The 171,877-nt window shown below is 52.9% G+C and carries 120 protein-coding genes and 1 riboswitch (1 of these 121 running past the window's edge); of the genes, 41 read left to right on the forward strand and 79 right to left on the reverse strand.

From position 1 onward, the window contains the following. On the reverse strand, positions 1-29 hold the start of the coding sequence (locus tag J2Z70_RS08355) for an ATP-grasp domain-containing protein (RefSeq protein ID WP_209871448.1). Its footprint begins 1,315 nt before the window's first position; 29 of the gene's 1,344 nt are visible here — the first part of the coding sequence; it begins with the start codon at positions 27-29; the stop codon falls past the left edge of the window. Next, positions 26-265 (reverse strand): acyl carrier protein, encoded by a 240-nt coding sequence (locus J2Z70_RS08360; protein WP_036731643.1) that lies wholly within the window; start codon positions 263-265, stop codon positions 26-28. Before J2Z70_RS08360 ends, J2Z70_RS08355 begins: the two co-directional genes overlap by 4 nt. A 154-nt stretch (positions 266-419) precedes the next feature. On the opposite strand from J2Z70_RS08360, the gene J2Z70_RS08365 reads away from it, so the two are divergent. Together J2Z70_RS08365 and J2Z70_RS08370 are read left to right on the forward strand one after the other, a co-directional pair. Further along, positions 420-1,340 (forward strand): AraC family transcriptional regulator, encoded by a 921-nt coding sequence (locus J2Z70_RS08365; RefSeq protein WP_209871453.1) that lies wholly within the window; start codon positions 420-422, stop codon positions 1,338-1,340. Continuing rightward, positions 1,318-2,304, forward strand: a complete 987-nt coding sequence (locus J2Z70_RS08370; RefSeq protein WP_209871455.1) for a hypothetical protein — start codon at positions 1,318-1,320, stop codon at positions 2,302-2,304. The genes J2Z70_RS08365 and J2Z70_RS08370 overlap by 23 nt, the downstream gene beginning before the upstream one ends. Before the next feature lie 81 nt (positions 2,305-2,385). On the opposite strand, the gene J2Z70_RS08375 is transcribed toward J2Z70_RS08370, so the two are convergent. The 6 genes from J2Z70_RS08375 to J2Z70_RS08400 form a co-directional block, all read right to left on the reverse strand. Further along, complete coding sequence (locus J2Z70_RS08375; protein WP_209871458.1) at positions 2,386-3,033, reverse strand: FusB/FusC family EF-G-binding protein; 648 nt, start codon at positions 3,031-3,033, stop codon at positions 2,386-2,388. Positions 3,034-3,344: 311 nt separating this feature from the next. Continuing rightward, positions 3,345-4,616, reverse strand: coding sequence for a glycoside hydrolase family 30 protein (locus J2Z70_RS08380; RefSeq protein ID WP_245368104.1), 1,272 nt, complete (start codon positions 4,614-4,616; stop codon positions 3,345-3,347). Positions 4,617-4,919: 303 nt separating this feature from the next. Further along, the gene (locus J2Z70_RS08385; protein ID WP_209871464.1) at positions 4,920-6,923 is read right to left on the reverse strand and encodes a beta-galactosidase; all 2,004 of its coding nucleotides are present in this window, start codon (positions 6,921-6,923) and stop codon (positions 4,920-4,922) included. Positions 6,924-7,043: 120 nt separating this feature from the next. After that, complete coding sequence (locus tag J2Z70_RS08390) at positions 7,044-7,868, reverse strand: carbohydrate ABC transporter permease (protein ID WP_036731633.1); 825 nt, start codon at positions 7,866-7,868, stop codon at positions 7,044-7,046. Between the two features lie 12 nt (positions 7,869-7,880). Further along, positions 7,881-8,771, reverse strand: coding sequence for a carbohydrate ABC transporter permease (locus J2Z70_RS08395; protein WP_209871466.1), 891 nt, complete (start codon positions 8,769-8,771; stop codon positions 7,881-7,883). A gap of 85 nt (positions 8,772-8,856) precedes the next feature. Next, on the reverse strand, positions 8,857-10,209 hold the full coding sequence (locus tag J2Z70_RS08400) for an ABC transporter substrate-binding protein (protein WP_209871469.1): 1,353 nt from the start codon (positions 10,207-10,209) through the stop codon (positions 8,857-8,859). Between the two features lie 212 nt (positions 10,210-10,421). Between J2Z70_RS08400 and J2Z70_RS08405 the strand changes: the two genes are divergently transcribed. The 4 genes from J2Z70_RS08405 (at position 10,422) to J2Z70_RS08420 (ending at position 15,520) form a co-directional block, all read left to right on the forward strand. Beyond that, positions 10,422-12,203 (forward strand): sensor histidine kinase, encoded by a 1,782-nt coding sequence (locus J2Z70_RS08405; RefSeq protein WP_209871472.1) that lies wholly within the window; start codon positions 10,422-10,424, stop codon positions 12,201-12,203. Positions 12,204-12,269: 66 nt separating this feature from the next. Beyond that, positions 12,270-13,859, forward strand: a complete 1,590-nt coding sequence (locus tag J2Z70_RS08410; RefSeq protein WP_245368105.1) for a response regulator — start codon at positions 12,270-12,272, stop codon at positions 13,857-13,859. A gap of 172 nt (positions 13,860-14,031) precedes the next feature. Next, positions 14,032-14,625, forward strand: a complete 594-nt coding sequence (locus J2Z70_RS08415; protein ID WP_245368074.1) for an RNA polymerase sigma factor — start codon at positions 14,032-14,034, stop codon at positions 14,623-14,625. 82 nt (positions 14,626-14,707) lie between these two features. After that, complete coding sequence (locus tag J2Z70_RS08420; RefSeq protein ID WP_209871482.1) at positions 14,708-15,520, forward strand: hypothetical protein; 813 nt, start codon at positions 14,708-14,710, stop codon at positions 15,518-15,520. 618 nt (positions 15,521-16,138) lie between these two features. On the opposite strand, the gene J2Z70_RS08425 is transcribed toward J2Z70_RS08420, so the two are convergent. From J2Z70_RS08425 to J2Z70_RS08440, 4 genes are read right to left on the reverse strand one after another with little or no spacing between them, the layout of a single operon-like run. After that, a complete protein-coding gene (locus J2Z70_RS08425) occupies positions 16,139-18,064 on the reverse strand; it encodes a DUF2264 domain-containing protein (protein WP_209871485.1) in 1,926 nt (641 codons plus the stop codon). Between the two features lie 13 nt (positions 18,065-18,077). Further along, on the reverse strand, positions 18,078-19,214 hold the full coding sequence (locus tag J2Z70_RS08430) for a glycoside hydrolase family 88 protein (protein WP_209871488.1): 1,137 nt from the start codon (positions 19,212-19,214) through the stop codon (positions 18,078-18,080). Positions 19,215-19,258: 44 nt separating this feature from the next. After that, a complete protein-coding gene (locus J2Z70_RS08435) occupies positions 19,259-21,070 on the reverse strand; it encodes a heparinase II/III family protein (RefSeq protein WP_209871491.1) in 1,812 nt (603 codons plus the stop codon). A gap of 38 nt (positions 21,071-21,108) precedes the next feature. Continuing rightward, positions 21,109-22,251 (reverse strand): DUF2264 domain-containing protein, encoded by a 1,143-nt coding sequence (locus J2Z70_RS08440; RefSeq protein ID WP_209871494.1) that lies wholly within the window; start codon positions 22,249-22,251, stop codon positions 21,109-21,111. Positions 22,252-22,345: 94 nt separating this feature from the next. On the opposite strand from J2Z70_RS08440, the gene J2Z70_RS08445 reads away from it, so the two are divergent. Continuing rightward, positions 22,346-23,203 (forward strand): helix-turn-helix domain-containing protein, encoded by an 858-nt coding sequence (locus tag J2Z70_RS08445; protein ID WP_209871497.1) that lies wholly within the window; start codon positions 22,346-22,348, stop codon positions 23,201-23,203. Between the two features lie 473 nt (positions 23,204-23,676). On the opposite strand, the gene J2Z70_RS08450 is transcribed toward J2Z70_RS08445, so the two are convergent. Both J2Z70_RS08450 and J2Z70_RS08455 read right to left on the reverse strand, forming a co-directional pair. Further along, positions 23,677-24,453, reverse strand: a complete 777-nt coding sequence (locus J2Z70_RS08450) for a response regulator transcription factor (protein ID WP_209871500.1) — start codon at positions 24,451-24,453, stop codon at positions 23,677-23,679. Positions 24,454-24,471: 18 nt separating this feature from the next. Further along, a complete protein-coding gene (locus J2Z70_RS08455; RefSeq protein ID WP_245368075.1) occupies positions 24,472-26,268 on the reverse strand; it encodes a sensor histidine kinase in 1,797 nt (598 codons plus the stop codon). A gap of 192 nt (positions 26,269-26,460) precedes the next feature. Here J2Z70_RS08455 and J2Z70_RS08460 point away from each other — a divergent pair, with 192 nt between their 5' ends. The 8 genes from J2Z70_RS08460 to J2Z70_RS08495 all read left to right on the forward strand — a co-directional run bounded on the left by J2Z70_RS08460 (position 26,461) and on the right by J2Z70_RS08495 (position 36,324). Next, complete coding sequence (locus tag J2Z70_RS08460) at positions 26,461-27,804, forward strand: ABC transporter substrate-binding protein (RefSeq protein WP_209871503.1); 1,344 nt, start codon at positions 26,461-26,463, stop codon at positions 27,802-27,804. A gap of 84 nt (positions 27,805-27,888) precedes the next feature. Further along, positions 27,889-28,761 (forward strand): carbohydrate ABC transporter permease, encoded by an 873-nt coding sequence (locus J2Z70_RS08465; RefSeq protein ID WP_209871506.1) that lies wholly within the window; start codon positions 27,889-27,891, stop codon positions 28,759-28,761. Next, complete coding sequence (locus J2Z70_RS08470) at positions 28,761-29,591, forward strand: carbohydrate ABC transporter permease (RefSeq protein ID WP_209871509.1); 831 nt, start codon at positions 28,761-28,763, stop codon at positions 29,589-29,591. Before J2Z70_RS08465 ends, J2Z70_RS08470 begins: the two co-directional genes overlap by 1 nt. A 308-nt stretch (positions 29,592-29,899) precedes the next feature. Beyond that, the gene (locus tag J2Z70_RS08475; protein WP_209871513.1) at positions 29,900-31,099 is read left to right on the forward strand and encodes a YncE family protein; all 1,200 of its coding nucleotides are present in this window, start codon (positions 29,900-29,902) and stop codon (positions 31,097-31,099) included. A gap of 298 nt (positions 31,100-31,397) precedes the next feature. Then, complete coding sequence (locus J2Z70_RS08480; protein ID WP_209871516.1) at positions 31,398-32,555, forward strand: YncE family protein; 1,158 nt, start codon at positions 31,398-31,400, stop codon at positions 32,553-32,555. A 237-nt stretch (positions 32,556-32,792) separates the two neighbouring features. After that, entirely contained in the window at positions 32,793-33,923 is a 1,131-nt protein-coding gene (locus tag J2Z70_RS08485) for a hypothetical protein (RefSeq protein WP_209871519.1), read from the forward strand. A gap of 19 nt (positions 33,924-33,942) precedes the next feature. Then, positions 33,943-35,085, forward strand: a complete 1,143-nt coding sequence (locus tag J2Z70_RS08490) for a YncE family protein (protein WP_209871522.1) — start codon at positions 33,943-33,945, stop codon at positions 35,083-35,085. A gap of 81 nt (positions 35,086-35,166) precedes the next feature. Beyond that, complete coding sequence (locus J2Z70_RS08495; protein WP_209871525.1) at positions 35,167-36,324, forward strand: YncE family protein; 1,158 nt, start codon at positions 35,167-35,169, stop codon at positions 36,322-36,324. A 242-nt stretch (positions 36,325-36,566) separates the two neighbouring features. Here the strand turns inward: J2Z70_RS08495 and J2Z70_RS08500 are convergent, their stop codons facing one another. The 4 genes from J2Z70_RS08500 to J2Z70_RS08515 form a co-directional block, all read right to left on the reverse strand. Further along, positions 36,567-42,416 carry an S-layer homology domain-containing protein gene (locus tag J2Z70_RS08500; protein ID WP_209871528.1) on the reverse strand — a complete coding sequence of 1,950 codons (5,850 nt, stop codon included), beginning with the start codon at positions 42,414-42,416 and terminating at the stop codon, positions 36,567-36,569. 446 nt (positions 42,417-42,862) lie between these two features. After that, complete coding sequence (locus J2Z70_RS08505; protein ID WP_209871531.1) at positions 42,863-43,702, reverse strand: carbohydrate ABC transporter permease; 840 nt, start codon at positions 43,700-43,702, stop codon at positions 42,863-42,865. Positions 43,703-43,717: 15 nt separating this feature from the next. Then, complete coding sequence (locus tag J2Z70_RS08510; protein ID WP_036731603.1) at positions 43,718-44,656, reverse strand: carbohydrate ABC transporter permease; 939 nt, start codon at positions 44,654-44,656, stop codon at positions 43,718-43,720. A 148-nt stretch (positions 44,657-44,804) separates the two neighbouring features. Continuing rightward, positions 44,805-46,148, reverse strand: coding sequence for an ABC transporter substrate-binding protein (locus J2Z70_RS08515; RefSeq protein WP_076085891.1), 1,344 nt, complete (start codon positions 46,146-46,148; stop codon positions 44,805-44,807). A gap of 281 nt (positions 46,149-46,429) precedes the next feature. Between J2Z70_RS08515 and J2Z70_RS08520 the strand changes: the two genes are divergently transcribed. From J2Z70_RS08520 to J2Z70_RS08540, 5 genes are all read left to right on the forward strand, one after another. Beyond that, positions 46,430-48,208: a sensor histidine kinase gene (locus tag J2Z70_RS08520; protein ID WP_342593001.1), complete on the forward strand. Its 1,779-nt coding sequence runs from the start codon at positions 46,430-46,432 to the stop codon at positions 48,206-48,208. Positions 48,209-48,308: 100 nt separating this feature from the next. Further along, a complete protein-coding gene (locus J2Z70_RS08525; protein WP_209871534.1) occupies positions 48,309-49,931 on the forward strand; it encodes a response regulator transcription factor in 1,623 nt (540 codons plus the stop codon). A gap of 44 nt (positions 49,932-49,975) precedes the next feature. Further along, a complete protein-coding gene (locus J2Z70_RS08530) occupies positions 49,976-50,503 on the forward strand; it encodes a phosphotransferase-like protein (protein ID WP_076085899.1) in 528 nt (175 codons plus the stop codon). Between the two features lie 499 nt (positions 50,504-51,002). Further along, on the forward strand, positions 51,003-51,998 hold the full coding sequence (locus J2Z70_RS08535; RefSeq protein WP_209871537.1) for a LacI family DNA-binding transcriptional regulator: 996 nt from the start codon (positions 51,003-51,005) through the stop codon (positions 51,996-51,998). A gap of 118 nt (positions 51,999-52,116) precedes the next feature. Beyond that, positions 52,117-54,411 carry an alpha-galactosidase gene (locus J2Z70_RS08540; RefSeq protein ID WP_209871540.1) on the forward strand — a complete coding sequence of 765 codons (2,295 nt, stop codon included), beginning with the start codon at positions 52,117-52,119 and terminating at the stop codon, positions 54,409-54,411. 133 nt (positions 54,412-54,544) lie between these two features. Here J2Z70_RS08540 and J2Z70_RS08545 read toward each other — a convergent pair whose 3' ends face one another. Together J2Z70_RS08545 and J2Z70_RS08550 are read right to left on the reverse strand one after the other, a co-directional pair. After that, on the reverse strand, positions 54,545-55,975 hold the full coding sequence (locus tag J2Z70_RS08545) for a flotillin family protein (protein WP_209871543.1): 1,431 nt from the start codon (positions 55,973-55,975) through the stop codon (positions 54,545-54,547). An 18-nt stretch (positions 55,976-55,993) separates the two neighbouring features. Continuing rightward, a complete protein-coding gene (locus tag J2Z70_RS08550; RefSeq protein WP_483428534.1) occupies positions 55,994-56,530 on the reverse strand; it encodes an NfeD family membrane protein in 537 nt (178 codons plus the stop codon). Positions 56,531-57,064: 534 nt separating this feature from the next. Next, a riboswitch (cyclic di-AMP (ydaO/yuaA leader) is annotated at positions 57,065-57,247 on the reverse strand. 670 nt (positions 57,248-57,917) lie between these two features. On the opposite strand from J2Z70_RS08550, the gene J2Z70_RS08555 reads away from it, so the two are divergent. The 3 genes from J2Z70_RS08555 (at position 57,918) to J2Z70_RS08565 (ending at position 61,710) form a co-directional block, all read left to right on the forward strand. Further along, positions 57,918-58,538, forward strand: coding sequence for a TetR/AcrR family transcriptional regulator (locus J2Z70_RS08555; RefSeq protein ID WP_245368076.1), 621 nt, complete (start codon positions 57,918-57,920; stop codon positions 58,536-58,538). Between the two features lie 29 nt (positions 58,539-58,567). Next, entirely contained in the window at positions 58,568-61,075 is a 2,508-nt protein-coding gene (locus J2Z70_RS08560; protein ID WP_209871553.1) for an MMPL family transporter, read from the forward strand. A gap of 200 nt (positions 61,076-61,275) precedes the next feature. Further along, positions 61,276-61,710: a GNAT family N-acetyltransferase gene (locus J2Z70_RS08565; protein WP_209871556.1), complete on the forward strand. Its 435-nt coding sequence runs from the start codon at positions 61,276-61,278 to the stop codon at positions 61,708-61,710. Positions 61,711-61,739: 29 nt separating this feature from the next. Here the strand turns inward: J2Z70_RS08565 and J2Z70_RS08570 are convergent, their stop codons facing one another. The 3 genes from J2Z70_RS08570 to J2Z70_RS08580 are packed head-to-tail and all read right to left on the reverse strand — an operon-like array spanning position 61,740 to position 64,088. Beyond that, a complete protein-coding gene (locus tag J2Z70_RS08570; RefSeq protein WP_209871559.1) occupies positions 61,740-62,189 on the reverse strand; it encodes a DUF1877 family protein in 450 nt (149 codons plus the stop codon). Between the two features lie 48 nt (positions 62,190-62,237). Continuing rightward, complete coding sequence (gene cls, locus J2Z70_RS08575; protein ID WP_209871562.1) at positions 62,238-63,680, reverse strand: cardiolipin synthase; 1,443 nt, start codon at positions 63,678-63,680, stop codon at positions 62,238-62,240. A gap of 36 nt (positions 63,681-63,716) precedes the next feature. After that, complete coding sequence (locus J2Z70_RS08580) at positions 63,717-64,088, reverse strand: winged helix-turn-helix transcriptional regulator (protein ID WP_036731582.1); 372 nt, start codon at positions 64,086-64,088, stop codon at positions 63,717-63,719. Positions 64,089-64,257: 169 nt separating this feature from the next. Here J2Z70_RS08580 and J2Z70_RS08585 point away from each other — a divergent pair, with 169 nt between their 5' ends. Continuing rightward, the gene (locus J2Z70_RS08585) at positions 64,258-64,845 is read left to right on the forward strand and encodes an NAD(P)H oxidoreductase (protein ID WP_209871564.1); all 588 of its coding nucleotides are present in this window, start codon (positions 64,258-64,260) and stop codon (positions 64,843-64,845) included. Positions 64,846-64,867: 22 nt separating this feature from the next. On the opposite strand, the gene J2Z70_RS08590 is transcribed toward J2Z70_RS08585, so the two are convergent. From J2Z70_RS08590 to J2Z70_RS08695, 22 genes are all read right to left on the reverse strand, one after another. After that, a complete protein-coding gene (locus tag J2Z70_RS08590; protein WP_209871567.1) occupies positions 64,868-65,785 on the reverse strand; it encodes a PhzF family phenazine biosynthesis protein in 918 nt (305 codons plus the stop codon). A gap of 408 nt (positions 65,786-66,193) precedes the next feature. Continuing rightward, positions 66,194-67,702: a beta-N-acetylhexosaminidase gene (locus J2Z70_RS08595; RefSeq protein WP_245368078.1), complete on the reverse strand. Its 1,509-nt coding sequence runs from the start codon at positions 67,700-67,702 to the stop codon at positions 66,194-66,196. Between the two features lie 31 nt (positions 67,703-67,733). Continuing rightward, positions 67,734-70,526, reverse strand: coding sequence for an alpha-mannosidase (locus J2Z70_RS08600; RefSeq protein ID WP_209871570.1), 2,793 nt, complete (start codon positions 70,524-70,526; stop codon positions 67,734-67,736). Between the two features lie 6 nt (positions 70,527-70,532). Further along, entirely contained in the window at positions 70,533-71,531 is a 999-nt protein-coding gene (locus J2Z70_RS08605; RefSeq protein WP_036731574.1) for a glycoside hydrolase family 130 protein, read from the reverse strand. Positions 71,532-71,769: 238 nt separating this feature from the next. After that, positions 71,770-73,089, reverse strand: a complete 1,320-nt coding sequence (locus tag J2Z70_RS08610) for a glycoside hydrolase family 125 protein (RefSeq protein ID WP_209871573.1) — start codon at positions 73,087-73,089, stop codon at positions 71,770-71,772. Positions 73,090-73,384: 295 nt separating this feature from the next. Next, on the reverse strand, positions 73,385-76,528 hold the full coding sequence (locus J2Z70_RS08615; RefSeq protein ID WP_209871765.1) for an alpha-mannosidase: 3,144 nt from the start codon (positions 76,526-76,528) through the stop codon (positions 73,385-73,387). 17 nt (positions 76,529-76,545) lie between these two features. Beyond that, a complete protein-coding gene (locus J2Z70_RS08620; RefSeq protein WP_209871576.1) occupies positions 76,546-78,840 on the reverse strand; it encodes a glycoside hydrolase family 3 N-terminal domain-containing protein in 2,295 nt (764 codons plus the stop codon). Positions 78,841-78,882: 42 nt separating this feature from the next. Next, on the reverse strand, positions 78,883-79,800 hold the full coding sequence (locus J2Z70_RS08625; RefSeq protein ID WP_036731568.1) for a carbohydrate ABC transporter permease: 918 nt from the start codon (positions 79,798-79,800) through the stop codon (positions 78,883-78,885). 29 nt (positions 79,801-79,829) lie between these two features. Next, positions 79,830-80,756: an ABC transporter permease gene (locus J2Z70_RS08630; protein WP_036731566.1), complete on the reverse strand. Its 927-nt coding sequence runs from the start codon at positions 80,754-80,756 to the stop codon at positions 79,830-79,832. 94 nt (positions 80,757-80,850) lie between these two features. Next, entirely contained in the window at positions 80,851-82,356 is a 1,506-nt protein-coding gene (locus J2Z70_RS08635; protein ID WP_209871578.1) for an ABC transporter substrate-binding protein, read from the reverse strand. 276 nt (positions 82,357-82,632) lie between these two features. Beyond that, the gene (locus tag J2Z70_RS08640) at positions 82,633-84,150 is read right to left on the reverse strand and encodes a response regulator transcription factor (RefSeq protein ID WP_209871581.1); all 1,518 of its coding nucleotides are present in this window, start codon (positions 84,148-84,150) and stop codon (positions 82,633-82,635) included. Continuing rightward, positions 84,143-85,966 carry a sensor histidine kinase gene (locus tag J2Z70_RS08645; RefSeq protein WP_209871584.1) on the reverse strand — a complete coding sequence of 608 codons (1,824 nt, stop codon included), beginning with the start codon at positions 85,964-85,966 and terminating at the stop codon, positions 84,143-84,145. The genes J2Z70_RS08640 and J2Z70_RS08645 overlap by 8 nt, the downstream gene beginning before the upstream one ends. A gap of 144 nt (positions 85,967-86,110) precedes the next feature. After that, positions 86,111-88,918: an endo-beta-N-acetylglucosaminidase gene (locus J2Z70_RS08650; RefSeq protein WP_209871586.1), complete on the reverse strand. Its 2,808-nt coding sequence runs from the start codon at positions 88,916-88,918 to the stop codon at positions 86,111-86,113. 963 nt (positions 88,919-89,881) lie between these two features. Beyond that, positions 89,882-90,877 carry a glycoside hydrolase family 43 protein gene (locus J2Z70_RS08655; protein WP_209871589.1) on the reverse strand — a complete coding sequence of 332 codons (996 nt, stop codon included), beginning with the start codon at positions 90,875-90,877 and terminating at the stop codon, positions 89,882-89,884. Next, positions 90,874-92,394 (reverse strand): glycoside hydrolase family 43 protein, encoded by a 1,521-nt coding sequence (locus J2Z70_RS08660; RefSeq protein ID WP_342593002.1) that lies wholly within the window; start codon positions 92,392-92,394, stop codon positions 90,874-90,876. The genes J2Z70_RS08655 and J2Z70_RS08660 overlap by 4 nt, the downstream gene beginning before the upstream one ends. 312 nt (positions 92,395-92,706) lie before the next feature. After that, complete coding sequence (locus J2Z70_RS08665) at positions 92,707-98,652, reverse strand: S-layer homology domain-containing protein (protein WP_209871592.1); 5,946 nt, start codon at positions 98,650-98,652, stop codon at positions 92,707-92,709. 182 nt (positions 98,653-98,834) lie between these two features. Beyond that, the gene (locus tag J2Z70_RS08670; RefSeq protein ID WP_209871595.1) at positions 98,835-99,902 is read right to left on the reverse strand and encodes a response regulator; all 1,068 of its coding nucleotides are present in this window, start codon (positions 99,900-99,902) and stop codon (positions 98,835-98,837) included. A gap of 154 nt (positions 99,903-100,056) precedes the next feature. Beyond that, complete coding sequence (gene treR / locus J2Z70_RS08675; RefSeq protein ID WP_209871598.1) at positions 100,057-100,776, reverse strand: trehalose operon repressor; 720 nt, start codon at positions 100,774-100,776, stop codon at positions 100,057-100,059. A 128-nt stretch (positions 100,777-100,904) separates the two neighbouring features. Continuing rightward, positions 100,905-102,890 carry a PTS system trehalose-specific EIIBC component gene (treP, locus tag J2Z70_RS08680; RefSeq protein WP_209871601.1) on the reverse strand — a complete coding sequence of 662 codons (1,986 nt, stop codon included), beginning with the start codon at positions 102,888-102,890 and terminating at the stop codon, positions 100,905-100,907. Positions 102,891-102,991: 101 nt separating this feature from the next. After that, positions 102,992-104,701, reverse strand: coding sequence for an alpha,alpha-phosphotrehalase (gene treC / locus J2Z70_RS08685; RefSeq protein ID WP_425355103.1), 1,710 nt, complete (start codon positions 104,699-104,701; stop codon positions 102,992-102,994). A gap of 769 nt (positions 104,702-105,470) precedes the next feature. After that, positions 105,471-106,574, reverse strand: coding sequence for a Gfo/Idh/MocA family protein (locus J2Z70_RS08690; RefSeq protein ID WP_209871608.1), 1,104 nt, complete (start codon positions 106,572-106,574; stop codon positions 105,471-105,473). A gap of 24 nt (positions 106,575-106,598) precedes the next feature. Next, positions 106,599-107,258, reverse strand: coding sequence for a ThuA domain-containing protein (locus J2Z70_RS08695; protein WP_209871611.1), 660 nt, complete (start codon positions 107,256-107,258; stop codon positions 106,599-106,601). Between the two features lie 204 nt (positions 107,259-107,462). Here J2Z70_RS08695 and J2Z70_RS08700 point away from each other — a divergent pair, with 204 nt between their 5' ends. The 8 genes from J2Z70_RS08700 (at position 107,463) to J2Z70_RS08735 (ending at position 117,865) form a co-directional block, all read left to right on the forward strand. Then, positions 107,463-108,311 (forward strand): AraC family transcriptional regulator, encoded by an 849-nt coding sequence (locus J2Z70_RS08700; protein WP_245368081.1) that lies wholly within the window; start codon positions 107,463-107,465, stop codon positions 108,309-108,311. A gap of 188 nt (positions 108,312-108,499) precedes the next feature. Then, positions 108,500-109,210, forward strand: a complete 711-nt coding sequence (locus J2Z70_RS08705) for a hypothetical protein (protein WP_245368082.1) — start codon at positions 108,500-108,502, stop codon at positions 109,208-109,210. A gap of 217 nt (positions 109,211-109,427) precedes the next feature. Next, positions 109,428-111,152, forward strand: coding sequence for an alpha-helical endospore appendage domain-containing protein (locus J2Z70_RS33615; protein WP_281068126.1), 1,725 nt, complete (start codon positions 109,428-109,430; stop codon positions 111,150-111,152). Between the two features lie 45 nt (positions 111,153-111,197). After that, a complete protein-coding gene (locus tag J2Z70_RS33620) occupies positions 111,198-112,922 on the forward strand; it encodes an alpha-helical endospore appendage domain-containing protein (RefSeq protein WP_281068127.1) in 1,725 nt (574 codons plus the stop codon). A gap of 254 nt (positions 112,923-113,176) precedes the next feature. Then, positions 113,177-113,407, forward strand: coding sequence for a hypothetical protein (locus tag J2Z70_RS08720; protein ID WP_209871795.1), 231 nt, complete (start codon positions 113,177-113,179; stop codon positions 113,405-113,407). A gap of 859 nt (positions 113,408-114,266) precedes the next feature. Beyond that, a complete protein-coding gene (locus J2Z70_RS08725) occupies positions 114,267-115,262 on the forward strand; it encodes a collagen-like protein (RefSeq protein WP_245368084.1) in 996 nt (331 codons plus the stop codon). Positions 115,263-115,532: 270 nt separating this feature from the next. Continuing rightward, positions 115,533-116,564, forward strand: coding sequence for an ROK family protein (locus J2Z70_RS08730; RefSeq protein WP_209871618.1), 1,032 nt, complete (start codon positions 115,533-115,535; stop codon positions 116,562-116,564). Positions 116,565-116,665: 101 nt separating this feature from the next. After that, entirely contained in the window at positions 116,666-117,865 is a 1,200-nt protein-coding gene (locus tag J2Z70_RS08735; protein ID WP_209871778.1) for an MFS transporter, read from the forward strand. A gap of 174 nt (positions 117,866-118,039) precedes the next feature. Here J2Z70_RS08735 and J2Z70_RS08740 read toward each other — a convergent pair whose 3' ends face one another. Continuing rightward, a complete protein-coding gene (locus J2Z70_RS08740; protein WP_209871620.1) occupies positions 118,040-118,201 on the reverse strand; it encodes an aspartyl-phosphate phosphatase Spo0E family protein in 162 nt (53 codons plus the stop codon). 251 nt (positions 118,202-118,452) lie between these two features. Next, the gene (locus J2Z70_RS08745) at positions 118,453-119,919 is read right to left on the reverse strand and encodes a helix-turn-helix domain-containing protein (protein ID WP_209871622.1); all 1,467 of its coding nucleotides are present in this window, start codon (positions 119,917-119,919) and stop codon (positions 118,453-118,455) included. A gap of 216 nt (positions 119,920-120,135) precedes the next feature. Between J2Z70_RS08745 and J2Z70_RS08750 the strand changes: the two genes are divergently transcribed. Then, entirely contained in the window at positions 120,136-120,471 is a 336-nt protein-coding gene (locus J2Z70_RS08750; RefSeq protein ID WP_209871624.1) for a helix-turn-helix domain-containing protein, read from the forward strand. Positions 120,472-120,628: 157 nt separating this feature from the next. Here the strand turns inward: J2Z70_RS08750 and J2Z70_RS08755 are convergent, their stop codons facing one another. After that, complete coding sequence (locus tag J2Z70_RS08755; RefSeq protein ID WP_209871626.1) at positions 120,629-121,309, reverse strand: GDSL-type esterase/lipase family protein; 681 nt, start codon at positions 121,307-121,309, stop codon at positions 120,629-120,631. Positions 121,310-121,572: 263 nt separating this feature from the next. On the opposite strand from J2Z70_RS08755, the gene J2Z70_RS08760 reads away from it, so the two are divergent. The 4 genes from J2Z70_RS08760 to J2Z70_RS08775 all read left to right on the forward strand — a co-directional run bounded on the left by J2Z70_RS08760 (position 121,573) and on the right by J2Z70_RS08775 (position 124,760). Beyond that, entirely contained in the window at positions 121,573-122,232 is a 660-nt protein-coding gene (locus J2Z70_RS08760; protein WP_209871628.1) for a pectate lyase, read from the forward strand. Between the two features lie 307 nt (positions 122,233-122,539). Then, positions 122,540-123,313 (forward strand): amino acid ABC transporter substrate-binding protein, encoded by a 774-nt coding sequence (locus tag J2Z70_RS08765; protein WP_209871631.1) that lies wholly within the window; start codon positions 122,540-122,542, stop codon positions 123,311-123,313. 28 nt (positions 123,314-123,341) lie between these two features. Continuing rightward, positions 123,342-124,001 (forward strand): amino acid ABC transporter permease, encoded by a 660-nt coding sequence (locus tag J2Z70_RS08770; protein WP_036731532.1) that lies wholly within the window; start codon positions 123,342-123,344, stop codon positions 123,999-124,001. Positions 124,002-124,016: 15 nt separating this feature from the next. Next, positions 124,017-124,760: an amino acid ABC transporter ATP-binding protein gene (locus J2Z70_RS08775; protein ID WP_281068128.1), complete on the forward strand. Its 744-nt coding sequence runs from the start codon at positions 124,017-124,019 to the stop codon at positions 124,758-124,760. Between the two features lie 343 nt (positions 124,761-125,103). Here J2Z70_RS08775 and J2Z70_RS08780 read toward each other — a convergent pair whose 3' ends face one another. The 9 genes from J2Z70_RS08780 to J2Z70_RS08820 form a co-directional block, all read right to left on the reverse strand. Continuing rightward, positions 125,104-126,240: an AI-2E family transporter gene (locus tag J2Z70_RS08780; protein ID WP_209871637.1), complete on the reverse strand. Its 1,137-nt coding sequence runs from the start codon at positions 126,238-126,240 to the stop codon at positions 125,104-125,106. Positions 126,241-126,445: 205 nt separating this feature from the next. After that, the gene (locus J2Z70_RS08785) at positions 126,446-127,510 is read right to left on the reverse strand and encodes a suppressor of fused domain protein (protein ID WP_209871640.1); all 1,065 of its coding nucleotides are present in this window, start codon (positions 127,508-127,510) and stop codon (positions 126,446-126,448) included. Positions 127,511-127,685: 175 nt separating this feature from the next. Next, positions 127,686-128,870, reverse strand: a complete 1,185-nt coding sequence (locus J2Z70_RS08790) for an NAD(P)-dependent malic enzyme (RefSeq protein ID WP_209871643.1) — start codon at positions 128,868-128,870, stop codon at positions 127,686-127,688. A gap of 271 nt (positions 128,871-129,141) precedes the next feature. Continuing rightward, positions 129,142-130,500: a 2-hydroxycarboxylate transporter family protein gene (locus tag J2Z70_RS08795; protein WP_036731526.1), complete on the reverse strand. Its 1,359-nt coding sequence runs from the start codon at positions 130,498-130,500 to the stop codon at positions 129,142-129,144. 604 nt (positions 130,501-131,104) lie between these two features. Further along, the gene (locus J2Z70_RS08800; RefSeq protein ID WP_209871646.1) at positions 131,105-131,812 is read right to left on the reverse strand and encodes a response regulator; all 708 of its coding nucleotides are present in this window, start codon (positions 131,810-131,812) and stop codon (positions 131,105-131,107) included. Positions 131,813-131,857: 45 nt separating this feature from the next. Beyond that, the gene (gene dcuS, locus J2Z70_RS08805) at positions 131,858-133,483 is read right to left on the reverse strand and encodes a DcuS/MalK family sensor histidine kinase (RefSeq protein WP_209871648.1); all 1,626 of its coding nucleotides are present in this window, start codon (positions 133,481-133,483) and stop codon (positions 131,858-131,860) included. Between the two features lie 83 nt (positions 133,484-133,566). Continuing rightward, entirely contained in the window at positions 133,567-135,159 is a 1,593-nt protein-coding gene (locus tag J2Z70_RS08810) for a sensor domain-containing diguanylate cyclase (RefSeq protein ID WP_245368085.1), read from the reverse strand. A 177-nt stretch (positions 135,160-135,336) separates the two neighbouring features. Then, complete coding sequence (locus J2Z70_RS08815; protein ID WP_209871652.1) at positions 135,337-135,894, reverse strand: 5' nucleotidase, NT5C type; 558 nt, start codon at positions 135,892-135,894, stop codon at positions 135,337-135,339. 155 nt (positions 135,895-136,049) lie between these two features. Then, entirely contained in the window at positions 136,050-136,196 is a 147-nt protein-coding gene (locus J2Z70_RS08820) for a lmo0937 family membrane protein (protein WP_209871657.1), read from the reverse strand. Between the two features lie 202 nt (positions 136,197-136,398). Here J2Z70_RS08820 and J2Z70_RS08825 point away from each other — a divergent pair, with 202 nt between their 5' ends. After that, on the forward strand, positions 136,399-137,421 hold the full coding sequence (locus J2Z70_RS08825; RefSeq protein ID WP_209871660.1) for an alpha/beta fold hydrolase: 1,023 nt from the start codon (positions 136,399-136,401) through the stop codon (positions 137,419-137,421). A gap of 7 nt (positions 137,422-137,428) precedes the next feature. On the opposite strand, the gene J2Z70_RS08830 is transcribed toward J2Z70_RS08825, so the two are convergent. From J2Z70_RS08830 to bcbE, 8 genes are all read right to left on the reverse strand, one after another. Next, positions 137,429-138,085, reverse strand: coding sequence for a class I SAM-dependent methyltransferase (locus J2Z70_RS08830; RefSeq protein WP_209871663.1), 657 nt, complete (start codon positions 138,083-138,085; stop codon positions 137,429-137,431). A 300-nt stretch (positions 138,086-138,385) separates the two neighbouring features. After that, entirely contained in the window at positions 138,386-141,169 is a 2,784-nt protein-coding gene (locus tag J2Z70_RS08835; RefSeq protein ID WP_209871666.1) for an alpha-mannosidase, read from the reverse strand. 15 nt (positions 141,170-141,184) lie between these two features. Further along, positions 141,185-142,006 carry a carbohydrate ABC transporter permease gene (locus J2Z70_RS08840; RefSeq protein ID WP_209871669.1) on the reverse strand — a complete coding sequence of 274 codons (822 nt, stop codon included), beginning with the start codon at positions 142,004-142,006 and terminating at the stop codon, positions 141,185-141,187. A 21-nt stretch (positions 142,007-142,027) separates the two neighbouring features. Then, positions 142,028-142,894: a carbohydrate ABC transporter permease gene (locus J2Z70_RS08845; RefSeq protein WP_209871672.1), complete on the reverse strand. Its 867-nt coding sequence runs from the start codon at positions 142,892-142,894 to the stop codon at positions 142,028-142,030. 68 nt (positions 142,895-142,962) lie between these two features. Further along, positions 142,963-144,345: an extracellular solute-binding protein gene (locus J2Z70_RS08850; RefSeq protein ID WP_209871675.1), complete on the reverse strand. Its 1,383-nt coding sequence runs from the start codon at positions 144,343-144,345 to the stop codon at positions 142,963-142,965. Between the two features lie 206 nt (positions 144,346-144,551). Continuing rightward, positions 144,552-145,844, reverse strand: a complete 1,293-nt coding sequence (locus J2Z70_RS08855; protein WP_425355104.1) for a glycoside hydrolase family 125 protein — start codon at positions 145,842-145,844, stop codon at positions 144,552-144,554. A gap of 317 nt (positions 145,845-146,161) precedes the next feature. Continuing rightward, positions 146,162-147,319: a GntR family transcriptional regulator gene (locus J2Z70_RS08860; protein WP_342593003.1), complete on the reverse strand. Its 1,158-nt coding sequence runs from the start codon at positions 147,317-147,319 to the stop codon at positions 146,162-146,164. A gap of 529 nt (positions 147,320-147,848) precedes the next feature. Next, positions 147,849-149,156 (reverse strand): bacillibactin exporter BcbE, encoded by a 1,308-nt coding sequence (bcbE, locus tag J2Z70_RS08865; protein ID WP_209871680.1) that lies wholly within the window; start codon positions 149,154-149,156, stop codon positions 147,849-147,851. A 297-nt stretch (positions 149,157-149,453) separates the two neighbouring features. Here bcbE and J2Z70_RS08870 point away from each other — a divergent pair, with 297 nt between their 5' ends. Then, positions 149,454-150,065, forward strand: a complete 612-nt coding sequence (locus tag J2Z70_RS08870) for a LysE family transporter (RefSeq protein ID WP_245368087.1) — start codon at positions 149,454-149,456, stop codon at positions 150,063-150,065. Here the strand turns inward: J2Z70_RS08870 and J2Z70_RS08875 are convergent. From J2Z70_RS08875 to J2Z70_RS08885, 3 genes are all read right to left on the reverse strand, one after another. Next, positions 150,062-151,390: an amino acid permease gene (locus J2Z70_RS08875; protein ID WP_209871683.1), complete on the reverse strand. Its 1,329-nt coding sequence runs from the start codon at positions 151,388-151,390 to the stop codon at positions 150,062-150,064. The two genes, J2Z70_RS08870 and J2Z70_RS08875, sit on opposite strands and share 4 nt — an antisense overlap. Positions 151,391-151,459: 69 nt before the next feature. Then, positions 151,460-152,458 (reverse strand): NAD-dependent epimerase/dehydratase family protein, encoded by a 999-nt coding sequence (locus J2Z70_RS08880; RefSeq protein ID WP_209871686.1) that lies wholly within the window; start codon positions 152,456-152,458, stop codon positions 151,460-151,462. Between the two features lie 50 nt (positions 152,459-152,508). After that, positions 152,509-153,420, reverse strand: coding sequence for an O-fucosyltransferase family protein (locus J2Z70_RS08885; protein ID WP_209871689.1), 912 nt, complete (start codon positions 153,418-153,420; stop codon positions 152,509-152,511). A gap of 223 nt (positions 153,421-153,643) precedes the next feature. On the opposite strand from J2Z70_RS08885, the gene J2Z70_RS08890 reads away from it, so the two are divergent. Both J2Z70_RS08890 and dmpG read left to right on the forward strand, forming a co-directional pair. Next, positions 153,644-154,534 carry an acetaldehyde dehydrogenase (acetylating) gene (locus tag J2Z70_RS08890; RefSeq protein ID WP_209871692.1) on the forward strand — a complete coding sequence of 297 codons (891 nt, stop codon included), beginning with the start codon at positions 153,644-153,646 and terminating at the stop codon, positions 154,532-154,534. Positions 154,535-154,536: 2 nt separating this feature from the next. After that, the gene (gene dmpG / locus J2Z70_RS08895) at positions 154,537-155,538 is read left to right on the forward strand and encodes a 4-hydroxy-2-oxovalerate aldolase (RefSeq protein ID WP_209871697.1); all 1,002 of its coding nucleotides are present in this window, start codon (positions 154,537-154,539) and stop codon (positions 155,536-155,538) included. A 93-nt stretch (positions 155,539-155,631) separates the two neighbouring features. On the opposite strand, the gene J2Z70_RS08900 is transcribed toward dmpG, so the two are convergent. From J2Z70_RS08900 to J2Z70_RS08950, 11 genes are all read right to left on the reverse strand, one after another. Next, complete coding sequence (locus tag J2Z70_RS08900; protein ID WP_209871700.1) at positions 155,632-157,440, reverse strand: thiamine pyrophosphate-binding protein; 1,809 nt, start codon at positions 157,438-157,440, stop codon at positions 155,632-155,634. Beyond that, positions 157,437-158,213, reverse strand: coding sequence for an HpcH/HpaI aldolase family protein (locus J2Z70_RS08905; protein ID WP_209871703.1), 777 nt, complete (start codon positions 158,211-158,213; stop codon positions 157,437-157,439). Before J2Z70_RS08905 ends, J2Z70_RS08900 begins: the two co-directional genes overlap by 4 nt. Positions 158,214-158,367: 154 nt before the next feature. Then, positions 158,368-159,498: a glycosyltransferase family 2 protein gene (locus tag J2Z70_RS08910; protein ID WP_209871706.1), complete on the reverse strand. Its 1,131-nt coding sequence runs from the start codon at positions 159,496-159,498 to the stop codon at positions 158,368-158,370. Positions 159,499-159,599: 101 nt separating this feature from the next. Beyond that, positions 159,600-160,841 (reverse strand): collagen-like triple helix repeat-containing protein, encoded by a 1,242-nt coding sequence (locus tag J2Z70_RS33625; RefSeq protein WP_209871797.1) that lies wholly within the window; start codon positions 160,839-160,841, stop codon positions 159,600-159,602. Between the two features lie 296 nt (positions 160,842-161,137). Continuing rightward, positions 161,138-162,022 carry a glucose-1-phosphate thymidylyltransferase RfbA gene (gene rfbA / locus J2Z70_RS08920; RefSeq protein WP_209871709.1) on the reverse strand — a complete coding sequence of 295 codons (885 nt, stop codon included), beginning with the start codon at positions 162,020-162,022 and terminating at the stop codon, positions 161,138-161,140. A 153-nt stretch (positions 162,023-162,175) separates the two neighbouring features. After that, positions 162,176-164,473 carry a WD40 repeat domain-containing protein gene (locus J2Z70_RS33850; protein WP_209871711.1) on the reverse strand — a complete coding sequence of 766 codons (2,298 nt, stop codon included), beginning with the start codon at positions 164,471-164,473 and terminating at the stop codon, positions 162,176-162,178. Between the two features lie 32 nt (positions 164,474-164,505). Continuing rightward, positions 164,506-165,720, reverse strand: coding sequence for a collagen-like protein (locus J2Z70_RS33630; RefSeq protein WP_209871714.1), 1,215 nt, complete (start codon positions 165,718-165,720; stop codon positions 164,506-164,508). A gap of 64 nt (positions 165,721-165,784) precedes the next feature. Continuing rightward, the gene (locus tag J2Z70_RS33635; protein ID WP_209871717.1) at positions 165,785-167,005 is read right to left on the reverse strand and encodes a collagen-like domain-containing protein; all 1,221 of its coding nucleotides are present in this window, start codon (positions 167,003-167,005) and stop codon (positions 165,785-165,787) included. 303 nt (positions 167,006-167,308) lie between these two features. Next, complete coding sequence (locus J2Z70_RS33970; RefSeq protein ID WP_425355105.1) at positions 167,309-168,505, reverse strand: alpha-helical endospore appendage domain-containing protein; 1,197 nt, start codon at positions 168,503-168,505, stop codon at positions 167,309-167,311. Between the two features lie 28 nt (positions 168,506-168,533). Further along, positions 168,534-169,721 (reverse strand): collagen-like triple helix repeat-containing protein, encoded by a 1,188-nt coding sequence (locus J2Z70_RS33640; RefSeq protein ID WP_281068129.1) that lies wholly within the window; start codon positions 169,719-169,721, stop codon positions 168,534-168,536. A 190-nt stretch (positions 169,722-169,911) separates the two neighbouring features. Further along, on the reverse strand, positions 169,912-171,877 hold a 1,966-nt coding region (locus J2Z70_RS08950), incomplete at its 5' end, for a collagen-like protein (RefSeq protein ID WP_209871720.1).

Here is a 171,877-nt window from a genome sequence, read left to right on the forward strand (position 1 = left end):
CTGCCGCAGTGCACAGCATTCCTCATCATACGGCAAGCCCGGCGACATAAGCGGAGAACCGGTCCACTGATTTCAGATGCTCCAGATCAAAGGTGTCGAAATCTACCTCTATATTGAATTCATCCTCGACTCTCAGAATAAAATTAATGATCTGCAGGGAGTCAAGTGCGGCGTCCAGGGTCAGGTCAGAAGCTCCGCTGAGCGTCTGAAGCAAACCTGGTTCCTCCTTGATTTCGGCAATAATCTCAATGACTTTTTGCTGCATGTGTCTACCCCTTTCAGGTTGCGGAATTGGAATGAATAGCATGAATATACCAAATTTTAAGTTGTTAATATATGGTTGAATACGCCAAAATATTGAGATATACTAGGGTGGATTCCAGATCCAACATAAGGAAGCAGGAAACGGAGGTTTGTTTATGGAAGCTTTTCCGGTATTTACGGGGGATTATTTATTCGACTCCTCTTCCCCCGTACAAATGCTCCTGACTCAAAATACGGTCACTTCCGTACGTCATCAGCACGATTTCGTAGAGCTGGCCTACGTGGTTCAAGGGACAGGCATTCATCTGGCAGGTGAGGATAAAATGCAGGTGGTGCAGGGGGATGTTCTAGTGATTCCGCCGGGGATATCCCATGTCTTTCATCCGCAGGATCTGAGCGGTACCGAGCCGCTGCTGATCCTGAATTGTATGCTCAGGCCCGGGCTTGACAGTGTGCTCAGAGAGCTGCCGGGTCCCTTGTCCGAAGAGGCCCGCTTGCCGCTGCTTAAGCTTCTGGAGGTGCGGCAATGGTTCGGATACAGGGAGAAGAATAAGGAAATCCTCTTCCTGCTCGGGCGGCTGCAGGGGATGCTGAACTCTGGCCCGCTTATGGATGAGCAGCGGCTATACCCGCCGCTGCTGGAGCTGGCCAAGCTGATTATGCCCGCAGCAGACACTCCCTTCACCGAACGCCCGGGACCGCAGTATGACCCGCTGCATGATGTCCTCCTATATATGATCAGTAACTATAGTGAGCGGATCACGCTGAATGAGATGAGCCGCCAGCTTGCGGTGAGCTCCCGCCAGTTCCAGCGGCTGCTTAAGAATAAGACCGGCAGGTCCTACATCCAGATCTTCCAGGAGATCCGGATGAAATACAGCTGTATCCTGCTCCTGTTCACGAAGCTTGGCGTCCAGTCCGTGGCCCTTGAGGTCGGCATTTACGACATGAAATACTTCTACCGGCTCTTCCGCGAATTCAGCGGTATGACTCCCGCTTCTTATCGCGACCGGCTGCACAGCCACTTCTGCTCGGCGAAGGAGATGATGAGCAGTGTTGAACATTGCTCCTGTTAAAAGTACCCACTACCCTAAGCTGCGCAGCTGTATTGATGATTGCATCCAGTCTGTAGCACAGTGGCAGGGACTGGACAGCAAAGGCATGTACGGCGATGCCTGGCAGATGTTCCTGGATGAGCCGCAAGCCCCGGACCAGCCTTTGATTGAACGGATACGGCTGCCCCGGATCAATACCGGCTATCTGTCCGCGTATCATGGCCTTACCTTCAGTTATATAGAACGGACTGAACTGGCAATGGATAGAAGCTACATGCTTGACCTGCTGGAGAATCAGTTGTCCTCAGGCATGCCGGTTCTGGTTGGCTTCGATTCCTATGACTGTCCCTGGTGTGTAGCCTACCGCAGGCTGCATACGAGCCATGCCTGTCTTGCCGTGGGCCTGGACAGGGAGAAGAGTCTGATCTATCTAACGGATGCTTACTATGGCAAGGATCTTGAAGTGATAGATTTCAGCATCCTTGAAGGGGCCTGTCATTTCTATGCCTTATTCGGGCGGTGCGAAGTCTCCCGTTCCTGCTCAGATTGGCAGACGATCCTTCAAGAGGTGCTTACCAGCCCTGCCCAACAGATTCGGCCGGATCAAGTGGGCGTCCAGCTCAGGGCGTATGCCCAGGCCTATCTGGAAATAGGGATACAGCCTGATAACTCACCCGAAGCCAGTTCGGCCTTCAAAATCTATGCCAACGCCTTGCCGATCAGCCGAATCCGGTTCAGCCAATTCCTGCAGCTGCTGGAGCGCGAAGGCCCGGCGCCTGCTCTCTCCCGGGCGGCTGAAGGCTACCGTCAGGCAGGCGAGCAGTGGGATCTGATCAATCAGTTCATGATTAAGGGGATGTGCTCGGGCAACAAGCCCGCCGCGCGGGTGAAGCTTCACAGGAATATGTGTGAGATCATCCGCCTGGAAGAACAGCTTCTGGAGGAACTGGTAGATTTGGCTATGACTACGCAGCCTAGCAGATAGCTCCTCTACCATACAAAACAAATAGAGCAGCGGCCCCCAACCGGGAACCGCTGCTCTGCTCTTGTTAACCTAACTATACTGCTACTTGCGCACCGAGAGGACGAACCGCTCCAGCGCGCTTATATCCGTAATGCTCTGATTGCAGCCCTGATTATCGAAACATACGTACTGGCCCACGGAAGCAAAATTATCTGCCGCCGCCAGCTCCGGCTTGGTCTTGACGGTCAGGAAGGCAAGCTCCTGCTGCCGGTTGCAGAACAGGCAGTAGCCCTTCTTATGCATCGGCAGCATCCGGCCTTCCACACCAATGAACTGCCCTTCATGCGGATAGACGATGAACAGCTTGTTCGTGGCGATGTCCGCCCAGGCCAGATACGTGACATAACGGAAATCAAAGGACTGCAGGTCAGGCAGCTTCATCTTTTTATTCTTGGGAAACAGCTTCTGAATCTGCTTCAGCGTAATCGGCGGAAACGGCTCCAGATAAGGCTCAAGCCCGCTGGTATACTGCTGGAAGTCCTCGGCCTTCTCGAAGGTGGAGATTGCCCGCAGCATCTGCTCCTGCTCGGCGGTCAGTGAAGCGAAGGCTCCCGTCACGTTGAGCTCGGCGCTGTATCTTACGGTCTCCAGGACACGGCGGTCCGCTACCGAACGCAGTGTTTTCAGCACAAAATCCGCTTGTTTCTTAATATAATTATATTGATGGTTTCTAATAAATGTTGGTTTCACAGCTCTTCAGCCCCTTATTATGATTGATTACAGCAATAAGGTGCAGAGCCTGCGATTAGAAACGATAATATCTGTTTGGGCGATCAAGATTGTCCTGCCGCACCCCACGCAAAGTATCGCCCCGGATCAGGCTCTGCATGAGGACTCCCTAGCTAATGAGCAATTCGTTGCCATCCGTGTAACCCCCTATCAACTAACCTGCCAAAATTATAGCAGGAAATTACGGTCGGAACAATTCCAATTGTTATAGGTGTGCACAGCAGATGCCCTGGGATGACGGCGGATGGTGGAGCCGGTTTTTACTGTTTATTTTATAGCAGAAGGGTATTAAAAGATTCGGCATCCAGCTCCAGCTTGTAATGCGTGCCGTCATTCGAGAGGGTAACCGTCCGCGATTCCTTGAACGGATTGGCAATGACGAGGACCCGCCTGCCCTCCGGCGTCTCGAAGGCGACTGCATTTCCGGTCCATTTGCCCTTGAGGCCGATTCGGCTGGAGCCGGGCCCCACGAAATGGGCGAAATGCTTCATGACATAAAACTCGGGATTATACACGGCCTTAACGCCGCCCGGATCTACAGTAATCATGGAGTTCTGTTCCCATCCCCACGTACTACGCCCCTTAGGCAGCAACACCATATTCCAGTAGATATACGCGTTCACGCCGTTAGTGAAATAATGCTGATACAGATTAAATACATATTTGGCATAAAACCAGGTGTTCTCCCCGTCCCCGCATTCGTTCTCCGTCTGCATATAACGCAGTTCAGGATAAGCCTGTACCGTACGCTGGATGCCGTATTTGCCTGCCCACTGGTAGCCGACTCCCTTCACATACTTGTAAGCTTCAGGATCACTTAATACTGTATGGGCATAGGCATCGAAGCTGCTGTCCTTCTTCTTCATCCACTCGTCCCAAGGCTCCGGCGCGTTGATCGTGCCCAGCCAGATCTCCGTAGCAAGTCCATGCTGTTCAAAAGCCGGCCCCAGATAATCCCGGATGAATTCCAGCAGTTGCCCGCCGGTCCATACGCAGGAAGGGAATTTCTGATCGGCCACCACTTCGTTCTGTACATGTACCTGATGAATGGTAATTCCCTCTTCGGCATAAGCCTGGACGAACTTCACGAAGTATAGCGCATAAGCCTCCAGAATATCCTTCTCCCAGCGCAAGGTGCCGTAATTGTAGGCGCGCGGGAATTTCATCCACGTGGGCGGGCTCCAGGGGGAGGCGAATAATTTCAGCTCCGGGTTCAGCTTGAGAGCCTCGCGGATATAGGGGATCAGATACTTGCGGTCCCGCTCGATGGAGAAATGCTCCATGGCATAATCGCCGTCGGTCTCATTCAGGCTGTACCATTCCAGGGCATAGTCGCTGGCCCCGATCGGCAGGCGGCAAATGCTGAACCGGTGATCCCCTTCCGGGTGAAACAGCGAATGCAGCACAGCGCTTCTGTCCTCGTCTGTGAGGAGATTGAGCGCCTCGAACCCCAGCTCATTGAAGCATCCGCCGAACCCTTCGATATTCTGATGCAATTGTCCGGTGAACGCCAGATCCACTGCTTCGGCAGTGGTGGCTTCCAGGGGATGGGATACCCAAGGCTCATTTTCTGTACTCGATATCCATACTTGTCCTGTCACGTCCACGCTTATGCCTCCAATGCTGTAGATGTTTATTATATAAAACACACTTAAGGTTTGGACTGGGAGCTTGGTCGTCACTACGGTGAACATTTGGCCCTCCGGCCGCTGTTGTGTTTGGATTTCCTGATTAGAACCGCTGTTAGCGGTAGAAATTCAAACACAAAGGCGGACGCTATCGCTCCTACAGTTCCAAATTTCCCCTCCGTTCCTTTTCGCTCTTCATTAAGTTCTCCAGTGTTATGTTTATTTAATAATCATAACGCCCCAAGCACCAAGCGTAAGTTCCTCATCCTGTGCCACCGGATTGCCGGACAGCAGTTCCGTTCCGGCTTCGTACGGATATTTGAAGCTGAGCGGCTGGGCTGAGTAGTTGTAGTAGTAACGGATAGTATGGCCCTGGCGGTTCACGCCGGACTTCACGATGAGCGGGAACATCAGCTGCTGGTCCGCTCCCCATAACCCGGCTAACTGGAGCGTATCGCGCAGGATCTCCGCAAGTGCGGCAGGTCCGGTCATACAACCGATGTAGGTGGCTGTTCCTTCGCCGAAGGTATTTCGGGTGACGGCAGCATATTCGCCCCACTGGGGATGATCGTAGCTGGCCAGCACCTCCGCTGAACCGGGAACAATCATCTCCATCCAGGTGCGGACGGTGTGAACGCCTGCTGCGGCTCCCTCAGGGAACAGCTTGCCGGTAAGTCCCGTAACCTCATTCGGCGTGGCAAAATGACTGTAAGCAATCCCGCAGGCCTCATGTATGATCCCTGGCTGTGCCGTATGACGAACCTTCACCTGTTCATCGGTGAATCCGCTCTTGAAGGAATAGACTACATGGCCGCCGCTGTGAACGTAGTCATTCAATTGCTGAAGCGCCTCATCCGAGACAGCGTATAACGCAGGAACCACAACCAGCTCATACTCGCTGAGGCGAGGGCTGCCCGGCTGGATGAAATCGCAGGCGATGTTCATTTTATAGAGCTCATCGTACATCCAGCGGACCACATCATTATAGATCAATCCTCCCGGCAGCTTGAACCATTCGATCGCTGACAGCGCTTCATTGCTGACCATAACGGCCACCTTACTGGTCTTCTTCAGTCCGATCAACTGGTCGCTTAACCGCTTGAAGTCCGCGCCGATAGTCATAGCTTCCTTATACACCGGGTTAGGCAGGAAGTCATGGCTGAGCAGCCCCTTCCAGTAGGTCTCGAAGGAGTTATGAATCGAATGCCAATGCCAGTAAGCGACCATCGAAGCCCCTGAGCCCAGATGGCTGAATGCCAGCTGCCGCAGCTGTCCCGGATATGGCGTCCACTCCGGGAACGCTTGCGCCTGCGTCTCCAGCACGAAGTAATTATCCTGCTTCAGCGAGCGGATCAGATCTCCCCCGAAGGCAATCTCTGCACCTGTGAGCTGGTCCTGGGACGGGTGATAAATATCTGTACCGGCAATGTCAAAAGGCTGCGAAGCCGCAAAGTGGTCTACCGAAGGCTGAACACCGAAGGAATAGCCCCGCCACTCGAAATCGAAGTTATGCGTGGTGAACTGCCCCGGCTGCTTATACTCATTCACAATTCCGACCTGCCACGCCAGGAACTCATTCACCAGCCCCCGCTGAAACCGGGCGAATTCCGCCCCCAGGCTGCCGTTAATCGTCCCCACCATGGACGGGAAGTCCTCCCAGCTGTCGATCCGGTTGCTCCAGTAATCCAGACCAAACTGGTGGTTGATGGCTTCGAGCGTCCCGTAGGTCTCCCTCATGTATTTGACGAATCTAAGCTGGACGTTCGGTCCGGCTGTCTCATAATGCTTGGTCTCATTATCGATCTGGTAGCCGATCACCGCCGGATGCTTATGTACCACAGCCATCAGCTTGCGGATGATCCGCTCCGAGTAGAACAGATACGCCGGACTGGTGATATCCATAATCTGTCTGGCACCATATTTGCCTTCCCCGTTCACGGTGACCGCCAGCACCTCCGGGTGCTCCTTGACCATCCAGGCCGGAACCGCATAGGTAGGTGTTCCTACAATGACATGAATTCCGGCCTCATGCATCGCATCCAGCACTCTACGTACAGAGGAGAAGTCGAATACCCCATTCTGCGGCTCATGTGTGCTCCAGGTCGATTCGGCAATCCGGACGGTATTAATGCCCGCATCCTTCATCATTTGGATGTCCTGCGCAAGACGGACATAAGGCATGTATTCATCATAATAAGCAACGCCATATAACAAGTGATCCATTATAGTCCTCCTGAAAGTTTTGATAGCATATACATCCTGAATTCTCTTCGCAAAACTGGCTTCAGAAGCATACGCTTAGAGTTTTGATAGCATACGCTTAGAGTTTGGTCCGCTTTAAGATCAGCCTTTTACCGCGCCCGCTGTCACGCCCTTGGTAATCTGTTCGTTGAAGATGGCGTAGATGACAATGGCAGGGATCGAGGTCAGCACCATGACCGCAAATTGTGAGCCGTAGTCTGAGGAATACTGGCCGGCGAAGTTCATAACCGAGAACGGCAGCGTCTTCAGCGCATCCTTACTCAGGAAGGTTGATGCCATAATGAATTCATTCCAGCAGTTCAGGAATGTTGTGACGATGACCGTAACCAGTGCAGGCGCGGTAAGCGGTGCAATGATCTGGAAGACAATCCGGTAAATATTCGCGCCGTCTACCACAGCGGACTCTTCCATTGCTCTAGGAATGCTGCGCATGAAGCCGGTCAGGATGAAGGTTCCCAGCGGTACAGACACTGCGGTGTATGGCAGGATCAGCCCGAGATAGGAATTCGTCAAGCCCAGCGCCTTGAAGATGGCAAAGTTAGGCAACAGGGTCGCATGAATCGGAATCATAATCCCCAGCAGGATAATGGTGAAGAAGACTGAGCGCAGCTTCCACTGCATCCGGGTAAAGGCATAGCCGAGCGTAAGGGACAGAATCACCGTTAACAGGATGGTCACTGAGGTCACGAAGGCGCTGTTAATGAAGTAGCGCAGGAATTTGCCGTCCACCCAGGCATTGATATAATTCTGCCACTGGGGATCGCTCGGCCATTTCAGGACGCTGGAGGAGTAGAATTCATTGCTGCTGAGGAATGAGAAATCTACCAGCCAGATGAGCGGGAATAGCTGAACCAGGGCGACGATCAGGAAGAACACCCATAGTATGGTTTTTGTGCTTTTTGTCATGGTGATTCCTCCTTAGAATTCCGTCGCATCACTGCGGGTCAGTTTGTTGCTGAGATAGGTGGCAAGCAGGCAGACAATAATGAACAGAATCGAGATGGCGTTGGCATAACCATATTGGCTGGCCGAGAACGCCTTGTTATAGAGATACACGGCCAGGAATTGGGTGGAATCGCCGGGACCGCCGTTAGTGGTCAGGAACACGGTCTCCATCTGTTTCAAGGCGGTAATCATAGCCAAAGTAATCTGCACCGTAATAACCGGTGACAGCAGCGGAACGGTAATCCGCCAGTGCAATCGGAAGCCGGAGGCTCCGTCCAGTGAAGCGGCTTCATACATATCATCGGGAATGCCTTTGAGTCCTGCATAATAGAACAGCAATCCCCAGCCGAAGCCGGCCCAGATCAGGATGAATAACATGGAGACGAGCGCAGTGCTGCCGTCCCCCAGCCAAGCATGCTTAAGGAAGCCGAGTCCCAGGGAATCCAGCATTTTGTTGAAGGCGCCGAAGGTCGGGTCAAGCAGGGATAACCACATTTTGGAGATAACGACTACAGAAATGACACATGGGATGAAGAAAATCGTTCTGAACCACTTCTCTGCCTTACCGCCCAGGCGGTCCAGCATAATGGCAAAAAAGATGGCAATCGGATGTTGGATCAGGATAAAGCCCAAACCGAGCAGTACGGCATTTCTAAGTGCCAGCCAGAACCTGGAATCGTGAAACAGCAGCTCTGTATAGTTGGCGAATCCGATGAATGCCGAGGGTGTTCCCGGAGACAAAGTGTCTCTGAACGAGTAATATGCGCTGAGCACAATTGGCACAAGAAAGGTCAGGGCGAACAGGAGAATCCCCGGAAAGACGAACAGAAAGATTGCCATTTTGTTGTTAAATACTTTTTGCATGGAACTCCAACTCCATCCTTAAGATTAGAGAGGGGCAAGAATGCTTCCCGCCCCGTCTCCTTTCATTCTCTATAGTGGTGATCTGTTATTGTGTTTCCGCAGCCTTTTGAAGATCGGCCAGCAACTGTTCAGGTGTTGACCCGCCAGCGAAGAACTTGCCGAAGGCATTCTGTGCATCATCCTTGAACTTAGGTGTACCGGAGTCAAGGGCGATAGAACCCGCTGTGCTGGTAGCCCCGGTCAGAACTTCAGTCAGTTGCTTCTGCAGCTCGCTCTCTTTGCCGGTAAGCTCATATTTCTGTGCCGGTACAGCCGCTCCGGTATCCCATACAATCTTGGCCCATTGATCGGCAGACATCATATAATCGAAGAACTTCTTGGCTTCTTCAGGATGCTTCGAGCTGCTCACCAGTGAATATCCTCCGCCGTTCCAGGCCAAAAGATCGGTGTCCTTGCCTTTGCCGCCTTCGACAACCGGGAATTTCAGTACATTCACATTGTTGCGGAAGTCTTCCGGCAGCTTGTCATTCGTTGCCATCCCTGCTTCCCAGGAGCCCATATACCACATAGCAGCCCGGCCTTGCGTGAACAGGTTCTGGGAAGCGCCGTAGTCCGCTGTCATGAACGATTCCTGAAACAGCTTGGTGTCTCTGGCCTGGGCCAGCAGCTCAGCAGCTTTGGTGAAATTCTCATCGCCAGTGAAATTCTTCTTCTTCGCTACCGCATCCAGCATCAGGTTCTGATCGCCGGTGAGGCGTACGACAAGATCCTGGAAGAAGGCCGCAAAGCTCCACAGGTCCTTACCGTTCATCGACATCGGCTCAATGCCTTTGGCGCGGAACTGCTTGCCCGCTTCCAGCAGCTCGGCATAGGTGGTAGGAATCTTGATGCCGTTGTCATCGAACAGCTTTTTGTTATAATAGATCACTTCATAGTCACTGTTGCGGGGCAAGCCGTAGAGCTTGTCGTTAAAGGTGAATGATTTGTAGACGCCCGGCAGGAATTTGTAGGTGTCCCCTTCGTATTCTGCAGGGTTCAGCTCTTTCACATAGCCGGCTTGTACCAGCGTATTCAGCTCTGCTCCGCCGTGAACCATGGTCACATCCAGCGCTTCGTTGGAGGCCATGTACGCCTTCAGCTTGTTTTTGAACGGCTCCTCGGCGAGGGTCTCGATATCGATCTTGACATTGGGGTTCGCTTTGATATAGTTGTCGATTACCATTTGCTCTGCCAGCCCCTGGCCGGATTTACGGTCAGGAAGGTTCGAGAACAGCCGCAGCGTTACTTCCTTGTCCGCAGAGCCGGTTGTACCGCCGTTCGTGCTGCTGCCTGCATTATTGTTCTTGTCATTGCCGCCTCCGCATGCGCTAAGCACCGAGACTGCCGCAAGGGCCGTAACCAGCAGTATATTACGTGTGGATTTTGAATTCATAACCATGTCATTTCCCCCTAATTGTTATTGATCGTGGGTTGCTTTCTTTGTTTCTGAACACATCGTACCAGAGCACTAGAGTCAGGGTCAGTAGAGAAAAAGAGAGTAATGTTGAAAATTGTCGACTTCGCTTGTCAGCTCCCTTGTGTATATTCGGCATTACGCATAAGATAAAAATCAAAAAGGTTAGTGATCCTGTGCTGCGCTACTACTTGAATATGAACCTGCGATACAAGATAACGATTCTGATCTTCCTGCTGATCACCGGGGTGGCCTGCACACTGGGCGCATACTCCTATAAGATCTCCAAGCAGCAGATTATCAATAAGGTGAGCAATTCCAACCAGAGTGTGCTCAAGCAGATCGACAGTAATCTCGCCCGTATGCAAAAGACGTTAGCCGACTGGGTCACGGTATTCAGCCTCGCTCCAGTCGTTCAGGACACTCTGAGGAGCAATACCCCGGATTCGGCGAAGATCGAGAACCAGCTCTATAACGGACCCACCGCGTCGATCATGAACCAGATGCTGGTGACCGGAAGCTTCGACTATCTGGCTCTGTACGGCAGCTTGTCCGAGCCGCTGTTTCAGGTTGCCACCGATGACAGCAGCGGTGCGTATAGTTTGAGCAAAATTACCTCAAATGATACTTATAAACAGACCGTCGCCTTAAACGGTGCCTCCTACTGGTTCCCGCTGACAGAAGAGAACAATGTATTCATTCAGAGTAACCGTAATGACAAGCTCGGCATGACCCGGATTATCCGCGATATTGTGAACGGGAACCGGATCGGCTTTGTGTTCGTCGGCATTAATCTGGAGACCATCCGCAGAACCTATCTGACGAATCTGTATGACAAGGATCACGGCATCCTCATTCTGAGTGAACGGGGCACGCAGCTGCTGTCGGCAGGCAAAGAGACCTATAGTCCCGAAGCTATAGACTTTGTGATGAAGCAGGCCAAGGCCGGCATTCTCTCCGGCAACACCATCGTCAGCCTGGAGGGCAAGGATACGCTGCTGAATTACAACATCAACGAGGATGGCTGGATCACCCTGTACAGTGTTCCGCTCCGTTCGTTGACCCAGGAGCTTAATTCCATCAAATCAGCAGTGCTCGTGATGGTATTAGCCAGCCTGGTGCTTAGTATTCCTCTGCTGATGTTCTTCTCCTCCTTCCTGACAGCGCCGATCAAGACGCTGCTGCTGTCGATGCGGCGCTTCCAGAACGGGCAGTTCGAGGAGAAGGTGGAGATCAAATATTGGGATGAGATCGGCCAGCTGAGCCGGGGCTACAATAATATGGTCGGCAACATCAAGGCGCTCGTGGACGATGCCTATCTGCTGAAGCTGAAGGAGCAGGAAGCGGAGCTGAAGGCGCTGCAATCGCAGATCAACCCCCATTTTCTGTACAATATGCTCGACACGATCTTCTGGGAGGCGGAGGCGGCAGGGCAGGACAAGATCAGCGAGATGGTAATCAACCTCTCCCGGCTGTTCCGGTTAAGTCTGAACCAGGGCAAGAGCTTCACCAGCGTAGCCAAGGAAAAAGAGCTGATTGAGCTGTATCTGTCGCTCCAGAAGATGCGGTTCCAGGAATCGCTCGAGTATGTGATCGACATTCCTGAGGAGCTCTACGCCTATGTCATCCTGAAACTCAGCCTGCAGCCGTTCATTGAGAACGCGCTGATCCACGGCATTGAACGCAAGCGCGGCGGCGGACGGGTAAGCATCAGCGGACAACGCCGCGGAGAGAAGCTGATCTTCGTGATTGAGGATAACGGGAGCGGCATGAGCGAGGAGACGCTGCAAAAGATTCTCAGCATGCCTGATGAGACGGATGTCTACACGGCCCGGGATGTCGGTGGCTATGCGGTGCAGAATGTCCAGGCACGGCTGAAGCATTTTTATAAAGGTGACTATGCCTTGAACTATTCCAGTGTCCCCGGAGAAGGCACGCGGGTGGAGATCGTAGTTCCGGTGATTGTAACTGACATGTAAGAATAGACGAAGCCAGAGCGAATAAATAATACGAATACAGATTGGAGGGGATGTCCCTTGTATAATATGATTATTGTGGATGATGAGGAGCGGGCGCGGGTAGGCATAAAGACCCTGATTGACTGGCATTCGCACGGCATCCATATTGCAGGCGAAGCCAGAGACGGTCTTGAGGCACTTGAACTCCTGGATAGCTATGCCGTCGATATCATGCTAACAGATATCCGGATGCCGCAAATGGACGGCCTGGAGTTAATCAAGGTTGTCTCCGAGAAATACCCCAGCGTCAAATCGGTCATTATGAGCGGATACGATGATTTCGCCTATGCCCAGCAAGCCATAAGATCCGGGGTCAGCAACTATCTGCTGAAGCCGAGCCGCCGGCAGGAGATTCTGAGCACGGTTCTGGCCATCACGGAGCAGATTCAATCGGAGAAGCTGGAGATTACCACGCTTGAGCATCTGCGGCAAGGGTTCCGGGAGAGTCTGCCCCTGCTGAAGGAGAAGACGTTAAGCCAGCTCATCCTCACTGAGAGTCCCGCGTATTCCCGGCTGCTGGCTAATCTGAAGATGAACCAGCTGGTTTTCCCCTATTTGCTGTACGGCATCATTCTGCTGCGGATTGACAATTTCCAGCTGCTGCATGAGAAGTATATGCATGAGGATACGGAGCTGCTGAAGTACGGGCTGAAGAATATCTGCGAGGAGTCGCTGCCGGAGGCTGTGCTCTGCGTTGCCTTCGAGCATCAGGACGATATTGTGCTAATTCTCAATATGGACGAGCTGCCGGATCAGGAGGAATTAAGCGGTTATATCCGGATTATTCAGGAGAATATCGCCAGCTTCCTGAAGTTCACCGTGTCCGCCGGGATCGGAAGTATTGACAAGAATATTGAGCATCTGCGCCACTCCTTCGTGGAGGCTTGCCAGGCCCTGAATACAACCAACTACACCGGCATCGCAAAAATCGTGGAGTACAGCGGCGAATTCGATGCCGAGTCCTCTCAATCCTCCTATCCCCTGCATGAGGAGCAGGAGGTGCTGAAGGCGGTACGCGGCGGCTCTTCCGGGGATATTGCCGATAAGCTGACGCTGTTCAATGTTGCCCTGCAGCCCGAGACGGTGTCCAGGGACCAGGTGATCAAGTCGAGCTTCGCGCTGTTCTTCGCGCTCTATAAATTATGCATCGAGAACAATGTCAACGTGAACAAGGTGTTCGGGCAGAATCTGACCGAGCTGATCCATGTCCTGTCCCGCTCCAGTCTGGATAATCTGTTTCAGTCTCTGCTGGAGACGGCCCAGCGGGTCAGTGAGCATCTGACGTCCAAGAAGAACAGCAACAAGCTGCTCGAAGCGGCCAAGAGCTATATCGGCGAGCACTTCATGAAGGATATTAACCGCGAGATCGTCGCCAGGGAGATCTATATCACCCCCGGTTATTTAAGCCTGCTGTTCAAGCAGCAGCTTAAGATCAGCTTCATCGATTATCTGCATAAGGTCCGCATCGAGCATGCCTGCCAGCTATTCAAAGATCCCGGAATGCGGATCGAGGATATCGCGCTGCAGTCCGGGTATAATGATACGAAATATTTCTATCAGGTGTTCAAAAAGTATAAAGGACTCACGCCCAATCAGTTCCGCAGTAATACGGAATAAATGGATATTGTTCATACTGCCCGCCCTGCTCCCTGCACCGGATGCTTCATATGCGTGCAGGAGCTTGTGGCGGTTTTTTTGTGTTGAGGTTTGTTTGGGATTGGGCTTTATTAAGGTCATAGTCACAATTCCTCTCCCTCATCCGTTGTACTCATTGAAAGGGGGGAGACGATTGGAGAGTAAAACCATACACACCATTATAGACAAGGTGCTTGACGGTGCCATCGATGAGTTCGAGCACCTGCTGCTTCATTATCAGAAGCCGATTATTCTCTACTGCTATCATATGCTTGGCACCTATCCTGAAGCTGAGGACAGCGCGCAGGAGATATTCCTCAAGGCATACCGTTCCTTGTCGTCCTACGATTCCAAGGTGCCTTTTCCAGCCTGGCTGTACAAGATTGCTTACCACCAGTGCATTGATGTGCTCCGCAGGCGGAAGCTGAACAGGGTGCTGAGCCTCTTCTATGAAGATGAGAAGCAATACCGGCCGGTGGATCAGCAGATTGAAGCGATATACCCGGATGAGAAGGTCCAGCGCACGATGGCGATGCTGACAGCGGAGGAGCGGAATCTGCTGATTCTGCGCAGTGTGGAGGAGATGAGCTATCAGGATATCAGTCTGATTCTTCACCAGAGCAGTACACGGCTGCGCAAAAAATATGAACGGAGCACCAAAAAATTCCGCAAATACTACGCCGATGCAAAAGGGGATGATCATTATGCTGTCTTACGAAGAAAAGGAATTGAAAGAAATCCTTCTTAAGACAAAGGTTGGCGAGGCCGATTTGAACAGCCGTGTCATGCGGCAGCTGTATACAGAAAGGGATCGAAAGGAGAGATTCTTTATGAAATACAAAATAGGTATCCTGGTGATGACAGGATTGCTGCTCACCGCATCCTCAGGATTCGCCGCTGTTCACTATCAAAGTCTAAATAATAAGAACGGAGAGACCACGCTTCAGGTGAAGCCGGCCGCCTCCTTCCCGGCGGTGAAGGACGAGGACATCCGGCGGCTTGACTACACCAGACAGCTGGGAGAGCAATTACTGGCCGAAGGCACGGCGGCTATCTTCTATGTCCTCCATAATAATTCTGGCGGCGTGACAGATACCCGGACGAAGCCTGTCCTGTATAGCGATCTTCCGGTGTTGCAGGCCAAGCTGTCGGGGCAAAAGGTAACATTAGTGCCGGAGATCGGAGACGGCTACACCTTCGATAAAGCCTCAGTCTATTTCCAGCCGGTGAATCTGCTCCATCCTATAGCAGCAGAGGAAGTAGCAGCAACGGCGGAGAAGCTGCGCCAGCAGGCCGAGCAATCAGGCAAGGATTATGCCATGCTCCCGGTGGAGCTGTCCGACCAGATGCAGAGCCTTACAGCCAGCTACCGTAAAGGCGATCAGAAAGTTAGTGTACACATCAGCAGAACCAGCGGCCCGATGACGCAGTATGTGGATGAACAAGTGGAATTCACCGCAGAGAAGCTGAGCGTTTCCGGTACGGAGATGCTCTACACCCGTTATGCAGGCGGCAACAGCCTGGCATGGTCAGCAGAGATTCCGGGCGGCCAGGAGCTTATCCATTACGAGATCAACGACACGAGCGGTCAGTTCTTCACGAAGGAAGAGATGGTCAGGCTGGCTGAGAGACTATTGAGATAAAGGCCATTCGTCTACTTGTGGGGGATATGTGGCGGATTCAGGGGCATTAGTGCTCTTCATTTCTGCACAGCGCCGACTTTTGGCGGATTCAGGGGCATTAGTGCTCTTCATTTCGCTCAGCCGCCGACTTTTGGCGGATTCAGGGGCATTAGTGCTCTTCATTTCGCTCAGCCGCCTATTTTTGGCGGATTCAGGGGCATTAGTACTCTTCATTCCGCCCAGCCGCCTACTTTTGGCGGATTCAGGGGCATTAGTGCTCTTCATTTCTCCCCTTTGGGCACATTCGGCCGGCGCATCTTCGTGGTCAGCATATTGTGTTCGGTTTTCCGCATACATTCGGCCGCTGGCCTTCGTGACAGCCATTGTGTTCGGTTTTCCACATACATTTGGCCGGGTTGCCTCACGCTACCGCATTGTGTTCGGTTTTCCGCATACATTTGGTCCATGAGCCTTCGTGACAGCCATTGTGTTCGGTTTTCCGCATACATTCGGTCCATGAGCATAGAAGGCCAGCAGCCTTTCCAACCGGAGAGACTGCTGGCCTTCTTGCATGATGACGCTAAGAAGCCGATGCTGAACTATTAACCAGACTACTGTGCTATTTACCAGAATGCTGTGCTATTGCACCGGAATGCTAATCTCTGTTCCGCCAGAGGTGTGCACTGTAATACGATCTCCGGCGAATTTGACCTTAAGCAAGACTTCAGGGGTCTGCTCCAGAACCAGGCCGGGGGTGCCTCCCCCATCCACTGGCGGGTTCGCCGAAGGATCGCCATATACCGCAGAAGCCAGCCAATGAATTCCAGGCTCAAGCGAAGCTGTCAAGGTAGGCAGCACTGTCCGGGGACGAAGCAGGTTCGTATTCGCATTGGGCCAGATCAGCTCGGCATTCGAGTAGCCTGTCAGCCCCTTGATGCCACTCGTTCCCCATGCTGTAGCTGCCGCTGCGCCCATTCCGCTGAGCTGCTGAGCAGGCTCCGCCTCCTGACCCAGCGCGAATCCGCCCTCGGCGGCATCCAGCGCCCGCCCTGTCTCCAGCCGGTGAATGCGGATATGCCAGGGCAGGCCCGCGATCACCCACGTGCGCACCTCAACATCAGCCCAAGGCTTCCAGACCGACCGCAGGACGTTGTCCGTAATCTCTGATTCCAGATTCCTCCGCCGAACGCGGTACAGATTGTCTCCGCCTTCGCTGAGCGCAAGCATAGAATCATAGGCGCCCTGTGACAATCCCCATTCCGAACGGGGAACGCTGAACCCGAAGCCTGTGGAATAGACGAATTTCTCGTATTTGGCTGAGGTATGGGTATGCTCATTGGTAGATAGATGCCCGCTGTTGAAGGCGGCCACATGACCGGAAGCCGGCTCGCGCACCAGGACGAGATGCGGCGGATGCTGCACACTCACCGCCGGAAGCTCCGGCAGCGGCAGCTCTGGTTCGCTCCAGAACGGATGCTCTTCGCCAAGAGCGAGCGGCAGGAAGGTCTTCAGCGCCCAGTAGGGCGAACCGGGAGCATTATAATTCTCTGCCATGACCAGATTCGGATACGTGTATCCGATGGTCAGCACACCCCCAGCATCGAAGATGGGCTGGCGGAACCACCAGCGCAGGTTGCGCAGGACGATGCCTTTGACCACACCGGCAGAGAAGCCCTCCACCTCTGCATAAGCCAGGGCGCTCCAGAATGCAGACTGGGCGAACCGGTAGGCCAGACTGCGGCCGTAGGGAAGCGCAGCGCCATCCGGGGCGAACCAGCCTATAAATTCAGCGGCGAACAGCCGGGCGCGTTCTTTGAACAGACGGGAACGCTCCGGGTCTTCCCGTTCCATCAGCTTCGCATACAGCAGCGAATAGTAATGGATGGCGAAGGGCCCGTAATAATCACAGTGTCCGTTAACACCATCACTATACCAGCCTTCTCCCAGATAGAACGCATCCATCCGTGCCAGATTTCTCTCCAGCTGCACTGCATCATAGGGCCGTCCTACTGTACGGAAGCCGACATTCACTAACACATTGAAGAACAGCCAGTTACAGTCATAGCAGGGACGGGAATTGATCTGGTTCAACCAATTGTAGAGATGCTCCTGCTCCTGCGGAGCAAGCAGGGACCAGATGTGCTCCGGGATTGCTGCAAGCGCAAAGCCGAAGGCAGCCATCTCCACCAGCCGCTGGTCAAAGTCCCGTACATCGCCCCAATAATCCTCATGGGACGGATCGGTGCCGTGCCGAATGCCATCCAGCACAGTGGGCCATAGCTCATTGTTCCCGCCTCCGGCAAGCAGCGGAATCAGTCCCCAGAGTACCCGGGAGAAGCCCTCCATTCCGGCGGTGGCTGACGGATAACTTGCTCCGGTAATCCCAATCTCAAGTCTGGCGCAGCCTCTGCTATAGAGCGGCCGAAGCGGCTCTGTGAGCTGGTCAAGGGCAGCCAGCAGGTCGTCCCGGGTCTTCAGCGGATTGCTCTGAATCGCCAGATTGCCCGTCCCCGAATCGCCTGTTCCCGGATTTCCAACCAGCGGAGTCCTCTTATTATTCGTCATTATCATACTCCCCCTACTCCCAATAGAACGGGCCTGCTCCCTTGATCCGGGCCAGTGACTCGACATAGAAGAAATCCCCGTAGATCAGCGGCACATCAATATTCCGGTCCTCAGGATAGTTGCTGGTGCCGTGAAGCAGCAGCCCCTGTTCACCGGGATTGTCCCAAGTTCCGTAATTACGGTAGAGAGATTCCGTAATTCTCAGCGCCCCGTTCCGGTAGATATAAGCCTCTGATTCTCCCACCAGCCCGGCCAGCAGCAGCAGACCGCTTGCCGCGCAGGAACCGGCTGAAGTATCGCGGATCTCCCCGACATCGCCGGGAGCGCGGAAATCCCAATGCGGCACCTGATCCTCCGGCAGCCGGGTCAGGAAGAAATGCGCAACCTGCTTGGACGCATGCAGGTAGCTCAGCTTGCCGGTATGATGATAGGCCAGCGCCAGTCCGTAGAGCGCCCAAGCCGCCCCGCGCGACCAGGCCGATTCCGGCGCATAGCCCTGTCCGCCCAGCTTCTCTGCCACTTCACCCGTCTCCGGGTTGAAGTTGACGATATGATAGACGGAGCCGTCCGGCCGGATGAAATGCTCCAGCACCGTATCCATATGCGCCTCCGCGATATGCCGGTAACGCGGGTCTCCGGTGACTTCGGATGCCCAGAACAGCAGGCTGGTGTTCATGCTGCAGTCAATAATGGCGACCCCGCTATTGTCCTCGCCTTCTCTCCAGGGATTCCAGGCCCGGATATAGCGGCCCTTCAGGTTGAAGCGGGCGGCCAGATAGTTGGCGGCCTTCAGCCCGCGGACCCGTGATTCTTCTCTGCCCGTCAGCTTGTAATTGGCGACGCTGGTCAGCAGCCACATGAAGCCAAGGTCATGATCCAGCTTCACGTAGCCGTCCAGCACCTCATCCAGCCGCTCCTCACAGCGCTCGGCTACTGCCTTCAGACCCTCGTCACCGCTCCCGGCATAGAGCTGCCAGAGCATGCCCGGCCAGAAGCCGGCGGTCCACCAGCTTGGTACCTCCAGGACATATTTGCCGCCTTGACTGGCATGCGGGAATTCGGCTCCGATGCTGATACTGTTCGTTCTCGTCTTCTCCAGTGCCTTACTCCAAGCCTCATCTACCCAAGCCTGATCTATGGTTCTGTTCATTTGAATCCCGCCTTTGTGTGAATGATATAGCCGTGCAGTGCGTCTTACATAAATTCAAAAGTAAACACCAATACGCCCTCTGCTCCGGGCTGGAGAACCTGGAAGTCCAGAGTATGCCACACCGTGCCCTGGCCATAGTGATCCTGGTACATATGTGCGGTAATCTCCGGCCGGACGATCTGCGAATCGTAGGTCACCTGAACGCCGTGGCCTTCGGCACCCGGTAGCAGTAATCGCCCTGTACCCGTGAGCTCCGGTCTGCGCCACGTTACGAACCGTTCCGTCCAGCTTACCGGAGCTCCGTCATAGCGGTAAGTGTCAGTCAGCTCCAGACGGGGCAGCTCCTCCTTATGCCAGACCAGCGAACGGACCAGAGTTTGCAGTCCGGCTACCGGATACGCACGGGCCAGCTCCAGCGTCAGCTCATCCTTCGCCTGCGCCGCCGATGCATGCAGCACCGTTGCCCGGAACTCCCGTCCTGCCCCCTGGTACTGGCCGTCAATAATCGGCACGCTGTGGCCCTGCGACCCGTTGCAGTCATAGCCATAACGGCCGGCACCGAAATAGTCCGCCGTGTACTCTCCGCTGCCCAGATCGGCCGCGAAGATCTCCCCCCGGCCGCTCAGAATGAATTGGCCCAGGTCATTATGGTTATGCGGCTCGTCGTTGTGGCCGCCCTTGGCCGCGAAGCCGAAGGCGCCCGCCCCAGAGACATGCCGCGATACGAGCCAAGCGGCATCGGGAAGATAGCTGCTGCCAGCCTCCCATGATTCATTCTCCTCCCCGGTTCTTGTCCAGATCAGATTGCGCAGCGCCGGTGCGAAGCGGCTGCAGTGATCCTCCGTGAACGGGGCGCGCAGCGCAGACGGCGGGCGCAGGACATCCGGATAGACGTCCGCCAGATAATGAGATAGTCCCATATGTATCCGCACCCGGGGCACTGTATCGGAGAAATTGGCGACGTAGCTGCCGTCAATGAAGCATTGCTGCTGGAAGCGGGCGATCTGTGCCACCTTTTCCTGCTTGAACCAATCCAGCCGGCCTCCGCTTCTTGCACGGAGCAGATCGCTGTAATAAGTGAAATAGCCGAACCCGTAATTCCAGTAGCCCAGCCCCTCCTGGCAGGCCCCGTCTGCTCCGAAGCCCTGCAGATAATAATTCATGCTGCTCTCTGTCTTCAGAAGAATCTCCGCCAGCATGTCCCTGTCCTTCACAAGGAGCAGTGCAGCCGCACCCACAGAGCCCGCACAGACCGCCGCCCAATTGTGAGTGGAGGTCTCCCAGAAATAAGGGCCATGCGCAAGGAACGGCCGGAAGATTCTATTCTCCACCTCACTACGTATCCGGGAGCGGAGCAGCAGCGGGAGACGCTCCCCGACCAGCAGCAGACATTCACTTAAAGTAAAGCCTGTCTCGGCGGAGAACAGATCGATATGGCGGTTGATCTCAGCAGCCTCATGCTTCTCAGGAAGATGGGCGGGAACGCACCATGTGTACTCATCGCAGATCGCCCATAGAATATCTGTCAGTTGCTCCAGAGCTGCTGCGTTCTCCGGCTCCAGCAGACTTAGGAACACATACGTATTCAGCCTTCTTCTCCGTTCAAAATAAGGCCGCTCATACTCCAGTCTCGACCCCGTCTGCCGGAAAAGGGTAAACAGACTGTACGTCAGCAGCGGTATAGGCTGCCCTTCCAGCCTCCGTGCCTCTGCACGAATCTCACTGAGACTGGCTTGTAAGACTTCAGAAGATCCCGCCTCACTCCAAAAAGCGGCCGAATCCCCTTGCGGATAATATAAGCTGAGATCTGCCGGCTTCATGTTCTCTGCGATTGCCTTAAGTTCCTGTATGTTCATGCCTAAGCTCCCTCTCCTGTTCAGTCTGTCTGTATCCCTTATTCCAAAGCATGGTCCCGCATCACATTCTCGCCGTCCGCGATTCTACGTGCCGTCCATTTCATATCCTCGCCCGACCAGAAGGGATCAGCAGGAAGTAAGCCCAGCGGCAGGAAAACAGCGGCGCACAGATACAGACTGCCTGTATTAATGTAGCTCTCGGCCAGCTCCGGCTGATAGCCGTAGATCCCCGGCTGCAGCCAGCCGTTCTCATCCAGCGTGCCCGGGTATTGCATAATCCGGTTAATGACTGCGGTCAAGGCGCAGCGCACCTGGGCCGGAGGCAGCGAGTCTTCCAGGAAATGCTGGAGCGCCGCCTGCGACAGCAGCTGAAATGCCCCGAACCGGTAGACAATCGAACGCCCGAGGAACGGATACGTTCCATCAGGGGCGATACTGCGCTCCAGCACGGATGCATATCTCTGCGCCCGCTGCAGGACCAAGGGTCTAAGCCGGGCATACTCCTCATTCTCCTGTTCGAAAAGGGTAACCACATCCAACAGCATCGGCTGAATGACAAAGCTGTTGTAATAATCCCAGTGGAAGTCCTTCCCGTCCCCGTAGACTCCGTCACCCTTGTACCAGTCCATGAACATGTGGACCGCATAACCCACGCGCATCCGGTCATACTCCGGATCGCCCAGAGAATATAACGCTGCTTCCACCATCGCACTGAACAGCAGCCAGTTGCTGCCGCTGGGGGCGGTCCGCCGCGTCTGTTTAAGCGCCACAATCAGATTGCCTTTGACCCGTGCGTCCAGCCGGTCTGTAACCGCTTTCGGTGCACGCACCAGCGCATGGGCCAGAAATGCAGCATCGACCAGCGGCTGGCCTTCGGTCTTAAATTCCATATAATCAGGCGACTGCGGATCGACCGCCGCATCAATCGCTTCCAGCAGCAGCCCGGCATAACAGGCTCTTAAGCGCTCTTCTTCACCCTCAAGCCCCTGAAGCTCCAGCCAGGGAGCCATTCCGCAGGCCAGTCTCGCAAAAGCCTCCAGGTGAGCAAACTGGCTGCGCTCGCTATGAAACTCCTTAGGAAGCTGTTCCTTCAACCTCCGCGCAGCCAGGGCTTCCAGGACCGGTGTTCCAATCCGCAGCATCGTATCCAGCCAGTATTTACGCTGTTCTATCCCACTCATCCCTAGTTCCACCCTCTCAGGTATTCTTCTTCTCTAGTGTATTGTGGTATTATAGCAATGTCTTTGCGAATAATGATGATTTATTGCGTATATTGTGATCAACAAGAAAGGGGCTGTGACGATGAAGCATGCCCGGTATTATGAAACGTTCGACGGCGATATTCTGGCCGGTATCGGCAATTCTCCAATCTCTCCGACGCGGGATTTCCATATTCATGACCACTATGAAATCTTCCTATTCCTCGGCGGCAGCGTGAACGGCTTCGTGGATCAGTACAGCTATCCGCTGGTGCGCGGCGACGTCCTGTTATTTAACAATCATGAGATTCATAAAATCATCAACCGCTCCCCCGAGCCTTATGAGCGGCTGACCATTCATTTCAAAGCACCGCTGGTCTACCCGTTCTGTACAGCGACTACGAATCTGCTGGCCTGCTTCCAGAACCGCCAGCCCGGGGAGAATAACCTGGCCCGGATGGAGGAGCCGCTGCTCTCGGAATATACCGCACTCTCCTCTCAGCTGATTGCCGCCTTGGAACGCAAGCAGTACGGCAGCGAGGTGCTGGCCCTGACGTATCTGATTCAGATTCTGGTGCTGGTCAACGAGCTGTACAGCCGCACCCGTGCCGCCGTGCCCAGCATCATCTCTTCCCATATTCAATCTGCGATGAGTTATATCGACAACCACCTGCACCTGAATCTGTCGCTGGGGCATATCGCCGGGGAGCTGAATCTGGACAAATATTATCTCAGCCATCTGTTCAAACAGCAGACCGGAGGCACCATCTACCGTTATGTGCTGCTTAAAAAGATCGCGTTATCCAAGCAACTCCTGTCCGCCGGCAACTCCGTGTCCGATACCTGTTATCTGTCCGGATTCAACGATTATGCCAATTTCATCCGCACCTTCAAGAACATCACGGGCATTCCTCCGGGAAAATACGGCAAATAAAAACGGCACCGCCTATCCGCAGCGCTGCCGTCTCAGGAACAAAATGCCTGCAGCATCCCCATTGTAGTCGGTTTTTCGACCTTATCCGGCCCACACGCCTCTGCCGCACTGAATGTGGTCGGTTTTCCGACCATATCCGGCCCACACGCCTTTGCCGCACCGAATGTGGTCGGTTTTTCGACCATATCCGGCCCACACGCCTTTGCCGCACCCGATGTGGTCGGTTTTTCGACCACATTTGGCCCACACGTCTCTGCCGCACCCAATGTGGTCGGTTTTTCGACCACATCCGGCCCAGATGACCACGCGCTGTCCATGTGTCGGTGAAATCAGCGAAGTCATTCCTATGACTGATCCAGAATATAGTCATCCTGCCGATGCTCCAAGACATTTATCCCCAAGTGCGGACGCTAACGCTCCTCCAGTTCCAAAATTCCCCTCCGCCACTTTTCCCATAACTCAAGTTTTTAAGATCAAACCAACCCGCCGCTCCTCTGGCCCTCCTTATACTCGCTCGGACTTACACCCATATATTCCTTGAACACCTTAGAGAAATAATGCTGGTCTGCAAAAGCCAGCAGCTCCGACAGCTCCTTCACCTTCAGCTCCGGCTTGGCTGCGATCAGCCGGCAGGCTTCAGTAATCTTAAGCTGCATGTAGTAATGCACGAAGGTCCGCTGCGAATGCCGTTTGAAGATCCGGCTGACATAGGACGGGCTGACATGGAACTGAAGCGCCACCTCTGTGATAGAGAGCTGGGAGTAGAGATGCTGCTGCAAATATTGCTCCAATTGCCGGAACAGCTCTTCGCTGCTCTTAGGCCGCTGCTCTGAAGCGGCCAACACCTCCGGCAATCCCTTCCTGCTGCCCTCCTGCTCCTGAAGATGGGCGACCAGCCGCTGCATCACTTCGGCAAGCTGCTGCCGCTCCACAGGCTTCAGCAGATAATCGAATACCTGCAGATTCAGCGCTTTGCGCGTATACTCGAAGTCGCTGTAGCCGCTGATCAGCACCGCCTTGAGCGCCGGATTCACCTGCCTGCACTGCCCGATCAGCGCAAGTCCGTCCAGCTTGGGCATACGGATATCGGTCAGCAGAATATCCACCGGGTTAGCCTTGATGTATTCCAGGGCATCCAGCCCGTTCGAGGCGGTGGCGGCGATACGGACAGGCAGCTCCATGGACTGCATAAGCGCCTCGATATTGCGCAGAATCGGCTTGCTGTCCTCGGCAATGATAGCGGTATACATAGCGGTCCCTCCCCGGTTCTAGTAGAAGTCTTTACTCATAGATGCGATAATCTGGACCGTAGCGCCCTTTTCCCCGTCTAAGTGGTTGTAAATATTGAAGAATAGCCGGTTCCTGTACATCAGCTTCAGCCGGTTCACCGTATTCACAATCCCCATATTGCCAATTCCTGAGGTATCATGCCGAAGCTCATTGACCCCGGAATCCGAGTCCTCAATATTGTCCAGAATCTCCCTAATCCTGCCCGGCGCGAAGCCTTCCCCGTTATCCCGGATTTCGATGGCCCACAAGCCGTTATATACCTTCACCCGCACCTCAATCCGCCAAGGAGGGTCCGTATTCTTAAAAGCATGCTCGATACAATTCTCCACGAATGGCTGAATCACCAGCCGGGGCAGCTCAATCTGCTCAAGCCCCCCGTCCCCGTCAATCTCCCACTCCAGGTCATCCTCGAAATTATGCTGAATCAGGGACAAATAATGCTGCGTATGCTTCAGCTCCTCCGTCAACGCCACATGCTGATAAGGGGAGGACACAATATAGCGCAGACTGTCCGAGAGATGCTTGCACATTTCGGTCACTACGCTATTCTTCCCTTCCTGGGCGGCAATACTGATCAGATACAGGACATTGTGGATAAAATGGGGTGCGATCTGAGCCTGCAAGGCGGAATTCCTCGACTTCACCTCTTCGTGGAGCGCAAGCTTTTCCCGTTCGATAGATTCCTGCAGCCGCTCCAGCAGCTCCTGAAAAGCGCTATTCAGTTGAATCAGCTCATTGTTGTGGGTACGCGGGCCTGTCTTCATATTCAGGTTGCTGTAGTTCATCCGCAGAATCTGGCTGCGCAGCTTGCGGATCGGAAGCAGCAGGTTCCGGGTCGAGAAGTAAATGAAGATGAACGAGAACAGAATCAGCGCTGTGATCAGCAGAATAGAGATATATTTCACCGAATTGACCGGGCCCAGCACCACATTCCTGGGGTTCAGCACATAGGTAGTCCAGCCCGTCTTAGCAGAGCGGTGGTAAGCCACATAGTTCTGGCCGCTGCTCAGATAGATTCCGTTAGCTACTGCAGATTCAGAGGGAGACGCTGCGAATTCGGGGACCTTCTCCCCTTCACGTAGTGCCGGAGAGCTGGAGACCAGCCGCTGGTCCTGATCCATAATATAGACCTTGCCGCCCGCCAGGCCCGCAGCAGACCTGTTCAAGTACCGCTGGTCCAGCTGCACCGCCAGATAGCCGAACACCTGACCATTCTGGTTCCTGATTGCCCGTACAAAAGAGATGGCATCCGCCCCTTGCCGATAGAGCGCGTAACCGCTTGCATTCCAGGTCGGCAGGTTGCTGCTCTCTTCCAGGAACGGCCTTAGTGAGGCCGGGCTATCCGCGTATCCGATATAAGAGGCCACCCGCTCCCCTGTCAGATCATAGATCATCATATCCTCAATGTTCAGACTCGGTCCCAGTGCCTGGAACATGATGTCTTTCAGCCTGCGGCTCCGGGTCAGTCCTTCCAGGGTAAGCTGCGAATAATCACCTGCGGACAGCAGTGTGAACACCTCTTTGTTCGACAGAATCCGCTGGGAGAGCTGGTTCTGGTTATTGATATAGAGGTTCAGCTGATCGCTGACCTGGGCAGCAGCCAGCTTCATTTCGTTCTCTGTCTTGTCCTTGAGCGGCTGGATCACCATATAATTCACGTAGACCAGGAAGCAGCCCAGCACAATCAGCAGGAGCAGCATGAAGGTGAAGAAGAATTTCGTTTGCAGACTGGCCTGAACCCTGCCTCCGCGCAATTTCTGAACAATAGTAGCCAAGCCGAGCCCCCCTGAACCTTAGGATGCTGCCTACTTTACAACCAATCGGGCGAATTGACAAGCCGTCCCGGAGTTCAGAATATTACACAGAAAGAGTCAAGCACAAACATGTACCTTGCGCAGTCCTCATTCTATAATCAAAAATGTAAACGGATTCAATCCACAGAAAATTTCACTATTGGGGGCGATCACATGAATGGCAAAATGAAAAAAATCGCAACAGGCGTACTGGCCGGTGTAATGACCTTAACGCTGGCGGCATGCGGCAATGGCAACTCAGGCTCCGGCAACGCTTCAGCTACCGACAGCGGCGGCAACGGAAACAGCGGCAGCGGCGGCAGCAGCGGCAAAAAGGTAACCATCGAGCTGGCCATCTCCAAAAGCTCGCAGGATTCGGCGTTCGTGGCCCAGGATGTGCTGGATGAATTCGAGCAGAAAACCAATATCAAGGTCAATCTTCAACTGCTTCCGGCTGAACAGACGGCCACCGTACTCCAGACCAAGCTGGCTGTCGATGAGGTCCCTGACCTGATTCAATACAATCTGGCGAGTGCTACTACCGACCTTAATCTGGAGCGGAATTTCGAGATTCTTGATAACGAGCCTTGGGTGAGCCGGCTGCTGAACAAGGATGTTCTCTCCGCTTACGATCATGTCTACAGCTTCCATTACAGTCAGGATACAGGGATGCAGGGCGTCGTCTATAACAAGGACATCTTCAAGGACCTGGGGCTTGAGATTCCGAAGAATTACGAGGAATTCCTGGCCGTCTGCGAGAAGATCAAAGCCAGCGGCATTACTCCGGTCTTCATGCCGTTCAAAGATAACTGGGCGGCGAATATCTGGCCAGCGGCGGCTTTTGCCGACTGGGCGGCTAAGAATGAACCTTCCCTGTTCGAGGACATCAATGCCGGCCGCAAAAAGTGGTCCGATGTTCCCGAATTCGCTACCTTCCTGGAGCAGCAGTACGAAGTCTACAAGAAAGGCTACACCAACACGGACATTCTCAGCGACAGCTACGATATGGCCGTGGGCAAATTCCTGAACAAGGAAACCGCGATGATGTTCATGGGGGACTGGCTGATCGTGAACGTGGCTGAGAAAGACCCGAATGTGCATCTGGGCCTGTTCGCTATTCCTTCTTCGGAGGATGCGAACCTCGGTGCCAGCCCGCTGGGCGGCCAGCTGTTCATCCCTAAGAAAGCCAAGCACATGGCCGAAGCGAAGCAATTCCTGGAGTTCCTCGCCACCAAAGAAGTTGCACAGAAAATGGTTGACAGCCAAGGCTCCGTCTCCAACTTCAGCGATGTCACTACACCGAAGCTTCCGGAGTACAAGCAGGAGATTGTCGATCAATATATCACACCGAAGAAGACTACGCTGACTACCGACGCTTACATGATCGTAGACCGCAGCGAGCTGTACCGCCTGCTTCAGGATGAGTTCGCCGGGGGTCTGGACGCTGCGGGCGTACTCAAAGCCTGGGATGAGAAATTCAGCCAGCTGATGAAGGACAAAGGGGTCGAAGGATTTTAAGCCGATCTGACTAACCATACTTCAGGCAGAATAAAGTCCGCTCAGGGCTTTATTCTGTCCTGGGCTATATAGGAGTGTGAAGAGATGAAAATATCAAAGAAACTATACTCGTATTACCTGATCTGGCCCGCGCTGCTGATCTACTCGATCTTCTTCGTGCTGCCTGCGCTGGCCGGGCTCTACTATTCCTTCACCGATTGGCGGCTGGACCGCGAAGCGATCAAGTTCATTGGCTGGGACAACTTTGAACGAATTTTCACTGACAGAACCCTGCTGCTGGCCATCAAGAATACCGCAATCTTTGCAGTAGTCACCGTCATCGGCAAAAACCTGCTCGGCATCGCACTTGCGGTCGGCCTCAACATGCGGCTGAAGACCAGAAACCTGCTGCGGGCGATTTTTTACTCTCCGTCAATCCTCAGCGTGTTGGTGATCAGCATCGTATTCACGCCCATGCTGCGCTCTGACGGTACGATTAACCGGATCTTCGAGGCTGTAGGTCTGCCTTCGCTGAGCCAGGCCTGGCTGACCAATCCTGCGATTGTTATCTGGACCGTTGCTTTTGTGTCCATCTGGCAGCATACCGGCTTCCAGATGGCGATCTATCTGGCCGGACTCCAGTCGATCTCCAAGGAATACTACGAGGCGGCCACGATTGACGGGGCCGGTTCCTGGCGGAGCTTCCGCAGCATCACGATTCCGCTGCTGCTTCCTGCGATCAATATCAATCTGATGCTCACCCTGATCGGCGGGCTTAAGGTGTTCTCCGAGGTATTCGTGCTCACCGGCGGGGGGCCCGGCAATGCCTCCCAGGTGGTCGGAACAATCATCCTCCGCTCCTTCGGGGAAGGCAGCTGGGGACTGGGTACCGCCGTCAATACCCTGCTGTTCGCTGCTGTAACCATCATCGCCATTCCCCTGCTGATCTTCATGCGGCGCAAGGAGGTATCGGAATAATGAGCTTCACACGCAAAATGGCCTGGCGCAACTATCTGGTAGAAGGGTTCCTGATCTTGGCCTCCCTGCTGATTATTCTACCGCTGCTGATCATGCTGTTCGGCAGCTTCATGACCAGCTCGGAGGTACTGAAGTTCTCCCTCCGGCTGCCTGAGCAATGGAAATTTTCCAATTATGCGGAGGTGTTCCGCGAAGGCGGCTTGGGACGCGCATTCCTGAACGGGATGCTGATTACCAGCGTCTCCTCTGTGCTGAATATCTTTACCTCTTCGGCAGCCTCGTTCATTCTGGTGCGCCGGGAGACCAAAATGTCAGGCTTCCTGTATATGTTCTTCTTCATGGGCCTGATCGCGCCGATGTCCACCATCACCACGATCCGTGTCGTGCAGTGGATGGGCTTCTACGGCAGCATCACCAGTGTCATCCTGATCTACGCCTCGCTGAATACGGCGTTCAGCGTGTTTCTGTACAGCGGATTCATCCGGTCCATTCCTAAGGCGCTGGATGAGGTTGCTTTTCTGGAGGGGGCGAATACCTTCTCGGTGTTCTTCCGGATCGTCACCCCGCTGATCGTCCCGGTCAACGCCACCGTAGCAATTATGGTGTTCATGTCCGTCTGGAACGACATCACCATTCCGCTCTATTTCCTGACCGACAGCTCGGACTGGACGATGCCGCTCTCGGTGTACAATTTCTACGGCAAGTACAGCCGGGACTGGAACCTGATCTTCGCAGACCTTGTACTGACCTCCCTCCCCGTACTAATCCTGTATATCTTCTGCCAAAAGTACATTGTTAGCGGACTTACGGCGGGAGCGGTGAAGGGGTAAGCTGAATTCTTTTATAATGTTAAAGAGGAGCTGTCTCTTCAAGTCGAAATGGACTTGAAGGCAGCTCTTTTTTGTCAGAAATGCATTGTTAGCGGGCTTACGATGGGAGCGGTGAAGGGATAATCTCTGCCCTTTTTGTGGCTTTCATGGACAAATGGATCATTCGGGCCGGAGCATCCGAACATAACATATAGCAGACAGCCTGATGCGGCATCAAGGCGCAGGCCGGCGCGCCTGCCCATCCGGTTGTCTGTCCGCCGGGCCCGGCGAGTCCACTAGCCAGAAAGACATGAAAGGGGTTTTCATTCGTGAATACGAATATGGTAAACCGCAGAAGAAATCTAGCATCAAATATTAATCCTTACGTGTTTGCGAGTTATGAACTTTCCAATTATTTTGGCTACGTCGCTGTCATTGATCCTGTATACAATAAGGTCATCAAACGGATTCCAGTAGGCCTTAACCCTGGTCCTATGTGCATGGATCCCTCAGAGCAAAAGCTTTTCGTCGTCAATACAAGTTCAGGTTCAGTCACTGTCATTGATACGAATACCTTTGCTATTCTCAAAACCGTTCGCGTAGGCACTGCCGGCTCCACTACTACCAATCCTGTCGCTGTCTTCGTTGGTCCCGACGGCAGAAAAGCCTATGTAGCCAATTACGGAGATCACAACGTAACGATTATTGATACTTCCACCTATACAGTAATAAAAAATGTGCCGATGATTCCAGATCTTACCGGAAATCCAGGCACTCCGGGCGAGCTAGGAAAGCCGTTTGCCTTTGCGAGTAATAAGAATAGTTCCTATGTCTCTGTTGCCTGTAAGGTTGCAGATACTAAAGATTTTGTTGTCGCCATTGACCTTGAGACAGACAACGTTCATCCGTACAACGATGGAATTGAGCTTACTTTTGACGGAACGCACAATCCTTTGGTTGTTCATCCGGACGGACACACACAGGTCACATTAGGAGAGACCGGCATGCTTACCTATTTTGGCAGTCATGAAATTGGCTTTTCCTTCGTCGTAGGTTCGCTGAGGAATACGGTCTCCGGGGTCTACCTGGACAACAAAATGTTATTTTGCACTATGCAAGAAGGATTAACCTTTTTAGAACGGTTTAACAACCTGTATATTGACTCGCAGGGATTTATCTTCAATGGTGATTCCACATTTATCTCCAGCTACAAAGGCCAGGATAAAATCCTTGCTTCAAGTAATCAAAGTACGATTTGCATCACCATTCAACCCACCACTTTCCCGACAGGTGGTCTGCAAATTTACGATGTAAACGCTGCTAGCTCACGGTTTGTTCCGCTCCCTTATGTCGGTGATTTAGCACTTGTCGATGACATCATTGCCTATGTAGGACAACTGACTTCGATTCAACCGATTGATTTGGGAAATCCAAGTAATCCCATTCCTGCTATTCCGATTGGCACAAGTCCCTCAGACCGCGTCAACGTGAAGAACATTATTTCCGGTTATAGCAATCGATCTTTGTAATGCATATTTTCTAGAAAAATCGAGCTGTCTCTTCAAGTCGAAATGGATTTGAGGGCAGCTTTTTTGCTAGAAATGCATCCTTAACGGACTTGCGGCGGGAGTGGTGAAGGGATAGCATACGCCCTTTTTGTGGTTTTATAGGACGTTTAGATGATCGGGCCGGAGCATCCAGACATAACATATAGCAGACAACCTGATGAGGCATCCGGAAACAACCGGCGCGCCTGCCCATCCGGTTGTCTGTCCGCCGGGCCCGGCGAGTCCACTAGCCAGAAAGACATGAAAGGGGTTTTCATTCGTGAGTACGAATATGACAAACCATCACAGAAATTTATCATCAGGTACTAATCCTTACGTGTTTGTGAGTTATGAACTTGACTATTTCTTCGGATATGTCGCTGTCATCGATCCTGCACAAGATAAGATCATCCGGCGGATTCCGGTGGGCAGCAAGCCGGGGCCAATGTGCCTGAATTACCAGGAGGATAAGCTTTACGTATTGAATACCGCACAGGATACGGTCAGTATCATTGATGCATATACCTTTAAAGTTATTACTACCGTTCAAATTGACTTGGGGGGACCGGACCGCCGTCCTGTTTCTCTCTTTGCTGCCTCTAATGCGAACAAAGTCTATGTACCCACTCAAGGACAAATGGCCATTTCAATTATTGACACCCTCACGAATGAGGCTGAGCAAGTGGAATTGTGGCTACACGGAAGCGCGTACCCTTTCGCCTTTGCGGGTCATCCGGATAGTCACTATGTCAGTATTGCTTGCCAGTCTGCTGATAATGAACAGGGTATTGTTACCGCCATTTCCGTTGATGATGATACTGTTCATCAGTTTGGAGACGGAATTGAGCTTGCTTTTGACCGGTCACACAACCCGTTGACGGTTCACCCGGACGGAAAGACGCAAGTCACACTTGGACCGACTGGCATGTTGACCTATACTGGAACCAATAATTTTGGCGTGTCCAAATCGTCAAGTCTGCTGGACAATACGGTGTCCGGGGTCTATCTGGACAACGGATTGTTATATTGTACCTCCCACGAAGATAAAGCCTATTTGAAACAATTTAAGAATCTGTCGATTGACGGGCAGGGAAACATTACCTATGACCAATTCAAAGAAATTCCCAGTTACAAAGGTCAGGATAAAATCCTTGCTTCTCGTAGTCAAAGTTATATTGGCGTCTCCGTTCTGCCCACCACTTTCCCGACAGGTGGTCTGCAAATCTACGATGTACACGCTGCCAGCTCACGGTTTGTTCCACTCTCCTATATAGGTGATTTTGCGTTTGCCAGTGACACTAAGGCCTATGTGGGAGAACTGACCTCGCTTCGTCCGATTAATGTATCAACCGCAACCGCCCTGCCTGCTATACCGTTTGGCTCGGATCGCATCGCGATCAAGAATATTGTTTCCGGTTATAGCAATCGATCTTTGTAATGCATATTTAGTATAGCAATCGAGCTGCCTCTTCAAGTCGAAATAGACTTGGGGACAGCTCTTTTTTCTACCTTACTGGACATTAGGACCGTTCGGGCCTGAACATCCGGACATAACATACAGCAGACAATCTGATGTGGAATCCGGACACAAACAGGCGCGCCTGCCCATCCGCTTGTCCGTCCGCCGGGCCCGGCGAGTCCAATATCTACAGCTGCATGAAAGGGGATTTTATCTATGAATATGAATCTAACAGCAAACCATAACAGGAATACACGGAGCGGCCTTTCTTATGTCTATGCGTCTTATGTATTTAGAAATAACAGTGGATATATCGCTGTTATTGATCCCACTACCGATCAGATCATCAAACGGATTCCGACAGGCCGTAACCCTATCGCTATGTGCTTGAGCCCCTCTGGGGATAAGCTTTACGTGATAGATGCCTTTGAGGAAAAAGTCTTTGTCTATAGTACGGATACCTTCAGCCCTATAGGCGAAATTCCAGTTGGCAGCAAACCTGTTGCTATATTCGTAGAGCCTAGCGGCAAAAGAGGCTATGTAGCCAACTTTAGAGAACCCAGCGTGACGGTTTTTGATGCCGTCAATCTTAAGTTAATTGGAAATTTAAATTTGAAGAACTTCGGCATGCCTTTCGCCTTTGCGAGCAATGAAAAGAGCCCCTACGTCTATATTGCCTGCAAGGGAATTACTCCAGTTGAAGATTTCACTATGATGATTATCATTAATAATGATAGCTATATTCTCTTTTCCATTAAAGGACCAGTATTTGACCAGACCCACAACCCCTTGACCGTTCACCCGAATGGACACCCACTGGTCGAGCTTGCAAATATTGGACTCCTTACTACTGTTGTTACTGGTGGTGAAATCTCTAATACGACAAGTTTGCTGGACAATACGGTATCCGGTGTCTATCTGAAGAACAAATTGTTATTCTGCACTATGCGAGAAGAAAGGGACTTTTTGAAAGTATTCAAGAACCTGGATATGGATGAGAATGGGAACATCACCTATGATGAATTCAAAGAAATCCCCAGTTACAAAGGTCAGGATAAAATTCGCACTTCCCTTAATGAAAAGTATATTGGTGTCACCATTCCAGCCTATGATTTGCTGGCTGGTCTGCAAATCTACGATGTAGACCGAGGCACTTCCCAATTTGTTACGCTAACTTCCATTGGCGATCTTGCATTCTTCTCAGATACCAAAGCCTATGTGGGAGGATTTAACAAGGTTACTCCCTTTGATCTGGCCACTGCAAAACCTCTACCTCCGATCGTTATTGGGACAGTGTACTTCAGTGTGAAGAATGTTATTTGCGGTTATAGCAATCAATCCTTGTAATGCAAAGGGGAGTTCATTCATGAATATGATTAAGGCAACTCACAGCATGAAACTGTCATCAGGTCATCCTTATGTGTATGCGAGTTATGAAGTTGACCTTTATATCGGATATGTCGCTGTCATCGATCCTGTACAAGATACGATCATCAAACGGATTAGAGTGGGCGGCGAGCCTGGTCCCATGTGCATGGACCCCTCGGAGAAGAAGCTGTACGTCATTAATACCCGTGAAGATTCAGTCAGCATCATTGATTTGGATACCTTTAAGGTTCTCAATACTGTTCACATTGGCAATCCGTTCGTCAAGTTCTATCCTAATTCTATCTTCGCTGCTCCTAAGGGTAATAAAATATATGTAGCCCATTCCGATCCGGGCATTACCATTATTGACTTCCTTACAAATGAAGTTATTAAGGAAGTTCAACTAGACAGGGAGGTCGGCTACCCCTTCGCCTTTGCGGGCAATGAGAAGAGCTCCTTTGTCTATGCAGCCTGCACGAATAATAAAGTGATCGCCATTTCCATTGACGACGACACCGTTCATCCGTATGGAGACGGAATAGAGCTTACCTTTGACCGGAGCCGCAATCCCCTGACCGTTCATCCCCTTGGGCACACCCAGGTCACATTTGGACCTGCTGGTATGCTTACCTATTTTGACGATGATTCAATTGGGTACTCCAGTACGTCAAGTCTGCTGGACAATACGGTATCCGGGATCTACACGGACGACAAAAGATTATTCTGCACCATGCGCGAAGACAAAAACTATCTGAAAGTAATCGGTAATCTGGCCATTGATCAAAATGGGATCGTCACCTATAAAAGTCTTGCGGATTTTCCCAGCTACAAAGGGCAGGATAAAATTCGTCTTTCACGTAAGCAAGATTACATTGGTGTTACCGTTCAACCTACTGATTCCCCATTAGGCGGTGTGCAAATCATTGACTTACATGAAGGCTATTCCCATTTGGTTGAACTGCCTTATGTCGGTGATATGGCCTTCTTCGATGATACCAAGGCCTATGTGGGAGAAGGGACCTCCATTCGTCCAATTGATGTGGCAACCGCAACGGCACTGCCTGCCATTGTGCTTGGTGTCGCCACAGATCACCTCAAAGTCAATAATATTATTTCCGGCTATAGCAAGCAATCTTTATAGCACATGCCATTATTGCAGTGTTACATGATGCGGGGCCCGGTGAGTCCAGTAGATCCAGCTACAAGAAAGGGGATTTCATTCATGAACTCTAGCAAGGCAAATGCTAACAGCAGAAACTTACCCTCAGGTAATCCATATGTCTTTGTAAGTTATGAGTTTGACTATCAGTTTGGATATGTCGCTGTGATTGATCCTGCCGAACAAAAGGTTATCAATCGGATTCAAGTGGGCAGAGAACCTGGCCCTATGTGTATGGACTACGAAGAAAAGAAGCTGTACGTAGTGAATACCCGCGGGAATTCGGTTACCATCATTGATGCGGTTAACGGTGATGTCATCAAAACCGTTCACGTTGGTACTCCCGGCAACATAAATATCAATCCTGTTGCTGTCTTCGCTGCCCCTAACGTTAACAAAGTCTATGTAGCCAATGCCGGAGATCATAGTGTTACGATTATTGATAGCGAAAAGGATACTGTGATCACAACTGTAGATGTCGGCGTAGGCAGACCTTTTGCCTTTGCCGGAAATGAGAAAAGCGACTTTGTCTATCTGGCCTGCAAGGTTGCCGATAAAAAAGATTATGTTATAGCCATTACTATTGATGATGACAACATCTCCCGGTTCAACTCCGGATTTCCGCTTGCTTTAGATGAGACCCGTAACCCCTTGACTGTTCACCCCTATGGACATACGCAAATCACACTTGGAACGATTGCCATGATTACCTATTTTGGAGCTGATGATTTCGGCTTACCCAACACGTTAAGTTTGTTGGACAACACGGCATCCGGAGTCTACCTGAACAACAAATTGTTATTCTGCACCACACAAGGGAAGCGAGAATATCTGAAACGGTTTACCGACCTGTCTATTGATTGGAAGAACCACATCTCTTATTCTGGTTTCACGGAAATTCCCAGTTACAAAGGTCAGGATAAAATTCGTGTATCACGTAACCAAGAATATCTTGGCGTCACCATTCTGCCCACAGCTTTCCCAATGGGCGGTCTGCAAATAATCAATGTCGAGGATTCCAGTTCCCGGTTTGTTGAGCTCCCTTATGTCGGCGATCTGGCACTCTCAGACACCAAAGCTTATGTGGGAGAACCAAGCGCGATTCGTCCAATTGATTTAGCAACCGCCAAGACCCTGCCTGCTATCCCGATTGGGGTACCCAACGACACTCGTGTCAATGTCAAAAATATGATTTCCGGTTATAGTAATCAATCCTTATAAACAACAGTCCTGTTGACCATAGAACGTAAAAGCAAATCTGGCGCCTCTGCCCATCCTCGTTTCGTTCCGCCCAAGAGGCGAGCCCACCGCGTTTAGTCTACTGGACAATACGGTATCAGACGTCTATTGGGATAACAAATTGTTATTTGGCACCAACACAACGCAGAGCAGCGGCTCTCCGATAACAGGAGAACCACTGCTCTGTGAATTACAGGTCTGAAGCATGAACCGCTTCGTTTGTGTTACATATGCTCCAGCAGATTGGAAATGACCTGCGCGCTCTCGCTTCGGGTCATGGTTGCCTGCGGCGCGAATTGCCGATTACCGCGCCCCTTGATCAGGCTTGCCTGTTCGGCGGTGCTTGCAGCACTCTTAGCCCAGTCACGAATCAGGGTATGATCACTGAACGAACTGGCAGCTGAGTCACTGCTGCTTTTGCTTCCCGGCAGAGTAGCATACGCACGGACGATCATGACCGCCATCTCCTCGCGGGTAATCAGTTCATTTGGTGCGAAGGTATCTTTGCTGCGTCCAAGCACAATGCCTGCTTCGTTCACAGCGGCAACCGCTTCAGTGTACCAGGCCTTGGCATCCACATCGGTGAAGGCTGATGCGGACGGGCTTGCCGCTTTAAGGCCAAGCGCACGTGTAATCATCGCGGCGAATTGCGCTCTAGTGACCTCTCCCTGCGGATCGAAGCGGTCACCCGGCATCCCTTCGATAATATGCTTCGCAGCCATGGACTTAATGACTGAGCTTGCCCAGTGGCCGCTGCTGACATCGGTGAAGCTCTTGTCATACTCCAGCACGGCGAACTGGCTGAAATGCCGGACATCAGCTGCAATTTTACTATTACCTTCCGTCAGCTTACCGCCCACATATTCCACCGCTCCGCTGGCAGCGATATAGTAGACGCCAAGCAGATCACGGTTAGCCGTTGGATCTACAGTGAAGGTAAGTGTCAGCGGCTCATTAAAAGCTGTGACCGGTACGGCAGTACCGTCCGCAGCAATAACCTCCAGGCTGAAGCGGATCACATCACTGGCCGCCGATAACCGGACGGACCCGTTAACCGCTGCGTTATTCACCAGTTGCTCCGCAGCAGCTCTCGCTGTCTTCACGGCGGAGAGTCTGATTGCCGCTGTCTCCGGTTGTCCCCCAGCTCCGGCAATCTTCTCCCGGATGTCCTTCAGCACCGCCGGACTCAGCTCAACGGCCACTGTGCTCCAGGCAAGACGCAGGGTGTTCTCTCTTGGTATTCCGGCTAAACCGGCCGGAAGCAGCACGGATTCTGTAGCATCGGTAAGCTGAACGGTTATAGCTCCACTAGACGGTGCGGGGAAATCAGCCGGTACAAGAACCTTCTCCGTCTGTGCTGAAGGTGACGGAGCTACGGTTGGCGTTGCAGCCGGTGCCGGGGTCCATACTGGCACTTCCGCAGGTGCTGGTGTTGCTGTCGGCGCCGGAGTTGGCGCCTTGGTTGGAATTACTTCCGGCGGCAGCTCCGCTTTTTTTACAGTGACCGTTCTTGTCACTTCAGCAGCCGCATTGCCCGCTGAATCAGTCACATTATAATGATACACATAGCTGCCTGCTGCTGAAGTATCCAGCGTCAGCACGGTCTCCCCATCCTGCGTAATCGTCGCAACGATACGGTCTGTAATATCTCCGTCCCGGTCATCTGCCGCTGTAGCTCCGGCATCCGTATAGTCTGCATCCTTTTCCAATTCAACGGATGCTTCACCGAGCAAGGTAATTACCGGCTTCGTTACATCCGGGTCCAGCGCAACCACTACCCGTCTTGTCACCTCAGCAGCCGCATTGCCCGCCTTATCACTGACATTATAATGGAAGGTATAAGTATCAACCTTGGATGTATCCAGTTCGGTCAAACCATACACTTCGCTGGTGACTGTGGTTGTAATAAGGTCAGTTATATCCCCGTCCTGATCATCATAAGCCGTAGCTCCGGCATCGGTATATTCCGCTCCGACCGGCAGATTGACTGTCGCCTCGCCATTCAGTGTAATTACCGGCTGTACCGTATCCGGTTCCGGCAGCGTGATCTTACCGCTGGCCGAGCTGTCTGCTCTTGCTTCACCCTTGCTAAGTGTTACCGAGAAGGTGAAGCTGCCGTCCATGTCCTCTGTGGCTTCCCGGAATGCAGTCATGGTAATGTCACCCAGGGTAACGCCCGTAGCCTGGAATCCAGGCAATTCGCCTATCGTCTGTTGCAGCCATACCAGGACAGCTTCTTCATCTTTTGCTTGCGCCTTCTTAACGCTGTAAGCCGCTCCCTCAATGATATTCTTCGCCTCAAGTACAGCCTGTTCATTAGCCGCACTGACCAAGTCCTTCGCCACCGCCAGATAGCTGATCAGCGAAGCCTGACTGAATGTATTGTTCACCGAATATTTCACCGTACCGCTGACCGGCAGCGTAAAGTCATGGTGAACTATTACCCCGTTAGGACCTGCAACCAGGCCGGTCTTAACAGTCTCATTCACAGTCTTGCCCTCGGCATCCACATAGCTGAGGGTAATATCCATCGTCCGGCTCCCGTTATTCCACCAGTCCAGATGATAGGAAGTAACCGTATATTTCCCTGCACTCAGAGGCAGGTTGTAGACCAGCGGCGTATTCCTCGTATTCGAGCCGTATACTCCGGTCTGGGCTTTATCGGTAGTGACTACAGCACCTCCAAGCCCTTTGACACTATAGGTAGCGCCCGTATTCGTATGTCCCCATACCGTATCTCCTGTGGACAATTGATCTGCCTTGTGATTCAGCAGGCTGTCGCCTGTGAGATCCCGGATGGCTGTATACGGCGGGGTGTCGCCATCTCCGGCAAGGCCCATGTCCAGGAAGTATACCAGCCCCTCAGGAACCACTTCCACATAGGCAATGGTCTTCAGGCTTCCGTAGTTGCCGGTAACCGCTACCCGTTCATATGGAGTATTGAAGTTACGCGCATCAAGATTCCACTTCACAGCTACCTGTATGGTCGTGCCGTCTGCGAGCTTGGCCTCGACTTTGGCTGGAAGTTCCGGCAGCTTCCCTGCATAGGTAGCCCTATTGGGGATAGACGCAAGCTCCCGCACATCTCCGAGCAGCAGCAGATTCAGGGCGGAAGACAGACGTTCTACAAGCTGTGACGCCCCTTCCTGGTCCAGCCGGTAGGAAGCCGGATCATTCAGCGCTGTCTGGGCGGTATCCAAGGCATCCGTGAACATCTTCCAGTCCTTCTCCGGGTAGCTCTCTTCCCTGCTGACCTCAAGCGCAGTACTCACCGCCTGCTTAAGGCCTGCCGTATCCGGGCTTCCTGCTCCTCCCCCGCCGATAACCGCAACGGAATCTACAGCGAGAGTCCCGCTCAGCACTTTGAGCTGAACCGTATGCTCACCGTATTTCAGTCCGCGCAGTGTGAAGGTCTGGTACAGTTCCTTCGCTGCATTAGCAGCACCCGAGACTACCAGGGTCTCGCCGTCCACCACGGCTTCCAGCTTGGCAGAGCCGTCGTTCGGCCCCAGAATATCAAGGCCTGTGCCGGTAAAAGTATACTTCAGCACCGCACCCGCCCCTTGGCTGGTAGAGAGGGAACGCTGATAGACATACATGCCTTTTCCATTCTCATGGGCCCAATCGCCTTCATAGACCAGCTTCGAACCTGGGACTTCTGCCAGATCAGTCATCTCCAGATTATCCAGCTGCTCGGCATAGTAAGGAGTATATCCGTCTACCTTCTCCACCTTCAGATTATCGAAGCGGGTATGATAGAAGCCGCTGGCGAGCTGTACGCGCCCGGAGAGCTTCGGATTCGGATCAGTGTATGCTGCAAGCTTAACATCATCCAGATAGGCAGTAATCTTGTCCCCGGCAACCTGAACGGCAATGTTATGCCAGGCATCATATGCGGTATCAAATCCGTCGATCTTCACCCCGCCGGAGCCGCTAGCTGCGTTGCCGCTGGCCACCACGGTCCCGCTGGACAGCAGCTGCCAGCCGCCGTCGAACCAGAATTTGAGCGCATAAGGCGTGCCGTTAATCGTCTGCGGACCGCCCTGGTATCTGGCTCCAATCGCTGCGTAATTATTCCCGCCGTAAGTGCTGTTCTGTTCAAAAGACACATCGGCACTCGCCTTGTAATTGGTCCAGCGGTAATCCCCGATGGCTGTGACCGGATCACCGCCATTCCAGGCGCCGCCTACTCCGGTGGTCGTCTGGTCCAGCTGCTGCCGCAGCACATAGTTATCCGTGCCGTCAACCAGATAGCCCTCGAACGCGCCGTTGAGGTCCTGGGTATAGCGCGGAGTTACACTCTGCTCACCACCGCGGGAGCTGACATAACTCTGCTCGCCGGTAATGGCACCGCCCTCCCCGATGACGGCAACGGTTCTGTCCCCGTAATTGAAATCATCCGCGTACAGGATCTGATCCTCCGTATTCTGTACAGACCCGGTGGCATCCGTATCCAGCACCGTACGCTCTCCTTCAACCGGAAGCGGCGTAACGAATTCTTCATTCGTGCGGTTATCCAGCGTAGTTACCGTTACAATCGAGAACGGCTTCACACGAATGGTATACTCACCGCTGCCGTCTGCCTGAACATCCCCAAGGTCCTTCATATAATTGCTGTTAAAAGCCTGACCTGTCTCCGCCGCACGGGTCTCCCACATCTCCAGAGACGGATTGCCGGTATAGGCCATATTGACGGCCTGGAGCTTGTAGATCTTCTCATACTGGCTGTCGTTGATGATCACCGTCGAGAAATCCTGCTTGTCAGGTGAAGCCAGGGTCATATAGCTTGGAGTCCCGTTGCGGCCGCTGACCGGGTTCGTGCCGGTTGCTCCGGTGTAGCTCGCCTGGGGAACGGCTCTCCAGATTCCTGCCGTATTGTCTTCGTTCTCCCAGCCTGTCTTGGCAAACCCATTAAAATGCTTCAGGACAAGCAGTCCCGCATCATAATGAATGAAGCCCGACCACGGGTCACGCGCACTGAGCAGCTCCTTGAAGGAATATTGTCCACCTTCATAGAAGGAGCCAATCGCCGGCTGATAGATGAAATGCGTCCGCCGGGAATTCACGAAGCCCTTGATAATGGTATTGCCCATCTCCAGCGGTCCGCCGGTGCCGCCGATGCCTGTCCCGGGCTCAGAAGGGTCCTTCATATTATTGTGGGGACGGAAGGCCGAGTTACTGAAGGTGGCCTGTGCTTCACTGTTCCAGATTTCCTTGTCGAATTCATCGGCAAGCCGTTTGAAATTGCCTTTGCTGTCGTCGTCGGTATTGTAGTGATATCCGGCAGCCGCTACCGCATCTCGCAGCGACAGATCGCTCACCATGGCATCACCGAAGGAGCCGATTCCAACCTCGTCGGAAATAACCAGCTGGATGCTGTGGTACAGCTCTTTCTCCTGATCGTTTTTGAAGCCCTCAGTATCCCCCTTGACCCTCTCACCATATTGCTTCGTCCAGGCCAGATCCGGCGCGTGCTCATTGATATGGGGATTCACATAATCCACCATATACCCGTATTCACGGTATGCGGCCAGAATGGTATTTTTGTACCAGGTATAAATCTTGTCGTTATTGTTAGCCCAGGCTGGAGCATTCCAGCGCAGGAAGCTCACCTTGACCGCCGGATTAATAGCCTTGGCATCGGCCGCAAGCTGGAAGCCGGGATGCCGGGCCACATTGGCCGCTTCATCCTCCGTACGCATCGTCGAAGGATCGGGACCGGTAGAGTTATTCCGGTCATTGCCCATCTCGATCTTGACATGGTCGATCAGCGGGCGTTCGCCCCCGAACAGGATCCTCAGCATTTGGGCATACGCCTCCGGCTGCTCGGACTTATAGTCCATCAGCAGGGCGCTCGTACTGTTGCCGCTCAGTACGCCGAAGCCTTTGAAGGTCAGGCCATTGACATTGTCAGCCTTGATATCATTGCCGTCCAGCTGGACTCTGACCGCAGAAGCATCGGTCTCGCTGGCAGAAGCTACAGGCAACCCTAGTGCAGGAAACATTCCGGCTACGAGTGCAGTCGATAACAGCACGGAGAAAAGCCTTTTCTTCACGCGGTTCTTTCTGTTCATTCATTAATCCTCCTCTTTCTCACTTAAGTAAGCGCATTCAACATGTCGTTAGAAGAATGATTGACTTGGACAGACCTTCGTCTAAATTCACAATACGGATATACAAATACCTGGCAGACTGCGACAAGCTGCAACTGCCAGGCGGTTACTCTACTCACCTCAACCCCCGATTGGGACTGGATAGGATAGTTGTATTACGTGCAAGTGGTTTACACTGCATAAGAAGCACTAAAGAAATTAACAAAAAGCAAAAGAAGCGGAGGGGAAATTTGGAACTGTAGGAGCGGTAGCGACCGCCTTTGTCACCGGATTTCACCCGCGAACAGCGGTTTAAATCAAGAAATCTGGTGACAACAGCGGCCGGAAGTCCAAATGTTCACCGCAGCGACGATGCAGCTTCAAGTTCAAAACTTAAGTGCGTCTTATATAGTTAAAATCTGACTCCACTATCCCTTAATCCCCGAAGCAGCAACGCCCTGCACGAAATACTTCTGAAGCGCCAGGAACACAATCACTACCGGAATAATCGACACTACACTCGCCGCCATAATCAGGCCATACTCCGCAGAATACTGTGAGATGAACATCCGCAGACCGATCTGAATGGTCTTGAGCTTCGTATCGGTCAGATAGATCATTGGCCCCAGGAAGTCATTCCAGGTGGCGACGAAGGTGAAGATGGTCAGCGTGGAGAGCGCGGGCTTGGACAGCGGAAGCATGATTCTTGCCCAAATTCCGTATTCGCTGAGTCCGTCAATCCGGGCCGCTTCACATAATTCATCCGGCACCCCCTGATAGAACTGGCGCATCATGAACACACCGAAGGCCGAGAAGGCTTGCAGCAGAATGATCGCCAGGTGGGTATTGTTCAGCCCCATGTAGCGCATCAGAATGAACTGCGGCACCATGTAGGCCTGCCAAGGGATCGCGATCGTGGCGATGTATCCCAGGAAGATCGCATTTTTGCCCCGGAAATGCAGCTTGGAGAAAGCATACGCCGCGAAGCTGGAAGTCAGCAGCTGCAAGATTGTAACAATAACCGATAATTTCGCTGTATTGTAGATGAAGCGTCCGAGCGGAATCCGGGTCCAGATATCCTGGAAATTCTCCCAGCGCGGATTCGCCGGAATCCATTGCATCGGGAAGGAGAAGACATCCTTGTTCAGCTTGAGCGATGACGACAGCATCCAGATATACGGCACCAGCATTGCCAGCACGGTCAGAATTAACAGGGCATATACAAGCACCATTAAGCTGATTTTAAGTCCTTTACTTTTACCAACCATATCTTATAGATCCCCCTATTGTCCGTATTTCTTCTCGCCGCGGAACTGGACGATGGTAATGCCGAGTACCAGCAAGAAGAGCACAATCGCCATGGCACTGGCATATCCGTAATCCAGCGAGCGGAACGCCGTGTTGTAGATCTGATAGACCATGACCCGTGTAGCATTATTGAGCTGGTTATCCGCGCCCGCGAACAGGTTGATGAAGATATCGTAGACCTTGAACGAGTTGATGACCAGAATCATCAGGACAAAGAAGGTGGTTGGTGCCAGCTGCGGCACAGTCACGTTGCGGAATCTTCTCCACGGGCCTGCCCCGTCCAGCTCAGCCGCTTCATACAGCTCTGGATTAATGCCCTGTAGACCCGCCAGATAGATGACCATGTAGTAGCCCATATTTTTCCACACGGTGAAAAGAACTACCGTAAACATCGCCCACTGCTTATCCGCCGCCCAGCGGGGCAGGTCCTCCAGCGGAATGCCGGTAATCAAGTGCAGGATGTTGTTCACCGGACCCATAGTCGGGCTGAAGATGAAGTTCCATACCGCCGCAACCGCTACCAGCGAAGCCACGTAAGGGAAGAAGAAGACCGTTCTCATGAAATTACGGCCCATAATCTTCTGATTGAGCAGAATCGCCAGGGCCAGCGCTACGATCATGGTCAGCGGCACGACTCCGACGGTGTAGACAATCGTGTTCCACAAGGCTTTGTGGAAGGTGGTATCCGAGATCAGCCGGGAGAAGTTGTCCAGCCCGATGAACTTCATCGGATTGGCCCCGTCCCATTTCACAAAGGCCAGAATAAAGGCAAAAATCATCGGTACCAGGGTGAACAGGGCAAATCCGATAAAGTTCGGCGCAATAAAGCTATACGCGACCAGGTTATCCCGGAGTCCGCGCGACAACCGGCTTTTTGGGCTCTTATTTGTACGCAATATGGTTTCGTTCTGCATTCGTTCTCCTCCAAACCTCATATAACATCCCCGCAAAGTGGGAATTACATCGATACCTGTTAATGTGAGTGCTGTGATGTCCTCTATTTATATGGAAGGCGGGCCTTCGCCCGCCCTTCCTTCAGGACACTAACATTACAGGTTCACATTAATTGTTCAAAAGCTGGCCTACACGGTCATTCATATCCTTCAAGCCTTCGTCAATCGTAGCGTTCTTGGTCATGATGTTGTCATGCGCTTCATTCAGAATAACCTCAATGTCCGCACTCTTCTCATGAATCGGCATTTCCAGGTAAGTCTGAACGGTATTCAGTGCAGCCTTGCTGTTCTCATCTGCCGGGAAGCCGTCGATAGAGGTGATGGAATTGATAACTTCATCATTCTTGATCGCAGGAATCGTACCGGTGGAAGCAATAACCTTGGCGCCTTCTGCCCCGGTTACGAAGTTCATGAAGTCAAGCGCTGCTTCTTTGTGTTTGGACTTCTGGTTTACAGCCAGAGAAGTAATCGTTCCCAGAGTTGTACCGGCTTCAACGCCGTCAGGATGAGGGTATTTCACGATGCCCCATTCCGCAGATTGGGATTCGCCGCTCTTCACCTTCTCAATCTGGGTGGCAATGAACCAGCTGCCCATATTCATCATCGCTACGGAGTTGTTGTAGAATACGCCGGAGTAATGCGTGCTGGAGGTCTTCAGAGTCGCGTAATCCATAACGATACCGTCTTCCTGCTCCTTCAGAATCCGCTCATAGGTAGGCTTCAGGAAGTCATAGTTGCCGCCGACCACGGTGTTCTTGCCGTCCAGAATGCCGAACAGTTGAACCGCGCTCCGCCAAGTGTGGTAGTGGGCACCGTATACTTTTTCCGAGCCGCTGCCGGAGGTCATCTTGCGGGCCAGCTCGTCGTATTGGTCGAAGGTCATATCATTAGTCGGATAATCTACACCAGCTTTGTCGAACAAGGCTTTGTTGTAGTAGATCAGCCAGAAGTCACTGCGGAACGGAAGCGCATACACCTCGCCGTTCACTTCAATCTGCTCAACCGTACCGCCGTATACGGAAGGATCGATAGATTTGTCACCCATGTAGGTCTTTAGCGGCTCCAGGTGGTTCTGCTTCACCAGGTTCGAGTAGCCCGGAATGTCTTTGATCGTCAGGACATCCAGATCCGCCCCGCCCGAGAGCTGTGTGCTGAGCATGGTCATATAGTCGGTGGAGCCAAGATCGACATATTCAATGGTTACGTTAGGATGTGCAGCCTTGTAAGCATCGATCAGCGGTTTGTAGTATGCAGTAGCTTCCCAGTCCCACAGCGCCCATTTCAGTGTTACCGGCTCCTGGCTTGGTTCGGAGGAAGCGGTTGCAGCGTTGCCCGAAGCAGGTGCGGCAGTGGCAGCAGCGTCTTTCGTATTGTTATTGCCGGAACATCCGGCCAGCATGCTCACGGAGAGCGCGGTGGCAAGGGTCATGCCGTAGAATCTTTTCAAGTTCATTCGATTATCCCCTTTATCTTCTGATGATATTTCAGCAGCCGGCATCTGTTGCTCCGGCCTTAGTTCAAATTGTAAGCCTTTTCAGACCCGATGGGGATGCAAAATCAAACACAGTTCATTCACTATTCTGTGCTCTTCTCCGCACGTCCTGCCCCAAACCTGTAATTTCTTATCCGAAACCTGTAAAATTCTCAGCTTCTCCCCCTGGCTCTATAATGAAACGCAGGAATATGCTATGGTAGTTGAAAACGCTTTAAATAGGTCCAGTTATAGATGAAGGAGTGTTCACCACGGTACGTAAATCTACTATTAAAAGCCGCATTATTCTGCTCATGACCGCCTTTGCGCTGCTGATTGCCTCGCTGCTGTCTTGGTTCAGCTACGAACTGATTACGTATTACCAGCGCAAAACGACGATCCAGGCGACGGAATTCAACCTCCAGCTCGTCTCCCATATTATCGAACAGGATCTGATTAATCTGACTACGCTGGCGATGACCAGCAGCACCAACTCGTCCACGAACACCCTGCTTACCGAATATTTCGGTTCGGCGGAGGCCAGCCCCAAGCAGGCCCTGAATGTCTTCAATGCGATGCAGGACGATGTGCGGATCAACCGCTCCTATAGCTATGTACGCCGCCTGATTGCCACAGATAACAGCGGAAAGTTCCTGCAGGTGGAGAATTTCGGCACCTCCATTCCGCTTACGATCCATAATATCGGTCAAGTCACCGGTCTGACGAATGAGGCCGAAGAGCAATGGGACCGCGTCATTAAGGACCCGCTCTCCAATTCCTACGGTATTCCCTTCGTGTTCCCTATCTATGGCCGGGGGGCCACCCGGGTGGGCACCGTCTATCTGCTCGCGAATACCTCCGTCATTACGGACAAGCTGAAGGGCTATGCCCTGCCGGAGCACTCCCGGCTGCTGCTTACGCTCGGCGATCATCATTATCAGCTTAACGGAGATCAGGTGAAGGCCATTGAAGAGCCCTATGAGCCGGTAGCCTATACCAGTGACAAGCCTGTCGGCCCCGATACCGAGCTGTCCATGGTGAAAATGCAAGATGATGGGGAAAGCCATATCGTGGTATCGTATCCGGTACGCAGCGGTGTCATGCTCTCGCAGACCTTATCCAGCGACCAGTTCGCGCCCCGGAGCAATATATGGATTCTCGTCCTGCTCGGCGTCTGTCTGCTCGTGCTTGTCTTAAGCGCGATCATTACGCTGTATTTGACCCGCACGATCAGCCTTCCAGTCGAGAAGCTGAAGAAGCGTATGGACAAGATTGCCCAGGGCAACTTCCTGCTGGACTCGGGTATTGAATGGAACAGCGAGCTGGGCGATGTCGGCCGGGGCATTAACCGCCTGTCCCAGGATATCGTAGCCCTCATGGACAGCCGGCTCGCGGACGAGAAGCAGAAGCAGGAGCTGGAATACCGGATGCTCCAGAACCAGATTAATCCGCATTTCCTCTACAATACCCTGAACTCGATCAAATGGATGGCTACGATCCAGAACGCCACCGGTATTGCAGAGATGACGACCTCCCTGTCCCGGCTGCTCCGCAGCATCGCCAAGGACAACCGGCGGCTGATGCCGCTGAAGGATGAGCTGAGCCTGCTGGATGATTATTTCCTGATTCAGAAATACCGCTATGGCAGCACGGTTACCATGGTCACAGAGATTGAAGAGGAAGCGCTGCTTGGCGGGCTTATCCCGCGCTTCACACTCCAGCCCTTGGTCGAGAATGCGATCTTCCACGGCATCGAGCCCAAGGGCCGAGGCGACATTGTTGTCCGGGTCACGAAGAGCGGATACACGGATCTGCTCATCATGATCGAGGACAACGGGGTCGGGATGACGGCGGAGCAGATTGCCACCATTCTAACCGTTCCCGGGGACGAGGCTAAGGGAATGCTGGAGAATATCGGGCTGCGCAGTGTGAACGAACGGCTGCAGCTCGCTTTTGGCAGAGAGTACGGCTTGTCCATTGAGAGCGAGCCCGGCCGCTATACCTTAATGAAGCTGCTGCTCCCCTTCCGGCAGAGAGAATAGCTAAGAATCCCCCACAAAGTGAGGCCTTAACTTCGATGAGTACTCAGGTACTTTGCGGGGACCCCAAAACAATAGCATACCGAGCAAGGATGTGATGAGCTTGATCAAATTATTAATCGCAGATGATGAAGCCCTGGTCTGCATCGGACTCCAGTCCATGCTGAAATGGGAGCAATATAACATTGAGATTGTCGGCATCGCCCACAACGGCGCACAGGAGGAAGAAATGATCGACACCCTCCGCCCGGACATTGTAATCAGTGATATCAAAATGCCGATCAAAAGCGGCCTCGAGGTCGCCGGCTCGGTCCGCCGCAAGTACGGGCGGCTTCCGCTGTTCATCATGCTGACCAGCTACGAGGAATTCCAGTATGCGCGCGGAGCGATCGAGGTCCAGGCTACCGATTACCTGGTGAAGCTGGAGCTAACCCCGGAGGCGCTGGCGGAATCGATCTGCAGAGCGATTTCAACACTCGAAGCCTACCAGACCATGGAGAGCTATCCGAAGCTGGTCCATCGCGGCAATCTCCAGGCCCAGCGGGATAAATTCTTCATCCGGCTGTTAAGCGGCCTGTTCGAGAACAAGAACCAGTATCTGCTGCAAAAGGAGGATCTGGAGGTGGACCTCTCCGCGCCGGCTTATCTGGTCTGTACCTGCCGCATTCTCGGGCCGGACACCGTCCCGCCGCGCGGGGATAAGCTGGTGGCCTTATGCTCAAGCACCGTGCAGATGGCAAAGGATACACTGGCCTCCAGAAGCGCCTGCTACGTCACCAGCCTGGATCTGCGCAACTTCGCGCTGACCCTGCCTGTACCGGGCCCGGACCCGCAGCTCTGGATGCAAGACATCCAGAAGCTGCTGGCGGACATGGCCTCCGTACTGCATAATTACTTCAATGTGACCATTATCGGGGCGATCGGCTTCGCGGTGGAAGATCCGTTTTTGCTGCAGGGGAGCTATCTCGCCGCCCGGAAGGCGCTGCCCGCCGCTGTGAAGGAGCGCTCCTTCGTCTTCTTCACGGAAGGCGAAGCCCTCCTGCAGGAGCACCTGCTGTTTGATTTCTCGGAATCGCGGCTGGAGATCCGCAGAGCTTTTGAAGAAATGGATACCCGCGCCCTGCACAGCATCATCTCCCGCATGATCGAGATCTTCGACGGACGGGCCGATCTGCTCGTTCCCGCCACCGATGCCGCCTGCAACATTCTATATATGGCGACCTCCCTGCTCGCGGACGGGGAGAACATGGTGGAGCAGATCTTCGAGCAGGAGCCGGAGGGCTACCGGGCGATCTATCAGATGCATACCATTGAAGAGATTACCGGCTGGCTCGTCCAGTTCCGGGACGGCTGTGTCCGGATGCTCGCCACCCGCAGACAGAGCTATAAGGAGCAGGTGGTGAAGAATGTCCAGGAGTATATCAAAAGAAATCTCGGTACCAAGCTGTCGCTTAATCAAGTCGCGGATGTGTTCAACTTCAGCCCCAACTATCTGAGCCACCTGTTCTCCAAGGTCGCCGGGGTGAACTATGTTGAGTATATCACAGAGACCAAAATCACCGCCGCCAAGGAAATGATGGTCCGCGGCGAAGGCCGGATCTACGAAATCTCCCAGAAGCTGGGCTATGAGAGCGCCTTTTATTTCAGCAAGGTGTTCAAGAAGGTCACCGGGCTCTCTCCCCGGGATTATATACAGCAGATTGAAGGGAATGCGGGAGAGAATTAAACGAAGAACGAAATTAAGAGAAGCATGAGAGGAAGGAAAAGCAAATGAACCAAGGACAAATCGTGTTTCTGAACGGAGTGACCAGCTCCGGCAAAACCTCAATAGTTGAAGCAATACAATCGAGATCGCCGGAATTTTTTTATGTGGTCGCCAATGATCTGTTCGAAGAAACGATCGGAGAACGTTACCTGCGCGAAGATTACTGGAAGTATCTTAGTGAAGCTATTATCATGATGTATCATACCGCCAAATTATTCTCGGATCATGGCAAGCATGTGCTGATTGACGGCATCCTGGTGGAGCGGCCCGGACTTGAGCCTCATTATGAGAAGGTAAAGGAGATTTTCAGCGGATACCCGCTATCCATTGTGGAAGTGTTCTGTCCCCTGGATATCTGCCGCCAGCGCAACCTGGCCCGGGAGCACCGGAGCGAAGATCAGTCGGAGGAGCAGCACAAGCTGATGGCCCGTGACATCGGGTATAGCTATAGGGTGGATACGCATGAGAACACCTCTGAAGAGTGCGCGGATCTGATTGTGGGGCATGTGTTCGGTGCGCGTACTGTAGAATGATATGGATGAGATGGCGTAATAATGCGGAAAAGTAGACAGGGCTGCCGGTATAGGCAGCCTCTTTTTTATTTGCGTACAAACGGAATCATGAGCTGAGGCCTAGCTGTTTCCGAAGAGCAAGAGCCGAACAACAAAGTAAGACTTGCTGTAACCTTGGTACGAACTCCTCCTAGGCTTTTTTGGCATCCAGCGGACTCAGATGACGCTATCACGCGAAAAAACCAACTTTTCTTGTGTTTCCGGACTCAGGAGCGCTTATTTTGCCATTTGCAGCTATAAATGAGGAGTAACGGCTTAGTTAACGCCCTCTGAGTCCGCCTGGCCTGCCTAATGGTGTAATTTGGCGCTGATAAGGTCTTTCCAGTCCGCGAGGATGTTGGGGCGAGACACCCCTCCCTAATGTAAGCGCTCCTCAAAATCTGCTTGAAAGAACTCTAAAGAGATGATAGGATGAAGACGAATATTTAGTAAATTTATTAACTAAAAAGGCGTGAGCAGCTTGGCAACGATTAAAGACATCGCCCGCGAGGCCGGCGTATCGGCCGCAACCGTATCAAGAGTACTAAATAATGACCTGTCTCTGGCGGTCAGTGAGGAGACGCGCAGCCGGGTGTTCGCTGTGGCCGGGCAGCTTGGCTACAAGCCCTCACGGGTACGGCAGCTGAAGCGGGAGAACGAGCTGGGCAGCAAGACTGTCTCTCTTCTGCTCTGGTGCTCGGCCGAAGAGGAACGGGATGACCCTTATTACGGCTCGATCCGGCGCGGCGTGGAGCTGCGCTGTGAGGAGCTGGGCATCCGGCTCGGCCAGACGCTGCGCGGACACAGCACGCCAGCCCCGCTCCGGCCCACAGGTGACGGTCTTATTGTAGTTGGCGGAAGCTTCCAGCCGGGAGAGCTTGCGAAGCTGCACCCGGATACAAGCACCACCGTACTGGTCGACCATTATTCGGAGCGCACGGAATATGACTCCGTGCGGACACATTTCCGGCAGGCTGTCGATCAGGCGCTGGGCCATCTGCTGGAGCTCGGTCACCGCGAGATCGCCTTCATCGGAGGCGGCAGCGGGGAGGAGCGCCGCAGGCATCATTACACCCGGATTATGCAGAGCCAGGGTTGCTATGATCCGGCGCTGATCCGCACGGGAAGCTGGACTAGTGCTGACGGCTACCGGATGATGAGCGAGCTGCTGGCAGGGGTAAAGCGGCCTACGGCCTGCTTCGCCGCCAGTGATCCGCTGGCGGTCGGCGCTCTGCGCGCCCTGCATGATCACGGGATACAGGTGCCTGCCGGGATGGCTGTCGTCGGCTTCGATGATATCGAGATGGCGGCCTATGTTCAGCCTCCGCTGACAACGGTCCGCGCCTATCCCGAGCAGATGGGCAAAGCTGCGGTTCAACTGCTCGCCGAGCGGTTCGAAGGACGCGAAGCCCCTTCGCATTCGATGATCGGCACGAAGCTGATTGTCCGGGAGACCAGCGGCGGGACAGCGGATTAACCGCAGCCCGGCTACCCAGTAATAGTTGTTTTGCCTGTTCCAAGGGTTCCGCAGGAGCAGCACTCAAGTTGGTCCAGATCATCGGACCTTATCCCATCACACAAGGAGTGTTATGATCATGAACATTTTTGCAGACGAATCACTAGGCTTGTTCCATCTTCAGTCCAAAGACACGAGCTATATCATCCAACTGGTAGAGGGTTACCCTGCTCATGTCTACTGGGGCGCACGGCTCCGTCATGATGACAGTCTGGCCGGAGCACTGGAGCTGCGTGAACGTGCCTCCTTCTCGCCAACCCCGGTGCTAACGCGGCCTTCGCTCTCTCTGGATGCCCTGCCTCAGGAGTATCCGCAGTATGGAACGAGCGACTTCCGGCGGCCGGCCTATCAGGTTCAGCTAGCTGACGGCACGCGGATCTCTGAACTCAAATATGCGGGATACACCATTACACCAGGCAAGCCGGCACTCGAAGGACTGCCTGCCGTGTATGCGGAGAATGAAGCAGAAGCACAGACACTGGAGCTTACCCTGAAAGATGACTACGCTGGTCTAACGGTTAGACTGCTCTACACCGTATTCGCCGATCATAACGCGATTACCCGTTCCGTCCGCTTCGAGCATAACGGCGAAGCCCCGCTCCGGCTGGAGCAGGCGCTTAGCGCATCCGTCGATTTCGCCGATTCCTCTTACGATACGCTGCATCTGAGCGGCGCATGGGCCAGAGAGCGCCATGTGCAGCGCCGTCCGCTTACTCCGGGCGCCGCCTTGTCACTGGAGAGCCGCCGCGGCTCAAGCAGCCACCAGACCAATCCGTTCATTGCGCTGCTACGTCACGGCGCAGATGAAGACCAGGGGGATGTCTACGGCTTCAGCCTCGTCTACAGCGGCAGCTTCGCCGCCACTGCTGAGGTTGAGCAGTTCGGACAGACCCGTGTAAGCATCGGGATTAATCCATTCGACTTCTCCTGGCTGCTGGAGCCGGGCCAATCCTTCCAGACCCCGGAGGCCGTGCTCGTCTATTCCGGTGAAGGTCTCGGCGGCATGTCGCGTACCTATCACCGGCTGTACCGGACCCGGCTCTGCCGTGGTGTTCACCGTGATCAGGCCCGGCCGATTCTGGTCAACAACTGGGAGGCGACTTACTTCGACTTCGATGCGGACAAAATCGCAACCATCGCCAAAGCAGCAGGCCCGCTCGGCATTGAGCTATTCGTCCTTGACGACGGCTGGTTCGGCAGACGCGACAAGGATAACAGCTCACTCGGCGACTGGTTCGAGGACCGCCGCAAGCTGCCTGAAGGTCTGGCGGATCTGGCCGACCGGGTCAACAAGGAAGGCGTACAGTTCGGTCTATGGGTGGAGCCGGAGATGGTCTCGCCGGACAGTGAGCTGTACCGCAAGCACCCGGACTGGTGCCTGCATGCCGCAGGACGCCGCCGCACAGAAGGCCGCAACCAGCTAATCCTGGACCTCTCCCGCCCGGAAGTCTGCGACTATCTGTATGAGACATTAAGCGCGGTCTTTTTCAGTGCCCCGATCCGCTATATCAAGTGGGACATGAACCGTAATATGACCGAGATAGCTTCTGCCAAAGCCAGCCCTGAGCGGCAAAAAGAAACCGCCCACCGCTATATGCTAGGGCTGTACAATTTGCTGGAGCGCCTGACCTCGCGCTTCCCGGACATTCTGTTCGAGAGCTGCTCCGGCGGCGGCGGCCGGTTCGATCCGGGAATCCTGTTCTATATGCCGCAGACCTGGACCAGTGACAACACCGATGCGGTAGAACGCCTGGCGATTCAATACGGCACCAGTATTGTCTATCCGGCCAGCAGCATGGGCGCACATGTGTCTGATGTTCCGAACCATCAGGTAGACCGCATCACCACCCTAGCTACACGCGGGGATGTGGCGATGAGCGGCAACTTCGGTTATGAGCTGGACCTCACAAAGTTCACCGAAGCGGAGAAGGACCTGGCTACCCGGCAGATTGCCCAGTACAAGGAGATCCGCACATTGGTGCAGCAAGGGGATATGTACCGTCTGCTGAGTCCGTTCGAGGGTAGTGGCGACACCGCCTGGATGTTCGTCAGCGAGGACAAGACCGAAGCCTTCGTCGCTTATTTCCGCGTGCTGGCCATACCGAATCCTCCGATCTCGCGCCTTACGCTCAAAGGACTCAATCCCGAGCTGGATTATGTCATTGAGACGGGGGCAAAAGGCAGCAACGGGCATGTCCACGGCGGCGCAGAAGCCTCTGCACCTGCAGATGGCGTCAGCTCCGCTCCATTCCAGACCGCCTTTGACGGTACACCGCTGGGCGGTGACCGCCTGATGCGTATCGGTCTTGTGGTCTCCGACCTGCGCGGGGATTACGCCAGCTGCACCTACCGCCTGAGAGCGGTGCAGCGCTGATCTACAGCTTCAGACATACCACAGGCGTCAGCCTCCTTTTGGAGATTGACGCCTGTTTTTTTGTGGAGAGATGCAGTCAGGAAGGGGCTTGCTGCCGTTTCATTAACTACTTACTGCCTCCCCTACTCCTCTTCTACTCCTGTCCATGCTCATGATCCCGGCCAAGTAACCCGCTGAGCGCCTCAGTCACGTTCATGCCGGTAAGTGTCTGGGTCAGCTCTGGAACCTGGGCCATGATTTTGGCGATATCACCCGTAATCTTGTTCACGCCTGAGGAAGCCCCGTCCTGGGAGATGACGGTGATCTTATCTACCTTGGCCAGCGGGGAGGCGATTTTCTCAGCCAGCTCGGGCAGGATTTTCAGGAATTCCACGGTCAGGGCGGCTTGAGTGAACTGTTTGTACGCCTCAGCCTTCTTCTGCAGCGCTCCCGCTTCCGCCGCTCCGGCGAGCTGGACGATCTCCGCATTCGCCTTCCCTTTTGCCAATTCCGCCTCCGCTGTTGCCAGTCCGCGCTTGGTCGTCGTAGCGGCTTCGGCTTCCGCCTCCAGAATCTGCCGCTGCTTGGCGGCTTCCGCTCTCATGATCGTTGCTTGATTCTCTGCCTGGGCCGGCTTGATTACCGTCGCTTCCAGCTCCCGCTGTCTCAGCTCGACCTCGATCTCCCGGACTGTGCGGTTGGCTTCGGCCTCCATCTGTGTGATTTTGACCTGTTCCGTAACCAGCGACTGCTTGATCTTATTCTGCTGCAATTCGTACGCCAGATCCGCCTGTGCCTTCTTCACCTCGGTCTCCAGCTTGAAGTCCGCCTGCTTAATGTTCAGCTCCTTCTCGAACAGCGATTCCTTCGCACGGGCAGCGGTTCCTGCTTCAATCGTCGCCTGATGCGCATTGGCTTTGGCAATGGAGGATTCCTTCTCCGCCTCGGCCTGCTTGATCTGAATATCGCGTTCGGCTTCAGCCTTGGCGATGCTGGCATCACGGCGAATCCGCTCAATCTCAGGCACCCCCATATTGTCGATGTACCCTTTGTCGTCAGTAATTTTCTTGATGGTGAAGCTGACGACCTCCAGCCCCATCTTGTCGAGATCCTCCGAGCAGGTCTCCCGCATCTTGCTGTTGATTTCGTCTGGGGTCTTGAGTATAGATTCTACACTGAGCTGCCCGATTAGGCCGCGCAGATGGCCCTCCACCGAATGCAGAATAATCGTCTCACGGTCCTCTTCCGGCCGGTCAATGAACTGCTCGCTGGCTGTGAGAATAGCGGTTGGATCGCTTTTGATCTTAATCTGGGCGACCGCCTCCAGGTTCAGCTTGATGCCCTGGCGGGAAAACATGGCCTGCGCCGGGATCACATCGAAGCTCATCAGCATCATGGAGATGGTTTTATTGTTCTGGAAGCCGGGGATGACGAATGTCCCGCCGCCCTGGACCACTCTTTTACCGCCGAGACCGTATACGATCATGGCCTGATTAGGCGGAACCTTTTTATACGCAGTCACAATACTGGTTAACGCCAGCAGAATTACAACAACAATAGCTCCGGTTACATATAAAATTAACATTTGCTCCGACACTCCCCGTTAGTTTTGTTCCATTTCCCTCTCGAACAAAGTGACCGCTGCGATCCCCTTATCCGTCTTCACAATAATCACCCGATCGCCCCGCAATAGCGACTGACCGGATTCGGCCCGCACACCGATGGAGCGCATGGTCCCATGCAGCACATACTTCATCTCTCCCACGGCCCCATCCGCTGCGGCGATGCTGATATAGCCGAGCTGGCCTGCCGGATCATAATCGAGTTCACTCATACTGCTGTCATACCGGGTCATCACCCGGGCCAGTACCGTGTAGAGCAGGATGCCCGGCAGCAGGGCGATCAAGGTACAGACCAGTACTACGGCGAGCAGTTGCATCCCGCTGTACTTGACAAGCATATACCCCGTGCCGCCCCAGACGGTGACAAACACCATCAGCGGAAGAATCGGGAGAAAGCCTGGCCCCCCGGCATCCCCTCCCCCGACATGCAGGTGGCCTACCAGACCGTGCCCATGAATGCTGCCGCTTAGGATAAGCACGAGGCCAACCCAGAAGCAGACGATAAATACAGTAGCGATGGGAACCCCCTCCTTTCAATGTAATATGGCTATAAGAAAATTGACTGTAGTGGAGATGCGGAAACTGACTGTAGTGGCGATGCGGAAACTGACTATTGTGGTGCATAAACTGAATAATTAGTGTTGTTATAAGATTCATTTGTGCTTCCACCCGTCGCTGCCTGGTTGTGTATGGCAGAGGCGAAGTTGGATTCAAGGGCACTTGTGCTCTTCATTTGCTCTTTTGGCCAACTTTCCTGAGATTCAGGGGCACTTGTGCTCTTCATTTGCTCGTTTAGCCAACATTCCCGGGATTCAGGGGCACTTGTGCTCTTCATTTGCTCGTTTAGCTAACTTTCCTGGAATTCAGGGGCACTTGTGCTCTTCATTTCCACCTCCAGCCCACTTCCAGCGCAATCTGTGGGATTTATCCCTCTCATTTCCGCATCCAGCCCACTTTCAGCCTATTCAGTGGGATTTATGTCTTTCCTGCACAGCAAAAAGACCACAGCAGCAGCAGGGCTCTCCGTGGTCGGTTACTCGATCATGGCGCTCATCCTCTCTCTTCGAGGCTTACGGGGTTAGCTGACGGATTCGGGCAGCGAGATTGCCCTACCTCACCAGAGCCATAGTAGCACACTGGCAAGGATTCACCCCGGGTACTCAGCAGCCTATCCTTAAGCCGCCTGCACCAGTTGGTTCCCCCGTTCCCGTTACGGAATTCAGCCATTTCAAGAACAGTGTCATTTCATTCGGTTGTTGATTGAATCTTACGCCTGCAGCCATTTAATGTAAAACCTCACGGATGACAAAAGAAGTCAATAATGCTGTCCCTTCGTGAATGAAGGCGCATTCTTCAGCTCTGCTCTTATCCGCCCGGGGATTTGCTCGCGCTATCGTCTGTTTACACCCATCCTACTCACCTACTCACCTACTCACCTACTCACTTACTCACCTACTCACCTACTCACCTACTCACCTACTCACCTACTCACTTACTCACTTACTCACCTACTCACCTACTCACCTACTCACTTACTCACTTACTCACCTACTCACTTACTCACTTACTCACTTACTCACTTACTCACTTACTCACTTACTCACTTACTCACTTACTCACTTACTCACTTACTCACTTACTCACTTATTCACTTATTCTCCTACTCTTACTCCCACTCTAGCTCTCACTCCTCATTTACTCACTTACTTCCCACTCCCTTCCCCACGCCCTCCTAACTTAATCTCCTACCCCCCCACCTTTTTTTCTCAGCCCATTACTCCAAATTTAAAATATTCACATTTCCGTCACTCGATGCTCATTGTGCAATCTTTCCCTTTAAGCAATAATAGAACCTATAGATTCTCTAGAACTTATAGATTTCAGGGAAAGGAGGAACATTTACTTTTGAATTCCAAACTGAATCTGCGGGACAAAAAAAAAGAAGCTACCGCCTATGCCTTAGCCGTAGCGGCCTTCGAGCTTGCGCTTGAGCATGGGATGGATGGCTTCATTGTGGATGATGTTGTTCAGAAGGCTGGATATTCCCGGCGGACTTTTGCGAATTACTTCTCCTGTAAGGAGGAGGCAGTCGCCGCCTATTTCATTGGCATTATTGCTGTCCAAGAGAAAGAGAATAACCCGCTGGCTGCTCTGCCGTCGGATGCTACACCGCTCGATGCCCTGTACAATCTGCTGAAGCTGCAATTCACCTCGGAGTTCCTGCATAAGCTGCGGCAGTTCGTCTCCCTGGCGAATCAATATCCGTCCCTGGAGCCTTACATTCTCAATGTCTTCCGGCATTTGCAGATCACTGCCCAGGAGACACTGGAGCAGTTCACCCGTGGACGGTATGCCGATGGATATACCCACCTGCTGGTAGGTGCCGTCTATGGGGCCTTCGTGCCTATCCTGGACGGACGGCTGAACGTCATGCTGCCGGGTGAGCAGCAGAGCGGGGAATCCGGGGCTATGCCGTTTGAACAATACCTGAATTCCATGTTTGCTTATTTACGCAACGGCTTCTAAATTCACAGATAAAGAGGAGAAACCACTACATGTCTACCTTTCTATACCGCTTAGGTAAATCGGCTTATGCCAAGCCCTGGGCCTTCATTGCAGTCTGGATCATTGTACTCGGAGTTGTAGGCACCCTGATTGGAGTCAATGGCATTCAATCCAGCTCCGAGATGAAAATTGAAGGCACAGAGTCGCAAAAGGTGCTGGATAAGCTGACAAAAGAGCTGCCCGCTGCGGCCGGAGGCCAGGCTAGTATCGCCTTCACAGTACCGGACGGGGAGCGTCTTGATACGCCTGAGCGTACAGCACTGCTTCTAAAAGCTATTAATGATGTGTACAACATGGAATATGTCATCAACCCTGCCGAACTGGCAGCACAAGCAGCGGCCGCCGCTGCCGGTCAAGCCGCTACTGATCCTTCCGCCGCTGCTGGCCAAGCCGCTGCCGATCCTTCCGCTGCCACTGGTCAAGCTGCTGCCGATCCTTCCGCTGCCACTGGTCAAGCTGCTGCCGATCCTTCCGCCGCCGCGGGTCAAGCCGCTGCTGATCCTTCCGCTGCCACTGGTCAAGCCGCTGCCGATCCTTCCGCCGCTGCGGGTCAAGCTGCAGCTGATCCTTCCGCCGCTGCTGGTCAAGCCGCTGCTGCTCAGGCAGCACCGTTCGGTCCGCTGATTGTCCAAGGCGCTCCGGTTCCCGGCGTGATGCTGTCGGCTAACGGCAGCATTGCCCTGTTCCAGTTCCAGTTCACGGTTCAGCAGACATCTCTGCCATCGGAGGTGCCGGACAACATTATCGATGCCGTGACCGAAGTTGAACAGTCCGGTTCAGGCATTACCGCGATTCCAAGCGACTCGCTCAAAAGCTTGCCGGCCATCGGCTCCACGGAAGCGATCGGCGTAGCCGTTGCTGCCATCGTATTGTTCATGACGCTGGGCTCAGTCGTTGCCGCCGGGCTGCCGCTGCTGACCGCACTTCTCGGAGTAGGCATTAGCGTCGGAGGTGCCTTTGCCCTCGGCAGCCTGATCCAGATGAACGATATTACACCGGTTCTTGCCGTGATGATTGGTCTCGCCGTGGGGATTGACTACTCGCTGTTCATTGTGAACCGCCAGCGCCGTCTGATCCTGGATGAGAAATTAAGCGCAGCCGAAGCAGCCAGCCGTGCACTGGGCACCGCAGGCAGCGCGGTATTCTTCGCCGGTCTGACCGTTATTATCGCCTTATGCGGCATGCTCGTCATCGGCATCGGCTTCTTATCGACAATGGCACTTGTGGCTGCGGCCAGTGTTCTGATTAACGTCCTGTTGGCATTGTCCCTGCTGCCTGCGCTGCTCGGCCTGGTCGGTGAACGGATCGTAACCGCCAAAGCCCGGACCAAGCACAGCACCGCTGCCAAAAAATCGCAGCACAGCTTCTCGCACCGCTGGGCAAATGCCACGGTGAAATACCGCTGGGCCATCATTGTGCTGGTGGTGCTGGTGCTTGGCACAGCCGCCATTCCAGTGACCAAGATGGAGCTGGGTATTCCATCAGGCGCCTCGGCGAACCTGGATACTCCGGCCCGTCAGAGCTATGATGTCATCTCCAAAGGGTTTGGCGAAGGCTTCAACGGCCCGCTGCTGCTGGTTGCTGAGACAAAGAATCCGTCTGAGAAGATCTCCATGCCGATCCTGGGCAAGCTGGTTCAGGAGCTGCAAATGCACGACAATGTGACCCTGGTCTCTCCGCTCGGTGTCAGTCCCACCGGCGATATCGCCATTATCAGCCTGATTCCGAAGACAGGGCCCACAGATACCGCAACCAGAGACCTGGTACAGGAGCTGCGTGATCCAGCGTCCAGCCTGACCACCGGCAACAATATTAATCTTGGCGTGACCGGCTTCACCGCCATCAATATTGATATGTCCTCGAAGCTGTCCGATGCCTTCCCTGTATACATCGGGATCATCGTTATCCTGTCGCTGATCATTCTGCTCTTGGTATTCCGGTCCATTATCGTACCTATCAAAGCAACCGTCGGCTTCGTGTTAAGTATTATTGCCACCTTCGGCGTAACCACCGCCGTCTATCAATGGGGCTGGCTGCATTCGCTGTTCGGCTTCGATACCGGCGGACCGCTGCTAAGCTTCATGCCGATCCTGGTCACCGGTATTCTGTACGGACTCGCCATGGATTATCAGGTCTTCCTGGTCAGCTCCATGCGTGAAGCTTATGTCCACGGCCGCCATGGCAAGGACAGTGTTATTCACGGCTATGATCTGGCCAGCCGGGTCGTACTGGCCGCAGGTGTGATCATGGTGTCCGTCTTCGCCGGCTTCATCTTCGCCCCTGATGCGATGATTAAGCAGATCGGCTTCGCGCTGGCCTTCGGCATCCTGATCGATGCCTTCATCATCCGGATGACGCTTGTTCCGGCCGTCATGGCCGTCTTCGGCGACAAAGCCTGGTGGCTGCCGAAATGGCTGGACCGCCTGCTGCCGAATCTCGATGTCGAAGGCGATAAGCTGATCGCCAAGCTGAATGCCGAGAGCGGACACAAGCACTAAATTCGCCACACACAAAGCGGAGACCTGGCTTCGATGAATAGTCAGGTACTTTGCGGGACTCCAGGACATGTACATCTCCCCGGAATAACGGACGGCACTCCCGCCGTTCTCCATGTACAAATAGAGCCTGCGGCATCGTCCGCAGGCTCTATTTTGATATAACGGCTATAATTGAATTCAAATACTAAGGAGGAGTACCCATGAACATCATAGAACTGGATCTTACCCAGAATCAGCAGGAAATCTCCCGCTTACTGGAGGAACACAGCCGCCGCATGGACAGCAGCATTCCGCCCTACCAGCGCGAGGTGATCTCCCTGGCGGCCTATGAGAACGGCGTCTTCATCGGTGGAGTTACCGGGGATATGGTCTGGAATATTCTGAATGTGCACTTGCTGGCTGTGGATCCCGGGTACAGGGGGCATGGACTCGGCAAGGCCCTGCTGGAAGAGCTGGAGCACAGAGCCAGGCAACGCGGCTGTAAGGTAAGCGAGTTGACCACGATGAGCTGGCAGGCGCCGTTTTTTTATCAGAAGCAGGGGTATGAGATCTTCGGCGAGATCAAAGATTGTCCGCATGAAGGGCAGAGCAAATATTATCTCCAGAAAAACCTGAAGCCCGGTTCCCCCTCCTAACGAGGTCCCGGCGCTTCGCGCCATCCCGTTCAAGCCACACTGAAAATCACGTGCTTCCCGCCCGCCAGCGCCTTCCCGTAGAAGTCCAGCAGGCCTGCAAATTCACCCTTCAAAGCTGCCCTCAGCTCCTCCGCTACACCATCCGTCTTCAATTGATCGAAGTCCACCTGCTGCATCGCCGCAATAATGTCCTCCAATTCATCCTGCTCGGTGCACGCGAAGAACCCGTCCTCCTCTTCCACCTCAAACACATGGACCCCGACAACAGCTTCACTTAACGGATCGCCTTCGATAGGTTCACTGGCCGAGACTCCGGTTAGCGCGAGATGCAGCTCCTCCCACAGCTTGTCGATATCGTAATATTCACTTCCGCTTTCAATCAGCTTCTCCAGCGTATCCATCAGCTCTGAACCGTCCATCTCCATCATGCGCTCCAGTGTATCCTCATCCACCATGACATATTGACCCAGCATCCCCATCTGTCATTCCTCCCTCAATAAAATACAGCTGCCCGCGCTCCACTCTCCTTACAGAATAGGCGACAACAGCCGGGAAATCCCCTCTTTCAGCTTGATCACCAGCGAGCGCTGCGCATAACGTTCAACGGTCAGCTCAGAGCACAGTCTGACATCGTTCAGGAAAATGTCCTGGAGCTGTTCGGCAATCGCCCGGTCATACACAATGGCATTCACTTCGAAGTTCAGCCGGAAGCTGCGCGAATCGATATTCATCGTTCCGACAGAAGCAACCTCTCCGTCAGCGACAATCGTTTTGGCGTGCAGGAAGCCGTTCTCATAGAGCAGGATTTTGGCCCCGTAATTCAGCAGATCTCCGGCATACGCCCAGGTGGCCCAATACACGAACGGATGGTCAGGCTTGTTAGGGATCATGATCTGCAGATCGACTCCGGAGAGCAGGGCGATTTTGCAGGCGTCCATGAAGCTGGTGTCCGGTATGAAGTATGGGGTCTGGATGTACACACTTTTTTTAGCCGATAAAATAAGCTTGATGTACATATTCTTCAGATGCTCGGTGGACGAATTGGGGCCGCTTGTAATAATCTGCACCGGGCTTGTCCCTGTATGGGGCTCCATGTTGAAGACAAATTCCCCGTAATCCCCGCGCTCATGCATCCCCGCCTGATGCCAGTCCAGGATGAATCTGCCCTGAATATGGCTGACGGCGTTACCGGTGATCCGGAGATGGGTGTCCCGCCAATAGCCGAATTTCTTGTCCAGCCCCAGGTACTCATCCCCCACATTGAAGCCGCCGATATAGGCGATGCTTCCGTCAATAATACACAGCTTGCGGTGATTCCTGTTGTTGATCCGGAAGTTCAGCGGCTTGAGCAGGGACGGGAAGAACACTTCAACCTCGCCCCCTGCTGCACGTAATTCTCTGAAAAAATGCCGTGAAATCCGCTTCGAGCCGACTTCATCATATAACAGCCGCACCTTCACGCCTTCCATGGCCTTCACGATCAGCATATCCCTCAGCTCCCGGCCCAGACGGTCCGGCTGAATGATGTAATACTGAATGTTGATCTCTGCGCGGGCAGAGCGGATATCCTCGAATAACGCGGCGAACTTCTGATGGCCGTCACTGTAAATAACAATCTCATTATCGCTGGATAACAGGCCGTGCGACGAACGGATATTCATGTTGATGAGCTGGGCATAGTTCGTCAGCAGCTGCGACCTGTCATCCGCCCCTTCCACGAAGGCTGCCAGCTGCTTGTCAGCTTCGGCCTGGACATATTCCTGCTCCTCGATGAAGAGCTTGTAGAAATTCTTTTTTTTGAGATTGCGTCCAAAGAAGATATACAAGACAAATCCCAGAATCGGGATGAAAAACAATACCATCAGCCAGGCCCAGGTGTACCCCGCCTCCCTGCGTTCAATGAACAGAAAGCCCAGGGCCAGAATGATGTTAATGAGGGTGACGACTGTGGTTAGACTTGCAAATTCCATGCTCTTTCCCCTTTTCTCTCTGTCTCTCTCTGCTGCCTAAAAGTCCTCCAGCACCTTGGACCTGTCGCCATGGATCCTGTCCAGATGCTCCTCTCCCCAGTAGCATAACAGGTCCAGCGCAGGCTTCAGCCCCCAGCCGTAGGCCGTCAGCTCATACTCCACTCTGGGAGGAATCTCCTGGTAGATGGTCCGTGAGATAATCTCATCGTTCTCCAGCCCTCTTAGCTGGGCAGTCAGCACTTTCTGGGTTAAGCCCGGAATGAGCCGCAGCAGCTCGGAGGTTCGCTTCTGTCCGGTCATAAGATGGTAGATAATTAACGGCTTCCACTTGCCGCCCATCACTTCCAGCGCCGCCTCTACGCCTACTTTGTACTTTTTGGGAACGCTATCGCCATTCTGTTCAGTCATTGCTTCTGCCTCCATTATGTAGGGTACCTCAATGTTCCTATGGAACATACACCTTCCTATAGAACAGCAAAGTGCGTACTTCCGGATTATTTTATTCCTGTTTATAATAGCATCAGCCAAGGAACATGGCTACAAACCTGCTATTAAGAAAGGTAGTGAAGATACAAGCATGAGCGTATTAATCGTCGTATCACACCCGAGACAAGATTCCCTGACCTTCCAGGTCGCCCGCCGTTTCGCAGAGGGATTGAGCCAGGCCGGCCATGGCTATGAGATATTGGATTTGCATGGGATAGGATTTGACCCTGTTCTACAGGGGAGAGAGGAACTCAATATGACCGCAGGTGAAGAGGAACAGCCCTATTCTCCTGAATTAGAGCGGGAAATGGAGCGGTTGCGGCAGCATGACGGCCTGGCATTTGTTTTTCCGCTGTGGTGGTGGCATCTGCCGGCCATGCTGAAGGGGTATATCGACCGGGTGCTGAACAACAGGGTTGCCTACGGCACAAGTAATCTGCATGATTATCGTGCCCTATGGCTGGCTCTGGCAGGCGTAACAGAGGAACAGATGAAGAAACGTAATTATGATGAGGCCACTACGCGTCTGCTGAACGTAGGAATTGCCGATTACTGCGGAATCACAGACTCCAAGGTTGAATTCTTTTACGAGACCCTGGATTCGCCGCCCGCGCATTATGAAGCGCTGCTGGAACAGGCCTATCAGGCGGGATTACATTATGGCAAGGGAGAGAACTGACACATCACAGGAATAAGGGAAATCACAGCATCACATCAAATTCATTCACATAAACTGCATTGCCAGTCACTTCTATAGTGTTGCCGTTGTCCGACACGGACACCTGCACTCTACCGTCCCTGCCGATCTCAAGGCCCTGCTCAATCAGCAGCTCGAAGGAGGAGGCTTGTCCTTGTCCTTGTCCTTGTCCTTGTCCTTGTCCTTGTCCGCCGATGTACCTGGAATAATAAGCCCCCATCACCCCGGAGGCGGTGCCAGTCACCGGGTCCTCGGTGGTCCCAGAGAACGGGGAGGAGAAATGGCGGGCGTGCATATGCGCCTCAGAATCATACGTCTCCAGACAAAACGGGTGAATGGACGAGCGGGGCATCTCCTTCAGCACCTCAGCGAACCGCTGGTTGTCCGGCACCATCCGGGTGAAGGCGTCAAGGCTTGTGACCGGGACCAGTAAGGTCCACGTTCCGGTGCTGCCGTACATGGTCGGCAGGGTCTGATCAATATCACCGGGTTCAAGGCCGATCGAGCGGGCCAGGTCCTCAAGCGATCCGTTAAAGGGTTGAAACTGGGGACTGGCCTGTCTCATCGTCATATAGAGGCTGTCGTGATCTTCTGTGAAACGGACCGGGAGAATCCCTGCCTTGGTCTCGATGGTCAGCTCGCTGGCGTCTCCCAGCAGACCCTTGGTCTTCATGGCATATAACAACGCCATAGTCCCGTGGCCGCAGAGATTAATCTCATGCCCCGGGGTAAAATAGCGGATTCTGAGATCCGCCAGGTTGGATTTTAACGGAAACGCCGTCTCATTGAAACCCACCTTCGCTGTGATCTCCTGCATTTGCTGCTCCGTGAGACCCTCGCCGTCCAGGACAACTCCTGCCGGGTTCCCCTTGTTCGGAATGCTGCTGAACGCATCGTAATGATAGACTTTGATGTTCTGCACACCTGCACCGCCTGTCTTTTTTGAGTAATATGATAGCATAAATGTATATAATGTGAATTTTAGATATTTAGGCATCATGATATGTTCGGTTTTCCGCATACATTCAGTTCATGGAAGCCGCGCGTGCCCAATGTGGTCGGTTTTTCGATTACATTGGGACCACACGTCTCCACCACGCCCGATGTGGTCGGTTTTTCGACTACATTGGGACCACACGTCTCCACCACGCCCGATGTGGTCGGTTTTTCGACTACATTTGGCCCACGCACCCTCGCACTGCCCATTGTGTTCGCTTTTCCCAATTCACGCAAAAAACAGCAACGGACAAGTCCCTGTGAAGCGGACGGTATCCGTTGCTGCAATCATAGAAAGCAATACTATTGTCTACTAAGCTATTTATTCAGCCATCTATTCACTCGCATCTTGCTTCCCCAACCAGGCTAACTCCGCCATTGCACGCAGCGGGCCGCGGAGGCTTGACGCCACTTCCGCTTCGGTCTGTGCTTCCGGCTTGTCGCTCCAGATGGAGAAGGTGGTGCCGACCAGTTCACGCGGATAAGCTCCGGTATACTCCTGCTTAGCTTCCCCGGTACGGGCCGGGAACAGGCCGGGATGCCAGGAGGTGCGGATTTTCTCGGCTGTCGGATACGTGTAGCCTGCATGTTCGCCCAGCACGTAATACAAGTAGCCGTCGTTGTAGTTGATCACCTGATGTCCCTTGGCGAGAATGTCTTCCACCGGGGCCATCATCGGATGCCACTTCGTCCAATACGTGATTTGAATGGACGGCTTGGGCGCGACCCGCTGGGTCTGATCCGCACGATAGAGGCCATCATTCCAGGCACGGACCGTCCAGCCTCTCGACTCCAGATGCTCAGCAACCTCGTTAAGGTAATCAATATAAGTGTCCACGCCCGTGCCGCCGCTGATGTTCAGCACATTCCGGGCATACTCCGCGAGCTGCGGATACTTATCGAACTCCGCGAAGTTAATGAATTCATCCCCGCCGATATGAAAATAGCGGCTGCCCGCAAATAACTCCGCATATTCGTCAATCAAATCCAGCACGAACCGGCGGGCAGCCGGATTCGTAATATCCAGGGCCCCAGGAGCCGGAGTTCCCGCTGAATCCTTGAGCAGCCACTCGGGATGCGTGCGGAGAGCCTGCCCCAGATGTCCCGGCGAATCCAGTGAAGGAATGATATCCACATGATAACGCTGTGCCTCAAGGATAATCGCCTTCATTTCCTGTTTGCTTAAAGCTTGCTCCGACACCACCTCAGGATGGCTCTGACTCATCAGCCGGAAGCCTTCGTTCTCGGAGAAATGCAGCTGTAGCGTATTCAACCGCAGCCGGGACATCTCTCTGATCCGCTCCAGGAGCCAATCTTCGCTGTAGAATTTGCGGCCGATGTCGATATGCAGCGCCCGCTCCGGCATGACAGGGGAATCGGTGATGGTACCGCAGGACACGGAACCCTCATCTGCCAGCCGCTGCAGCAATGTCCGCAGACCATACATCACTGCACGTTCGCTTGATGCGGTGATCTTCGTATAATGCCCGATATCAATGACATAAGCTTCCTTGCTGTCCATGTCTCCCGCAGCTTCAAGATCCGTCAGTTCAATGACGATATCTCCTAAAGCGGGTGTCTCCGTTTCCCCATGTACAACAGTCACGATCTGGTCAACAGGTGTAAGTATACCCGAGAATTCACCCAGCACAATAAAGACTGTTTCGTTCAGGACACTGTTATTATCCGACCTGGCATTGTCCACAATCCGGGTTTTGGACCCGGCAGACAGCCGCCATGGCTCCCCGGATGCCGCCGCAGTCTGCTGCTGTCCACCGGTAAGCGGGCCGTTATTGGCGGTGTGCCGCTCTAATGGTTCACCCATATTCATATCCGTATCCATACTTTTCCCACCTCTTCCTTCTTAGCGTGGATCAGCGCAGCCGGAGGCCGACCGTGCTAATCTGATGTCCACCAAGCGGAAGCTTAAGCGAAGCCGTGACTTCCGGCTGAAGCTCTTCACCTTCTGCTTCCAGTACATTCGAAGTATAGACGGCAGCAACCGGCAGCACAGATTCCAGTTCCAGCTCGCAAGGCTGTTCCGTAAGGTTGAACCAGCGGAGCATCACATCGCCGCACTCCTTGTTCAGCTTCATGGAGGAGAAGGCAGCGGTTCCGCCGCTCCAGCGGACGGCCGCATACACGGCAGGAATCGTACCCGCGTGAACCTCTGCCTGCGCACAGGTCCAAGGAATCTGGAACTGGTAAGCAGCAGCAGCGGCACCGGAGGTTACAGCATCCCCGCTATGCGGCAGAAGCAGCATGTCTGCGGTCTGTTCACCCAGGCACTGGGCTTCCGGCGTAGGGAACCAGCCCCAGTCGCCCATCTCGCCGACACTGCGGAGCAGCGTAACGGCGATGGTACTACGGCCATCCCGCAGAATCTCGTATTCGTGTAATCCGAGGTTCGCAACCGTGAGGCCTGCGTTCTCCCCGGCAACATCCACGAAGCACTGCTGATGCTGCGCATTGCTCGGGTTCTGCCATTCCGGCGCCGGCTCGTTCGGACGTTCCGCCAGCTCGAACATCGAATCTACGCGGTGTGAGGCTGCGGCCAGATCCGCCGGGAACAGCATCCGCAGGCGGTGATCCTTAGCGGTATTACTGATGAAGCTCTTCACTTCCAGCCCTTTGCCGCTGCGTTCCAGTCTCAAGACCGTCCGCAGCTTAAGGGTTACAGTATCGGCACTACGCTTAGCCTGCCGCTCTGGATAATAGACCAGCGCCCGCTGTTCTTCTTCCAGCAGGTCATCGGCCGAAGCCGGAATCTCCCATTCATGGGTGATTTCGATGGAAGCCCGGTATGGCGTATCTTCACTAACAGCGATATCCGCGTTAAGGCCCAGAGTCGTCAGCGGCACTTCGCCCGCAGGCGCTCTGTACATATATTCATTCCCGATGTCACCTGTGTTCTCATAGACACCGAGGTCACGGTAGATCTTGCCGCTAGGCTTATGCTCCAGTGTGAAGGAGCCATCGGCCATAACCTCTACCCGCAGCGTGTCGTTCTCCAGCACACGTCCGCCGCGAACCAGCGAAGCCGGAACGGAAGCCAGCGCTTGCAGGTTCGCTGCCGGAGCGCTTCCGGCAGCCGCACCTTCAGCGGCGTTCGCTCCAACAGGCCGAACCCAGGCATAGGTGCGCAGTCCAAGGGCAGGAACATCCGCCGCTTCAAAAGTCAGCCGCACCCTACGGCAGCTATACGGCTGGCGGAACCGGTCATCCGGCAGATCATAGCCGAAGGACAGGCCAAGATCCTCCACCGTACAAGGAATCGGCTGGCCTTGTTCATCGACCAGGACCCGTCCGGCCAGGTCCACAGCCTTCATCCGCCGGGCATTCTCGTCCAGCGGCAGTCCATCGCGCAGATACTGGCGCGCCGCATCCAGCTCTATGGTCACGGTACCCGTGCGGCTCCAGCCGCTGGTATTCGTGACCACGAACGGAACGGCCTCTTCGCCGTAAGCGGCGAAGCCGGAGGTGTCCACCGCTGCGGTGATCGCCTGCATACTATCCGCCACAATACCCTCGGCCGTGTGATAGCTTTTGTCGAAGCGGGTGACCATCTCGCGGTGCACCTCATCCACGCTGCAGCCGCAGATGGAATCATGCGGATGGTTCTGCAGCAGCGTCTTCCAAGCATAATCCAGCAGATGATGCGGATATTCCCCGCCATGCAGCTTGGCGATAACCGCCAGCGGCTCGGCCACCTTTTCCAACATGGCTTGTCCCCGTTGGTTGAGCTGCTTCAGATATACCCGGGCGGAAGCAGTATTGACCAGCGTTCCCCAGCCATCCGTGCGCTGGCTCCGCAGTTCTCCCTTGACGGTGGACAGGCTGCGGCCAGCCAGTGAAGCTTCCACTGCCTTGATGTAATCAGGGAAGTTCGAGTGAACGAAGGCAACCTCCGGGTGCAGCTTCTCCGCCGTGCGGATCGCCTCCGGCAGGTCGGTCTGCAGCGGCTGATGGTCGCAGCCGTTCATGAACAACAGCTGATCGGTCGCTGCATACTGCCGGGCATCGCCCAGCTTGCGCTCCCAGAAGCGGCGGGCCTCCTCTATCTCAACAGGAACCTCATTCCCGTTAGAATACCAGTTGGCGAACAGAATGCCCAGCACCTGCGAGCCGTCTGGCCCTTCCCAGACCAGCTCCGAGAACGAGGATTCATAGCCGTCATCCGAGACCATATTGTTGAAGCCCGTCGGCTTCACCCCGCGTCCGAAGAAGGCGTTGGTGATGCCGGCCTGCTGCATAAGCTGCGGAATCTGTCCGGTCAGGCCGAAGGTGTCCGGGAAATAACCGATTTTGGACACTTCCCCATAGACTGCCGCATCCTGATGCCCGAGCTGTAAGTTACGCACATTGGCTTCCGGGCTGGTCAGGAACGCATCCTGCAGAATGTACCAAGGTCCGATAAATATCCGGCCTTCCCGGATATGACGCACCAGCCGCTCCCGGTTCTCCGGACGGACCTGCAGATAATCCTCGATGATAATCGTCTGCCCGTCGAAGAAAAAGCTGCGGAAATCCGGGTTCTGCTCCAGCGTGTCCAGCAGGGTGTCCACCAGCTGAATCAGCCGGATATGATGGCGCTCATAAGGCAGATACCATTCACGGTCCCAGTGCGTATGCGAGATAATATGTGCCGTCTGTTGTTGTTTGGTCATTACTGGTTACCCCTCAATCTCCAGGGGATATTCATCCATATAGCTGATCAGCTCATCCACGGTCGTGAACGCCAGCCCTGTCACCGTATCTGCACAGCCATAGTAGATAGCAATCCGTCCGGTAGCCGCATCGGTCAATGCCGCGCAAGGGAACGTCACGTTCGGCACATCGCCGACACATTCATACAGCTCTTCCGGGCCGAGGATATAGTTGCGCGAGCGGGCTTTTACCTTCCAAGGCTGATCCAGATCCAGCAGCGCGACACCCATGCGGTAGACGAATCCGTTACAGGTGTTGATAACGCCGTGATAGATCAGCAGCCAGCCCTTGTCAGTTTCAATCGGAATCGGTCCGGGACCAATCTTCTTGGACTGCCAAGCAGAAGCGTCACCGTCCACCGTGCCCATCACATAGCGGTGCTTGCCCCAGAAGGTCAGGTCAGGACTCTCACTGTAAAAAATATCGCCAAACGGCGTATGCCCGGTATCACTCGGACGGCTGAGCATCGCATAATTGCCGCCAATCTTGCGCGGGAGTAGCACTCCGTTGCGGTTATACGGCAGGAAGGCATTCTCCAGCTGATGGAAGGTTTTGAAATCGAATGTGTACGCCAGTCCAATTGTTGGGCCATGGTAGCCGTTGCACCAAGAGACATAATAACGGTCGTCAATCTTGCAGACACGCGGATCGTAGCGGTACTCGCGCTTGGTGATCTCTTCATCGCCCTCAAATACGATCGGCTCATGGTTGATCTTCCAGTTCACGCCGTCTTCACTGAAGCCCGCGAAGATATCCATGCTGACCGACCGCGAATCACAGCGGAACACACCAGCGAAGCCGCCCTCGAAGGGAATGACCGCCGAGTTGAACACACTGTTCGAGTTCGGAATGGCGTTGCGCGGAATGATCGGGTTGGCGGAATATCTCCACACCGGGGAATTCGTGCCCTCAGGCTTCTCCTGCCAAGGGATGTTCGGTAGTGCTTCTCCAATAATTGTACTCATGCTCAGGTCTCCTTTATCTGTGAAAAATATTTAAATTGAACTTATGATTTTTCTGTTATGGATTAGCCGTGACTCCAGAGAAGTTTTGGACTTCCGGCCACTGTTGTATGCAGATTTCTTGGTTGTATACCGCTGTTCACGGTGGAAATCCGCATACAAAGGCGGACGCTATCGCTCCTCCAGTTCCAAAATTCCCCTCCGCCACTTTTCCTTTAACTTTAATGTTTTAGTTCAATATTTAGAGAATGTCTTCCTTCAGCGCCCGCAAAATCAGCTGCGAGAACAAGCTGTTCGACCAGGCGAACCACTTGCGGGTGAACACGGACGGATCGTCGGCGTGGAAGCCTTCATGCATGTAGCCGGTATCGGCATCGGTTGCTTCCAGCATAGCGATGACCGCCAGCCGCTCTTCCTTGCTGTCTGCGGTAATGCCCTGCATCGACAGCGCCATATGCCAGATGTAGCCCGGAGGGGTATGCGGGCTGCCGATTCCCTTAGCAGCTTTGCCCTCGAAGTAGAACGGATTCTCCTTGCTCAGCGCGAAGCGTCTAGTATTCTGGTAGACCGGATCGTCATTGTTCAAATAGCCCAGGTACGGAATGGACATCAGGCCCGGTGTTCCGGCGTCATCCATCAGGCTGTAATTGCCATAACCGTCGGTCTCATATGCGTAGATCGGTCCGAATTCCGGGTGGCGATAGGTGCCGTACAGCTTGATGCCGTGATCGACCTCCTGCTCCAGCTCCTTCAGCTCAGCCAGGAAATCCAGGTCCCGGAAGACCCACTCGGCAAAATCCTGCATCTGCCGCAGCGCCACCACAGCGAACATGTTCCCCGGAATGTTGTAGTGGAAATCGCAGGCATCATCGCTGGAGCGGAACCCAGACCAGATCATGCCGGTATAATTGACGGGCATTCCCAGGCCGCCGTTACGGATGGAATCCTCCATAATCCCGTTGTTCCGGGTGAAACGGTACAGTGACTGCTCGGCATGATGCTGCTCGCGCTTGAACAGGTCGGTGATGACGCGGAGCATTTTTTTGAAATCAGAGGTAAAGAAATCGGTCTGCTTCGTCTCTTCCCAGTAAGCATGGGCCAGCCGGATCACGAAGCACAGCGAGTCGATCTCGAATTTGCGCTCCCACACCCACGGCGACATCTCGGTCACATCGGCGGCATTCCAGTGCCAGTCATTGGCCGATTCATTGAACGCGTTGGCGTAAGGATCGATCAGCACATACTCTGTATGGCGCTTGATCAGTCCGCCGATAATCCGCTGCAGATCAGCATCTTCCGCAGCAAAAGGCACATAATGAATGACCTGCTCCACTGAATCGCGCAGCCAGCAGGCGGGGATGTCCCCCGTAATCACAAAGGTAGTTCCGTCATCAAGCAGCTTGGTGGTCGTCTCCAGTGTATTCGGGAAGCAGTTGCGGAACAGCCGTTGCAGCTTAGGCCGGTGGGCCAGCTTCGTTTCGGCGTCGGCCAGCACGGCCTGAATGGATGACGGCAGCGTAAGCTCCGGCATCTCGATGCGGGGAAGTCTGAATTGTTCCAAGGTAGTAGTCTCCTTCACGCTTAATCTATAGTTTGGAAGCTGAATTTCTTGATGGAAATGGGAGTTGCGATAGGCTTAATTGTAATTGGTACAACTAAAACGCCTGATTGATCACCAATTTCACATTTAGTTGTACTTCGTACATTTAAACATCCGCCGAATCTTCCTTCTCCCGTTTTGGGGCAGTTTTAGTTGTACAGAATACACTTATACGATAAAAGAATGCATTTCCGCTGTTTTTAAGTGTACGTTCTGCAACTATCCGAGAATCTTACGCTCAGCCCCTCATGTGCCTCTATTCAGCATGAATAATCTTAATCGTCTTAATCTCGAACGGATGGAAGTCTAGCGTCAGCACGCCGTCTTCATCCGGCAGCAGCTCGGTCTCTTCCTCCAGCGCATTGGATAGGTAGACAGCCGAGTGCGGCAGCGGCCAGCTGATCCGCACGGTCTCGCGTCCACCGGCTGATTCGTACAGCCGCAGGATACTGCCGCTTCCGTCTTCCGCCAGCTTGACGGTATCGAGTACCACCTGCTTCCCTTCGTAGGGAAGGAAGGAGCCAGTGGACGGATGCTGTCCCTCACTTGCCTCGCAGGCCACAGCATACGAAGCGTGATTCAACTCAGCGGCCTTGCGCTGGGTATGCGCTGCGCGCCAGTCCCCGGTATGCGGGTAGAGCGAATAGGTGAATTCATGCTCTCCCTGATCCGCTGAATGATCCGGCCAGCGCGGAGCGCGAAGCAGCGACAGACGGATGGTGCTGCCCTGAGTATCATAGCCGTATTTGCAGTCGTTCAGCAGGCTTACACCGTAATCATGCTCCGACACATCGGCATACCGGTGCCCGCAGACCTCATACTGCGCCTGCTCCCAGCTGGTGTTGCGGTGCGTGGTCCGTTCCAGTGCGCCGAACGGAATCTCATACGTGGCCTTGCTGGTGACTACATCAATCGGGAAGCCAACCTTCAGCAGCTTGTGGGCTTCCTGCCACTGCACCTTCGTCTTGAAGTCGATCCGCTTGTCAGCGTGGTACAGGATCAGCTCCTGCTGTATTTCCGATTGGCCTAGACTCCAGCGGAAGAACAGTACATCGCAGACAGAACCTGTGGACATCAGCCGCTTCTCCAGCAGAACCGCTGCTCCGGCAGGCTGCTCCTCATAACGGCTGTCGATATCCCAGGCATCCCAGAGAATCGGACGGTCATGGAAGAAATGCAGCCGGTTCAGCGCTTCGCCGGACTTCACAATCTCACGCCCGGTTTCCTTGTCATACAGGCTGATGATCTCGCCCAGCTCGTTGAACTGGAGACGGTAGTAGCCGGTCTCCCAGCGATCCTCGAACGTAGCGGAGTTCGCCGCAGAAATTGAGTTATTGCCTGCATCCGATGCATCTGCCCCCGGCTGTTCCTCTTCCCGAAGCCATACGGTTGCATACCCGAATGCCGGAACCTCCTGCACCCGCACACGCAGCACTGCCCGCTTTCCTGCTGTAGTCAGCTCTGCCGGAAGCCGTGTTCCGTTCCGGTCATAGACGGCGACATTGGCAGGCTCCACTTTAGAGGAAAGCTCAAGCTGGGCCACCATATCCCGGGTCCAGCCCAGTCCGTTCAGGATGACATAAGGCTGTCCCTCTCCACGGGTATCAATATCCGCTACGGCAGCCTCCATGACGGACTTCAAGGTACTCTCCCCAAGGACAAAGATGTTCTTGTATTCCTTCTCCGAAGTCTCATAGACCTCGGGAATCGATGAGCCTGGAATAATATCATGGAACTGGTTCAGCAGAATCAGCTTCCAGCCTTCATGCAGAGCCTCACCTACCTCTTCCCGCCGCTGCGGTGTCAGCTGGTGTCCAGCCAGAGTCTGCCATAGCTCTGCTTCCCGGTACAGAATCTCGGCCTTGCGGTTATTGCGCTTGTTCCGCGCATGGGTCGTATAGGTGCCCCGGTGCAGCTCCAGATAGAGATCACCCTGCCAGACCGGCAGCTCCGGTGCGGCCTGCTCGATGCCAGCGAAGAAATCCGCCGCCGTGCTGTAGCCGGAGGCAGGCTGACCCACCATCAGCTCCGAGCGCGACAGGTATTCAAGCATTTCCCGCGTCACGCCGCCGCCGCCATCGCCGTGTCCGTAGAGCAGCATTTGCTCGCTGTGAACGGCTTTTTGGCGATAAGACTGCCAGTGCTCGTGGACATCCTTCGGCAGCGTATTCTCATTCACGCCATGGTTCATATAAGATAATAGCGCTGTCCCGTCGATTCCGACCCAGTGGAACAGGTCATACGGGAACAGGTTGGTATCATTCCAGCCGAGCTTCGTGGTCATAAAGTAACGGACCTTGCCGTGCTTCAGGATCTGCGGCAGGGAGGCGCAATAGCCGAAGGTGTCCGGCAGCCATTCAATCTCGGACTGCTGTCCGAACTCCTCCTGGTAGAAGCGCTGCCCGTACAGCATCTGCCGCATCAGCGATTCCCCGCTCGGAATATTCAGATCCGGCTCGACCCACATACCGCCGACCAGCTCCCAGCGGCCTTCCTGAATCCGCGCCTTCACCTTCGCGTACAGCTCAGGATCATTGTCCTTCAGATAAGCGAACAGCTGCGGCTGGCTCTGGGCATAGCGGTATTCCGGATACTCCTCCATCAGGGCATGTACCGTCGAGAAGGTCCGGCTGGTCTTGCGCACCGTCTCCCGGGTAGGCCATAACCAGGCGATGTCGATATGCGACTGCCCGATCATATGAATGAAGCCCTCGCTGTTGCCGCCGATGGCCTTCACTTTTGCCACCAGTTCCTGCTCGATTGCTTCTATTTCCTTGCTGCCCTGCGAACCGTCCGAACCCAAATTCACGTAAGCATCCATCGCCTGATGCAGCGCCTCCAGCATGCGGACACGCCGGAAATCCTGCTCCGGCAGCAGCAGCATCGAATCCCGGATGACGGTCACTGTGTACATCAGCGACTGCACCGGCAGGTTCACTCTGACAAGCGCTGCGGTAATGGACCGGACCGGCGGCTGAATGACCGCCTGCTTATTCAGCGGATCATCCGGCTCAGGAATCGGATCATAGAGCTCAATCTCAATCTCCGGGTGTCTGCCGCCCGTCTCGGGGTTCAGGGAAGCATAGGTATGATTGCGGTCAATCCCCTGCCGCGAGGCTCCGTTCACACGCAGCAGCCCTTCGCCGCCGGAGTGGAAGATCAGCCCGGTGTCCGCATCGGTCCAGTCCGCCGGGATATCGAGAGTAGTGCGGAAGTAATAGGTGGTACCTTGCACGCTCGGAAACAATCCAAACGATTCGCTGCCCGAATAAGGCTGTGCTTCGTCATAGTGGCCCGGCTGCCGGTAGATAGTGGAGAAGACCTTCCAGTCATCAAGCACCCGGTATTCCAGCCACTGCTGCTGTGAGCATTCCCGAATGAACCGGTTAATCCGTTCGATGTTTATCTGCTCCATCTTTAGTCCTCCGTAACCGTAAGATCTATATTCAGCGTATCGTTCACATTCCTGCCGACCCCGATGCGGAAGCTTCCCGGCTCGACCACCAGCTTATAATCCGGCCCGATGTAGCTCAGATGCTCTGCACTCAGCATGAAGCTCACCTTCTGCTTCTCGCCCGGCTCCAGTACGATCTTGCGGAAGCCCTTGAGTTCCTTGGCCGGTCTCGTTACCTTACTGACCAGATCGGAAATATATAATTGCACGACCTCCGCACCGCTGCGGGAGCCTGTATTCTCTACTTCCACTGTAACCTCAGCCGTTCCGTCTGCTGTGATTACTGCCGGCTCGACCTGGAGTCCGCTGTAGCTGAATTCGGTGTAGCTGAGTCCGAAGCCGAACGGATAACGCGGCTGCGAATTCCCTTCCAGATAGCGCACTCCCCGGGAACGTTTGCCTAAGTAATACACTGGCAGTTGTCCTACATCCTCAGGGAGAGACAGGGTCAGCCGGCCGGACGGATTGACATCGCCGAACAGAATGTCGGCAATGGCGTGGCCGCCTTCCTGCCCCGGATACCAGGCTTCCAGAATGGCATCCGCCTGCTCATCGATCCACGGCTCGGCAATGGGACGGCCGTTGATATATACGACGACTACCGGCTTGCCAAGCGCCTTCAGCTCCTTCATCAGCTCCAGCTGAACGCCAGACAGATGAAGCGACATCCGGTCGATGCCTTCGCCGCAGTCCATATCGCTAAGCGCATTCTCTGTGACCTTCGAGGCTCCGGTCCGCAGATCGATGCTGCCTTCGCCGAAGTCACGGGCACTCGACCCGCCTAGAGCGAGCACAATGATATCCGCATCGGCTGCTACCTCACGCGCAAGCTCGAAGCCCTCGGTGGAGCTGTCTTTGATCCGGCAGCCCGGCGCATAAGCTACACGCTCCGGCTGCGCGGCAAGCTTGGCCCGTATCCCGGCCAGCACTGTAGTTACCCGGTCACGCGGCTGCGGCGAGGTGTAATCGCCGAGCTGATTGTAGCCAATATCGGCGTTCGGCCCGATAACCGCAACCGTACCCTTGTCTTTAGACAGCGGAAGCACTCCGTTATTCTTCAGCAGCACAATTCCCTCTGCCGCCACGCTGCGCGCCAGCTCCGCATGCTCTGCGCTGCCGATCACCTGCTCTGCCACATCGGGATCGGCATATGGCTGTTCAAACAGGCCCAGCCGGAATTTCAGCTCCAGCACACGCGCTGCCGCCTGGTCCACCAGCTTCTCGTCGAGCCGCCCGGAGCGCAGCGCCGTAAGCAGATATCCGCCGAACATGACGCCGGACATCTCCATATCAATCCCGGCGGTGAGTGCCTGTACGGCTGCATCCTCCCCGCTGTCCGCTGTATCATGACCCGAGGCCAGCATATCAATGGCACCGCAATCGGTAATCACCATGCCCTCGAAGCCCCATTCACCGCGTAGAATCTCTTCCAGCAGCTCCCGGTTCGTGGTACAAGGCACGCCGTCAATCTCGTTGTAGGCTGGCATGATGGAGACCGCACCCGCTTCCACCGCTTTGCGGAACGGGTACATATCGACTTCCAGCAGCTCCCGCTTGCCGATATGCGCCGGACCGGCATTCCGGCCACCCTCTGAGCTGCCATAGGCTACGAAGTGCTTGAGGGTCGCCCCCACACTGGACGCGCAGTCAAGGCGTTCGCCCTGTAGTCCTTCCACTGATGCTACGGCATATTCACCGATGAGATACGGATCTTCGCCGAAGCATTCCTCGGTCCGGCCCCAGCGCGGATCACGCACCACATCCAGCACAGGGGAGTAGGTTACTGCTCCGCCTTGTGCCCGGGTCTCCCGTGCCACTGCCCGGGACATCTCCCGGTAGAGGTCTACATTCCAGGTGCTGCCGATCAGCAGCGGAACGGGAAATACCGTGGCCCCGATGGCCATATGACCATGCGAGCATTCCTCGCCGATCAAGAGCGGAATGCCCAGCCTGGAATGCTCCAGCGCATAACGCTGAATCGAATTCACAGCCTCTGCTCCGGCCCGTGCATCCAGCCCGCTCTCCAGCGTAACCCCTGTCCAGGGATCGGCCCGCAGAGTTCCGTATAATGCGCCGACACCGCCTTCGCGGATCTGGCGCTTGAAGTCTTCTGTCAATTCAATCGTTCCATCTGTATGATCATAGGTCTGCCACCCGAACAGCTGCACCAGCTGGCCGACCTTCTCTTCCGGCGTCATCAGCCCAAGCAGATGCTCTGTCCGCTTTTTGACGGGCTGTGTACGGTCTCTATATAACATCCTGGCTCCACCCTCTCTCCTTTGATCTTAATCTATATATCCCTACTCCTTAACCGCCCCGACCGTAAGACCCTGAATGAAATAACGCTGGAAGAACGGATACGCGAAAATAATCGGTCCGGTTGCCAGCACCACCATCGCCATACGCGAGGTATCCTGCGGCATGTTGCGGAGGGCTTCCAGGCTGAGCGAGCTGTTCTGCGAATTCTGAAGAATGAACTGCATACTGGTCTCAATGCGCATCAGCATGGACTGCAGCGGCACCAGATTTGGATTATCAATATAGAGCAGGGCATTGAACCAGTCGTTCCAGTACCCGAGCGTGCTGAACAGCCCGATTGTAGCGAGGCCCGGCAAGGACAGCGGCAGCACGATTTTCAGGAAGGTGCGGAACTCTCCGGCGCCGTCGATTTTGGCCGATTCGATCAGCGCATCCGGCACACTGGTAATATAGAAGGTACGCAGAATCATAATGTAAAAAGCATTCACCGCCAGCGGCAGCACCAGCGCCCAAATGCTGTCCTTCAGGCCCAGCATCTGTGTCACGACAATATAGGTCGGAACCAGCCCGCCGTTAAACAGCATGGTGAAGAAGGAAAAGAACGCGAAGAAATTGCGGTATTTGAAGCTTTTGCGTGAAATGGCATACGCATAAAGTGAAATAATAAGCAGGCTGACAATTGTACCAATGACCGTTACCGCAATGGTCACTCCGTAAGAACGGAGCAGCGTGTCCCCTGAGCTAAATACATATTTGTAGGCTTCCAGACTCCATTTGGCCGGAATTAACCGGTAGCCGTCCCGCGCAAGCGCCCCTTCGTCGGTGAACGAGATGAGGACCACGAACAGGAACGGGAAGATACACAGGATGGCAAAGCCTCCGGCGATACAGTTGAAGATGGTATTGAGCACCGGCGACAGCCGATGGAAATCGCGCGATTTCGCAGCATTAGCAGACATTTGGATGACCTCACTTTCCTTCATTTTCCCTAGAATAATGCACTGTCCTTATCGAATTTGCGCACGATATAATTAGAGGTAAGAACCAGCACGAACCCGACCACTGATTGATACAAGCCCGCAGCCGTACTCATTCCGATCTCGCCGGTAGTCTTAAGTCCACGGTATACATACGTATCGATGACGTTGGTCACGCTGTAGAGCGTACCCGAATCTCTCGGCACCTGATAGAACAGCCCGAAGTCGGCATAGAAAATCTTCCCGATCGCAAGCAGCGTCATAATGATAATGATCGGCTTCAGCATCGGCAGCGTGATACTGCGGATCTGCTGGAGCTTGCTGGCTCCGTCGATCATCGCCGCTTCGTAGAGGGACTTGTCTATGCCCATAATTGCGGCGAGATAGACCACGCTGTTATAGCCGACGGCCTTCCAGAGGAATACGAATATAATAATGAACGGCCAGTATTTCGATTCCGAGTACCAGGAGATATTGCTGCCGAACATGGCATTAAGCAGCCCCCGCTCCGAGCTAAGGAAGCTGAACGCGAAGTATCCCACAACAACCCAGGACAGAAAATACGGCAGGAACATGCCTGTCTGATAGAACTTGGCTAGTTTTTTATTGGCAATCTCGGACAGCACCACCGCCATCAGCACGGACAGAATCAGGCCCAGGCCAATGAAGGCTATATTATATAAAAGGGTATTGCGTGTGATCAGATAGGCATCATTGGTGCTGAACAGAAACTTGAAATTATCCCAGCCGACCCACTTGCTGTTGATGATGCTGGCCCAGAAGCCATCCCGGCTGAAGCGGTACTCCTTAAATGCAATGACCGTACCCACCATCGGCAGGTAAGAGAAGAATAAAAACCACAGTGTGCCCGGCAGAACCATAAACAGCAGCACTTTATTTCTTAATACATCTTTGGCGGACTTTCCTATTTTCCCCATACTCTTAGTTCCTCCTATGCCGGAAAATTCTTCTTCCGTTGATACAAAAAGATCGGGCCAAGTCTAATCACCCGCCCGATCCTCTAATAGAATGCTACTTATTATTCGCTGCTTTCCAGGCGTCGATCTGCGTTTGAGCTTCGGCAATAATTTTATCCAGACCGGCTGCTTTGAGTTTCTCGTTAGCCTTGGTCAGGTACTCTTCCGAATCTACAGATCCGGTCATTAGCGGTGCCCAGAATTCTTCCTTCACGTTCTGAACAGCGGCGATTTCATTCGTCACCTTGGACGTATCGAAGTTGAAGCCGAGCAGCGGAGCATTGATACCGGCATCATTGAACTTCTTGAATTCTTCCCATTTGTTCTCTGGGTCGCCTTCATTCAGATAGTTGATCATGATGTTACCCAGGGAGAACGTAGGCATGTCGTAGTTCTTCGCATCCGGGAGGTTCTTGATCATGTTGTCGCTGACTTTCTCGTAATGTACGCCTTCAATCCCGGAGTCAATCATGTTGCGCAGCTTAGGATCGGTGTTGAGCAGGTTCAGGAATTCCATCGCTTTCTCAGGATACTCGGAGTTGGCCGAGATCGCCTGCATGGAGCCCATTACCGACCAGTTATAGATATAAGGCTGACTGGCTGGTGTCGATACAACCGGGTATCCGTAGCTTGCAGACCACAGGTTGTCGGCCATCGGCTGGGTGGAAGCACGGTCAGTGAACCATTTGCCGGCTTTGTACAAGTCATCTACCGACGAGGTAGTCGCAACTTCAGGGGAGATGTAACCTGCCTGATAGAATTTGCGGACCGTCTTAAGTGCTTCTTTGATCTCTGGGGTCTCCAGGATGTTAACTACTTTGTAATCCTTGGTGTCCATATAGACCGCCATCGGCATCTTCTCGATCACATAGTCAAAAGGCATAATCGGCATGAAGTCCTTCACCATTGCGTAAGGAGTGACTCCAGGCTCGTTTTCCTTGATCGTTTTGAGCAGCGGCTCAAGATCAGCCATCGTCTTCACGCTGGTTATATCCAGCTTGTATTTGTCGAGCAACTCTTTATTGAAGCGGAACACCTCTTGAGCCGGAAGCTCTTTGTTCGCAGGAATCGCATAGTTATGACCGTCTACCTTGGAACCTTCCAGGAAGGCCGGATCAATCGCATCCACAATGCCCTTGCCCTGATTCTTCAGCAAATCATCGAGCTCCAGGAAGGCGCCCTTACGTGCATTCTGCACATAATCGAAGGCCCAGGAAGAGGTGAAAAGGATATCCATCGGCTCACCGGAAGCTGCCATTACCTGCATTTTTTGCGTATAATCCCCGAAATCGAGCATTTTGATATCGAGTGTGGCGTTGATTTTTTCAAGTGTGTATTTATTGACTTCTGTGAGGACCTTGTCCATATCCTTCTGCGGCGGCCCGATCGTGTACCAGATCAGTTCTACTGGCTTCTCGGTAGCCTCCGAGGCTTTGTTGCCGCCTGAAGCTGCTTCCCCGCCTGCATTGTTCTTACTGTTCCCCCCGCACGCCGTTAGCGCCAGTGAAACGGTTAAAAGCGTTGTCAACAACAAGGAGAAGTGTTTCTTTTTCTTACTCATTTGCCGTACCCCCTTTTAATTAGCTGTCCGGACCTTCGGCTTACCGGATCTATCCGGCTGCTGATTTCCTTGAGCTATACCTTAACTTTATAAGATGAAAGCAGTTTCAAATAGAAGAGAAACTATAGATTTTCAGGTATGAAATAAAGAAAATAAGCTTACCCGCAAAGGCAGGTTATTGATCTTTTACAAGGGCTGTAATGTTCTGGCGAGAAATCACTGAATTCGTTATCAACGTGAAACTTTTTTTTCCCTGTAACGCACAAGAGAGCCGCCTCACAGCAGCCCCTTGAATTCCGTCGGCGAAATGCCTACATACTTCTTGAACTGCTTGTAGAAGTATCCCATTTCCCAGTATCCCACGCTTCTTGCGATTTCATGCACCTTCAGGTTCGTCGAGCGGAGCTGTTCCTTGGCCTTATCAATCCGGTAACGGTTCATATACTCCGCAAAGGATTCACCGGTCGTCTTATGGAACAGCTGTCCCAGATATACCGGATGAATATTGAACATGAAGCCCAGCTTCTTCAGTGACAGGTCCTCACTGTATGATTTCTCAATATAATTCAGCACCTGGTTCACTACCGGGCTCTTCAGCTCCCGGTCCAGCAGCCCGATGATGCCTGCCGAGGTCTGCCGGAGCGCAGCGGACAGTGCGGGCAGCGAATTCGCCCGGCGGATCGCCGTCAAGCCCTCGGCAATACACTCACGCTCCGTTTCACTGCGGATATCCTTGATCAGCACCCGGAAGAACAGCATCCATTCCAGCGAGATCTCCTCCAGCATCGCTGGCGTTAATCCATCCATTGCGGGGGCCGAGAAATAGAGCTCCAACTGCTCGGACAGCCCTGCCACATTCTTGGACATAATGAGCTTGGCGTAATCGCTCCAGTCTTCCGGCAGAACCGCCCCCAGATCCTCCTTCCGGTCCCGCAGCTGCTCATAATAGATGATGCTGCGCTCCGGATGAATCTCCAGGAACTCCTGCGCCTGCTTCGCCTCCTCGTAGCTTGCGGGAGCGGCGTCCACTCCGTACACCGGCGAGCCTACGGCTGCGCGCAGCTTCTCACCGCCGGTGCATAAGCCGGTAATCTCCTCCAGCATGAACGCCATCTCCGCCGCTCCGGCGGAGGCTTCTTCGTAGTTATGTATCAGCACCAGATCATTGTCCGAATCCCAGAACATGAAGAACGAAGCCTCTGCCCCGGCGAGATCGGATACCCTCTTCCTGAAGGTATCCGTTGCCGGCTCTACCTGCAGCAGGGCAACCTGCACATAACGGCTGCTGAGCGGCAGGCCGATCAGATTCAGCCGTTCGGAACGTTCCTGCGGATTAATCTGCCCCCGCAGCCAGCGCAGCAGCACATTATCCTTCAGCACGGAATTCGTATATTCCCACCACTGCATATCCAGCCTGGAGACGTTCAGCTTCTCCACAATCGTCTCCAGCGTCTGCTGGAATTCCTCCAGATTAATCGGCTTCAGCAGATAGTTCTCGATCCCGAGCGACAGACCTTCCTTCACATACATGAATTCATCGAAGCCGCTCAGCACCACCACCTTCAGATCCGGGCGGAATTCCCGGACGGCGCGGATCAGCTCAAGGCCGGTCATCACCGGCATGGAGATATCGGTAATCAGAATATCAGCGGGGATCTCCCGCAGCTGCTCCAGCGCCTCCTGCCCGTTCTCCGCCTGCCCCGCAATCGTGAGGCCTAGCTCCTCCCAGTCCAATATATCCTGCAGGCCGCTAAGAATGAACGGCTCATCATCCACAATAAACACCTTATACATCTGCGTTCTCCTCCTTCGGCGGGTATGGAAAAGTAATCGTAACCACTGTTCCGCTGCCCTCTTCACTCTCCAGCTCTACGCCGTAAGACTTGCCGTACATCAGTCTCAGCCGCTCATGAATACTGCGCAGCCCGAACGACTCGGACCCGGACAATTCGCCGTGATCCTCCAGCACCTCGCGGAGCCGGGCCAGCCGCTCCTCCGCGATCCCTTTGCCGTTATCCGTAACCGTGACCCGGATATGCTCCGGCTCCGCTGTGATCCCAATGCGGATCACATTATCAGTCTGCCCTGTCCGCATGCCATGCAGAACATAGTTCTCGATGACCGGCTGCAGCGACATTTTGAGCACAGGAAGCTCTTCCAGCTCCGTACTGCATTCGATCGTATACGCGAATCTGTCCTTGTACCGGATACGGAATAATTCCAGATACAGACGGCAAGCCTCCAGCTCATCCTTGAACGTATATTTCTGCTTCGGACGGACATACGACTTGAACAGCATGGACAGGCTGTAGATCATTTCCCCCACATCCTTCGCCCCGCTCGAAATCGCCCGCATCCGGATAACCTCTAATGTATTATACAGAAAATGCGGATTCACCCTGGCTTCCAGCGTAGCGATCTCCGTATGCTTCTGTTTGATTTCCGCCTTATATACCTGGTCGATATACTGGTTCAGTTCATCCAGCATGCTGTTGAAGCTTTTGGCAATCTGGCCTAATTCATCTTCCTTACCGTCCACAATCCGGGTGTTCAGATCCCCGTTCTTGACTTTGCGGGTGAAGCGGATAATGCGGTGGGTCCGTTTGGCAAAATTAGAAATGAACATCGCCGGCAGCAGCACGGCAAACAGAATACAGACGAGTGCGATGGACACAATGGTGCTCCGCGCACTGCTGTAGGTCTCGGCCAGCTCCTGCTTAGAGATCAGGCTGATCACCGTATACCCCGCCTGACTCTGCGTCAGACTCGTGACAACCATTCCCTCTATCGTAAACTCCTCGCCAGCGTTAATCTCTTGCAGCTTTGGCAGCTTCCGGCCGTACCCCTTACCTGATGAATCGAAGATGACTTCATTCTGGGCCGAGAGCACGAGGATATCGCCTTTGAAATCCTGCTTATAGTTATTCATGGCCTGCCAGATCGCCTCGGAGTCGAAGTAGACCAGCAGCTGGCCGATATTGAGCAGCGAGGACTTATTGTTGATCGGCAGCTTCACCGAGAACAGCGGGGCTGTCGGCATCCCTATACTTTTCAGCACCCAAATGTTTGGAACAGAGACGACACTCTCCTCCCCCAGAACCATCGAATCGGGGACGAAGGAATGCGCCGCATTGGTCGAGATCCGCTCGAACTGCCTGCGGTTGTCGTAATAATACATGACCTGCTGGTTGGCGCTGTACAGGATCAGGCTGCGGATATCGGGATCATCGTCAATCTTGTTCTGGAAATACTGGATGGCGTTCGAGGTGGACTGTTCTCCCAGCAGAAAGCGGTCCAGCCGGTGCTCAATATAATCGCTTAAGGGATTCTCCAGCAGGAAGGTCGTATTACTGGCCAGACTCGCGTCCCTATACACATCACGGAGCATATCCTGAACGGATTGATATTTGTTCTCCACATAATTGCTGACGCTCTCCATGCTCTTGCGCTGGATATCCATCTGGCGCTGCACCGCCGAATCCGAGATTAACAGCAGCACCAGATAAGAGAAGGCGATAATGGTGGCTATGAAGATACAGGACACGATCAGCGTGAAGCGCAGGAACATATTGTCTTTAAAATACTTGCGGTACAGCGAAAGGCTTCGCATCATTCACCTCCTAACATAGTTGATAGCCTTGCAGGCGCGGCTAGCCGGGATACACAAGAAGCGCTCCCCCCTGCTAATTTTGCCAGAGGGTGAGCGCTTTGTGTATGTTGTGCAGAATGGGCGGTACTTATTCGTACCCGCGCCTTACGGCGTTGGTTGGCCTTTGAGGTATACAGGCTGCGACTTGTTACCGCTGTAATCCTCCATGACCACTGTAACTACTGCTGCGGTAGAGGTGAAGCTCAGCGCAGCCTTAGTCGTGCGGCCGCGGATGATCATCGGCTTCATGCCTGCAGCACCGGACAGATAGGTGACCGGGAACGACCGGTTCTGGCCGTCTTCCTTAATGTACATATACCGCCAGTCCCGGGTGCTTGGCATCGGCAGGCTCAGCGTGTTGCCGTTCCAGGACCAGTTCTCTGCATAAGGCTCGGACACCTTGTCGGTGAACGTTCCGTTATAGGTTATTTCATCGGTATTTCCGGCTTGAACGGTAACCGTATACTCATCTCCGTTAACGGGCATATTCTGGAACAAGGCTGAGGTTGCCCCCTGCGGCACGGTCAATTCCTTCGATACCGGCTGCGGCGTGGTAGTCCAGTTCACCGACTTCACTGTAACCTTGATACTTCCTTGGGCAGCGGCGGGATTCGTCCACTTCACCAGGAAGTCTCCATTCACAGCGGATTCGGCAGTCACCTTGGATACCGCAGCATTCAGGTCGAAGGACAGCGTGGCCGGATCGCCCTCAAGCCCGTCTGCACCAACAGCCGTCACCTTCAACACGCCGGATTTGGCCGGAAGCTTCTTGATATAGAAGGTCTCATCATACTTCCCGCCCACATAGATATCATTCACATATACATTGTATTGCTTCACCTTGGAGTAATCGGTGTCCATGCTCCACTTCACGATCATCTCATCTGTGCCGGACAGCGCCTGGGCAATGGAAAGACCAGTAGGAGCGGATGGCTTGACTGCCGAGCCGTCATGAATCCGCAGTTGGCCGATATTCATCTGGTAATTGGCTTCTTGTGTGGCTCCAGGGGTGAACACCAGGCCGAAGGCCGCGATCTCCCGGCCGGCATAAGCACCAAGATTAAGCTCGGCTGTGGTCCAGCCCGTGGTATGCTTCCCGCTATTTGCAACAGGAACCTTCACTACCTGGGCAGGCTGGTCACGGAAGATCAGTCCGGCACTCAGGACAGAGCCATCATCGGCAGACGGCTTGTTGTAGACGATGGACAGCTTAGAACCAGCTTGTACGGCAAGATCGCTCTTATAGAGACGCAGGAAGTTCTCGCTGTTCAGATTCCCGCTCACTGCCAGCGAGCTTCCGCCGTTGTAACCGCCAAGTTGCTGGTAATTCATACGCGAATTGGCAGTCTGGTCATAACCCGGACCATAATCGAAGTCCACGTTCAGGCGGTTGCCTGTAGTATCCTGCCACCATTGCCAGGTAACCGGAACATCCTGCAGGCTCATATTGGACCACTCAGCTGCGCTGGACACCGCTCCATCCTTGTAATAGGAGAGGCCGTGGCCGGTATTGAAGCTGGTATAGAAGTTGGCATCCTTCACTACCGAGCGCTCGGCAATGACCGAAGCGATCCCCGGCCAGTAGCGGTTATCGGCATACACATCGGCCACCGTATTATTGGAAGACACGGCTGTATTCTTCGGATTTACCCGTGGTCCTGACCACCATAGCTGCTCGCGCAGGTTCGTCATCCATTGGTATTTGTTATCCGTGCGGTTCGAGACCGGCCAGGACTGATTCATATCCTCATCCAGACCGGCATGGACAAAATCTGCGCCCAGTGTCGCCAGGCTGGTCCGTGGAATTCCCCCGGCCAGCTTGCTGCTCAAGGCTGTGCCTTGCACGCTCTTGAAGCGGTCGCGCCCGGCTTCAAGTCCCGCGAAGCCGGTCTCAAAGAGATTGTAGCTCGTCCCCTGGGCTGCATTGAAGGTATTCAAGTAATTCGCCGCCGAGGTAATCTGCGAGCTGCCCATACCGTAATCGAAGAAAAACGAATTCGACACCGGCTTGTTGGCCGCTTTATCGTAGAGCATGGAGATATTATTGTTATTGAAGGTTCTGGCGAAGACATTGGCTCCCGTGGCTGTATTCAGGGAATCATACCACTGCACATACAGCCCGCCATCTTGGAGCGCTTTCATAAAAGCAATATAATCGGGAATATCCGCCGTCGCCACATTCGGATTCTGCTCCTCCTGATTCAGGAAGTACCCGTCATACCCGAAGTATTCGGCCATTTCAATCATTTTCTCAGCTACCGGGAACTTCCCGGCTGCATCCTTGACGATCATCTGCTTGTAGGTCTGCTGCCCCCGGTCATTGTTCGAGAAGAACACTCCGGCCAGCGACATAACCCCATTCTTATGCGCGGCATCGGTATATGTCGGATTCGGAATGTTCAGCATGCCGAACTCGAACCATTTCTGCTGCCAGTCGGACTGGGCCAGATCGTCGTAATATTCCGGCGGTGTATACGCTGTCGCTGTTCCGTGCCAGTAGGAATAATAGTCAATGTACTGCCAGAAGTTGAAGTGGTACTGGGCGAACTTGTTGGTGTACGGGGCATTCTCGATAAAAGCATTGCCATAATCCCCCGCAACATTCATCATCTGCACCGCCGGATTCAGCGCCGGATTGGCCTGAGTCTGCTGGAAAGGTGCAATCCGCTGCTGCAAAGGAACCCTGGAGCGCAGAAGCGCCGCGTCCTGATCTCTCTGCGGACTCCAGTCCGCAATGTGCTGGCTGGTATAGCCATGTACGCTGGGCTGATTCGCACCGTGTGCGCTTTCACCTTTGAACGGCCAGGTGTCTCCGGCCATGGCTGTCTGCGGCAGTAGGGTCACCAGCAGCGCTGTACCTAATACCGCTGAAGTCAGCTTACGAATTCTGTGTGTCCGGGATGTAGCTACCATTGTTCACTCTCCTCATTCTTCAGATTGATGAGAACGCATTCATAATAACCGGCTTCTTAACCATCGAAATTATTACACTAACAACTCGCAACTTACTAATTAACAATAAATTCCATCATCCTCCTATTTATTGTTCATCCAAGTTTACTATATAGCAGCTCAAACCCAATTTAATAGAAGTCAAATTAAAGATTCACTAGTCAAATTAAAGGAAAAATATAGTGGTGCAGGCCCGGAAGTGTGGGTGGGCGTCTGCTTAATGAGTTATTGGGAGTTGGCTCTGGTGGTGGCTGGCTCTGCTGTCTAGTTACTCTACTGGTGGATGACTCTGTTGACTAGTTACTCTATTGGCTGCTGGCTCTGCTGATTGCTACTCTACACCTCTTCCCCTGCGATCTGCTCATACTCCCACCCTCCAGCCTTAATACTTGCCGGAAGCAAGTGGAGAAACGTATCTTAATTTTCCGATTTCGGACAGATGCCAGGAAACAAGTGGAAAAACAACAACTAAAATTGGCATTTTTGCTGTTATGGGAGAATTAGCAGGAATTAAGTGACGTTTTTCCAATTATTACTCTTGAACCCTCCATTCCTCGAGCAGCAAGTGGAGAAAATCCAACTGTTTCCGATATAGCCGAACCCGACCAACATCTCCTCACGCCAAAAGCACCCGCGCCTGCCCAATGTATTCGGTTTTTCACATACATCCGGCCGAAACGCCCCTTGCCAGCACATTGTATTCGGTTTTTCGCACACATCCGCCCCACTCGCACCCGCACCTGTCCAATGTATTCGCTTTTTCGTATACATTCAGCCCGAGCGCCCCGCACCAGCACATTGTATTCGGTATTTCGCATACATTCGGCCCTCACGCATCCCTGCCACGCCAAAAAGCAGCCCCTCTAGGAGCTGCTTCATGGTTACCTCATATGTTACTTACCTTCATTAAATCTATCCGCCAGCTTACTCCGCATCCGGATAAGGATTGATACTCTGGATCGTGCCGTCTTCGTTGTACTTCAGCTCGGTGTATTTCACGCAGCGCTTGTGGTTGACGCCTTCAGACAGGGAGCTGTCGTGATAGAACAGATACCATTTGTCTTCCACTTGCACAATGGAGTGGTGAGTCGTCCAGCCGATGACCGGAGACAGGATCTCACCCTTGAACGTGAACGGTCCCATCGGGTTCTTGCCGATTGCATACACGAGCTTATGTGTGGTTCCTGTAGAGTAGGACAGGTAGTAATCGCCGTTATATTTGTGCATCCATGGGCCTTCAAAATATCTGCGCTCTTCATCTCCAGCGAGGATCGGATTCCCGTCTTCATCGACAATGGAGATCTCGGCAGGCTTGCCCTGGAAGGACAGCATGTCGTCGCTAAGCAGCGCAACTTGCGGTCCAAGTGCAGGCTGATCCGGTGCCGGTCCTTCTGCATCCGCTACGAAGCTGCCAGTCTGCCATTTCTCCAGCTGGCCGCCCCAAAGTCCGCCGAAATAGATATACGCCTGGTTGTCTTCATCCACTAGTACGGCCGGGTCAATACTGAAGCTGCCTTCCATATAATTCGGCTGCGGGGTGAAAGGGCCTGCCGGAGACTCCGACGTTGCCACACCCAGGCGGAAGATTCCGTCATGATCGCGGGCCGGGAAGAACAGATAGTAGGTGTTATTCTTATATGCGGCATCTGGAGCCCAGAGCTGCTTGGAGGCCCATGGAATATCTCTCACATGCAGCGCTTCGCCGTGATCGACCACCGGAGAATCGAAGCTGTCCATCGAGAGAACATGGTAGTCTTCCATTTTATACTGGTCGCCGTTATCATTGCTCGGCTCGTCATGATCCAGATCGTGGGAAGGATAGATATAGATTTTGCCTTCATAGACATGGGCGGACGGGTCCGCTGTATAGATGTGAGTTACGATCGGTTGGTTAGGCTTAGGGGGTTGTTGCTGATTCATAAGGCATCTCCTTTGATATTGGAATAATAGAATCCTTCATAGTAAGCAGGGCTGGCATTCTCTGTACCGTTGCCCGAGGCATGTACGCCGAGGCAGACACCGGTGAAGCCGCCGTTGACCTCCGGGGACAGGACCGATACATGAACCGTCTCCGGGACTTCATGCCAGGACACCCCATCTGCCGAATAGGAGCAGTGGTAGTGATAGCCGTCGCAGCGGAGGCGAAGCTGAACGGCACCTTCACCGCTTACCTCATACTGGTGAACCTGCCGCTCCTCGCCGTTCTTCACTACAAGCTCCATCACCCGGCGGCCGCTGCGGCAAGTAAGTCCCCAGAAAAGATATCCACGGTTGTTAAGCCGCGCAGCCAGGCCCGCATGCTCGCCTTCGGTCACCGGCGTGAAGTCAAGGCTGACGCCTGTCTCCATCCGGTGATGCTGCTGGCGGAGGCACGCGAACACGGCGGGCGCTTCATCGTCCAGCGTGTAGGCATTCCCGCGCACGGTCAGACTGCCTTCGCGCTCGGTCCAGGAATACCGTTCCGCTTCATAAGCGCGGAGGAAGGCCCACTCCGGCCCGAAGCCGTCCTCTGGCGTAAAGCGCTGCACCTGTTCCTCCAGGCTGGACTCGTCGGCGGCTATAACGGTGCCTTCATTATTGTCAATCATCGGCCAGCCGTCCTCTGTCCAGGTGACCGGAGCCAGGAAGGTCTCCCGGCCCAGCGGGGAATACCGGCCTTCCACGGGACGCATGCCCAGGAAGACTGCCCACCACTGGCCGGACGTATCCTCCACCAGATCGGCATGTCCAAGGCATTGTACCGGGTGGTCCTTCAGTCCCCTGTGGGTCAGGATCGGCTCCGGCTTGTCCTCGAACGGGCCGTAAGGACTGCTGCTGCGGGCAATAATCTCCCGGTGATCACCCGCCGTGCCGCCGGAGGCGGTCATCAGGTAGTAGACGCCCTTGATCTTGTACAGATGCGGGCCTTCGACCCACGGGCCGTCATCGCCGCTCCAGATATTGACCGGCTCCGACAGCACTTCACCGGACAACGGATCAATCTCATACTGGATAATATGCGACTCGTAGCCTGCACCGTTCTGCACCGTGACATAGGCGCGCCCGTCATCATCGAAGAACAGGGACGGATCAATGCCCCCGTGCGGCAGCAGAATCGGATCAGACCAGGGACCCTCGGGCTTGTCCGCAGTCACATAGAAATTGCCTATGCCTCTGACATCTGTAGTTATCATGTAGAATCGCCCGGCATGATAGCGGATGGTGGCGGCGTAGATGCCGGACGAGCTCTTGGTGGTCCGCAGATCCAGCTGGGACTGGCGGGTCAGCACATGCCCTATCGGGGTCCAGTCGATCAGGTCCCTGCTATGGAAGATAGGCACACCCGGAAAATATTCAAAGGTACTATTAATCAGATAGAAATCTTCATTCACACGGACCACACTGGGGTCCGGATAATACCCGGCAATTACGGGATTCCGCACATTCATGGAATGCATCATACCCTCCTCTGGAATGAAAGCAAGCGTTTACAATCGCTAGTGTTATTTTACAAGCCCGAATTGAACTTTCCTATGCGCAGACTAAAGAACTTCCCCCGAAAAAATGTGCAATTTCCGCCTACAACCGATTGTACTGGAAAAACACACCGGTTGCTCGCCATTTTACTTGAGTTAATGGTCATTTTTTGCGGAGTTTAACACCTACCCTGTAGTGGTCTCAAAAGTTAACAAAAAGCCGTCCCCCAACCATAATCTGGCTTGAGGGACGACCCTGATCTTGCTTATACAATGGTTATGTGATGCTTATACTTACGGATTAATCAGGTTCGATTGAATCAGTAATCTTCGGATGGCAGCCGACGCCTCGGCGCGGGTAATATTCTCGTTCGGCGCAAGACGCTGTTCGTCTCTGCCCAGAATAATACCAGCTGCCAGATTCTGCTTCACATTAGCAATCGCCCACTTCGCTACCGAAGCGGAATCGGCGAAGGACTTCAGCAGTTGCTGAGTCTGCTCTTCGCTGCGCGAAGACTTCAGTTCTGTGATGCTCAAGGCTCTGCTGACAATTGCCATGGCTTCCTGTCTGGAGATATTGTTGTCCGGTCTGAAAGTTCCGTCCGGATAACCGGTGATCAGGCCGTTCTCGATGGCAACCTGAAGCTCCAGCCCGTACCATCCGCCTGCGGAGACATCGCTGAACGTAACAGGCTGCTCCCCATGGGTGACAATGCCGAGCGCTCTCGCCAGCATGGCAGTGAATTCAGCCCGTGTGATCGCCCGCTGCGGTTCAAAGACCGCTTCCTTCGTGCCGCTTACCACCAGTCTTGAGCCCATGTCATTGACATCCGGCTTGCTCCAGTGCTTCGCCACATCCGGGAATTCGAGCGGATTCCAGATCAGGCCGAAATCGCCGTTCTCCAGACTGTTAATTGTCGCATAATAACGTCCGTCTTTGATGGTTACATAAGTCGGCTGATGATAGATTGCACCATCCCGGTATAGTACGCCGGTCGTAATCTTCATATCTGCCGGTACCGGCATCGTGTATTTCACCCAGCCGTGGTTGTTTACTGTTACAGTCTGCCCCTGGTACTTGGCCTTAACGGAGAAGTTCGCAAGTAGGCCTCCAGGCTGTACATTCTGCTTTCCGACGGCAATCTTGAAGGCCTCCAGGCTGCCCGGAGCGGATGCAGCCAGCTCGGCATAGATGATGATATCATCCGTATTCACATTCGTCAGACCGAACTGCTTGCTGATCTCTGCCAGATTGATATTTGCAGCAGCCAGTCTGGCCATACCCAGATCAGACTCGACTACGATCTCGCCGCCTTTGTTCTGCAATTCCTTCAGGTTGTCTGCAGTAAGCTCTACGCTGCCTGCCGGAACCCCAGCTTGAGGAGCAGGTGTTGCTGTCGGCGTTGGCTTCGTTACTGGATAAGACTCAGGACTCTTATCTGTAATCCGCACAATCTGGAAGGTGCTGAATTTGTTAATCTGAATCTCCAGCGCTACAGGCTCGCCGCCCGAATTATACATAATCGCTGGAGTGTAGACGGCAATTTCACCATCGCTGTGCTCTACATATACCCGCAAGCTGTCCAAGAAGGCATCACGCACCCCGGAGCTTTGCAGCGGAATGTCGCCAGCGATTTCAGACAACGGAAGCAGAACCTTGGTGTTGATCTTGCTGTAGTTAGTCTCAATCTCCCGTGGCGCTCCAAGTGTCTGAAGCGTCTTGTCACTGGTCAGTGACAGCTTGGAGACGCCGTTCAGGATGGCATTGCTCTGGACGTTAAGCTGCTCAAGCGTATTCTTAACCGGAACAATACGGAAATACAGGTCTGTAGCAGTCGCTTCAAGCTGCCCCAGGCTGGCTGCATCCAGCCGGATGGAGCCCAGTGCTGTGACAATATCCAGTGAGGCGTTGCGTCCGGCCAGAACCGATACCGCGCCCGAAGGAATCTCCACTGCAATCTCATCCGCTAGTGCAGCGGAATCGTCCACATGGGTAATGCTTACGTTCCGGTTCGCTGTATCCGGGTCATTCGGGTTCACGCCTTCCACAAGGTTATACACTTCATTCTCATCAATCACAATCGTGTCAATCCTGGTTCCGTTCGACAGGTTCGTTCTAAGAATCGTTACGCCCTGCTGAAGCGGACTTCCGTCATTCGGAGTAGACAGGCCAGCCTTTCTGGAGGTCGGCTGACGGACAGCGCCTTCCTTGGTCACGCCTTTTGCCTTAACGATCAGCAGATAATGCTTGACGGCACTCTTTCCGCCCCGGGTGAAGGTTGCGGTCAGAATGACATTCGTATCCTGGGCCGGAAGGGTTACATTGCCCTTGGCCCCGTCCGCATTCTGCTGGACTGCGATGACCGAAGCTTCACTCGAAGCCCAGGTAATCTTCGTGTCATATTTGCCGGTCTGCAGCAGTACGAAGGCTTCGGTGACACTCTCCCACGTATCCCCAGGCGCGAAGGTAGCCGCCGTATGAATTCCGGTGCTTCTTGCCGCATCCTCAGCGGCTTCCTGATCACTGAGTTTTTTTATAACAATTGTAAAGTTCTTCACCAGTGTCTCGCCCGGACGGTCAGGGTCGGCCAGCTTCACGCTAAGCTCTACCGTCACATCCTGCTCATCCGGTCCCGGCCGCTTCACCCGTCCGGTATTCGTGAGCACATCTGGATTGCTGGAGGTCCAGGTCAACACCGATCCGGTCTCTCCGGTCTTCGGCAGGAACACATTCTTGGTCACTGACTCCTCTGAATCTCCCGGAGCATAGGTCACTTGAATATTCAGCTCATCCTGAGGAAGATTGACCGGGCTGGTTCCTTTGACTGTGATATAGAAATCCTTCTCCCGGAAAAAGCCTTCCTTGGCCACACGCGCCGTCAATCTTACCACCGTATCCTTCAGCGGACGCTGAACCTCACCGGTGCTGCTGACAATATCGCTACGGTGACTGGTCCATACGACCTGGGAATCGTAGAAGCCCTTGGAGATCAGCGTGATCGCTTGCGTTACACTCTTCGCTGTATCCTGCCCATGATATCCGATAGCCAGGAGTTCGGCAGCCTCATCAAGCTGAGCGTCAAGTCCATCGCGCTTCGCCTTGACCGTTACAGCGAACTCTTTGGTGACGATGACATTCCCTTTAGTAATGGTTGCGGTAAGGATTACCTTGCGGTCCCCAACACCCGAGCCGGGACGGTTCACCGTACCATCTGTACCCACTACGGAAGGTTCCGTGGAGGTCCAGGTAATCGTGCTATCATAGCGGCCTTGTGTAATCAGGTCCAGCTTCGTCTTCACCTGCTCCGGTGTCTCATTGCCCGCCCGGATCATGTCCCAGGTCAGAGCTTCGAGGCTCTCCTTCACCGACTCTTCGTCCGTCAGCGGATGCTTAACCACGGTGAGTACGAATTCTTTCGTCTCTGTTACATCCCCCTTGGTAATGACCGCCGTCAAGGTTACAGTGCGGTCCCCATCCAGGTAGGAAGGCGCCTGAAGTTTGCCATCCGGTGTAATGACCCGTTCATCTGAAGAAGTCCATTTGATGCTGCTGCCATTCTCGCCGGCCACCGGCAAGTATACAGCTGAAGTCACTGATTCCTGGCTGACATTTTCTTCGCGGATCGTATCCCAGGTCAGCAGGTCTGTATCTTCGGTTACCGATTGTTTGTCGGTGCCGGCTTGTTTTTTGACCACAAGTACAAACGTCTTCGTCTGTTCAGAATCTCCATTCTTCAGCACCGCAGTCAAAGTAACCTCCTGATCCCCTGCTGCAAATACAGGGCGTGTTACGGTCCCGTCCGGCTTAATAACGGCCTCATTGCTGGAGGTCCAGGTAATCGTGCTGCCGAAAGCGCCTGTCTCGGGTAAAAGCAGCCCTGACACAACAGACTTCTGCACCAGATTCTCCTGCCGGATCGCATCCCAAGTGATAGCCGCCGCATCGCGTTCCAGCAGGGAGTTCGAGCCCGGAAGCTGCAGATCAAAATTATTCGAGGTCACCGGCTTAATCCCGTCAACTATAACAGTCGGATCTACAGTCACCGATGCGAAGGCCGAAGCCTCAAGCTTGCTGGTTGCTTCTCCGGTAATCTGGATCTCCAGCACGGTATCGCTGATCCGCACCACCTTGTAGTCCAGACCTTCCGGCAGATTGTTGAGGTGAATCTCTCCGCTAACCTCTTCGGTGAATTTACCGTTACGCAGGGTAACCGTCAGCTTCTCTGCCGCTGTCCCGTCGCCTGCATCATGAATCACTTCAGGAGATACCGCGATTGCTGCCGGAGGGGAGCGGAACAGAATGGCGAAGGTTCCAGAAGGAATACCTGCCACCATAACCGTTGCCCGGTCCACGCTGTCAGCAGACTTGTGGCTGGCTGCCTGTCCGGCAAAAGCTACCGTAATCTGGGTCGGGCTGTCTATGGTTACTTTGCCCGGCGTCAGGCCCGGCGGCCAGTTCACCGCTTCAAGAGCCCCGATCACCGACTCATCGAAAGAACCGTTCTTCAGCTCCAGCACAAGCGCTCCCTCAATCGTGCCGTCATTCAACTCAGACTCATAGAGCAGCGGTGACTTGACCACCAGATAAGGCTCTTTGTCCATGAAGTCGAATTTGAAGGTGTTCGTGCTCAGCTCCGCCGGACTTCCTGTCAGCTTGCCGGAAGCCACTGTTACATAAGCTCCGTAGACATCTCTGGTCACTGTAGCTGCACCGGTGAATTTGAGCTCAAGCTCGGTGTCAGAGACTCTTGTCACTGTCGTACCAAGACCGGCAGGCAGGCCATGCACCTGAACATCGGCGGCATTGATTGCTTTCTCGAATTTTCCGCCAGTAAGCGTCACGCCGAGCGTCTCAGTGATCTCACCAGAGCCGTAGACGGCTTCGGATACAATCCCTTTATTCAGAGTCATCGCCGCAGGGTCCCTGAACGTTACACTGAAGGTTTTGGTCGTCAGACCGGAGGCGTTCCCGATCAGGTTCTCCTTATCGACCGTAACGGACAGATTGTTCGTTGTCGCATCCTTGCCATGGTTAACTGCAGCACCTGTCAGCGTGAAGTTGAGCTCGGTATCACTCAGCCGGGTGACATCGAAATCAAGCCCTTCCGGCAGATTGTTAACGCGGATGTGACTCCGGTCAATCGGATCGGCAAGGGTAGCCCCGACAATATTAACCATCTGGTTACCGGTAACTGTACCGTCGTTAGCCTTGGCCTCTGTCAGATCGGTGCTGTCTTCCTCATCCAGCTCGATCTCAGAGATGACCTCGCTGAAATCCCTCTCATCCAGACTTGTGTAATAGGTGAATTTCTTGCTCGCGTGCGGAGCCATCGCACCGGAATCCCAGGTCATGGTGATCCCCGTATCCGCTACAACTTCCTGACCCTTGGCAGCCGGGCTGTCATAAGCAGCTTCTTCATAAGGGTTGCTGTTGCTGAAGCCGAAGACAGAAGCCTTCGCCTGCGGGTTGCTGGAGTAGAAGAAGATTGGCGCTCTGGAATTAAAAGCTTTATAGAGCGGATCGTTATCCCCGATCGTATTTGCTCTAACCACAGCAGCACCATCTTCTTGGATGGTTTGAGTCACCATATTGGAAGTTGTGTATGATCCTCCCTGATCGACCGTATTATCCGGGTCCATGGTACGCATATACCGCGCCCCGTCCCATTTCTTGCCCGTCAGGTTGGTGATAGTTACTTCATTGCGGTAGAATTTCTGGTCCTCCTTGAAGCTGATTACCTGCTTGATCTCCATAGTGCCAGCCCAAGTGGATACCGTAGTCGCACTTAGCGTTCCTTTATCTGTCTGCGAGGTATTGATAATTCTGGTAGGCATTTCCCAAGAGCCCATCAGAGCTGAATTGGACTTCGCATATGTATTTCCGCCGCTCTGATAGCCTACCGCGAAACGCTCTTCAGGTGTGCCGGGCAAATAGTAATCGACCGGCAGGTCCTTGCCTGTGCCATAGCCGTCATGATCGGCACTCATTCCCAGATTCGATCTTGAATTCGTACCACGGAAGTTAGCGGGCTTATTCCCAATCGTACCGAAATTCCCCCACTTGCTTATCCCCAGTTCTATGTATTTCCCTCCAAGAAAAAGCTCTGTTCCGCCTTCCCCTCCATATGCGGCGCGGGCACTCCAATCCGCTGTGTCCGCAGACACCTTAAGGGGTGCAGGAAACATAGACAGGATCATTGTGGGCACCATTAGCAGTGCGAGCAGCTTCTTAGGCTTCATTGTCTCACTCCATTCTTAGTAATTGAAATGCATGCTTATACATATAAAACCAAATCACTCTCACAAAATTCTCACAAATGATCGGAAAATGTCGATAACCCGGGCTAAAAGTCAAAAAAAAGAAGCAGAGCGCACGATTATACGTGAACGCCCTGCCTTATGGTGCTTAATTTCAGCTGCGGTTAGGTATGCTCTTCTCTAAGCCGGGAATACATCTGCTGCATACGCCGATTCTGATCTTCAGCCGGAAAAAGCTGCAGCAGCTGGCGGTAAAACTCCTCATTCTGCGGTTCGGCCAGCAGACAGGCGTAGAACCGGTCCTCCGCTGCCTGGAGTGCACTACCCGATATGGCCTCGCTGATCAGCCGAAGACTGAGCTTCTCATAGATCAGACGGTATTTCTCTTCCAGGGAAATCTTCCATACATACGGCTTCCCCTGAAACAACGGTCCCCGGTACAGGCTAAAGAGCTTCTCCAGCTGCTCCAGATCCAGACATTCACCCGTCAGTAATCGTCCCGCCTGCTGATATTGCATAACGTCATAGACGAATTCTCCGGTATCCAGCGTATAACCCTCAGAGGTCTTCTTGATTCTCATGGGGAGGCCGCCCGCCTCCATGACTCTTTTCACCCGATAGATGGCCGTGTGCAGATTGCGCAGAACCCGCTCTCCATCCATATCCGGCCAGAGCAGCTCGGACAGCTTCCATTTATCCGCCTCACGGTTAGGATGACAGAGCAGATAGGCGAAAAGTTCCTCCGAGATCCGCGTAGGGAATTGGAGCAGCTGATGATCCGCGTTACGGACCTCCAGCCGTCCAAATCCCGTAACGGTTGGTGCTGGAACCGGGGCAGCGGCGGCAGGCCGCTCCGGCATGCTCCGGGAAGGCTGCTGTCTGGCAAGCCGGTCGTACACCCGTTCGATTGCTTTAGGGGTAACGGGCTTGACAATGTAATCCAGGGCCTGTACATCGAAGGCTTTCACCGCATAATGCGTATGACCTGTTGTAAAAACAATGTGGGCTTGCTCCGAAACCTCACGGATTCGCCGGGCCAGCTCCAATCCGTTCATCTGCGGCATCTCCACATCCAAAAAGATAATATCCGGCTGCAGCTCCGGCAGCTGTTCAAGTGCCTCCGCAGGATTGGTGAACGTACCGGATATTGTGAAGCTCTCATGACGGCTGACCAGCACCTCCAGCAAATCCAGCGCAGGAATCTCGTCTTCCAAAATTACGGCAGTGTACACCTAAGCCACTCCTATGATTGAGTTTGACTATTTACATTTAGGATGAGTATAAATGATAATTTTACCAGTATTATTGATAGTATAGCTTAACTGCCGGATTGACATCTATAATTTCCGTAATAAAAAATTAATATAATCGCCTGCTCCTGACCGTTTACCGCCTAACCCTTCTGGCAAAATCCACAAACTGAAATTTGTCCAGCCGGTGCCGGGACTCGGTATATTGGAACAGCACGGTATTCTCCAGATATACATAGTTGCGCACTACGACAATATGCGTATATTGCTTCAGGTCCAGCAGGCGCTGATCCTCCCCGGTTGAGGGCTCAACGGAAATCAGCTTTTTGGCATAACTGATTTTAAGACCCAGCTCAGACTCCAGGTATTCATAAATAGAGCCTTCTGCAATCTCCTTGCTCAGAAATGGGACGATATCTGAGCGGAAATAGTCTTTGTCCAGAATAATCCGTTCGGCTTCAATCTCTCTGGCGCGGATCACCTTCCATACCGGCGTCTCTTCAGCAATGTGCAGTTGCCGGGCCAGCAGAGAGCCTGCCGGCTCCAGGACCGTCTCCTCTACCAGTGTCCGCGAGGTAACCCCGAGCGTCCCTGTCAGCTCCTGGAATGAGATCAGTCCGGTTACGGGAAAATCCATCCGCGTCATATCCAGCACGAACGAGCCCCTGCCTTTGATTTTGTTGATATAGCCCTCACGGAACAGGAGATTCAGCGCCTTGCGCACCGTCTCCCGCGAAGTCTGGTAAGCCTCCGCCAGCTCACTCTCGGAGGGCAGCTTGGTTCCGGGCGCAAGCTGGCCGGAATGAATACGGTTGCTATATTCCGTATAGATCTGCAAAAATATATTCTCTCTCATCGATCATCACCGCCCTATATTGTAACATGCCCTGGCTGCAGGACAGAGTATATAATTCTATAATTGTAGAAAAACAGCCCCGCAGGGCTGTCCTCCATTCCTTATATTGTATGCCTGATCCTCTCAGATCAACCCTTCAGATGAACCGTCAGAATACTTGTCTGCTTCGCCGTTGCCGGTCCGGTCTTCTCCTCAATCCGCTCCACCATATCCTGCCCTGCGGGGATAATGATTGGAGTGATTAATGGATATCCTGCGGCGCGGATGGCCTCCATATCGAATTCCAGCAAAAGCTCGCCTGCCTTCACTTTATCGCCGATATTGGCACGGGTGGTGAAGCCGCTGCCCTTGAGCGACACGGTGTTGATCCCGACATGGATCAGCACCTGGACTCCGCTGGCATGCTCCAGAATCAGCGCATGCTTGCTCTTAATCACATGGGCCACTGTAGCATCAAACGGAGCATACACCTTACCCTCGGCGGGTTCAATGGCAATCCCTTCACCCATCTGCTTCTCGGCAAATGCAGGATCAGGAACCTGCTCCAGCGGCACTGCCGTTCCGCTGAGCGGCGACGCCAGCTCCAGAATATTTACGGGCTCCTGCTCCTGCGAGCCTTGAACCGAGCTGCTGCTGTTCAGTTCCCCGCTTTTGGACGCAGGCTTAGCATCCGTCAGATCTGTTGCCTCTGACGGGCTTTTCGCTGCACGCTGCACAACTGCCCGGCCATACAGCACCGTGGCAACAAACGGCACAATCAGTACGATCGCCATCCCGATGAAGAATACGCCCCACTGGTTAGGGAAGATCGACAGGAAGCCGGGAACTCCCCCTACACCAATGGAAGTGGCCCGGACCTGATTCACGGTCAGCAGCACTCCGGCCATCGCGGAGCCGATCATTCCGAAGATGAACGGATAGCGGTAGCGGATATTCACCCCGAAGATCGCCGGCTCGGTGACTCCAAGGAAAGCCGAGACGGATGAGGTCACCGCCAGCCCCTTCGTCTTCTGTTCTCTAATCACGAACATCATAGCCAGTGCGGCCGCACCCTGGGCAATGTTGGAGAGCGCCAGCATCGGCCAGAGGAAGGTACCTCCTTCGCTGCCGATTAGCTGAACATCCACGGCCAGGAAGGTGTGATGCATGCCCGTAATGACCAGCAGCGAGTAGAATCCGCCATAGATTAAGCCGCCGAGTATGGCGAAATGGTCGAAAATATAGATCAGCCCGGAGGTAATGGCATTGGCAATGCCGAACGTAACCGGTCCGATGATAGTGAAGGCCAGGAACCCTGTAATCAGCAGAGTCACGGGTGCGACTACGAGCAATTTGATCGAATCATGGACCCGCTTATCCAGGAATTTCTCAATGCTGGCCAGAATATAGGCCGATACCAGGACCGGCAGGACCTGCCCCTGATAACCGATCCGCTCCAGATGCCAGCCGAACAGATTCCAGGTTGGAACCGTCCCTTCCGTAGAAGCGTTAGCATAGCTGTAAGCACTTAATAAGTCTGGATGAACCAGAATCAGACCCAGCACAATCCCGAGCAGCGGACTGCCCCCGAAGCGGGTCACGGCCGCCCAGCCGATCAGAGCCGGCAAGAAGGTAAACGCCGTACTGGCAATCGTATTGATAATCGCCGCAATATCCTTCCACTGCGGATAGACATCCACCAGTGACTGGCTGAAGAAGATCCCCGAGCCGGTCAGCAGGTTATTGATCCCCAGCAACAGACCCGCAGTTACGATGGCCGGAAGAATGGGAATAAAAATATCGGCCAGCGTCTTGATCGCCCGCTGAAGCGGGTTCTGCTTGCGGGCAGCGGCTGATTTCACCTCATCTTTGGAGGAACGCGCACCGCCGGTCAGCTGAATCATCTCATCATAGACTTTATCTACCGTTCCCGGTCCGATAACAATCTGGAATTGTCCCTGGGAAGAGAATTGTCCCTTCACAAGGTCGTTGCGGTCCAGCGCCGCCGAATCCACCTTGCTCTCGTCATAGAGTGAGAACCTCAGCCGGGTAACACAATGCGTGGCTACCTCAATGTTCTCCTTGCCTCCAACCGCCCGGACGATATCTTCAACATTTTTGCGGTCTATAGCCATATTGTCACTCCTCGCATACTTGATAAATGCTTACCAGTTGTTGCTTCTCTTAGCGGGCGTTGCTTCTATATTTAAGTACATTTCTCTAGGGCCAGCTTCCTTTAGTTCCGGCTGATCAGCCACATGTATGAAGCATACGGACTAAGCTGAAGCTCTTGAGTCAATGAGGGATGCTCATCCGTATTGGCAAGCAGAAGCCTGTCCTTCCCGGTTACATTTAAGTCCGCCCAGTGCTCCTCCGGGAACCGGAAGCTAACATGCTTGCCGCTGAAGTTTGAGACCACCACCAGCGCCTCGCCGTCCCCCATCCGTGCATAAGCGAATACCTCAGGATGACCTTCATCCAGTCTGCGGTAGATGCCGTCGGTGAAGACCGCATGCGCCTTGCGCAGAGCGATCAGCTTGCGGTAGTGATGGAAGATCGAATCCGGCCGCTCCCGCTCCTTCTGCACATTGATGTCCGGGTAACGTTCATCCACCTTCAGCCAAGGAGTACCAGTGGTGAACCCGGCGTTCGGGCTGTCCTCCCACTGCATCGGCGTCCGGGAGTTGTCCCTTGAACGTTCCTGCAGAATCGCGAGCGCCTCCCCGGGGCTTGCCCCCTGCTCACACAGAATCCGGTACATATTCAGCGACTCGATATCGCGGAATTCTTCAATACCCCGCCACTTGGGATTCGGCATCCCGATCTCTTCTCCCTGATAGACATACGGCGTACCTTGAAGTCCATGCAGGGTGGTTGCCAGCAGCTTGGCGCTCTCCTCGCGGTACGCCGTGTCGTCTGTGAACCGGGAGAGGGCGCGAGGCTGATCGTGATTGTTGAAGAATAAAGCGTTCCAGCCCCCGCCCTCCTGCATCCCGGTCTGCCACTCCGAGAACAGCCGTTTCAGCGCCTCGAAATCATAAGGCATCAGCTCCCACTTCCGGCCGTTCGGATAATCCACCTTCAGATGATGGAAGTTGAAGGTCATTGAGAATTCCCGCCGCTCAGGATTGGAATACCGGATGCACTGCTCAAGTGTCGTAGAGGACATCTCACCGACCGTGATCAGCTCATGCGGGCCAAACACCTCGTCATACATCGCTCTGATGAATTCATGGACACGTGGACCATCTGTGTAGAATTTCCGTCCATCTCCCGGCGGCACACTCCCGTCATCATCCGGGAAGCGCTGGTCCTTGGAGATCAGGTTAATCACATCCATGCGGAAGCCGTCCACACCCTTGCGGGCCCAGAACAGCATCATCTCGTTCACCGCGCTGCGGACCTGAGGGTTCTCCCAGTTCAGATCCGCCTGCGTCTTGTCAAAAAGAGTAAGATAATATTGGCCTGACGCCTCATCCAGTTGCCACGCCGGGCCGCCGAACTTCGACTGCCAGTTGTTCGGTACTCCGCCGCCCGGCGCCGGGGCCTTCCAGATATAATAATCGCGGTACGGATTCTCCCGGCTGGAGACCGCCTGCTTGAACCACTCATGCTCTGTCGAGGTATGGTTGACTACGATATCCGTCATGAGCTTCATTCCGCGCCGGTGCAGCTCCGCTATCAGCTCGTCGAAGTCCTCCATCGTGCCGAATTCGGGGTTAATCCGTTCATAGTCGGCCACATCGTAACCGTTATCATGTCCCGGCGAGACATAGACCGGCTGAAGCCAGACAATATCAATCCCTAGCTCCTGCAAATAATCCAGTTTCTCCGTCAGGCCTCTTATATCTCCTGTTCCGTTACCTGTCGTATCCTTGAAGCTCTTCGGATACACCTGATACACGGTGGACCGCCGCCACCATTCCGAATTCCGGGCTTGGCTCAAAGTTAGCACCTCCATGTAGAATTTCTGTGTTGTCCTCAGCAAAAATCGCTTTATTGTCATTCATTACACTTGTATATACAAGATCAAACACCTCACACAGTGTAAACCTGTATATACAGGTTGTCAATATGGACTGGCCTAGTAGATGATTTAACGGGTAATTTAGTAGTTGGAGTAGTAAATGGGTAGTGGGAAGATAGTCCGGTAGATAGTCGGTAGATAGTCAGTGGGTAGGGTAGTTGAAAGATAGTGGGTTGCGGGAAGCTCGCGGGTATAAGTAGTAGGTGGAAATTGTACATTTAAATTCCGTCAAATAGGCTTCGGAGGGCATTTAATTGGATAAACAGCATCTACTATCTTCCATTTCCCTGCCTCTGGACATTTCCGGCAGAATTAGATGTACTTTTTCCACTCGTTATCCTACTTTTGTCATTCTGCGTTAAAGCAAGTGCCCTTTTTCCACTTGCTTCAAGCAGGCCGCAGCGGAGCGATGGCGCGGCGAGGGACGCAGCAGTTTGCCCTCCCCCTTCTCTATTCGTCTACTTCTGGCGGCATTCGGCATAATGAGGAGCACTACTGCTCCTCATTAGCATATTTAGCACGCGTCAGGTGAGATCGGATGCACTCTCATAATTTCCCAAACAATAAAAAAACAGCGCCCCCTCCCCGAATACCGGAGACAGGAACGCTGCCTATTACTAGTCCTCTTTACCTCACTGTACCTCTTTATACCTCTTTGAATCTCTCTGTATATCTCTCTTACTATTAATTATTCCAAATATCCCTTAATCAGTCCCAGCGGCAGCAGCTTCGGCTGCTCGCAGGTGGTGGTCAGCTCCGCGTAGCGCTTAGTGTCTGAGCTGGTGTGGAAGGCGTGCATCATCTCCAGCACATGATTCGCCAGCTCGCCGTTCGCACGCGGAGTCTCTCCGGTCTCGATGCAGCGCGCCATATCCGCTACGCCGATGCCCCGGCTGTTCCCCTCATAGCTATGAACCACCGGAATCTCCTTGAATTCGGAGCTATGCGCCGGGCGCAGCAGGATCGGGCCGCCGAAGGTGTTCGGGTCCGGCACAATCAGGGTGCCCAGCGAGCCGTAGATCTCGATACGCGGCAACGTGCTGTGCCAGACATCGAAGCTGGTAATCATCGTTGCAACTGCTCCGCTGGCGAACTGGATCGTTCCGGCCACATGCGTAGGGACTTCAACCTCTACAACCTTGCCGAACTTCTTCTCACTGGTGATCGTCCGGGTAGGGAAAGAGGTCTTGGTCATGCCGCATACCGTAGTCGCCGGGCCCAGCAAGGATACCAGAGCCGTCAGATAATACGGCCCCATATCGAACATCGGGCCGCCGCCGGCCTGATAGTAGAATTCAGGGTCCGGGTGCCAGCTCTCATGACCATGGCAGAGCATGAAGGCCGTTGCCGCCACCGGCTCGCCGATATATCCGTCTGCAATCAGCTTGGCGCAGGTCTGCAGACCGCCTCCGAGGAAGGTGTCAGGAGCACAGCCGATGAACAGATTCTTTTCTTGGGCCAATGCGACCAGCTCGGTTCCGTTCTCAAGCGACAACGACAGCGGCTTCTCCACATAGACATGCTTGCCTGCGAGCAGCGCCTGCTTACACACCTCGAAGTGATAATTTGGCGTCGTCAGATTCACAACAATCTCAATCTCATCCGAAGCCAGCAGCTCCGCTGTTGTCCAGACATTCGGCACTCCGTACTGCTCTGCCGCCTGCTGCGCCCGCTCCAGATTCAGATCCGAACAGGCGTAGACCTCCGTATTCTTGAAGGTTCCGGTCAAATTTTCAAAATAAATGCCGCTGATATTCCCGCAGCCAACAATCCCAATTTTAACTTTACGCACGCTGTATCCCACCTTGTCCTTCGTTTATTTAGCTGCCCACAAGAAGCCCCGGCGCATCAGTTCCTTGGCCTCCGGAATATCGAACACATCCGCATGATGTCCAAGCGCGTTATAGAATACCTTGCCCTGGCCCCATTTCTTCGTATAGACCACCGGCATCGTGATGACACCATTGGCCGAATGCTCGCCTTCACTCATGACAAAAGTAGTGGTAGCCAGTACATTCACTGCTGGATCGACATGCAGATAATACTGCTCAGACTTCACCATGAAGTCCTGCATGCCTTCTACAATCGGGCTGGAGCCGGATTTCACGATGTTCACTTCATAATCCACTCCATCGTTGAAAGGATGCGCCACCCATTGCGACCCGGTCAGAAATTGCCATTCAGTATTATTACGGAAGGAGTCGCACATCCCGCCGTGGCAGCCGGCAATCCCTACGCCCGAGGCGACAGCCGCCAGCACCGCTGACACCTGCTCTCCTTTAATCTCACCCATGGTCCATACCGGCACAATCAGATTCAGCGCCTTCAGCGCCTCCGCATCATTGAAGCTGTCCAGCGTATCCGAGACTTGAACCTCGAAGCCTTCACTCGTAAGGATATCTGCAAAAAGAGCCCCTACCTCATTCGGTTCATGCCCGTCCCATCCGCCTTTTACAATCAATGCCTTCTTTGCCATCTCAAGCTCTCCTTTTTGTCCTATTTATTTAAGTTTGGGTTATAGATTGATTAAGATCAGGTCTTCCTGAAGAAATTGTAATCCATTCGGGTCGTCCCTGCTCGTCATTTTGCTTGTGAGAATGGTCATTTTTTGCTAAATTTAAGATTGCATGATGCGATAAGTATCTAATCACTGAAACCGCTTCCTGACGAACAGCCGGGAATGACGAGAACAGGAGTAACCATGAGAGCGTTTCATGAGAACCGGACGTATGGCTATGCGTTCCCCTTCACTGCCTTTGTGAGCCGCAACATTAATTTCCTGGCCCACTGGCACAATGATCTGGAAATTGTCTATGTCCTGGAGGGTTCGATCCGGATGGGGATCAACTCCGAGACACGGGTGCTGAGTGCCGGGGATCTGGCCGTGTGCAGCAGCGGAGATATCCATTATTATGACAGCAAGAACAGCGAGTCCAAGCTGCTGATGATTATTTTCAATCCTTCACTGATCGGATATCCCGCAGGCTGGCCCCTGAATAAGCGGCTGATGTCTCCTTTTCTGGACCAGAGCCAGTCTGCTTTAGAACAAATTAACCCCCGCCTGCCTGCAATTATGCATGAGCTTCTGGAGGAGCATCTGGAGAAGCCCCCGCATCATGAACAACTGGTGACCGGCCTGCTGCACGAGCTATGTGCGCTGATTCTGCGGCAGATACCGCTGGATATCGTGAATCCGCATAAGGATAAGCGGCGCATTACGAATATGAAGATTATGCAGGGGGTGCTGGAATACCTGGATATCCATTATATGCACCCCATCACCCTGGCCGATGCCGCCCGGCATGCCAATATGAGCCTGTTCTACTTCTCCCGCTTCTTCAAAAGTATCTCAGGCATGAGTTATGTGGCGTACCTGAATAGCATCCGCGTCAATCAGGCAGAACGTCTGCTGCTGGGCACCGATAAAAGCATTCTGGATATCGCCCTGGAATGCGGCTTCACCAATATCCGCACCTTCAACCGGGTGTTCAAGCAGGTTAAGCTGCGGACACCGAGCGAGCTGCGTTAGACTAAAATATCCAAAAGAGAGAGTAACGGCCTCGCACAGGAGAGTATCCTTGCGTGGGCGTTTTTTTGCGGTTATATGGATTCCCCAAGTCCACACCAAACCAGTAAACCTGAATATTACTATAATAATCGTAAAGTATGCTGCTGATGGAACGAAATTCAAATATACGGACAGGAAGTGATAAAGCAATGGCCTTTTTATCAACAGGACCGATCGAAAATAACCCGGTTAGCGGAGTGAGGCCTACGGGTACAGGGGAAGGGGCTACGGGTGGTACCGGGGCTACAGGAGTTACTGGAGCTACCGGAGTCACCGGAGTCACTGGAGTCACCGGAGTCACCGGAGTCACTGGAGTCACTGGAGTCACTGGAGTCACTGGAGTCACTGGAGTCACTGGAGTCACTGGAGTCACTGGAGTCACTGGAGTCACTGGAGTCACTGGGCTCACTGGCGTCACTGGCAATACATCTACAGCCCGCCACCTGTTTATTGGCAAAACCACTTCCGGTACGCTTACTGCCAATGACGAAGTTCAGTTTACTCAGCCGCCACTTGTCGATAACGGCGCTCCTGATATTGTACAAACATCAGCAACCAGAGTTACTCTGTTACGGGGAAACTACTGGGTTTCATGGAATATAAGCGGAGGTGTTCCCACCGGAGCCACCGTTCTGTCCTTTGCCTTGCGAAATGACACGTCGCTAATCCTGGGTAGCAGAGCAGTCAACAGCGTTGCTCCGACTGCTCCACAAACCATTTCTTTAGGGGCCAATCTAATCATAGCCGTGCCTGATGCCGGCTACTCTATTAATTTATTTAACGATGGTGACGATGCAGCCGTAACCGCAGTAAGTGGTCGGCTTGCCGTCCAAATATCGTTTATTAAATTATCGGATTAACTGTAACTGCTCGTAGAGTAACAGTATCTCAGTCATGATGGAAGCCGGAAAGCAGCCTCTTTGGCAGGGGCTGCTTATTTCTTTTTACTGCTGCTGAATACTGATGGAAGCATTCTGAAATTAATGCTGAATAACCAAAAGTTAGGCCCCTATATATATCATCAAAGTTCTTCGAAGCATACGATAGGGTTAAACCAACATAAGGAGGTTACTTATATTGTCCAATCCCAATATCCCTAATATCACACCTGCGATTTCATTAAACAGAGATGATGTTGTCAACCTTTTATTCTCTTCCATTGCTATGCAGGAGCTTGGACTAGCCCATATTCTTAACGCGGAAGGGGAGAAGATCCAATTCGCCTTGGGCACGCTGCCAGGATTAAGTGGTCCCCCTGCTACAGTAGCCCAGGTGCTTGAAATGAATAATAACGTACAGTCCATGCTGCGTACCACCTTCAAGCAGGATATGATGCTGGATTTCAGGCTTACAACCGCCGCCAATCTTCCTATTGTAATCGGACCTAGCGGACCTGCAGGACCACCGGGGCCTCCAGGTGGTGTCTTAAGTGTCAACGGCAAGACAGACGCAGTGGTACTGGGTGCGGAAGATGGCGTCTTCCCTATCTTCCTTGATAATCCTTCGGATAGCACCCTGGGCCAGTTTACAGAGCCCGGCGTTTATAGCTCGGATAACCCGGACGGTCTGCCGCCTCCGGACGGTCCACCCGCCCCGGGTAATCCTCCTCTGGCGCACCCTGCCGTGTGGACGATTTATGTCTCCCGTGTTGGCAACTATGTCCAGCAGCTTTATATTTCCAACCCTTCCCTCTACTACCGCAGCAGCCAGAATGGTGGTCCCCCTTACAATCCATGGATTCCCATCGGGGAACAAGGGCCTACGGGGCCAACAGGAATAGGAGTTACAGGGCTTACCGGACTTACCGGGATGACCGGGGTTACTGGCCTTACAGGATTTACCGGGTTGACCGGGCTTACTGGCCTCACGGGGCTTACCGGATTGACCGGGCTTACTGGCCTCACGGGGCTTACCGGGTTGACCGGGGTGACCGGTGTCGAACCTACCGGGGCTACCGGACTTACTGGCCTCACGGGAGTTACCGGGTTGACCGGTGTTACAGGCCTCACAGGAATGACTGGATTGACCGGTGTTACCGGTGTCGAGCCTACCGGGGCTACCGGGCTTACCGGACTTACGGGAGTTACCGGGTTGACCGGGTTGACCGGCCTCACGGGGCTTACTGGGTTGACCGGGATGACCGGTGTCGAACCTACCGGGGCTACCGGTGTTACAGGCCTCACGGGAGTTACCGGGTTGACCGGTGTTACAGGCCTCACAGGAATGACTGGATTGACGGGTGTTACCGGTGTCGAACCTACCGGGGCTACCGGACTTACTGGCCTCACAGGGCTTACTGGGCTTACCGGGCTTACCGGGCTTACGGGTCATACAGGGCAAACCGGATTTACCGGGATGACTGGATCCCTTGCTACCGTTCGGCATTTAACTGTTGCAAATACTAGCTCAAGCGCAAATGTGGCTCCCGGTGTAGTCCCTCTCACAACTACAATAACTAATGTTGATCATGGTAGCCCAGACATTACGAGGACGGGTTCGACCATAACACTATTAACCGGCACCTATTTAATTACTTGGGATATTAGCGGAGGCCCTGTAACAGCGGGACAAGGTATGCTTTTTGAGATGCAGCAAGGTGGTGTTGCGAATTCAATTATAGGTAGCAAAGCAGCTAATAGCGCCGCTATAACTAGTCAAACTGTTGGTCTTTCTGCCACTTTCCTTCTAACTGTGGGGGCAACCCCTGTAGATATCACTTTAGTCAACGTTGGCCCAGGACAGGTACGCATAAGCACAGTTGCAGCACGAATTGGAGCGATGATAACCGTTGTGAAAGTCTGATCATTCAAGATAAGAAATGAACCCTATTTTAAGGAGGCTAACCATTTGTCTAATCCCAACATTCCCAACATCAGCCCCACGATTACATTAACAAGGGATGATGCCGTTAACTTGCTGCTCTCCTCGATTGCCATGGAGGAGCTCGGACTTGCCCATATCATTAACGCAGAAGGTGAGAAAATCCAGTTTGCCCTGGGTACGCTGCCTGGAATCACCGGTCCTGCCGCTACGCTCGAACAGGTACTTGACGTCAACAGCAGTGCCCAAGCCATGCTAAGTACCATCTTACGCCAAGAGATGATGCTCGATTCTAAGCTGGATGCTGCAGCCAGTATTCCCACACTGGTTGGACCTACCGGAGCACCCGGGCCTACCGGTGCCGCCGGAGCCGTCGCAAGCGTCAACGGTCAGACTGGAGAAGTGGTGTTGAATGCTGAGGACGGCGTCTTCCCCATCTACAATGACCTGCCTTCAGATAGCACACTCGCCCAGTATAACGATCCTGGTGTCTATAGCTCGGATGATCCGAATGGTCCGCCTCCCCCGGACAGCCCACCTGTAGCCCACCCTGCCGTGTGGACGATTTATGTCTCCCGTGTTGGCAACTATGTCCAGCAGCTTTATATTTCCAACCCTTCCCTCTACTACCGCAGCAGCCAGAATGGTGGTCCCCCTTACAATCCATGGATTCCCATTGGGGAACAAGGGCCTACGGGGACAACAGGAGCAGGAGCTACAGGACTGACGGGCGTTACGGGCGTCACGGGCGTTACAGGCGTTACAGGTAACACTGGGGATACTGGTCAAACCGGCGTCACCGGACTTACCGGGCTTACCGGTGTGACTGGCGTTACGGGAATGACCGGACTGACGGGCGCTACTGGTGTGACCGGCGTTACGGGAATGACCGGGCTTACCGGTGTGACTGGCGTTACGGGAATGACCGGACTTACCGGTGAGACCGGCGTTACGGGAATGACCGGACTTACCGGTGAGACCGGCGTTACGGGAATGACCGGACTTACCGGTGAGACCGGCCTCACGGGGATGACCGGGCTTACGGGGCTTACCGGCGTTACGGGAATGACCGGACTTACCGGTCTGACTGGCGTTACGGGAATGACCGGACTTACGGGTCTTACCGGTGTTACGGGAATGACCGGGCTTACCGGTCTGACTGGCGTTACGGGAATGACCGGGCTTACCGGTGTGACTGGCGTTACAGGAATGACCGGAGTTACCGGTCTGACTGGCGTTACGGGAATGACCGGACTTACGGGTCTTACCGGCTTCACGGGAATGACGGGGCTTACGGGCGTCACGGGGCTAAGTGCTACTGCACGCAACTTAATTGTCGGAAATAATTCTGCTAGTGTAACTGTAACGGCTAGTAATGGAGTAGTCCCTCTTAATTATTTTGGTCCTGACAACGGATCACCTGATATTACTGTAAATGGCGACGCCGTACAATTATTGACGGGAACGTATTTAGTTACCTGGATGATAAGCGGGAATGTGACAACGCAAGGCAACAACTTAACTTTTGAACTGCGCTTAAATGGTGCAGCCAATTCTATTGCGGGCAGCAGAGCTACGAATAGTCTACCCACTGCTGGTGAAACCATCGGTGTAATAAATACCTTCCTCGTTAATATAACTACAACCAGTGGATTAGTAACGCTGGTGAATGATGCTCCTACGCCTGCCGTGTTAACCACAGATAATGCTCGATTAGGAGCCCAGATTACATTTGTCAAAGTCTCTGAATAATAGCTAGACCATAACATTCTTTATCAAAAGCCCTTACCCGGCAGCAAGTCCTGCTCCCTGCAAGGTACGGGCTTTTTGTGTGAAACGATTCAGTCGTCTGCTCTTCCAATTATATCTTATCCTTTCACCGGAAACTGACCACAATACACTTATTACAAGTCTATTTGTCTTCATCCAGGAGGCTGTCTATTGCGAAAGAACAATCCGGAATTTCCGCCAGCACATCTGGCAATAAATGTAATACCGTCTATATCATGCAGCTCGTTACGATCTTTCTGGGCTTTGTCGTCTATGGCATCTCGGAAAATATCAAAAAAACCGCCATTCCGCAGATTCAGCTGTCGTTCAATCTGGATGAAGGACAGCTCGGCCTGCTGCGAGGTCTCCAGGCGGAATATGGCTTCATCGGCTTGTACGCTGCCGTCTGCTCCGTGGCGGGCATTGTACTGTATGTGTATTTGAAGCGGCGGCAGGAGTTGATCTAGGCTTTGATGAAATTAGGCAGGACAGAGGTGCTCCCGCTATGACTTTTCTTTTTACAAATACTCCTTAAGCCATGCTTCCCCGCTAATTGCTCCACAGCCCGGTTCGCTTCCAGCAGAGACATGGTGATGAAGCAGTCGTAACTGCAGTAGCTGATCGGCTTGCAACCCAATTATCCATTATGAAAATATAGGATTAACTGCACCTGACATGTGCAATTACAAGATTTCTATCCTAATGGAGCCGAGAAGCAGTTGCGGACACCGAGCGAGCTGCGTTAGCTTGAAATATTCTAAGGAAAAAGAAACGGCCTCGCACAGGAGAGTATCTTGCGGGGTTGTTTTTTTGCGGTTATATGGGTTCCCCAAGTCCACACCAAACCAGTAAGTCTGAATATTACTATATTAATCATTAAGTGTGCTGCCGATGGAACGAAATTCAAATATACGGACAGGAAGTGATACAGCAATGGCCTTTTTATCAACAGGACCGATCGAAAATAACCCGGTTAGCGGAGTGAGGCCTACTCAGCAGGTTACCGTTAAAATCGATAATCGCAGCGTGAGCTCGGCGTTCTCTGTATCTATTCAGGGGTATTATCTAAATGCGGGAACAAGGGTCTTGTACGTTAGCGAAGTTGTCCAGCTTGCAGCAAATCAAGTCATTACGAAGAATTATTACGCAGATTTTAATGGTTTTGAATTTATATTTGTTACATCTGATAATGTGCCTGAGTTGAGCAATTTCGTTCAAATTTCGGTGTGGGGCAAGAGTAGTACTGGTCAACTGGTCACCGCACACCGGTTGGTGTCTGAAGAATTGCTCGGAGAACATAATGGCGGAGGGAAAGGGCCGACTGGAATGACAGGACCGACTGGTCCAGGAGGAGGGGCTACGGGGCCGACCGGTCCAGGGGGAGGCACAACAGGGCCGACCGGTGTGACCGGACCGACCGGTCCAGGGGAAGGGGCAACAGGGCCGACCGGTGTGACGGGACCGACTGGTCCAGGGGAAGGGGCTACGGGGCCGACCGGTGTGACAGGGCCGACTGGTCCAGGAGAAGGGGCTACGGGGCCGACCGGTGTGACGGGGCCGACTGGTCCAGGAGAAGGGGCTACGGGGCCGACCGGTGCTACAGGAGTTACCGGAGTTACCGGAGTCACTGGTGTCACTGGTGTCACTGGTGTCACTGGTGTCACTGGTGTCACTGGTGTCACCGGAGTTACTGGAGCTACCGGTCTTACCGGAGTTACTGGTGCTACCGGCCTTACCGGAGTCACTGGTGCTACCGGCCTTACCGGAGTCACTGGTGCTACCGGTCTTACCGGAGTTACTGGTGCTACCGGCCTTACCGGAGTCACTGGTGCTACCGGCCTTACCGGAACCACAGGGCCTAATATATTAGCCACTCATGGACGATTTGTACCGGTCAATAACACAACAGTAGCTAATAACACCACGGTTAATATCCCGTTCAATACCGTATTTGCTCAGGGGATTACCCTTGGAGGTACCGGTGGTAACCAGAGTATAGTGATACCAGATACAGGCATTTATTTTGTTGCCTACAACATTCGATTGTTTATTAGTGATACCTCTGCAAGTGCCGATATTATAACTGTTATACCTACTTTGAACGGTGCAATTACCCCCTTCCCCTCCTATCTGTATAAAGCTGCTGGAGGAACTACAGGCTCTGGCGGCCTGGCCCTGGCGGCCAGTGGTCTGATAAATGTAACTACGGCCAACACAGAGCTTATTTTCCCAGTCTTAGCACAAGGGATTACAGGGTTAACCTTGCAAATCACAGGACAAAATGACACTTACAGTAATGTAAGCATATTTAAAATTTCTTAACTTGGTACTACTGATATTAGCAGCTCAGAAGCTCTGTATTTCGCATCACGTACTGCCTTTATGTTTACTGTAGTTCAAACGCATAATTGCATTTGTCGTTAATAGGCTCGTATTGGTTAGGGAGATCATACAACCCTGCCGATACGGGCTTTGTATTCATTATACGACGAGATAATAATACCTTGCCCTTTCACCGGAAACTGACTACAATACACTTATTATAACTCTTTTAATAACATCGATAGAATCATCCGGGAGGGAAAAACCGCTATGCCACAGCCGTCTCATAACACACAACTGGTCAAAAAGATAAATGTAGAGCTGGTGAAAAATGCACTGCGCACTTCCGGCACCGGTACCAAAGCCTCCATTGCCGGGCAGACCCGGCTCAGCGTGGCTACCTGCGGCACCATTCTGAATGAACTGGTTCAGACGGGTGAAATTCTGGAGCTGGGCTGGGAGGAATCCAGCGGCGGCAGACCGGCGAGAATATACCAGTTCAACGCAGATTACTCTTCTATCATCTGTATGATTGTGCGTTCGGAGGGCGGCCGGCAATCCATTACGTGTGCGCTTGCCAATCTGAACGGTGAGATCATAGAGGAAGCTGTTAAGGACTATGACGAGATTACTCCAGATACCCTTGGGAAGTGGCTGGATGAGATGATTGCGGAGCATCCGAATGTGCAGGCGATCGGTATCGGCATTCCGGGGGTTGTGCAGCAGGACCGAATAGGGATCTGTGATGTCCCTGCGCTTGCAGAGCAGCCGCTCGGGCTTTTCCTGAAGGAGCGCTATGAAGAGGTAGAGATCATCATTGAGAATGATATGAATCTGACGGTGTATGGCTTGTACCAGAAGCTGCTGCTGGACGAAGAGAGTCATTTTGCCGTTCTGACCTTCCCCAAGAATCATTATCCGGGGGCCGGCTTCATGGTGAACGGACGTTTGCTGAACGGCCACAGCTTTTTTAGCGGTGAGGTATCTTATCTGCCTTACGGCATACCCAGAGAAGAGCAGCTCCGGCTGCTCCAAGGTAATGGCGATCCCCGCAAGCTGGCCGTACATGCACTGGTATCCATCATCAGCATCATTAACCCGGCCACCATTGTAATCACGGGCGATAATATCGCACCGGAGATGCTGGAGGATCTGCGTAGCGGATGCCTGGAGATTATTCCGCAGGGCCATATGCCCGAGCTGATGATTCAGCGGGATACCCGGCAGGAATACATGAGCGGACTGATTACCACAACCACGGAAAGCCTGAATTACCGGTTCCACCTGGTTGAACGAAAGTAAGGCACAACTATTTTGTATCATCCAGGAGGCTATTTACTGTGAAAGCTCAATCCGGCAATTCCGCCAGTGCACCAAGCAGCAAACGCAATACTGTCTATATCATGCAGCTCGTTACCATCTTTCTGGGCTTTGTCGTCTTTGGAATCTCGGAAAATATTAAAGGACCCGCCATCCCGCGGATTCAGCTCGCCTTCAACCTTAATGAAGGCCAGCTCGGCACCCTGCTCTCACTGAATGCACTCGGTTATCTGATCGCCTGCTCGTTCACCGCCGTGCTTGTCCGCAGATGGGGCATCAAGGCAGTCACCGTTATTTCGTTCGCATCGATGGTGATCTCGGGGGTGCTGATCTATCTCTCTCACAGCTATCCGCTGTTCGCCTCCTCTTACTTCCTGATGTACATCGGGAACGGGATGCTGGAGATCGGGCTGGCGATTCTGGGGGCACGTATTTTCGTCAAAAACACGGGAATGATGATGAACTTATCCCACTTCTTCTATGGACTAAGCTCGACCGTTGCACCGCTGCTGGCAACCGGGGTGATGTCGCTGAGTGTATTCGGTCATACGCTGGACTGGCGGGGGATGTATCTGGTCATGCTATCGCTCTGCCTGCTGCCGATTCTGTCGGCGCTGCGAAGCACGTTTCCCGGGGATGATCTGCCGAATGAGGACCGCACCTCCTTCCGTACCCTGACGCGCGATTCCGCGCTCTGGATGATGGTGATGATTCTGTCCTTCGGCGTGGTCTCAGAGCTGGCTGTGGGCGGCTGGCTGGTTAACTTTCTGGAAAAAGCCTACGCCTGGGATACCGTCCGCGCTTCCGGCTTACTGTCAGCCTTCTTCCTGCTATTCTCCCTGGGACGGCTCTTGCTGGGTGCACTGACAGACCGGATCGGCTTCGTGCTCTCGCTGATTATCTTCTCCTGCTTCTCGGCGGTCTGCACCTTCGCCGCCTTGGCCGGCGGGGAGCGTCTCGCCTTTCTGTTCGCCCTGTCCGGGGCGGGGATCGCGATTATCTACCCTACCGTTATGGCCTTCATCGCCCGCCGTTACCCGAACGGAAGCGATACAGCCATTACCTTTGTGGTCACCTTAATGGGCCTCGGTAGCGTCATCGGCAACTATATTATCGGCTGGGTCATTGAGACCGTCAAAAGAATGTACGGCAGCACTACAGAGATCGGCCTGCTGCGCGGACTCCAGGCAGGGTACGGTTTCATCGGCTTATGCGCCGCCATCTGTTCCCTGTCGGGCATCGTGCTGTATGTGTATTTGAAGCGGCGGCGGGAGCTGATCTAAGCTCTGATGGAATCAGGCAAGACAGAGGGCGCTGCCGCTCTGCTCTTGCCTTTTAAGAGTCCTTTTTCTTATGTAGCGAAAGCAGTATTATAAGGACAATCAACTGTATTGCTGCCAGGATGAGAACTGCAAGTTGTTGGCCTGTCGATAACGACTGAATAATAGGAATAAACATTACATGGCCTCCAGATGTACAACTAATCTTTGGTACTCGTTTAATAGACAATCCAATTCCCTCGACTTCATCAACACCCGATCATCCAGTAAACCGTATTCTTTAGCCAACCCGTTCAGTTCCTTTCTTCTTTCTTCGATCTTTTGCTGTAGGTTGTCCATATAAATGATTCTCCCATATTTTGATGTTTAACCCATTTTAACAAGAGTTACCCAACAAAGAAAAAAGCCTTTTAGGATTCACGCTTTAAAAATTTTTTCGCCCTTAGACACAAAACAACCCCCGCTTTTAAATCACGGAGGTTGTTTTTGTTTGATTTTTTCAAGAACCTTCACCATTTGAGAGCGTGGATACGGTCACAGGAAAGGAACTGTCAGGTGGAATGGGCGGTATTACTCCCAAGAACAATGAACTACAGAGAAGGGTCACTAAAAGCAGGGATGAAAGCCACTTGCGCATCTTCAATCACTCCTTTCATAAAATGCTCATACCTTGCCTTTTGTTGTGCCAAAGCCTGATTTCGGTACTGCTCAAAAAAGGCCGCACAATTTATGATGAGGTTCTTGTTGCTCAATGCAATGGAATGGGACAACGCTTGTAGCAGCCGATCGATCCCTTCTTGATACTGATGGTGAAACAGACAATACTTAGCCAGCTCATAGCATAACCGCGCGTAGCGGTCACGTTGGAAAACATCTTGATAATGCACATGGGCAGGCCAGGAATCGTTCGTCAGTAACTCATCTATTTGATCTTTGAAATGAGCAAGCACTTTGTCAGCCTCATATTCAAAACGGTTAACTGCATTCATGATGGTCAGCAGGCTAGGCAGCCACTCTTCTGGATACTTGTCTAAAAAGGTTAGATATTCTGGCAAACAATCAAAATGTCCCATAAGCACATTCAGATTATAACGATTGGCCTCAGCAAACCGTGTGAATTTGTAGATTTCCTTCCAACCAGTATCATCCAGGTTTTTGAACCAGCTCAGATCCTCATATCCGGCAATATACTCTAAAGCTTGTTCATAGTCTCCCATCCACTCCAGAGCATTCCCTTTCAGCAAAAAACTCTGCCCATAATAAAAGACCAAATGACGTTCTGTGATAAAGGCTTCCGTTTCGGTGATTCCTCTACGTGAGCGTTCTTTTTTTGGGAAGAGAATAATAGTCAGCAAGGCTTTCATTTCATCGGCATATTGGATCACTTCGTCCCATTGCTGCAGGTTAAAATGAACATTGGCTAATTGCAGGAGGCCGTCTAATTGCAGGTTTTCGGAAAGACGATTTCGATAAGATGCAAATTTGAGCGCAGCCTCATGGTTTTTTTTCATGTCAGTGCCTAGTCTTGCTCGAAACCATTTGTAATGACTTGTGGCTAGCCGCTCAGAATGCTGCTTGATCTCATTTTCACAGATACAGCGGTAAAACGGAATGGAAGCCTTCCACTCTCCTTGGGCAAAAAGTGACTCAGCTAAAGTGAATACATCTTGGATATGAACAGGCTCTTCCATGATTTGGTTCAACGTGGCAGTAATCAAATCCTCTTTTTCAAGCTGTACACATCGCAGCAAAAAATTTTTAATCTGTTTCCAGTGTGTTTTTCCGCTGGCAAAGCATTCGGTCACATATAACTCATACAGCCAGCCAGGAGGTTGGCCCAGTACCTTTCCGATCAAGTCTAACTGCCTAACGGGTATAGGTTTTGAAGGTATGCTCGTAAAGATAGCACTTAATAGACCACGGTTTATCCCGCTTTGCTGTGCAAGTTGATGCAATGTTACATTCTGCTGTTCCATCTCTCTCTCGATCAAGGTTAGTATAGAAGCTATTGGTTTAACAAGAGAGCTAGGGTTTGGAACATGTTTGTTATTGCTCAATAGGATGTTCCCCCATCTCTTCTATGGTCTGCTCGGGAAAAGCATTTTGTAGTGCTTTTTGTTGGAGCATGCACCACATCATTTAGAATATGGGTAAATTGTACCGTAAAGAACTTTTAAGTTCAATTATTAAACAAACAATACAACTTACAACACTCTGCTAATCTCCTATGGGCATGGTCTACACTTTTATATATAGAGAGAGGTGGGCCTTTAATGAAGGTAGCAAAACAAGTAGGAGATCAAGTACGACACTATCGAAATCTTAAAGGACTGACCCAGGAACAACTTGCAGAGCTTGTAGATACATACGGCACCTACATCGGTCGATTAGAACGCGGTGAGCAAAACGTGCAGCTTGAAACATTAGAAAAAATTGCAGATGCTTTACAAATAAGCGTCTACGCCTTATTTAATCATTCCCAGTTCGATCACTTGAATAATCAGGAATGGATCTGGCGGGTTGTGCATCTGTTGCAGGAGCAATCCACTGATGAACAAGAGAAAGCTTATCGAGTGTTGAGTGAGATGTTTAAGAAAACATTGAAGTAGCTGACTACATTTCAAACGAATTTATAACAAAACAAACACACCGAAAATCATGTTTTAGATTGATTTCTGGTGTGTTTGTTTTAATCTATACACTTAATAGTCTAAGCACTGATGGTAACAGGCAAGACAGAGGGGCTGCCCCTCTGCTCTTGCCTTTTTACAAATAACCCTTAAGATTATTCAGCACCACCGCATACCCGTTAGCATACATATGAACTCCGTCCATCGTATACTCTTCCTTCAGATTCCCTTCGGCGTCCATCAATCCCTCATTCACATTGATGAACTCATACCCGTGCTTCCCGGCTAATTGTTCCACCGCGCTGTTCGCTTCCAATAGAGCCGCATTGGTTCTCGTTCTGAAGTAGTTCTCCCGCATCTCCTCATCCATTCCGGGGAAGTCGGCCTTGGCATTCACCGGATAATACGCCATCACATACACCTTGCACTCCGGCAGCCTCTCTCTAATCCGGGTCAGAATCTCATTGTAATTCGCAAGCAGCTTCCCCAGCTCATACTCCCCGTCCGCTGAGCTGATGTCATTGGTGCCGATATTAATGAACAGCTTCGAAGGCGCAAGCTCCAGCACGCATACCTCCAGCACTTCAAGCAATTCCCGGGTTACATAGCCTGCAATCCCGCGGTTATAGATCACCGTCTGCTTCTCCAGCGTCTGCTGTAATTCATTCACCGGAAAAAACTCCATCAGCGAGGAGCCCGCCAGAACGGTCTGCCCTTTTAGCGCTAAGGTATTCAGAATGCTGTACTTCTTCACCTTCTCTTCTTTCTCTCTCTGCCACTGAATCTCCATCATCTCGTCAAATTCTTCCTGGGTCATTCTATTCTCCTCCGCTTCTATTGCTCTATTATTCTACCATTGTTAACCTTTATCTCTCAGCTTGCAACCCTTGCCCAATTGTGTCGGAAATATGGAAATTGATCTCCATGTAAGGTTTATGTTCTATGCACACGTGTTCTGAATAGGTTAGATATCGGGTGCAGTCGGAGGTGCACATCTGGCTGGATTGCCCGCAAGGTACCGGTACGCCGGACCTCAATTCTACAGTTGAAGGGCGGAATGTTTTTGAAAAAGGTAGTTGCTTGCTCCTGTCGGTTGCATTGTTGTCTTCGTTCTATGTTGCCAGTCCCCCCGAGGTATCAGCCGCATCGCCAATTGTGGTGAATTCGACGATTGTAGTGAAGGCCGGTGAGACGTATAACGGCAATGGCCAGACGTTCGTCGCCAATCCGAGCACGCTCGGAGACGGCAGCCAGGCAGAGAATCAGAAGCCCATCTTCCGGCTGGAAAAGAATGCTACACTCAAAAATGTAATTATCGGCGCTCCCGGCGCAGACGGGGTGCACTGTTACGGGAATGCTACCATCTCCAACGTAACCTGGCAGGATGTCGGCGAGGATGCCCTGACCCTGAAGGCCTCCGGCACCGTCAATATTACAGGCGGAGGTGCGTACAAAGCCTACGATAAAGTGTTTCAGGCGAATGCTGCGGGCACCATCAACATTAAGAATTTCAGAGCCGATGATATCGGCAAGCTGGCCCGCCAGAACGGCGGCACCTCCTACACGGTGAACTTCACACTGGACAACTCGGACATTTCGAACGTTAAGGATTCCATCTTCCGCACAGACAGCAGCAGCAGCGCAGCCCGGATTACCAATACCCGCTACCGCAATGTGCCCACCCTATTCAAGGGCTTTGCCTCGGGCAAGACCAGCCAATCGGGCAACACGCAATATTGAGATAAAATAAAGTCAGGGCAGCTAGTGTAAATCCACCAGTCTGATGCCCGCAACATACCGCCGTTAACAGTAACCGCCTTCATTTCCGGCTCTTCCGGGATGAAGGCAGTTTCTATATATTCGGAGGATAAGCACACATGAACACGGTCAGCTTCGGGACGGAGAGTTTGATTTATTTTGGACACATCTGCCTCTATGAACTCTATCGACATAAGCTCACATGATATGCTATTATGATAGCCTGATAACGTATTAACGAACTAAAGCGGGCGGATGCGGCACGCAATCTACTAGGGGGATTAGAGAGATGAAGAAGCAAGGATTATGGATACTATTATTAATGGCGCTGGCTGTTGCTGTGCTGTCCGGCTGCTCCAGTTCAGGGAATAAGGACGGCAAGCTGGTGATCGGCATAGACGACAAGTTCGCCCCAATGGGCTTCCGGGATGACGACAATGAGCTTGTCGGCTTCGATATTGACTATGCGCGAGCGGCTGTCAAGAAGATGGGCAAGGAGGTTACCTTCCAGCCGATTGACTGGTCCGCCAAGGAGTCTGAGCTCAACAGCGGGCGCATCGATATGATCTGGAACGGATACACCATCACGGACGAGCGCAAGGAGAAGGTGCTGTTCACCAAGCCTTATCTGGAGAATAGCCAGGTGGTAGTCGTGCTGGCAGGTTCATCGCTGTCTGCGCTTAAGGATCTGGCCGGCAAAGAAGTTGGACTTCAGAGCCTCTCTTCTGCCGCCGATGCCCTGGATGCCAGTCCGATCAAAGCCGAGCTTAAGGACGTGTCCGAATACCCCGACAATGTCCTGGCTCTGACAGACCTCAAGTCCGGCCGTGTGGATGGGGTAGTTATTGATGAGGTTGTCGCCAGATATTACATAGCCAAGGAGCCCGATACGTATAAGCTGATGGAAGAATCACTGGCTCCTGAGCAATATGGTATTGGAATCAAGAAGGGCAATGATGAACTGCTGACAGAGCTGCAGAAGGCGCTGGATGAGCTGAACAGTGACGGAACCGCCGCTGAGATCTCAACCAAGTGGTTCGGAGAGAATAAGGTATTGAACTAGATGCTATCGTTTAGGAGCCGGTTAAGCCATGGATATCGATTATATTATTAGAATTTCCGGACCGATGCTGGAAGGCGCCCGGACTACGGTGCTGCTGTTCCTGATCGTGATCGTATTGTCCATTCCGCTCGGGATGGTGGTCACTCTGATGGCCAAAAGCACGCTAAAGCCGCTGGCCTGGATCGCACACGCTTATATTTACGTCATGCGCGGAACGCCGCTCTTGCTGCAATTGTTCTTCTTCTGCTTCGGCCTGCCGCAGATTCCCGTGATCGGGGAATATCTGGTTATGGACCGTTTTGTAGCAGCGAGCCTGGGCTTTATCCTGAATTACGGCGCTTATTTCGCCGAGATTTTCCGGGGCGGGCTGCTCTCGATCGATAAAGGCCAGCATGAGGCGGCCAAGGTTCTGGGCTTAAGCCGGTGGCAGACGCTGCGCAAGGTGATTCTCGCCCAGATGTTCCGCGTGGCGCTGCCTGCGGTTGCCAATGAGTCCATTACGCTGGTCAAGGATACCGCTCTGCTGTATGCCGTAGCGGTGCCCGAGCTGCTGAATTTCGCCAAGACGGCGGTGAACCGTGATTTCACCGTCACTCCTTTTGTCGTAGCGGGTGTCATTTATCTGCTGATGACCCTGGTGCTGACCTTGTTCTTCAAGCTGCTGGAGAAACGTTTCAAATTTGAGTAGAAGGGCTGTATCGCTATGAGTAGCATGATTGAAGTACGTCAATTGAAGAAAGACTTCGGCAGCCTCAGTGTGCTGAACCAGATAAGCTTTGACGTGAAGCCCGGCGAAGTCGTTGCGGTGATCGGGCCCTCGGGCTCCGGCAAAAGCACCATGCTGCGCAGTCTCGTGCATCTGGAGGAGGTCACCGGGGGCAGCATCTCGATCTGCGGGAAAGCGCTCGTTGAGGATGGACGCTACGCCAGTACGGCGAATATTAGAGACATCACCTCAAGGATGGGGATGGTGTTCCAGCATTTTAATCTTTTTCCGCATCTCAGTGTGCGGGACAACCTGGAGCTTGCCCCGCGCACGCTGAAGCGGGAGAGTGTGCAGCAGATTACGGCCAAGAGCCGGGAGCTTCTCTCGAAGGTAGGCCTGTCTGACAAAGCCGACGTCTATCCCTCCACACTGTCGGGCGGGCAGAAGCAGCGGGTCGCCATCGCCAGAGCGATGATGCTGAGCCCGGATATTCTCCTGTTCGACGAGCCAACCTCGGCGCTCGATCCCGAATTGACCGGCGAGGTGCTGCGTGTCATCCGCCAGCTCGCCGAGGAGAACATGACGATGATGATCGTCACCCATGAGATGAGCTTCGCCCGCGATGTCGCCGACCGCGTCTTCTTCATGGACAACGGGGACATTGCCGAATCCGGCACACCGGAGGAGATCTTCGGCAGCCCGAAGCTGGAGCGGACGCGGGCGTTTTTGATGCGGGAGTAGGCTTACTTCCGCATACATCCGCCCACGTGTCTTCTCGCGAGCACAATGTGATCGGTTTTTCGATTACATTTGCTCCGTGCGCCCTCGCCCAGCACTATGTGATCGGTTTTTCGATTACAATTGCTCCGTGCGCCCTCACCCAGCACTATGTGATCGGTTTTTCGATTACATTTGCTCCGCGTGCCCTCACCCAGCACAATGTGATCAGTTTTTCGATTACATCTGAACCACATGTCTTCACGCGAGCACCAGCATACTGTATCTCATCTTTGCAAACAAAGGACCGGAACGCCACTACGGCGGTTCCGGTCCTTTTCTGGCAGTTCACTGCCCTGTCAATCCCTCATGCCTCCGGCACCTGCTCCGGCTCCAACGGTCCCATCGGCGCTGCCGGCTCCGCCTCCTCCTCATCCCAGCGCTTGCGGAGGAAGAGCTGATAGAGCTTGACGATGATGATCTTGAGCATCATATAGACCGGAATAATGACCAGGATGCCGATGATTCCGCCGAAATCGCCGCCGGCCAGGACGAGAATGATGGTGGTCAGCGGGTGGATATCCATGCTTTTTCCGAAGATATAAGGGGCCACCAGGTTATCCTGAATCTGCTGCGCAACGAGCACGACCACAATCGACCAGACCGCCGTAGACGGGGACTCAATCAGACCGATGATGAAGATTGGCACGGTAGACAGAATGGCTCCGATAAAAGGGATAAAGTTCATCAGCACCGCCACCAGCGTCAGCAGCAGCGCATACGGCAGGCCGATGAACAGGAACCCGATGTACATGAGCACGCCGAGCGCCAGATTGACCAGCACTCTGCCGACGATGAAGCTGCCCATCACGTTATCAATCTCGGCAACCACCCCCGCGCCTTCCTCGTGATACCGTTTGGGGAAGAAGCTCACGAGCTTATCGCCGAACTTCCCACCCTCCTTCAACATGTAGAACAGCAGGATCGGGAAGGTGAACAGCACAATTGCAAAATTGGAGACAAAGGAGAACAGCCCGGACACATAGCCCGTTGCCAGCGAGAAGCCTGTATTTAAATAGCCTATCAATTGGCTGGACAGGTTCATATTCTCGGGAATCAGTCCCGACAGCAGCTCAGTGTTCTCCAGCTTACTTAACTGCTCCCCCACTGCTCTCAGCACACCCGGCATATTGTTGACCAGGTTCAGCAGCTGACTTTGCAGCGATGGCCAGACGCCTACCGTGAAGCCCAGCAGCAGAACAGCAATGACCAGATAGACCAGCAGGATCGCCAGCGTCCGCTTCAATTTGCGCGAGGACAGGAAGTCGATCAGGGGCCGAAGCAGATAATAGAAGAATACGGCCAGCATTAACGGCACCATCACAACATTGAACAACGAGATAACAGGGGTAAAAATAAAGTCTACCAGTGAGCCGACATAGATAATGCCCAGCACCAGCAGCACGGCAATACACACGCGGATAAACAAATTCAATTTGGCCATAGTGGGCTCCCGTTCCGTTATTTTGAACAGCGTTTCTTGTTCACTTAAATATAGCCGGGGTTTCTTAATTCAGACTAAACCAAGTCTAAAGATAAGCTAAAGATTTGGTCTCCAGGCCGGAATACGGCTATGTTTAATTTCGTCATGAAACGGCTCTGAGATAGACGGGTATGATTTGCCGAAAAGAAAGCTGCCGTCCGCGCGGTTAGCCGATAGTTTCGACCACATTGCCTTCCTGGTCTTTGATGTAGGTCTTGCGGATCTGCACCTTCAATTCCTTGGCGGCAGACAGCCGGAGCTCCCCTTCCTTAGGCTGGAGCTTCTCTTCCAATTCCAGGACCACCTCTTCAGTCAAGCCGATGCGGACAAAATCCTCGTTGACCACAGTCCCGTTAACGGGTTTCAACTCCAGCATCACCTGCCGTTGCTTGCTGTTCAGTGTCAGCGGCTTCCCCTTCAGCAGACGGCCGCGCAGCAGCTTGGCTATAGTCGGTGCCTGCCGTGCGCCTATGGTCAGGACAGCAGGTGCTGCACTGAACAGGCGGCTTGTACCCGGCTCATAATCCAGTTCATCTACATACAGAATGCCCGTCTGTGATCCGTCACGCTCAATGCCCTGACGCACCGCTTCCTGGATGACCGGAAGCCGGAGCAGCGAATCCCGGGCAAGATCGGTGATGTAGAGAGGGAGCACCTCCTGACTGGACTCCAGGAAGGCGTTGGTATTCCAGGACATCATCGCTTCCAGCTCGTCCGCTGTGATTCCTACCATCTGCAAGAATTCCACACGGCCGTTAGGCGTATCCACAGCCGGAAGCTCCGGGTCATCGGTGAACGCAAGCGCCGTCAGCAAGGTATCCGCCCCCAGGCATATCGGGCCATTGGCATCCAGGTGATGGCCGGAAGCAAAGATATTTCCGCTGGAGAATACATATCTGGCCATGTTCTGCAGCAGATTGATCGCCCAGGCCGGAGGCTCCTGCTCGCCTGCACTGCGTGCCAGACGGAAGGTCAGCTCGAAGCCGTATCCGCTGTACTCAGGATCTTCGGACTCCTTCTCGAACAGCTCGGTGAAGCCGAAGGTTACGAAATGCCAATGCGGGTAAGGCTGCTCGGCTGCATAGGCGCTGATTCCGTTCAGCGGGTCATTGCCTCCCAGGCTATACGGCAGCATTGCCGCGTAATGCTTCGGATCCTGTTGCCCGTACAGTCCCTTCATCTGATCTTCAATGGCATCCCAGCCGATAGCTTCCACTTCTTGCTCACTCATCTTGTTCCCTCCAGGTTCATATTTATGTACAGCCGGAATTCCCGTATCCGGCCCAGAATCTCCCGTTCATTACCCCAATTCCATCATCACAAACCCCAAACCATATAAATTCCGCAAAAAACGGCAAGCTCATCTGACGAGCTTGCCGTTTGGTGTATCTTCATTAATATAGGTATCAGTTAATGCCGACCAGGAGGTCCTTGCGGGCTACGCCGCTCTTAGCTGCCGCTTCGGCTACAGCCATGCGGATTCGCTCTACTACACGCGGATCGAAGGCGTCCGGGATGATATATTTCTCATGCAGCTCAGACGGGTCAATCACTGAGGAGATCGCCTCTGCTGCCGCCAGCTTCATATCTTCATTGATATCCGTAGCTTCACAATCCAGCGCCCCTCTGAATATGCCCGGGAAGCACAGCACATTGTTAATCTGGTTCGGATAGTCGGAACGTCCGGTCGCCATGACTCTTACATGCGGCGCGGCAATCGCGGGATCAATCTCCGGCATCGGGTTCGCCATGGCGAACACAATCGGATCTGTGGCCATGTTCAGCACATCTTCCAGCTTCAGCACATCCGGTGCAGAGACTCCGATGAAGACATCTGCGCCTTTAATCACATCGGACAGACTTCCGGTTTCAAGATATGGGTTCGTAATCTGGGCGTAATCGCTCCAATGGCTGCGCTCATAATCCGCCAGCCGGTTAATCGCGCCCTCCCGGTCCACGCCGATGAGGTTGACCGCTCCGGCATGCAGCAGCATTTTGGAGACGGAGATTCCTGCCGCGCCGATGCCGTTCACAACGATTTTGACATCCTTGATATTCTTGCCGCATACCTTAAGCGCGTTCAGTAGTCCCGCAGTAACCACAATCGCCGTCCCATGCTGATCATCATGGAAGACCGGAATGTCCAGCTCGGCTCTTAGTCTGGCTTCAATCTCGAAGCAGCGCGGAGAGGAAATGTCCTCCAGGTTAATGCCGCCGAACGTCGGGGCAAGTGCTTTTACAATCGCAATAATCTCTTCGGTATTCTTGGTGTCCAGGCATATCGGCACGGCGTCGACGTCTGCGAACTGTTTGAACAGCGCTGCCTTACCTTCCATAACCGGCATGGCCGCCTTCGGCCCGATATCGCCAAGCCCCAGTACAGCCGTGCCATCGGATACGACAGCTACGGTATTCTTCTTCGTGGTTAGCTCATAGGCCTGGGACTGATCGTCGGCAATCGCCTGACAGACCTTCGCCACACCCGGCGTGTAGACTTTGGACAGGTCGTCTTTGCACAGAATCGGATGCTTCAGGGTAGTTTCGAGCTTACCGCCTTTATGCAGCAGCATAATTTCTTCTAATAGTTCCATGAATAACTCCTCCATTCAACTGGTTAACCGTTTGCTTGCATCTATTCTCAGATCTTACTATATATAGCGGATATACCTGCATCCGGAACCGTACCAGACCCGTATGCAGGCCCGTCAACTCTGCATTTCATATACTCCCTTAGTCATTCTCCGCGATAATTATCGGATTGGCAAGATAAAAGCTGACACCTGAAAATTGTCCACGATTTAGACACGATTGGATGCGATTTCATGTGATTCAGCCGTCTCGTCTGCTGATTGAGGACCCTGATCAGCCGCCCCAGACGGAGATGAGCAGCGTGGCTACAACTACTGTAATCGCTCCGCCGATACGGGTGGAGATCTGTGCGAACGGCATCAGCTCCATGCGTCCCGAGGCAGACAGAATGGCTACATCGCCTGTTCCGCCAAGGCCGCCGCGGCAGCCGGTAACAATGGCCGCTTCAACAGGATACATATTGACCCATTTGCCGGTAAAATAGCCGGTGATCGTCATCGCCACGATAACGGTAGCGCAGACAATAATATAAGGAAGCGAGATCAGGGCGGCGACATCCTTCAGCGGAATGTACAGCATCCCCAGGCCGACCATGAGCGGCCAGGTTAAAGTACCGGAGACCAGCTTGTAGAGCTGATAAGCGCCCTGCTCGATTTTGGACGGGAGCAGCTTGGAAATCTTGAGTAGTGCCGCTGCGAAGATCATCAGGATCGGACCCGGAATGCCGACAAACGGCGACAGCAGGTGTCCGGTGATGAACAAGCCGCAGGCGAACAGCAGGCCCGCACCCATCAGCAGGAAGTCCGGCTTCGCGCTGTCATACGTGCTGCCCGCCAGCTTCTGGCCGTCCTTCGATTTCACCAGAACACCGTTCCCGGTGATGGACGGATTTTTGTCAGCCATCCGCTTGAGCAGTCCCGCTCCGATAATCGCAAACACGTTGCCGATCACCGCCGCCGGAATCATCTGGGCCACATAGGAGCCGGATTCCCCGCCGAGGATCTGCGAGAACGCGATGGACAGCGGGAGAATCCCTTCACCGACGCCGCCGCCGATAATCGGAACGATGATGTAGAACAACGTCCGGTGTGCGCTATAACCGAGCAGCATCCCTACACCCAGGCCTGCAGCCACTGCGGCGAGGGTTCCGGCCATCATCGGGATGAAGATGCGGATGAATCCGTTGATCAGCGTAGTCCGGTTCATCCCGGTAATACTTCCGGCTACCAGAATCGAGATGTACAGGTACAGGAAATTCGATGTCTTCATCAGCGTGTTGACCGATTCGAGCACCGAAGGATCAAGCACATTCCAGAACACCAGGAAGGATGGGATCATCAGGGAGAGGATCGCGGGACCGCCGATATTCTTGAGAATCGGAAGCTTGAAGCCCAGATCACTGAGCAGCACCCCCAGTACAATAATTACTGCAAAGCCGCCGATCATGTCGTTGGGCAGTTCACCAAGCACAGAAGCCGCAAAAATAATGAGTGCAAATACCACATACAGCGGGAGCGGAATAACGCCTACTTTTAAATGCAGAAGCTTCTGGACGAAACCCTGTTCTCCTTGCTTCAGTACAACAGGCTGCTGTTCCGGTACCGAAAGTGGGGGTTGAATTGCTTTTTGCATGTTAACCTTACCTCCTTAACTCTTTTACAAATTCATCATAGCTGCTTTGAAAGCGCTTTTGTTTTTATGAAAGTAATAAAGGGGTTTTGTAAATTATTAAAGTAAGCGCTATCAGGAAGGGGCTGGGGGCGGGGGATTGGTAGAGCACTCTACTTAGTCGAATTTGATTATAGGTGCTGGGGAGGGCGTATGGTGGAGTCGGGTAGGGTCAGATAGAGACAGGTAGTATCAGGGGGAGGCAGGTAACATTAGTTAGTATTAGGAGCTTTTGACGGAGCCTGGTTACATCAGGGGCACTAGTGCTCTTCATTTGCGCTTACCGCCGACTTTTGGCTAATTCAGGGGCATTAGTGCCCCTCATTTTCGCCTATCGCTGACTTTAGGCTAATTCAGGGGCATTAGTGCCCCTCATTTTCGCCTATCGCTGACTTTCGCCGGATTCAGGGGCACTTGTGCTCCTCATTTTCGCCTACCGCCCACTTTCGGCCGATTCAAAGGGATTTATCCCTTTCATTTCAGCTCCCAGCCCACTTCCAATGTCTGCGCAACACAAAAAGCCCCGCCGCAGGTACGCGGCAGGAGCTCCAGGATTAGTTAGTTACACTCAAATATACTTAGTAATCAATCCCTTGCCGTTCGGAGCGAGCCGGTATTTCTGCACCGGACGGCCGATGCTGCCGTAGACGAGGTCCATCTCCAGCACGCCCATCTCCGTCAGCCCGACCAGGTATTTGCCGGTGGAGACCCGGGAGATTCCAGATACAGCGGAGATGTCCTCCGCCGAGAATAAGTCACAGCCGCAGGCCTCGACGGCCCGCCAGATCGTCTGCAGGGTCTGACGGGTGAAGCCCTTCGCCAGCTCCTGCGAAGCGGTCCGCTCCTGCTTGAACCGGGCCAGCTTATCCAGCTCAGACTGGTTCAGCCGGTCCTGGCTGCGGAACAGCCGGTTCTGCTCCCGGTACCCGTTCAGCGCGGCCCGGAGCCTGGAGAACTCGAACGGCTTGATCAGGTAGTCCACCGCTCCGTTCTGGAGCGCTTCGCGGATGCTCTCCTTGTCGCTCGCCGCCGAGATGACGATCACATCAATCTTTATGCCCCTGTGCCGGATCTCGGCCAGCAGCTCCAGCCCGTTGCTGTCCTTCATGTAAATATCCAGCAGAATCAAATCATACGGCTGCTCCTCCAGCCGCTCCAGCGCTTCGGAGGCAGAGCTGGCCCAGCCCTGGGCACGGAAGCCCTCTACCTGCTCCAAATAAAACTTGTTCATCTCTGATACCATCGGGTCATCTTCAACGATCAGTACTTTTATCATAATTGGGTCTCAACCCTCTTCATCAGTTATCCACACTCTTCATAATTAATCATCAGTCTTCATCTGGTTATCATCATGCTTCGCAAGATAAGGCAACCGTATAGTAAAATCGGTTCCTTGATTCGCCCGGCTCTGGTAGTCAATCGTCCCGCCAAGCTTGGCTACACTCCGCTTCACCAGATACAGCCCGACGCCCCGGTCTTTGCCTTTGGTCGAGTAGCCCTGTTCATACAGATGATTCCCGTCCTCCACAGAGATGCCGGGGCCGTTGTCGCTGATCTTCAGGGTAAGCAGATTGTCCTTATGCCAGAATCCGATCTCTATCAGCTTATTGTCCACCCCTTGCAAGGCCTCTAGCGCATTGTCCAGCAGATTGCCGAATATCGTGACCAGCTCCCGTGCGGTCTCATGATTCGCAGCTTCCGGCAGCACACCGTCGTCCAGAATAACCAGCCGCACATCGGCCTCTCTGATTCTGCTCAGCTTGCCCAGCAGGAAGCCGACCATCACCGGGTCTTTGACCTGCCGGACCACGGAGTCCGCCTCCGTCCGGATGTTCTGCACAATATCGGTCAGATATTCTTCCAGCCGGTCGTATCTGCGCATCGTATTCAGCCCCATAATGACATGCAGCTTGTTCATGAATTCATGGGTCTGGGCACGCAGTGCTTCTGCATACAGGGAGATTCCCGAGAGTCGCTCCATCAAAATACTGATTTCGGTCTTGTCCCGGAACGTGGCTATGGCCCCCTCAATCACTCCGTTCACCTTGACCGGAACCACATTCACCAGCAGTGTAATACCGCTCTGCTCCACTTCCTTATCCTCCAGGGCTTCCCCGGTTTCCAGCACCTTCTCCATCCGCAGCAGCGGCCAGAATTGCTCCACCTGTCCCTGCAGCGGGTCCTGGTTCAAGCCGACGCTGCCCATCAGCCGCCGGGCCTCGGCGTTCATTAAGGTAATCCGGGATTCCTTGTCTATAGCCAGGATCCCCTCCTTGGCGGATTGCAGCATAGCGCTGCGTTCCTCCAGCAGCTTGGCAATCTCGCCCGGCTCCATGCCGAACATCATCCGCTTGATTTTGCGGGCGAGCAGGATGGCACCGAATATCCCCATCAGCCCGCCGACCAGGATGCCCGAGTAGATAATCCAGCGGTTCTGCTGAACGGCGGAACGGACGCTGCCCAGCGATATGCCTACAGCGACTGCTCCAACCTGCCTGCCGTCAGCGGCAAAAATCGGTGAGAACGCTCTCACAGAATAACCGAGCGAGCCTTCAGCCACAGATATGGTCTCCTTGCCATGCAGTGCATCCGTCTCATCCCCGCCCATGAAATGCTTGCCGATCAGCGCCGGATCAGGGTGGGAGCGGCGAATTCCCTGCATATCCATCACCACCACGAATTGCACATCATTGATGGCGCTGATATCGGTTGCATAACGCTGGATGCTGCCGGAATCGGACTCTGCAAGCAGCCCGTCCACCACCCCCGGCGTACGGGAGACCGTGCGGGCAATCGTGATGGCCTTGTTCTCCAGAGAAGCCCGGGCTTCTTCGGAGAACCGCATGCCGAACATCACATACACAATCAGCAGCACCAGCACGACGATCAGGCAGATCATCAGGGTGATGGTGGTCTGAAGGCGTAATCTTTTTGTACCAATTCTCACACTACTCCACCTTCAGGAAATTTTTCTCGATTATAACGTAAAAGCACTCAAAGCGCGATAATCACAATTTAAAGTAAATTCGGCTAGGACTCCGTAATCACCGACTGGTTGCGCCCTCTGCTTTTCGCCAGATACAAGGCCTGATCCGCCTTCACAAGCAGTCCCGTAAAGTCCGCAGCATGCGAAGGATAGTGGGCAATTCCCTGTGAAATCGTAAGCTGCGCCGCAATGGGCGCCTGGCTCCGTTCGACAGCAAGACGGATGCGCTCAGCAGCACTGAAGGCTTCCGCAGGCGTGGTCCGGTCCAGCAGAATAACGAACTCTTCCCCGCCGTAGCGGTAACAGATATCATTCGGGCGAAGCGAGGTCACGATGACCCGAACCACATGCTTCAGAACTTCATCGCCCAGATTATGACCGTACGTGTCATTGACCAGCTTGAACTTATCTATGTCCAGCAGCACCAGTGAAAAGGGAGCACCAGATCTCATCCGCTGGCTGATCGTATGCTCCAGGGACCTGCGGTTCATCAGACCAGTCAGCACATCCGTTTCGGCTTCATGGGTCAACTGCTCGGTCTGCTGCTGAATATTGGCCAGGGCAAGCGACACCCCGTCTGTCAGTAAGTAAGCCTCCCGGCTCCAATACCGCTTCGCTTCCTGCAATTCTATCTGTTCCTTGCCCATTTTGCTCACGACATCTGCCAGATAGACGAAGGGACGCGCAAACTTGCGAGCCAGCAGAATAACGCCCAGCAGCAGGATGATGAACGGCAAGGAGGTATACCCGATCAGGATACGAATATGTCCCATCAGCTCCTGATGAATGTGGCCAATCGGGGAGACGACCACAATCCCCCAGCCATTGGCAGGCACACTGGAATAACCGGCCAGCATCTCGATGCCCCGGGTGCTCGTCACCGGCTGTTCTCCGCTTTGCTTATTCATCAGCTGCTGCACAACCTCATTCCTGCTGACATCTGTGCCGATCCGCGCCTTATCCGGGTGATACACCAGATGGCCTTCGGAGTCCACAATATAATAATAAGACCCTGAGTCATCCTCCTGTACATTGTCAAAAATCTCAGACAGCACGTTATTCTCCTGAAGATAGATGGTGCCGCTAAGCATTCCGGCGTAGGTACCCGCAGCATCGAAGATGGGCTGGCTTAAAAATACAATTAACCGCTTGGTATTGGCAGTCAGGTATGGAGAAGAGGTATACGGCTTACGGAGCGCTAATGCTTCCTTGCTATTCTCTGAGGTGATGTGCTTGCCTGTAGTCCCTATGCTGGCAGGTGAGACATGGCGGACGAATCCGCTGGCGTCGACCACGGTGATGGAATTGAAGAAATTGCTGCTGCTGCGCATCAAATCCAGGGAATCATTCACTTGCTGAGCCGGCATAGCTTCTATGTCAGACAGCCTTGCGGCGTTGTATTCCAGACTCCCCCACATAGACTGAAATAATGAATCCATGGTCCTCGACATACGGTCAGCATTGATGTAATTCAGATGAAGCGTAGTCTCCATTAAGGATCGCTTCTTGGACTCATAAGAACCCAGCAGAAGAATACTCGAAGTTAGGAGAACGACCAGTGTCACCAGACCTGTGAGCAGCGTGGTGAGACTCAGCTTTTTACTTTGACGAAGCTTATGCTTCAACCTAATATACAAACCCGCAATCCTCCTTGGAGCAAAAAACGCAATGATACACCCATCATACCGCAAATACTGATAATGTTCGACAGCGGATTTATGGCAGGACAGGCGGCGAATGTCTCCCGGACATAGCAGAATAAGCCCGCAGAAACGGGGCTCATCTTCAAGCGGTTATTCAAGTTCAGGCTCACCCTACGCCTGCAAAATCTCATCCACCCGTTCCTTGGCACCCTCCCAGGAAGTCATCAGCGGAAAAGAGTATTGCTCACGTACCCTCAGGTTCCACGGATGCGGGATGCAGAGCACCTTCTTCCCTGCCTGAACGGCGGGCAGCAGGTTATGCGGGCCGTCATCAATCAACAGATCATAGCTAATCAGATGCTTGCGCCTTGCGGTGAAGAAATTGTCGGCCGGGATATACGGCATATGCTTCTGCAGCCAGTTCCATTTCTCAGCCACCGACTTCGGCGAAGCCGCGGTAACAATGATGACATCATACGCATTGTGAAGCTTCTCCATCTCTTCCACTACATATTCATCGAACAGCTCCAGCTCCTCATATAAGCCGGGTCTCCCGAAAAAAAGCTCCATCGTGCTGTCCGGATGACGCAGGTGGTCCGTGTTCCAATCCATCATGTCCTCATAGCGGAGCGGGTGCGTAGGAAACTCAATGTTATTGTGGTATATCGCACGCTTCACGAGATGGCAGATGGTATCGTCCATATCGACGGCGATGATAGGTTTGCGCATTGAATCTCCTCCATGTATATTTTCATTCATTTTCATTTATTATAGGCAACGAGGTAATAAGTGTCCAGACATCCGCCAGACTTAACATAAAAAAGCACATGCCCGCCTTCAAGGGGCACATGCTTTGCTGTCTAATCCTATCCGCTCATTTCCCGTTATCTCCGCGACCGTCCCTTGAACAGGTTGATCACGAACAGGACCGCTGCAACAAACAGCAGAAGATGAATCATGTTACCCATGAAATTAAAAATGAGGCCTAACAGCCATACCACCACTACAAGTCCGATTAATCCCCACAGCATAAGCTTACCGCCTTTCTCTTCCGGTTTTATTTGTTCTTACTTTACCCTTGTGGAGAGAGATTTAAACGGCTGGTCCGTCAGAACCGGCTGTGGAGACAGCTATTTTCCCAGGTCTTAGGATATTGCTTAATTGCGGGACAGGCTGTTATACTGAATTTAAATAATACAAATGTATTGTAAAAAAGGAGACGAACCTGCCACCATGACCAACTCTTCGAGTCACCTGAAACCTACTGCACCGAAACTGCGAAGCAGGCCGCTTAAGCTGCTGTTGATCCTTGTGTCTGCTGTCCTTATTCTCATAGGATCTGGGTTCCTATATGAAGCCATTGCCGCAAGCTCCGCCCGTACAAGCTATCCTGCACCCGGTCAACTGGTGGATGCCGGAGGCTATAACCTCCACATTCGCCAGCTAGGAGCGGGAGCCCCGACTATCATTCTGGAAGCAGGCAGCGGCGAAACCAGCCTGTCATGGAGAGATATTCCTGAACAGTTAGCTGAACATGCTACCGTAGTCACTTACGATAGGGCCGGGTATGCCTGGAGCGGGCAGACGGATACAGAACGCTCAGGCGCCAATATCGCGCGTGAGCTGCATACGGCACTGAAGAATGCTGAGATTTCCGGCCCCTACTTGATGGTCGGCCATTCTCTCGGCGGCATGTACGCCCGTCTGTTCACTCAGACCTATCCGGACGAAGTAACCGGACTGGTGCTGATTGATGCCAGACCTGAGAATGACGACCGCGAGACGAAGCCGATTCTGGCCGCCGAGAATATTTCCGGCAACCCCAGCGCTTCCCTGCTGAGCCTGCTCAAGCGATCCGGTGTGCTTCGGCTATTCCAGAACCAGCTCCTGAACGGCCTGGTTGCGGAGCAGGACCGCGGGGCGTTCATTAACGTCATCTCCACACCCGCGTATTTCGCTGCTAAGGAGGAAGAAGCCGCGCTGGCCAGCTCCACCGAGGATGCCATCCGCGGACAGAGCTTCGGCTCCCTCCCGGTCAAGGTGATTGCCCGAGGCTTGCCTCAGGACTATGCATCCTTCGGAGTCTCCGAAGATGCGGGCCGGCGGCTGGAAGCGATCTGGCAGGAGGGCCAGCGCAATATGCTGAGCCTCTCCTCCCACAGCGAGCTTATAGTCGCGCAGAAGAGCGGCCATATGGTTATTCATGACCAGCCGGAGCTGGTGGTGCAGACGATTCTGGGTATGCTTACAGATTAGCAGCGGGTCAGGTGTAGAGTGGCTTGATTTTATCCCATTTGCCAACCATATAAGCAGTTTCGGGAGAACAGCCCTTGGGCATGAGAATGCCAAGTCCGAAGCCATGTTCAAACTGAACTGAAGGGTACAGCTGCCGCAATTCACCCCAGAAGCGGTATACGCCGAAGTCATCTTTTACCACCGTTATATCATGCATCAGAACAATGCCGTTCACCGCCAGCTTGGGCAACCAGGTCTCAAAATCATGCTTAACCGCTTCATACGTATGAAACCCGTCAATATGCAGAAGGTCGATGCTCTCGTCCGGAAATTGGCTTACGGCTTCGTCAAAGGTCATCCGCATTAACTTCGATATTCCAGGATAGTAGGTTTGTGATGCCGATAGAACAGACTCGAAGAAAGACTCAGGATAGGACCCTGAATGGTTATCGCCCGCCCAGGTGTCCACTGCGTAGCATTCCGTAGTCAGCCCCTCGTCTTTGACAGCCTGGCAGAATACGAAATGAGAAGTTCCGAAGTAAGTCCCTAATTCAACCATCCGGTTAGGCTTCATGTTACTGATTAGATCATAACCAAACCTGCGGTGCCCCATCCAGGCTGTATAAATATTCGTCCCCAAATGATCCGTCTCAAACACAGGTTTGCCGCTCTTCCATGTATTCATGTTAGCTCCTCCTAACGAAATCATTGTTATATCCATGTGCGTACCTCCTAACGAAATCATCGTTATTCCGCCAGTATTAGTAACTGCTTCACATAATGTTAGTCTATTCGTAACCAAGGAAATTAGAATATGCATGATCCGCAAAATCCAGTAAATCCTCCGGATGCTCTGGACAGTCCGGGCAGGACACAAAAAAACGGCACAAACTGCAGCTCACCTTACAATGAGACTGCAGTTTGCACCGTTTACAATTCCTTACCATTTACTTTGAAGAATACGCCGAATAGCCTGTTGTATATCCTACTTCTCCAACTGATACACCTGTGTGACGATCTTATAGCCATCCACATTCTGCTCCGCTGCTGCAAGCTTCGAGACACGGCGCTCCAGCACATCGCTCTCATAGACAGCCTCTGCCCCGAAGGCAGGCTGAACCTTGAGCTCCGCCGGTTCGCCGCCCAGATTGTACCAGCGGGCCACGAGGTCGCCTGTCTCCTCAGCCATCTTAAGTGTTGAGAAGGCCAGCGGTGAAGCCTCGGAGTTCCAGCTTAACCATTGCCCGGATACCGGCAGGTTCACTCCGCCTGAATGCGGCTGCCCGTTCACAGCCGGAACGCGTGTTGCCGGGCCTTGCGTCTGGAGGACCGTCCACGGAACCTGGTACTGGTAGGCCTGTGCATAGGCACCGGATACCGCACCGTCACCCGTATAAGGGATGATCGCATATTCTACGGTTTGCTCTCCCAGGCACTGTGCCTCCGGCGTCTCGAACACACCCCAGTCTCCGAGTTCAGAGGACGAGCGCAGCAGAGTTACTGCAATGGTGTTTTTGCCGTCCAGCAGTACTTCATACTCATTCAGGCCCTTGTTCGCAACGGCAAGTCCATGAACTCCGTCTGTTACACTAACGAAGACCTGCTGATGCTGGGCATTACTCGGATTGATCCACTCCGCCGCAGGCCGGTTATTGCGTCTGGCCACCTCGAACACGGAATCCGCATAGTGGTGGTCCGATTCAAGACCTGTAGGGAACAAGGCTCTTAGCCGCTGATCCTTGGCCTGATTGTTGAAGCTGGTGCTTACCTGCAACATTCCACTTCCTGCTTCCAGCGTATAGAGTGTAGTCAGCACAAGCGGAACCATCTGAGCCGAACGCTGGGCGGTGCGCTCCGTGAACGGAACCATCTGCCGCTTCTCGGTGAGGAAGGTCTCATCTGCACTGGCCGGAACCTCCCAGCGCAGCACCGTCTGCATCACCACACGTGCCGGGGACTGCTCAAGGCATGTGATCTCAGCCGTCAAGCCTTCGGTGGTCAGCACCTCGCTGCCTTCCGGCTGACGGTACACATACTCATTGCCGATATCCCCGGTATTCTCGTATGCGTTCAGTCCGGCATAGACCGCACCTGACTGCTTGTCTGTAACAGTCACGGTACCGTTATCTGCAACCGCAACGATCAGCTTGGCATTCTCCATGGTGTAGCCCTGGACATGCACACTATCCAGCGCAGCTGCTTCCGCTCCAGCGGCAGCGGCAGCCGGAACCAATGCATACGTACGGTACCCAAGCGCAGCCACATCCGCTGCCGGGAAGCTCACCCGGATCTTACGCGCCATATAAGGCTGGCGGAAGCGGTCCTTGGGCAGCTCGTAGCCGAAGTGAACCCCGAGATCCGCAAGGCCAGCCGGATACACCTTGCCCTCTTCGTCCATAACCTGCCATTCACCGAGCGGCTCCTGCGCAAGCTCTCTGGCCAGAGCCTGCGGATTGGGTCCCTCAGGGAAATATTTCTTGACCGTAATCAGCTCCACCGTAACCGTCCCGGTTCTGGACCAGCCGCTGGTGTTGAATACAGTGAACGGAACCGCATCCAGTCCCCATGCCGCTACTCCGGCCACATCCATGGCTTCGGTTAGTGCAGCCGCGCTCTGAGCGGCAATCGCCTCAGCCATCTGGCTGCTCTTGGCGAACCGGGTCACCATCTCGCGGTGCACCTCATCCACGCTACAGCCGCAGATGCTGTCATGCGGATGATTCTGCATGAGCGTCTTCCACGCATAGGTCAGCAGAGAATGCGGATACGCCTGCACTCCGGCCAGCGCGGCAAATGCAGCGAGCGGCTCAGCTACCTTTTCCAATAGGGTCTGGCCGGATTGGTTCAACTGCTTCAGATACACCCTCGCGGATGCCGTGTTGACCAGCGTGCCCCATCCATCCGTATGCTGGCTGCGCAGCTCGCCTTCCACCGTCACCAGATTGCTGGGAATACTATCTTCCAGCGCCTTCAGGTACTCGTCGAAATTGGAGTGAACGAACTCCACATCGGGATACAAATCAGAGGCTGTGTGGATAGCCGCAGACAGATCGGTCTGAATCGGCTGGTGATCGCAGCCGTTCATGAACAGCAGATGCGGTGTTGAAGCGAATTTCTCCGCGTCTGCCAGATTCTTGTCCCAATACGCCTTGGCGGCTTCCGGGTCAGCCGGAACCTCCATGCCGTTGCAGTACCAGTTGGCGAACAGCACACCCAGTACCTCCGAACCGTCCGGGGAACGCCAGACCATCTCGGAATAGGGAGATTCATAGGTATCCATCTCGCTGACTTCATTATTGAAGCCTGTCGGCTTCACACCGCGTCCGAAGATGGCATTCGTAATTCCGGCCTGCTGGAGAATCTGCGGCGCTTGACCCATATTGCCGAAGGAATCAGGGAAATAACCGGTTTTGGAGATGATCCCGAACGGTCTTGCATCCATATGCCCAATCAGCAGGTTGCGCAAATTCGCTTCCCCGCTGGTCAGGAATTCATCCTGCAGCACATACCATGGACCGAAATGAATGCGTCCTTCACGGATATAGCGGTCCAGCCGCTCTCTCTGCTCCGGCCGTACCTGCAGATAATCCTCGCGGATAATCGTCTGCCCGTCCAGGTGGAAATAGCGGTACTCCGGGTCTTGGTCAAGGGTGTCAAGCAGCTTATCCATTAGTTCAATCAATAATAGATGATGATGTTCATAAGGCATATACCACTCACGGTCCCAGTGCGTATGCGAGATGATATGTGCGGTTTTGTGCTTAGCCATGTAGGTAATCCTCCTTTATCCTTTGGTTGCTCCGCCCATGCTGAACCCTTTGGACATATACCGTTGGGAGAACATATACAGCACTACGGAAGGCATCGTGTAGAGCAGTGAGAAGGCAGCGAGTCTGCCGTATTCGACCATGCCGTGGCTGCCGAAGAACTGATAGATCGTGACCGAGGCCGGCAGCTTCTCCGGCGTCTGAAGCAGAATGTACGGTACGAAGAAGTTCCCCCAGCTGCCCGAGAAGGTAAAGATCGCAATCGTCGCGATACCCGGAAGCATGAGCGGGGCCACGATTCTCCGTAGTCCGCCCCAGACGGAGGCTCCATCAATCCAGGCCGCCTCCTCCAGGTCGATCGGCACAGAGTCCATGAAGCTCTTCATCATCCAGATCCCGTAGGGCAGGGAGGAGGAAGTGAGGAAGAGCATGGTCGCGAAGATCGAGTTCTGCAATTTGAAGAACAGGAACATCTGAAATACCGGCACCATAACCGCCGTAATCGGCAGAGCCGTCATGAAGAGGATACTGAGCAGAAAGCTTTTTTTGAAACGCATCTCATAACGGGATAACGGGTACGCAGCCAGTACGGATGCAAGAACAACAAGGGTCGCCTGACCTCCGGAGAGGATGATCCCTACGCCGAACGAGCGCAGATTCCCGCTGTCTCCGAGCACTGCCGAGAAGTTATCGAGCGTGAAATTAGGGAATTTAATACCCTGCTGGGCATTTGTATCAAACGAAGCGAGCAGTATCCAGAATAATGGCAGCAGGAAACAGAGTCCCAGAACCACCAGAATACCGTATTGTATATTACGTTGAAGCCTATGCTTGACCACAGTGATGCACCTCCTTCAGGGTTAGACCTTGACTTTCATGGATTTCATATAGAACAAACTTGCAACAATTCCGATCACCAGCAGCACGAGTGAGATCGCTGTACCGTATCCGAATTGATAATTGACGAAGGCCTGATTGTACATAAATACCGGCAAGGTCTGAGTGGCCGTTCCCGGACCCCCTCCGGTCATGGTATAGATCAGTGTGAACACGCCCAGTGTCTGCAGCGTTACTAGCATCATGTTGGTGACGATCGAGCCTTTGACCATAGGAATGGTGATGTAGCTCAGAATCTTGAAGTTGCTCGCCCCGTCAATCGTGGCGGCCTCCTCGATATCCTTAGGAATCTCATCCAGTGCAGATTGATATACCATCATTGAGAACGCAGTGCCATGCCAGATGTTGGCAATGATTACACTCACCATCGGGAAGCTGAACAGCCAGGAGACCGGGCGAATGCCAAACCAGCCGATGATCTGATTCAGGGACCCGTTATCACTGAAGAACGCTACCATACAGAAGGCGACAACGATCTCCGGTGTAACCCAGCCCGCAATAACGATAATGCCGATGATCCGGCGGAAGGTTACATTCTTTTCTTTCATTAATAGAGCCAGTATGAAGCCGAGCACAACCTGGCCAATTACTGCTGAGAAAATCAGGAATACCAAAGTTCTTAAGACACTGATCCGGAAATCCGGGTCCTGGAACATGTTCGTGAAGTTCTGGAAGCCGATGAATTGCAGGTTACGGGCAGCACTCCCCGTCAGAGCCATGTTGGTAAAGGCAAAGCAGATGGTCAAAATAATCGGTACGATAAAAAATATCAGCAGCAGCAAGACAGAAGGCGTCAGAAATAAAAATGCGCCCCGCGACTTCCTTTTCATAGGTCACTCCCCCTCCAAATCCGAAAGAGGAGAATGGCTTCTCCTCTATGCTCGAATTCTCAAATCCTCTATTTGACTTCTACTTTATCTTCGCCAAGCGAGCGGGCTACGTTATCCTTCAGCTGCTTCACAGCATCCTCCGGCGACAGCTTGCCTGAAGCAATGCTCTCTACAATACTCTGAAGCTGCGCGGATACGGTCGCATACTGATCATTGGCCGGGCGGAATTTCGCCACCTCCAGCAAGGCTTGCGCCTCGGCTGTATACGTACGGTCTGTATAGCCTGCTACGTCCACCGAATCATTACGCGGGCTAAGGTTACCCTCGGCTACTACGCGTCCTGTAGCGTTCTCCTGATTCATCAGGAACTCCATGAACTTCCACGCCGCTTCCTTGTTCTTCGATTGTGCCGGAATCGACCAGGCCCATCCGCCGGACATGGTGATAGCTCCTGGAGCTTGACCCTTCTGCGTCGGGAATGGGGCGAAGCCCATTTTGTCGGCTACGTTCTCAATCGGTGCCGCGCCGTTCTCGAACCAGGTCGATCCCGCCCAGCTTCCATCTACCGCCATCGCCAGCTTACCTTGCGGGAACAGCTGCTGGAAGGCAATACTGCCGGCTTGTCCGTTAAGGGCTACCTGCATTGTAGGCCCTGTCTTATCTACATTGAACAACTGATCAATGAATTTGAAGGAATCTAATAGTCCGGGGCTGCTTACGACCCATTTCTTGGTTTCGTCGTTGTAGAGCGTGTCATTCGTACCGTACAGAAGCATCTCCAGCGTCTGCATGGTCACGCCTTCACCGCTCGATTTGCCCACAATCATATTCAGCGGAGTTACGCCCGGCAGCTTATCCTTAATCGTGCGTGCTGCTTCCAGAACCTCATCCCAGTTAGCAGGCTTGAACGGCACTGGTAATCCTGCTTGTGCCAGCAGCTCTTTGTTATACCAGATACCACGTGTATCGGAGGTTGCAGGTACGCCGTAGATTTTGGCGTCTTCACCGGTCACACCAGCTTTGAGGTTCTCAATGAATTTGTCCTTCCAGTCACTCCAGCCCGCAACCTGCGTATCCAGCGGCTCCAGATATCCGGCTGCGGCATCCGACTTGATGATCGAGGTATCTTCGGCTACGATATCCGGCGCTGTATCGGGCGACTTCATCTGCAGAACAATCTTTGAAGTGTAATCCCCTTCACTGGCCAGCACCGGAGCAATCTTGATCTTGATATCCGGGTTGTCCGTTTCGAATTTCTTAATCAGTCCCGATTCAAAATACTTGGTCAATGTATCCTCTGAGCCCGACGAACGGAAGGTGATGGTGACCTCCTTCTTCCCTTTGGCTGCTCCCGAACCGGAATTCGAATTGCCGCTTGAACAAGCTGTAGTCAACAGAAGAAGAGAAGCCATTGCCGCAGTCATCGAAACTTTGAATTTATTCATTTTCATTTGTCTTTGCCCCTTTGGTTGTAGTTTCACAAGTGGAAACGGCTTGGCCGTCCTTTTTAAGGATGGCACCCGTTTCAGCGAGAAATAGAAGGATAAGTTATCGTGTGCAACATATAAATTCTTATATTTTAACGCTTTCATAAAAGCTTCAAGCAGAAACGGCTTTGCCGTCCTTTTAAAGAACGGTACCGTTTCAGCGAGAAATTCTACTTCACTACCCGTAACCCGCAATAATCCATAATCAGTTCGCTGAACAGCATATTCGACCAGGAGAACCATGGACGGGTGAATGCTGTGGCATCGTTGACCGAGAAGCCTTCATGGGTCAAGCCTGTGCCGCCATCCGTATCCTGAATCAGTTGCAGTAAGCGTTCTTTCTCACTGCGCTCCGGTGACGTAAGTCCTTGCATGGACAAGGCGATGTGCCAGATGTAACCCTCCGGGGTATGCGGACTGCCGATGCCTTCCGCAACCTGTCCTTTATAGTAATAAGGATTATCTTCGCTAAGGATAAATCTCCGGGTATTGCGGTACACCTCGTCATTCTCGTCGGTGTAGCCAAGGTAAGGCAAGGACAGCAGGCTTGGAACATTGGCATCATCCATAAGATTGTAATGACCTAACCCGTCTGTCTCATAAGCATAGATTCTCCCATGGACCGGATGATTATAGATGCCATACTCCTGAATCCCCTGATGGATCTCCTGGCCCAGCTTCTGCGCTGCCGCAGCAAGCTCCTGATCCCCATAAATCTCTTGAGCGATCTCTTCCAGATAGCGCAGGACCACCACAGCGAACATATTGGACGGCACCAGATAACCATATTCACAGCAATCATCACTTGGCCGGAAGCCTGACCAGGTCATCCCGGTATACGCCGTTTCGCTGCCTTTGCCTTCACGGGTCAAGGTATCCGTGAGCGGTGCATCCAGCCGCTCGAACGTATAGGGGGACTCCGTCTCATGATGCTGCTCCACTCTCCACAGCTTGATGATTTCAAGCGCTGCCTTGCGGAAGGTCTCGTCGAACTGCGTGACGCAGCCGCTATTCTTCCAGAGCAGATAACTGAGCTGAATCGGATACGCCAGCGAATCAATCTCATACTTGCGTTCCCAGATCCATGGGCTCATGGCGGTAAGATCCGATTGATGTCCGTGGCCGTTCGCCTCTTCATTGAAAGCATTGGCATACGGATCGAGCAGAACATAATTCATCTGCCGCTTCACCAGACCCGCAATCATCGCCTCCATGTTGGGATCTTCTGCGGCAAGCAGTAGATACGGGCGAACCTGGGCGGCGGAATCGCGCAGCCACATAGCTGGTATATCACCTGTTATAACGAAGGTGGTGCCATCTGCTTTCTGCGAAATGGTGGTACCAATGGTATTGATCATGCAGTCCTCGAACATCTTGGCCAGCTTGGAAGAGTCTGCCAACTCCCCTTGTACCTTGCCGATCAAATCATATACAGACTTCGGAATTTCATTCTGTAGCTTCACGGGTGTATGTTGCACCTCCAAATGGTATATATCAGTATTTCAAACGCTTTCATCATAGTAAACAATTAATATTAATATGTCAATATAATAATGGTATATTTATATAGTTGTATGATCTATTGGTATATTAATTACATTTGATTGAATTGCGAATACAGGACTACAATGCCTCTGTGGAGCCCAATGTGGTCGGTTTTTCGACTACATCCGGCCCAAATGCCCTAGCGTCGCCCATTGTGGTCGGTAAAATCAAAAAAGCCTTCGTGGCGAAGGCTAATTCATTTACATTATGATTATAGCGGCCTCTTGCAGTAAGATCAGTCCTTGCGGACCGGTGCTGTTGACTTGCCCTTAATCAATACGGCCGGTAAAAGAATCCGGGAAATGGGCTGCTCGTTCCCTTGCATGGTGAACACATTCTCATACGCCTGCTTGCCGATGCTGAACTGATTCTGGCGCATATGCGTCACTCTACAGTCTTCATGCGGCTCCGGGCTGTCGAAGCAAATCAGGGACAAGTCTTCGGGAATCCGCAGTCCCAGCTTGCCCGCTGCCTCTTCGACCAGCAAGGCGATACTATATTCGGCTGCGAACAGCGCGGTGATCTGAGGATATTTCCGCAGATGCTCGGCCAGCTTGTCCACATCGCCAATTCGGGCCTCCGGGTCAAATACATTCGGCATGGTAGACGTAATCGTCTCCATCCATAGCTCACGGTTCGCCAGCAGATTATGCTCCATGTGAGCTTCGAGAATACCGTCAATGCGTTCCTCTATTGCGGTTGTATTCGCAGGCGGCGGCGCGAGAAAGCCAATATGCCGGTGCCCCAGCCCGAAGAGATAATGCGTGGCCTCCTTGGCCGCCTGGATATTATCGGTACTCACAGATGAGGCGGGAATCCCCTTCAAATAGCGGTCAATCATGACGAACGGGAATTTCTGGATGACCAGCTTCAGGATCTCGGCACTGAAATATTCGCCTTGCGCAGGGAAGATAATCAGCCCGTCCACCCCGAGCCCCAAGAGCTGTTGAATCGCTTGCTCCTCCAGCTCGGGAATCCCGAACGACCGCCGGACGATCAGAAATGCGTCATTCTCCCGCGAAGCTTCTTCCATGCCGTATATCAGCTCTGTGCCGTACATATCACTGAAGTGTGTAATCACCAGTCCGATGATCCGTTTCTTGCCTGTGGTCCGGACCGTCTGCTGGCTGTCAAACGGCTTCATGATCAGCGAATTCGCATCGGCTACGAAGGAGCCTCTGCCCGGCTGGCGGACGATCAGATGTTCCTCAGCCAGCATTTTCAGTGCTTTTTTGGAGGTAATCCGGCTCACCCCAAATTCACTGCACAGTTCTTTCTCCGAGGGAACCCGTTCCCCGGCCTTATATTCATTATTGGTGATCCGCTCGCGCAGCGTTTGAAAAATCATTTCGTACATCGGCTTCGAGCCTGAGTCATTGGCCAAATCAAGCACCTCCATTACCGCTTTCTCTCTGAAAGACACAACCTAATATACCATGTTATATTAGTAATGTGAAGAATGTTATTTCCGAGTGACCGGAAAGTAAGCCTTCCCTCCTAACATAATAAGCATACGGATAAAAGGAGAGCCTGAAAATTGTTGTAATTATTGCAGGATTCCTCTATACCTAATTGCTGGCCGAAGTGCAATGTTGCATGAATTGCATAAATTTCGGTGATTAGAGCAAGTTTGCGCTGGATTTGTTGCATTTTGAGCAGGATTTCAGCATAGAACGCTTCTATGAGGCAGGATTGTTGCATTACGTGCAGGATTTCTCACCATTGTTACTGGCTGTGAAACATGGAGCTCATCGCTCATCGTGGCAGCTCCGATTAGCTCCTCATTCGGATGTATGCAAAGATACTTGCCCCCAAATCGTTGCACCTTTTATCCAAAACGGAGCCAAATACACGTTTCTAATAAAATACAAATCAGGGGCGCCCCATTTGGGACGCCCCTGATTTGCTGTATACAATCCTGTCTACCGCGCGCGCTGGCGTAGCGGACCTCCCTTCTTCGACTTGAATGGATTCCGCTCAGGCTGGCCTTCCCCTTCCGAATCCTCCTTGCTGGGGGTTACCGCGAAAAAGGACAGCAGCCCGCCGACAGCACCGAAGCCCGCCATGGTGAAGAACAAGGTCCAGTGTCCCCGGCTCATCAAGAGAGACACCACCGGCGGTCCCAGCGCGACCCCGATGAATCTCATGCTGCTGTAAAGAGAAGTAATCGTGCCCCGGTTCTCCTGCTCGATACCCTCTGTAATCAGCGCATCCATGCAGGGCAGGACCACCCCGATCCCGATTCCGCTTAGACTCAGGAACCCGACCATGTAATAGATGTTCTCGCTGAAGCCCGTAATCAGCGTGGCAGCGGTCAGTAAGACCATGCCGCCGAAGCCGAGCCATTTCATGAGCAGCTTGTTTTTGCCGATGATCTTACCGCTTCCGTACGAGGCCAGACACAGGAGAGCAAGCGGAATGGCCAGTACGATGCCTTTGTAGGCCCCGTGCAGGTTATATCTCGATTCGAGGATCTCCGATAAGTAGAACAGCACCCCGAAGGTCGCGAACATGCAGATACCGCCAATAGCGAAGATGGCATACAGCCAGCGGCCCTTCTCATGCAGTACGCTCTTAATGCCGCCCAGGAATTCCTTAAGGCTGGTCTTCTCCGCTTCCTCCTCGGATTTGGGCTTCTTAACGAGGAAGATCACAAGAATACAGGAGATCAGACACAACACAGGAATGGCGATAAACGGCGCATACCATAGCAGCGTCCCCAGATAAGCGCCCAGGATCGGGCTTACGACTTTGCCGAAGGTGTTGGAGGTCTCAACAATCCCGAGTCCCTTGCTTACCTCCTTCTCATCCTTGAACAGATCGCCCACGAAGGGAATGACGATGGGAAAAGCGCCTGCGGCACCGATCCCCTGGACGACTCGTCCGGCAAGAATAATCCAATAAGCCGTGGTTCCTGTGAAGAACCAGGCGGCGGCCACACATCCGGCTCCGCCCAGGGCGGCCAGGATCAGGCTGGGCAGAATCACTTTTTTGCGCCCGAAGCGGTCCGATAAATAGCCGGCGATCGGGATCATCAGGATGGCGATCAGGCCATAGACCGTGATGATCATGCTGACCTCAAATGCGCTCACCCCAAGCTCCTTCGAGATCTGCGGCAGAATCGGCAACAGCATCGAATTACCCAGTGTCATAATCAGCGGGATGGAGGCGAGCGCGATCAGCGCCCCTTTTGAACCTTTCCCCCCTGGGGACTCTTTGGACCCGTTCATGGACGAACCACCTTCTTTTATATTCGCTTCCTGATTATTGTCGGTCTAACGGCTGTATACACCTTGGGACTGGGACCTGCCTTTTATCAGATACCAGCCGTAGCACAAAGAACAGGCCCGTATATAAGATACGGACGTCCAGCCTAGAACCTCCGTTCTGACTTCACATCTGTTTATTATGGCAAAAGAACCAGCGCTTTATCCGCTTCGTCTGGTTGTCCTATTCCCCCCTCCTGCGGAATAAGCTATCTATATAGAATAAAGGAGGAGGACAACATTAACGTATTCATAGGTTATATGGTTCTCGGGTTATCCCTGTCGGCTCCCATCGGGCCTATTAATGCCGCTCAATTGGACAAGGGGCTGCGCGGAGGCTTCCTGCCGGCCTGGGCGGTGGGTCTCGGCGCGGTCTGCGCCGATGTGGTCTACATGCTGCTGGTGTATTTCGGCATGATTCACCTGCTGGATGCCCCGTTCGTCAAGGCCTTCCTGTGGCTGTTCGGCTTCTTCGTGCTGGTCTACAGCGGTGTGGAGAGCATCAGGCATTCGGGGGAACTCTCAGCAGCAGAGGTGCGGGGAAGCGGAGCCTCCCTATCCAAATCCTTCGTGTCGGGATTCCTGATGTCGCTGTTCAATCCCCTCTCCATCCTGTTCTGGCTGGGAATCTACGGCTCCATCTTAGCCAAGGCAGTCACCGAGTACCCGATGCAGCAGCTCCTGATCTACAGCGGGGCCATTGTCCTCGGAATACTTCTCTGGGATGTAACCATGGCGGCAGCCTCCAGCCTATTCCGCACCTTCCTGACTTCTCGGGTGCTGAAGGCGATCTCCGTATTATCCGGTCTGTCGCTGGTTGGCTTCGGCTTCTACTTCGGGATTCAGGCAGCCCGGCTGTTGTTTTTTCATTAGGTCTTGTGACGGAAATGCTGAACCACCCAGTCACTCAGCGCAATCAGCGCTACGATCAGCAGGCTGATATAGAAGCCCGGGCGGCTGAGCTTATGAAACAGTGTTCCGCTGACGGCAGCAAGAATCAGCACTAGCCCGCTCCAGCGCTTCACACCGCTAAGCAGACTTGGCCTCAGCAGCTTGCTTGAGGAGAGCAGGATGAAGGCCCAGTTATAGAGAATCATCAGCCCCGCGGCGGTGGTGATGTATTCGTACACTTTTCCCGGCAGCAGCAAGGCCATAATTACAGCCCCCGTCATACCAACCGCGATCAGGCACAGCGCCAGCAGCAGCGGATACTTGTCCTTCCACTTCTTCGCGAACACCTTGGGCGCATCCCCCTCCTGGGCCAGCGTAAGCATCATCGAGGTAATCGCATACAGCGACGCTGTCATCGTAGAGAACCCGGCAATGATCAGCACCCCATTGAACAGATGTGGTATGAAGGCCAGATGATCACTGCGCAGGGCCAGGACGAAGGGACTCTCCTTGGGGTTAAAAGCGCTAAGCGGCACCATAATCACCGCCAGTCCAATGGACAAAATATACACGGATGCCAGCCCCAGCAGCATCACCTTCCCCGCCTTCGGCGCTTCCTCCGGCTTCTGAAGCCGGTAAGACATAATCCCCAGCACCTCGATCCCGCCATAGGCATAGAAGGCGAAGATGAAGGCGGACCATAACCCGATGCCCCCTGACGGGAACAACGCCTGATAGCTCCTCGGCACCTTCGGGGTGAATATGCCGCCGCCAATCCAGCCCGCCAGCAGCGCGGCCGCAATCACCAGGAACATAAGAATAGCCGCCACCTTGATGACGGCCAGCACGTTCTCCACCCTGTCGAAGCCTTTGTTGCCGAAGAACACAATCCCCAGAGCAACCACCGCATAGCCCGCTGCAAAAATCCACATCGGCACGCCCGGGAACCAGAACCGCGAGAAGATCGACAGCGCCGTAAGCTGGCTGCCCATAATCAACAGTTCTGAGAACCAGTATAACCAGCCGCTTCCGAATCCGGCCCAGCTTCCAAAGGCCTGCTTAGCATAAGAGCGGAAGGAGCCTTGCTCCGGCTGCGCCGCCGTCATCCGCGCCAGCGCATCGAAGACGACGTACGTCCCCGCCGCCGCGAGCAGATAAGCCAGCAGCACCGCCGGCCCGCCCATGGATATCGCCAGACCTGAGCCGAGGAAATACCCGGTTCCAATCGTCCCCGCAATGCCGAGCAGGCTGAGCTGCCACCACTTCAGTTTCTTGTCGTTTTCTGCCGAACGAGAAGTCTGCTTCATGAATTCCGTCCTTGTCTCTTTAGAATGGGAGAGATCCCTCCAATTCTATAATTCCCTGCGGCCTGGGATTCATGAATTTTTATTTCGGCATAGTTGAGCGTAACCGGACTCTATACTCTGTAGTGAGGTGTAAGTGGGCTGATAGCCTATTCCGGCAGCATGATCATTAAGCGAATAATAGTTATTTTTGGAGCCGGTAATGGAGTTGCAGGAAGGGTTATCTTGAATTTCATACTTCAGCCCATGGTACTCTGCGAAGTAATCCAGGATCTCAAACTTCAGCGCAGGCTTCAGCGAATACACATCATAGACCTCATTCCGCACCTTATCTTGCATACACAGCTTAATGAGCTGGACGAAATCCCCGGGATGCACATAGTCTCTTACGATATTGTCCGCTGATGTAGACAGCACCTCTCCGCTCTTAAGATGTTGAATTATATCCGTCAGTAAATACCGGGAATCCAAATCAATGAACGCGCTAAAAAAACCGAAGATGCGCAAGTCCACGATCCGGTAGGAGCCCAGACTTCTGTGCTTAGCCTCCATATTCAGCTTAGAGATCCCGTAAAATTCCTTGGTGGACAAATGATTGGAATCCAGCTTAAGCCACTTCCCGTATGTAGCCGGCTGATCAAAGTCTGACCCGTACACCGCTCCACTGCTCAGATTAATGTATATAGCAGCCGGATGCTTGTGCAGATAGTCCAGAATCAGATTGTCGTATTGCTCGGTAATCTGAAAGACCCGGAACGGATGCTGAATCAGATCACGCGGATCTCCAATTCCCACCCCGTTAATGATCACATCATAGTCCGCTGTACGAGCAAATTGATCGTATTCACAAAGCGTAGCCCCTTCCTGAAGCTGGTTTTCCTCCAGGAAAAGAGCCATCCTGTCCCTGGACCGCGAGAATAGATACAACTCATACTCCTGTGCCGCTGCAAGACCGATAATCAGATTTTTGGCGATATGACCAGTGGCTCCTAGAATGGCAATCTTCTTGGGCTTGCGAGCTGTTGAAGCATTCCGGTTCAAGCTCTTCAATTCATCCTTTATCCTGTTCATATAGCAGTCCCCATTCCGGTTCAGGTAAAATGCCGCTTGTGCCTTACTTCTCACAGCCGCGGAAACCATAATTCCCAGTATTGTTGATTCTCCGGCCACAATAATGTTGTGTTAGGTGCCAAGCCACGGTAATGACGCATATACCCGGCCAGATAAGAAAAAGACGTTCCATGCGGCCCCAGGAAGTTGGGAGCTCCCAGACAGACCAGCCAATCCACCAATGCCTGTTCTTCGAGAGACAACGAGTTGAATTCCGAGCCGGACGCCGGGAAGTCCCTGAGAAAATCTTTTTTGGTCAATAGGACTACTTCGGGATACGCCTCCCTTAGTCCGCTCATAGCTTCTCTAAGCAACTCCTCCTCAACACCTGTAGCAACATAGACTGCTGATACAGGAGGTAGCTGTGCAATGAAGTCGGTGGCTAGACGGGCCTGTTGCTGAACATAATCATCGTAACTGATGCTGTTATCCCCCGGTTGATACAGAACATCACCTTCGATTCGCATTTGTAGTGCAGTCCAATTAGAGTGCTGAGACATCCAGCCAAGAATGGCATCAGCCAATTGAAGCGGCTTCTGTGCGAACGGAATAGAATTTGCGATCCAAGCTCCCGTACGAAGCGAACTGTCCGGGGTCATAGGACTGATGGGGAAACGAGAACATACCACAATAGCCCCTTGCGACACCTCACCTGCTTCTCTAAGACGTAGAAGTGAAACGTTTTGAATAGCCAGAACTTTCTGAAATTGATCTACCTCTATGAAAGCATCGATAGATAATGGCGAGAAAAAGGGCTCATCTGACAAATTAATGAAATTACGCGTCTGACCATCTGCTAGTATTATACAAGCGCTCTCTCCCTGATCTCTGTACAGGAAGGCTTCTGATATTGTACGAAATAATGCCATGAACTGATTACACAGCCCTTCCATACCATTTACACGATTCAGGAAATATATCATCCCTTCACCTCTCTTCTCACAGGTTCTTATAATCAACTTATTCGCTGCAAAACTAATTTATACAACTTACCGGACCGGAAAGTCCGGCATAATTTCAAATTGAAGTGGATCTAATGGACCTATTCCTGCAGCATCCGCATATAAATAAGCTTATCAAGTGAAGCCGGCAGGCTTTGGGGTATGACTGTGTTGAATACCAATCTAATTGCTTGGAGTGACTGCCATGTACACGAATCAACTGAACGTTGCCATTCTGGGAAGCGGCAATATCGGGACCGACCTGCTAATCAAAGTTCTCCGCTCCCCGTACCTGGCCTGCACCCTCTTCACAGGGAGAAACCCGGATTCCAGAGGCCTTCAGCTTGCCAGGGAACTTGGCGTACAGGTATCCGATAGAAGCATCGATGCCATTCTGGACAATCCCGGGTGCTGCGACATTGTGATCGATGCTACCTCCGCTGCTGCCCATATCCGCCATTATCCCTTGCTCAAGGCACTAGGCAAGTTCGTAATAGATATGACTCCCTCACAGTTAGGGATAACGTGTATTCCGGCTGTGAATCTGCAGGAATGCCTGGATAGTAACGATGTGAATATGATCACCTGCGGAGGGCAGGCTTCCGTGCCGCTGGCCTATGCCATTGCCCGCTCCCAACAGGAGGTATCTTATATAGAAGTCGTATCCAGCATCGCCTCACTGAGTGCAGGGCCTGCCACAAGAATCAATCTGGATGAATACATCGAAGCTACAGAGGGTGCTCTCCGCAGTTATACCGGCTGCAGACGGGCCAAAGCCATTCTTAATCTGAACCCGGCTATTCCCAGTATTGATATGCAAACCACACTTTTCGCCGTCGTCCCTGAACCCGATATGGGGAGTCTTGCAAGAGCGGTTGAGGAAATGGTCGCCCGCATCCAGCGTTATGTCCCCGGCTATCAGCTAATTGTGCCTCCGGTCATAGAGAATGGCCGAATTGCCCTGATGGTCAAGGTACAGGGGCTTGGCGACTTCCTCCCTAGTTATGCCGGAAATCTGGATATTATCAATTGCGCAGCGATTGCACTGGCAGAAGAATATGCCAGGCGCTCGCTTAATGTGCGCAAAGGAGGATGACCATGCATCCACTTATTATTAGCGATCCTACACTAAGAGACGGTTCCCATGCCGTGAAGCATCAGTTAACCCGGGAGAATCTGGAGTTATATTCACGGATGGCAGAGAAAGCAGGGATGGCCGTGCTGGAGGTGGGACACGGCAACGGTCTCGGCGCCTCCTCTCTTCAGCTTGGTGAGAGTCTGCTGTCCGATGCAGAGATGCTCTCTATCTGCAGGAACAATCTCCGGCGAACCCGATTATCTATCCATGTTATCCCAGGCTTTGCTACGATTCACCGGGATCTGCAGGCTGCACTGGAGCTGGGAGTCGATATCGTACGTGTTGCCTCTCATTGTACGGAGGCTGATCTGACGAAACGCCATATTGAATATGTTCGCGGGCAGAACCGGACCGCTTACGGTGTTCTTATGATGTCGCATATGGCTTCCGCTGAAGTCTTGGGCAGCGAAGCTCTTAAGATGCAAGGCTACGGTGCCCAAGCCATCATTCTGATGGATTCCGCCGGGGCTTATCTCCCTGGGGATGTGACTGCGAAGATTCAATACTTATGCAGTATTCTGGATATTCCTGTCGGCTTCCATGCCCATAATAATCTCGGCCTTGCCATCGGCAATTCGCTCGCTGCTGCCGAAGCAGGAGCAACCATACTTGACGGGACAGCACGGGGATTCGGAGCCGGAGCCGGCAATGCCCAACTGGAAGCGCTGGTAGCAGCGCTGCACCATTCGGGCCGGGACACGGGAATTGAACTCTATGCCTTACTTGAGCTGGCCGAACAAGCGGAGATTGCCTTCGCCAAGGCTCCCAAGCTAGGCAGCATGAGTATTGTCAGCGGCATGGCTGGAGTGTTCTCCGGCTTCGTGAAGCCGGTAGAACGAATCGCCAAGGAGTACTGCGTCGATCCCAAGGCCGTCATGGTGGAGCTTGGACGCCGTAAGGTCGTGGCTGGACAAGAGGATCTGATTCTGGAAGCGGCGCTGACCCTATCGCAACAAGCTTGACGTTTCTTCTCTGCCACCCGCATAGCGGGTGTTTTTTTTCGCGCAATTCACGCTAAAAAGCCGCCAAAAATCTGACGGCTCTATATCCAGATATTAATTCAGCATATTTGCTTCAAGTTCTTCCTTACTTAAAAACGGAAACATATCATGTATTGGCATAGAGACCATCGTACCATCATCAAGCTTCTTGGAGGAGACCGTTGGAATGATTTGCTGCTTAGGCTGACACATGATCTCACAGATAACAGGTCCCGTCTGTTTCAGTGCCTCATTAATATTTGCATCTAAATTTTTTCTATCGTTGCACTCTACATATGGAATATTATACGCCGCAGCAATTTTACGGAATGACGGAGCAGATACACCAGAATCAATACCGGACCCAACATAATGCCCCTCAAAGAAATTGTCCTGTGTATTCCTTATGGAAGCATAGCCATCATTATTTATGATAAACAATTTGATATTCAGATTGTGATGACGGATGGTTTGTAATTCCTGAATATTGGTTTGAAGGGAGCCGTCCCCGGTGACACATAATACACTCTTCAAGGGGTCAACAGCCGCTACACCAATGCTTGCCGGCAATGAATATCCCATCGCTCCAAGCGCTCCAGATACGATATAGCGCTGATCACCCTTTACCCTGAACCCTTGACCCATTACATAAAAGGCAGACCCGGCATCTGTTAATATCGTTTCATTGCCTTCAGTCAACTTGCTTAAAACTTCTGCAAATTCATAGAAATTAACCCTGCTGCCTCCAAGATCATGTGGTTCTTTGAAGACTGCATATTGTTCTTTCCAGCGTATACAGGTTTGATTCCATGTGACATGCTTATTTTGATATCCTTTTATCAGGGCTGCCTTCAATAAGTTTTGGATGAAATTTTCTACATCTGAACTGATTTTTTCGTTCACACTAATATTTTCTCTCTGCATGACTGCCTCATCCAGCTCCACTTGAACTTTATAAGCATTAACTGCAAAGGTATCCAGCTCATAGCCTGTGGTTTGTGTATGTAGACTACAGCCGATGGATAAGATGAAATCAGCGTTTTGCACTGCGAAATTGCCTGCACGATCTCCCTTCACTCCTGGATGGCCAATAAATAGATTATTGTTATAGGGGAGTATATCTTTGGCTAACTGTGTGGTGATTACCGGAAGACCAAGGACCGTAACTAATTCTCGGAAGTCAACGACAGCCCCTGCCGAACGGATTCCATGACCGGCCAGAATAACAGGACGTTTGAAAGAACCTATTTTGTCCAGGAGGCTTGAACATTCTTCTTGAAGATCATATGGAAGGGCAGGCGGCTTTTCAAAGCCTTCCAGATGATCCGGATCAATGAATGCTGCTTGAATATTCAGGGGAATATCTAATAATACAGGGCCTGGCCTGCCCTCTTGCGCAAGGTACACTGCTTTTTCCAAATGATATTTAATGCTCTCGGGACTGTCGATAAAGGCAGCATATTTAGTAATCGGTTTAACAATCGGAACAATATCCACCTCGAAGGTGCCGAATTGCCGCAGTCCTTCAATTTTTGAACCTTGTATGGTTTGTTTCAAATTACTTTGTCCGGTTACAAACAGACAAGGAACGGAATCGAGCCAAGCTCCGGCGATTCCTGTCACTGTGTTAGTAGCACCGGGCCCGCTAGTGGCATAGCACAATCCGATCGTTCCCGATTGGCGTGCATACCCTTCAGCCGCCATTGCACTGGCCTGTTCATGGTGATTACAGTAGTAAGTAATCTCCTTAACTTTTCCCAAGGCATCAATTAAGTGCATCATACCTCCGCCAGATAACATAAATGCAGATTTCACACCTTGTTGTTTCATATAATCAGCAATGTAATCTGAGACTCTCATTCTCATGTGGATTCCCTCGCTCATGAATAGAATATATCCTTCATATGATCTACTGCTTCTCTCGATGATTGATAGATAAGATTAGAATCAACTCCATACACAAGTACGTTCGCTCCCAAAGAATAGGCATGTTGAATATCTTCTTTACTTCTAACCATCATTCCAGCGGCCTTCCCCGCATCACGGATCTTCTTCACACAGCACTCCACAAACTTAAGAATCACGGGGTCCTGTACATTACCCTTGCATCCTAATGCGATAGACATATCATATACGCCCAGATATACCATATCTAATTGTGGTACTGTCAGAATGTCATCAATCAAAGCATAGCTGGTCGCATTCTCAATAATAATAGATGAAAAACCATAATCATTATTCATTTTCCCCTGATCATTAGATAATGGATTGCTGTATTGTGCAGCACGGGTAAAGGGATTATATCCTCTGACTCCTTCGGGTGCATATCTCATGAATTGAATTACTGAATCAACATCTTCTTTAGTCATGATTTGAGGAACAATAATACCATCTGTCCCCAGATCCATTACGGATTGAACAACAGTTTGGCTTATTTGAGGTATTCGAACTATAGAAGCACAACCGGAGCCTTCACATGAACGTATTGAAGAATCTAGCGTTTGGAGATTGTATATCCCATGCTCCATATCAAATATTTGAAAATCCAGTCCGGAAAGGCCGAATATCTCGGAAAGAATAGGGGAAGGAACGATGGACCATATTCCGATTATAGGCGTATTGCTCCCCAGCTTTTGCTTCAGCGGATTTGCTGACATCTATAACACCCCTTTTCAAGTAGTGCTGGCTTATAATTAGATTCTCTTTTAATTTATGTGATGTTAAAGCCGAAAATTCCAAGAGATTATAGCAGATTTCCTGGTTGGCAAAATAAAGCAGGCAACCGGGAAATTACAGCTGCCTGCTTCCGTGCTACTCTTTCTCGCCCCGCCTCTCTTCGAGCACCTGCTGCAAATCGATTCTTGTGCCCAGCAAGACCTGATTCCCCGGCAGGTAAGCCAAGGCCCGCTCATTATGCTGGTAGGCTTGCTGCCATTCTCTGGCTGCAGCGAAGCAGCGGCTGATCAAGACATGGGGCATCCAGGTATAATAAGCCTGGGAGACAGGACGGTCTCCCGGTCCCGCCGTCTGCAGGGCGATTGCCTGAAGATACCAGTAGATTGCACTCTCCCAATCCCTGCGCTCCTCGAAGAATCCGGCTACACCGCAGCAGACATCCGCCTGAGGCAGCCCGTAGCTGAAGGAGCGGAAGAGGCTGTTCAGCCTGAGCTCCGGTTCACCCAGCTCCCGGTAACATTCGGATAACCGCAGACAAGCTGTAATCCGTTCCTCCTTGCAGCTCCGTGGTTCCTGCAACAGCTCTTCATACGAAGCAGCAGCAGTCTGATATTCCCGCGAGCCGAAGCATTCATTCGCATAGTGAAAGAGCAGTCTTCCTTCAGCCTTGCCTTCCTCAGCGATCCAGCGCTTCAGAATTCGCAGGTTACGTTCTGTATGGACAGCGGACGGGCGATGGTCAATGTAGATGTCCGTATTCATGGCTGTGCCTGCTCCAGTATCCAGTTCCTCATGGACCCGCCCCTGCCAGTGGAAATGTCCGCGCCTCACCAATCTGGGGCGGCGCTCTGAATACACTGGTACTACAGCGGAGGTAGCTTGGAAAGACTGCAGAAATAACCGGGTTCCCATCCAGATTACCTCCACCCCCGCCTGTTCCTGCGCCAGCTGCTGCTTCAGGCGGGCCAGCTTCTCTGCTTCCTGCGCAGCCAGCAGCTCATCCGCATCCATCCAGAAGACATAAGGCATCGTCGCCTGTTCGAAGGAATAGTTGCGGGCGGCTGCGAAATCATCATCCCAAGGATAAGCGAATACCTTCTCCGTATACCAGCCTGCAACTGTGACAGTCCTGTCTGTCGACCCCGTATCGATAATGACGATCTCATCCATCAAGTCTCTGACTGAATCCAGACAACGCCCCAGCACAGCTTCTTCATTCTTCACAATCATACATAGAGTGAACAGACCCTGCTGTTCTGCTTCCATCTCCCTAGCCTCCTGGCAATCATTAGATATACAAAAAAGAAGCCATCCCGCAAAGGATGGTTCTTAAGCTTGCTGAAAAGTGAAGCAGATCCCTTCCAGGATCAGGTTAAGCGGTGAACAGACCATATAACGCCTGGATCTGCAGCACCAAGATCCACATCAACCGCCAATCCATTAGACTGATAGACGAGCGTGATAACATCCCCTGTAGTTAGCTCCACTTCACCTGCCAAGGTGACAGTGCCGCTTCTAAGAAGTGTTCTAAGAGTTAACGTTCCTCCGATAGCCACATCCAGTACCGGCAATAATCCGGTAACCAGATCTGTAGCTGGAGCCGGCGTAGTTCTTTGTACGGCTAAAGACGGGTTCACAGCTGGATCTAATGCAGCAGCAATAGCTGCGGTAAAGGCAAAGTTGACAGTGGCTTCAACAGAATATCTGCCTGTCTCCGGAACGGTGTATTGCCCCAAAACTGTATCGAATGCCGCATTGCCGTAATAAGGTGCCGCTTCTTCCCAGCCAACAAATGTGGCCGTAGTACCTGTCACCAAGGTTGGCAGAAATACTGAGAATCCTTCTGTAGCTAAGTTTGGACCAGTCATTCCTGTGAGTCCTGTAGCTCCTGTAGCTCCTGTAGCGCCCGTAGCTCCTGTAGCTCCCGTTTCACCTGTAAGACCAGTGACTCCTGTAAATCCCGTGGCTCCTGTGGTCCCTTCTCCTGTACCAGTAGGTCCTGTTACTCCTGTCACTCCAGTTGCGCCAGTAGCTCCTGTTGCACCCGTCTCCCCAACTCCAGGACCGGTCACTCCAGTCACCCCTGTAGCTCCTGTAGCTCCTGTGGCTCCTTGTTCACCAACCCCTGGACCCGTTGGTCCTGTCGGTCCTTCTGGACCTGCTGGTCCTGCAGGTCCATTCGCTCCGTTTACTCCTGTAGACCCAGCCGGTCCTGTCGGTCCTGTCGCTCCCCCGCCGCCGTAATTCTCTCTAAGCAATTCTTCTGCTACCAGCCGGTGTGCCGTTACCAATTGTCCCGATCCGTCCTTGCCCCATACCGATATTTGAACCGGCATAATCGCATCAGTTGAATTCGGTGATGTAATGAATATAAATTCAAAAGCGTTCAAGTTAGCGTAATAATTCTTCGTAATGACTTGATTCGCTGCAACATGGATTAATTCGCTTACGTACATCACTCTTGTTCCGCCGTTAAGTTGATAACCCTGAATGGTTAATGAGTAAGCCAAGTCAGTGCTTCGGTTATCAATTTTGACGGTAACCTGCTGAGTAGGTCTCACCCCGTTAACAGGGTTGTTCTCAATAGGTCCAGTTGATAAAAAGGCCATCACGTGGTCACATCCTGCCAGTTTTGGATTTCATTCCAGTATGCGCCAGGAATAGTGCGGTATCGGCTAATGAACTTAGCCCCCTTCCAAGCCTCCGCATCAGGCAGCAGCATACTTCATGATTAATATAGTAGTATTCAAGCGTACAGGTTTGGTGTGGACTTCGTGATGAACTCCCTATTATGGGCTTCATTCCCGTCCACCAAATCTGATCTGTGAATACCAATATATGCGCCAAGTCCGGAATGTGTCCGTCAGTCAAGCAAGAACAATCTCTCCTCCATTGTCCATGAACCTCATCCGCCCGCAACATGAAATTCTTCTGCTATGCTTGACAAGTATTGCCCGTAGGCTAGCTTGCGCATCGGCCTTGCCAGCTCCAAGAGCTGCTCCCTCGTGATGTAGCCCATATTGAAGGCAACCTCTTCAATACAAGCTACATACAGTCCTTGCCGCTTCTGAATGGTCTCGACTAGATTAGCTGCCTCCAGCAGGGAATCCGGCGTCCCGGTATCCAGCCAGGCCATTCCCCGGCCGAATAGCTCCACATTCAGTTGCCCTCTGCTTAGATATTCCCGATTGACATCCGTAATCTCAATTTCACCTCTCCGCGAGGGCTTAATCTGCCTGGCGATCTCCACGACCTGCTGGTCATAGAAGTACAAACCAGGTACGGCATAATGGGAACGGGGGTACAAAGGCTTCTCCTCCAGAGCAACCGCTTTGCCCGCAGTGTCGAATTCAACAACACCGTAGGCTGAAGGATCTTGCACCCGGCAGCCGAAGATCGTAGCGCCTTCCTGCCGCCGGACGGCTCTCTCCAGAATGGAGCTGAAGCTCTGTCCATAGAAGATATTGTCACCCAGAATCATGCACACATGATCAGTACTAATGAATTCTTCCCCAATCAGGAATGCCTCGGCAAGTCCGCGCGGCTGCTCCTGCACTGCATATTGGAAGGACATTCCGAGTTGTTCACCGTTGCCGAGAAGATTCTGGAACAGCCGGATGTCTCTTCCGCTGGAGATAATCAGAATATCCCGGATGCCTGCCAGCATCAGGACAGACAGCGGGTAATAAATCATCGGCTTGTCGTATACCGGTAGAATCTGCTTGGAGATAGATTTCGTCAGCGGATGCAGCCTCGTCCCCGAACCGCCCGCCAGAATAATGCCCTTCATATAGGCTCAACTCCCATCACTTTGCGGGTTCTTTATTTGTCCGCTCGATACTTCCTGTCCTTGTCCACCCGTTACGGAATGAAGATCAACTCCACGGTTATTGACCCGATGGAGTTGATCTTTCATTAAAGAACATATACATCAAATTTCGCATTATTCGCTTTGCGTCTGGTATCTTCCGCTGGAGACAGAGTTTCCCAGCGGGAAATTGGAGAATCCGCCTGGAATATCAAAGCTTCGGATGGTGAAATCATTCAGGCTAACAGAATGAATCTGAGTTCCGGCATTGACGAAATATCTGCTGTCTCCTGTAAAATCAGCATAGCTAGGACCTTGATAATCCGGTAATGAAATATATCGCGCACTCTGATCAACCGTTGAAATCAGTAACAGTTGTGTAGATCCTAGAACGGCCACCCATTGCTCATCCGGCGACAAGAACATAATACTTCCAGTATTCTGAACTTGCCAATGATTCAGCAATTCTCCTTGAGCATCAAGCAGACTGACCCGACGCTGACTTTGATCAGGTATTACGGTATCCAGCAAGTAGGTATCGCTATTCTTCAGTATTCGGATACCAGCAGTGTTATTAGGTGAAGGCCCAATGCTTCCAGTATCGCTGAAATTATCTAAATTCGCATATTTATAGTATATTCCTCCACCATTACCTGTAGCCTTAAGTTCCTTACTATCGGGCGTAACCGCCAGCACTGGGGTGTCGGTGAACAAACCAGCAGAGCCCCCTACTAATAAAATATTCTGGATAAGCGTACCTGTGTCAGTCTCATAGCCATGAATTCTTCCATAGTAAGTGTAAAAGAAGACATACCGGCTGTCAGGTGAGGCTGCAGCGTAGACAACATTGTAATCCAGGGTTAGTGTCTTCACTATACCGCCATTCTCCAGATCATAAATCTGGACCTGTGTACTGTTCTGGGTCCAGATGAAGAGATATCTTTGATCCGGCGTTAGCACCATACCTGTGACATAGAGACCGGGAACCAAATCAACTCCCCAATCCACCTTTTCTTCTTGTGTATTGAAACGGTACAATCTGCTAACTACTCCGTAATAAATGTAACGCCCATCGGTTGAAGCTGCATAGGCTGAAGCTAATGGTTTATTGGTATTGTCATACATCGGAACAGAATTTCTAAGGCCATATAGCGCATCGAAGATCTGAACAGATCCCGAAGCGAGATAATATACGGTTCTGTCCTTGACATAAGGATGCCTTAGTCCTGACTGCTCTGCATATAGATAACGGCTCTCCACTCTTAAGTTGAGACCCGCTTGGACAGGCATATCTATCTTCACTTGCAGGGAGTATGCTCCGGTTCCGCCGGCATTATAATGAGTCAGACTGAACGGGCAATCTACGCTTGCCCGCTCACCGCCAGGGAAGCTGTCCGAGCTCTGCTGAATGGAATAGAATGAGTAGTCTTGGATAATAACATCATTAAAGAGTACATTGATAACGATGGGAACCCGTATGGAGGTCAAATACGGCTGGAAAGTTACAAGAGCATTCCCCTGAAGTAACACATTAGGGCCACCCTCTATGACCACTTGAGGCAAAGTGAGGACGGTCTGGAAGTCATTGGTCAGATTAATGGGGTCCGCAGAATATAGATACTGGGCAGGAGTCAACGGCTCTCCGGTTGTGCCTGTTGCTCCGGCTGGACCTGCCGGTCCCTCCGGCCCTTTGCCGGTGATTCCAGTCGCCCCTACAGCTCCCCTTATTCCCTGGTCTCCCTGATTACCTGTGCCTCCCTTTACACTGCCGCCCGTAGCCCCTGTCAATGACAGACCGGTCGTTCCTGTGGGACCGATCCCCGTCGCCCCGGTTACTCCGGTCGCTCCCGTCGAACCGCTGCCCGTCCCGCCGGTTACGCTTGCCGGCAATCCCGGATCGCCGGTGTCTCCTGTGGCACCGTTCGGCCCATAGCCTGTCGCTCCAACCGGCCCAATGCCGCCACCGTCTCCGTCAAAGCCATCATATCCCTGGGTTCCGGTCGTTCCCGTCGGGCCTGTGGGACCGGTTAGCCCGGTTGCGGCTAACGCTGTCTCTGCGAAGGAGATGCCTGCAACAGCTCTGCCGATTGAGGGGTTAGCCCTGACATTGCTATAGCTGACCACTCTGGCTTGTATGCTGTATGCATAAGTTCCCGGATTCGCCGGATGATTGATCACAACCTGTAACGTCCTTGCAGCTTCCTCTGTTCCATTGTGGGACAATGTGACTAGCTGGCTCTGAATGTGGCTGCCGGAGAGCGTCGTCTCCAGCTCAACCCGCAGCTGAGACGGCCCGCTGTCAAGGCTCTGAAATACAAGGGGAATATGAAAGCTGATGAGTGCCTGCGGCTGGGCTGCAGCAATTTCAAGGGTCTCTGCCAGACGGATTGCCGGTCCCGGCACGCCTAGAGGAAGAGACGTAAGATTCGACATGACTTCACCACTCCTTTTAGATGTTCCGGGCTTCAGATGTTATCGAAAAGAACGGTTTCTGTTATAGTTCCAATAGCAGATATTCTCCACTGGTCTTGTGGGTCGGCGGTTACCAACATAACAAGCTTCATCACTGTCGGCGGTCCGCTGTACATCGCAATAAATGGGATATTCTGGGCTAAAATAACACTTTTCGTTCCACTAGAATCACTATACTGATAGTAGATCGTCCCCGCGCTGTCCGTGAGTACAAGTGATATTTTTAGGCCTCTGTTAGGAAACTGAGATTGGGGACCTGACCACCGGAGCTCCACGCTCCCGGAAATTTTGGAACGTCCTGTCTGTCCGGAAGCTGCCGGCAATTGAACAATTGTAATGGGAACGTTGAATTGCGAGGGTGATAAATTATATACAGTATTAGTATTGTAAATTAACGTCGGAATATAAGACCCGTCTGCAGGCGCTCCAGTTGCCCCTGTTGCTCCGGCTGGACCCATATCTCCCGGTTCGTCGCCCGCTCCGGGCGGCCCTGTGAAGCCTGTCGGTCCTGTTGGTCCGTCGGGTCCCGTATCGCCAGTAATTATTGCGCCAGTAGCGCCTACAATACCTGGCCCCGTTGGCCCTGTAGGGCCAATAATCCCTATTCCTGTCATACCGGTTGCCCCTGTTGGCCCTGTTGAGCCCCCTCCAAAAGCCGTTGCTCCAGTTGCCCCTGTGGGTCCGGTCACTCCGGTCGGACCCGGAAGCGATGGACCGTCATCTCCTTCCGGCCCTTCCGGACCCTGCGTCCCGGTTATACCTGTTAGACCAGTCGGACCTGTCGGACCCGGAGGTCCAATAATTCCGGCCTGGATCACTGGACCAGGTCCAGTCTGCAGGAGAGGGGAGCCTACCCGGATATCGGAAGCGATATTCTGGCCATGTAGCCCCTTCAATCTCAATTCGTAACGATGAATCCCTGCAGGCAGCATATCGGTAAATCTTATAATGGCTTCTATCTGAACCAAACCGGCTGCGGCTGCCTGCGATTCAATTGCCACTGTACTTGATGCAATGCGCACATTCGCTCTCCATAACTCATATTCCATGTGCAGATGGTAATCCCCAGGGCTGAGGGTATCCAGCAGCAAGGGAACAACCAGACGCATTTCTGCGTTGTCAATTTGCTGTACTACATCCGTTCGTATCCCCGTAAGAACCAATATGTTCCCGCTTCCCAGAAGAAGCGAGGAATAGATCTCCGTCACGTACGCTCATCTCCTTTTCCCTGATACCTATTCTTATCTATACCTTTGCTAGACTTGAACAAGGTCAGTTCCCATCCTGGAACACTCTGGCCGCTGCATTGAATGAGGTATAAGCAATTGAAGTATCATCCGAGGTACTAACTGGGTATGCTGTAAGCGAATATACATTCTGTCCTAGCGGCGGATTATTATCAATATTAAAGAACGCCAGGGCTTGACTGGAGGGGATGGAATTGTCAACCTCGCTGGTATAACTGTACTGTAGGGACCAGATTTGAGGGAACCCCACTGGCTGGCCATTACGATGTACTTGATAGACCATAATATTCTGGAATTCCCTGTCCGGGGGATTACCATACGTAATCTGAAGGGTCCCCTCAATGACCACACATTGATCAGCCGCATTAATCAGCAACGGCGGAAGCTGACCAACAATCTCCTGCCCGCCATCGGGACTGTTGACGAGCAACGTATCACTTACAACCATCGGCAAGGTCCGGCTTGGTCCGGGTTCCCCTGTGGGCCCCGTTGTACCTGTCGGGCCGGTGATTGCTGACCCTGGACCCGTCTGCCCGGTTATTCCCTGCATACCGGTGTTTCCTGTCAGTCCTGCCGGTCCATAACCCGTCGCCCCCGCAGCTCCTGTTCCCGTAGCTCCGGTAGCACCTGTAACCCGCAGTCCATCCAGTCCGGTATGTCCTGTAGCTCCTTGTGCGCCGCTGGTTCCGATAACAACACCTGTTGCTCCAGTCGCTCCTTTAGGGCCTTTGGTACCCATAATACCAGGACCTGTGGTTCCGGTTGGACCTGGATTACCAGCAGGGCCTTGAGGACCTTGTGTGCCGGGAGCACCCTGCGGGCCTGTCGGCCCAGTCGGACCGACCTCTTCAGCGTCCACCGAAACTCCTTGTACGGAGACTGCTGGGAGGCCAAGCAGCGGACTGGACACAATATTCTGTGATGACAGAATCCGCAGCTCGAGTTCAAACGACCGCACCCCAGGGCTGAAGCTTCCTTTAATGCTTGCATTCACATCAGCAGCTATAGTCTCCCCGGCATTGCCGTTGCCGATATAAGGATCGGTAAGGGTATGAATGATATTCCCGTCTTTCAGAACAGATAACCCGATGATCAGGTGATAGTTGCCGGACACTGCCGGCTTGAACGACAGTGGCACACTGAAATCAATTTGGGAATAGGGATGACTCTCTTCCAGCAAGACCGGACTTGCCAGCCTGATTGCCGGTCCCGGACTTCCCAGTTGCACCGGAATTAATGATGACATGTGGACACAACCCCTTCTTTCACTTTCATATTTGCTTACCCTGTGTGAACGCCAGAACTGCCCAATCAACACCCCCAATACCAGTTTATGCAGCCTATAGATTGTCCAAGTCCACGATATGCTTAATATCTTACGGATCTGTCTAATCCGGCAGCACGCAATATTCTATGTCAATGACTTCATATTGGCTGGACATTTCGTACTTACAGCTGCAAAGAGGCAGATTACCTGTCCCTACCCGGATTCAGAACGCAGCAAAGCGCTGGAATGAATTTTCCAGCGCCTCTCGCTTCAATGCGAAATTTAATTGATTCTGACCAGTTGTATATTGGCACTGAAGGTGCCAGCACCGTCACCGACAGGCTCATCGCTCAGGTTCACTAACGCTACACCTTGAGCGGTTGTTACGTCTACGATTGCTCCGCCTGCCACATTCACAATTGCGTCTCCACCTAGTGGAGAAGTACCTATAGACCCAGCAATACCTGTAAGCAAGTTTCCAGCCAGATCTGTGTTATACAACTGAAAGATCACTGGGGCAGGACCAGGGTATTGGGCATTGACATAATATTGGACCAGAATCGTCGAATCCACAGGCAAAATAAAGAATTGATTAAGAGCACCCGCTACTGTAATTGCTCCGCTCTGCGGTCCTTGAATCCCCCATTGCACCGCTTCAGGAGTACCAGGACCACCGCCAACTTGAGCTTCATCAGAGGCGGCAGAGTTGTAATCTGCGAAGAAGGCAACCCCCGTAAATCCGGTCGCTCCGGTCTCTCCGGTCAGGCCTGTAAAACCGGTCGCCCCAGTCTCTCCAGTAACCCCCGTTAAGCCGGTCAACCCTGTAGCACCTGTTAAGCCGGTTTCACCCGTCAGACCGGTTGCGCCCGTCTCCCCGGTTAAGCCGGTCAGGCCGGTCAGCCCCGTAGCTCCGGTTTCACCTGTCTCTCCGGTTAGGCCTGTTAATCCGGTCTCTCCGGTGAGACCGGTCAGACCTGTAGCTCCGGTAGCACCCGTCTCTCCGGTCAGACCTGTAAATCCGGTCGCCCCGGTGTCTCCGGTTAGCCCTGTAGCCCCTGTCACACCGGTTTCGCCAGTTATTCCTATTGGACCTTGGATACCCTGAATCCCCTGTTCACCTTGAGGTCCCGGAGGCCCGCCCGGATTACCCGTAGCCCCTGTTGCGCCTGTAGGTCCTACCATTATGGAAGCGTTGAGTACCGTCTCCAGCTTGTTGGTGAGAATGAATTCCTTCTTAACAATGTCCCGCATCATATTTCTTACACTTTCATTCATGGCCAATACATCGCCAATGGTCGCTTCAGGGGCTGTAACTCCAGGCAAGGTACCCAGGATATATTGCAGCTTCTCTCCCTCGGCATTGATAATATGGCTAAGTCCTAGTTCCTCCATGGCAATGGAGGACAGCAGCAGGTTAACGGCATCATCCCTGGCAATACTTATGGTTGGGGTGATATTAGGCAGGTTCGCCTGAGACATGTAATCATCTCCTTTAGGTTAGATTGGATTATACTAATTTGATAATGGATATTGAAGCATTAACATCTGTAATTGAAGATGCGCCACTGTTAATCAGGTTTAGTTGGTTAGCTAGCGGAGGATTAGTAGTAGGAAAAATGCTCCCTCCCACTACCAAATTTGAAGTGGGAGCAATGGCTGTATGAAGAGATGTCGCTTCACTTGCTGGAAGAATGGTCCCATTAAGTGTAAGCGCAACGCTCATATTCTCTCCTGTTGGAGTAGGAGCATTTGCTGTATATTTAACGTAATATATAGCCGGCACTATCGCACCATCAACCTCATTATTCAGCAGACTGAAACCACCTAAATTGCGGCTGATGGCTCCGACGCTCGTATAATCATCTGTGTCAAAGACTATCGGCCCTCCCGGACCTACAGTGATTCCTGCAGAGAGAGAAGACATCCATCGGTCAATACCAGGAACTCCGGTGGCTCCGGTTACTCCTGTAGCACCCGTTTCGCCGGTAACTCCTGTCAGACCCGTCAGGCCAGTAGCCCCAGTCTCTCCGGTTAGCCCTGTAACACCCGTTTCGCCTGTAACTCCTGTCAGACCCGTTAGGCCTGTAGCACCAGTCTCTCCGCTTAGCCCTGTTACACCTGTTTCGCCTGTAACTCCTGTTAATCCCGTCAAGCCTGTGGCTCCTGTCTCACCTGTGAGGCCGGTAGCTCCTGTCAATGCAGTCATCCCAGTGGCTCCTGTTATACCTGTAGCCCCCGTTGCTCCTGTAGGTCCTATTAGACCTGGGAGACCACTAACTCCCGTGGTACCGCTCGGGCCATCGTCTCCGGTCTCTCCTATTTCACCTTGCAGACCTAGTGGACCTTGCGGACCCTCGTCTGGACCTGTTACGCCCGAGGCTCCGGTACCGCCATAATCAACCGGCGCTGCAAGCAGACTCTCTAACTGGCTGGTCTGCAGCCACGCGCTTTTCACAGTTTCCCCCAGCATATTACGAACACTTTCCGTGATGTCCTGAAGATTGGAGATGTTCACCACCGGAGCAGTTACTCCAGGAAGAGTGCCGAGTGCATACTGCATCTTCTCCCCTTCTGCATTAATTACATGGCTTAGTCCTAATTCTTCCATGGCGATGGCCGCCATCATCATGTTGATGGCATCGCTACGGGTGAGTGTTATGGTAGGTGTAATGTTAGGCAGATTAGCTTGAGACAAATCAATCCTCTCCTTTCTTGTTTAGAATAGTCCATCATATGCTGCTCCGTACGTTTGGTTCGGCAATTCGTCCAGGCTATGTATGAAATAACTCAATATCTCCTTAACTTCCTTATGAATGAAGACCAGCCTAAAAAACTGGCTGGTCTTCACGAGAGCAAATTCAATTATTACTTACAAGAGACAGAAATCAACTCAATTGAATGATGGTGACCTTAGCAGGGAAGAAACCATAAGTAATTCCCTTCAAATTACTGGTCACTGAAGTGCCTGGATACATAAGCCCAAGTTGAATGGTTGTTTGTTGAGCAGCTTTTAGAATATGTGTTCCTTGTACTATAGTGGACTCAGCCTGCATTGGAGCTACAATTTGTGTCTCCGTTTTAGGCTGACCATTGACGATTAGTTCCAATCCTGATGCATATAAAGTGCTGGATTTAACATTTGCCTCGTACATAATCAAGTAGTTTCCACTTTGAACCACGAACTCAGATGTGTACACGCCTTGCGGCCCAATAGAACTTCCAACAACAGAATTGTTTAACATCCTAAAGTTAGGAATAGGAAAATGCGCATCAGTTGCTACGACAACATTCGGAGGAGTATAAAGAACAAACTGCGCGTAACTCTGAGAGATAACTCCTGTAGGTCCAATAATACCAATACCAGTCGGTCCGGTAGTTCCTGTTAGACCCGTTACTCCCGTGGCTCCCGTGGCTCCTGTGGCTCCTGTGGCTCCTGTGGCTCCTGTGGCTCCTGTGGCTCCTGTGACTCCTGTTGCTCCAGTTTCACCCGTGACTCCTGTGGCTCCTGTTGCCCCAGTTTCACCCGTGACTCCTGTGACTCCTGTTGCTCCAGTTTCACCCGTGACTCCTGTGGCTCCTGTTGCTCCAGTTTCACCCGTGACTCCTGTGGCTCCTGTGGCTCCAGTTTCACCCGTGACTCCTGTGGCTCCTGTGGCTCCAGTCTCGCCCGTGACTCCTGTGACTCCTGTTGCTCCAGTTTCACCCGTGACTCCTGTGGCTCCTGTGGCTCCAGTCTCGCCCGTGACTCCTGTGGCTCCTGTGGCTCCAGTCTCGCCCGTGACTCCTGTGACCCCGGTGTTCCCTGTAGCTCCCGTTGCTCCGGTCTCTCCTGTTGCCCCAGTCTCACCCGTGACTCCTGTTGCCCCGGTGTTCCCTGTAGCTCCCGTTGCTCCGGTCTCTCCTGTCGCTGCTGTTGCCCCAGTGTCTCCCGTGACTCCTGTGGCCCCGGTGTTCCCTGTAGCTCCTGTTGCCCCGGTCTCACCCGTGACTCCTGTGGCTCCTGTGGCCCCGGTTTCGCCCGTGACTCCTGTGGCTCCTGTTGCTCCAGTTTCACCCGTGACTCCTGTTGCCCCAGTTTCACCCGTGACTCCTGTGGCTCCTGTTGCTCCAGTTTCACCCGTGACTCCTGTAGCTCCTGTTGCCCCGGTTTCGCCCGTCTCTCCTGTGGCTCCTGTTGCCCCGGTTTCGCCCGTCTCTCCTGTGGCTCCTGTTGCCCCGGTTTCGCCCGTGACTCCTGTGGCCCCGGTGTTCCCTGTAGCTCCCGTTGCTCCCGTCTCTCCTGTGGCTGCTGTTGCCCCAGTGTCTCCCGTGACTCCTGTTGCCCCAGTTGCTCCTGTCTCGCCCGTAAGACCTGTGGCTCCAGTATTCCCGTCATCACCTTGTGGACCTCCAGGTCCGAGGTCACCCTGATCACCTTTAGGCCCCGTTGTCCCTGTTGGGCCAGTTAGACCTGTTGAACCTGTTGGACCCGTTGGACCCGTTTCTAATACACTCAATCCAGTAATTCCTGTTGGACCAGTTACTCCCGTGACTCCCGTTCCCCCAGTTTCGCCTGTGAGGCCTGTCGCTCCCGTCTCTCCCGTGAGTCCTGTTGCCCCAGTCTCTCCCGTCAGCCCCGTTGCGCCTGTCTCTCCTGTGAGCCCCGTTGCGCCAGTCTCTCCTGTGAGCCCTGTGGCTCCAGTCTCTCCTGTGAGCCCCGTTGCGCCTGTCTCTCCTGTAGCTCCTGTTTCCCCGGTTTCACCCGTTACTCCCGTTACTCCAGTCTCTCCCGTGAGGCCTGTTGCTCCAGTTTCGCCTGTGAGGCCCGTCGCTCCAGTTTCTCCTGTCAGCCCTGTTTCTCCAGTTTCTCCT

Source organism: Paenibacillus silagei (assembly GCF_017874735.1).
GTDB classification, from domain to species: Bacteria; Bacillota; Bacilli; order Paenibacillales; family Paenibacillaceae; genus Paenibacillus_AQ; species Paenibacillus_AQ silagei.

What these genes read in the sequence shown, in the direction of transcription:
- J2Z70_RS08360 (WP_036731643.1), bottom strand. Translation starts at nt 265, where the DNA reads ATGCAGCAAAAAGTCATTGAGATTATTGCCGAAATCAAGGAGGAACCA.
- J2Z70_RS08365 (WP_209871453.1), top strand. Translation starts at nt 420, where the DNA reads ATGGAAGCTTTTCCGGTATTTACGGGGGATTATTTATTCGACTCCTCT.
- J2Z70_RS08385 (WP_209871464.1), bottom strand. Translation starts at nt 6,923, where the DNA reads ATGGATCACTTGTTATATGGCGTTGCTTATTATGATGAATACATGCCT.
- J2Z70_RS08390 (WP_036731633.1), bottom strand. Translation starts at nt 7,868, where the DNA reads ATGACAAAAAGCACAAAAACCATACTATGGGTGTTCTTCCTGATCGTC.
- J2Z70_RS08395 (WP_209871466.1), bottom strand. Translation starts at nt 8,771, where the DNA reads ATGCAAAAAGTATTTAACAACAAAATGGCAATCTTTCTGTTCGTCTTT.
- J2Z70_RS08400 (WP_209871469.1), bottom strand. Translation starts at nt 10,209, where the DNA reads ATGGTTATGAATTCAAAATCCACACGTAATATACTGCTGGTTACGGCC.
- J2Z70_RS08405 (WP_209871472.1), top strand. Translation starts at nt 10,422, where the DNA reads ATGAACCTGCGATACAAGATAACGATTCTGATCTTCCTGCTGATCACC.
- J2Z70_RS08410 (WP_245368105.1), top strand. Translation starts at nt 12,270, where the DNA reads ATGATTATTGTGGATGATGAGGAGCGGGCGCGGGTAGGCATAAAGACC.
- J2Z70_RS08420 (WP_209871482.1), top strand. Translation starts at nt 14,708, where the DNA reads ATGAAATACAAAATAGGTATCCTGGTGATGACAGGATTGCTGCTCACC.
- J2Z70_RS08425 (WP_209871485.1), bottom strand. Translation starts at nt 18,064, where the DNA reads ATGACGAATAATAAGAGGACTCCGCTGGTTGGAAATCCGGGAACAGGC.
- J2Z70_RS08430 (WP_209871488.1), bottom strand. Translation starts at nt 19,214, where the DNA reads ATGAACAGAACCATAGATCAGGCTTGGGTAGATGAGGCTTGGAGTAAG.
- J2Z70_RS08435 (WP_209871491.1), bottom strand. Translation starts at nt 21,070, where the DNA reads ATGAACATACAGGAACTTAAGGCAATCGCAGAGAACATGAAGCCGGCA.
- J2Z70_RS08440 (WP_209871494.1), bottom strand. Translation starts at nt 22,251, where the DNA reads ATGAGTGGGATAGAACAGCGTAAATACTGGCTGGATACGATGCTGCGG.
- J2Z70_RS08450 (WP_209871500.1), bottom strand. Translation starts at nt 24,453, where the DNA reads ATGTATACCGCTATCATTGCCGAGGACAGCAAGCCGATTCTGCGCAAT.
- J2Z70_RS08460 (WP_209871503.1), top strand. Translation starts at nt 26,461, where the DNA reads ATGAATGGCAAAATGAAAAAAATCGCAACAGGCGTACTGGCCGGTGTA.
- J2Z70_RS08465 (WP_209871506.1), top strand. Translation starts at nt 27,889, where the DNA reads ATGAAAATATCAAAGAAACTATACTCGTATTACCTGATCTGGCCCGCG.
- J2Z70_RS08470 (WP_209871509.1), top strand. Translation starts at nt 28,761, where the DNA reads ATGAGCTTCACACGCAAAATGGCCTGGCGCAACTATCTGGTAGAAGGG.
- J2Z70_RS08485 (WP_209871519.1), top strand. Translation starts at nt 32,793, where the DNA reads ATGAATATGAATCTAACAGCAAACCATAACAGGAATACACGGAGCGGC.
- J2Z70_RS08490 (WP_209871522.1), top strand. Translation starts at nt 33,943, where the DNA reads ATGAATATGATTAAGGCAACTCACAGCATGAAACTGTCATCAGGTCAT.
- J2Z70_RS08495 (WP_209871525.1), top strand. Translation starts at nt 35,167, where the DNA reads ATGAACTCTAGCAAGGCAAATGCTAACAGCAGAAACTTACCCTCAGGT.
- J2Z70_RS08500 (WP_209871528.1), bottom strand. Translation starts at nt 42,416, where the DNA reads ATGAACAGAAAGAACCGCGTGAAGAAAAGGCTTTTCTCCGTGCTGTTA.
- J2Z70_RS08505 (WP_209871531.1), bottom strand. Translation starts at nt 43,702, where the DNA reads ATGGTTGGTAAAAGTAAAGGACTTAAAATCAGCTTAATGGTGCTTGTA.
- J2Z70_RS08510 (WP_036731603.1), bottom strand. Translation starts at nt 44,656, where the DNA reads ATGCAGAACGAAACCATATTGCGTACAAATAAGAGCCCAAAAAGCCGG.
- J2Z70_RS08515 (WP_076085891.1), bottom strand. Translation starts at nt 46,148, where the DNA reads ATGAACTTGAAAAGATTCTACGGCATGACCCTTGCCACCGCGCTCTCC.
- J2Z70_RS08530 (WP_076085899.1), top strand. Translation starts at nt 49,976, where the DNA reads ATGAACCAAGGACAAATCGTGTTTCTGAACGGAGTGACCAGCTCCGGC.
- J2Z70_RS08540 (WP_209871540.1), top strand. Translation starts at nt 52,117, where the DNA reads ATGAACATTTTTGCAGACGAATCACTAGGCTTGTTCCATCTTCAGTCC.
- J2Z70_RS08545 (WP_209871543.1), bottom strand. Translation starts at nt 55,975, where the DNA reads ATGTTAATTTTATATGTAACCGGAGCTATTGTTGTTGTAATTCTGCTG.
- J2Z70_RS08560 (WP_209871553.1), top strand. Translation starts at nt 58,568, where the DNA reads ATGTCTACCTTTCTATACCGCTTAGGTAAATCGGCTTATGCCAAGCCC.
- J2Z70_RS08565 (WP_209871556.1), top strand. Translation starts at nt 61,276, where the DNA reads ATGAACATCATAGAACTGGATCTTACCCAGAATCAGCAGGAAATCTCC.
- J2Z70_RS08570 (WP_209871559.1), bottom strand. Translation starts at nt 62,189, where the DNA reads ATGGGGATGCTGGGTCAATATGTCATGGTGGATGAGGATACACTGGAG.
- cls (WP_209871562.1), bottom strand. Translation starts at nt 63,680, where the DNA reads ATGGAATTTGCAAGTCTAACCACAGTCGTCACCCTCATTAACATCATT.
- J2Z70_RS08580 (WP_036731582.1), bottom strand. Translation starts at nt 64,088, where the DNA reads ATGACTGAACAGAATGGCGATAGCGTTCCCAAAAAGTACAAAGTAGGC.
- J2Z70_RS08585 (WP_209871564.1), top strand. Translation starts at nt 64,258, where the DNA reads ATGAGCGTATTAATCGTCGTATCACACCCGAGACAAGATTCCCTGACC.
- J2Z70_RS08595 (WP_245368078.1), bottom strand. Translation starts at nt 67,702, where the DNA reads ATGGATACGGATATGAATATGGGTGAACCATTAGAGCGGCACACCGCC.
- J2Z70_RS08600 (WP_209871570.1), bottom strand. Translation starts at nt 70,526, where the DNA reads ATGACCAAACAACAACAGACGGCACATATTATCTCGCATACGCACTGG.
- J2Z70_RS08605 (WP_036731574.1), bottom strand. Translation starts at nt 71,531, where the DNA reads ATGAGTACAATTATTGGAGAAGCACTACCGAACATCCCTTGGCAGGAG.
- J2Z70_RS08620 (WP_209871576.1), bottom strand. Translation starts at nt 78,840, where the DNA reads ATGTTATATAGAGACCGTACACAGCCCGTCAAAAAGCGGACAGAGCAT.
- J2Z70_RS08625 (WP_036731568.1), bottom strand. Translation starts at nt 79,800, where the DNA reads ATGTCTGCTAATGCTGCGAAATCGCGCGATTTCCATCGGCTGTCGCCG.
- J2Z70_RS08630 (WP_036731566.1), bottom strand. Translation starts at nt 80,756, where the DNA reads ATGGGGAAAATAGGAAAGTCCGCCAAAGATGTATTAAGAAATAAAGTG.
- J2Z70_RS08635 (WP_209871578.1), bottom strand. Translation starts at nt 82,356, where the DNA reads ATGAGTAAGAAAAAGAAACACTTCTCCTTGTTGTTGACAACGCTTTTA.
- J2Z70_RS08640 (WP_209871581.1), bottom strand. Translation starts at nt 84,150, where the DNA reads ATGTATAAGGTGTTTATTGTGGATGATGAGCCGTTCATTCTTAGCGGC.
- J2Z70_RS08645 (WP_209871584.1), bottom strand. Translation starts at nt 85,966, where the DNA reads ATGCGAAGCCTTTCGCTGTACCGCAAGTATTTTAAAGACAATATGTTC.
- J2Z70_RS08650 (WP_209871586.1), bottom strand. Translation starts at nt 88,918, where the DNA reads ATGGTAGCTACATCCCGGACACACAGAATTCGTAAGCTGACTTCAGCG.
- J2Z70_RS08655 (WP_209871589.1), bottom strand. Translation starts at nt 90,877, where the DNA reads ATGAATCAGCAACAACCCCCTAAGCCTAACCAACCGATCGTAACTCAC.
- J2Z70_RS08660 (WP_342593002.1), bottom strand. Translation starts at nt 92,394, where the DNA reads ATGCATTCCATGAATGTGCGGAATCCCGTAATTGCCGGGTATTATCCG.
- J2Z70_RS08665 (WP_209871592.1), bottom strand. Translation starts at nt 98,652, where the DNA reads ATGAAGCCTAAGAAGCTGCTCGCACTGCTAATGGTGCCCACAATGATC.
- treR (WP_209871598.1), bottom strand. Translation starts at nt 100,776, where the DNA reads ATGAGAGAGAATATATTTTTGCAGATCTATACGGAATATAGCAACCGT.
- treP (WP_209871601.1), bottom strand. Translation starts at nt 102,890, where the DNA reads ATGGCTATAGACCGCAAAAATGTTGAAGATATCGTCCGGGCGGTTGGA.
- J2Z70_RS08695 (WP_209871611.1), bottom strand. Translation starts at nt 107,258, where the DNA reads ATGGCAAAGAAGGCATTGATTGTAAAAGGCGGATGGGACGGGCATGAA.
- J2Z70_RS08700 (WP_245368081.1), top strand. Translation starts at nt 107,463, where the DNA reads ATGACGAGAACAGGAGTAACCATGAGAGCGTTTCATGAGAACCGGACG.
- J2Z70_RS08705 (WP_245368082.1), top strand. Translation starts at nt 108,500, where the DNA reads ATGGCCTTTTTATCAACAGGACCGATCGAAAATAACCCGGTTAGCGGA.
- J2Z70_RS08720 (WP_209871795.1), top strand. Translation starts at nt 113,177, where the DNA reads ATGCAGCTCGTTACGATCTTTCTGGGCTTTGTCGTCTATGGCATCTCG.
- J2Z70_RS08725 (WP_245368084.1), top strand. Translation starts at nt 114,267, where the DNA reads ATGACAGGACCGACTGGTCCAGGAGGAGGGGCTACGGGGCCGACCGGT.
- J2Z70_RS08730 (WP_209871618.1), top strand. Translation starts at nt 115,533, where the DNA reads ATGCCACAGCCGTCTCATAACACACAACTGGTCAAAAAGATAAATGTA.
- J2Z70_RS08735 (WP_209871778.1), top strand. Translation starts at nt 116,666, where the DNA reads ATGCAGCTCGTTACCATCTTTCTGGGCTTTGTCGTCTTTGGAATCTCG.
- J2Z70_RS08740 (WP_209871620.1), bottom strand. Translation starts at nt 118,201, where the DNA reads ATGGACAACCTACAGCAAAAGATCGAAGAAAGAAGAAAGGAACTGAAC.
- J2Z70_RS08750 (WP_209871624.1), top strand. Translation starts at nt 120,136, where the DNA reads ATGAAGGTAGCAAAACAAGTAGGAGATCAAGTACGACACTATCGAAAT.
- J2Z70_RS08755 (WP_209871626.1), bottom strand. Translation starts at nt 121,309, where the DNA reads ATGACCCAGGAAGAATTTGACGAGATGATGGAGATTCAGTGGCAGAGA.
- J2Z70_RS08765 (WP_209871631.1), top strand. Translation starts at nt 122,540, where the DNA reads ATGAAGAAGCAAGGATTATGGATACTATTATTAATGGCGCTGGCTGTT.
- J2Z70_RS08770 (WP_036731532.1), top strand. Translation starts at nt 123,342, where the DNA reads ATGGATATCGATTATATTATTAGAATTTCCGGACCGATGCTGGAAGGC.
- J2Z70_RS08775 (WP_281068128.1), top strand. Translation starts at nt 124,017, where the DNA reads ATGAGTAGCATGATTGAAGTACGTCAATTGAAGAAAGACTTCGGCAGC.
- J2Z70_RS08780 (WP_209871637.1), bottom strand. Translation starts at nt 126,240, where the DNA reads ATGGCCAAATTGAATTTGTTTATCCGCGTGTGTATTGCCGTGCTGCTG.
- J2Z70_RS08785 (WP_209871640.1), bottom strand. Translation starts at nt 127,510, where the DNA reads ATGAGTGAGCAAGAAGTGGAAGCTATCGGCTGGGATGCCATTGAAGAT.
- J2Z70_RS08790 (WP_209871643.1), bottom strand. Translation starts at nt 128,870, where the DNA reads ATGGAACTATTAGAAGAAATTATGCTGCTGCATAAAGGCGGTAAGCTC.
- J2Z70_RS08795 (WP_036731526.1), bottom strand. Translation starts at nt 130,500, where the DNA reads ATGCAAAAAGCAATTCAACCCCCACTTTCGGTACCGGAACAGCAGCCT.
- J2Z70_RS08800 (WP_209871646.1), bottom strand. Translation starts at nt 131,812, where the DNA reads ATGATAAAAGTACTGATCGTTGAAGATGACCCGATGGTATCAGAGATG.
- J2Z70_RS08815 (WP_209871652.1), bottom strand. Translation starts at nt 135,894, where the DNA reads ATGCGCAAACCTATCATCGCCGTCGATATGGACGATACCATCTGCCAT.
- J2Z70_RS08820 (WP_209871657.1), bottom strand. Translation starts at nt 136,196, where the DNA reads ATGCTGTGGGGATTAATCGGACTTGTAGTGGTGGTATGGCTGTTAGGC.
- J2Z70_RS08825 (WP_209871660.1), top strand. Translation starts at nt 136,399, where the DNA reads ATGACCAACTCTTCGAGTCACCTGAAACCTACTGCACCGAAACTGCGA.
- J2Z70_RS08830 (WP_209871663.1), bottom strand. Translation starts at nt 138,085, where the DNA reads ATGAATACATGGAAGAGCGGCAAACCTGTGTTTGAGACGGATCATTTG.
- J2Z70_RS08835 (WP_209871666.1), bottom strand. Translation starts at nt 141,169, where the DNA reads ATGGCTAAGCACAAAACCGCACATATCATCTCGCATACGCACTGGGAC.
- J2Z70_RS08845 (WP_209871672.1), bottom strand. Translation starts at nt 142,894, where the DNA reads ATGAAAAGGAAGTCGCGGGGCGCATTTTTATTTCTGACGCCTTCTGTC.
- J2Z70_RS08850 (WP_209871675.1), bottom strand. Translation starts at nt 144,345, where the DNA reads ATGAAAATGAATAAATTCAAAGTTTCGATGACTGCGGCAATGGCTTCT.
- bcbE (WP_209871680.1), bottom strand. Translation starts at nt 149,156, where the DNA reads ATGAACGGGTCCAAAGAGTCCCCAGGGGGGAAAGGTTCAAAAGGGGCG.
- J2Z70_RS08870 (WP_245368087.1), top strand. Translation starts at nt 149,454, where the DNA reads ATGGTTCTCGGGTTATCCCTGTCGGCTCCCATCGGGCCTATTAATGCC.
- J2Z70_RS08875 (WP_209871683.1), bottom strand. Translation starts at nt 151,390, where the DNA reads ATGAAGCAGACTTCTCGTTCGGCAGAAAACGACAAGAAACTGAAGTGG.
- J2Z70_RS08880 (WP_209871686.1), bottom strand. Translation starts at nt 152,458, where the DNA reads ATGAACAGGATAAAGGATGAATTGAAGAGCTTGAACCGGAATGCTTCA.
- J2Z70_RS08885 (WP_209871689.1), bottom strand. Translation starts at nt 153,420, where the DNA reads ATGATATATTTCCTGAATCGTGTAAATGGTATGGAAGGGCTGTGTAAT.
- J2Z70_RS08890 (WP_209871692.1), top strand. Translation starts at nt 153,644, where the DNA reads ATGTACACGAATCAACTGAACGTTGCCATTCTGGGAAGCGGCAATATC.
- dmpG (WP_209871697.1), top strand. Translation starts at nt 154,537, where the DNA reads ATGCATCCACTTATTATTAGCGATCCTACACTAAGAGACGGTTCCCAT.
- J2Z70_RS08900 (WP_209871700.1), bottom strand. Translation starts at nt 157,440, where the DNA reads ATGAGCGAGGGAATCCACATGAGAATGAGAGTCTCAGATTACATTGCT.
- J2Z70_RS08905 (WP_209871703.1), bottom strand. Translation starts at nt 158,213, where the DNA reads ATGTCAGCAAATCCGCTGAAGCAAAAGCTGGGGAGCAATACGCCTATA.
- J2Z70_RS08910 (WP_209871706.1), bottom strand. Translation starts at nt 159,498, where the DNA reads ATGGAAGCAGAACAGCAGGGTCTGTTCACTCTATGTATGATTGTGAAG.
- J2Z70_RS33625 (WP_209871797.1), bottom strand. Translation starts at nt 160,841, where the DNA reads ATGGCCTTTTTATCAACTGGACCTATTGAGAACAACCCTGTTAACGGG.
- rfbA (WP_209871709.1), bottom strand. Translation starts at nt 162,022, where the DNA reads ATGAAGGGCATTATTCTGGCGGGCGGTTCGGGGACGAGGCTGCATCCG.
- J2Z70_RS33850 (WP_209871711.1), bottom strand. Translation starts at nt 164,473, where the DNA reads ATGTCGAATCTTACGTCTCTTCCTCTAGGCGTGCCGGGACCGGCAATC.
- J2Z70_RS33635 (WP_209871717.1), bottom strand. Translation starts at nt 167,005, where the DNA reads ATGTCATCATTAATTCCGGTGCAACTGGGAAGTCCGGGACCGGCAATC.
- J2Z70_RS33970 (WP_425355105.1), bottom strand. Translation starts at nt 168,505, where the DNA reads ATGTCTCAGGCGAACCTGCCTAATATCACCCCAACCATAAGTATTGCC.